This window comes from Mesorhizobium sp. B2-1-3 (genome assembly GCF_006442495.1).
Classification (GTDB): domain Bacteria; phylum Pseudomonadota; class Alphaproteobacteria; order Rhizobiales; family Rhizobiaceae; genus Mesorhizobium.
In genome coordinates this window covers 115,344-311,485 of record NZ_VFWL01000004.1, presented here as the reverse complement: position 1 = coordinate 311,485, position 196,142 = coordinate 115,344, and the positions used below count along the sequence as shown (strand labels likewise).

Sequence of the window (196,142 nt, the reverse complement as noted above, 5' to 3'; positions counted from 1 at the left end):
GTGGTCGCCGTCTCGTCAAGCGCTACCGTAACGCCGGTGGCGGCGACAGCCGTCACCTTCGGCCCGTCGTCGTCGAAACTGATCTGGCCCGAGACGTCGGCGCTGGCGCTGGCGGAGTCGCCATCGCTATCCGTGATCGTGACCTTCACGGCCAGCGAGCCGGCGGTGAGTGCAACCGTGTCGTCGGGATTACCGGTGTCGGAATGGTGGAGCGACAGATATTGCTCGACGGTCACCTTGCCGGTGGCCGGATCGATCGACAGCGCGAACGCGGCCTCGCCCTTGAACGCGCCGCCCTGCACGACTCCGACAACCACTCCGTTCGCAAGCGTCTGCAAGGTGATCGTTGAGCCGTCGGTGACGGTCAGGCCGGAAACGGCGTTCGTGACGCTCAGCTGATAGACGGTGGCGGTGCTTGCCGCCGGGCCGTCGCCGCCGAACAGCGCCGTCACATTGACCAGGGCGCCGTTGCTGGTGCCGGAGGTGATCGCCCCGGTACCGCCGATATCGGGATCATCGCCCTTGACGATGGTTCCTGTGTTGATCGCAGCCGCCATGCTCAAGGCCTGCGTTTCGTCGAGTGAGACCACGGCGCCGGCGTCGGCGACGACTGTTACCAAAGGTCCATCGTCGTGGAACTGGATCGCGCCGCCGATCTGGGCACCGCCGAATGCGCTGTCGCCATCGAAGTCGGTGACGGTCACCGAGGCTGTGATCTTGCCCGAGAGGGTCAGCACGTCGTCATGGGCAGCAGCGCTCGATCCATCGACAGTGTGCTCCAGCGGAGCGTATTGGGTGACCGTAAGCGTGCCATTGCCGTTGATGACGATGGTAAAGGCGGTGTGGGTGCCGCCGTTCTGATAAGTGCCGGTGACCGTCGTCGCATTGGTCTGCAGCAGCGTGATCGCAAAATCGCCAATGGCCGTCTTCAGGCCCGAATCGAGCGATGCGACATTGCCGGTCAGGCCCAGCGCATAGGCGATGCCGCCGCCGGCGGCGGCGCCGTCGGCACCGAAATTGGATGCAACGGAAATAATCGGGTTGGCGCTCGTCACATCGATCGGAAAGCCGGCCGGCGAACCGGCATTGGTTTCATCGAGCACCGCGGAACTGGCTGCCGTGTTGCCCACCGTCAGGGCAGGGCTGTCGTCCTCGACGATCACGGTCATGTTGGCCGTTGCCGAGCCGCCGAACGGATCCTGCACGGTAACCGGGACGACGATGGAGAGGTCATCCTCGAAACCGGCCAGCGGGTGGTCGAGGGGACCGAGCAGGGCGATCTGGAAGGTTCCCGTGCTCGCATCCGTGATGGTGACGCTGATCACGACGTCCGATCCGACCCTGCCGACGAGATGCGTCGAATCGACCAGTTCCCACACGACGTCGGTGCCGTGCGAGGTAAGCGTCGTGGCAGGCACTCCGAGGCCGTAGGTCAGCGGATCGCCATTGGGATCCGTAGCGCCGAAGCTGCCGTTGATCACCGAAAGATTCGATTCGTCGAAGGGTGAGCCGGGATCGCCGTCCGGGTTTGCGCCGGAAAGCCCTTCTTCCGACACGCGGACGGTGAGATCGCCAAATTCCGGGTTCGCATTGGGAAGGAACAGTTCCCGCCTCTCGGCCTGCCCGAACTGCAGATCGGTCGGCGGCAAGAGCGCCGAAAGATCAAATCCATCGCCGATGCCGCCAGGAGGAATTTCAAAATTTCCACCGGCGCTCGAGGTCGAACCTCCAGGGCCAGCCGACATCGAACCATCGGCGCCGAAGGCGACATCCACATGGCTCGCCTCGAGCGCGGCGATCAAGGCGACGCGCGGCACCTCGACATCGCCAAGGACGAAGGTCGGCACGTTGAGCGCGCCGTCCTTGATCACGATGACCGAGCCGTCGGCCTGTTCGAGCACGAGATTGTGGCCGTCAACCTTGATGTTGTCGATCGAGACGTTCGCCGGAAGCTTCACGACGTTGCCGGCGTCGGCGACGTATTCGTGCGGCGCGGCTGCCGCCTGGGCCTTCGCCTCCGCGGGTGCTTCCGCCGGCGCGCCACTGCCCACATCGACCGGCACTGGTTCGGCCGCTGCCGGCGCGGCCTGTTGCGTCGAAGCCGCCTGTGCGACCTGGAACTCTGCCGGCGAGGTCTGGTCGTGACGTTCACTGGCCATGGAATGCTCGTCCCACGAACCCGAAACGGCGTCCAATTCGTTATTGATGGTCATTGCTTGTACCCCTCCGGCATTTCCCCGAAAGAGACAGCGGCAACCATTACTTTGCAACCGTCCGTCAATCTACTTTATATACCATTATATGCCTACAATGGCATTTTTTACGCGTGGTAAACTGGGAGCATATATTCTGTTATATAAGTCGATAGGTGCCAGTGCGGATGAGGCCTCGCCCCCGGTTGCATGGTAAATAGAAGTATAAATTCAAATAAAATTTTACGAAAAATAGGGGAAACAAGTTTCGTCGCCATTATCTACCTTCATTGCCAATAATTTGAGACAAGATCGGTACCGTCCACAGTCAAAAGGTGGGCGTTATGAAAAAAGAAAAAACCGCGCCGGGAACAGCCGGCCTCAAGCTACTCTTGCTGACGATCAGCCTCGCAGGCCTGCCGCAGCCATCGCTCGCGAGCGTCCATTTAGAGGACACCGCTTCGGTCGGCGGGCTTGTTGAAGACGTGCGGATGCCGCCCAGCCTGGGCGGCGTTTCCCTGGAAAGATTCCAGCCTTGGCGATCGGCGGTAGGATACCAGCCCGACCTGGTTTCCATGAGTTACACGATCGACGATGCCCAAGCGGGCGTTGCGCCGGCGCCTGCGAATGCCGGAATTGATCCCATCAAGACGGCAACGATTATCCCCGGCGTGTTCGGCTCGGTCGCGTTGTCCATGCATAACTTTCCCGTCGCCGCGCGGTGGGCACCGGTCTACCAAGCAATTGTCGGCTGCTCGGCGGGCAGTGCCTGCGAGCAGAAGAGCGCGGCTTTTGCCAGGCTGATCTCGTCGGCACAGGGCAAAGGGTTCAGCGAGAAACTGTCATTCGTCAACAGCGGCATCAATCACCTGATCGCCTACAGGAAGGACAGCGTCATCTATGGCAAGCTCGATTACTGGGCAAAGCCCACCGAGGTGCTCGATAAGCGCGCCGGCGACTGCGAGGATTTCGTCATACTGAAGATGACGGCGCTGCTGAGGGCCGGCATCCCCGCGCAAAGCATGGCGTTGGTTGTTCTCCAGGATCGCAGGCGGGGATTCTTCCATGCGGTCCTGTCGGTAAGCACGGCAAGTGGCGTGTTCATTCTCGACAGCCTCAACAACACCGTGCTGCGCGACAGCGATCTCCCCGATTATGTGCCGCTTTATTCCTTCAGCACGGACCGAGCCTGGATCCATGGTTCGAGATCGGGCAGCGCGCAGGTCGCGGAGATCAAGGGCGGTTTTGCAGGCGTCGCGCCCGGCGAGGGATTGCAGCCCGACACGGCTTCTGGAGCGCTTGCCCGTCGGTGAGCAACCGCGGTTCGCCGGCTTTTATGGAAAACGCCGAACCGCTCTATCTCTTTGTTTTGCGCAATTCCCAAGGGAAAGCGCTACACGCTTTTCCCGGGAAGCGTTTCGCACTTTTCCTGGAACTGCTGCTAGCCGCTGACGAATGCCATCAGCAGGTCCTGCCCGACCAGCGGTGCTCGCACGGCATTCAATTGGCCGCGATATCGGCGTTCGCCGGCGCCGATGACGAACCCGCTGGCGACCGGAATCTCGCCATTGGCATCCAGCCGCGCGAAGATGTCCGCCACGTTGAGATCGAGCGCCAGCCTGAGATCCTGACGCCCGTCATCGCTCGGCGCCGTCGGCAATTGGCGCTTTACCAATTGTTGGAACGGAGCGTTGAAGGTCAGGATCTTTTTCGACGATGAAAGGGCGAAGGCGGGCGAGGGGCAGGCGACCAGTATCGCGGTGATCGTCCTGATCGATGCAAGCCTCTTCAACGTCAGGTTTTCTTCCGTCAAGTCACGAATGCAGGCAACCCTGATCGCCGACGTCAGATTGCCGGCCGGAGGCTGGCTCTCGGCGATCTCATCGACAAGCATGCCGATCGTGCATTTGCGGCTTTCCGCCATCTGCCTGAGCGACGTCCAGAACGTCCGCTCCAGGCGGATGCCGCGGCGGATGCCGCGGCGCGCGACAACCCGGAACTCCATGCCGAGGTCTTCCGTGGCCATCGGCACGAGCAACCGCTCGAGAACAGCGGGAGGCGTGGCGCTATCGTTCACTCATCGCCTCCTCTCGTGCCTTGTTGATGGGTTTCAGCAGGTAGGTCAGGATCGTCTTGCGGCCGGTCTTGATGTCGACGGAGCAGATCATGCCCGGGATGATGGAATAGGTCTTGCCATCCCGCGTCAGCGTCGACCTGTCGGTCGCGACGCGCACCTGATAATAGGGCTCGCCTGTCTTCTGGTCGACGAGACTGTCGGCGGTGATGTTCGAGACCTTGCCTTCGATGCCGCCGAAGATCGAGAAATCATAGGCGGTGACCTTGATCAGCGCCTCCTGGTCCGGCCGGATGAAGGCAACGTCGCGGGGCGAAACCCGCGCTTCGACCAGCAAGGTCTCCGAAGTCGGAACGATGCCGGCGACCACCGCGCCGGGCTGCACGAACGCGCCAACCGTATTGATGTCAAGCGTGTTGACGATACCGTCGACTGGAGAACGGATGTCGGTGCGGGCCACCTTGTCGGTCGCGCCGCGAATGGTTTCATCGACCACCGAGAGGTCAGCCAGCGCCTGCGTGAGGTCGCTCAGCGCCTCCTGTTGCAGCTGCAGGCCGAGCTCGTCGACCTGAAGCTGGGCCTCGGTGATAGCCGATTTGGCTTTCTTGGTGGTTTCTCCAGCAAGCGTCAGCTGCCCATTGAGCTCGGTCTGCTCGCGTTCGACCCGGAGTTGCTCGGTTCGCGCCATCAGGCCTTTCTTGACCATGGCTTCGACCAGCTTTGCCTCCTGGTCGCTGACGACCAGATTCTTCGTGAGGCGATCGGAATTGGCGGTCGCCTCGTCCAATTCCTTCTCGCGCTGATCGAGGCGCGACTTGAGAACCGACAGCTTGACTTCGAAGTTGTCGCGGCGGGCGACCAGCAGCTTCTGCTCGTTGTCGCAGATTTCCGGGGCGACCTTCTGGATTTCGGCCGGACATGGAAATTCGCCTTGCAGATCGCCGCTCTGCTCGAACTTCAGCCGTGCAATGCGGGTCTGTAATGCCCGTGCCTTGGCCTGTTGCTCGCCAAGGCTGGAGGTGTTGAACGTATTGTCGAGGCGGATGATGAGGTCGTTCTTCTTCACGACCTGCCCGATCTTGACGGCAATTTCCTGGACGACGCCCGGCTCGCTGGCCTGGATGATCTGCGTTTTGGAAGCAGGTATGACCTTGCCGTCGCCGCGTGCGATTTCATCCACCTCGGCAAAGGACGCCCAAGCAACGGAAGACACGAAGAGTGCACCTATGATAAATATGGACGCCGACGCAAAGAGCGGCGGCCGGTCTTCCCTTGCAAGCATTTCCCACGGCCCCAACGCATTGAATACTTTGATAGTTTTCGTTCTTCAGGTGCTTTTTTTCTGCAGCGCCTGTATCACTTGGTCCTTTGGTCCATCGGCAACGATCCTGCCTTGCTCGATGACGATAAGCCGGTCGGCAAGTTCGAGCATGCTGAAGCGGTGCGTCGAGACGATCAGCGTGGTGTTTCGATCGAAAGCCACTTTGAGCTGCTTGATCAGTTGACGCTCGGAAGCCAGATCCATCGAGCCGGACGGCTCGTCCAGGAAGACGACTTTCGGTTTCGTCAGCAACAGCCGGGCGATCGCCATCGTCTGTCTCTGGCCGCCCGAGAGATTGGTGCCGCGCTCGCCGACATTCATGTCATAGCCACGCGGGTGGCGGGAGACGAAATCGTCGACGCCGGCGGCCTTGGCCGCTTCGACGATCTGCTCATCGGTCGCCTCCGGACAGGCCATCAAAAGATTTTCCTTGATGGTGCCTGAAAACAGATCGTTCGCCTGCGCGACGATGCCGACGGCGGCGCGAACCTCGGAGGGGTGGTATTGACGGATGTCGATGCCGTCCAGCAGCAGTTCGCCGGAACTCGGCAAGAAAAGCCTGCCGATCAGCCGCCCCATCGTCGTCTTTCCCGATCCTATGCGGCCGATGATGCCGATCCGCTCCCCCGGCTTCACGGAGAAATTCAGGCCGGTCAGGACTTCGTTATCGGAGCCGGGATAGGTAAAGCCGACGTTCCGGAACACCATGGCGCCGTTGCGGATGGGCCGGTTGACGAAGCCCACAGTGTCCGGACGATCCTCCGGCTGAGCCATGATCGAATTCACCATCCGCAAAGAGAGCATGGCCTGGCGCAATCTGGACAAGGTGATGGCGATCTGCCCGAGCGGGGCCACAGCCCGGCTGGCCAGCATGACGGTGCCGATGATGGCTCCGGTGGAGACATGTCCTTCGGAGAAGGCGTAGGCGCCGGCCACCACCAGCGCGACGGTGACCAGCTGCTGGATGGCCTGCGTTATATTGCCGGCGGCGGCCGAAAGCTGCTTGATCTTCTCGGAGGTGTTGGAGGCGTTTTTGGAATGCTCTCCCCATTTTCGCAACAGGTAGGCTTCGGCGCGCAGCGACTTGATCGTCTCCAGCGTGGAAATGGATTCGACCAGCAGCGCCTGGCGCTGCGAGGCCTCGTTCATGGAGGCCGCCACACGCTTGCCGATGCGCCGCTGCGTGACCAGTCCGACGATCACCGACGCGACGAAGGCCAGCGCGGGTATCATGACCAGCCAGCCGCCTATCGCATAGATGACGAGGAGAAAAACAAACACGAAAGCCGTGTCGATGAACACGCTGATGGTGTTGGACGTGAAGAATTCGCGCACGAATTCATATTGGGTCACGCGATTTGCGTATTCGCCCGTCGAGCCCGGCCGTGCCGCCAGAGACGAGTTCAGCACCTTCTCGAACAGCATGTATGAAATGCGCAGATCCGCCTTGCGCCCGGCATAGTCGATGAGCGATGCCCGGGAGGTCTTTAGCAGCAGGTCGAACAGGATGACCGCGCCGATGCCGATGGCCAGCACCCAGAGCGTCGATATCGCTTTGTTCGGCAGGATCCTGTCGTACACGTTCATGGTGAAGATCGGCGAGGCGATGGCGAGCAGATTGATGAACACCGCCGACAGGACAACCTTCGAATAGGTGCGCCAGAACGGCCCCATCGTTCCCGTCAGCCAATGTCGCCGCTCGATTTTCGGCGCCGACCCGACGCTCATGGCCTCCGTCGCGTTGGCGTAGGTGATCGAGAAGGACGCACCGCCGCTGATATAGCTGTTGGCCAGTTCCGACCGGCTGATCGTGGTGCGCCCGTCCTCCTGGGGAGCGGTGAAATATTCGCCGACTTCACCATCGGCCAGCAGCGCGACCGGCAGCTGGCTGACGCGAAAGACGATCGCGGGGAGGTCGATGCGCCCCCGAACAAAGTCGCGATGGCTGAACTCGGTTATTTCAAGGCCGACGCGCTCGGCAAGATGCCGGATCGCGTCGATGTCGATGCGCGTTTCCGCCAGCGGCACGCCGGCAAAGAGCACGGTTTCGGCGCTGGGGCGGCCGAGATATGCGGCGACGGCCGAAAAGCAGGCCTTGAAAGCCTCTTTCGGTGACAGAATGTTGGGTTGCTGGTTCACGATCCGCCCGCGGGGACTCTCGATCGATCCTTAGGCCCGCCTATTTTTTCCTGACCGGTGCCAGAATATCGAACGGCACGTCATTTTTCTGTTCCGAAGGCGTGCGCGCATAGGTCTCGGTGTCGGCAATTTCCGGTGCGGCGAACTCGGTTCGCGCGTATGCCGTAGCCTGTTTTGGCGGGTGGATATCCATCGTTTTCAACAACTGCCCGGTCGCCGCCAGAAGCCGATATTGCGCGAAAAGGGATGCGTAGGACGCGGTGTCGGCCAGCGTGGCGGTGTTGAACCGCGTGTTCTGCGCATCGAGCACGTCGAGCAACGAGCGCTGACCGACCTTGAACTGTTCGCGATAGGACGCGACCAGCTTTTCGTTGGAGACTGCTTGTAGCTTCAGGGTCTTGGCCAGATCGGCCTGCCGGAAGCGACGATCCCATGACGTGCGAACGGCTTCCTCGATCTCTCGGAGAACCTGGTGCATCGCGAGCCGCTGCTCGCTGGTGCGGCGGATCTGCTCCTGCTCATTGGCCTTGTCGATGCCGCCCCGATAGAGATTCCAGCGCAACACCAGACGTGCCTGCAGATCGGATGCGTCTCCATTGTCGCCGTCAATGTCGTAGCCCGCCCGGGCAGAGCCTTCGGCAATGATCGAAGGGCCGTATTTCGCGCGCGCCGCGTCCACCAGCGAGGCCGCCGCGGCAATATCGCTGTTGGCCATGTGGACGCGCGGGTTGCTCTCGCGCGCAAGGCCCAGCGCATCGTCCAGCGACCTTGGCAGCGTGCCGGACACGTCGGCCGGCCTCGCTGCATTGGTCAGCGGCTTGCCGACGGTCTTGAAAAACCGTATCCGCGCGGCCTCCAGTTCCTCCGACGCTTCCTGCATGCGGGCCTTGGCCGCGAACAGCCGCTCCTCGGCCTGTTGCCGGTCGGCTTCGTTCAACCCGCCGCCGGCAATGCCTTCCTGGATGTCGTGGAGGATTGCTTGATGGAAGCCCAGGTTTTTCTTTGCCTCGGCAACAATCGAAGCCTGGAGCATGTATTCGAGGTAGTCCTGGACAACAGAGAGACCGATGAATTCCGACCGTTCCAGCACCCGAAACGACGCGCCATCGACGCGGGAGGCCTGGCGGTTCAATTCTGCGCGCCTTGCGCCGCTGTCATAGAGCGTCTGCGAAACGGTCAGGTCGGTTTCTGCCGGATAAAGCGCGTCGTCCTCTATCGAGAGTGCGCGCCGTGACGAATTGTCGAGACGGCGAGCGCCAGCCGACGCCTGCAGGTCGACGCTGGGCAAATAGAGGCCCTTTGCCTGACGCAATTCGAACTCGATCGCTTCGCGATTTTCTATCGCCTGGCCGATCTCCGGATTGGATTCGACCGCTACCGCCACGGCCTCCTTGAGCGTGAGGGCGTTCGCCCCCCCGCAAGTCAGCATCGTAGCCGCCATCAAAAGACCAAGGCGCTTGCCTATGGCCGACATGCCAGTTCTATTCATTTAGCCCACCCGTTTCCCCAACGCCTTCCTCAAGGCGCTTAAGCGGGCCAACCCCAGGCCCACCATTGCCGAATTACCCGATATATTCAGAAAATACGTGAGCGAATATTAATTTAGGCGACTCTAAATGGGTTTTCCCAGTCATGAGCAGCGACATGTAGCAAAAATAACACATAACAGCGGGACCGATGGGGGTGGGAGAATGCCGATCGGCTGCAACGAAAAAATGCCTTGGTTGGAGCGGCTAGGGCACTTTTTTGAAAAAACCGCACAATGGTCCCGAAAGTTGCCTGGGCCGAGACGGCGGCGCTGTTGCCGAACGGGGATGCCGGACGCGGACTATAACGGATGTAGCCTCCGATAACTGCCGATAACGCGTCAATGGAGTGCTGCCCATCCAGTCACAACAATAAGGGCAAGCGTAACCAGCGCTCCCGAAACGTACAGAACCGTCCTGACACTGCCTCCCTTTGCGGCGTTTCCGCCACGTAGGTAGATTCCCAGATGAATCAGGCGTATCGCCAGGTGCAGCCCCACAAGCGTCGCCAAAGTGGTCGGTCCAACACCAACCATCATCGCCAGCACCGCGGGCACGACAAAGGGCGCCAGCGCCTCAACCGAGTTCATGTGGACGCGGTCGATCCTGTAGAGCGGGTTGTGGTCGTCCGCCGGGACTACCGGTCCTGAAAGCACCCCTGCAAATCCCTTGGACGAACCGGAATAGACTGCCAACACCACCGACAGCAAACAAAGCGTAAGCACGCCGAGGATGCTTAACCAATAGACTTCCATATTGTCTCTGCTCCTGGAATCTCAGTGGGCGATACGGTGCTTGCGAGTCATACCCCATGAACTGCAACGCGGTTGTCAGGCTGTCCGATGGTTGAACAAGTCGTGGAACCGTTGCAGGTAGAGCGGCCAGCCCTGATCGCTATCAACTGCACCCCTCACGCCTACCCAGCCTTCCCCATGGCGCTCGAAATGCCGGTGCTCGATCTCAACTCGGGTTCTGTTCTCGGTCTCGGCCGTGAACCGGACCTCCCATTCGCTCGTCTTGTTCGGGTCGGTCTCGATCTGCCACCGAGGGCTGATGTCCCAGCTCAGAACCAGCCGGCTGGGCGGATCGTAGGCCAACACACGAGCCCAGCGGCACTCGCTGCCATCCACACCTCGGTCGTAAATGTGCCCTCCGACCCGGGGTTCGAAGATCGTTTCTGCGATCGGAACGGCAAGAAGATTGTGCTCTCGAGGTTTGAATCTCCCGAAATCCTCGGTGAAAACCTTGAAGGCACGCGCAATGGATGCCTCGACAACGACGAAATGCCTTACGGGCGCGAGTGCAGGGTCCTTACTCATGCTTGGTCCTTTTTTGGATACTCGACGGCTAATTTGTAGCCCGCCAGGGTCTTGCTCCAGAACTGGTCGATTTCCGCGCGCAGGCCTGCCAGCCCATCCTGATCGATACGGTATATGCGTTCTTTGCCCGAGCGCGTGTCGGCCACAAGCCCGGCAGCCTTGAGTATCTTCAAGTGCTGAGAGACGGCCGGCCGGGTTACAGGCAGGGCACGAGCAAGTCCGCTGACCGAACAGGGCTGTTCGACCAGCAGTTCGAAGATCGTGCGCCTTGTCGGATCTCCGAGCGCTGTCCAGTAGTTCGCGTTAGTGGCCACTAACGCGAACTTAAATCGATGGCCGCGACCTGTCAATATCGGGAGGTCAACGATGCGTCGTCCAAGCCCCCGTCCGGCTCCACGGGATTAAAGGAAACCATTCAGCGACCTGCGCCGTCTCGTGGCGTGAATCATGCGGCCGTCGGAGGGAGTGCTAGTTGCGCTTTGACGGTATCGGCATACCGAATTGCATTTTTTGAATTGGTCTTTGCCGACCTGCCTTGGCATTTATCGAGCAGTCAGTTGATGCTGGGATCGAGGATGGCCAAAGTGGCGCAAGTCTATTGCAATCGGCGTTACATGCCCGAAGACGAGGCGCGCATCGGTCTCTTCGATCGGGGATTCCTCTTTGCAGACGCGGTCTACGAGGTGACCGCCGTGATCGGCGGCAGGCTGATAGACAATGATTTCCATCTCAATCGTCTCCAGCGGTCGCTTGCCGAGATATGTATTCCCATGCCCGTGACGCTGCCTGAGATAGAAGCCATTCAATTGGAACTGATCTCGCTCAACGGATTGGATGAAGGAACGGTCTATCTCCAGATTTCGCGCGGCGAAGCCAAGCGCAATTTCCTGTTTCCCGATGATCTTGAGCCGACCATGGTCGCCTTCACAAGCGCCCGCAAACTCGTAGGAACCAAGGCTCAGGCCGAAGGCGTCGCCGTCGACCTGGCGCCTGATCCGCGCTGGGCACGGCGCGACATAAAGACCGTCATGCTGCTGGGGCAGGTTCTGGCAAAGCATGCTGCAAGCGAGAAAGGCTTCGATGATGTCTGGTTTGTCGAGGGTGGACAGGTGACCGAGGGCGCATCGGCGACGGCTTTCATCGTTACGCACGACGGCCGTGTCATCACTCGCGCCAATTCTCAAGCCATCCTGCCCGGCTGTACGCGGCGAGCAGTGGCGCGTCTATGTGAAGACCAGGGCATTTTGTTTGAAGAGCGTGCGTTCTCGCCAGAGGAGGCGTTTTCGGCGGCGGAAGCGTTCCTGACCTCCGCCTCGAGCCTGGTCACCCCCGTCATCCGTATTGCCGGCCACAGGATCGGAAACGGCCAACCTGGTCCATTGACACGCCGCCTGCAGGAAATTTACGTCCAGACAGCTTTTGCAGAGATGAACGGGCATGCGGCCGGAAGAGCGGCCCTTGCTTGATGAGTGGGATGTGAAAATGGGCGCGGCACGGCGTTTAGGCCTTGGCACGGGGCGGCTGCCGCCCGGCCCGAACAATGCGATCACGGACGTGCCGGGTGTCCTGGTCGGCCATAAGACGATCATCGCCGACGGACTTGCGACAGGCGTCACCGCCATCTTGCCCCATGGCGGCGACCTGTTCAGATCCAAGGTCAGGGCGGCGGTCGATATCATCAACGGTTTCGGCAAGTCCGTCGGGCTCATGCAATTGTCCGAACTGTGCACGATCGAAACGCCGATCCTTCTGACCAACACGTTCTCGGTCGCACCATGTGCGGAGGCGCTGATCAAGCGTGCCATTGCCGCCAACCCGGAGATCGGGCGCAAGACCAGCACGGTCAATCCCGTCGTTTGCGAATGCAACGACGGCGGCATCAATGATATTCAGGCAATGGCGGTCACCCGGCATGACGCCGAAGCGGCGCTGGATGCCGCGAGCGCCGGTCCGGTCGAACAGGGCAGCATCGGCGCCGGCACCGGAATGACGTCGTTTGGCTTCAAGGCGGGTATCGGCAGCGCGTCCAGGTCTGTCGAGATCGGGTCTCGCGCCTTCACGCTTGGCGCTCTGGTGTTGTCCAACTTCGGCAGGGCAGGGGATCTTGTCCTCCCGGATGGCCGCAGAGCCGATCCCAAAGGGCTCGGCGAGCCTGAAAGCGGGTCGATCATCATCATTCTCGGCACGGATATTCCTCTTGACGACCGGCAATTGAACCGTGCCGCCAGCCGGGCCGGCGCCGGCATTGCCCGCCTCGGTTCGTATTGGGGACACGGCAGTGGCGATATCGCCATCGCCTTCACGACCGCCGATCCTCTGCCGCACGTCTCGCCTTCACCGTTCATTTCGATTTCGCGTGTCGATGACAGATACATCGACCTCGTTTTCGAAGCGGTTGTGGAAACCACGGTCGAGGCCGTTCTGAACGCCCTGTGCGCCGCGCAAGGCGTGGCTGGACGAAATAGACGCAGGATTCCGGCGTTGACCGACTGGCTGAAGGAGCCCCTTTGAGCATGAAGATTTTCATTTCGGCCGATATCGAAGGCACCTCGGGCATTCAATCCTGGGACGAGGCGGAAAGAACGCATGCCGACCACAGGGAATTCCGCGAACTGATGACCGGGGAGGTCCTGGCCGCCTGCGAAGGAGCGCGAGCCGCTGGCGCCACCGAAATTATGATCAAGGATGCGCATGACAGCGGGCGCAACCTTATTCTCGAACGCATGCCGCCTTTCGCGCGCATCGTGAGGGGCTGGTCGGGACATCCGGACGCAATGATGTTCGGGATCGATGAAAGCTTCGATGCCGCGCTTTATACCGGCTACCATTCCAAGGCCGGCGTCGAGGACAACCCGCTTGCACACACATCGACATTGCGAATATCGCGGCTGATCCTGAATGGCGAAACAGCGTCCGAATTCACATTGAATGCGTTGTGCGCCGCGCGCTATGGCGTGCGCTCGGTATTTCTTTCCGGCGACGAAGGCATTTGCGCCGACGCCAGAGCCCTCGTCCCGGGGATAGCCACTGTCGAAACCCTCAAAGGCATCGGCGCGGCCACCATCTCCCTGGCGCCTGCGTCGGCGCGCGGCGCAATATGCGAGGGCGTTGAAAGGGCGTTGCGCGACAGGGCGCGGCAAGCTTTGCCGTCAATGCCGGAAAGGGTCGAGATCATCATCGAATTCAGCAATCCCGTCGATGCCTATCGCGCTTCCTGGTATCCCGGAGTGCGCCGGCACGGGCCACGTGCCGTCGCCTTTGCATCGAACGACTATTTCGAGGTGCTGCGCGCCTTCCGCTTCATGAAGAGCTGAAGGTCGCCGTGCCCGCGGCTGGCGCGGCGGGCTTCAACGTTTGCGCCAGCGCCTTGGATGATTGCCAAAGAGCCTCTACCATGGTGCTTCGCGTCTTCTCCGAGCTGCGATACAATCGTATCTCGAGATCGAGCGTCCATGTGCTGTCATTCGAACAGATGACAAGGGCTCCATTGGAGATGTCGTTCTCGACGAGGCTTTCTGGCAGCCAGCAGATGCCCGCGCCGGTCAGCGCAAGTTCCTTGAGTCCGGCGCTTATTGTGCTTTCATGCACTGTCTGACGCCGGAACGGCGAGTGCTTCGAGAACAGTTTTCCGAGGGCGACACCAAAGAAAGAGCTGTAACCATAGCCCAGATAGGGCAAAGCTCGCTTTGCCGTTTCCGGACTGTCCAGAATGCCCGCCGCGGGCACGGTCGACTTGTCGAAGCGCAGTTCCGGCGCCGCGACCGGGATGAGCCGATCCGATCCGATAGCCAGATGAGAAAACTTGTCGCGATCCAGGTGAAACGGCACTTCACGGTGCGCATAGGTCAGGAAGAAGTCGGTTTCGCCATCGGTCAGTGCAGCCAGGTTCGCCTCGATGCCACCCCTGTCAGCCATGAAGGATGTGCCGAAGGTGCGAGTGTTCCGCTGCACCTCCCGCAGCCAAACCGGAAAGAACGTGATGGTCAATGTGTGAAGGGCCGCAAAGCGTACAAGCCCCTGTTCCGCAGGCGGGCGCAGAGACTCGCGCACCGAATAGAACATCCTGATGGCGTCTTGCGCCATCGGAAGAAAATTGCGTCCGGCCGATGTCAGTTCGGCCGGCATGGTGGCGCGACTGATGAGCGGTGCTCCGAGCCACGTCTCAAGCTGCTTGATGCGCCGACTGAAGGCCGACTGGGTGACATTGCGGATTTCGGCTGCCCGCGAAAAGCTCGAGGTTTCTGCAAGCGTCACGAAATCTTCGAGCCATTTGATTTCCACGCGGCCTCTCCTCCACTGCGTTCGAGCATTGATCCAGCCGCAATGGGAGCATATTTCATTATAATTGCAATGTTATGCAAATTTTGCATGCTTGATTGCGAAAACCGAATTGGCCTTGTGATCGCCGACGCCCCAACGTCTGCAAAACGAAAAAGCTGGCAACTGGAGCCGGTGGCAGGGGAACGTGACGTCGAGCGCGGGAGAAGAATCTGACCGCACACGAAACGGAATGCCACTCAAAGTCAAATCTATGTCGGCGACGTCCGTGAACGCCGGGGGAGAAGAAAAGGCAGCATGAATTCGCAGAACCAAGCCGATCTCGTTTTGCATGGCGGCAAGATTTGGACCGGTTACGGAAATCCGATCGCGGAGGCGATTGCGGTCTTGGGCAACCAGGTCGTGGCCAGTGGCTCCAACGCCGATATCAAGCCCCTGATCGGAAAGGGCACGAGGGTCGTGGATCTGGCCGGGCGCTTCGCAATGCCCGGTTTGAACGATGCGCACCTGCATCTGATCTCGACGGGGCTCCTGCGTGGCAAGGTCGATGCGACGCCCGATGCCGCGCCGACCCGCGGCGCGCTGATGGCTGCGCTGCGGGCACGGGCCGCCGAAACGCCCAAAGGCGCATGGGTGACCGCGCGCGGTTTTGACCAGACCCGATATCCGGACGCACTGATGCCGACCGTGAAGGAGCTGGACGCCGCCCTGCCGGATCATCCCGTTTCGGTCACGCGCGCCTGCGGCCATGTCACTGTCGTGAATTCGCTGGCGCTGGCGCTGGCGGGAATCGATATCGACACGCCCGATCCGGATGGTGGCGTCATTGGGCGCGAGGCCGGGCAACTGACCGGAATGCTGGCTGAGAACGCCCAGAACCTCGTCTACGACGTCCAGCCGACACCCTCTTTCGCCGAGATACTCGATGCTATCGAAGCGGGGGGCCGTGACCTCCTACGGTTCGGCATAACGTCCTGCATGGACGCGGCCACTGGCCAGATCGACGGTATGACCGAGATCGAGGCTTATCATGAGGCCGAGCGCAGCGGCCGGCTCCCGGTACGGGTCTGGGCAACACTTCTGGGCGACCCCGGTTCGTCCATCGTCGAGCCTTGCCATGCCGCGGGTCTCGTTACCGGGGTCGGCAGCGACATGTTCCGCATAGGCGGCGTGAAGATATTCACGGACGGCTCGGCCGGCGGACGCACGGCCTGGATGCGCCAGCCATATATTGGCCAGCCTGACAATTTCGGTGTCCGGATGCTGCCAGACGCTCAATTGTTCGAACTGGTCGACCGCTACACCGCAATGGGCTACACCATGGTCTGCCATGGCATTGGCGATGCCGCCATCGACCAGCTCGTGCGCGCTTATGAACGTGTGCGCGCCGCCAGGCCGGATCACAAGCACCGGCACCGGATCGAGCATTGCGGTTATGTCGATGGTGCCATCAATCAGCGGATGTTGAAGGCAGGCATCCTGCCTGCGCCGCAGCAGGCCTTCATCTATGATTTCGGCGACGCCTACGTCTCGGTTCTCGGGCCGGAGCGCGGGTTGCGCTCCTATCCGATCGGAACCTGGGATCGCCTCGGCATGAAGCCGTCCACCGGCAGCGACTCGCCGGTCTGTTCGCCCAATCCCTTCCCGGACCTCTACGCCATGCTGACGCGCAAGACGCACAAGGGCATGGTAATGGACGCTTCCGAAATACTGACGCCCGAACAGGCGTTGCGCGCCTATACCGAACACGGTGCCTACTCCCAGGGCGCGGAAATGGTGAAGGGCCGGTTGGAGCCTGGAATGCTCGCGGACATCGCCGTGTTCTCCAACGACCTCCTGACGGCCACACCGGAGACAATCCTGCGTGAAACGCGCTGTGAGATGACAATTCTGGATGGGCGCATCGTCTATGAAGGAAGTTGAGGCGGAATGCCGGCTGGGCCCGTCTCTGACAGGAAATCAACAACGAACCACAGGGAGGAATTGAGGGATGTTGAACAGACTTGGCTTGATCGCGGCGCTTGCGCTTGGAACGGCGACCGCCGCGCTGGCGCAGGACGCCACACCGAAGGATGGGGGGAAATTGGTGTTCACCGCGCCCTATGGCAACTCCATCACATCGCTGGACATCACGGCGACACCGCATACGCAAGACGAGATCGTGGCCAAAGCGATCAACCGCTCCCTCTACAAATGGAACCCGGAAAGCGGCAAGCCTGAGCTCGACCTCGCCGAAACGGTAGAGAAGTCGGCGGATGGCAAGACCTATACCTACAAGCTCCGGGAAGCGACCTTTCACAATGGCGACAAGCTCGACGCCGATGACGTGATCTGGTCCTACAACCGTCTGGCCGATCCCAAGAAGGCCCTGCCGGGCGCCGAGCAGATGTTGCAGATCGCCGGCGTCGCCGAATTTCAGGCAGGCAAGGCCGATCATATTTCCGGGTTGAAGAAGATCGACGACAGGACCATCGAAATCACCTTCATCAACCTGGCCGATCCGGGCTGGAACCTGATGTCCAACTATGCGCCGATCTACTCCAAGGACTATCCGGAGGATCAGCTCGCCTCCAAGCCGAACGGCCTTGGCCCGTTCAAGCTCGCCAATTACGTCGCGGGCTCGAAGGTCGAACTGGAGAAGTTCGACGGCTATTATGAGAAGGGCAAGCCGCATCTCGACAAGCTCGACATCATGCTGATGGGCGAAGCTTCGGCTCGCGACGTCGCCTTCCGCAACGCGGAGATCGATACCAACGTTCTCGGCCCTGTGCAGTACGAGGCCTACAGCCAGGATCCGGCGCTGAAGGATCACATCCTTGAGGTGGCCGAAGTCTACACCCGCAATATCGGCTTCAATCCGAAGGTCGAGGCATTCAAGGACAAGCGCGTCCGGCAGGCGATCAATTATGCGATCAACAAGGACCTGATTGTCGAGAAGCTCTTGAAGAACAAGGCTTATCCCGCGGTCTCCTGGCTGCCGATTTCATCGCCGGCCTTCGACAAGGACGCCAAGCCCTATGCCTATGATCCGGAAAAGGCCAAGGAACTGCTGAAGGAGGCAGGGTTCGAGACCGGCCTGAAGTTCTCGGTCACTGCGACCTCGAACGAAAGCTGGGGCCTGCCGATCGTCGAGGCGATCATCCCGATGCTGGCCAAGGTGGGCGTCACCGTGACGACCGACCCGGTGGAAAGCTCGGTCCTGTCCGACAAGATCCTGTCCGACAATTTTGATGCCTTTATCTGGTCGAACTCGTCGGGCCCGGATCCGCTGAAATATCTGAACTGCTTCTATTCGAAGACGTCGCAGACCGCCTGCAACTACGTCAAGTTCAACAACTCCGACTTCGACAAGCTGATCGAGCAGGCAGGCAACGAAACCGATCCGGCCAAGCAGAACGATCTTCTGAGGCAAGCCAACAACCTGCTGCAGGACGAGGCTCCGGTCTGGTTCTTCAACTACAACAAGGCCGTCATGGCCTACCAGCCATGGGTTCACGGGCTGAAGCCGAACGGCGCGGAACTGGCTATCCAGGATTACGAGGACATCTGGATCGACGACAGCGCACCCGCATCACGCAAGTAGCGCGATGGCATGGCTGGCGGGCGGGACCGGTTTGTACGGCCCCGCCCACCGCATGGCGCCCACTCCTCGCCCGCCGCATGGCGCCCAGTTGTTGAAAGGCAGGATTCGCGGATGTCGCGCTTCATCTTTCGTCGCACGCTGCAGATGATCCCGACCCTGCTGGCGGTCGTGCTGATCATTTTCGTGATATTCAGCGTCGTCCCCGGCAGCTTCATATCGAGCCTGATGTCGGAGGGGCGCAACGCCACGAATGCCGATGTGATGGCGCATCTGAACGAGCAGTTCGGGCTGGACAAGCCTCTGCCGGTCCGCCTGTGGGACTATCTGTGGGGGCTGGCGCATTTCGACCTTGGAATTTCCTACCGCACCCGCGAACCGGTGTGGAACGTGATCGAGCCGCGGCTCTGGCCTTCGATCAAACTGGCGCTGGCGGCGATGGGCTTTGCCGCGGCAGTCGGTATTCCTCTGGGATTTCTGGCCGCGCTGAAGCCCGGCAGCGTGTTGGACACCGGCACGATGATGCTGGCGGTTTCCGGCCTGTCGGTTCCCGAATTCTGGCTAGGCTTGCTGCTAATGTACGTCTTTGCGCTGCAGCTCGGTCTGCTGCCGAGCTTCGGCTACCAGCCCGGCGGCATCCGCTACATCATATTGCCTGCCATCGCGCTCGGCGTATCGCCGATGGCGCTCCTGGCGCGAACCACCCGCGCTGGCGTTCTGGACGTGATGAACGCGGATTTCGTGCGAACGGCGCGAGCCAAAGGGTTGACCGAACCGCGTCTGGTGCGCAGTCACGTCACCCGCAACGTGTTGGTGTTGATCCTGACCACGCTTGGCCTTCAGATCGGTTCGCTCATGGGGCAGGCGATCGTGATCGAGAAACTGTTTTCCTGGCCAGGGATCGGGTCGCTTCTGGTCGACAGCGTGTCGGCACGCGACATTCCCGTGGTTCAGGGTACGGTCATCGTGATCGTGTTGTGGTTCCTTGTCATCAACATGCTGGTCGATATCGCCTATGCCATGATCGACCCGCGCATCAAGGTGGCCTGATCCATGCGGTTGCGTTTCAATTTCGCCCTTGGCCTGGCGCTGGCGTTGCTCGTGGTCGCCGCAGCCGTCAGCGCCGGCTGGATTGCCCCGTACAACCCGATATTCGACGCCGACCTGATGAATTCTGAAATGCCGCCGAGCTGGGACCATCTTTTGGGCACGGACGGGCAGGGTCGCGACGTCTTTTCCCGTATCCTCTACGGCGCCAGGGTGTCGCTGACCGTCGGCCTCGTTTCGCAGTTGATCAACTCGTGCATCGGTATGGCGCTTGGGGTTTCGGCCGGTTATTTCGGAGGCTGGTGGGACGACCTGGTGAACGGGCTGACCAACGTCATGCTGGCGATCCCATCCCTGGTCTTCGCGCTCGCCATCATGGCGGTGTTGGGACCCGGCTTGCCAAGCCTCCTGATCGCATTGGGCCTGACCAACTGGTCCTGGACCTGCCGCATCGCCCGCAGCTCCACCTTGTCGCTCAAGAATCAGGGCTTCGTGCAGGCCGCCAGGGCGGCCGGCTTCAGCGACGCCAACATCATGCGCACGCAGATACTGCCGAATATCGTCGGTCCGGTGCTGGTCATCGCGACACTTGGCATCGGCGGCGCGGTTCTGGCGGAAGCTGCACTGTCTTTCCTCGGCGTCGGCATCCGGCCACCACAGCCGAGCTGGGGGAACATGCTGACCGACGCGCGCGAACTGATCCGCACCGCCCCCTGGGCCTCGCTGTTCCCCGGCCTCGCAATCTTCGCCACGGTCCTTGGCTTCAATCTGCTCGGTGACGGGCTGCGCGACATGCTGGATCCGCATATGAGGATAAGGCAGGCATGAGCGGCATTCTTCCCGACCCTGTTCTGTCCATCCGCGACTTGCGCATCGGCGTCGGCAAGCGGAACGAAATCCTTCACGGCGTGTCTTTCGATATCCTGCCTGGGGAAACTTACGGACTTGTCGGCGAATCCGGTTCGGGCAAAAGCATCACCGGCCTTTCGGTGATGGGGTTGCTTAAACGCCCGCTGGAGGTGACCGGCGGCTCGATCTTCTTCCGGAGCCAGGACGTGTTGAAGCTTGGCAGCCGCGCCAGGCGCCGTCTGCGCGGCGACCGTATGGCGATGGTGTTTCAAGAGCCCATGACGGCGCTCAATCCGCTGATGGCGATTGGCCGTCAGATCGCGGAAATGTTCGTCGTTCACAGGGGCTTCGGGTGGTCGGATGCGCGCAGGAAAGCCGTCGAGGCACTGGAAAGCGTTCGTGTGCCGGCGCCCGAGGAACGCGCCCTGTCCTACCCCCATCAACTGTCGGGAGGGATGCGCCAGCGCGTCATGGTCGCCATTGCACTGGCCTGCCGTCCCGACCTGCTGATTGCGGACGAGCCGACCACCGCACTTGATGTGACGGTCCAGGCAGGCGTCCTGGAATTGCTTGCCGAGCTTTGCACGGCTGAAGGAACGGCCGTGCTGCTGGTCAGTCACGATTTGGGCGTGATCGCCAATATGTGCCGGCGCGTCGGGGTCATGGACCGGGGGCGGCTCGTCGAGGAGCAGGACACCAAGGCTCTGTTCGAAAATCCGCTGCATCCCTATACCCGAGGCCTGCTCGCGGCACGCCCTCGCCTGGGGTCGCGAACGCTGGTTGGACGCGCCCGCCTGACCGAACTGGACCAGGTCGTGGGCAGCGAGGAGCGTGGACGCGACGCACCGACGCTGACCACGCCGCGCGGCCTTGGTCTGGAGGCGACCGCATGAACCAGCCTCTTCTGGAAATCCGCGACCTCAACGTCCATTTCCCGCTGCCGCGTCGCTCGCTGTTGGGGCCAAAGCGGACGCTTCGTGCCGTTCAGGGCGTGAATCTGACCCTGAACGACGGAGAGTGCCTGTCCATCGTCGGTGAATCCGGCTGCGGAAAATCCACCACCGCGCTGACCGTGATGGGTCTGCAGGAGCCGACTTCGGGAAGAATCCTGTTCCAGGGCAAGCCGTTGACAGGCCCTGGCGCTCCCGCCCGCAAGGAGCGCGCGCGCATCGCTCAGATGGTGTTTCAGGACCCGTATGCGTCGCTGAATCCGCGCCAGACCATCGGCCGCATGCTGTCCTCGCAGCTTTCCCTGCATGGAATTGCCAAGGGAAGCGAGGCCAGCCACCGCGTCGCCGAGATGCTGACCCGCGTCGGCCTGACGCCCGATCACGCCGACCGTTATCCGCATGAATTCTCCGGTGGGCAGCGCCAGCGGATCGGCATCGCGCGGGCGTTGATGCTTGATCCGAAGATCCTGGTGCTGGACGAGCCGGTGTCGGCATTGGACGTGTCCATCCAGGCGCAGATCATCAACCTGCTGATGGACCTGCAGGAAACGCTGGGCTTGAGCTACATCATGATCTCCCACGATCTGAGCGTGGTCGAGCATGTCAGCGACAGGGTTGCCGTCATGTATTTCGGCCGCGTGGTGGAAGAGGGTGACTGGCATTCGATTTTTAGTCGCCCGACGCATCCCTACACGCGTCGCCTGATCGGTTCGGTTCCCGATCCCGACGCGATCCTGACCGGGGCACGCACCTTGCCGGATGCCGCCTTCGTTCCAGACGCCGCCCGCTTTTCGCCCGACATTTCGCGCCGTCCGGATCCCGACGAAGAACACGAGCCAAGCGAGCTTGTCGAGATCGGCCGCGGTCATCGCGTCCGCCTCGCGCAATAGGAATTGCCGATGACCTTCACCGTCCTTACCTGCGAATTCATGCACGAGAGCAATACGTTCTCGCGCTTCCGCACCGACTTGCCGCAGTTTCAGGTGGACACGCTTCTCCTTGGCGACGAAGCGATCCGCGCCCGCCGCAACGCCAACACCGAACTTGCTGGGTTCATGGATGTGGCGGAACCGGCGGGCTGGAACGTGATCCACGCGATTTCGGCACATGCCGTGCCCGGGGGGCGGGTGACGAAAGCCGCCTATGACCACATCGCCGGTATTATCCTGGAGGCAGCGCGTTCGAACAAGGGCCGCCTCGATGGAGTGCTTCTTGGACTTCATGGCTCGATGGTGCCGGAGTTTTGCCATGACGGTGAAGGGTATCTGCTGGGCCTTCTGCGGGCCGAACTTGGAGCGGACATTCCTGTTGCGGTAACGCTCGACCTTCATGCGATGGTGTCCGAAGACATGGTTCGGGACGCGCAGATCCTTGTTTCCTACAAGACCTATCCGCATGTGGACATGCGCGAAATCGGCGCGCATGCCGCCCGTATCCTGGATCGCGCAATGAAAGGTGAAATCGCGCCCCGGACTGTCAGGGCGCATGTGCCGATGCTGGACGAAGCGAATTCCGGCCGCACCGACATTCCCGAGACGCTGGCCCTTTATGACCGCGCCCGCGAGGCCGAGGCCGAGGGCTTGCTCGCGGTTTCCGTCAATGCAGCCTTCACGGGCGCCGACGTGTCCTGCGTCGGTCCCACCGTGCTCGCAACCTATGACAGCCGTGATCCCGGCGCCAAGCCAGCCGCCATGCGTGTGACAGAGGAACTTGCGGACAGGATCTGGCAGGGCCGGACCAAGAAGCGCAATGTTTTCATCGAGGTCGACGAGGCTGCTGCCGAGGCGCATGCCTGGCGCGGCGACAAACCGCTTGTTATCGCCGATTACGCCGACAATCCCGGCGCCGGTTCCTACGGCGACTCGACCGCGCTGTTGAAGGGCCTGCTTGATGCGGGAGTAAAGGGTGCGGTACTCGCGCCGATGATCGATCCTCAAGCGGCAAATGAATTGCACCGTCACCGGCAAGGCGAAACCGTGACGGTGACGATTGGCGGCAAGGGCGACGCCAACTTCGGCGGCGGCCCGCTGACGGTGACGGGTGTGCTGACTAGGCTTTCGGACGGCGCCTATGTCGGCGACGGACCGATTCAGGGCGGGCTCACCCATAGTTTCGGCCCCACCGCCGTAATCGACGTCGACGGGATCGAAGTCATGGTCGTTTCAGAAGCGCAGCAGATGGTCGACCTTCAGCAATTGCGCGCTTTCGGGATAGAACCGACGGCTCGCCGCGTGTTGGTCCTGAAATCGATGCAGCATTTCCGGGCGGCATTCGAGCCGATATCGGGCAAGGTCATCGTCTGCGATGCAGGCGCGCTGGCAACGCCGCGGGCAGAGCGGCGCCCCTATATCCACGCGCCGCGCCCGCTCTGGCCGCTCGACAAGGATTTCGAGCGCTTCGTTCGTCCCTTGGTCGACACATTCTAAATTACCAAAGCGGGCCAGTGCAGACGGCCCCTTCCTGGATGCGAATGCTGACAGCGAGCGCACTCTTCGCAGGCCCTGCGTGGCGACGGCGGTGCGATCGATCATCGACCGTCAAGTCACAGACATCGCCGATACGCTTCAGCTCATCTATTCGCTCCGGCCTGCGGGCCTGCCCGGGCCGTTCTTCGAGGCTCGGAAAACGGCGGCGTCCGCGCTGCATCGTGACGCGCGCCGTCCCGGTGCCAGAAGTCGAGAACGGCTGCGGTGATAGCCTCTGGCGCGTCCTCCTGAACAAGATGCTTCGCATCCGGTACGACAATGAATGGAGCGTTTGGGATGCGCCGCGCGAGTTCTTCACCATCTTTCAACGGGATAAATTCATCCTCGGCGCCCCAAAGAATGCTCACGGGGCAGCGGATTTCACCGTAGCGGTCCTCGACCTCTTCGCTGTACTTGTCGTCCATCTGCGCCACCTGGCGCCAGAACGCCTTCTTGCCCTCCTCGCTAAGCCAAGGCTGGAGATAAAGCCGCATCTCCTCTTCGCGCAATTTGTGCTTCGCTGCGGCACCGATATACGCGCGCAGGACGGCTTCATGGATATAGGCTGGAAGACCGGCAAAAACGTCTTGGTGCACCTTGGCCGCCTGCACCAGCGCGGATCCCTGCGGGCTGATTGCGACAGGATCGATCAGCATCAGGCTGCTGTAGTCGATGCCGTCCATGAGATGGGCGCGCAGCGCGGCAGACCCGCCAAAGTCATGCGCGACGACGTCCGGGCGCTCTATACCCCAGTGCTTTACCAGCGCCGCGAAAAGTCCATTCTGAAGACCATGCAGGACGTCGGCGTCCGGCTTGTCGGACTGCCCGAAACCCAGCAAATCATAAAAGAAAACCCGACGGTGCCGCGCGAGCCACGGTGCAATTCGCCGCCACACCAGCGAGGAAAATGGCGAGCCGTGCAGGAGGATCGCAGCCTGTCCCTCGCCGAGCGTGCCCCAGGCGATCGCATGACCGCGGTAGATGAAGCGTTCAGGCAGAGTCCAGTTCGCAATCATCTCGTCCTCCGTATCCAGAGACTTGTCGAGGAATCCGACAGGAAGCGGGTCGGACCGAAACTCTCAGCCATGGTGCGATGGTGCGAATTCCGGCCCTGGACAATCTCTCGGCGACAGAAACCCAGGTGGTAGCGTCGTCAGGCCAGCCGTGCAGCAGCAAAGCCGCTGTGTCATGCTTCGCGCCTTCCTCCAGAAAGGCGATGTCGAGCATTTGTGGCCGCGGTTGACGGCATGATGAAGCGCGCGTGGGTCTGCATCCCTGCCCAACGAGGACGGCGCGATCGGGTTCCTTGGCATGCGACCATCAGGCCGCTCTTGTCGACCTCCGTCCGAGGCAGCCCGTTCACGGAAAGCCTTCCCCTATCCGAGCCGGACTTGCTTCATGATCCTGTTCCTCAGATGACCCCGCCATTCGCTCGGACGATCTGGCCGTTGATCCAGCCGCTGTCCGGTCCAACCAGCAGGGAGACGACGCGCGCGATGTCGTCGACCTCGCCCAGACGGCCGAGCGGGTTCATCTGTTTGATACGATCGAGCGTAGCCTGATCCTTGCCTTCGAGAAAAAGCTCGGTGGCCACCGGCCCCGGCGCAACCGCGTTGACCGTGATGGCGCGGGATCCCAACTCCTTCGCCACAATGTGGGTGAGCGCTTCGACCGCGGCCTTGGTGGCCGCATAAACGCCATAGGTCGGCTGATAGAGTCCGACGACGCTGGTCGAGAAGTTCACGATGCGGCCGCCGTCGCGCAGGCGCCTCGCCGCCTCGCGAAGGCCGTTGAACGTGCCCTTGAGATTGATCGCGATGGTCTGATCGAAAGTCGCATCATCAAATTGAGCGACCGGTGCGAGCTTCATGATGCCGGCATTGTTCACCAGCACGTCGACGCCGCCATGGGCCGCTTCGGCGGAATCGAACATCCGTCTCACAGCTTGCGGGTCGCTGACATCGGCCTGGAAGGAGGTGGCCCGACCGCCGGCCTTTTCGATCTCATCCACCAGCTTGGCGGCCGCTTTGGTGCTACCTGCATAGTTGACCACGACCGTGAGGCCGTCGCTCGCCAGCCGGCGGGCGATGGCCGCTCCGATGCCGCGAGAGGCTCCCGTGACGATTGCAACCCTATTCGTTGAGGTGGTCATTGTGGTTGTTCCTTTGCCGTGTTGTTGCCGATATCAATCCTTCGCTCGATATTCCTGCGGGATCACGAAGACCTCGTCGGCGCGGGCGTAACCGCCGTCCTTGACCTCCTCGATCAGGACCATGGTATGCGGCCGAGCGGCCTCGGAGAAATATTCCACGAGCATCGCCGTGGCCCGATGGACGATCTCTTCTTTCTGGGCCCGGTTCAGCGCCGCCTCGGGGACCTTGAAATTGACGAAGGGCATGATCTTCACTCCTGTCGATCTGATGACTTGAATGGTGTGAAGGTAGCCGTTTTTAAAACCAGCACTAGAAGGCCGATTTCAACATCACCATTTCAAAAACCATAACAATCAACTACGAGATGGTCATGGATCGCATCGACGTCATGCGGCTCTTCGTCAGGATCGTCGAGCGTGGGAGCTTTGCTCAGGCCGCGCGGGACCTGCAGGTTCCGCGGCCCACCGCCACCCATGCGATCCAGCGCCTGGAAGCGGATCTCGGCGTTCGGCTCCTCGAACGAACAACCCGAAATGTGAGGCCGACGCTCGATGGCGCACTCTACCATGAACGCTGCATCCGGCTTCTTGCGGACCTGGATGAGGTGGAGAGCGTCTTCAGGAATGCCGAACCCAAGGGTCCGCTTCGTGTGGATATGCAGGGGACCATCGCGCGGTTTTTCGTCATGCCCGCCTTGCCCGAGTTCATCACGCGCTATCCCGGCATCTCGCTCAGCCTCAGCGAAGGCGACCGGATGGTCGACCTCATCACTGAAGGCGTCGATTGCGTCGTGCGAGCCGGCGAACTGTCCGACTCGTCTCTGATCGGTCGCCGCATAACCGCATTCGAGCAACTCACCCTGGCGAACCCAGCCTATCTTGAACGTCACGGCGTCCCTTCAACACCGGATGATCTCGGCGGCCATCGCATGGTTGCCTATACCGCCTCCGCGACAGGGCAGCCGTACCCGCTGGAATTCTATAAGGACGGCGCGGCAAGGGAGGTTCCACTGCCCTACGATATCGTCGTCCGGGGCGCCGAAATCTACACGGCCTCCGGCGTCGCCGGGCTCGGGTTGATACAGGTCCCGCGTTATCGCGTAGAGCATCAGATCGCCACCGGGCAATTGGTTCCGATACTGGAAGCCTTCCCACCACCGCCGATACCCGTATCCGTGCTCTATCCCCAGAGCCGCCATCTGTCTTCGCGGATCAGGGTGTTCATTGATTGGCTGGCGGAGGTTTTTCGGGCCCCTCGCGGCGTTGCCGGGAGTTCCTCTCAGAAGGGCTCGGTCGAGATATCAAGCTGAGGCAGTTCATCGTTGCACGGAAAGGCGGAACAGGTCCGCCACGCTTCGGCACACCGTCTCATGGCCTGCCCCTTGACACGAATGTGAGATGCCTCTGGTGCCTTCTCAGGCGAAGGCGTCTGGCGAGCAGAAGCGCCAGACCAAGCACAAATACGATGCCGCCCCCCACCAGCCCCTGGGCCGCCAGAACCAGCACCGTCTGCTCTGTCGTCGAGCCTGCCCGCATCTGGCGCACATCGGCTGCCGTGACGCTGACTTGCGGGTTTCCGAAGCGCGCTGTCACATAGTTTGCAAGGGCCGCCACCTGGCCGTCGTCCAGCCAGCCGTCAAAGGCCGCCATCGATTTGCGGCCCGCGACGCCGCCTGCCTTGACGCCTTCAAGGATGGTCATGACGACATTCTCAGGCGAGGTTACGCCGAGAGTGCTGTTGTTGGTCAGTGATGGATAGGTGCCATCCGCCGATCCGCCTCCATTCAGGCCATGACATCCCGAGCAGAGCGACCGGTAGAGATCGTCGCCCACCGCGACCCCGCTGCCCTCCACGCTGGTCTTCGTCCCGGCATCGCGGGCGGCTGCGGGCGGATTGGTCCACGCGAAGCGCGGCCGCTTCTCGTCTCCCGATTGGGCGGGCACGGTCCTGAGATAGGCGACGATGGCATGAATGTCGTCGTCCGAAAGATATTGCAGACTGTTCATGACCGTTTCCGCCATCGGACCGCCCGCATATGCCTTTCCAGGCATGGCGCCGGTCTTGAGAAACCGAAACAGCTCCTCATCGCTCCAGCCGCCTATGCCCGCGATCTTGTCGCTGCTGATGTTGAACGCCTGCCAGATACCGGCGCTGCCGCCGGCAAGCTTGCGATCTTCATCCATGCCGAACGTTGTATTCCTTGGAGTGTGGCAGGCGCCGCAGTGGCCAAGCACCTCCACCAGGTAGGCGCCCCTGTTCCATGCGCCGGTTCGGCTTGGATTTGGTCCGAAGCCGCCGGCGTGGAGGTTGGCAAGTTTCCACAACCAGAGCGTCCAGCGCTGGTTAAATGGAAAGGGCAGTATGTTTGGCGGCGGCGGCTGAGAAATCGGCGCGGTCGTGAGCAGGTAGGCTCGGATCGCGAGCACATCCTCGCGGTTCATCCCGACGAAGCTGTCATATGGCATGGCGGGATAGAGATCGGCCCCGTCGCGTCTGACGCCTTTCTGCACGGCTCGCACGAATTCGTCGGCGGAATAGCGCCCGATGCCTGTGTCGAGGTCCGGTGTGATGTTGGTGGAATAGACATCGCCGAACGGCGTCGGCACCCGATAGCCTCCGGCGAAAGGCCGGCTCGGATTGGACGTGTGGCAGCCGACGCAATCGGCGGCTCGGGCAAGATATTCGCCTTTCTGGATCTCGTTCGCCCGCAGCGGCGTGCCAGGCGCCAGCGACGCCATGACGGCCGCGACTACACGTAGGAGAACGGCGAGGAACGGAACGCTCGCAGCAGGCCACCGCAAACGCTGCCCATGGCGGATGACCGCTCGTCGGCTCCGCTGCACAGTCACAGTTCGCATCCGCTGAAGATCAATCCGGCCGCCATTTGCGCCAGCATGACGAGCGTGAACAGGGCCCCGATGCCTACCGAAGTCCTGGCCAGAAACGCGCGCGTGCGCGCCTTCAGGGGCGGGCTCGTGCCGTGCCCTGGATCATGAACGGCGCGCCATGACGACAGGACGCCCAGCGCCGCGACGGCGGCGCCTGTCAGCGAGAACAGAACAGTGGGCCGAAACCCGGCGTCGCATTGCCAATATGCGATTGAATAGTCGAGCTGCAGCGATATCGCCCACGCCGTTGGTCCGGTGGCCATGCCTGCCCAGGAAACGCCCGTGCGGATCGCCTGCATGTTACATCCTCGGAACCCAGTAAATTACGAGATAGAGCACGACCCATGAGACGACCACGAAGTCCCAGTAGAAGGCATTGTCCGACACGTCGCTGAAGTGGCGTCCGGTGTTGCCTTTCTTGGTGAACATGAGAACCGCGAGCACGATCGTGTCCCCGACATCGGTGAGGAGGTGTGTCGTGTGCAGGCCGAGCAGGAGCCAGACGATCGACCCGTAGGCGTTCTGGTCCCAGGAGATCCGGAGCGCGGGAAATTCCCAGATGCGCACGATCAGGGGAAGAATTCCGGCGATCGACATGACGACGATGCCGATGCGCACCTTCACAAGGTCCTGCCGCCGCGCCCAAAGATCGATCAGACGGTTGGGGACGGCGCTGGCAAGCAGAATGATCAATATTGCCGTGCCCGGCAGGAGATCGGGTGCCGGCGCTCCGATCGGCCAATGCCGCGCCTGCACAGCCAGGTAGAAATAGGTACCGATCGCCAGGGCAAAACCGGTTGCTTCAAGGGCGATGAAGGCCACCGTTCCCCACCAGATCGGGCTTGCCGATCCAAAATCATAGGTGGGCAGGTGGCTGACGTCGACGGTTGGCCGGTGTCTCATTCTTCGTCCTCCGGCTCGCCTTTCGGCCAGAACCAGCAGATAAAGCCGATCGAGACCGGTATCGCGCCCCAGACCACCGCCCATGGCGTGTATATTGAGCCCAGAAACGCGCCACCCACGGCGATGGCCGAGAGCAGCGGCCAGATCGAATTGTCGGCCGATGGCACGCGCAGTTGCGGCACCGCATCGGCGACCGTGCCGGCAAGCACTTCGCGCGCATCGACGCGCAGGCCCTCGACCACCGGGAGTATGTCGGGTTCGGCCCAGAGCGGCTCGCGATGGGTCACCACTGGCAGGCGCGAAAAATCGTAGGAAGCCGGCGGTGACGTCGTTGCCCATTCCAGTGTGCTCGCCCCCCAGGGATTGTCTCCCGCGAGGCGACCGTTGCGAAGGCTGAGCAGCATGTTCAGGACGAGAAGCGCGAAGCCGGCGAACACCACCAGCGACGAGATGCTGATGAACAGGTTCGTGCCGCCCCAGCCGCTCGCCGGCGGATAGGTGTAGACGCGCCGCGGCATGCCTTGCAAGCCAAGGATGTGCATCGGGAAGAAGGTGAGATTGAAGCCGATGAAGACAAGCCAGAAATTCCAGCGGCCGAGCCTCTCGGACAGCATGCGGCCGGTGATCTTGGGAAACCAGTAGTAGACGGCGCCGAGCAGGGGGAAGACGGCGCCTCCGACCAGCACATAGTGGAAATGTGCGACGACGAAATAGGTATCGTGCACCTGCAGGTCGAGCGGCACCGAGGCGACCATGACCCCGGTCAGCCCGCCGATCACGAAGGTGAAGATGAAGCCGAGCACGAAAAGCAGCGGCGTGGCAAAAATCGGCCGGCCGCCCCAGATCGTCGCGATCCAGCAGAAGATCTGGATGCCGCTCGGAATGGCGATCATCATCGAGGAGGCGGTGAAGAAGCTTTCGCCGAGCTGCGGCAGGCCCGTGGCGAACATATGGTGCACCCATAGTCCAAAGGATAGGAAGCCGATCGCAACCAGCGACAGCACGATCCCGAGATAGCCAAAGACCGGACGGCGCACGAAGCTCGGCAGGATAGCCGAGACGAAGCCGGTCGCGGGAATGAAGATGATATAGACCTCCGGGTGGCCGAAGAACCAGAACAGGTGCTGCCAGAGCAGTGCGTCGCCCCCCGCCGCCGGGTCGAAGAACCTGGTGCCGACCAGCCGGTCGAGGATCAGCATGGTGCTCGACACCATCACCGCGGGCATGGCGAACAATATGATGAAAGCCATGACGAGGACTGACCAGACATAGAGCGGGATGCGATCGAGCGACATGCCAGGGGCGCGCTGCTTGAACACAGTCGCGATGATCTCGACGGCGACCGCGAGTGCGGACACTTCGGTGTAGGTCACCATCTGCGCCCAGAAATCGGGGCGCTTGCCGATCCCATATTCAGGTCCGGCGAGCGGCACGTAGGAAAACCAGCCGGCATCCGCGCCGGTGTCGAAAGCGAAGGCGATCCAGATCATCAACCCACCGGAGAGATAGACCCAGTAGCTGAAGGCGTTGAGCCGCGGGAAGGCGACGTTTCGGGTGCCGATCATCAGCGGCACCAGGTAGATGGCGAACGCTTCCATGACCGGTACGGCGAACAGGAACATCATCGTCGTGCCATGCATGGTGAAGAGCTGGTTGTAGAGATCGGGGCCGATATGGCGTGCCTCCGGCGTGGCAAGCTGGAACCGCATGGCAAGTGCCGACAGGCCTGCAAGGGCGAGGAACAGGAAGGCCGTCACCATATAGCGCCGGGCGATCAGCTTGTGGTCGACCGTGACCAGCCAACCATAGAGGCCGTTCGGCGTCCGCCAGGCATGCGCCAGATAGTCGTGCAGTCTTGCCTCGTCGAGCCCGGTGTCGCGGATGCCTTTCAGGGCCGCTTCCTGTTTTCGCCTAGCCGTCTTCCTGGCAACGCCACTCATTCAAGACTTCCAAGATAGGCGACGACCGCACGAAGATCGTCGGCGCTGAGAGCAATGCGCGGCATCTTCGCGCCGGGTTTTATGGATTGCGGATCGGCGATCCACGCGGCGAGCGCGCCGGGTGTCATGGCCAGCGTGTCGGCGGCCAATGCACGCCGGTGTGCGAGATGGGTAAGGTCGGGCCCGACCGCTCCCTTGGCCGGCGTCCCCCTTATCGTGTGGCAGAGCGCGCAACCGGTGGAAAGAAAAGCCCGCTGGCCGCGGCGTTCCTCCTCGCTGGCAGGCGCGATGGCGGCGGCGTCTTGTCTGGACCGCCATGCCTCGAACGCTTCGCGGCTTTCCGCGATGATGGTGACGGCCATGTGAGCATGCTGGTAGCCGCAGAACTCGGCGCACTGGCCGCGATAGATACCAGGCCTGTCGGCAATGAGGGTGATCTCGCTCGGCCGGCCCGGAATGAGGTCCCTTTTACCGGCGAGGCTTGGCACCCAGAAGCTGTGAATGACATCGGTCGAATCGAGTTCCACCTTTACCCGTTCGCCGACGGGAAGATGGATCTCGTTCGCCGTGACAATCATGCGCGACCGATCATCGTTGGGATAGCGTATTTCCCACCACCATTGATGCCCTGTGATGCGGATGGTGAGCGTCTCCTTTCCGCCCAGCGAGGCAATGGATTTGCCGGCGAAGAAGCTCGTTATCGTCAGCGCGGCGAGAACCAGCACGGTCGCCGCGACGGCGCTTCCGACCGCGCGGCTAAACCTGTGCTCCTGATGGCTGTCGATGACCAGCGGCGGGGGTCCTGCTTGTGCCCGGCGCTGATGGAAGAGCGCCATTGCCAGGGCCAGCATGACGAGCAGCCAGGTGATGGTCGCCACCGCGCCAAAAGACCAGATGAGATCGAGAATCGCACGGGCATTCGCACCATGTGCGTGGAGTGCGGATTGCCAGCCGCTGCACCCGCTCAGGACCGGTGCCGAGACCACTGTAGACGCGAGGCCGAGCCATTTCAGGACGCCTGGAAGACGGCTGCCGGACGTGCTTCGAGCTGGACGTGCAAAGGCGGACGCAATGGGCCATTGCCGCCGTTGCCGCAGGCGGATGGACGGGCCCGTGCATCTTGCCATGTGAAATCCCCATGGATGCCAAGGCGATAACGCGAATCGCTGTAAAAGGATGCCTGGCAACGATGGCCGGCTTTTCTCCGCCATGCGATTGGCGCCGGGCCGATGCTTGCGCGCCGGGAGCGCAACCAAATGGCGGATATGTCCGTTTCTCCAGGCAAAGGCGCGGGACGCGCATCGGACGGTTCCACGCCGCGAAAGCTTAGGAACTAGCCATGAGCAACACAGACAAAACGGCCGGCGGAAATCGAAGCGTCGCAGGCAAGGACGATCACAGCCAGGACGCGACGCGCAACGACCGCCGAGGCAGGGAAGAGACGCGGCAGGAACAGGCTGCGGACAGCCATCCGGAAGAGGATCCGGCGGAGGGCTCTCGCCAAACGGTCGAGCACGAGTTGGACAGGCTGGATCGGTCGGGGCGCAGCGCCTCGCAATCCGCGGGCGAGGGCCAGGTGGAACGCGCGCGTGAGGAGCTGCGGAAGCAGGTCAGCGAAGAGACGCAATTACCGGGACGAGGTTCCGCCTGACAGCGGCTGTGGATCGCCCCGCGGTTGGCTTTTTGTTTCGATTCTTCGGTGTCAGACGGCACGCAGGTCGTGTCGGGCCTGCCGCCTTCCGCTTTCCCGGATCCAGAGGGTCGCCATGAGCAGCGCCGCCCCGCCATAGATCAGGCCGGCTAGGGGAAGGTGCGGGTGAAGAGCCTCACCGCACTCTTTTCGACCGTCGGCCCCAGGCATATCCATGTCGATCTTCAAGGCGATGCGGCTCCAGCCGCATCAACGGCCAAGGCGGGCGCTGCGTTTCATTGGCGGTTGGCTTCCACAGGAACAAAAAGCTTGACCGGAGGTTCGAACCTCAATCTCGGCATCGGCACTTGGTCGGAACAATCGACATGATTTTTTCCCGTGTGGCCTCGTTGGACACGCATCTCCCATGAGTGGAGCAGCTGACGATGCCGGCCGAAGCGAGGGAAAGCGAAAAGACGGCGGCATCACACGCGCTCTCGGGCTCGGACTGATCACTGGGGCGGCTGACGACGATTGCTCGGCCATTGGCACCTATGCGAGTGCCGGAGCCCGGTTCGGGCCCGACCTTTTGTGGACGGCTCCTGTCACTCTCCCGATGATGTACATCGTCGTCTATCTCTCGTCCAAACTTGGCCAGGTGTCGGGCCGTGGTCTTTTCAAGGTCATTTCCGATTTCTATCCGCGTTGGCTGCTGTGGTCCGTGCTGGTGGGCGTGCTGATCGGCAACACGATCGAGGCAGCCGCCGACCTTGGCGCGATGTCGGCGGCTGTCGTGCTGTTCGTTCCGCTGCCTTCAAACTCGGTCGTCATCGGTGTCGCGATGATTATTCTTGCCTTGCAGATGTTCGGATCCTACAAGCTAATCCGCAACATATTCCGATGGTTGGCACTGGCCCTGCTCGCCTATGTGGTCTCCGCTGTGCTCGCCAAGCCGGATGTGGTCTCGGTGCTGCGCGGCACCTTGCTGCCGAAAATCGAGTTCAGCCGCGAATATCTGTCCATCATCGTCGCCATCATCGGCACGACGCTGTCCGCCTATCTCTACACCTGGCAGTCCAATCAGGAGGTGGAGGAGGAGATCGCCAAGGGCAGGACGAGCCTCGAAGAGCGCAAGGGAGCCACCGAGGGTGAACTCCGCCGGTCCCGGCGCGATATCCTGATCGGCATGATCTTTTCCAACCTGATCATGTATTTCATCATCCTTTCGACCGGATCGACGCTGTACGAGGCGGGGCATACCCAGATCGAAACGGCAGCGCAGGCGGCCGAAGCGCTGCGGCCGCTTGCGGGCGACGCGGCCGGAATTCTCTTTGCGGCCGGGGTGATCGGCGTCGGCTTCCTGGCGGTGCCGGTCATGACGGCCGGCGCCGCTTTCGATTTCGCGCAGGCCATGGGGTGGAAGAATGGCTTGAACGCCAAGCCCCGGCATGCGCCCAAATTCTACATCGCGACGGGAGTGATCACCCTGGTGGCGGTGGGTCTCAATTTCTTTGGCTTCAACCCGATGAAAGCCTTGGTCTGGTCCGGCATCGTGCAGGGTTTTTCGACGCCACCTCTGCTGCTTCTCATGCTCATCATGACCAACAATCGCAAGATCATGGGCGACAAGGTCAACAGCAGGGCCACCAACATTCTGGGTGGCGTGACGACCATAGCGGTCTTTGCGGCGTCCGCGGGACTGGTGGCGACCTGGTTCATGTAGTTCGCCGGCGCGGAAAGGACGTTCAGGCGCAGTGGAACATCCACGGTCAACTCTCGTTGAAATGCGTGTGAGAGAAAGGGCTGTCCATGTCAAAGCTCCAAGCCGCCACTCAAGAGCATTTAGAGCAACTGAGACTCGAGGCTTCGGCTCGTTTCGCCCCGATGATGCTGCATGAGGCATTGTTGCGTCTTTCCCGGGCCTGCGGGGGTGATAGCCTTGCCCGGTTCGAGAAAGCCATGGTCGATCAGATCGAGGCGACCAAGGACGATCGAGCCGATTTCGAGGCAATCAAGGAATTCGCGATCGAACAGCTTTATGCCTGGATCAGGAACGCGAACGAATCGCCGGATAAGAAGCAACCGCTGGAAAAGATAGAGGACCGCAGAACCCCCGGCCGCTCGGAAGAGCCGCAAACGCTGGAGGATCAGCTGCAGGCCGGTCTGGAAGATTCCTTTCCCGCAAGCGACCCGCCAGCGGTGGTGTCCACCTCCATTCCAGGCGGAGCCAAGAAGCTGGTCGGAACCGACGAAGTGCTGAGAAAACAGCGGGAGGCCAAGGAGCAAGACCGCCCCTAGCCCGCACCGACTGGAATCCCGCTGGCCGAACCGCCGCTCACGGACGGGAATCCGTGCCGGTCGATAGCGTCACAGCTTGACGGCCGCTTCCCGGGCCCACAGCCGCAGCTTGCGGCAAGCCTGCACGAATGTGTTGGCGGAGGCTGCGGAGTCCAGCCGCATCAATCCCTCATCGGCATCGGCTGCGACGCCTGCCTTGGCCAGGAGAGGCGCGGCTCCCTCTGTAAAGCCGATGAATTTGCAATGCGCAAAGGCATCCGACACGAAGTCCTTCGCGGCTGCCTCCTTGACCAGCAACTCGGCGCCCGGCTCGGACAGGAGCAGGACCACGGCGTCGAACAGGACCGACGGACCGCCGTCGATCATGTGTCTGGCTTCGATGTGGGTGCCGTCTGCGGCCTCGACGCCGCCCACCTTGGGCGCTATCACCTCCATGACCGCGCCTTCCGTTTCGATGGCCGAGCGAAGTTGTTCGAAAAGGGCCGTGTCGGCCCCGTCGCTCAGCAACACGCCGACCTTGCGGCCTTTGAAACTATCGGGACCGTTCTCGATGATACTGAGAGCCGGAGACGGCGGCAGGTCGTCGCGCGGCGGAATGGCGGTCTCGGCGGGGTCGGGCATGTTCCGAATGCCAAGCTTGTCGGCGACTTGAGTCGCCAGCGTTTCGTCTATGTTCAGCAGATGCGCCACCATGCGTTCGCGGATCGCCGGTGCCTGCACCTTGCTCAATTCGAATGTCAGCGCCATGGCGATATGGCGTTGCTCCGGCGCTGTCTGGCTGTTGAAGAATTGCCGCGCCTGGCTGTAGTGGTCGGCGAAGCTCTCCGCCCGCAGACGCACCTTCTGCCCCTCTTCGGCGTCGGCGAAAGAGCGGAAGCCGCGTTGCGGATCCTCGCGGGGACCCGAGCCCCACGAATTCGGCTCATAGTTGGCGCGGCCGACCGGGTTGTGCATGGCCATGTGCCCGTCCTGCTGAAAATGTGCGAAGGGGCATTTCGGAGCGTTGATCGGAATATGGGTGAAGTTCGGGCTGCCCAGCCGCTTCAACTGGGTGTCGAGATAGGAGAAGTTGCGGCCCTGCAGAAGCGGGTCGTTGGAGAAGTCGATCCCGGGCGGCACGTTCTGGGTCATGAATGCAACCTGCTCGGTCTCGGCGAAGAAATTCTCCGGCATACGGTCGAGCACCAGCCGCCCGACCGGGATTGGCTCAATGATCTCTTCAGGGATGATCTTCGTGGCGTCCAAGATGTCGAAGTCGAAGCTGTCGGCAAAATCCTGGTCGAACAATTGCACCGTCAGCTCCCATTCCGGGAAGTTTCCTGACTGGATCGCTTCCCACAGGTCGCGGCGGTGGAAGTCGGGATCGGCGCCATTGATCTTGACCGCTTCGTTCCAGATCACCGACTGCATGCCGAGTTTCGGCTTCCAGATGAATTTGACGAATGTGGATTCGTCGTCGGCATTGACGAGGCGGAACGTGTGGACGCCAAAGCCTTGCATGAAACGGAAGGAGCGCGGTATCGCTCGATCCGACATGATCCACATGACCATGTGCATCGATTCCGGCATCAGGCTGATGAAATCCCAGAAATTGTCATGTGCGGTCTGGGCCTGCGGGAAAGCCCGGTCTGGCTCCTGCTTGGCAGCATGGATGAGGTCCGGAAATTTGATGGCGTCCTGGATGAAGAACACGGGAATATTGTTGCCGACGAGGTCCCAATTGCCTTCTTTGGTATAGAGCTTGACGGCAAAGCCGCGCACGTCTCGGGCGAGGTCGAACGAGCCCTTGTTGCCGGCAACCGTCGAGAACCGCACGAAGGCAGGCGTCTTTTCGCCGGCGCGCTGGAAAATGTCGGCACGCGTGTATTTGGCCAGCGATTCATAAGTCTCGAAATAGCCATGAGCGCCGTAACCACGGGCATGCACCACCCTTTCCGGGATGCGTTCGTGATCGAAGTGGAAGATCTTGTCGCGAAAGTGGGAGTCCTCGATCAGAGACGGTCCGCGCTCGCCAATCCGCAATGTGTTCTGGTCGTCGGAGACAGGCGTTCCCAGGGCAGTCGTGAGAACAGGCGTGTCGGCTTCCGCGATCTGGTGCAATTCGCCGCCATTTCCGCGCGCGGCATTCTGATCGTGCATACGCGCCGATTTGGGAGCTGAACGGTGTGCGGATTTGGCCATGATTTTTTCCTCGATTGACGCCCGTGGGCTGACTTGGCTCAAGGCGCCGAACTGCCGGTGCATGGCTTTGTTCCCGCACAACGGCGCGTCGCGCCTATCCTAAGCCAGCGCGAACACGCTGGTGGACGGCGCGCAAGGGGGGCGCGGCCGCAGCAGGATCGTTCGGCCGCATCAGAATTTTCTGGAGAGTTGTCTTCAACGCCCGGAACGATACAAACGTCCATGCATTTAGCTGGGGTCTGCATTCATACTTCTTTCTGGGAGCTGGACCATTGTCAGGCGAAGGCTATCTTTTGGCCGACCAGGAAACCCATGAAGTTTCCATCGTTGACCTGATACCCGCGCTACGGGCTTTCGCGCGCACCTTCTGCCGTATCCCCGACGATGCCGACGATCTGGTGCAGGAGACGTTGACGAAGGGCCTTGCCAACATCGACAAGTTCGAACCCGGCACGCGCATGAAGTCGTGGCTCTTCACCATCATGCGCAACACCTACTACACCCGGGTCAAGGTCGCGGCCAGGGAAGCGCCTGGCCTGCTCGACTGCGCGTCCTCGAGGCCGATTTCGGAAGCCACACAGGAATGGACCGTTCAGAGCAAGGAAGTTCACGGCGCCATCCAGAGGCTCCCTGAACACCAGCGCGAGGTGCTGATGCTGATCGGCGTCCTAGGTGTCAGCTATGAGGAGACGGCCGAGATATGTGGCTGTGCGGTGGGAACGGTCAAAAGCCGGCTCAACCGTGCCCGCGCCGCCGTTCTTGAGTTCCTGGGGGAGAGTTCGCTGCAGACGCTGATGGAAAGACGAAATCATCTGTCGGACGGGCAGATCGATATTGATGCCGACAACCGCAGATAGTCAGTTCTTTATGTCGCGCCGGCGTTTCGCAAGGAGCGCGTTTTGCAGTTCGATCGCCAGTCTGGTCAAGCGATCAGGAACCTTTTCCTGCTCGATCGCGATCAGCAGAGAGGCAATCTCCTGATCCATCGCCATTCCTGCGCGCGGGTCCATTCTATCATCGCTCGAACGAGACATCGTATTCCCTGGCTGGATGGATGGCAGTCCGTCATCCTATTGTGATGACAAGCAACCGCCATTACAAGGAGATGCCCGGTGCCGAAACCGTTGCCGGCAGCCCTTGCACAGGTTTTTCTTCCACTCTCGATTGCCGAGGTCACAGATCCACTGCGGCGCTTTCAGTCCTTCGGCAATCGATTTGCGGCATGATCCTGATATTGATCGGACTTGATCTGATTGCCGTCCAGGCCGCGTTCCTCGCTGTGCTGCTTCTTGTCCCTGTTGGATAAAACGGCATTCTCTTCGATTTTGTCCTTGGCCAGTTCGGTCATTGCTCCGGCGCCGGCCCCTTTGCCGTGGCTGCCACGGCCGATATGTTTCTTGCTGCCGGATGCCATGCTGTCCTCCTTCGAATTGGCGCCGCTCTTCAGCGTCGCTGTGTTCGACGCCCGAACTGGCATTGGCTGGTAATGTTCCGTCACGCCGGCAAGCAGGAAGGCGTCGCCGTCCCACAGCCGAAACGCTTTTTCGCCATCGATGACGACCTGCAATCCGTGACGTTGCGCCAGGTGACGGATATCGGAGCGGTCCAAAAACAGTGATTCGCGATATGAGTAGTTCAGCAAGGCCAGCCTGCCCGGCCTTTTGAGGACGCGCGCAATTTCGCCGAAATGCCGCTCCGCCACGCCGGCTAGCACCAGATAGGGGAAACTGTCGACCGCCAGAACGCAGTCGAAACTCGCGTCGCCGAACTCCGCCAGATCCAGGCCTGAGGTCCGCCGCAACTCTACATTGCCAAGCGCTGCGCATTGCTCACGGGCGATCGATATCATCCTCGACGATATGTCGATACCGACGACCCGCCCACAGGATGCCGACAGCGCGCGTTCGAAACGCCCGATGCCGCAACCGATGTCCAGAATGTTGCGTCCAGCACCGGTGAAGTCTTGCGCTGTCAGCCATGCAACGATTTCGTCGGTCGTGGCTGCCAGCCTTTCCTCATCGCCAAGGGAAGCCAACTGGACACTCGCCACCCGGGAAATCGCTGCCGCGGCATCAAAGCCCGAGGCCAGCCGCGTCACGACATCTGCATCCGTCTCGTCGTCGTCGCGTTCGTGACGAACGGCAGAACCCGTTTTCTGCAACGTGGCAAAAACCTTCGATCCGCGGCGAAGCAGCCCGGCTATCTGCTGGAGCCTTTTCCTGTCTCGAGTATCGACCGGATCGATCTCCGCCACGATCTCCGCCAATTCGACTGCCCCGATGCCTGGGTGGAGATGCAGCGCCAGCCTGGCGATGACGGCCTCGGCACTGACAGCGTCCGCCATACAGTCCTCGACCGCCAGCCTGACCGCTATCCGGCGGCGCACGGATGTTGGTTCCATCGAAACCATGGTCTCATTTCCGCGTCCAAGTCCTTCGCATCGTCCACCTGTCGCCAGCGCCCCAGCCATATTTGTACGGCTCCTGGCCGCGCAGGAAGTCGAACTCGCGCGCACCTTCGCGGATCGATTCGGCGATTGCGTGGCCGACCAGGATCGCGCCTGGACTTTCCTCGGCATAGGCAGGATCGAAACCGCCAAGATAGGCATAGGCACGGCCGCGATGGTGAAATCCGTAGTAGGCGCCGATTGGCTTGCCGTCGATGGCGAGCACCCAGCGTCGGGTCAGATCTCGAGCGTCGAGCAGGGGAAGCGAGCACCTGTGGAATTGCTCGACGGCGGGGTCGGCCAGCACGCCGCCTCCGTTTCCGGCCCAGCGCGCGCCGTGCAGGCCTATCAGGTGGTCGAGGAACAGTTGAGGATCGCCTCGTGCCGGCGACAACTCGACCCGGCCGCGTCTGGATGCGGCGCGGCGCGCCCGGCGCAACTGGCGTCTGCGCCGGGCAGGGACGCAGCCCGCCAGCGTTTCATCGCCGTCGGTGGCAAGCACGGGACAAACGGCGTGGCCGACCAGTCCATCGGCTTTCAATTCGGGATGTTCGATCGCCAGACCGGCACTGCCTTGCGGCAGATCCGGCAGGATCCACTGCGACCACTCGATCGAGAGTATCTTCTCTGCAAGGGCAGTGGCGACCTGGGCCTCGCTGCCGGGCACACACAGCACGTCCAGATAGTCGCTGAGGGAAATGCCGATCGGAAGCAGTTTCGAGCCTTCCGTGCCATGTTCGAGATAGAGCGGCGCCAGGCCCACCAGATCGTTGCCGCGCCAGATGGCGACCGTCGCCAGCTCCCCCGGAGCGAATGTGCGCCACCACGGCAGCAGCCAGGCGGGACATTGAAAGGGCGTCGCCGACGAACTCTGCTCCCACAGGTTCCACCAGTGCGGCGCCAGTGCATGCAATTGCTCTGGATCGCCGATGATCTCGCTGCGCAGCATCTGCTCTTTCACCGCACCGCGGCGAGACGCCTGCGGTCGGCGCCGAGCCGGGCCAGCGCCAGATAGGCGCTCATGTAGGACGAGACCATGCGCTCGAGCGAAAACCGCCGGCGCGCCTCGCTTCGGCACGTCTCGGCATCAAGGCTGGGTGCCGCGACAATTGCTTGCGCCATCTCGTCGACATTGTTGACGATAAAGCCGGTCTTGCCGTGCTCGACCACTTCGGGAAGCGCACCATTTGGAAAGGCGATCACCGGTGTGCCGCAGGCGAGTGCTTCCATCGCGACCAGCGAACTGGTCTCGGCGGCGAGGCTCGGAACGACTAGGCAGCGTGCTGCATTGAGCAAGCGCCGCTTGGCGGCGAAGCCGAGCGGACCGAGGAAGCGGCGCCGGCCGTCGAGGCGAGGTTCGACCTCATCGCGAAAGTACTGGATATGCGTCTCGTAAGGATAGACCCGCCCGCCGATGACCAGCGGCACATCAGCCTGCCTGGCGGCATCCAATGCCAGGTGTATGCCCTTTTCCGGGCAGATGCGGCTGAGCACGACGGCGAAGTCGCCCCTGGGCCGCGGCTGGTTCAGCGCGTCGATATCGACACCATTCGGGATCGGGGCAACCAAGCTTGCGTCCGGCGGTGCGGTTCTTTGCTGGGCTGACGAGACGGCGTGAAGCCAGAGATCGTCGCGCCCTGGGCGCAGCGCCCCGGCCGGGTACCAGTCGAGCGGCAGGTGAAGCGTCACCAGGGTCGGACCGTCGGCAGGCAGGTAGGCGTCGAAGTCGATGCCATGCAGGTGAACCACGTCGATCGGCCATTGGGCGCGGGCAGCGGCGATCGCGGCGCGATGGGACTCCTGTGCCCGGTTTTTTGCTGACTGGTCGAGCACGCCGGCTTCGGCGGGCGTTTCCACCAGAATGCCGCTTGCACTGGAACCCTGGCAGCCGATGACGATGGATCGGTGACCGGCGCGGGTCAGGGCCTGATCGAGCATTGACAGCACCTGCTCGGCGCCGCCAACGGCGTTCGGTCCCACCGGCGCGAGAGGATAGGCAACATTGAGCACTGTGAGCGTCATGGCTGGTCGAGCCGGAGCGCCTCGTGAGCACGGGCGCTTGCATGCAGCCAGGTGCCGGGCTCGAAACCCAGCGGCAGCGATTCATAGTAGAGCCTGCCATCGTTGGGCAGCTTCAGGAAATCATAGGTCGGCGCCAGCCGGAAACGCTCGGTGCGGGTCGAGAACGGCGCCAGCGTCCGCTGCTGCGTCAGGTGGCTGGCCAGCATGCGCTGCTTTTGCTGAAAGGCCGCTTCGGTCAGGCAGACCTCTATGCAATCACTGCCGGTGCCGCTGGCGAAATCCTGAAATACCGGGCCGTCCGGGCCAGCCGAATAAAAGGCCATTTCGATGATGGTGGGCACGGGCCGGCGGTCACGGCGCAGAAGATGGCAGGCCGCGTGAACGGCAAAAGCGGTCGCGTCGTGGTCGGGATGGCCTCCCTCGAAAGGATGTGTGCAGACGAAGCGGATGTCGGGTTCGCAAACAAGGCAGGCGAGTTCCTGCGCGAGCGCCACGAGATTCGCCGCAGCCTCCTTGTCGGGATAGCCAAGAGCGGTCAGGCCCGATGGCGATATGCCGGCCGCGGCCAAGGCTTCCGTCAGTTCCGCACGGCGGGCATCGGCATAGTCCTGCCATGTCTCGAAACCATGCGCTTGCGCGTCGGCAAGATCGCGTGGTGCTCCGTCCGTGACATGGACGATGCGGCATGACCGCAGTCCGGCAAGATGCCCGCCGATGCCGATCGTCTCGTCGTCCGGATGCGCGACGACGACCATGATCGCGGAACCATGTGCTGCGTCACTGCCCGTCAACAGGGCCGCGAATTCGCCCAGGGTTGCCGACGGTTGATGCATGGGAGCCTCACGCTGCCGAGGCTCGCCGCTTCGACGTGGAAGCCACGCCGGGCGCGTAGCGGCGGATCATGGTTGCACAGAATTCGGCGAATTCCTCCGGCACCAGCGGCGGACTGGTGTGGTGAGGCATCATCCCGCGATGCTCTGGCGTGAAGCAGAAGGTGACGGTCACGTCGAAATCGGCGAGCGCTTCCATCTGTCGGTCGAACCAGTTCAATGCATTCGGCCTGAAACTGTCGGCCCAGGAAAGTCCGGTCCGCATATTGGTGACCCCGAGCCGCTTCATCCAGGCGACGGCGTCGTCCAGCCGCGGGTCCTCGAAATGAAACCACTGCACCAGCCCCATCTCGGGCGTATGGCGCAGGAATTCCTCCAGTGCCGGTTTTGGCGTGCCGTCCTGGCGCAGCAGCCCCATATGGAAGTGACGATAGTAGGAGGAGCCTTCCGCTTCGCGATGGCGCGTTGTTGCTTCCCATTCGCGCGGGAGATCATAAAGGCTGTACCACTGGATGCGCGGAGCGTTGCCGAGCAGCAATTCAGCGGTGCGCCTGAGGCCCCAGACCTGGATCTCGTCGGCGCCGAAGGTCGATACGCCAACTTCGCTGACCCAGATCGGGAGATCGGTGACGGCCGCGATCTCACCGATCTTCTGTGGCCATTCCTGGATCTGCCACAGGTTCCAGTCGAGCGGAAAGCCATGTACCGCGACGGCATCGACGTGGTCCAGCAATCTGAGTTCCTTCATGCGCGTGACGAAGCCGGGGTCGATCGGAGAGATGCCGCCGAGCACCTTGGTCAGGGCCGGGTTCTCGGACGCTATCGCATCCGCCGACAACATTGCCATGGCGGCGAAGCGGCTCCAATCGGGGTCGAGCTCGGGATCCCAATGCGATTTGTTGTTGGGCTCGTTCCAGATCATCGCGGCTTCAATCATGGATCTGTCCTTTCGACGGGTAGACGGCGCCGCCGCCGGCCGGATCGCCGGCGGAACGGCAAAAATAAACCTCCTGCTCGGGGTGCAAAAAAATCTCGAAGCCGGCGCTGCGCAACATCGCTTCGGTGCAGGCGCGGTTGGGAATCCACCAATTGGTCGGATCGTCGGCATATCGATGTTCGATGAAATGCAGTTTCGGAAATTCCGGCCGCTCGAACAGGTCGTGCGTCCAGAAATGATAATTCTGCTCAAGCGCAGGCAGATCGGCGCTGCCGCGTTGCATGGACTGGAAGATCATCAGGTCGCCGGCGACATGCCCGCGGATCAGGTCGAGCGCGAGCAGGGGATGGCGCAGGTGGTAAAGAACCCCCATGAACAGCACGATGTCGAATGTCTCGCGCAGGGCGCCGACGTCATAAACCGAAAGCTTCTGGAACTCGATGTCGCAGTCCGCGATCTCGGCGGCAAAGCGCGCCTGTGCCAGATAGGCCTCGTCGAAATCGATGCCGAGGACGCGACCGGCGCCGCGCCGTTTCATTTCGATGGAATAAAAACCGGCATTGCAGCCGATATCGAGCACGGACTTGCCGGACAGGTCGGCTGGAATGGCATAGGCGAACTTGCGCCATTTGACCAGCGGGTAGTTACCGAGAAAATGGTCCGGAGCAGTTTCGACGCCGGCTAGTTCCATGTTGTGGAACCATGGGCCGAGGGCATCGATACGGCGTTGGATTTCAGCATGGGAATGCAGCATGGCTAAGCTCCTTCGCCCGGAACGGCATGCGAATGTGCAGTAGGCGCGATCATCGTGGGCCGGTGCTGTTTGGACGCAGCATCGTCGTCGAGCAGCCGAAGGGCCGCGCGATAACCGTTGAAAGTGCCGACATCGACGTAGGCGGCCCCTGCCTTCACCCCATACGCCTGACCGCCCGCCGTCAGGTAGGCGTTGATCAACGTGCCGATATATTCGTCATAGCAATCCCGCTCGCGCCAGAGTGCCGCGAGCTGGTGCAGGACATGGCCCGGCATCTTGAACGCGCCCCATATCCAGTTCGTCGCCGCGTCCTGCCGCTTGACCTGGATTTCCCGCACCCGGCCCTCCTCGTCGAGAACCACGGCATCGAAGAATTCCGGCCGATCCACCGGGAAGAGCAGGAATGACAGCCGGTCGTCCGGCAGACGGCAGAAGCCGTCTTCGGGAAACCAGATCGTATCGGGAAGCCCGATCAACACCGTCTCGTCCGGTGCGACGAGGGGTGCTGCCCGGAAGATGGCGTCGCAAAGGCCAACGGGGTTGGGTTGTACCACGAACAGAGCGGTCGCCGCTCCGTAGCCCGCGGCATAGTATTCGAGAATGTCGGATTTACCCGATCCGATGATGAAACAGACCTTGTCGACGCCGGCGCGCACCATCCGCCGCACCAGGTACTCGCTTACGGCACATGGGCGCTCTGTCTGTCCATCGATCCGGCTCCCGACCGGCAGCAGCTCTTTCGAGAAGCCGAGCGGTTGAATGCGGCTGCCGCGTCCGGCAGCGGGCACGATGCCCAACATCAGACTGCTTCCTTCATCGGTTCGCCGGCCGACCTCTGCAAGGCTTCGTTCAGGATGCGATCCAGTTCCGCCGCGCGCCGCGTGGATGTGTGTTCGTCCAGAACCCGTTCACGCGCACGGCTTCGAATTGCATCGAGCTCGTGCGATGGCAGTTTGAGCGCCGCGATCACGTCGTCTGTGTCGTACGCCAGCAGGATCTCGCTACCGGGTTCGAAGAAACTGCTGAGGCCCGGCCAGGTGTCGGTGACGATCGGTACGCCGCATGCCGCTGCTTCGAACAGCCGGCCCGAAGGGCACCACCCCTTTTGCGCCATCGCCTCGCGCGTCACATTCAGCGTCAGGCGGGACGACGAAAAGAAGGCTGGATGATCTGCCGGCGGAAGATGCCTGACGAAGAAGATGTTGTCGCTCCACGGGAATTCCTGTGGATATTGTGCACCGCCGATGATGAAGCGGTGGTCAGGCAGGAGTGCGGCCGGACGGACCAGCAGTTTCTCGACGCCGGCCTGGCGATCTGCCGCATAGGTCCCGAGATAGGACAGATCGCCCGCAAATTCCGGCCTAGGTACTGCCGGCCGGTGTTGGTCGGGATCGACATGGCCATAGAGCGGCACCACGTGGCGTGCACCGAGGACCGACTTGAGTGCATCGATTGCCGAGCCGCCCGTGTAACTCAGGACGAGATCGAAATCGGCAAGGCCCTCGGGCCCGAAATAGGGTGGGCGTTCACCTTGATCGAGGCGCGCCAGAGTGACCGGAGTGTCCAAGTCGTAAAAGACGCGCAGCCCGCGGCATGCCTGCTGCGCCAGGCGCGAAGCGTCCACGGCGTCGGGACAGTAGGAGGTAATGATGACGACGTCGGATTGCTTGATCGTCTGCTCCGCGACCCTCCGGATGTCCTCCCAGTCGGGGTAGAGCACGATATTGCCGCCATCCAGTTGATCGAGGTCCCGCGCACCGGCATAGTAGGGGGTGTTGCGCTCGAAAAAGGTGATGGACCAGCCGTGCCGGGCCAGCGCGCGGATCAGGCCACGCCACAGGGTGGCGTGGCCGTTTCCCCATGAAGACGTGACGGTGAGACCGAAAATGACCATCTGCATCCGGCAAGTCCTCGTCAGGCAAGTTCGTTCAGACGGATGAGCTTTGCTCCCCAGTCTCCGGACACGATCGTCGTGATTGAGGCGGGGTCGATATCGAAGCGAAAACTGTGGCCGACGGGCAGACCAAGCACATGGCAGATGGCTGCCTTGATCACGTCGGCATGGCTGATCAGCGCGACGCATTGATTCTGATGCCGCTCGCGAGCCTGATCCATCAGCGAGACGATACGCTGTTGGACATCCAGCATGGTTTCGCCGCTTGGGGTGCTTGCTTCCTGCCGCCGGCTGTTCCACGCCTGCCAGCCGGCATCGCCGTTCAGTTCCTCGAACGTCTTTCCCGACCAGATGCCGAAGTCGATCTCGTCGAGTTCAGCGCAGATCGCGATTTCGCCGACACTACAGGCAGTCGCGATCGGCTTGGCGGTTTCCTGCGTGCGCTCGCGTGGGCTGCACCAGATAGCGGCAATCGGCTCGCGGGCCATGCGGCGGCCAAGATGCGCCGCCTGAGCCCTGCCGGATTCGCCAAGGCGAACTCCGCCCATCCGTCCGGCCAGATAGGAGCCGACATTGTCGTGTGCCGCGTGCCGGATCAGGAAGAAGGTCGTCGTCATTCCGCGGCATCGAGCATAGGCTCGTCCCTGCCTGTGATGAATGCGAGCGTGCGCTGCCGAGCTTCGGCATCGGTGAACTGCTCAGGCGGAGACTTCATGAAATAGCTGCACGGACCGGTCAGCGCGCCGGCGATGCCGCGGTCAAGCGCCAGCTTGGCGCAGCGCACGGCGTCGATGACCACGCCGGCCGAATTGGGCGAATCCCAGACTTCCAGCTTGAGTTCGGCGTTGAGCGGCACTCCACCGAAGGTCGTGCCTTCAACCCGGATGTAGGCCCATTTGCGATCGGTGAGCCATGGCACATGGTCACTGGGGCCGACATGAATGTTGCCCGGCTCCAGGGGAACATCGAACTGGCTGGTCACGGACTGCGTTTTCGAGATCTTCTTCGATTCCAGCCGCTCGCGTTCCAGCATGTTGAGGAAGTCGGTGTTGCCGCCGAAGTTCAACTGATAAGTGCGGTCGATGCGGACGCCGCGCTCGCGGAAGAGATTGGCCAGCAACCGATGCACGATGGTCGCGCCGACCTGGCTCTTGATATCGTCGCCGACCAGCGGCAGCCCGCGTTCCTGGAAACGCAGGCGCCATTCGGGCCGTGACGCGATGAAAACCGGTATGCAGTTGACGAAGGCGCAGCCGGCCTCGAGGGCGCATTCGGCATAAAAGCGCGTCGCTTCCTCCGACCCCACCGGCAGGTACGAGACCAGCACATCGGCACCGCTGTTCCGCAGGATTTCGCTGACATTGGCAACCGGCTCCGGCGCTTCCTCGATTTCCGTGCGCAGATATTTGCCGATGCCGTCCAACGTGGGGCCACGCTCCACGCGAACCCCGGTTGCAACCGCATCGGCAAAACGGAACGTGTTGTTCGGGGCGCTGTAGATCGCATCGGCCACGTCGCACCCGACCTTGCCCTTGGCGACATCGAACGCACAGACGACCTCGATGTCGTCGACGTGGTAGCCGCCGACATCGGTATGCATCAGCCCGGGGATCGGCTCATTGCCTTTTGCGTCTCGGTAATAGGAAAGGCCTTGCACCAGGGAGGATGCGCAATTGCCTACACCGACGATACCGACACGAACTTTCTTCGATCCCACGAAACTGCCGTCCTGTGCTGTCCAAGGTAAGTTCCTGGGCCCGAACCGTCAGCTTGCCGGAATGTTCCTTGGCACGTGGAAAAATTGCGCGCGGCAGGATGGATCAAAGCCGCGCATGCCGCGTTGGCGCACGGCGAGCTTGGAATCGGTGGATGATCGTCTACGGCGACCACAAACGAACAGAAGACGCGCGACAGCTTCGCGAGGCTGCAAGCGAAATGGCTGAAAGCCTCGATTGCAGGCCCTGCGGCATTCAACGCCACGCTGCGCTGGTAGGGTTGTTCGTCAAGGTCTCGGAACTGGTCCAGGCACTGGCCGATGTCGAGTTCGAGGCCCGCGGCGGGGACACCCCTTCGCCGAGGCAGCGGCAAGGTGCCAAGCTGCTGGTCGGCCTTGCGGCGGAAGTGGCGAGGTCCTGGCGAAGCGGCTTCACAGTGACTGGCGCCGTCGATCCCGTGCTGAGGCATATGCTGGCCGCGCTCGACTGCCGGGGCAAGGTTCTTACCGGCACGGCCGAGGGATACGCCCATTATGCGCTCTATCCTGAAAGCTACCTCGGCGCGGGGCGGGCATCAGGCCTCGACGCGAATACATGCGTCATCGGCATCCGCAGCATTGGCCTCGGGCTTGCCGCCTTGGTCGCCGCGGCGATCGACGCGCCGGCACCCATCAGCGTGCGCCCGATCGGCCATCCTTTCCGCAGGTATGTCAACGCCGACCCGGAATTGATCGGCGCCTGGAGGGGCAAGCCGTCGGCTTGCTTCGCTGTCGTCGACGAGGGCCCCGGCCTGTCGGGCAGTTCAATGCACTCCGTCGTCGCATGGCTGCGGCGGCTGGGCATCGATAGGGATCGCATTCACCTGTTCCCCAGCCATTCCGGCGGCCCGGGTGCCGAAGCCTCTAAGGAGGTTCATGAGACATGGTCGGGTTGCCGCAAACATGTGGCGCGGGCCTTCGAACGCACCTTCCCGGGCGGCGCGCAAATGCCGACGCTACGCGATTGGGTGGCGGAGGCTGCCGGCAGCCCGCAATTGGCCCTGACCGAAATATCCGCTGGAGAGTGGCGAAACCTCCACTACGCCGAGGAGAGGCTCTGGCCGCCGAGTCAACGCGGCATCGAGCGGCGAAAATTCCTGGCGTCCGCGGGACGCGATCGGTGGCTCGTCAAATTTGCCGGCCTCGGTCAAACCGGGCAGCGCAAGATGCAAACCGCGGAGATGCTGCACGAAGCCGGCTTCGGACCGCAGATCGTCGGGCTTTGTCACGGTTTTCTGGTTGAACGGTGGGTCGAGGGAAAGACAATGGATCAGGTAAACCTGTCCAGAGACAGGCTTGTCGCGGAGCTCGCACACTATCTCGCTTGGCGTGCGGCCAATCTCAGAACTCCGGAACTGGGTGCTGGATTGCCGGAACTCGCTGAGATGGCCGTCCACAATGGCGCCGAAGCCCTGGGTGAGCGGCGCGCGGCGGAGCTGCGGAACTGGTTCTCGAAGCGTGCCCCTGCGCAAGCGCTGCCACGGGTCGAGATCGACGGAAGGCTTCACCCGTGGGAGTTTCTCGTTTGTGCCGACGGGACGTTGATCAAGACGGATGCCGTCGATCACTGCCGGGGACATGATTTGATCGGCTGCCAGCCCATAGAGTGGGATATTGCCGGCGCTCGCGTCGAATATGGATTTTCCGACAGCGAGCTAGCGACGTTGGTCCACCGCATGGAAGCCGGGGAGCGGCTCAATATCGATACCGGCCTCATTGACTGTCTCGAACCTTGCTACCTGGCGTTTCAACTGGGACTCTGGGACGTTGCTGCCCGATCCGAGCATGGCCCGGAGAAGCCAAGGCTGGTAGCTGCGGCAACGCGGTACAAGAAAGGGCTGCTACGCTTCCTGGAGAGGTCCGGGCCGTGACGATCAGTCCAGTCTCCGCAGCATGTCCGCTTCGCGTTCGAGAATGGTGGCCACTTCCTCGCGCTGCAGATGCGTCATCATTAGGCTGACGCAGCACTCGAGATAGGTGATGGAGGCCCGTCGCAGAAAGGCAGCCGTCTCTCTTTCCGCAATCTGCTCGATATCCTTTGCGGATCGTTTGGGTTGCACAGGTCCGTTCTCCATAGCGGGATCTCATCGTCAAACCCCGAGCTTGCCAGGATGTTCCGCGCAATCCGCAAAAGTGCGGCAGGAGGCATGACCGTGCTTGAGCGGTCATACCGGAACACGTGGCTGCGGCGGCCTGGCCTCAGGCCGGAAGGTTCTGCAACCTGCCCGATCTTGCGTTTGTCGCAATAGCTGTCATCCGGCCGTCGATCCCGCTGGTTTCGAGATTGGAGAAGTATCCGATCGTCTGCATCAGCCCTTGCCTGAGCGGCACTTTCGGCGTCCAGCCGAGCAGCGCCTTCGCACGCGAGATGTCGGGCTGCCTCCGGCGGGGATCGTCTTGCGGCAAGGGCAGGAATTTCAGATCCGATTTGGTTCCGGTCATGTCTCTCACCATGGATGCCAGTCGCATGATGGTGAATTCTCCGGGATTGCCCAGGTTGACAGGTTTTCCGGGATTGGGGTCGAGATCCATCAGGCGCATCATACCTTCGATCAGATCGGAGACGTAGCAGAAGGACCTTGTCTGCAACCCATCACCGAATATCGTCATCGAGCGCTTCTCAAGCGCCTGCATGATCAGGTTCGAGACGATGCGGCCGTCGGCGGGGTCCATCCTGGGACCGTAGGTATTGAAGATGCGAGCCACGCGAATATCGGCTTTTGCTGCTCTCAGATAATCGAAGCAAAGCGTTTCGGCGGTGCGCTTGCCTTCGTCGTAGCAGGCGCGCGGGCCGGTGAAGTTCACATGGCCAACATAGTCTTCCCGTTGCGGATGTTGTTCCGGGTCGCCATAAACTTCACTTGTCGACGCCTGCAGGAATCGCGCATTGTTGCGGGCGGCGAGTTCGAGCAGGTTGAGCGTTCCGATGACGCAGGTGCGTGTCGTGTGTATCGGATCGGCCTGGTAGCGCGGCGGCGAAGCAGCGCATGCCAGGTTGAAAACGCGATCGACCGGCTCGCCGAGGTTCAGCGGCCGGCAGATATCCTGCTCGATCAGCCGGAAGCGCGGCTGGTCCATGATCGAGACGATGTTGTCCATGCGGCCGGTAAGGAAATTGTCGACGCAGATCACACGCCAGCCGTTGCGGAACAACGTTTCGCAAAGATGCGAGCCGAGGAAACCCGCGCCGCCGGCGACAAGCACTGTCTTCGCCCTTCGCGCTTTTCTTGTTTGCCGCATCGCTGTTTTCTCCTGTCTTTCAGTCATGCTGCGGTTCCGATATCGAGATCGATCATCGCCGCTCTCGGTCGTGTCAGCAGCGACACGAATTCGCGGGCCCTGGCCGCACCGGTATGTGCTGCCAGGACGAGTTCGCGCGCCCGGCCGGCCATGGCGAGCCGGGCGCGCTCGGATTCCCTGAGCAGGATATCGACGATGTCATCCGCCTTGTCGGCCGTGCGGATCGCCGAAGCAGGAAAGAAGCTGTCGAGACCCGGCCAGCGATCGCTGATAATCGGCGTGCCGCAAGCGGCAGCCTCGAAAAGCCGTACGCTGGGCGACCATCCGGCGGCGATCATCGATCTGCGCGTGACGTTCAGCGTGTAGCGCTGGCGGCTATAGAATGCGGCATGGTCGGCCGGCGGCAAATGTTCGATTCGTTCGACATTCTCAGGCCAGACGATGTCGGACGGATATTGCGAGCCGGCGACGACGAAACGGCGCTCCGGCATGCGCCGTGCGGGCTCGAGCAACAGCGCGTTGAGCGTTGCCTGCCGGTCGGTGCTGTAGGTGCCGAGATAACCGAGGTCCCAGCCGACTGGGTCGGCGGTTCGGTGATGCCGTTGCGGATCGACCGAACAGTAGAGCGGTTCGGCACGGCGCGCACCGAAATCCTGCGCCAGTCGGCCAAGCGTCGGCCCGCCGGTGAAGGAGAAATAGACATCGAAATACGGAATCTGCCGCCGACTAAGATAGTCGCATTCATCCGTCGAAAGCTTTGCCAGGGTCACCGGCGTGTCGATGTCATAAAAGCAGAGCGCCCCTTTGCAGAGCGCCACGGCAATGTCGATGACCGCGCGCCCCTCCGGAACGAAGGACCCGACGACCACGACATCGGCCTGTTGCAGGCATCGTGCCCAGTCCTGTTGCAACTCCTGCGTCGTTTCGTAGTAGCGCAGAGTGCAGAAATCGGGATCGCGCAAGTCGCGGTGATTGGCATACCACGGCACGTTGCGCTCCAGGAAGGTCACGCGGTGACCGAGTTCATGCAGGCCTTTCAGCAGGCCTCGAAATGTCGTGGCGTGGCCGTTTCCCCAGGACGAGGAGAGGGACAGGCCGAGAAAGACGATGTTGAGCCGCTTGGTCATTACGCCGCCTCCACGGTCCCGCGCTCGAAGTGCTGCCTCAAGACCGTATCGGTCACGGCCGCTCTCATGGCGTAGGTATGTTCACCGCGGACGCGGCGCAGCGCGGACGCGCCGATCGCCTTTGCCCGATTGGGGGTCAAGGTGCGCATGATTTCGGCGACATCGCCGCCGTCGCGCGCGACCAGGATCTCCTCGCCGGGTTTCAGGAACAGTTCGACGCCCAGCCACGCATCCGTGATGAGGCAGGCACCGGCGCCCGCCGCCTCGAAAACCCGGGTGGCGGGCGAAAAGCCGTTTGCGGCCATGCTGTCGCGGCTGATGTTCAACACGGCCTTCGGGGTGACGTTGAAGGCGTTGTGGTCACGGGTGCCGACGTGGCCGAGCCAACCGACATTGGCGGGAAGCGGCTTGTCGCCCCAGCCCGATCCGCCAAGCAGGAAACGCTGCTCCTGCAAACGGCTGGCCGGATCGAGAAAAAACGCCTCGACGCGCGCCTCACGGTCCGGCAGCCGGTTTCCGAGGAAAGCGAGGTCGCAAGCAAAACGCGCCTGACTGGCGACTGGATAATGCGTTTCAGGATCGAGCGCATTGTAGATCGGCACGCATTCCTTCGCTCCCATGGCGCGATAGGCCCAGACCACGGGGTCGCCGCCGCCATAGGTCAACACAAGATCGATTTGCCGCAGCGCGGCATGCAGCGGATGGTCCGGTTCATCGCGCAATTGGCCGAGCGTCGCTGGAGCATCCACGTCCCAGAACACGACGAGCGCGTCAGGACGCGCGTGATCGAGCACGGCGCGCAGCAGCGCCTCATCCTCGAAACCGACGCCGCTCGCCTTGACGACGATATCCGCCTCGGCGGCGCACGCCGCCACCTGCATCAGCGCGTGCTGGGTCGCCTCGTACACGACGACGGCGCACCAATCCGGCGCCTCGATGTCGCGGTTGTTCCGGCGGTCATAGACGTCAGGTTCATAGAAGGTGATTTCGTAGCCGAGTTGGGAAAGCGCCTTGAGCAACCCACGGTAATAGGTAGCGGCGCCGTTCCAGTAAGACGACAACAGGCTCGATCCATAAAAAGCGATCTTCATTCAGCAGCTTCCTTTGCGGCGGTCGGATTGGTGATGTGTTGAGGTCCGCATTCGGCGAGCACGCCGAACAACTCGTCCACGCGGTGCCGGCATGTGTGCCGCAGGCGGATGGTCTCGAGACCAGACGCCGCCAGGGAGGCAGCGAAATCCGCGTCGCCGAGTACGGCCCGGAGGTGTCGCCGCATCTGGGAGCCATTGTCCGCGAACAGGAAATCGACGCCTGGCCTGAACAGTTGCTCGGTGTCGGACCACGGGGCCGAAATCAGCGGAATGCCGCAGGCGAGCGCCTCGAACACGCGGATGGTCGGAATGCCGGGCAGGCCTTCCCGATAGGGGCGGCGCGGAACATGCACCGTGACACGATGCGCTGCGAACGCCTTCGGCACGTCGGCATTGGCGATCCAGCCTTCATGGCGCAGGCCGGCGGCTGCGAGATCGGCGAGCGCCTGCCTGGGGTAGCGCACGCCATGAACGGTGGCATCGAGGCCGAGTTCGTGCACCGGCTCGATCAGAAATTCCTTGAGCTCCGCGGTACGCTCGTCGTCGCCCCAGTTTCCAATCCAGATCAGATCGGAGGTCGGGCGGATCTCAGGATGCGGTCTGAACAGGCGGTCGTCAGCCGCCTCGTGCCAGGTGAAGACGCGTTTGCCCCACCCGGCGCGCAGGTAGCTCTCGCGCAGGGCTTCGCCAAAGGCGAGGACGCCGTCGTAATGCTCCAGCCGGAGCGCCGAGATCGCCTCGGTCGCCGACACGGCGCGGTGGTGGGTGTCGTGAAACAGGAGGATAAAGTTGCCGCCGTTGGCCCTGGCGCGACCAAGGCGCGCGACGAGGTCCGGCTCGGTCCATTCATGGACGACCACCACGTCCGCATCGGCGATCCAGGCCTCGTGGTCAAAGCCGGCATCGTAGGTCACCGGCATCAGCTCGGGGAAATCATTCCTGAAGCGCTCGATGGCGAAGGAGCCCTTCTCGGCCAGCAGATTCGAGCGGCTCCAGCCGTCCGCCGGCTCCAGCGCGATCGCCTGATGCTGGCGTGCGACCAGCTCCCGCATGACGCCGCGCAGGAAATGTGCGTTGCCGTGGTTCCAGTCGGAAACGACCGAATGGGTATAGAACAGAAAGCGCATGATCAGCGCTCCGCCATCGCTAAGGCCGCTTTGTCGTAGACGTCGCGCATGGCCGCTGCCTGCCTCGCCAACGAAAACCTGCGGCTCCGGCGCAGGGCTGCCCGTCCGAGCTCCCGCCTGTGCTGCGCATCCGCGGAGAGACGGTTGATGCAGGTGGCGAGATCATGCGGATCGCGCGCGTCGTAGAATAGCGCGGCCCCGTCCCATAACTCGCGGTAGGTGGCGATGTCGGATAGAACCAGCGGCGTCGCCGACATGGCCGCTTCCAGCGTCGCCAGGCCGAACGGCTCGTAGAGCGATGGCGACACGAAGATTCCGGCGCGTGCCATCAGGGAGCGCATCTCGTCATGCGGTAGCGCTCCGAGAGCGACGGCATGGCTGAAGCGGGCGTGCTGGCCGTCCGGACCTAGCGTGGAACCGGCTGCAAAGACGGGCCATTGCGTTATCGACGCGGCCTGGTCGATCACCGTGGCGTTCTTGGCTTCGTCCCACCAGCGGGCGGCGGCGAAGACGAGCGGTTGACGTTTTTCGGCTTTCGCAACCGGGCGGGCGCCGTTGGCGACGACATTGAGACGCGCGATTTGTCCATAGCAGGTTTCGAGCATGCCGGCGTGGCTGTGGCTCGGCGCGATGACGGCGTCGGCCGTGTCGAAGCCGCGCCTGTTGCGCTGCTTCTGCCAATCCCATGGGCTGTCCACCGCCTGTCCCTTGACGGCATGGAACCATGTGACCACGCAGGAATGCGAGACCACCACGATAGGGCAGGGCGCATCGAGCCCCACTGCCTGCGTCGGGGCATTGAGATGAACAAGGTCGATGGCGTGGTCACGAATGGGCGCATGCAACTCCCCCGGCAACGCATCGAGGTCGCTGGCATTGCGGGTCATCCAATCCGGCGACGTGTTCAGCCAGGTCAGTGTCGCCAAGGACTGTGCTTCTTCGGCCTGTTGCGTGGATGGTTCCGGACCGAGACCGGCGAGCAAAACGCTGTCCCCGCCGTCCACGAATTCCCGCGCCAGATCAAGCGCGTACCGCCACACGCCGCCCACGGCATCGACCGTCATCAGGATGCGCCGCGAACGCGGGGTCAGTGTCCGCAACATGTCGCCTCCAGTTCCGCCAGCGGACGCGGGCGCTTCTCCTGGATGTCGCTGAATTTTTGGAACGAGGCGAGATAGTGTTCATGCGCGCGCTCCCACGCGATGTCATCGGGCTCGCCCCAAAGCTCGCGATAGCTGGGCGAACTCGGGTAGGGATAGAGCGGTACCGGCTCATTGGCCCATACGCCGTTGTCGATTAGGTGGTTTCGCCAGTAGTCGACCAGGGCAGGGTCATCTTCGACCACGCCGATCAGATTGGCCTGGACGAACGGAACATGGCGTCTTGCATCGACGAGCAGCGCGGCGAGTTCCTCCGTGCCCAGGCGGCAGCGCTTGGCCAGCATGGCCCGGCCCTCCACTGTCAGGCTTTCGAGTCCCGCTTCGATTGACACGCAACCGGCCGCGCCAAGCAATTCCAGCAGTTCGGGCTTCCACAGGTCGATGCGGGTCTGTACGCCGAATTTCACGTCACGGTCGACCAGTGCCTCTAGCAAGGCTTTCTGCGGCAGGAAAATCTCGTCGATGAAGTAGATATAGCCGACACCTTGGGCGATCAGCCGGTCTATTTCCGTCACGACCGCCTCGTGATTTCGGCGGCGATAGGCATCGCGGAAATCCATCTTGGCGCAGAAGCTGCAATTGTAAGGGCAGCCGCGCGACGCCTCGACTTCCGCGCCGAACCCCACCTGGTGGTCGTCGAACCTGTGATGGTGGTGCGCGTGCGCGGCGATCCAGTCCGATGGCCATTCGAGCGGCGGATGGTCGATGAACGAACTGGCGTGAACGCCGCCGTTCGAGATCAGCCTTGCTTCGCTAAAGTAGGCGGTTGACGACACCGCACTCCAATCATCGCGCCGTGCAAGGTCGGCCACGACCTCCTCGCATTCGCCGCGCACGATGATGTCGACGCCGAGCTTGCGCAGCGTTGGCGCCGGTGTCGCCGAGCCATGCGGCCCGACCGCGACGGTGCGCCCGCCCCGCCCGGCAAGGCGGTTGAGAAAATCGGCCGGCACGCGCAATTCCGGCGGCGCGCAGCGCCAGAACAGATAGGTCGGCGCTGTGGTGACGACCGTCATTGCCGGCGCGAACTCGGCCACCCGTTCGGAAAGGCTGGAATTGTCAAGCTTCTGAAGCTGTCCGTCCAGCATCAGCACCTCATGGCCAGCCCGTTCGAGCAAGGCTTTCGAGTAGCCGAGTTCCAGGGGTAGATGCGGTTGGCGGCAGCCGAAATAGATGCTGTCGTCGTAGGTCCAGAATGGGTTGACCAACGCGATTTTCATGCGACGTACCTCTCGGCTTCGGCGTGGGGTTCGAGCCGGTGACGCTGCAACCATTCGGCGAGGTCGCGGATGCCTTCTCGCCACGAAACATGCGCCGTCCAGCCAAGCGTGGTTTGCATCTTTCTCGTATCGGCGACGAAGAAGGGCTGGTCGCCCGTCCGCTCTGCCTCATAGCGGATCGACAGTGCTCGATCCGTCAGGCTGCCGATCTCGCTCAACAGCATGCGCAGGCTGAGCGCATTTTTCGGTCCGCCGCCGAGATTGAACGCCTGGCCCGTGATCGTCTCGATCCGGTCGAGCACGGCCCTGTAGGCTGCAACTGCATCGGAGACGTGCAGGATGTCGCGCACCTGCCTGCCGTCGCCGTAAATGGTTATCGGCCGCCCCGAAAGCGCGCAAAGGAGGAAGTGCGCAACCCAGCCCTGGTCCTCCGTTCCGAACTGGCGCGGGCCGTAGATGCAGCTCATCCGCAGGACCGCCGTCGGCAAGCCATAGGACTTGGCGTAGTCGAGCACGTACTGGTCGGCCGCGCCTTTGGAGCAGCCATAGGGTGTGCAAAAGTCCAGGCTGCGGCCCTCGCCGATGCCCTCGGTGCGGATCGCAGGGTCGCAGGGCACATAGCGCTCGCCCTCCGGGCGAACCGCAATGTCGGGGAGGCTGCCGTACACCTTGTTGGTGCTGGCGAAGATCACCGGGATTCGTTCGCCGCTCTGTCGCGCCGCCTCCAGGACGTTGAAAGTTCCTCTAAGGTTAATGTCGAAATCCTCGCCCGGCCGAACCAGGCTGGTGGTAACGGCGGTCTGCGCGGCCAGGTGGAATATGGCTTTCGACCCCGTGAGGGCCGAAGCCAAGGCGTTGGCGTCGCGCACATCGACGGTTTCCACGGTGAGGCGGCTTCCATGCTTGTGCGACAACCATTCAAGGTTCTGTTCGACACCAGCGCGACTGAGATTGTCGATCACCAGCACCGGCTCGCCGTCCGACAACAGGCTGTCGGCAAGATTGGACCCGATGAAGCCGCTGCCGCCGACGATGGCGACAGGTGCTTCGCGACGGTTGCGCCTACCCGGCTTCATGACACCAGCCCGCGTTCTTCGAGTTCGCGTTTCATGTCGGCGCCGCGATCGATGGCAATCGTGTTGCGCACCCAGGAAACGAAGTCGCCGAGGGAATTCTCCAACTGCCGCCCTGGTTCGAAACCCAGCAGTTCGCGCGCCTTGGAAATGTCGGCGAAGCAGTTGCGAATGTCACCGGAACGCGCTTTGCCGAGCAGCTCGGGCGAGCGGTCCGGCGTTCCCATGGCCTCGGCCAGCAGCCGCGCGACATCGCGGATCGCATAAGCCCGGCCGCTTCCGATGTTGATGACGTGGCCTTTTGCCTGGCGTTGCTCCAGTGCCAGGCGAAAGGCGCGGGCGACGTCACGTACATGAACGAAATCGCGCTTCTGCTGGCCATCTTCGAAGATCATCGGCCGCTTGCCGTTGGCCAGACGCGAGGCGAAGTTGGCCAGCACGCCGGTATAGGGGTTTGAAAGCGCCTGTCCGGCGCCGAAAACGTTGAACAGGCGCAGCGCCACCGCATCGACGCCATAGGCTTCGCCGAAGATCAGCACGGCGCGTTCCTGGGCATATTTCGTCAATGCATAGATGGAGGCGAGATCGATCGGCTTTTCTTCGTCTGTCGGCAACGGCGAGAGAGGTTCACCGTCCGCCGACAAGGGATCCCACTGTCCGCCTTTGAGGTCGTTGGCCTTGCGTCGGGCGTTGCCGACGCGCCGGCCGTCGGGCGTGGCATACAGACCTTCGCCGTAGACGCTCATCGAAGACGCGACGACGATCCGCTCGACCGGGTGCTTGATCAACACCTCGAGCAGTGTTGCAGTGCCGAGATCGTTGGCGCCGACATAGCGGGCGATCTCGTACATGGATTGGCCGACGCCGACTTCCGCAGCCAGGTGAACCACCCCGTCGACGCCCTTCAGCGCCTTGGTGACGGCTTCGCGATCGCGCACGTCGCCCTTGATCAGTTCGGCTCCAGCGGGAAGGTTGACCGCTTCGCCGGCATGCACCTGATCCAGCAATGCATCTAGGATGCAAACCGAATAACCGTGATCGGCGAATTCTTGTGCGACGTGGCGACCAATGAAACCACAGCCCCCTGTGACCAGTATACGTTTCACGACAACTCCTCGGACTGGTGACCTCGGCGCCCCCAACTTCTCGGCAAAAGCTTTGTTCCCTGCGCATCAACAAAGTTCTCCTGGCGGTTTCATTCGACAGCAGGCGCATCGCACCACGCGACGGGTGCTGGAACATTGCCTGCCGTGTGCTGTTAGGACGCTCAACAGTTGCCGCGGTGCGTGCGCGGCGAGAGAGCTGGCTGAAAGGAGATTTCAATGTCGCAATCGCAGACGACCACCAATCACGAGGAGATTCGCAAATGGGCCGAGGAGCGGAACGGCCGGCCGGCAGTGGTGCGAACCAAGGGCGAGGGCGGCATCCTGCGGATCGATTTCGGCGAGCCCGAGGAGGCATTCGAACCAGTCGAATGGGATGAGTTCTTTCGGATATTCGATGAGAACCGTCTGGCTTTTCTTTACCAGGCCAACACCGGCGGCGGGCAAACCAGCCGTTTCAACAAGTTCGTCGAGCGTGACCAAAAGGGCTGACCGAGGGCCGGCTGGCGATCAATCGGAAACCTGGTTCGGCTCAGTTCAGAAGCCTTGCGCCGCCGGACTTTGCCAAATCGCGCATGATGGCGTTAAGCCAGTCTTCGGTGGACTGGCCGATCCGCCTTTGGTCGATGTCACGGATCGCTCGCTCGAGCGTCCTTTCGACAAGCCGGTCGGAGGCTTCCACATCCCCCAGCAACAGACGTGCCGCAAGCCTGAGCTTGGGCAGGAGCGAAAACACGTCATCCGGCGAACTTGGCACAAAGCCGCTCGCCTCAGCCGGGCCTTGCGGCGGGAAAAGGGCGTTGAATACAGCCCCGCTGCCCGAGGATTTTCGCAGGTTGCTGGCATGCCGGAGATGTTCGGGAATGGCGATATCGCTGTCACCGCTGAAAAACACGAACGGGACGCCGCGGCGCATCAGTTCGTCCGCGATCGGAAAGACACGTCGCCCGTTGAGGTTGACGTCGAGGATGGCAGCCTCGGCCGATTCAGTGTGCAATGATGCTTGTTCGACCGTCGCTGCCGGTCCCAGGATGATCGCACCCATATTGCTGAAATAGCGGGCGAGATCTCCGGCTACCATCCATTCGTCTTCGACGATCAGAAGATGCACCCCTTGCAGATCGCGCACCCGGTCATCCTTTCTCGAGCAGTATCTGGTGGAAACAGTGTCGCCGAGCCTGCTGGCGTTTCGGCACGAGCCCGGCAATTCCACGCCGCTGACTCCATGTGCGTCGGGAGCTTTGTTTCAGATGGACGTTTGGTCATTGAACACGTGAACTCCAAATTCAACGCCATCCGTCGCGACTTGTTCCGTATCTCCGCCGCGCCTATGCTTACCTGCTGTCCAGCCTGCTCATAAGTGATTTCGCACAAAGGTGCCGAAAGGGGAACTTCCAGTGACAGCCCAGGCGAAAAGATTTCCCATCGTGGGCGTCGGCGCGTCCGCCGGCGGGATTCCGGCGATGGAAGGGCTGTTCAAGGGGATGACCGATCAGCCCGGCATGGCGTTCGTCGTCATTACTCATCTCAGCCCTAAGCGAGAGAGCCTGTTGCACGAGGTCGTCGGCCGCTACACCGAAATGGCGGTCGAAATCGCGGCGGACGGCATGGTCGTTCAACCGAACCACGTCTATGTCATGCCGCAGAACGTGACCATGACCATCGACAAGGGAATGCTGCGCCTGCGCCGGCCCAATGGGTTCAGCCAGGAGCGCAAACCCATAGACATCTTCTTCAGCGCACTGGCCGAAGACCAGGGCGAACATGCCGTCGGCGTCATCCTGTCGGGCGGAGATTCCGATGGAACCTTGGGCGCCAAGGCGATCAAGGAGCATGGCGGGCTCACCGTCGCGCAGATCTCCGACGGCTACGGCCCGCGCAACCCCGATATGCCGCAGAGCGCCATCACCAGCGGACTTATCGATATAGCCGCGCCCGCCGAGGAGATCGGCACGAAACTGGAAGCCTTCACGCGCGGCTTCGACGCGTTGAATGGGTTGGCGGAGGAGGATAGCGTCCGCACGGCGGGTATGGAAAAGGTCCTGTCTCAGATCTACGGCATCCTGCGCAGCCACTCAGGCCATGATTTCTCGGGCTACAAGACCAAGACGTTCCTGCGACGCATCAAGCGGCGCATGCAGATCGCGCAGATGCAATCCATTGGCGCATACGTGGAATGGCTGCAGAAGGACCCTCGCGAGGTGATGAACCTTTTTCGCGACCTGCTGATCAACGTCACCAACTTCTTTCGCGATCCCGAGGCCTTCGAAATGCTCGAGCGAAAGATCGTACCGCAACTCTTCGAAGGCAAGACCGCCAACGACATCATCAGGGTGTGGATTCCCGGCTGCGCCACAGGCGAAGAGGTGTTCTCCATCGGCATCCTGCTACGCGAACATGTGGAAAAGCTCCCGGTCGTTCCGCGAATCCAGATATTCGCGACCGATATCGACGAACCGGCGCTGGCGGTGGCGCGGGCAGGGCGCTATCCCGAAGCCTTGCTGCAGGGACTTTCCCCCGAACGCCGCCAACGGTTTTTCAATGGCGACGGCGACACCTATGTCATCAGCAACGAGATACGGGAGCTGTGCATCTTCTCGCCGCACAGCGTCGTTCGCGACCCGCCTTTCTCACGCATGGACCTGGTCTCGTGCCGCAACCTGCTGATCTATTTCGGCCCAGCCATTCAGAGCCGGGTCATTCCTATTTTTCATTACGCCCTGAAGCCTGGCGGTTACCTTTTCCTCGGCACCTCGGAGAGCGTCGGACAGAACGACGATCTGTTCGCTACCGTCGACAAGAAACATCGCATCTTCCAGGCGCGGGAGCATGCCTCGCCGCATGTCAGGCTGCCGGCCCTGATCGGCGATGGCCGTTCAGGCGCATTCCCGTCCGAGAGCACTGGCTTGAGGAAGGGAGCCGCCGGTTATCCCCTACGCCAGGCGGTCGAGGCGCAGGTGCTGGAGCGCTTCGCCCCCCCGCATGTGCTGGTCAACGCCGAGGGCGATGTCGTCTACTACTCAGCTCGCACCGGCAAATATCTCGAAGCGCCGCAAGGCATTCCCAGCCGGCAACTGTTGACAATGGCGCGCCGTGGGCTGCGACTCGACTTGCGCGCCGCGCTGCGGGAAGCGACGTCGACGCGCCGGACCGTCATACGGGAAAATCTCACGGTCGAGGAGGATGATGAGCGGATCCAGCCGATCAAGCTCACCATTGAGCCGCTGGCGGAACGCGACAATGGCGAGCCGCTCTATCTCGTCCTGTTCGAACCGTCGGGACCTACGCAGATCCGCACAGACCAAGGCGGCAGCCATGACACCGACAGCACCGCCGATCTGGAGCGAGAACTGCGCGATGCGAGGGAGCGCCTGCAATCGACGATCGAGGAATATGAGACCGCACTGGAAGAGGTGAAATCGTCCAACGAGGAACTCGTCTCTGTCAACGAGGAGGCCCAGTCGACCAATGAGGAACTTGAGGCCTCGAAGGAGGAAATGCAGTCGCTCAATGAGGAACTGAACACTATCAATGCCGAGTTGACGAACAAGATCGAGGAACTCGATCACGCCAACAGCGATCTGCGCAACCTGTTCGAAAGCACGGAGATCGCGACCATTTTCCTCGATCGCAATCTGGTGGTGCGGACCTTCACGCCCGCGGCTTCGTCGTTCTTCAGTCTGCGACCCTCCGACGTCGGCCGGCCGCTGACGGACCTGTCGAGCCAGTTGGAGTATCCCGAGTTGAAGCAGCATATCGCCGAGGTGTTCGAGACAGGCGAGACCCTGAACCACCACCTTGCGCGCGACAGCGCCGGGCGGTTTCACATGGTCCATATCAATCCCTATCGGGACAAGAGCAACCGCGTTCAGGGTGTGGTCGTGACACTGGTCGACGTCACCACTCTGGCTCAGGCGGAAGAACATCAGCAGGTTCTCATCTCTGAGCTCAACCACCGGGTCAAGAACATGTTGGCGGTGATCGTCAGCATTGCGAGCCGCACGCGGGAGAAATCCGTGTCGAAGGATGAATTCGCGGAAGCCTTGATCGGGCGCTTGCATGCGATGTCGCGGGCCTATGGGTTATTGAGCCGGAAAAGCTGGAAGGAAGCTTCGGTCAGCGAGCTGCTTCACCAGGAGCTCGAGCCGTTTGGCATTGAACGGTTCGAACTGAACGGCCAGGAGATAGAACTTGGACCGCAACAGGGCCTTTCCCTTAGCATGGCCGTCCACGAACTGGCCACCAACGCGGCCAAATATGGCGGTCTTTCCAAACCTCGTGGCAAGGTGGTGGTGATGTGGTCGATCGCTGACGACATGTTTACGCTTACCTGGCGCGAGAAGGACGGTCCCCCTGTCAATGAACCCGTCGGCAGCGGCTTCGGCCTCACGCTGCTGCAGGGAGAGATCGGCTACAGGCTTGGCGGCCATGTCGAAACCGTTTTTCGCAAGGAAGGCCTCAACGTTCAGATCGCATTTCCCGTTAACCGGAAGGAGGGGTCGTGAACGACGGACCGCGCGTCCTGGTTGTCGAGGATGAATGGCTAATCGCGGAAGACACCGCGTTAGTCCTGCGTAGCGCCGGTTACCAGGTGGTCGGTCCCGCGCCTTCGGTAGCCGCGGCGCTTCGTCTCGTCGGCTCGGACAAGATCGACATGGCGTTGCTGGACATTCAGTTGAACGGTGAAACGAGCCTGCCCCTCGCGGAGACATTGCAGGCGCAGGGTGTTCCCTTCGCCCTCATGACGGGATTTGGCGCGCGCGACCTACCGGCATCCTTTCGCGACTGCAAATTCGTGCCCAAGCCGGCGACTGAAGCAGCTATCCTGGCTGCGCTGGCCGACCTGGGGTCGCTGCGCGACGTTTCGCGTTGACGGGCACTCGAAGGGCGCCACAGGATCAGTCCAAGGGCTTGTCCGTCGGTCGCGGAGTCGTGCTGGGCTGACGGGGACGACCTTTCGATTGGCTGTGGGATTGTCCAGGGGAGGGGCTGAAGGGTGAGATCCTCCGGCAGTCTTCGGCGTCGGCGATTTCGCCCCTGCGTCCGTATCACCGGCGTCTCGCCTCGGGTGTGGCAAACCATCGGTGTTCGGAGACCGAATAACGGGTTTCGAGCGAGAATTCTCGTTGGCCATGGCGGCACCCTTCTTCTGAACCGAACTCAGCGGGTCAATCGCCGACACAGCAGAAGGTTCCGAACTGCCAATGCCGATCGGGCGGGCGTCCAACGGATGCCGGGAATGAGACAGCTCTTGCCTCTGGAATTGCGACATCTCAGCCATGCGGCCGCATAACCACCTTGATGCAACCATCCTGCTTGTCTCGGAAGGTCTTGTAGAGGTCCGGCCCGGCTTCGAGCTCGGCTCTGTGGGTGATGACGAAAGACGGGTCGATCTCGCCATTCTGGACCTTGGCCAGAAGTGGTTCGAGATAGCGCTGGGTATGGGTTTGGCCCATTCGGAAGGTCAGCCCCTTGTTCATCGCGGCGCCGAACGGGATGTGATCGACCAGGCCGATATAGACGCCGGGAACCGAGATGGTGCCGCCCTTGCGGCAGCAATAGATCGCCTCTCGCAGCACATGCGGCCGATCGGTGCCGAGATAGACGGCGGCCTTCACCTTGTCGAGCATGGCGTCGGCGCTGGCGCCGGGGTCGGATTCAGTGCCGACGCAGTCGATGCAGCGATCCGGGCCGCGGCCGTCGGTCATCGCCATCAGTGCGTCGTAGATATTGGAATTGCTGAAGTCGAGCGTCTCGGCTTTGCCGTGTTCACGCGCCATGGCCAGCCGCTCCGGCACCTTGTCGATGGCGATGACGCGGCCGGCGCCGAGCATCCACGCGCTCTGGATGGCGAATTGGCCAACCGGGCCGCAACCCCATATCGCGACCGTATCGCCCGGCTCGATGCCGGCGTTCTCTGCCGCCATGTAGCCGGTCGGGAAGATGTCGGAGAGAAACAGCACCTGTTCATCTTCCATTCCCTCCGGCACCTTGATCGGACCGACATCGGCGAACGGAACCCGCAGATATTCCGCTTGTCCGCCCCAATAGCCGCCGACAAGATGCGAATATCCGAAAAGGCCGGCCGGCGATTGACCCATCGCTTCGGCGGCCTGTTTTGCGTTGGGATTCGAGCGGTCGCAAAGCGAAAACAGCCCGTTCTGGCAAAACCAGCACTCGCCGCAGGAAATGTTGAACGGCACCACCACCCGGTCACCCTTCTTGAATTTCGAATGGCCCTGACCAACCTCCACCACTTCGCCCATCGTCTCGTGGCCAAGCACGTCGCCCGATTTCATCGTCGGCATGTAACCGTTCATCAGGTGGAGGTCGGAGCCGCATATGGCGCAGCAGGTAACCTTGATGATCACGTCGCGGTCATCCTCGATGACGGGATCGGCCACTTGGTCGCAGCGTATGTCGCCTTTGCCGTGCCATGTAAGGGCTTTCACGATGTTGCTCCTGAGTTTCGAGGGCGCGTTTCAACGCGCGTTTCTCGTGCGTGGCGCCGAAGATGCCGCCGGTCAGTCCTGGGACGCCGAGCCCGGCGCAGCCATCTCGCGGTGCTGTTCGGCCAGCGTACCCGCTGGCGTGACATGCGCAGCGGCGACCTGCAGCTTGTTCTTCCAGCCGCTGACCACCTGTTCTTCGCCAGTCATCATCGCTTCGTAGCCGGCCTTGGCAACGTCGGCCGGATTGTCCTTCTCGTCGGTGCCGACCTTGGTGTCCATCATCTCGGCGCGTTCGAAGAAGCGTGTCTGCGTGGCGCCGGGCATCAACACGGTCACCGTGACGCCGGTGTCCTGCAATTCGTGACGCAAGGCGATCGCGAAGGAATCGATGAATGCCTTGGTGCCGTTGTAGACGGCTTGGAAAGTCCCGGGCATGAAACCGGCGATCGACCCGGTGAAAAGAATGCGCCCGCGCCCGCGGCGAGCCATCTTGGCGCCGAGTTCATGCGCGAGATACACCGTTCCGGTGATATTGGTGTCGATGATGCGCCGGATCTTCCCCCAGTCCTGGTCGACGAAGCCATTGCCGAGCCCGCGTCCAGCGTTGAGAAACAGCAGGTCGATGTCACGCTCGCCAATTCGGGAGATCAGCCGATCCACGCCTTCGACGGTCGCGAGATCGGCCTCGACGGCTTCGACTGCGATATTATGTGAGCCGAGTGCCTCGGCGGCCTGCTGGATTGCCGGTTCATCAGCCGCAACGACAAGATTGTAGCCATCCTTCGCGCAGAGTTTCGCAAGTTCCTTGCCTATGCCGCTCGAGGCGCCGGTGACCACTGCGAGTTTTGCATCCGTCATGATTTCCTCCGTCGTGCCGGCCGAACCAGCAGAGGAGATGATTGTTCCGTGGATCGGTATCGTCCGGTCGGCGCCTGTCGGGAGTCTGACTTCTGCTCTTGACCGGGCGATGGATTTTCGGAATTCGGGCGGGAACAACCGGATGGTCCCGCAGTTCGGCGCGTGCAGGAGGAACATGATGCAACATGCTGATAAGATCGCGCTCCGGCGTGTGAAAATGCTGGTCGAGCAATATGTGCTGACCAGGAGCAGGCGATATGATTTCGTGTCGACGGAGTTGGCTTGCAGGGCCATTCGTGAGGTGATGCGCAGCCCGATCGAAGATGCCGAACTGGATCGCATGTTGGCCAGAAGCGCGGCCAGGCAGGGGCTTTCGGTGCGATTCGACCGGATGGAAGCTTGGCAGGCTGCTTCGCCATCTCCCACCGAAGGAGTATCGATATGAGAGCCGTGTTGCTGATGCTGGCACTGGTCTGTCTGGCCGGGTGCAACAATCCCGATCCCGACAAATCCAAAGCGGATACGAACAGTCAGCCGGTCGACAAAAACCCCACAACCGACACGAACCCCACCCCACAAACCACCACCGGCGGAGATCAGCAAGGCACCCAACCGGCCCAGCCGGCATCCCCTAAGCCGGCTGGCGGCTAGCTACCGGCCTGGCCCACCAGACTGGGACCGCCATAGAGCAGTTCATCGTCTGCGGAAACGGCTAACCACTCTGTGTTGTTGTTTTTGCGCAATTCCTAAGGGAAAGCGCACCGCGCTTTTCCCCGGAAAGCCGTACACACTTTTCCTGGATTGCTTTAGTGGCGCGCCGAGCTTCTCGTTTTGGGTTCCCTGGCAACAATTCTGACGGGAACCGACTTTACGGCGGGGACGTGAGCCTTCTTGGCCCGGTGCCACAGAGGAACCAGGGGATTGAGTTCCGGATAATAACCGGCGCAGTTGCCTTCGGGCACGGAGTAGGGGGTGATGCGCAAACCTCGAACCCGCCGCTCCACGCCATCGTCGGCATGGGTTTCCAGATCGATTTCCTGCCCGGCGCTCAATCCGAACCGCTGAATGTCGGCCTCGTTCATCAACAGGACCATGCGTGTGCCGTGTATGCCGCGCAGTCTGTCATTGTACCCATAGACGGTGGTATTGAACTGGTCATTGGAGCGCACCGTTATGAGCGTCAGCACATTGTGACCCGAAACATCGATGTCCGGGTCTGTTTCAAGCGTCGTCGGCAGCTTGAAATTGGCTTTCTTGTTCGGCGTCTCCCAGACCCGTTTCGAGGCCTTGATATCGCGGTGAAAGCCTCCCGGCGTCAGGAACCGCTTGTTGAACTCACGAAAATGCTGCGGGTAACAACGCTCGATCTCATCGCGGATAAGGGAATAATCGGCGACCCATTTATCCCACGGGATCGAACTCACCCCCGATACGGTGGCCTTGGCCAGTTCCGCCACGATCTTCGGTTCGGAAAGCAGATGCGGTGAAGCCGGCGGACGCGAACCGAAGGAGCCGTGGATACAGGCGGTGGAGTCCTCCATCGAAACGGTCTGGTCGCCGCTCGCCTGATGGTCCCTTTCCAGCCGCGACAGGCAGGGCAGCAGATAGGTCACCGCCCCCGGCAGGAGATGACTGCGGTTGAGCTTGGTGGCGACTTCGACATGCAGCCCAAGCCGACGCCATGCTTTCTCGATCAGGCCGGTTTCGGGCACGGCGCGAACGAAATTGCCGCCGAGTCCGATGAAGCCTTTCACCGAGCCGGCGATGACGCCCTCGCAGGCCTCGACCGTGTCGAGACCCTTCTCGCGTGGCGGCTCGAAATCATAGAACCGGGCGAACTTGTCGAGCGGAACGAGCTCGGGTTTTTCGGATATGCCGACAGTGCGCTGGCCCTGTACATTGGAATGGCCGCGCAGCGGTGAAATGCCGGCGCCGGGCTTTCCCATGTTGCCGCGCATGAGCAGCAGATTGCATAGCATCTGGACGTTCTCGGTACCGTGCCGGTGCTGTGTCAAACCCATGCCGTAATTGCCGATCACCGCGTTGGAGCGGCTGTAGACCTCGGCAACATGTTCGAGATCCGCCTGCGCAATTCCCGAGCGCCTGACGATGTCCTCCCACCTGGCGGCCCGCAGGTAAGCCTCGAATTCGGCAAAACCATCCGTGTGCTCGGCAATGAAATCGCCGTCGAGGACACGCGGATCCCCGTGTTCCCGTGCCGCGTCGTCGAGCGCCAGCACCGCCTTGGCGATGCCGGTCATGGCGGCGATATCGCCGCCGCTGCGGACCTGGAAGAAGTCGCTGGACATCTTCGTGCCGGGGCCCGGCGACAGCATCTCAAGCGGATCTTGCGGATTCTTGAAGCGCTTCAGCCCCCTTTCCGGCAAGGGATTGAAGGTGAACACCGGCACCCCGCGTTGACGAGCCTCTTGCAGCGGATGCAGCAGCCGCGGCGCCGTCACCCCGGTGTTGTGGCCAAAAAAGAACATCATGTCGCACTGGGAGAAGTCCTCGAGCTGCACGGTTCCAACCGGCGAGCCGATCGATTCGGGCAGCCCGACCGATGTCGATTCGTGGCACATGTTGGAAGAATCGGGCAGGTTCGATGAGCCATAGATACGCGCAAAGAGCTGATACATGAACGAAGCCTCCAGCGAGGCCCGGCCGGATGTGTAGAAGACGACCGATTTCGGATCGAGCCGCCGGAGCTCCATGCCGATCTCGAGGAATGCGTCATCCCAGGAAACCGGTTCATAGCGGTCAGTGACGGCATTGTAGCGCAGGGGATCCGTAAGCCTGCCTTGTTTTTCGAGGTCACGATCCGGCCAGTCGAGCAGTTCGGTGACCGTATGTCGCGCGAAGAAATCGGGGCCGCAACGCAGCTTCGTCTGATCCCACATGGTCGCCTTCGCGCCATTTTCGCAGAACTCGAAGGGCCGCGGATCGGCCGGCTTGGCCCATGAACAGGAAACGCACATGTAGCCATCGGCTTTGTTCTGCTTGAGCAGCGTGCTCCATATGCCCGACATCAGCAGGCCTTCGCCGTATGCCTTGCGGACCAATGACCTCAGGGATCCCCATCCGCCTGTGGGATGGTTGTATTTTTTTGTTTCAATACGGTCGGTTACGGCAGGTTTCATCGAGATCGTCCTTGAAGAACCGATACCGAACCTCGCCCGTCACCGATTGTTCCCGCGGCTCCGTGCAGTATTGGCGTCGAATCTTGCGTGTCGAAGCCGACGCGGCCGAGGAGCGATCGCGGCCGGTCGTGGAACTATTTTCGTGATCGGCTGTTCGGCTTGGGAAGGGAGCCTGGCAATGGTGCGACGCAATGCAGTGCTTTCGCTCGTGATAGCCGCCATCATCATCATCGGCTTCCTCATAGGCTTTCTCTATGCCGACATGGGCTGGCATACCTCGCCACTGAAGCGGGCGCCTGAACAGAACCGGGGCGGTAACGCGCCGACGGATACTTCGCCAGCCGCGGGCGTCCGGAAAAGTCCCCAGGAAAACACCGAAATGCCGGGGCAGCAGTAGCGACCTCGAACGGGATTCCGCGCGAAAGGATGTCATGCTGTCAGATCCTACCGTGCTGATCTTGATGTATTTCCTGCTGCCGGTCTGGTTGGCCGCCGGATTTGCCGACTGGCTCTGCCATCGCGCGTCTCACATCGAATCGACGACAGGCGCCAAGGAGTCGTTGATCCACCTTCTGATGTTCGCCGAGGTCGGAATACCTTTGCTGGCCGCCATGTTTCTTGACGTGAATGCTCTCATCATTCTCATCATGATCGTCACCTTCTTCGTCCACGAGGCGACAGCGATGTGGGACGTCAGCTACGCCACCACCGCCCGCACCGTCACGCCGATCGAGCAGCACGTTCACAGCTTCCTGGAGATGATCCCGCTGATGGGGCTGGTCAGCGTCATTTCCCTCCACTGGGGACAGTTCCTCGCCTTTCCCTCCACTGGGGACAGTTCCTCGCCTTGTTCGGGGCGGGGACGGAAACCGCGCGCTTCGAACTTGTCTGGAAATCGCAGCAGCTGCCGGTGACCTACATTGCCTGCGTGATGGCCGTGATCCTGATTTTCGAACTGCTTCCCTATCTGGAAGAGCTCGTCAGGGGATTGCGGGCCAATGCCGGGAAACTGATCCCGTCGAAGGCCAGGCGAGGGGATCCGGGCCAGACGACATTGCGTTGACGTGATCGCGCAGCGACACTCCTCCGGCCACTGGCATCGGATATCCAGCCGGTCTGCAATGCCTAGGATCGTTATGCGGAACATTTCTGTCGGGCGAGCCATTGAGACAGCGGGCACGGCAGCGATGGGGAGTGCGACGATGGGATTTCTATCCGACCTCGACAAGAAATTGACGGACAATGTCTACGAACATGGCAGCCAGCTCACCGATTCCGCCGCGGATCTCCCGCAGACGGTCGGCGAAATTGTCGAACGGCTGATGCCTTTCGTCCAACCTGAGGCGCGCGAGACGGTCAAGGCTCAGATTCTGGGCCTGATCCACGAGTACAAAGCCGAGCGCACCCGGAGCGCCGCCGAGCAGGATCATCCAGGCTGAACTACCCGTTCTGGTCTATCGCGTGAGGCGCCGGCTGGCTGCCGCCCCCGCTGCCCGATGTATCGCGCCCGAACCATATCCAAGCCGCGACAAGCACAATCACCACGATGGCTATCCAGGCAATCAGACGGGGCATCGAGGGGTCCTTCCCTGCCAGTCGATCGTTCGGGCGGCGCGGCGATCAGGATGGAAGTCGAACCGCCCGCCTCCTCGTTAATCCGATTGCCGATCCTTTGTTCCGCTCGAGCTGGTCCCCGTCGCTGCCGCTTGGCACCTGCCGCGGCCGACAGGCTTGCACTCCGTGCTGGGCTCGATCGTGGCCGTCGGTTGACGGGGAGGGCGGGCGCGCTAGATCAAAACTTACGCCGAACATGGTTTTCGTTGGTGGGGGAGGTCATTCGTGTGGCGGGTCCAACGCCGGATCTAATTCTTAGCGGTCGTCGCCTTGGCCGCAACAGCGCATGCCTGCTGTTGCTCATGGCCATGTCGACCGCGTGCTCGTCCTCGGACCAGATCGAACAGCAATCCCGAACTGCCGCCTCGACGGCGCAGACCGTATCAATGACGCTTGATGCCTGGGCGGCGGGAGCTGCCCCTTCCAAATATGCTTCGGGCACGCTGCACTCGGCCGGCACGACGCTGGCCGACATCGACGCGAAGATCCGATCGGCCACTACGGCTGAACCTGCCGAGCAGGCTGCTTTGGCGGCGGCGGTCAAGGACCTGTCGATCGCGGTGGACCGCGCCCGTGCGGGACTGCAAGCGGACCGCCGCCCGCAAGTGCAGGAGGCTCAAGAAGATATTCGGACGGCCACGCGCTCCCTGGCCGCCGCTCACTTCAGATATTTCGCGCCGAAGCCATGAAGAAGCTCCTGGAAATATCGCTGGGCATCGTCACCAGTGTTGGCGGTTTCCTGGAAGTCGGATCGATGGCGACGGCAGCCCAGGCAGGTGCGACCTTCGGGTTCCAGCTGATCTGGGCGGTGGTTCTCGGCACCATCTGCATCATTTTTCTGGTCGAGATGGCCGGCCGGTTTGCCGCCGTGAGCCATCACACCATCTCCGACGGGATCCGGGAACGATTTGGCTTCAACGTTTCGCTATGGCCATTGCTTGCCGCCCTGCTGGTCAATTTCATGGTGCTGTCCGCCGAGATCGGTGGTGTTGCCATCGCGCTCGAACTTGCCACCGGCATTGGCTTTCAATGGTGGGCTTTACCCGTGGCTTTGATGGCATGGCTGTTGCTGTGGAAAGGCACGTTCGGGCTGATCGAGAAAGGCGTGTCGATACTCGGCCTCGTGACGCTGTGCTTCGTGGTCGCAGCGATGATGCTGAAGCCCGATTGGACAGCTGTCGCGTCCGGCGCGGTGCCTACACTGCCGACCCATGATGCGGCGAGTTACTGGTTCATGGCGGTCAGCATCCTTGGCGCTTCGATATCGCCTTACCTGTTCATGTTCTATTCCTCGGGGGCGATCGAGGACCAGTGGGACAGAAGCTATCTCGGAACCAATCGGGCCATCGCCGGACTGGGCATGGCCTTTGGCGGCACCATTTCGATCGGCGTCTTGATGGTGGCCGCGCTCGTGCTTGCAACGCACGGCATCGATCAGGTCGACGACTATCATCAATTACCGTTGATGCTGATCCCGATATTCGGCTTCTGGGGGTTCGTCCTGTTCGTTGCCTCGCTCGCCATCGCTTGCTTCGGCGCCGCACTCGAGGTTGGGCTGCAACAGGCTTATCTGGTGGCGCAAGGGTTTGGATGGAACTGGGGCGAAAACCTCAAGCCACGCGACGATCCTGGCTTCAGTGCCGTCTACACGGTATCATTGTTTCTGGCCGCCATCCCCATCATGCTTGGGCTCGATCCGCTGAAGCTCACCATTTTTTCCATGGCGCTGACCGCCGCCAGCCTGCCGCTGACGGTAATTCCTTTCCTTTTCCTGCTGAACGACAAGCGCTATGTCGGCGAGCACCGCAACGGCATTGTCTCGAATGCCGCGGTGATCTTCATCATCGGGCTTGGTTTCGTGCTCGCCGTGGTGACCATTCCCCTGCAGATATTCGGAGGCACTTGATGGATTTGCTGCGCGACATCCTCGACAAGCAGATCGTCGACCGCGAACAGGTCAAGATCGGCAAGATCGACGGGCTGGTGGCGGAGTTGCGGCCGGGCAAGCCGCCGAGGATCATCGCGGTCGAGCTCGGCTCCGTCACCTTGGCGCGTCGCCTGGGCGTACGGCCAGGGCGTTGGATGACGCAACTCGCGGCAGCGTGGGGCGGCAAACGCCATCGCAAGCCGCACCGGATCGCCTGGAAGAAGGTCCAGGACATAGGCGTCGACATCCAGTTCGATATCGATGTGCGCGAAACCTCGATCTTCGCCTGGCAGGACTGGCTGCGCGACCATGTCATCGGACGCATTCCGGGAGCTTGATGATGTCCACCGTCAACCTCGAGCATCTGGCCGGACGACGCGTTCTCTCGCGGCAAGGCGAAAGCATCGGCTATATCGAGGAGATACGAGCCGAACCGGCCGGCGACGACTTCGTCGTTACCGAATTCCATGTCGGTATCTACGCCGCTTTCGAGCGTCTCTCGGCCTCGACCATCGGCACGGCGGTGCTGGATTTCTTCCGGCTGCGCCGTCGCGACGGCCTGTACCGTATTCCCTGGGACAAGCTCGACATCTCCGATCCTGCACGGCCGCGGCTGCTGTGTTCGACAACGGAACTTTCCGGCATGAAGGGCGCCCCCGAATTTCATCCACGAGGGAGGCAGGATCGATGACGACCCAGGCGGACGGCCGCGCGAAAGTGCTCGAACTCAGCCAAGGGTTGTCTGATGCTGTCTGCACTCAGGATGATGCGCCTTACCGCAGCAGGCTGGCTGCCAGGAACACCGCGGCCGCTATCAGCACGACGGCCGCAATCATCATTAGCGGCCAGTTGCTGCGGGGCTGCAGTTGGGGCTCGTTCTCCACCGGCCGCATCGCGTTGGCGAAGCTGGCATCGTTTTCGAATTTTGGCCGGAGAGAACGCTGCGGACCTGCTTCAGTGACCGGGTTCTGCGTGTCCGCCGCCTCGGCGTCGGTCTCGAACGGGGCAACTGCAGGATCGAATCCGGGCGTTTTGTCCCGTGTGGCTCCGGCCTGAACTTCTCCCCTGGCTGCGGCAGGTGTGGAATTTGAAATCTTGGCCATGAACTCTCCTCGGAACCCAATTCGGCAAGTTCGCTCGGTCGACAGATTGACGCTCATGGGTCGCATTTAAAATCAAATCTCGCAGCCGCCGATTTGTTCCGCGCCGCGGTCCCGATGTTGAAGGTCTCCTGGCCGGCTGTGGGGCCTGTCCGAAGGCGCTTGCAGCGCATCGCACGGCGCCGGAACAAAGCCCATCCTGGCTTGTTAGGGCGCATCGTAAGTTCGCGCATCGACAAGGACAAAGCCAATGAAAACGCGACACCTTCTTGCCTCGCTCGCCGCTGCTTCCATGCTTATCGCAATGCCTGCTTTGGCTGCTTCCGACAGCGCCCAGGATTTCGTCGACAAGGCCGCCGTCGGCGGCAAGTTCGAGGTCGATTCGAGCAAGATTGCCCAGGACAAGGCCCAGGATCAAAGCATCAAGAATTTCGCGCAGACGATGATCCGGGACCATGGCGCGGCCAACGCCAAGCTGGAAACAATTGCCGGCGAACAGAAGTTGAAGGTGCCGACGGCGCTCGATGCGCAGCATCAGGCCGATCTGGATAAGCTCCAGAACGCACAGCCGCCAATCGATCCGGCCTATGTGGACATGCAGCGCAAGGCGCACGCCGATGCCGTCAATCTGTTTGAAAGCTACGCCCGCGACGGCGACAACGCGGCCCTCAAGACGTTCGCCCAGCAAACGGTCGGCACCTTGAAGATGCATCGGCAGATGATCGAAAAGATCGCCTCCGCCCAGGACTCCATCACGGGAGCGACAACGCCCGCTGTGAAAACCACGAACACGCCCAATGCCGCGGCCCTGGTGCCCGGCGCAAACAGTTTCACCGAGACCCAGGCAAAGAGCCGCATCGAGGATGCCGGCTATTCCAATGTGTCGAAGCTTGCCAAGGACGATCAAGGCATCTGGCGCGGCCAGGCGACCAAGTCAGGCCAAAGTGTCGCCGTCGGGCTCGACTATCAGGGCAACGTCGTCGCCGACAGCAAGTGAGCACGATCAGGAGATATCAAAATGAAAACCGTAACTGCACTGTTCGACAACTATGACGACGCAGCCGACGCGGTCGGCGAACTGGAAGCGTCCGGAGTGCCACATTCCAATATCAGCATCATCGCCAACAACTCGGATGGCTGGTACGAGAGAGATCGTTCCGAAGCCGCTGAAGATGCCGCGAGCGGCGCAGGGATAGGGGCCGTGGTCGGTGGCGCCGGCGGTTTGCTGACAGGGTTGGGCGTCATGGCCGTTCCGGGCGTCGGACCTGTGGTTGCGGCCGGATGGCTTGCCGCTACCGCCACCGGGGCGGTTGCCGGCGCGGTGGCTGGTGGTGCGGCGGGCGGTATCATTGGCGCTCTGACGGATTCGAGCGTTTCCGAAAACGATGCAAATGTCTATGCGGAGGGCGTACGTCGTGGCGGTACGCTGGTGACGGCCAAGGTGGACGATGGGCTTGTTCCGGAAGCCGAGGACATTCTGGGTCAGTCCAGCTCGGTTGACGTGATGGAACGCCGCAGGGCTTACGAGGCGGATGGCTGGACCGGCTTTGACGTCAACGCGGGCGACTATGTCCCTGAGCGCGACGGCGGCAGGGCAATAAACCGGCCCTGAAGAACAAGCCTGCCAGGGCGGCGGGGCACTTTGCAGCCAGGCCGGCGTGGGTGCCTCGCCCGAAATTGATCTTCGGGACATGTGCGAGGGATGTTTGGACCGCTGATTAAGTTTGCTGTGGGCCACGGTAGCTACAATCAATCCTTGTCCTGATGATAGAGCCGATCGGTGGCTCGATCGCTTTCTCTGCGTTCTGCGGGACCGCGGCGACGTCGGGTGACAATGACGTAGGCCAGCAATACGAGCAGCAACAATGGCCCGCCGGCGACGACGATCAACCACATGACGCTTTCAAACATGGGACGTCTCCTTTCCCTCACAACCGGCAAGGAGAAGAACCGTTCCGCGCGTGGACGACGGCGCCCGGATCAATCTGCCTTCAATTACCGGCCACGTTCGTAGGTTCCGACGAGTTCTGCCTGCTCCAGCAAATGTTTTTGCGCCTCGTGCCAGATACGCTCCACGCCCGTGCTTGCGGGGATAGCAAGGTTCGGCGTGTCGAGCGCCGCCAGCCGGAAGTGGTAGTGATGGACACCGTGGCCCGCAGGCGGTTCAGGGCCGTCGTAATAGGCATTGCCGAAATCGTTCCGCGCTTGCCTGAGGGCCTGTGGACCCGGTCTGCCGCTTTCCGCTTCGGGCAACTCCTGCACCTCCGGCGAAATGTTGAACACCCCCCAATGGCCGAACATTCCGCTCGGCGCGTCGGGATCCTGGACGACAAGGACGAGGCTCTTTGTGCCGTCCGGTACCCCGGCCCACTTCAGAGGCGGAGATACGTTCTTGCCGTCACGAGTATAGGCTTCGGGGATCTCTCCGCCGTCGGCAAAGGCGGGGCTGCTGAGCGTCAGGGGCATGGTTCGCACTCCTTTGGGGGAACATTCGATCGCATCACCGCCGCCTCGCAAAGCGTGCCGGAATTGTTTGCGGCCATCGAATTGCTTGCGAGCACGTTCCGGCGCGGCTAAGCGCGCTGCGGCTCGAAAGGATTCTAAGATCCCGTCATAAGCGGCTTGAGGACGAATATGGCCAAGAGGCCAATAAAAAACACGGCGGCGATCACGACACCCCAGGTGATGAGCTTTCCGGTACCGCGTTGCTCTTCCTCGCGAGACAGGTCTTCCGGCATTGCGCGGATCCTCCTGTAAGGTTCGGTGATTTTAACAACCTGTTTTGTCGAGGTCCCGGCAGCCAAATCCAGAGCAGGACCCGCAGTTCAACTCGAACGCACCCCGCTCTGGACAGGAAGGCTGCCGGGCGCTTAGCGCCGGGCTGCCCCGCGGCTAAGCGGCTTTCTCAAGAGCCCGCTCATTGACCCCGCCTTCGCCTAAGCCTGTAAGCGCTTCATCGGTTGCCACTTCCTCTTTGAGCGTCTCGTTGAGGAGCTTGACCGCGTCGCTCTTGCCAAGCTGTTCAGCCCACGCGATCAACGTGCCGTAGCGTGCGATTTCATAGTGCTCGACCGCCTGTGCCGCTCCGACCAGTCCTGCATCCAATGCTGGGTCGCCCTTATAGTCGTCGAGAATCTCCGAACCCTCTTCGAGAATGCCGTCGATTGCCGGACAGGTCTTGCCGCGGGCTGGCTTGTCCATCAGGTCGAACACCTGTTCGAGGCGGTCGACCTGGCCTTCGGTTTCCACGCGATGTTTCTCGAACGCCGCCGCGACCTCCTCGGACTCGGCACCCTTGGCCATCTTGGGCAGCGCCTTTAGTATTTTCTTTTCGGCGTAATAAATATCCTTCAGCCCGTCGAGGAACAGGGCTTCCAGCCCTTTCGTCGCCGCCTTCTTCGCAGTCGCCATGTCTTCGTCTCCCTAAGGTTGTCATGAAAGCTCCACCACCGGTGTAGCTTTCCATAACCTTGAACACGGGCCGTTGTTCCCGCCGGATCGAGACAAAGACAAGGACGGCCGTATCTCACACGATCGCACTGTCCAGCCGACATAGTGCGCATCGCTTGACGCTGGCTGCGGTCCAGCTACCTCTCACCAGCCGGCTGGAGAGAGTGCGTAGCGGGTTTTCGACCTTCTAGGTTCGGCCCGCACGCGTGCTGGCGGCCTTCTGCGCTGCTTTCTTTCTTCCGGCAGCACCCTTGGTGCGGACCGCCTTGCGTGCGGCGGCGGACCGGCCTGCAGTGCCCTTCGTCTCCGAGGCTTTCTTGGCTGCGGCCGAGCGCTCCTCGGCCGTCCGGCGCGACGCCGCCTGCTTGGTCTGTCTTGAAAGCGCCTCATGGGATGCCGTGTTCTTCGGCTCGTGCTCGAGAACCTCGGAAACGGCCTTCGAGACCTTGGGGCTGCGTTTTGGCTTGCGTTCGCCCCGGCCAACTTCATAGGCGTATTCGGCGCTCTTGCGGGTGCTCTCCTTGACGCTTCGTTTCTTGGGCGGAGGCAGGTCGACGCCTGCGCGGCGCGCCTCCGAAAGACCGATGGCGATCGCCTGCTTGGTCGAGCGCGCGCCGTGCTTGCCGCGACGGACCTTCTCGATCTCGTCATGCACGAATTCGCCGGCCTGCGTGGTGGGCGATTTACCTTCGCGCTTGTCTTTTTTCGCTTTCTCGATGGTTTTCTTATCCGGCATCGCTTTCTCCTCGTTGGATACAGCGGGATGGCGGTGCGACGTCGCGACCTCCAGAAAACCTAACGCATCGATGGCGCGAATGATCCGGAGGAAAAGAGACTTTCTCCGGCGACAATCTACAGATCGGCCGGACGCCACGAGAGCGCCGACAGCGTCGCGAGACAGAGCGCGGCAAATACAATCGCGGTATTTACCGCATGGGAATATTCCCATTGCTGCCTGAGCGCTTCCCAGTTTGCGGGAATTGTCGTCCAGTTCTGCGTCGCCTGGTTGGCAGGGAGCGTCCAGACAACGAAGATCGCGAGCATGATCGCGAAACACAGCGCCGCAAGCAGGGCGAGCCAAAAGGGCCAAGCCTGTGAGCGCACGGAGATCGCCAACAATGCGTTCACGATCAGCGCGGCAGGCCAGAGCAATCCAAGGATCGCCCATCCGTAATAGATGCCTTGGACGGTGAAATATTCCGGCTGCGGCAGAGATATCTTGTTGGGGAGAGCTGCGAGATGGGCCCCTGCCGGGATGAGCGCGAGGGCCGAAATGACAATGGCGAGAAATTGCAGAACCCTGACTGTCATGGAAGCTTCTCCGCGGAATGATTTTTAACGCGCCGACGACCCAATCGATCTGGCTCTCTGATGAGGCGATGGCGTTGGCGCCGGCGTCACGCGGGCAGTTGGCGCAGGAACCATTGGATCGCGAGGTCCGCCACTTCTCCATCGCGCCGGGCTCCTCGAACAGGTGCGTCGCAGCCGGAACGATGGCCAGCTCCTTTTCACACCGCAGCGCCGCGAACGCCGAACGGTTGAGCGCAATCACCTGCGTGTCTGCGCCGCCGACCACGAGCAGCGTTGGTGCCCGGACGCGGGGCAGGGCAGGTGCCGCAAGATCCGGACGCCCGCCGCGCGAGACGACGGCGGCCGCTCGATCCGGGCGCTCTGCCGCAGCCATCAGCGCCGCGGCAGCCCCTGTGCTCGCGCCGAAATAACCGACGCGCAGCGCCGACGTTTCCTCGAACATGTGCAGCCAGTCGGTAACCTGAACCAGTCGATCGGCGAGCAAGCGGATGTCGAACCGCAACTCGGCGGTAATCTGGTCGATACGCTCCTCTTCGGTCGTCAACAGGTCGATGAGCAACGTGGCGAGTTCCGCCTCGTTCAACCGTCCGGCCACATAGCGGTTGCGCGGGCTGTGCCGGCTGCTGCCGCTGCCGTGAGCGAAGAGGACGAGCCCACGGGCTTCCTGCGGCAGCGACAGGTTGCCCGCGAGCAATGCGCCGCCGGCGGGAACCTGCACGGCCTTCTCGTTTGTCTTCAGGACTGAGACCATGGCGATCTCCATCTCAACTGGATCGGTCCCTAAACCCCGAACGGATAGGTCTCCGCGGGCTCGCCGGCGTCCCATTGCGAGCTGCGCTCCAGCGGCTCAACCGCCCGCGTCTCGTCGAAATGCAGCAGCATGTCGAATTGCGCGGCAAGGTCGGCATGGAAGTAGTGGCTGGCCCGTTCGGTCTCAGGGCGGTAGATGACGCCGATCGCGCGCTCCAGGAGCCGTCGCGGCAGGGCTTCGCCGTCGCCGCGCAGATCCAGCTGGAAGCGATCAGCCGGGACTGCATGCAGCAGCGCCTCATAGCTGCGCGCTAGGGCAGGCCGGACAACCTTGCGCTCCGCGGGGCCGTCCCAGTTCGATGCCGCCGTCACCGTTCCTTGATACGTCGTGAAGCCGACGAGGAAGGCGTCGCGCTGATGCTTTTCGCGGATAAGCTGTCCGAGGTTGATCTCGCCATGCAGGCTCCTGTCTGTCGCCCTGGCGTCGCCGAGATGGGAGTTATGCGCCCAAACCACGATCTTCGGCGATCGCCGGAGCCGGCCGAGATGAGCGGTGAGAGCGTCGAACGTCTCGGCCATGTGCCGATCACGCAGGTTCCAGGTCGATTCGGGCGCCAGGAACATGGCGCGATAATAGGCCTCCGCATTCTTCACCAGGCGGGCGTTTTGCTGCGCCGCGAAGAGTTCGTCCGCGATGGCGCCTTCGCGTGGCTCGGCCTTCGCCGGGCGCCGCTTCAGCATCTCGACCAGCTGTGCGACCACAGCCTCCTGGCAAGATTTGTCGACCTCATTGCCGGCTATGAAGCCATAAGCCTGCGGGTCAGGGCCGAAATGATCGAAACAGGCATAGCGGCGACGCGCGATCTCCGCCGCGGCCGGGTCGGCCTTTTCGAGATAGCGCAGCACCGCCTTCATCGCGCCGTGCAGGGCATAGAGGTCGAGCCCATAGAACCCGACTCCCGGATTGCCCTTGCCGGGCGCTTCATTGTGCCGGCGCAGCCATTCGACAAAATCGACGACGACCCTGTTCCGCCACATCCAGGTCGGGAAGCGTCGGAAATCGGCGAGCGCCTCTTCGGCGTCGATATCCCCGCCTGTTCCCTGAACATAGCGGTTGACCCGGTATGTGTCGGGCCAGTCGGCTTCGACAGCGACGGCGGCAAAACCCTGCTCCTCGATCAGCCGCCGCGTGATCCGCGCGCGCTCCTCATAGAATTCGTGTGTGCCGTGCGAAGCTTCACCGAGCAACACAAAGCGCGCCTCGCCGATCGCCGCCAAGAGTTCGTCGTAGTCTCGCGCGTCTCCGGAGAGCCGAACGACGTGCTTGTGCAATCGGTTTGCCGTATTCTGCGGCGCATCGCGGCCGGACGGTGCGGTTGGTCGCCCCGCCTTGGCGAGAAGGGCGCGGACCTCGTCGTCGCTGGTTTGGGAGAAGTCTTCATACCAGCGCCCGACGCCGATGAGCGGCTGCGGCGTCGTCGCACAGACGACCTCGTCTGCCTCGCTCTCCATCGCCTCGCAGGTGTCGGGACTGCCGACCGGAACGGCCGCAACTATACGGGCAGGCCGCTTTTCGCGCAGCGCCCTGACCGCCGCGCGCATGGTCGACCCAGTGGCGAGCCCATCGTCCACGAGAATGACGATTCGATCCTCCACAAGGAGCGGTACCCGCTCGCCGCGATAGAGGTGCTCGCGGCGTAAAAGCTCCCTCTCCTCGCTGGCAGTGACCGCATCGATGACGTGGGCCGGCACAGCGAGGCCTTCCACGATCTCGTCGTTCAGGACGCGTACGCCGGAGGTCGCGATTGCGCCCATGGCCAACTCTTCGTAACCGGGAACGCCGAGCTTGCGTACGACGAAAACGTCGAGCGGTGCCTTCAATGCCTGTGCGACTTCGTAGGCGACAGGCACGCCGCCGCGCGGCAGCGCCAGCACGGTGACATCATCGCGCGCTGCGAAGTGGCCGAGCTTATCAGCGAGAACGCGTCCTGCCTCGCGACGATCCGAAAAGACAATAGTCATGATCTCAAGCCCAATATTTGCGTCGCGCCCACCCTTTGGAGTCCCGCTGCAAGGCTTTGATTGGCCGAGGCCACACGGGGCGGCAAGGCGTGGCGCAGGCACATCATTGGCGTGTTCGTCGCCAAGAGTTCGAGCGGCGGGCATTCCCAAGCCATCCCCCACTGCGCCGATGCTCGGAAACGGCCTAATCCCCCAAGGGTTCCGTGTCGCTCCGGTGCGGCTAGTCCGGATCGCTCCAAAAGCGTTGCCTTTGTTTCCGGAGGGAACAAAGCGGCCTGCCGGAGATTGGGGCACGCAGGAGGAGTTTCCAATGGACAAGGAAGAACTCATAAAGCGACGAGCCTACGAGATCTGGGAGCGCGAAGGCCGCCCGCCGGGCCGAGAGCAGGAGCATTGGGACCAGGCCGTGCAGGAAATAGAGGCGGAAGGATCGGAAGCCGAGCGCGGTCCGGTGGTGCCCGATCCGACCATCGGCAGCGGGTCGGAGCCTCGAAGCTCCTGAAGCGACGTCACTTGCCGCCAAGGAGGAAAAATGCGTCGACCGACTGTTCATTCCGTCGACGCATTCGAGATGGCGTCTCGGTCAACGTCCGAGCAGCGCCCTGAGCCTGGCGAAGATATTGAAACCTTCGCCCATGGCGGCGCGCACGCGAACGGCGACCCACCCGGCTTTCATGGTCGCACCGACGTGGCAATCGCAGACGATGTTGTGCAACTGCCAGTTGGACAGTTCGAAAAAGCGCTTTGCCTCGCCATAGGTGTCGCCTTCCAGACCCTGCGCCCGCAGTATCGGATCTTCGAACGCGACGCTGATGGGGGATTGCACGCAGTAGGCGTTTTCGCGCATGTCGGGGCTCATATATTCGGTGCCCGGAAGCGCTCCGAGGCGCCGTTCAGGATGACGCTCAAGAAGACTTGCCCAGCGCTCCAGGCGTTGGTTCCGCGTCATTGTCGGGCACACCGTATCAACTTCCGCGATTGCGTGTAGTTGTTCGAGTGTATGGGACTTCATGGTCAGCTCCTGTTGATCCAGGTTCCTCCCGCTTCAAGGTGAGTCGCGAGATCACGACAGCGCGCTCGCCGTCGCCGCGCTCCGAACTCTTTGTTGTCGCTGAAGTTCCATCATTTTGAGAATTTGAAGGCTGGTGCGGCGGCAACTCGGCAAACCCCAGGGCCGTTGCGCCACCTCGGTCGGTGCTGGGTCAGCCCCTTCCAACTCCACGCTCCTGGCCCCGGCCGGCTTTCGGCGCAGGAGTGTCGGTGTTCAATGCTGGAGATCGTCGGGCGGGTCCTCCAGGCTCCTGCTGGGGTGAATTTCGTTCGAGAGGGGGATATCCATCGTGCAGATCACCTCGGCATCGGTGAAGCGCAGCGAGCCAGCTCCGCCGATCTCATAGGGCACCACCTTTTCGATCAGCTCGGATCCGAAGCCGCGTCGCGCAGGTATTGCTGCCGGACCATGCAGGTCCTCGATCCAGCGGATCTTCAGCTCCTGTCTGGCGGGCGTGCCACCCACTTTCCAGCTTACGCTGATTGATTTGTCGGCTGCCGACAGCGCGCCATATTTCATCGAGTTGGTGGCGAGTTCGTGGAACGCCAGGCCCAAGGTCTCCGCCGTCTTTCCGGACAAGGAAATATCCGGGCCATCTATGGTGAACTGATCTTCCGTCCGGCCGCCTTGGGACGCAAGCTCGTCAAGGACAAGCATGTCAAGCTGCACGGTGGCCGAGGCCGATCGCATCAGCACATTGTGCGTGCGTGCAAGCGCATTGATGCGGCCCTCGAGGTGAAAGGCATAGTCCTCGACATTGTTGCTGTTTTCAACCGACCGGCGAGCGATCGAACGGACAATGCTCAACGTGTTGCGAACGCGGTGCTGCAATTCGGCGGCAAATGCCTTCGTCGCCTGGAGGCGGTCGCGTGTGACCTGGAGTTCGGCTTCGAGCCGGGCGATATGATCGTCACGTTCGTCCATCTGTTCATCGACATGGCTGAGCCGCATCGACGCGGAAGCATCGCGTTCTTCGGCGGACACACTTTGCGGACGGGAGAATGTACCCGTGACGTCTTTCTTGGGAGGTCTTTTTCCAGCCACCTGTCAGTCTTTCAACCGTTCATCGATCATGCGCGGTGCCAAGCGCATCGTCTCGTCGGCCTTGGGCTCGCGTTCACGCGCCCAGGATTGGCTTTCGTGCCGCCGCGCGCGGTTTTCAGCCGGCGAAAATGATACCGTCGAGCCGGCAGGAGCATTAATGCCGCCGCTGTCGGCGGAAATATGGAGGGCGATCGCAGCGGCCCAGCGGATCGATCGTACCTGCCGATCCGCCGATCAAATCGCGCTTGGCCATCGCTCGCTACCGCCTCCGGTCACGCCGAACCGGCAGAAGCAGGCCAGGTTCCCTATGATGTTTCATTTTTGCGCTCCACTCGATGAGGCCGTGCCTGATCATGCAAAAGGCTCCCTGACGTCCAACAGATGAAGGTAATCAGGATTGAAAAAGGCCGCCGCCTCCAGTTTCGCCAGGTTCTTGATCGTTACAGTGCCGTTGTTGAACGAAATGAGGCCATCGCGCCTGAGATCCTGAAGCGTACGGTTGATGTGCACGTTCGAAAGACCGAGCGTATCGCCCAGGGTCGCCTGGGTTACCGGTAGGGGATAGCTCTTGCCGGCCGTTTCACCAATTGCGTGAAGCCTGTGGAACAGCTCGCAAAAAAGGTGAGCCATCCGCTCATAAGCAGTCCGCTGGCCGATGTTGACGACCCATTCGCGGGTGATCGCCTCGTCGAGCAGCGTGGTCCACCAGAGCGCACGCGTAAGATTGGGATAGCTGTTGGTGAAGCCGAGGATGGCGCTCTGCGGGATCGCCGCAACCTTGGAGCGGCTGAGAGCACCGATCGAGTGGTCCATGCGCCGCAGCAGGAACACGTGAAGATCGCAAAGGTCGCCCGGCACCAAATAGGCAAGGATCTGTCGCCGACCGTCTTCGAGAATCTTGTAGCGGCAGGCAAATCCTTCGAGCAGCAGGTTGACCCCGCCTGTCCGGTCGCCCCTTTGGATGACGTCATCGCCGGCGGCGAATTCGGCGACCTTTGTTGTCGCGCTCTCGATGGCGTCGCATTCTTCCACGGACAGGACCGTGAAATTGGACAGCTTGCGGATAAGCGGGTGCCGCGCGGTCTTCGCTCTCAGGCCAACCGCCGGCTCGCTTCTCTCGTTCATCGCGTGTCATGTGCCGTCGCGGCAACGAACTCGACAATGCTGCCGAATTCCAGAGGCTTTTCAAATCGCCTGATCCCGCCGAGCTCTGCTGGAATGGCCGTCTGATCATAGCCGGTGGCGAAGGCGATCGGAACGCCTTTCGCCAACGACTCGCGGGCAATCTCGAATGTCTGCTCGCCGCGCAAGTTGATATCGAGAATCGCAAAATCGCATTGACCGCTGTTCAGCAATTCGATTGCGGGCTCGACCGTGGCGACCGGGCCGAGCACTATCGCCCCTTGTGTGACGAGAGCCTTACGCAGGTCATCGGCGAGAAAATATTCGTCTTCCACGATCAAAACGCGAATCCCGCCCAGAAAGGCTGATTTCGCCGCTTCCCCGTCCATGGTGCAAGAGCTCTCCCTTTGCAGCGGCCATCACTTGGGACACTACACCGCAACCCGCTGCACTCCCAGTTATATTTCCACCGATGCAGCGGAGGTGAACTCCAAAGCCACCGCCAGCCCCTATTTTCCTGAATCGACATCTTTTTCGTCTGCCGTTTTAACAATTGTGATGGCAGGTTTCGGTGTCCGTCAACACAGTGAGAAAAACGGGGAAATAAGGAGGAGGAACCGATGCCTGTGATCGATATGACCTCGAAGGAACTGATCCGGGCCATCGATCACTACATCAATTCCCGCAGAAATCTCGAATGGCCAATTTCCACGGCGCAGGCGGTGTCAGCCATCCGTTACGAACTGCCAGAATGCACTCTCTCCGACAAAGAACTGGCGGACATTGTTGCCAGCTCAGCAATTCAAAAGCATCGCAACATCGCATTTGACCTGCAGTCGTAGCCATGCTCATGCATGTCGCCCAAAACGCCTCGGTTTGGAACAAAGACATGCATGAAAATAGAAACCTGACACAGGTCGCCCGCCTCGACGCATGCCGGGGCGGGCGCTTTGGAACATGCGGTCATTGAAGGACCTGGACGATTTTCCGGGTTTCCGGGTCGACCAGAACTGTTCGATTGTCGACCACGACGTAGCGGTATTTCACATCGGGAACTTCATGAAGTTCGACCGTATCAGGCACGGTGGATCCGACATTGAGTTCCACGCCGGGCAGTTGGACCGAGGCCAGCGGCTGCTTCTTCACATACTCCTTGATAACGGTTTCTTGCTCCGGCTGGATGACCACATCTTGCGCCGCGGCCGCTCCGGCCCCCGCAAGAAACAGGATGCCCACTGCCGTTCCCAGTAGATATTTTTCCACTTCTGTCTCCATCAGATGTTGGGCAGGGCGCCAAGCCGACGACGCCACCGGCGTTTCGGCAGGTGCGCCCTATGCGCCGAACTTCGCAAAATGCCGGCAGTTCCATCCGCTCCGGAATATATTAGCCTTCGGTGGAACAATCACGGGGTGGCAAAGTTTTGCCGCGAAGGGACTGCCATCCTAGGAGATTTCCCATGAGAACCACTCTGATCACCAGCATGTTAGCGCTTACCCTCGGATGTGGGGCGGCAATCGCGCAGACCCAGCAGCAGTCGGGCGAAGCGGCCCAATCGGGTGGGGCAGACACTTGCGCAGCCGGCTCGGCCAATTGCCAGAAGGGCGGCAGCACCGAGCAGCAGACGCAAGGCAAGGCCGGCATGAAGACCGACGAGCAGGCGCAAGGCAAAGCCGGAGCGAAGACCGACGAGCAGGCGCAAGGCAAGGCGGGCGTGAAGACCGATCAGCAGGCGCAAGGCAAGCCCCGCATGAAGACCGACGAGCAGGCGCAGGGCAAGGCCGGTACGACTACCGGTCAGCAAGCGCAGGGCAAGGCCGGTACGACTACCGATCAGCAAGCGCAGGGCAAGGCCGGTATGACGACCGACCAGCAGGCGCAGGGCAAGGCCGGTACGACTACCGATCAGCAAGCGCAGGGCAAGGCCGGTACGACTACCGACCAGAGTTCAACCGCTTCAATCAACAATATATCCGTCGAGCAGAAGACCGAAATCACCAACGTCATCCGCGAGACGAAGGTGGAACCGGTCTCGAACCTCGACGTGGACATTTCGGTCGGCGTGAAAGTGCCGAAGCAGAAGGTGCGGCTGCATCGACTTCCGCACCGGATCGTCGAAATCGTTCCTGCCTATGAGAGCTATGAATATTTCCTCCTGGCCGATGGCAGGATTGTTATTGTCGATCCGAACTCATATGAGATCGTCGCTATCCTGAGTTAGGAACCGAGCCGACTAACAAAAGCCCGCTCTCCATCGAAAGCGGGCTTTTGCGGCGCCTTCGGGCTCGAAAAATGTCAGTCGTGCGTCCCCTATTCACTCCGCTGCCATGTCGGGTGCCCGGCTTCGTACCGGGCCTAGCGCGTCGGCGTTCTGCACCAGTGCGCGCATGTAGCCCAATGCGAAGGCCTTGCCGGCGTGCCATGGCGCGTCGCAGGCCATCTCAGGCGTGTGATCGGGTATCATGACGCCTTGATAATTCTCGTCGCGCAGAATGCGCACGATCTCGGCCATGTCGATGTCGCCGTCGTCGACGAAGGTTTCGTGATATTTCGGCACTTTGCCCCGCACATTGCGGAAATGGATATAGCCGATGCGGCCACGCCGCGCGAAACGGCGCACATGGCTGTAGATCTCCTCGGTCTGCGGCATCTCCTGCAGCGAGCCGAGGCAGAGCTCCAGCCCGTTGGCGGGCGAGTCGACGATATCCATCAGCCGATCATATTTCTGCGGCCGGTTGACGAGGCGCGCCGTGCCGCGCAGCGCCTCGGCGGGTGGATCGTCCGGATGCGCAGCCATCACGACGCCGGCCTCTTCGGCCACCGGTACGATTTCGCGCAGAAAGACGCCAAGCCGTTCCCACAGTTCTTCTTGCGAGACCCTGACAGGCGCGGCGCCGGCTCGGCCCGGCCGGTAGCGCATATTCCAGACCACTCCGTCGGGCAGCGGCAGGTCGGGATCGATATTGGACAAATCGAGCCCCACGGACATGGCGTCGCCGCGCGCGAATGGCCCGCGCTGCCAGCCCCACACGCCCGCGATCGAGAAGTTGTAGCCTATGCAGGGAATGCCGGCCCGGCCGGCGTCACGCACCAGGCGCTTGAGGCCGTCGAGCTGCCTCGACCGATCGGGGCCGCCGAGCAGCACGTCGGACCAGAAGCGCGGCGACAGGTTTTCGATGCCGGCGATCTCCAGGCCGTTGTCGCGTACGGTTTTCACCAGTCCGGTGAAATCCTCGTAGCTCCACAATCCATCCGTCGAACAATCGCCCCAGCCATCCGTTTCGGTGCCGGCCGACAGCGAGGGATCGCGGCCGCGAAAATAGTTGGTGAGATGCGCAACGACATGCGTTGCGCCGGCCTGCCGGGCAAAACGGAAATTCTCCGGCGTCAGCGAATCGCGATAGAGGCCAAGTCCGATCTTCATGTCGCCCTACTTGACGCCGATGCCAGCGGTGAGGCCGCCATCGATCTTGTAGTCAGCGCCTGTGCAGAAGCCGGCTTTCGATGAACACAGGAAAGCAATGAGTTCCGCCACTTCCTCCGGCTCGCCGATGCGGCCGAGCGGATGGGCGGCGCCGAAGCGCTTGTAGGCTTCTTCGACATCGGCGTCGCTTCCATTGTCGCCACGCGCTGCCTTCTCGAGGATTGGCGTGCGGATCGAGCCCGGGCTGACCGAATTGACCCGGATGCCGGCCGCGGCATAGTCGAGCGCCAGCGAACGCGTCAGCGTGTGGATGGCGCCCTTGGTCGTGGCATAGGCGGCGACGTTCTGCTGGCAGGCGAACCCCTGCACCGAGGCGACATTGACGATGGCACCGCCGCCTCGGCGGATCATTTCGGGAATGCCGAAATGCGCGGTCAGGTAGATCGACCCGACATTGACCGTCATCGCCCGGTTCCAGGTTTCCCAGTCGGTGGTGGTCGCCGTGCCGTAGGGGTGGACCGCCGCCGAATTGACGATGATGTCGATGCCGCCGAACCTCGCGACGCCCGCTGCGACCGCGTCGCGCACCTGGTCGGAAACGGAGACATCCACCGTTTGCACCAGCGCATTCGCTCCGGCCTTGGCGAGGCTCTCCTGCATGGCGGCATTGGCCGCCCGGTCGATGCCGCAGGCGATGATCGCAGCGCCGCCTCGCGCCAGGCGACTCGCAGTGGCGAGCGCGATGCCGGTCGTGCCGGTGATCAGCGCCACCTTGTTCTCAAAATCAGACATGATGCAAATCCTTGGAAGATGCCGGACCCGGATGCACCGGGTTTGCCGCCGACATACGGGCGTTTTCGAGGTCGTCGGGAACGAAGCGCAAGCCGAAATCGAGATGCCGGCTCATCAGGTAGCAGTAGGCAATGCGGTCGCGCGCGCGCAGCGCCGCGATGATCTCGCCATGCGCGTGGCGTGTTTCGCTCAGCACCGGCCGGATGGATTTGCCGACGGTCATGATGTGCAGGATGACCGGCGACAGGAACTGATAAGTCTGCACCAGCATGCGGTTGCCGGCGAGCTTCATCAGCGCCAGATGGAAATCGAAATCGCGTTGCGCGGCTTCCTGGACATCCTTGCTGGTCTCGATCAGGCCATTGACCTCGTCCAGGGCTTCAAGTTCGGCGGCGCTGGCATTGAGGATGATGTGGTCGCCGACGCTCACTTCGATGATGCGGCGAAATCCTTGTATGTCGTGAAAGGACGTTTTCGATATGTCCATTTGCGCGGCGAAAAAATTCTGGATCGCGACATTCTGGCGATCGGCGAGCACCGCGCCGACGCGCGGCTTGGGATCGATCAGCCCATAGGTTCGGATGGTGCGCAGCGCCTCGCGTATCGTGTTGCGGCTGGCGCCGAACAGTTCGCCAAGCTCCCGTTCGGTGGGCAGCACATCGCCGATGGACATGGCGCGATTGCGGATGAGGTCGAGGATCTGCCGCACGGTCTGGTCGACGGCGGAACTGCTGATCCCGGCTTCGTCTGCCGCCTCCATCGAATCGTGGCTCGCCTGTTCCACCGCAGAACTCCTTGCTATTTGTTGGACCACCCTAGGGCTCGATCCACAGGAAATCAACTGTATGGCGACGGAAAGGTTCTGTTGACAGGCTTGTGGTCCGACAATATGGTCGCCGCCAACCCTGAGGAGGCTTCATGGAACAGTGCTGGCGCTGGTATGGTCCCGATGATCCGGTGACGCTTGAACATGTCAGGCAGGCCGGCGCCACCGGCGTTGTCTCCGCGTTGCACCAGATCTATGACGGCCGCGCCTGGCCTGAGGCCGATGTGCTCGAGCGCAAGCGGATCATCGAGGCGGCTGGCCTGAAATGGTCGGTCGTCGAGAGTATTCCGGTGCACAATTCCTTCAAGATCGGCGCGCCCGAGCGCGAGCGCTATGCCGGCTACTACCGCGACAGCATCCGGGCGCTCGCCAAGGCCGGCATCGAGACGATCTGCTACAATTTCATGCCGGTGGTGGACTGGACCCGCACCGACCTAATGTATCGCCTGCCGACAACCGGCTATGCGCTGCGCTTCGATGCGATCGATTTCGCGGCCTACGATCTTTTCGTGCTGCAGCGCAAGAACGGTGCGGCAAGCTATACGCCGGCGCGTATCGCCGAGGCCGAGAAGCGGCTGAAGACGCTGACGCCGGAGCAGATCGACCGGATCGAGCGCAATCTCATCGCCGGCCTGCCGGCGACCGAACGCAGCTACAACAGGGACAGTTTTCGCGAAGCCCTGGCGGAATACGATTCGATCGGGCCGAACGAACTGCGCGACAACCTTGCCTGGTTCCTGCGCGAGATTGTTCCGGCGGCCGAAGAGGAGGGGGTGCGCATGTGCATTCATCCCGACGACCCGCCCTTCTCGCTCTATGGCCTGCCGCGCGTGGTTTCGACGGCGCAGGACGCGCGTTTTATCCTCAACGCCGTCGACAGTCCCGCCAATGGACTGACCTTCTGTACCGGCTCCTATGGCACGCGCGCCGACAACGACATCGTCGCCATGGTCAAGGAATTCGCTGACCGCATCCACTTCGTCCACCTGCGCAACATCACCATCGAGGAGGACGGCTCGTTCTATGAAGCCGAGCATCTCGAAGGCGGCACCGACATGGCGCACGTTATCCTGGCTCTGATGCAGGAAGAAAAGCGCCGCCGCGAGCAAGGCCGGGCCGACTGGCAGATCCCGATGCGGCCGGACCATGGGCATCTGCTTGCCGACGACATCGGCAAGAAAAAGATCAACCCCGGCTATTCGCTTATCGGACGGCTCAAGGGTTTGGCTGAACTGCGCGGCATCATGCGCGCCGTGGAGCGTTTCGATCTGGCTTGAAGCGATGCATCGGCCAGTCGGGAGGATGTGTGCGCTTTTTGCGCAAATGAAAACAAGTTGCGCATATGAAAAATGGTGCTAGTGTCGATGGCGAGCCGGCTATTGCCGGTGCCGGGAGGATTTGAGTGGCATGACGAAGCTGCGCGGACTGGCGTGGGATCATAGACGATGCTGGGGTCCGCTGGACGCCAGCATCGAGTCCTATTGCGCCGCGCATCCCGGCCTGGAGATCCAATGGGACCGCCGCAGCCTCTATGAATTCGGTGAGGGCGCCCTCGGTCCGGTGCTCGGCACTTACGATCTGGTCGTGTTCGACCATCCCTTCATCGGCGATATCGCCCAGGATGAACTGATGGTCCCGTTCGACGCTTATCTGTCGGCCGAACAGATCCATTTCTTCGAACGTGACTCAGTCGGGGCGTCCTGGCGTTCCTACCAGAAGAACAGCCGCCAGTGGGCGCTGCCGATCGACGCCGCCTGCCAGGTCGCCTCCTATCGGCCGGATTTGCTGGAGCGCTACGGCCCGGTGCCCGGCACACAGCAGGACGTGCTGGAGCTTGGCCGGCGCGCGCGCAGCGACGGCAAGTGGCTCGGCCTGCCCTTCGTGCCGACCGACGCCATGTGTCTGCTTCTGACGCTTGGCCGTCCCCAGGAAGATGGCGAGCAATTCATCGCGAAGGAAATGGTCGAGCAGGCGATTGCGCAATTGCGCGAGCTTGTCGCGCTTTCGCACCCGGACTCGTCGAAGTGGAATCCGATCCGCTGCTACGACCACATGATCGCGCATGACGACGTTGTCTACGTGCCGTTCGCCTTCGGCTATGTGAATTACGCCTCGAAACCCGACAGGCCCCATCTGCGCTTCGCCGACGTGCCCACCCCGCAAGCCGCCGGCGCCTTGCTCGGCGGTGCCGGCATCGGCGTCAGCGCCCAATCGAAGCACAAGCAGGCCGCGATCGACTACGCACTGTTCCTGTGCTCGCCCGAATACCAGCGCGGCGACTATGTGAAGTCTGGCGGACAACCGGGTTCGCTGGCTGCCTGGAAGGATGCCGGGGTCAATGGTCTTTCCGGCGATTTCTTCGGCTCGACGCTGCGGACGATCGCCTCGTCCTATCTGCGTCCGACCCATCCGGGCTTCATCGCCTTCTTCCGCGAATGCGCGCCGCATGCCGCCGCAGCCATAGCCGGTGACATGTCGGCGACCGAACTCGCAGGCCACGTCAACAGCCTCTACCGCGAAACCAGGCAAGTCCAGCCGGAACGGAGCGTCGCCTGATGGCCGCCAGCGTTGCCGAGACGCTCGACGAGGGCGAAAGCGGCCGCAACGGCTATCGCGTGCCGGCGGTGGAGAAGGCGCTCGACGTTCTGGAATTCATGGCCTCCAGCGCCGAAACGCTGACCCAGACCGAGATCGCGACCGGCCTCGGCCGCTCCATTCACGAGATCTACCGTATCCTGCTCCTGCTGGAGAAACGGGGCTATATCTTTCGCACGCAATCGGACCGTTTCCGGCTGTCGCTGAAGCTGTTCGAACTGGCGCACATGCATCCGCCGGTAAACCGGCTGGTGGAATGCGCTCTGCCGGTGATGCGCGAATTGACCGCCAATGCCGACCAGAGCTGCCATCTCGTGGTGCGCGAGGGCCAGAACGCACTGGTGGTTTTGCAGATCGATTCGCCGCTGCCGATGCGCTACTCGGTAGCACTTGGGTCGCATTTCCCGATCCTCGAAACAAGTTCGGGTGCCGTGCTGCTCGCCCATTCGAACCGGGCCGAGCGCGACCGCATCGTCGAGCGCATCGTGGCCGCCGGTGAGGGTCAGGGCACGCGGGCCGAAATCGAGGCGCGGCTGAACGAGGTCGCCAGGCTCGGCTACGAGATGCGCGCTTCCTTGGCCGTTGCGGCCTGCACCAACATCTCCATGCCTGTGCACGATCACACCGGTGCCGTCATCGCCGCGCTAACCGTGCCGCTGCTGCCGCAGAAGGCGGCGCGGTTCGACAGCGAAACCGTCTTCGAACGCGCCCGCGCCGCCGCCGAGAAGATATCGGCGGCACTCGGCTGGGGCGAAGCCACCAACTCCTTACGTGCCGACCCGGAACGGCGGGACTATCCGTTCAGCGACTAACAAAAGCGATAAATCTGGGAGAAGAAAATGCTCTGGTCCAAGTCAATCCTGTTTGCGTCCGCCGCCGTGCTGGCGCTCGGCGCCGCCGCCGCGCATGCCGAGAACATGCCCAAGCGCATCGGCTACGTCACCAACTACGCCACCCATGAGTGGTATCAGAACGTCATCAAGGGCATGAAGGCTCACGGCAAGGAACTCGGCATCGAGGTCGAGGTGCAGGATGCCAATCTCGACATAGCCAAGCAGGTCGCCGCGGCCGAAGACTTCATCGCCAAGGGCGTCGACGTGCTGATCATCACCCCGGTGAACGAAGAAGGCGTGGTGCCGCTGCTGCGCCAGGCCAAGGCCGCCAACGTGCCGGTCGTGCTGGAAGGCAATCCGGTCAAGGGCATGACCACCATGGTCGCCATCTGCGACTACGACACCGGCTATTTCTCCGGCGTCGAGGCCGGCAAATACGCCAAGGAAAAGCTCGGCGGCGTTGCCAAGGTGATGAATGTCGGCCTGCCGCTGCTTTCCGCCACCGTGCTGCGCTCGCACGGCTTCATGGACGGGCTGAAGACCATCATCCCCGATGCGGTCATGGTCCACGATCTCGACGGCGGCGGCAATCCGGACCGCGCTCTCGAAGTGTCCTCCGCGGCACTGGCCAAGAACGCCGATATCAACATCATCTACGGCATCAATGATTCGTCTTCGTTGGGTGGCCTGCAGGCCTGGAAAGCGGCGGGCAAGTCGCAGGATGGCCTGTTGACGGTCGGCACGGGCGGCGAAGGGCTTGCCTTCATCAACGCGATGCAGAACGAGCCTTCCTACCGCATCGAAGCCGCGATGTTCCCCGAGAAGGAAGGCTTTACCGCCATCGATGCCGCGGTGAAGCTTTTCAACAATGAGGAAGTGCCGGAGCACATCGTCAGCCCGACCGCGCCGATGAACGGCGACGATTGGAAGAAGTTCTATAACTATGACGGCACCACCCGCACCATCAAATGGGATGCCGTCAACGCGCTGCAGCCGCCGGCAAAGTGCATGAAGACCTCCGCCGACCTGAAGAAATAAGGCCGGCCGATATCGCCCTTCCCGTGTTGCGGGAAGGGCAGGCGGCCAGGACCTTTCGGTGGCCAAGACAAATGCCGGGTTCGACACGACAGGTTCCAGAGGGACCAGGCAAACGGCCGGGAATGGACTGAAATGAGCGAGCTTACACAGGCCTCCGCGTCGAAGCGTTTCATCGGCGGCAACCTTCTGGGCAGCAGCCAGCTCGTGCTGGGCGCAATCCTGGCCGTGCTGTGCATCGCCATCTCGATCGCGGCGCCGCAATTCTATTCGGAGGCCAACATCATCGCCATCCTGCGCCAATGCGCTCTGGTGCTGATCGTCGCCTCGGGCATGACCATGCTCATCATCACCGCCGAGGTCGACTTGTCGGTCGGCGCGTCGCTCGCCTTCGTCGGCTGCATCGGCATGGCAGTGCTCAATTCCACCCATAGTCTTACGCTCGGCATGCTGGCGGCGCTCGCCTTTGCCGGCGGGGTCGGCCTGTTCAACGGGCTGGTCGTCACCAGGCTCAGGGTGAATTCGCTGATCGCCACCATCGGCACGATGATGATGCTGCAGGGCGGCGTCTATCTGTTCACGCGCGAGGCGGTGCAGAACCACAACCAATTGGCAAGCTTCACCGATCTCGGCGCCGGTTATGTCGGCCCCGTGCCGGTTCCCGTCATCCTGGCGGCGCTGATCTTCGTGGTTGCCTATGTGACGCTGCGCTTCACCACGCTCGGCCGCTACCTCTACGCGGTCGGCGCCAATGAAAAGGCGGTGCGCCTGTCAGGCATTCGCTCGGAACGGCTCAAGCTGTTGGCCTTCGTCGTCACCGGCCTGTGCGTCGGTGTTGCCGGCATGATCCTGTCGTCGCTGATGAATGCCGGCCAGCCGACCGCCGGCCGTGGCTTCGAGCTGACGGTGATTGCCGCCGTCATCCTCGGCGGCACCAGCCTGCTTGGTGGCCGCGGTTCGCTGTTCGGTACCTTGCTTGGCGTTCTGGTGCTGAAGGTGATCGACAACGGCATCATCATCCTCGGCTGGAACCAGGATTTGCAGATGGTGGTGCCGGGCATCGTCATCATCCTGGCAACCTATCTCGACATCATCCGGAACAGAGCCAATGTCCGTTGATTTCCTGCATCCTGGCGAAGGCGCGGCCATCGATACCGATGTGCCGGCGCTGGAATTGCGCGGCATCGGCAAGCGCTTTCCCGGCGTCGTGGCGCTCGACAATGTCGACTTCACCCTGGAGCCCGGCAAGATCCATGCGCTGATGGGCGAGAACGGCGCCGGCAAGTCGACGCTGATCAAGATCATGGCCGGCGTCTACGGCAAGGATGCCGGCTCCATCCGCATGCACGGACGCGAGGTCGACATCAAGTCGCCGCGCGACAGCTTGAAGCAAGGCATCAAGGTCGTGTTCCAGGAGATCGCGCTGATCTCCGAATTCACCGTTGCCGAGAACATCTTCCTGGAAGGCTATCCGACCGGCAGAAGCGGCTCCATCGACTGGAAGAAGATCCGCGCCGATTCAGCCGCGCTCTTCGACCGCATCGGCTTCAACGTCGATCCGGCGGCGCGAACCGGCTCGTTGCCGGTCAGCCAGCAGCAAATGGTCGAGATCGCCCGCGCGCTCGCTCATGAAGCCCGCGTGGTGGTGATGGACGAGCCGACATCCTCGCTGACGCCGAACGAGGTTTCGCTGCTGTTCACCGTCATCCGCCGGCTTGCCGACCTCGGCATCGCGGTGGTCTATGTCAGCCATAAGCTCGACGAAGTGTTCGAGATCGCCGACACGGTGACGGTGCTGCGCGACGGGCGCCACATCTCGACCAAGCCGATCCGCGAGCACACCAACGACACGCTGATCCAGGACATGATCGGCCGGCGCATCGAAAATCTGTTTCCCCGCAAGCGTGGCGCACCGGCTAGCAAGGTAGCCCTGTCAGTGGACAAGCTCAGCACGGCGAAGAAGCTCAACGGCGTGTCCTTCGAGGCGCGCGCCGGCGAGGTGCTCGGCTTCTTCGGGCTGATGGGCGCCGGTCGCACCGAACTCGCCAAGGCGATCGTCGGTTACGATCCGATCACTTCGGGCACGATCACCGTCGACGGCCAGCGCCTCTCGCCGCACGATACGCGCACCGGCGTCAGGTTAGGTATCGGTCTGCTCACCGAGGATCGCAAGAGCGAAGGGCTGATGGGCGAGCTGCCTGTCTACCAGAATGCCAGCCTCGCCTCGCTCGGCGCCTTCGCCCGCATGGGCTTCGTCGATAAGGCCAGGGAACACAAAGCGGTGCAGGATTACGTCGACCGCTTCCGCATCAAGACGCCCAGCCTGTTCCAAGAGGTGAAGAACCTGTCTGGCGGCAACCAGCAGAAGGTGCTGATCTCGCGCTGGCTGATGCGCGGCCTCAAGGTCATCGTCGTCGACGAGCCGACCCGCGGCATCGATGTCGGCGCCAAGTCGGAGATATTCGCCCTGATCGACCGGCTCGCCGGCGAAGGCTTGGCTGTCGTCATGATGACGTCGGAGATGCCGGAACTGCTCGGTCTTGCCGACCGGGTCGCGGTGATGTGCGAAGGCCGCCTGACCGCGATCATGCCGCGCGACGAAGCCACGCAGGAGAAGATCCTCAATGCGGCGATCGGATAAGACATGAGCGTTGTGAATACAGTCTCCGCGAAAGCCCGGCCGTCCATGCTGGCGCGGCTCTTTGCCCGGCAGGAATTGGCGCTGCTGGTCTGCCTCGTGCTGGTGCTGGCTTTCTTCTCCGTTACCGTCGAGAATTTCTTCTCCGTGCGCAACATGACCAATGTGCTCGGCCAGGCCTCGCTCGCGCTCACCGCCGGCATTGGCTGCGCCATCGTCTTCATTTCCGGCGAGGTCGATATTTCGATCGGATCGCTGCTGGCGACCATTGCACTGCCGCTGATCATCATCATGAACGACACCAATTCGCTGCTGCTCGGCGTCGGCGGCGCGCTGTTGTTCGGGCTGATCATCGGTGTCGTCAACGGCTATCTCACCGCCTATGCCGGCATCAACTCGCTGATCGTGACGCTGGGCACGATGTTCATCATGCGCGGCGGCGTCTATCTCTACACTGGTCAGCGGGCGATCCCTGACGATGCCAGCCTCGACAGCTTCATCGCGCTGTCGGATGGCCGCCTGTTCAACGTCATCCCCTATTCGGCCGTCATCGCCATCGTCCTGCTCGCCGCCTTCGCCTACATGATGCAGCACCGGCCGTTCGGACGGCAAATCTATGCCGTCGGCGGCAATCAGGAAGTGGCCCGTCTTGCAGGCTACGACGTGCGGCGGGTCAAGTTCATCTGCTTCATCATCAGCGCGCTGCTGGCGACGGTCGCCGGCATCATCCTGGCCGCGCGGGTCGGCTCGGCACAGCATACGGCGGGGCTCAATTTCGAATTCCAGGTGGTTGCCGCCACCGTGCTCGGCGGGGTCAGCCTTGCGGGGGGCATCGGCAGCCTGACCGGCATGGCGCTGGGCGTGCTGATCCTGCAATTCCTGTCCAACGGCCTGCGCGGGCTTGGCCTGCCGACCGAGTGGCAGCTGGTCATCACCGGCATGATCATCATTGCCGCGGTCGCCCTTGATGAAGCGAAACGCCGGCGTGCGAATGGAGGCTGAAGATGGCTCGTCTTGAAGCAAAAATCGCCGTCATCACTGGTGCGGCCGACGGGATCGGCCACGCGATCACGCAAGCGATGGCGCGCGAAGGGGCGCATGTCTTCCTGGGCGACATCGCCGACAGCGCTGGTGAGGATTTCGCGGCCGCACTTCGCGCCGCCGGCCACCGCGCCGACTATCTGCATTGCGACGTTTCGCAGGAGGCCGACATTTCAGGCCTCATCGACAGTGCCGTCAAAAAGACGGGACGCCTCGACATCCTCGTCAACAACGCGGCCATTGCCATTGGCGGCATGCCGGTGCACGAGATGACCGACGAGCAGTGGCACCGGCTGATAGCAGTCAACCTGACCAGCGTGTTTCGCGCCTGTAAATACGCGCTGCCGCACATGATCGCGCAGAAATCGGGCTCGATCATCAACATGGCCTCCGCGCAAGGCCACATCGGGCTTGATGGCTGGACCGCCTATGCCGGTGCCAAGGGCGCGGTCATGGCGATGACACGCCAGATGGCGGTTGAATTCGGGCCGCTGAACATCCGCGTCAATTCGATCTCGCCGGGCACCATCAACACGCCGATGAACGACAAACTCATCAAGGAGATCGGCGGCAATCTTGCCAAGGCCTGGGTCAAGATGCATCCGCTCGGCCGTATCGGCGAGCCTTCGGAAGTGGCCGAGGCCGCCGTCTATCTTGCCTCCGATGCCGCCGGCTTCACCACCGGCACCGACCTGCGCGTCGATGGCGGGCTGACGGCGGCGCCGCGCTACGTTCCCGAACTGCTTTGAAAATTTTGAAACGAGACATGACATGAACAAGGCCCTCGAAGGCGTCCGCATCCTCGATTTCAGCCATCTGCTGCAGGGGCCGTTCGCTACCCAGCTGCTCGGCGACATGGGCGCCGATGTCATCAAGATCGAGCGCGCCGGCGCCGGCGACATGTTCCGTGGCATGACCTTTTTCGCCAAGTGGGTCGGCGGTTCGGAGAGCCCGAACTTCCTCGCCTGGAACCGCAACAAGCGTTCGATCGCGCTCAACCTGAAGAGCCGCAAGGTGCATGCCATCATCATGGAGATGGCGAAAAGCGCCGACGTGGTGGTGCAGAACTTCCGCCCAGGCGTGCTGGCCAAGCTCGGCTATGGTTATGAGGATTTCAAGACCGTCAATCCGCGCATCATCTATTGCTCGGGCTCGGGCTATGGCGAGGAAGGGCCTTATGTCGAGCGCCCCGGCCAGGACATGCTGATCCAGGGGCTCGCAGGGCTGATCGCCAACACCGGCCGCGGCGATCAAGCCCCGGTTCCCGCCGGCGCCGGCCTCGCCGACCAGATCGGCGCCATGAACATGGTCTACGGCATCCTGTCGGCGCTCTATTATCGCGAGAAGACCGGCAAGGGTCAGAAGATCGAGGTCAACCTGCTGGCCGGCCTCTTGGCGCACCTCAACCAGGAATATGTCGCGGTGCTCAACCTTGGTGAGGACTTCGTGCGGCCGAATTCCGGGATCGGCCATCCCGGCATGCAGGCGCCGTTTGGCATCTACGAGACCAGCGACGGCGGCTACGTGTCGATCGCCATGAGCCCGTTCAAGACGCTCTACGAGGTGCTGGAGGCGCCGCAGCTTGCCGTCTACGACGATCTCAAGACTTTGTTCGACAAGCGCGATGAAGTCTTCGAGAAGGTGAATGCCGAGACCAGGAAATTCGCCACGCAGGATTTGTTGGCGCGGCTGCTGGCAGCCGATATCTGGTGCGCCGAGGTGAAGGATATCCGCCGCGCCGCTGAGGACCCGCAGGTCAAGCACATGGGCATGATCACCAGCTACGACCATCCGCGCGGCGGCAAGGTGCAGGTGGTCGCCCCGGCGGTCAAGATGAGCGAGACGCCCGCGACCATAGAACGGCCGGCGCCGCTGGTCGGCCAGCACGGCCGCGAGATCCTGGCCGAGTTCGGCCTCTCCAAGGACGAGATCGCCGCATTGGAGGCGTCCGGTGACATGACCGTGGACGCCGCCTGACGATGCGCGCCTACCAGACACTCACGGTCGAAACCGCGGGCCGGGTCGCGATCGTCACCTTCCGCCGCGCCGATCAGCTCAACGCCATGAACCGGCTGATGCAAGGCGAGATCACTGAAAGCTTCGAGTCGCTATCCGGCGATGCAAGCATCGGGGCGATCGTGGTGACAGGGGAAGGGCGCGGCTTCATGGCCGGCGCCGACATCAAGGAATACGCCGCCCAGACCGGACCGGAATTCGACATTTTCCAGGCTGCCGGCATGCGCATGTACGCGGCCATCGAGAACAACCGCAAACCGGTGATCGCGGCGGTCAACGGCTTCGCGCTGGGCGGCGGCATGGAGCTGGTGCTGTGCTGCGACCTCGTCATCGCCAACCAATTCGCCAAGCTCGGCCTGCCGGAAATCAAGCTCGGGCTGATCCCCGGCGGCGGCGGCACGCAACGCAGCGTGGCCAAGCTCGGCCGCAACCGCGCCAATTTCCTGCTGATGACCGGCGCCATCGTCCCGGCCTCGGAATTCGTCGCTGCCGGTCTGGTCAACGAGATCGTCGAGGTCGACCGGCTGATGCCGCGCGCGCTGGAACTGGCCGAAATGATCGCCGCCGAGCCTGCTGCCGCAATCGAGGGACTGAAGGCGCTGACGGCGCATGCCGTGTCCGGCGATCTGGACGATGGGCTCACCATGGAGCGCGACATATTGGGTGAGCTCTATCGCAGCGAGATCGGCCAGCAGCGCGTCAAGGAGTTCGCCGAGCGGAGCACGACAAAGGCAAAGAAGGGCGGGCCGTGAACGCGGGCGACGATTATCGCGGATTGGGCTGGGCGCATGGCGCGCTGACTGTCCAGCGGCTTGGCGCGATGCTGGCGCCGGTTACGTTCATTCTGGAGGACGGTCGGCAGGTTTCGCCGATGCACATTGCGCCGTGGTCGAACGAGCCGCAGGCGCAAGCGCTGCCAGGCATCCTGCGCAAGTTGCGCGGCGAATGGCCCTGCGTGCCCTTCGGCTATTCGGTGCCGGCCGATGGATGGCCCGAGGACTGGGCTCGGGTGATGGGCTCGCCGGAGGAGGGCGAGGAAGCCCATGGCCATAGCTCCAACCATGACTGGCAATGGCGCGAGAGCGCCAAAGGATCGTTGTCACTGACACTCGCCTATCCAGCCGGAAGCCCGGTCGGGCGTGTCGAGCGGACGGTGACGCCCGATCCGTCGATGCCAGCCGTCGACGTTGAATTCAAGATCGTCGTTCGCCATGCCTGCCGATTGCCGATCGGCTTGCATCCGGTGTTCCGGCTGCCAGCGGAGATCGGCGCCGCCGCGCTGGAACTTGGTTCCTTCGATCACGGTCGCACCTATCCACACGATGTCGAAACTAGCGCTGAACTGTTCGCCCGGAACGCGTCCTTCACTGACTTGTCGAGCGTACCGGCCCGCGCGGGCGGCATGGCTGATGCTTCGCGACCGCCGCTGGTGGCCGACACGGAGGAATTGTTGCAGATCGAGGGCCTGGATGGCACGGTGGCGCTCGCCAATCATGCGGACGGGTACCGCGTGAAACTTTCCTGGCAGAAGGAGCATTTCCCGAGCCTTTTGCTCTGGTACTCCAATCGTGGCCGCAAAGCAGCACCCTGGAACGGGCGCCATGTCGCCATCGGCATCGAGCCGATCTGCTCGCCCTTCGGGCTCGGCCCGGCGACAGCGTTGGCCGACAATCCGATCGCGCAATCCGGCATTGCGACGGCGCAGGAATTCTCGCCTGAAAAACAGTTCGTGACCCGCTATCGCATCGAGGCATCCGCGCTGTGACGAACCGTGCCGCAATGTCCCTGGTCAAGCCGAACCGGCCGCGCTTCACGGATGTCGAAGGACTGGCCGCGATGGTCGGCCATGGCGAATCGTTTGGTGTCGGCGGCCACCATTTCGCCCGGCTGCCGATCGCATTGCTGCGTGCGATAGCCCGGTCGGGCGTCAAGGATCTGCATTACATCTGCTGGGCCGGCGGCTTGCCCCTCGAACTGCTGCTCGAAGCGCATGCCGTGGCTGAGATCGACCTCTGTTTCTCCAGCCTCGACATTTTCGGCTTGCCGCCAAAATTCCGCGCAGCCGCCGAAAGCGGCGCGATACCGGTTCGCGATTGGACGGCGCTGGCCATGATCCAGGCGCTGCGGGCGGCGCAGCAGAACCTGCCCTCGATGCCGTTCCAGCTTCCGCTGGGATCGGGCATGCTGGCGCGCGTGCCGGGTGCGAGCGCCAGACCTGATCCGATTGCCGGTACCGAAAACGGATTCGTCCCGCCGCTGCGGCTCGACACATTCGTCGTCCATGCCCAGCGCGCCGATGAAAGCGGCAATGTGCAGATCATCGGGCCCCGCGCGCTGGACTTCGCCATGGCGGGTGCGGCGCGCAAGGTGCTGGTCACGGTCGAGGAAATCGTGCCGGGCGGGACGCTGCGCCAGGACGGCCGCCAGAGCGTGCTGACCCGCAACCAGGTTTCGGCGATTGCGCTGGCGCCGGCCGGCGCCTATCCGGCCTCGTGCCTGCCGTTTTACGTCACGGATTATCAGCGATTGTCGGAGGCGTTCGCCGACCGGCAAACGCCTTTGGCGGACAATCTGCGCCCGCCTTCCGAGGGCGTGCCGAAGCCGTTGCAAAGAGCTGCGAAGGTTCGAGCTGACACAGCGCTTGCCATGCCGGCGCTTGCGCGCGCCGAAGAGAAAGCATCCGTCGACGAGATCATCGCCGCTCGCATCGCCGCCGAACTCACCAATGAGAGCTTCGCCAGCGCGGGTGCGGTCTCGCCGCTGGCCAACGTCGCCTACCGGCTGGCCAAGGCCACGCACGCGCCGGACATGATCATCGCGACGATGAGCTGCGGCCATCTCGACATCGCGCCGAGCCCGATGATCCTCTCGCTGATCGAAAGCTTCGATTGCGAAACGGCTGTCGCGCATGCCGGCGGCGACGACACCTACTCGACCTATTACCAGGCCGGCGCGGTGACGCACGAGATCGTCGGCGCGGCACAGGTCGACCGGCGCGGCCGCGTCAACACGATCGCACTGCGCAAACCAAGCGGCGGCCTCATCCGGTTGCCGGGGCAAGGCGGCATGGCCGATGTCGCCAACATGCACCGCGATTACCTGCTCTACATCCCCCGCCACTCGATCCAGTCGCTGGTGGACGAGGTCGAGATCGTCAGTTCCGCCCGGGGGTTGCTGACGGCGGCCGAACGCGAGCCGATGGGCTATCGCACCGGCAGGGCGCTGGTCTTCACCGATCTCTGCGTCTTCCGGCTCGACGAGACTTCGAGGGAATTGATCGTCGTCGAAACCATGCCGGACGTCACGCAGCAGCAGATCCGTGACGCCACCGGATTTGCGGTGTCGTTCGACGCCTGTTGCCGCAAGGTCTCGCTGCCTTCCGACAACACGCTCGCCATCTTGCGAAACCGCATCGACCCGCTCGGTCTGCGCCGTCTGGAATTCGTCAGCGCCAAGGAGCGCGGCGCGCTGATCGCCGAGATTCTTGAAGCCGACCGCGCGATGGTCGGACGCTGCATCACCGCGCAGACGGCGCTTGTCGAAAGCTGAGACCCCATGGCCAAGCCGTTGCTCGACATGTCAGCCGCGCGCGTTTTCTTCGACGGCATCTTCACCAGCCCGCGCGTCGCGCATCCGGAGGGCGTGGCCGTTCACCGCGATGGCTCGATCTGGTGTGGCACCGAAACCGGCGACCTGCTGCGGCTGGCCGCCGATGGCGGCTCGGTCGAGCGCATGGGCGGCACCGACGGTTTTCTGCTCGGCATCGCTTTCGACAGCGCGGGAAACTGCTTTGCCTGCGACCTCAGGCATGCCGCGATTTTCCGCTGGGATGCCGCGACAGCGCGCATGGAGCGCTTCGCGTCGGCCGGCATTCGCGTGCCGAACTACCCCATCGTCGACGAGGCGAGGGGTTGGCTCTTCGTTTCGGACAGCGTTGGCCAGGACAATCGCTCGGGCATCTTCCGCTACGATCTCAAGACGGGCGAGGGCGGCCTGTGGTGCCGGGAGGCGATGTCGTTCGCCAACGGCATGGCGATGGCGCCGGACGGCAACGGCCTCTATGTCGTGGAAAGCGACGCACCCTGCATCAGCTATGTGCCGATCCTTGCTGACGGATCGGCGGGGGCTCGTGAGATCGTCGTCGAAGGCGTGCACAATGTTCCGGACGGAGTGGCCTTTGCGCCTGACGGCTCATTGTTCATCTCATGTTATGAGCCCAGCCGTATTTATCGCTGGCAAAAGGACAAAGGTCTCGAAGTGCTGATCGAGGATCCCGCCGCAACCACGCTGGCGCACCCCACCAACATCGCCTTCAAGGGCGACAAGCTCTATACCGCCAATCTGGGTCGCTGGCATATTACCGAGATCGACTTGAGCCTTCTCCAGCAAGGGAAGTAGCATTTCGCAGAAGGTCAACTCGTCGGGCGAAAGGGTTTTGCCAGCGAGGCCGGGAAGTGCAGGGCCAGCATCTGGCGGTTTCGTGAGATCAGCACCAGAACGATGATGGTGGCGAGATACGGCAGGGCCGAGAGCAGTTCGGATGGCACGTCCAGCCCCAGCGCCTGACCTTGCAACTGAAGGATCGTCATCCCGCCGAACAGCCACGCGCCAAGCAGGATGCGCAGCGGCCGCCAGGTGGCGAAGACCACCAGCGCAAGCGCGATCCAACCCTTGCCGGCAGTCATGTTCTCGACCCAGAGCGGCGTGTAGGCGACCGACAAATAGGCGCCTGCCAGGCCTGCCATCAGCCCGCCGAACAGCACGGCCATGTAGCGGATCCTGATCACGGGGTAGCCGATCGCATGCGACGTCTGCGGCGACTCGCCGATCGTGCGCAACACCAGGCCAGCCTTGGTCCGATAGAGAAACCAACTGATGGCGACGAACATCAGCAGGGCCAGATAGACCATCGGATCGAAGCGGAACAGTAGCGGACCGATCAGTGGCAGATCGGACAGAACGGGGATGTCGAGGCGGCGCAGTGCCTCGATCGGCTCGCTGCCGAAGCCGCGCCCGAGGAAGGCGGAGACGCCCGAACCGAAGATCGCCAGCGCCAGGCCGGCTGCATATTGATTGGTCAGGAACGTCAGCGCCAGAACGCCGAACAGCAGCGAGGCGGCCGCACCCGCCAACGCGCCGGCCAGGATCGCCACAGGCATCGGATAGCCCGCGGTGACGGCCCAGAATGCCAATGCGGCGCCCATCAGCATCATGCCTTCGATGCCGAGATTGAGGACACCCGACTTCTCCACCACGAGCTCGCCGAGCGCGGCGAATATCAGCGGTGTGGCGGCAATGACGGTGCCGGTGAAGATGGCGATGAACAGATCCATCAGGCTGTCTCCCGCACGACCCGAAACCCGCTCATCGTGCCGTCTCCGGCGCATGCGTGTCCCGGACGGGTCGCACCAGTCGAACGCGATAGAAGATGAAGAAGTCGGCGGCGAGCAGGAAGAACAGCAGGATGCCCTGGAAGATCCGCGTCAGGGCCGAAGGCAGTCCGAGCGTCATCTGCACACCTTCGCCGCCGAGGAAAAGCAGCGACATCAACAGCCCGCCAAGCACGATGCCGAACGCGTTCAGCCGTCCGACGAAGGCAACGATGATGGCCGCGAAGCCGTAGCCTGGCGAAATCTGAGGCGAGAGCTGCCCGAGCGGCCCGGCGGCTTCCGCCATGCCGGCAATGCCGGCCGCGGCACCTCCCGCCAGCAGTCCGATCCAGACCGCAGCCGATTCGCGAAAGCCGGCATAGCGGGCGGCAAGCGGTGCAGCCCCGCTCACCGACATCTTGTAGCCGAGAAAGCTGCGGTCGGTGAACAGCCACATCAGGAGCACGGCGACGACTGTGATGAAGATCGACGGGTTGAGCCGATAGGCGGGGTCAAAGGATTCGAACAGGGCCGCCGTCGGCAGAAGTGCCGTCTGCGGATAGTTGAAGCCGGCCGGATCGCGCCACGGTCCGTGCACGAGATAGGACAGGAACAGCGTCGCGATATAGGTCATCATCAGCGTGACCAGGATCTCGTTGGTGTTCATGCGGGCGCGCAGAAAGGCGGGGATTGCCGCCCAGGCCATGCCGGCGCCCATGCCGGCGATGAACATCAGCGGCAACAGCAGCACGCTTTCGGGGTTCGGCCAGAAAAGCCCCACGCCGCTGGCCGCGATTGCCCCCATGGTGAACTGGCCCTCGGCGCCGATATTCCAGACATTGGCGCGGAAGCCGACCGCCAGCCCGCAAGCGATGAGGATCAGCGGCGAGGCCTTGAGCAGCCATTCGGACAGGCCGTTCATGGAAGAGAGCGGCTCGATGAAGAAGGCATGGAGGGTCGCCAGCGGATCATGTCCGAGGGAGGCGAAGAAAATCGATCCGACGACGACGGTCAACAGGGTCGCCAGTGCCGGCGCGGCGACGCGCATCAGCGAGGAGGGCTCCGGCCTTTGTTCAATCCTGAAGCGCATTGTTGCCACCCCCATTTGCCAATGCGCCGTCGCTCATGCCGCGGCCCGTCATCAGAAGTCCGATCTCCTCGCGATCGGTCGTCTTGCGCGCCAGCGGTGGGGAAACCTTCCCTTGGCAAATGACCAGCAGCCGGTCGCAGATCTCGAACAACTCGTCGAGTTCCTCGGAGACGACGAGCACCGCCGCGCCGGCGCGGCTGAGATCGACGATGGTCTGCCGGATGAAGGCGCTCGCGCCGACGTCAACCCCCCAGGTCGGCTGAGACACCAGGAGGAGCTTCGGCTGGAGCGCGATCTCACGCCCGACGATGAATTTCTGCAGATTGCCGCCGGACAGGCTTTGCGCGGTCGCCTGCGGCCCGTTGGCCTTGACCTTGAACCTATCGATTATGCCGGCGGCGAACGCCTTGGCCCGGCGCCGGTCGACCAGCCCGTTGCGCACCGTGCCGAAGCGGTGCGCGGTCAGCACCGCATTCTCCCACAGCGTGTGCGAGGGCACGGCGCCGCGCCCGAGCCGCTCTTCGGGAACGAAGGCGACGCCGAGCTTGCGGCGCTGGTGCGGGCGAAGGCGGGCTGCGCCGGTTCCGCAAATCCGGATGGCGTCGCTGCGCTCATGCGTGCGCTCGCCGCTGAGCAAGGCGATCAGCTCGGCCTGGCCATTGCCGGAAACCCCGGCCAGGCCGACAATCTCGCCGCCATGCACCTTGAAAGAAATGTCCTTCAGGTCGACGCCGAAATGATCCCGGGACTTCACCGTAAGTCTGTTGACCTCGAGCACCGGTCTGTCGCTTGGCGTCGGCGGGCCGACATGCATTTCAGGCAGCTTCGAACCCACCATCATGCGGGCAAGCTCCAGCGACGTCGTCTCCTTCGGACGCGCGGTACCGGTGACCTTGCCGTTGCGCAGCACGGTGGCGGTGTCGCAGAGCTCCTGGACCTCGTCGAGCTTGTGGCTGATATAGACGATGCTGCAGCCCTCGGCGGCAAGTTGGCGGAGCGTCTCGAACAGCTTCACCACCGCCTGCGGCGTCAGTACCGAGGTCGGCTCGTCGAGGATCAGCAGTTTCGGCCCCTGCAGCAGGCAGCGCACGATCTCGACGCGCTGGCGCTCGCCGACCGACAGGTCGTGCACCTGGCGATGCGGGTCGATGGGCATGCCGTAGCGGCGCGACAGATCGCGGATCTTGTCGGCGAGCGAAGGCAGGTCGTATGCGCTGCTTGCCGAGAGCGCTATGTTCTCGACCACCGAAACGGATTCGAACAGCGCGAAATGCTGATAGACCATTTCGATGCCGAGTGCGCGCGACATCGCCGGGGTGTGCGTGGCGATCGGATTGCCGTCGCAAAAGATCTCGCCGGAATCGGCTTGCGTCGCCCCATAGATGATTTTCATCAGGGTGGATTTGCCGGCGCCGTTTTCGCCCAGCACGGCATGGATCTCGCCGGGTTGAATCGACAGCGACACATCGTCATTGGCGACGACGCCGGGATAGCGCTTGCAGATGTTGCGCAGTTCTAGTCGCGGATGCATGGCGGGTCCTGCCGTGGCGTGAAGCGAGGTTGGACGGGAACCAGGCAAGGAGACGCCGAAGGTATGGACTTGGGCGTCTCCCGGCACTTTTACGGTGATCAGCTCAGCCTGCCGATCATCCCCTTCACAAACCAGTTCATGCCGCGAATGTCGTCATCGGCCAGAACCGAACCGGCGGCAACCTTGACGTTGCCGTCCTGATCCTTCAGCTCCCCGGCGTACGGATGAAGCTTGCCGCTGCCGATGTCGGCCTCGAGCTGCTTGAGCTTGGCGCGCGCATCGGCGGGGATACCCTCATTGTAGGGGGCCATTTTCACCACCCCGGCCGCCAATCCGTCCCAGCGGACTTCCGGCTTCCAGGTACCGGCGGCCACGGCCTTGGCTGCGCCGACATAGTCGCTGGTCCAATCGAGAACGAAAGAGGTCAGCTGCTTGCCCGAGGCGAATTTCGACATGTCGCTGGCATAGCCGATCGACCAGGCGCCACCTTCGCCGGCGACCTGTACGCCGGTCGCGGTGTCCGTCATCGAGCAGACCACGTCGCAGCCTTGAGAGATCAGCGTCTTGGCCGCCTCCTTCTCCTTGCCCGGGTCGAACCAGGAATTCAGGAAGATGGTGTTGCAGGTCGCGTTTGGATTGACGCTCTGCGCGCCAAGCAGCAGCGCATTTGCCGGACCGACGATGTCGGGGATCGGAAAGCCGCCGATGAAACCGATCTTGCCCGATTTGGACATGTAGCCGCCCGCCGCGCCGGCGACGAAGGTGCCTTCGTAATATTTCGCTTCGAAGGTTCCCAGATTGGCTAGGTGGACGATGCCTGAGCAGTGTTCGAACGCCACCTTGGGAAAGCGCGGCGCCACCTTCTGCATCGGCGTTCCATGCGAAAAGCTTGTGCCGAAGATCAGCCTGTTGCCGGCGCTGGCCAGTTCGCGGAAGACACGCTCGGCGTCCTGCGGCATGAAGATGTTGTCGATGACGGTGAGCTCGACCTTGTCGCCGAATTCGGCCTTGATGGCCTCGACGCCGAGGCTGTGCTGCTTGGTCCAGCCGATCTCGGCGACCGGCGAGACGTAGACGGCACCGATCTTCAGCACCTCCTGCGCCTGTGCGATGGTGCTCAGCGCTCCCGCGCCAAGAGCCGCGCCGGCCGCGCCGCTGTGTTTCAGGAATTCACGTCTCGTCAGTTTCTTCATGATGGTAGCCCTCTGTTGGTCTTTTTTGTTGATGCCCGGCTTGTCGGTGCCCGGTCTGTTCTGGGGATATGGAGGTGGAGATGCGTTGCCGCGTCGCCGCCGCCGGATGCATTCGACAATCTTCGCAGCGGCACAGTCGCGCCGTCGGCCTTGCCGTCGAGATAGGGCGCTAGCGCTTCGGCAGGCGTCATCTCTGGAAACACTGCGCGATCCATGATGTAGCCGCGCACCACCGCGCGGTGGTGGGTGTCGATCAGGTCCATGGCCGGTTTCAGCCGGCCCTTCTCCAGCAGGTCGACGACCCGCGAGTGGTCGTCCAGCAGATTGCAATAGTCGAAATCGGCTGAAATGAGGGAGCGCAGCAGCGTCGTGCGGCGCACCAGCTGCGCGTGGATTTCCTGCATGACCTTGTTGCGGCTGAGGCGTACGAACACGGTATGGAACTCTTGGCCCAGCACGTCGGCCAGCGCATCGTTGCCGGCGGCAACAGCTTGGCGCTGGCGCTCGACATGCTGGCGCAGTTCGGCCCAGCCGGCCGGCCCAAGGCGATCGCTGAGCTGTGCTGCGACGCCCTGTTCGACGAGCGTCAACGCGTCGTAGATCTCCATCGCCTCCTGCATGCTCGGCTTGGCGACGAAGGCACCGCGGTTGCGTTCGATCTGGGCCAGCCCGTCATCGGCGAGCCGGATCAGGGCCTGGCGCACCACGATGCGGCTCACGTTGAATATTTCGGAGAGTTCGCGTTCGCCGAGCTTGCAGCCGGGCACGAGGCGATGGTCGATGATGGCGCGGGTCAGCGTATCCGCGATGGTCTGGGAACGGCTGCTCAAGGCATGGTTCTCCGCCATTTCGACGACATGATCAGCGGGCTTTCGTGATGGCGACATGCCTCGTCAGGACATGACATATCCCAGGTTCAGCTTTCTCATATCGGAATTCAATCATCATAGTCTGTCAACACAAAAAAGGATTTTGGACGACAAAAAAATGTTGATTGGTATCCAATCTTGTGGTTTCGTCGTCCCGAAACGTCGGGCTAGGTTCATGGTGAAGGGCTAGCCGAGTTGGGAGGGAAGCCGATGGCAACCCGTTGCGTTGACCGCGAGCTTTTGAACGACTGGCACATCGTCGCGGATCAGGAATCGCTAAGCCAGGATACGCGGTTTGCCACATGCCTGCTTGGGGTCGCTCTCTCCGTTCACAAGTGTTCAAACAAGATCGAAGTCGTTCGCAGCGATACGGGCGCCACGCTGAAAAGCGCCCAGCGTTATGGCTTCATCTGGACCTGCCTGGACAAGCCCTGGCGCGACATCATCTATATCCCTGAGGCCAATGAGGCAGACCGGCATCTGGTCAGCGGCGGTTCGATCGCGGTCAAGGTGTCGGGCCTCCGCGCGGTCGAGAATTTTCTCGATATGGGGCATTTCCCCTTCATTCATACCGGCTGGCTCGGCGAGGAGCCGCATACCGAGGTCGCGCCCTACAAGGTTGAGATCACAGCGCAGGACGAGGTGCTGGCGACCGAATGCAAATTCTATCAGCCGGTGGCTTCGCCGACCGCCAAGGAAGGCTTTGTCGTCGACTACATCTACAGGGTGATTCGGCCCTACACGGTGGCTCTCTACAAGAGCAACCCGATCCAGAAGGACCGGCTCGACGTCATTACCCTGTTCGTGCAGCCGGTGGACGAGGAAAACTGCATCGCGCATCCTTACCTCTGCTATCTTAAGGAAGGCATGGAGGCGGCAAGGGTGCGCAGCTTCATGCAATTGATCTTCGCCCAGGACAAACCGATCCTGGAGAACCAGGTACCCAAGCGCCTGCCGCTCGATCCACGTGCCGAGACCCCGATCCGTGCCGATGCCGTGTCGGTTTCCTACCGGCGCTGGTTGCGTGATCGGGCCGTCACCTATGGCGCGATACCGGCGCAAGCCTGATGACGTCTGAGGGCTTCCAGAGGATAAAACGATGACAAAATGCTCGGATCCTGTGATCCTCAATCTCTGGCATCCCGTAGGGGCGATCGCCGAGACCATTCCCGGCGCTGTCCAGGACACCGTTCTGCTCGAGGAGCGCCTCAGTTTTGCGGTCGATATGGATGGTGAGCCCGTCGTCTGGCGCTCACGTCCCGATGTAGAACGGGTGGATCGTGTTCCAGGCGCCGACAGACTGCCGGCAAGAAGCGCCTACGGCTATGTCTGGACTTCGCTCGGCTCGCCACCGGCCGAGCTGTTCCCGATCCCGGAATATGAAGAGCCGGACCGCCGCAAGCTCAACGCGGCCACGTTTGGCGTCAACGTCTCGGCACCGCGCGCCATCGAGAACTTTCTCGACATGGGCCACTTTCCCTATGTGCATACCGACATACTCGGCGTCGAGCCGCATACCGAAGTCAAGGAATACGACGTCGAGATATCCGTCGACCGTGACGAGATCCTGGCCACGCGCTGCCGCTTCTTCCAGCCGATGGCTTCGACCGCTTCCGGTGGCGGCGCCGACGTGGACTATGTCTATCGCGTGCCGCACCCCTATTGCTCCGTGCTCTATAAATCGAGCCCGGTCGACGAGGCACGGCGCGACGTCATCGCCATCTTCCTGCAGCCGGTCGACCAGGAGCACGTGCGCGCTCACATGCTGCTTTGCGTGCTCGACGAAGACAATGAAGACAAGGTGATCAAGCGCTTCCAGCAGACGATCTTCGGCCAGGACAAGCCGATCCTGGAAAACCAGGTGCCCAAACGCCTGCCGCTCGATCCGCGCGCCGAAACGCCCATCCGGGCCGACAAGTCGGCCATCGCCTACCGGCGCTGGCTCAGCCAGAAGGGCGTGACCTACGGTGTCATTCCGGTTGCGGCCTGACGAGATTCTTGGAGACGATTGATGTTGGAAGAAGCCAGAAGCCAGTGGCATCCGATCGCCGCTTCCCATGATTTGCCGTACCGCCACGTTTTCCATAGTCAATTGCTCGGCCGGGAATTCGCCGTCTGGCGGGCCGATGACGGCTACATCAACATCTGGGAAAACCGCTGCCTGCATCGCGGCGTCAGGCTGTCGATAGGCATCAATGACGGGCGCGAGCTGAAGTGCCAATATCACGGCTGGCGTTATTCGAACCGCACCGCCGGCTGCACCTACATTCCCGCGCATCCTGCCGACGCACCGGCCCGCACCATCACCAACCGCACCTTCCCCGGGGTCGAGCGCTACGGCTTGGTCTGGTCCTCCGAGGAGCCTCGCGGCGAGGTGCCGGATGTTGCCGCGCTGACCGAAGGCAAGCTGCTCGCCTTGCGCGGCATCGCGGTCAACGCGCCGGCCGACAAGGTCGTCGAAAGGCTGAAGGCCTATCGCTTTCAGCCCAACGCAGCGATCGAAGGCGAGGGCGCGGAAACCATCATCGAGGCCGCGCGGGATTTTGCCGTGGCGCTGCATTCGCGCGATGGTGGTGCCGAGACGCGCGGCGTGTTCTTCGTGCAGCCGGTTGATTCAAACCGTTCGGTGATCCGTGGCGTGCTCGATCAGGAGGTCGAAGCAGCCGCCCGCATCGCCATCCTGCGCCACCACAATGAGCGGCTTTCCAAGCTGCGCGACGAGGTCGAGCGCGACGTCGCGAACGCACCGGCGCCCGCGCCGATCGAGCCGATCTACGAAAGGGTGTCGGCCGAACTCGCCGAAATGCCCGAGATGACCGCGCATGGCCGCAAGGCGGCGCTGCGCGTCACCGTGGCGAGGAAATGGCAGGCGGCCGACGGTATTGCCGGTTTCGAGCTTCGCCCGATCAAGGGACTGCTGCCGACGTTCCAGCCCGGCGCCCATATCGATGTCCATATGCCCAATGGCGAGATCAGGCAGTATTCGATCACCAACGGCCCTGGTGAAACCGACAGCTTCATCATCGGCGTCAAGCTGGAGCGGGATTCGAAGGGCGGCTCCAAATGCATGCATGAGACAGTCCGCGAGGGCGACGTGCTGGCGATCTCCGAGCCGCGCAACAATTTCCCGCTGCGCCGTGACGCGATCAAGACGCTGTTCGTCGCCGGCGGCATCGGCATCACGCCGCTGCTCGCAATGGCGCAGGCGCTGAAGAACCAGGAGCTGGCGCACGAGCTGCACTATTTTGCGCAAGGGCAGGAACACCTCGCTTTCGCCGATCGGCTGAAGTATCTCGGCGATGCGCTGAAGCCGCATCTCGGGCTATCGCCGGACGCGACCGGCGCCGAGCTTCGGGGGATTCTCGCCGGTTACCGGGACGGCATGCATCTCTACATCTGCGGTCCCGGACCGATGCTGGAAGCCGCGCGCAAGATCGCCGCCGAGCAGGGCTGGCCGGATCCCGCCATCCATTTCGAATATTTCAAGAACACCAACAAGATCGACGACAGTTCGAGCTTCGAAGTGGCGCTGGCGCGCTCCTGCGTCACGCTGCAGGTGCCGGGCGGCAAGACGATCATGCAGGTCATGCGCGAGAATGGCATCGATGTTCCGTCGTCCTGCGAGCAGGGCGCATGCGGTACCTGCGTCGCGACAGTGATCGAGGGCGAGCCGGATCATCAGGACGTCTATCTCAACGATGCCGAGAGGAAGGCCGGAACCAAGATCATGACCTGCGTCTCGCGCGCCAAATCGGCACGCCTCGTGCTTGACATTTAGGAACTCCCGATGATCACCCTTTACGATTACGAACTGTCGGGCAATTGCTACAAGCTGCGGCTGCTGATGAGTTTTCTCAGCATTGACTACAAGACCGTGCCGGTCGACTTCTATCCCGGCCGCGAGCACAAGTCGGAATGGTTCCTGAAGCTCAATCCGCTCGGCCAACTGCCGGTCATCGAGGATGACGGGCTGATCCTACGCGACGCCCAAGCGATCCTGGTCTACCTGGCGTCGAAATACGATCCGTCGGGCACATGGTATCCCCGGAACAGCCCGGCCCTGCTCGGCGAGATCAGCCAGTGGCTGGCCTTCGCCGACGGCATCACTTCGACGGCGTCGGCCGCCCGCCTGCACGACGCGCTGTTCTACGATTTCGACATCGATGCCGCGCGCGCCGGCGCGCACCGGCTGTTCCGTATCCTCGACGAGCATCTGTGGTTCGGCGAGCAGCAGGGCCGCGGCTGGATCTGCTCGGCCGATCATCCGACCATCGCCGATATTGCCTGCTTTCCCTACATCATGCTGTCGGAGGAGGGCGGCATTGCGCGCCAGGACTATCCCGCCATCCGGCGCTGGTGCGATCGCGTCAAACGCATCAAAGGCTTTACCGTGATGTCGGGCGTGTTCCCGGCGGGGCCGGCCAAGGCCGCATGATTTTCAATCGCAACGCCGGGCGATCGATCGTTCCGGCAAGCAAGTTTGGGAGAGAGAAATGAAAACCCGCGCCGCTGTTGCCGTTGCTGCCGGAAAGCCGCTTGAGATCATGGAGGTCGACCTCGACGGCCCGCGCGAGGGCGAGGTGCTGGTCGAGATCAAGGCGACCGGCATCTGCCACACCGACGAGTTCACGCTGTCGGGTGCCGATCCCGAGGGCCTGTTTCCCGCCATTCTCGGCCATGAGGGCGCCGGCGTGGTGGTCGATGTCGGCAAGGGCGTCACCTCGGTCAAAAAGGGCGACCATGTGATCCCGCTCTATACGCCCGAATGCCGCCAGTGCCCGTCGTGTTTGTCGCGGAAGACCAATCTGTGCACCGCCATCCGCGCCACGCAGGGCCAGGGCCTGATGCCGGACGGCACCTCGCGCTTCTCGATCGGGGGCGAAAAATTGTTTCACTATATGGGCTGCTCGACCTTCTCCAACTTTACGGTGCTGCCGGAGATCGCCGTGGCCAAGGTCAATCCCGACGCGCCCTTCGACAAGATCTGCTACATCGGCTGCGGGGTGACCACCGGCGTAGGCGCGGTCATCAACACCGCCAAGGTCGAGCAAGGCGCGACCGCGGTGGTCTTCGGCCTCGGCGGCATCGGGCTGAACGTCATCCAGGGCCTGAAACTTGCCGGCGCCGACATGATCATCGGCGTCGATCTCAACAACGACAGACGAGCCTGGGGCGAGCGCTTCGGCATGACGCATTTCGTCAATCCGAAGGAGATCGACGGCGACATCGTTCCCCATCTCGTCAACATGACCAAGCGCGGCGCCGACCAGATCGGCGGCGCCGACTACACGTTCGACTGCACCGGCAACACCAAGGTGATGCGCCAGGCGCTGGAGGCTTCGCATCGCGGCTGGGGCAAGTCGGTGGTCATCGGCGTGGCCGGCGCCGGCCAGGAGATATCGACGCGGCCCTTCCAGCTGGTCACCGGGCGGACCTGGATGGGCACCGCCTTCGGCGGCGCGCGCGGCCGCACCGACGTGCCCAGGATCGTCGACTGGTACATGGACGGCAAGATCGAGATCGACCCGATGATCACCCACACGCTCAAGCTCGAGGACATCAACAAGGGGTTCGACCTCATGCATGAGGGCAAGTCGATCAGGAGTGTCGTGGTTTACTGAGGGCGGCCCCACGCCGCGGGCCCGAGGACATCCCCGCTTGGACCGACAGGAGCCCTGTCGGCTTGAGAAGGCGGGCCATAGAAATGCCCGGACTTTTCGCTACCTCCAGCCTCCCGGCCAGGTCGGCGTGTTCCCAAAGTCCGGCGTCGACCGGCGGCGTGACCAAGGTGCACCTCGGTTACGCCGCCGGTGCTGTTTGCAGGGCTGAAGGTTGCGGGTGCGGCGGCCGGCAGCTATGTCGGACGGAAAGGTCATGACGAAAAGGCAGAGTTGATGAAAGTCGTTTCCACGTCCAAGTCGCATGGCGGCGTCCAGGGTGTTTATTCGCACGCTTCAGAGGTCTGCGCCTGCGACATGACCTTTGCCGTCTTCGTGCCGCCGCAGGCCAAGGATGGGCCGGTGCCGGTGCTGTGGTATCTTTCGGGTCTCACCTGCACTCATGCCAATGTCATGGACAAGGGCGAGTACCGGCGCCTGGCGGCCGAGCTTGGTCTCATCGTGGTCTGCCCCGACACCAGCCCGCGCGGTGCCGATGTGCCGGACGAGAAAGATAATTGGCAGTTCGGCTGCGGCGCCGGTTTCTATGTCGATGCGACGCAGCAGCCTTACGCCAGGAACTACCGTATGTATTCCTACGTCCTCGACGAGCTGCCGGGATTGATCGGCGCGAACTTTCCTGCCGACATGGCGCGCCAGGGCATATCGGGGCATTCGATGGGCGGACACGGCGCGTTGACGATCGCGCTGAAGAACCCCGACCGCTTCAGGAGTTGCTCGGCCTTCGCGCCGATCGTTCAGCCGACGACTGCTGGCTGGTCGCGGCCTGCGCTCGAGAAATATCTCGGCGCCGACGACAGGGACTGGCGCGCCTATGACGCCACGCTGCTTATCGAGGACGGCCGCCGTTTTGGCGAGTTCCTGGTTGACCAGGGCACGGCCGATGGGTTCCTTGACGAAGGCCTCCGTCCGTGGCTGCTCGATGAAGCCTGCAAGAAGGCCGGCATCGACCTCACCTTGCGCATGCAGGAAGGCTACGATCATTCTTACAACTTCATCTCGACCTTCATGGACGATCACCTGAAGTGGCATGCCGCTCGGCTAGGCTGAAGAACCGCCGGGCATCATCAGCGGTAGGGCTTGTGCATCGGCGAAGGCGACATAGCCACGGCGCAAGCGGCGCACGGGTCCGCGCCCGATATCGCCGGCAAGGGCATCGTCAATCCCTATGCGATGATCGAATCCACCCGCATGCTGCTGCAATGACTTGGCCACAACCGCGGCGCCATCGTCGCTGCCATCGAGAAGGAAACTGAAAATGTCCTCGCATAGGATCGCCGTCATCGGCGGTGACGGTATCGGGCCGGAGGTCGTCGAAGCCGGCGTGAAGGTGCTGGAAGCCCTGACCGCTGTCGAGCCGGGTCTGGCCTTCGACTTCAAGCGCTTCGACTGGGGTTCCGATTATTACCGCCGCAACGGCCGCATGATGCCGCAGGACGGCCTCGGGCAATTGGAGGGTTTCGATGCGATCTATTTCGGCTCGGTCGGCGATCCGAACCTTCCCGACGACGTCACCCTCTGGGGGCTGCGCCTGGCCATCTGCCAGGGGTTCGACCAATACGCCAACGTGCGGCCGACGCGCCTCTTGCCCGGGCTGACCGGCCCGTTGCGGCCCGATCTCGGCAAGCAGATTGACTGGGTGATCGTGCGCGAAAACAGCGAAGGCGAATATGCCGGCGTCGGTGGTCGCGCCCATCGCGGACTGCCTATCGAGGTCGGCATGGATGTCGCCGTCTTTACCCGCGCCGGGATAGAACGCATCGCACGTTTCGCCTGCGAGCTTGCGCTGTCGCGCCCCCGCAAGCTTCTGACGGTTGTCACCAAGTCGAATGCGCAGCGTCACGGCATGGTTCTGTGGGACGAAGTCGTGCGCGGCGTGCTTCGCGACTATCCCGGTCTCAGCGTCGACTGGATGCTGGTGGACGCCATGACCCAGCGCATGGTCAACAAGCCCGGCAGCATCGACACGGTTTTGGCGACCAACCTGCATGCCGACATCCTCTCCGACCTGGCCGCCGCGCTGGGTGGATCACTCGGCATCGGCTCGACGTCGAACATCGATCCCTCGCGCAGCCGGCCGTCCATGTTCGAACCGATCCACGGTTCGGCCTTCGACATTACCGGCAGGGGCGTCGCCAATCCGCTCGGATCGTTCTGGACGGCGAGCCTGATGCTTGAGCATCTCGGCGAGCAGGCCGCCGCGCGGCGCCTCATGGTTGCGATCGAGCTTGTCACGGACCGGGCGGAATATCTCAGCCCCGATCTCGGCGGCACCGCGAGCACCGCCGAGGTTACCGCCGCGGTGATCGCGGCCCTTCGCGCCAATTAGAGTAATTCCAGGAAAAGTGTGTACGGTTTTCCCGGGAAAAGCGCGTAGCGCTTTCCCTATGGAATTGCGCAAAACAAAGAGATAGCGCGGCACGAGCAGGCAAGCACGTCACCGAGGGCGGTGGCCTCAGGGAGTTCGCGGGCCTTCGGCGTCCGTCCCCCGATATTTCACATGCTCTATGAACGCGCGCAGCTTGGGCAAGACCTGGCGTCTGTCGGGATAATACAGGAAAACGCCAGGCGTCGTGACGGCGAAGGGCGTGAGCAACGCTTGCAACCGGCCATCGGCAATCGGGGCTTCGGTGAGAGGGCCGGGCACCTGTGCAAGTCCGACACCTTGGATCGCCGCGCCAAGCAGTGTCGGGTAATCATGCGCGACCAGCGGCCCGGAGACGATTGCCTCCACGGTCTTGTTGCCGTCGATGAAGGGCCAGGGCGCGATCGATCCGTTGGAGCGGCGCATGCGCAGGCAGGCATGGCCGCGCAGATCGTCGATGCGCTCCGGCCGCTTCTGCCGGCGCAGATAGCCAGGGCTGCCGACGACCACGAGCGGGAACGGCGGCGTCAGCCGAACCGCGACCATGTCGGCGGCGATGAACTGGCCGAGCCGGATGCCGGCGTCGAACCCCTCGGCCGCCAGGTCGACCAGCTCACCGCTTGCGGCGATCTCCACCTCTACTTCGGGATAGGCCTGGCAATAGGATGCCACCAGCGGCTCCAGCAGGATCGGCACCACGGCGCGCGGCACGGAGAGGCGCAACAGCCCGGTCGGCCGCTGCCCAAGTTCACGTGCGACTTCGCTTGCTGCGACCAGTTCCTCGAAAGCGGGCTTTGCGCGCGAAAGGAACCGTTCGCCGGCTTCGGTCAGGCCGACGCTGCGCGTCGTGCGCATGAAGAGCGCCGCGCCGACGCGCGCCTCGAGCGCGCGCACCGCCTGGCTGATCGCCGATGGCGTGACGCCGAGCTCCGCGGCCGCTTTTCGGAAGCTGCGGTGTTGCGCGACGCCGAGGAACGCCTCCACGCCGTCGAGCGCACCTTTCCGGATTGTGAAGTTCTGCTTCATGCCCCGTCAACATTATCGCGAATAGTCGACCGCTGGAAGCGGGCGTAAATTGCGCCTTACATCTCTTGGGAGGCCATATGTCGCCTGCAACCATTTTCCTGTTACATCTCGCTCTAGGCTACGTGCCTTGGCTGCTCTGCGTCGGCGTGTATGTCTTGCCCCGGCTCAGATCCGTCAACCTGGTCGAGGCGCAACGTGCCATCGCCACGCTGCACAGCTTCCGCTTCTTCGGGCTTGTCTTCATCGTTCCAGGCGTCGTCGGGCGCGATTTGCCGGCTGATTTCGCCACCTTCGCCGCCTATGGCGACTTCGCAACCGGAGTGTTGGCCATGCTGGCGCTTTTGACGACGAGGATACGTCCGCTGTTCCGGTTGTCCGTCGTCGCGTTCAATCTCGTGGGGACGATCGATATCGCCGTCGACTACTATCACGGCAGCCAAGCCGGTCTTCCTGAGCTGGCGGGGCAGTTGGGCGCTGCATACGCGATCCCCGTAATCTATGTCCCACTGCTGATGATCACGCACGTCGTCGCGTTCTACCTGATGGTGCGCCCCCAGATCCAGGCAGCTCGAGTCTTCGCCGGCGACGCGGCCGCATCTCCGTGAGGCAGCAAGTGCCGGTGTACCGGCGCGCCGCGGCGCAGACGCTTCGCGGCGCGCGGGTATTCGACTAATAGGTCGTGCGCCCGCCCGACAGGTCGAAGGTCGAGGCGGTGGTGAAGCTGTTTTCCTTTGAGACGAGCCAAGCGACCATGGCGGCGGCCTCGTCGACCTCCAGCAGACGGCCGCGTGGAATGCGCGAGCGCATGTATTCGATGTGCTCGGGCGTGAGCTGTTCGAGGATTCGAGTCTGCGCGGTGGCCGGCGAGATGCAGTTGACTGCAATGTCATACTGCGCGAGCTCCTTGCCGAGCGATTTGGTCATGCCGATGACCGCCGCCTTCGAAGCGGAATAGGCGGCGGCGTTGGGATTGCCTTCCTTGCCAGCGACGGAAGCGATGTTGACGATCCGCCCGTAATTGCGCGCCTTCATCCCGGGCACCACGGCGCGGTTGACGTAGAAGGTGCCGTTGACGTTGATGTCGATGATCTTCTTCCACGTCTCTATGTCGTAGCTGTCGAGCGGGGCGGCGGGACCGGCAATGCCGGCAGAATTGACCAGGATGGAGATTTTGCCGGCGCTCTCCTCGGTTTTTGCCCGCGCGGCGTCCACCGTCTCCCAATCCGCAATGTCGACGACCAGGGTCGTGGCGGCCTTGCCAAGGTCGCGCTTGGCCGCTTCGAGGCGCGCCTCGTCGACGTCCCATAAGGTGACCGTCGCGCCGGAGGCGACGAAACGTTTGGCCATCGCGAAGCCGAGGCCTTGCGCGCCTCCGGTGACCACGGCGTGTTGGCCGTCAAGATCGATCCTGTTCATGCCGAGCGTTCTTTCTGGTTGAGTGAATTGAGGTTGCCCGTTGCGGGCGGGCGATGTCGCTACATGGTAGCGCCGAGGTTCCAGGGCACGAACTCATTGTCGCCGTAGCCCAGCGATTCCGATTTGGTACGCGCGCCCGATGCCACGCGCAGGATCTCTGCGAAGATCTCCTGGCCTTTGTCGTCCAGCGTGACGCCGTCGAGGATGTCCCCGCAATTGATGTCCATGTCCTCGCGCATCTGCTCGAAAATGAAGGAATTGGAGGCAAGCTTGATCGAGGGCGTCGGCTTGCAGCCGAAGGCCGAACCGCGCCCGGTGGTGAAGCACAATATGTTCGCGCCGCCGGCGACCTGGCCGGTTGCCGAAACCGGATCGTAGCCGGGCGTGTCCATGAAGACGAGGCCGCGTTCGTTGATCGGTTCGGCATATTCCAGCACCGCGCGCAGATTGGTCGTCCCGCCCTTGGCGGACGCGCCGAGCGACTTCTCCAGGATCGTCGTCAACCCGCCGAGCTTGTTGCCGGGAGACGGGTTGTTGTTCATCTCCATGTCGTGCTTGGCTGTGTAGTCCTCCCACCAGCGGATACGCTCGATCAGCTTCTCGCCGACCGCGCGGTTTTCCGCACGCATGGTGAGCAGATGTTCGGCGCCGTAGATCTCCGGCGTCTCGGACAGCACCGCCGTGCCGCCTTGCGCGACAAGCAGGTCCACGGCGGCGCCAAGCGCCGGATTGGCGCTGATGCCGGAATAGCCGTCCGACCCGCCGCATTGCAGCGCGAGCACCAGTTCGGAGGCCGGTTGTGGCGTCCTTTGCGCGGCGTTGACCATGGGCAGCATATCGACGATCGCCTTGACCCCTGCCTCGACCGTCTTGCGTGTGCCGCCAGTCTCCTGGATCGTCATCGTGCGGAAGGTCGTGCTCTCCTCGATATTGTAGGACTGCATCCAGCGCGGAATCTGGAACGCCTCGCAGCCGAGCCCAACCATCAGCACGCCGCCGACATTGGGGTTCGTGGCAAAACCCCACTTGCGCTTCAAGAGGTCGTAAGCGGGGCCTTTGGTGTCAATGCCGCAGCCAGTGCCATGGACGAGCGAGATCACGCCGTCGACATTGGGATAGTCGCGCAGGATGCCGCAGCGGTTGACCTCTTCTACGATGAAGCGGGCGACGCTGGCCGAACAATTTACCGAGGTCAGGACAGCGATGAAGTTGCGCGTCCCGACCTTGCCGCTCGGCCTGCGGTAACCCATGAAGCTCGCGCGCTCGGCTTCAGGGACGACAGGCGTTTGCCTGGCGTTGGTGCCGAACAGATAGTCGCGTTCGAAATTGCGCAGATATACATTGTGCTCGTGAACCCAATCGCCGGCGGCGATCGGTCCGCGGGCGAATCCGATGGTCTGCCCATATTTCACGACCGGCTCGTCCGAAGCGATGTCGCGGATCGCCATCTTGTGGCCGCGCGGTATGCGCGCCTTCGCGGGCATGTCGCCTGCCTTGTCGCCGATCATCAACGGATCGATCGCCAGAAGGATGTTGTCGGCATGCGAAAGCTGGATGAACCGCGCCATTACAAACTCTGAAAAAGCCCCCGTCGGCACAATGCCGCCGAATGGATCGGAATACTAATATAATAGATTGTCAACGGTCAAGCTGCGAACACGGCTCACCAGGCATCGGCAAGCCGGTCGGATGCCAGGTTCGGGACCTCAAACCTGCGCCGCCCGTCTCAGCGCTCAGTCGAGGTCGTCAGTCGAGAAGCTCGGCGGCGACTTCGAGCGTGTTGCGAAATGACGTCTCGAGGTGATGCTCCATTGCCTGTGCGGCGCCCTCGGCGTCGTGACGCTTCAGCGCGTCCAGAATGGCCTCGTGCTGCTCGATCGTCTGCTCGCCATAGCCGGGCTTCGGAATGGCGAGATAGCGGCCGCGATCCATCTGCGCCTTTGAGATGTCGACGGCGCGCCAAATCATCGGCAAGCCGCATATTTCAGCAATGGTGCGGTGAAAGACGTCGTCGAGCTGAATCGCTGTGGCGTACCTGCCGCGCGCAATGGCGAGCTTATGCGCGGCCATGTTGTCTTCCAGCAATTCACAGGCAGCCGGCGTCAGCTTGGCGGCGGCGCGCCTGGCGCTCTCCATCTCCAATGCACGCCGGATGACATAGGCTTCCTCGAGGTCGGCCCGGCTGATGGGAGCAACGTAGGTGCCGGTCTGCGCCAGGATCTTGACGAGCCCTTCGTCGCTGATGCGTTTGACCGCTTCGCGCACGGGCGTGCGCGAGACGCCCAGCGCTTCGGCAATTGCGATCTCATTGATGACCTCACCCGGTTTCAGCCGTCCGACGACGATCATGTTGCGGATCTTGTTGTAGATCTGGTCGCGCAGCGGGAGGGCTCGATTGAGGGTCGAAGGATCTAGATCCATGGAAAATCCCATCGTTCGTCCACCTGAAATGGCAAAATTATTCGAATGTCAAACGGAATGCACCTGCTTGCGACGCGGGGTTCGTTGCGATCCGACGCCAGTGACGGGAGCGGTCAGATCCAGCTTGCCAGAACTATTATATTAGTGCAATAGTGCCGCCCGTTGCGTGATTTTCAGCCTATGGTGAAGTGCCTGGTGCGGATGCGCTGAAAGGGGCCTTCGGGCCGGCTCGAGGTGGGCCGAACCGTGCCTGGAAATGCATTATACTAACATAACGCTGCCAGCCGCGTGCTACCAGGGAGGACCAAGCCTAGATGAGTGCCGCCGCCGATTGTGCCCTGGACATGAGAGGCATCTCCAAGACTTTTCCCGGCGTGAAGGCCCTGTCGAACGTCAATTTCGCCGTCCGGTTCGGCACCGTCCATGCGGTCGTTGGCGAGAATGGCGCCGGCAAGTCGACGCTGATGAAGGTGCTCAACGGATCCTACGCTCCGACCGCCGGCACGATCCTCGTCGGCGGCGCCGAAGTGCGCATGCGGCGTCCCGCCGACGCCCAGGCGCTCGGCATCCGCATGGTGCACCAGGAGATCAATCTTGTTCCCGACCTGACCGTCGCGGAGAACGTCTATCTCGGCCGCATGCCCGGCAAATGGAGCTGGCTGCACAAGGGCGAAATGGTCAGGAAGGCCGCCGCCGTCCTCGACGAGCTGGGCGCGGCCATCAACCCGCGCGCGCGGCTCGGCGACCTGTCGATCAGCCAGCAGCAACTGGTCGAGATCGCCAAGGCCTATGCGGCGCAGCCCAGGATCATCGTGCTGGACGAGCCGACATCGAGCCTGAGCGAGCACGAAACCGCGGCGCTGTTCCGGATCCTTCGCAAGATGCGCGATGACGGCATCGCCATCGTCTACATCAGCCATAGGCTGAGGGAGGTTCTCGAGATCGCCGACGAGGTGACCGTGCTGCGCGACGGCTCAATGATCGAGACCCGTCCGATCGACGGCATAACCGCGGCCGAGATGATCAGGCTGATGGTTGGCCGCGAGGTCGCCAACGTGTTCCCGAAAAGCCCGGCCGCGATCGGCAAGTCCGTGCTGCGTGTCGAACGCATCGGCGACGGGGCGCATTTCAGTGATGTCAGCTTCGATGTGCGCGCTGGGGAGATACTGGGCTTGACCGGACTGGTCGGGGCGGGTCGCACCGAGGTAGCACGCGCCATCTTCGGCCTGTCGCGGCTGGTGGAGGGAACGGTCAGCGTCTACGGGCGCAAGGTCGCCATCAACTCTCCTTCCGAGGCGGTGCGAGCCGGGATCGCCTACGTCCCCGAGGACCGCAAGGGCGACGGCATCATTCCGGGCATGTCGGTCCGCGAGAACATCAGCCTGTCGATATTGCGGCGTCTGACCAGCTTCGGCCGTATCAGGCGCAGCGCCGACCGTTCGCTGGCGACGACCTATGTGAAGCAGTTTTCCATTTCGCCGCCCGACGGGGAGCGGCGCATCAACCTGTTGTCGGGAGGCAACCAGCAGAAGGCGGTCATCGCCAAATGGCTCGCGGCCAAGCCCTCCGTGCTCATTCTCGACGAGCCGACGCGCGGCGTCGACGTCGGCGCCAAGGCCGAGATCCACAGCATCATCGGCCGGCTTGTCGCCGACGGCATGGCGGTGGTGATGATCTCGTCGGAACTGCCCGAAATCCTCGGCGTCTGCGATCGCGTCGTTGTGATGCGCGACGGCCGCGCATCGGAGGCGCTCGCCCGCGCCGAACTGAGCGAGGAGCGCATCATGGCGCTGGCGACGGGGGAGGCTGCATGACTGATGCGGCCATGGAGACCAGCGGGGCGAACCGCAATGACCGCTTCACGCGCGGCAGCAGGCTTGCCGATGTCCTGTCCAAGGCGGGGCTTGGCTTCGCTATCCTTGCAGTGGTGCTCTACGGCTCATTCGTCAGCCCCGCCTTCTTCACCACAGGCAATCTGCTCAACGTCCTGACCTCGATGTCCATTGTCGGCATCGTCGTCGTCGGCATGACTTTCGTGCTTGTGGCAGGCGGCTTGGCGGACCTGTCGGTGCCGGCCACCATCGCCTGCGGGGCCATCCTCTCGCTCGGGCTGCAGCCAATGATCGGGCCGGTTCCTGCCTTCGTCCTGGCGGTGGCGCTTGCGGGCCTTATCGGCCTGCTCAACGGCGTGCTGGTCGGCTATGTCGGTATCAATCCCATCATCGCCACGCTCGGCATCGGCACCATCGGGCTGGGCATCGTGCAGGCGGCCGTCGGCGGCGTCATCGTCTATGGCAACAATCCCGCTTCGGCCGAATTCGCCAAGGGCCGGCTCTTCGGCGTCCCGGTCGTGGTGCTGATTTTCCTGCTGATCGCCCTCATAGGCCATATCGTCCTCTCGCGCTCCTTCTGGGGCAGGTGGACGCTCGCCACGGGCGGCAATTACAGCGCCGCCGAGGCGAGCGCGGTGCCGGTGGAGGCGGTGAAGGCCGGTGCGTTCGTGATCACGGCGTTGGCTTCGGGCGTCAGCGGCGGCCTGCTGGGCCTGACCTTGCAAAGCGCGCGGCCGCTGATCGGCGCCGGCTACGAGTTCAGCGCCATCACCGCGGTCGTGGTCGGCGGCGTGTCGATTATCGGCGGTTTCGGCTCGGTGCCGAGGGCGATCGCGGGCCTGGTCTTCGTGCAGCTTCTGACCAACGTCATGGTGCGCGACGGCGTGCGCACGCCGATCCAGGGTTTTGTCCTCGGCATCCTGATCGTCGGCGCCGTCGGCATGGACGCGGCATTGCGCAAGAGGGGGGTGGCGTGATGAGGTTCCTGGCGCTTGCCTCGCGGCACAGGGTGGTGATCATCCTCGGCCTGACGCTGATCATTTCCGCCCTGGCGGTTCCGGGTTATTTCTCCGCATCGACCCTCGGACTCGGCCTCGACCGGGCGGCGACGATCGGCCTGATCGCCATTGGACTTACGGTGCTTCTGGTCGCCGGCCAGATCGACCTCTCCGGCGGCGCGGTGTTCGCGCTGGCGGGGATCATGTCGGTCATCCTGCAGCGCGAGATCGGCATCCTGCCTGCCGCACTTGTCGGTATCCTGGTCGGCATGCTGGCAGGCGCCATCAACGGCGCGCTGGTCGTCGGGCTGAAGGTGAACTCGCTGGTGCTGACGCTGGCGACGATGCTGATCTTCCGCTCGCTCGCGCATTGGATCACCAACAGCCAGCCGGTGACCGGCACCGACATCATGCTTTCACTGGCGTTCGCCAAGATCCATCTCGAAATCTTCACCATCCGCAGTGCGCTGTTCATCGTTCTGATCGTGCTGCTGCATGTCTGGCTGACGCGTACAATACCGGGCCGAAATGTCTTTGCGGTGGGGTCCAATCCGGCGGCAGCCAAGGAGAGCGGCATCGCTTCCGATCGCATCGTTTTTCTGAGCTTCGTCTTCGCCGGGACGCTCGCCGGTCTCGCAGGCGTTCTCCAGAGCCTCGTCACCAACACCGGTTCGCCCGTCTTCGGCTCGGAACTGACGGTCGCCGTCATTGCCGCGGTCGTGGTCGGCGGAACCCGCCTCGAAGGCGGCAAGGGATCCGCGCTCGGCACGCTTGGCGGCGTGCTGACGATCGGCTCGCTGACCATCGCGATGGAGTTCCAATCCGTTCCCGCATACGTCCAGCAGGTCGTGTCGGGGCTTATCCTGATCCTGCTCGTCGTGCTCGATCGGGCCGTGACTACCAAGGGGAGGGCGCCGGGCACAGGCCCCGCGCTCATTCGCGACAATCCAATCACTCAAGGAGGAAATACATGATCGGGAGGAAACCTATGGTTGGCAAGAAAAGCATGCTCCACATTACCGCCATGGCGGTAATACTGGCCTCGACGGGCTGGGCCAGTGCAAAGACGGTCTGCTACGTCACGGCCGCGGATTCGCATGCCTATGCGACGCCGGCCAACAAGGCGCTCCAGGCGCGCGCCGGCGAGCTCGGCATCGAGATCCTGAGCCTCAGCCAGGATTTCGACGTCCAGAAGGGCACCGAGCAGCTCAACACCGGCGTCGCGCGCAAGGTTGACGGCATCATCCTGTGGCCGCTCGACCCGCAGGCCTACATACCGGGCCTGGCCCGCGCACAGCAGGCGAACATTCCCGCGATCCTCATCAACTCGCCGATGAGCGACGATGCCAAGCCGTTCATCAAGTCGTTCACCGGGCCCGACGTCTACGAGGAAGGCAAGCTTGCGGCCGACTCGCTCAGCAAGGCGCTTGGCGGCAAGGGTTCCGTCGTCATCATCGCCGGCCAGGCCGGCAACGGCACGACGATCGGCCGCGTCGGCGGCTTCACCGATCGTCTCAAGGAAACCAACGCCGACATCAAGGTGCTCGATACGGTCAATGCCGATTTCGACCAGCAGAAGGCGCTGGTGGTCAGCCGCGACCTGATCACCCGCTTCGGCGACCAGATCAGCGGCGTCTACGCCAATGACGACACCATGGCGCGCGGCTTCATCGACGCCTGGAAGGAGGCCAATCCGTCCAAGGCGGCACCGCCGATCGTCGGCATCAACGGCCAGAAGGATGCGTTCGAATCGATCCGCACCAACGAAATGTACTCCACCATCGTGCAGTCGCCGGTCGAGGACGGCCGCCTGGCGATCAACACCATGGCGGAGATCATGGACGGCAAGGAGGTCAAGGACCGTTTGCCGATCCCGCTGACGGTCGTCACCAAGGACAATGTCAACGCGGTCGAGCCGGCGTTCTGATCCCTTGGGGCCGGCTCGGCAGAACCGGGCCGGCTCCTTCGTCTTCTGGCGCGGACGGACGATCCGGCTGCGCTGCTCACTATAGGAAGGCCTGCCAGCCAAGGCTGCGCGGCACAGTTGGAACTTCCGTTTGCGCCCCGGATTATCCATCCGGGAGAACGCCAATGCCTTCTACGGCCATCCGCAGCACACAGTACCATCCCGCCACCAGGGTGCTTTCGGTCTGGTTCGTACCGAGCGGAAACCGCTATGACTACGAAGACGTGGAGCCCGAGACCTACGCTGCCTTCAAAGCCGCCTCTTCCAAGGGACGCTTCTTCAATGAATTCATACGGGATCGCTACAGGTTTCGTCTGGTCGAACGCGCCCCTGAACGCTGATGCACGCCAGCAACAAAGCGCGGTATCGCGGGACTGTTCGTCGGTCACGAATTCGTGCTGACAGGCATACGCCTAGCAAGATCAGCAACTTAATTGCCGGATATTCGTTTCATGATGTCCTCGAGGCCATGAAATGTCTCAAGTTTACGATCTTGCATCCGGTCTGGTGCGGCGGATCTACGAAAAGCGCATCGACGCGCCGGCGATCCTCGATACCGCCAGCGAATTTCCAAACGCCACCAAGTTCACGGCCGCCTGGCAGGCCATCCGCGACGAAGCGCTTGCCGTGGGCAAGGCGCCCCGCTTCCACGACATCATGCCTGAACAGGCCGACATCTCGGCCAATGACGGTCGCGACTGGCGTATGTTCGTGCTCAAGGCCTACGATGTCGCGGTTCCGCAAAACCTCGCGCGAATGCCGGTCCTCGACCGGCTGCTTGCAGAATGCCCTGAGGTGAAGTCGGCGGCGATCTCTTTCCTGGCTCCGGGCAAGCACATTCCCAGCCACCGCGGCCCTTTCAGGGGCATAATGAGGTTCCATCTCGGCTTGGTGATCCCTCGACAGGCAGATGGTCGTCCGGCGACGGTCATGATGATCAATCATCAGGAGAGGCGGATCGCCGACGGCGAGTGTCTGTTGTGGGACGACACGTTCCCTCATGAAGTGACAAACAACGCCGACAAGCCTCGCGTGGCCCTGCTTTTGGATATCTGGCGTCCACGAATGCCGCCCGACATGGAAATCCTGTCACGGCTGATCGTCCACGGCGTGCAGGCAGGCATGCGCCGCAGAGGCGTGTCCTTTTCTGCGTGAGGAGGCCCGCGGGCCATGGGCTCGCCGAGCGCCTTGGCGCGTCAGTCGCGTGGGCCCGCCACCATCCGTGCGATCCGTGTCATGTCCGTGCTCATTTCACGGTCATCGTCAAGCGGGCTGACAAGGGAGCGCACGGCGGCGAAGGTGCGCTGCGGTCCGTCGCCCATGCCGTCGACGACACCGCGCAATTCCACCCCCGTAGCCGCAAAGATCAGTTCCATCGCAACGAGATAACGCAGCCGCTCGACGATTTCGGCTGTCTTGGCCATTCCCGTTCCGAAGGTTCGCCGCGGCAACTTCGCAGGCGCATCGCCGCCGGCTTGCAACTCTTCTCGTACACATGGATACCTATATCCGAGAATGAAGCTTTCCCCTAAGCTGACGATACGTGAAATGGGAGCATGGATTGCGCGGATTTGGCGAAGGCTTGATCGAGAGGCCGCAAACGGTTGCCGAGCAGGTCGCCAATGTCTTGCGCGAGGCCATTGCCAGCGGGACCCTGAAGGCCGGCACGACGTTGCGCCAGGATGATCTGGCCGAGCAGTTTGGCTTCAGCCGGATGCCTATCCGGGACGCGCTTCGTCAGCTCGAGGCCGAAGGCATCGTGTCCATCCACCCGACAAAGGGTGCGCACGTCGCCAGAATGGACGGCGACGAGATCCGAGAGATCTATGCCGTGCGCGAACTGCTCGAGTGCGAGGCACTGCGGCTCTCCATTCCCGGCCTGCCCGGCGGCAAGCTGGACGAGGCCGAACAGGTGCTCGATCAGATCGATGCCGAGCGCAATGTCGGCAGGTGGGGCGTGCTGAACCGGGCCTTTCATCTGGCGCTTTATGACGCCTGCGGCAATCGCCGGTTGCTCGGCCTGATCGAGGCGCACCATAATGCGGCCGACCGCTACGTCCGTATCCTGTTGTCGAACCTCGACTACCGCGCCCGCTCGCAGACGGAGCATCGCGACCTCTTGGCCGCTTGCCGGCGACGCGACGCCGGCGAGGCCGTCAGCGTTTTGACGCAGCATCTGCGCCAAGGCAGCGAGACACTGGTCAACGCCATAGAAGGCGACGGTCTGTCGCGAAAATCTTAGAATCTTTGTCCAATTCCGATGGGCGCGCGTGACGGGCTGTACGCCTTCGTCTAGCCGCTGCCGCCAGGGACGCTGCTTTTCAGCTTGCCTGATTTGATCAAATGGAAGAATTGGTTCTGGATTTCTCCCTGAAAATGCGTTTTGAAGAGCACTCCAAATAAAAGTGTGATCAAATTGGAAAGGCTGGGCTATTGACGGTGCAAAAGGAAGAGATCGACATCCAGAATGCGCTGGCTCTTGCCGAGCGCTTCACGATGGCTGGCCGGCGCGCCTTGGTGACCGGCGGCAGCGTCAGCATCGGCCGTGAGATCGTGCGGGTTTTTGCCGAGGCGGGCGCCGATGTGGCCGTCCATTTCGCTCGCGACGCCGACGTGGCATTCGGGCAGCCGGATGCGGCCGCCGAAGCTGTCCGTGAAATTCGCGGGAAGGGCAGGCGCGGCGTCGCCATCGATGCTGATTTCGCTCGGGCCGGAGAGGCGGCTCGCTGTGTCCAGGCGGCGATCGAGGCGTTGGGTGGTGTCGACGTGCTTGTCGTCTGCGCCTCGATCCAGTACCGCACGCCTTTCCTCGATCTACCCGCCGAGCAGATCGAGCACCAGATCCAGATCAACTTCAAGGCGACGATCGAATTGCTGCAGGCCGCCTTGCCCGGCATGAAGGACAATGGCTGGGGCCGTGTGCTGACGATCGGCAGCATCAACCAGACGCGGCCCGAATCCGATCTCGCCGTCTATGCCGCGCTGAAGAGCGCGCAGCACAATCTGTCATTCAACCTTGCCAAGGATTATGCGCCACACGGGGTGACGATCAACAACCTGTCGCCCGGGCTTGTCGTTACCGAGCGCAATCGCTGGCGCCGCGAGGACGCGGCCAAATGGGCGGAGATCCAGAAGGGGTCCGCGCCGATGCAGCGGGCCGGCGAGGCGCGCGAGATGGCGGGAGCGGCGTTGCTGCTTTGCTCCGACGCCGGCAGCTTCATCACCGGGGCGGACCTGCAGGCGACGGGTGGCCGTCATCTCGGCTGGCAATAGCCGAGATTAACCGGCAAAAGCCGGCTCCGGCAGTCCCGCCATGCCGACGTCGAGTGCAAGCAGGCAACCCGCCAGGGGCTCGTTGGCCAGTTGATCCTCCGTCAGCTTCTGCGTTGCGGTCGTCACGTACAGTGTCTTCAGGCCTGGACCGCCGAAGGCGCAGGAGGTCGGCTGAGTGACTGGCAGAGGGACCAGCCTGTCGAGCCGGCCATCGGGCGCGAACCGCGCCAGCGAGCTGCCTTGGTAGCGCGCATTCCAGAGGAAGCCGTCCGCATCGACGGTGGCGCCGTCGGGCTTTCCAGGCGCCGCGTGCCGGTCGGCGAACAGGGACCACGGCCCCACAAATCCGCTCGCCGGGTCGAAATCCGCCCGCTCTATGTCACCTTGCCGCGTATCCGTGAAGTAGACGGTGCGGCCATCCGGGGCAAAGGCGATCGCATTGGGCACGGCGATCCTGTCGCGGATCCGGCTCGAACTTCCGGCGACCTCGATCCGGTAGAGCGCCCCGGACGCATGCAGCCCATAGTCCCACATACTGCCGCAGATTATGCCGCCGCCAGGATCGCACTTCATGTCGTTCAGCCGATGCTCGGGCGGCCCATCCTCCACGCGCGCCAGCAGGCTCAGTGCGCCGCTGGCGGGATCGAATGCGTGGAGACCTTGCCGCAAGGCCACGACGACTCCGCCCGATGCTCGTGCAACCACCGAGCCGATGACCTCAGGCATCGGCCACGATGTCACCGCTCCGGTCTCGGGCCGCAGCCTGTGCAGGCAAGGACGCCGTAGATCGACCCAGAACAGCTCTCCGTCCCGCGCCAGCCATGTCGGCGATTCGCCGAGCGTGTCGGCCGTTGACGCCGCAACCTCGAACCGGGCCGTCATTGCCGGCCGATATCGGGTTTGGGATCGACGGCGATGCGCGCCAGGAGGTCGTGTTTGGCCTTTTCGATATGCGCGCCCATCAAGGTCGCCGCCGAGCCGGCATCCTGGCGCTCTATGGCCCGGATGATATGGCGATGGTCGTCGATGACGCCATGGAAGCGCCCCTCGTCATAGCCGTAGCGTTGCCAGATCGCCGCCACCAGCAGCCAGTTGCGGTCCACCATCGACAGCGCGCCCGGATTGCCGGCCGCCTCGTTGATGACGCCGTGAAAGATGTTGTTGGCATGCGGGACGGCAAGGAAGTCGTCGCTGGCCACTCTTTGCTCAAGCATGTCCTGCGCGGCCTTCAGATCGCGCAGGTGCTCGGCGGTGCGCCTTTCGCTGGCGCGCCGTGCCAGCATCGTTTCGACGGCGCTGCGGATATCGAACAGGTCGATCACAAACGACATGTGGACCGTCCTGACGCTGGCGCCGCGATTGGGTTCCAGCACGACCAGTCCCGTGCCGCTCAAGGCGCGCAAGGCCTCGCGGACCGGCATGTGGCTTACGCCATAACGGCCGGCGAGATCGTCGATCCTTAGCCTTGCCCCGAATGGAATGGCTCCGGAAACGATGTCGTCACGAAGAAGCTTCTGAACGTCGGGAATACGCGCCATGCATCCAAGCCTACCCTGATTTGAGCAAATATTGCTCGCACGGCGATCGAAAGAAGTCAATTTTGCCCTTGCCAAGGCGACATTTGATCAAATATTGAGATTTGAAGAGATTGCCACGCTCGCGACGGTTTGGAAACGCCAATGCCACTGCCTGCCTCCGGTGCCGACAAAATCGACGGCCTGCCGCCATTCAGTGGCTACAGGCGCGCCGATGGCCGCGCCGGAATCCGCAATTATGTGCTGATCCTGTGCATCAATGGTTTGGCGCTGCGTGTCAGCGAGCGAATCACGGCGGGTCTCGAAGGCGCGCTTCTGGCCGCGACGAGCGCGGGCAGGGGGCACATCGAGCCGGACCTCGGCCTGCACCTTGATCAACTTGTCGGTCTCGGCCGCAATCCGAACGCCGCCGCCGTTCTGGTGGTCGGAGTGGATTCGGCGACGACCGAGATGGTCGCGGCCCGCATTTCGGCTTGCGGCAAGCCGGTCGCCAGCGTTTCTTTCGCCGAGCAGCATGAGGACATGCTGTCGGTCATGGGCGAGGGCATCAGGCGCGGCGCGGCGTTGCTGCGCGAGGCTTCGCGGATCCGGCGCGAGAACTTGCCCGGCGCGCAGCTGGTGGTCGGCATCGAATGCGGCCATTCCGACGCGACGTCGGGTCTGGTCAGCAATCCGGTCGTGGGGGCCGCGGTCGATCTTCTGGTTTCGCATGGCGGCACCGTCATTGTCGGTGAGACCGTCGAGTGGCTGGGGGCAGAACATATACTCGCGGCGCGCGCTCGCGATGCAACGGTGGCACGACAGATCCTGCAGGCCGTGGAGCGCAAGGAACGCTTCGCCGCCGCTTCCGGCCACAGCCTGACCGGCAACAATCCGGGCGAGGAGAATATACGCGGCGGGTTGAGCACGATCGAGGAGAAGTCCCTCGGTGCCCTGGCCAAGACGGGAACTTGCCGCATCGACGGCGTGCTCGGCATGGCCGAGCCGGTCACCGCCGGCGGCCTTTACCTCATGGACGGCCCGTCCTTCTCGCCGGAATCGATGACAGGCTTCGCCGCGGCCGGTGCCCAGATCATGCTGTTCACAACCGGGCCAGGCAACAGCACCGCGAGCGCGCTCGCGCCGACGATCAAGATCACGGCGCGGCGCGAGACGGCTCGCCGGCTGCCTGAGCAGATCGATTTCGACGCCAGCCCGGTTTCGGAGGGGATCGAAACCGTCGCCGAAGCGGCGAACCGGCTGCTGGCGACCATCCTCGATGTCGCCGGCGGCACCCTCACCTTCGGCGAGATTTTGGGGGAAGGGCTCGAAGTTCCGACCCGCGTGCGGGGCTCGTTGTGACGGCTATCTCCTCGAACGATGCCGGCCAAAGGACAATGCGCTTTGCGCGCCTGACCAGCCTGTTCGTGTATTTGCGCACGATGGGCCTGTTCGTCCTTGCCTGGTATGTCGGCTCGTTCTTCGTGCCTTCGAAGCTGCTCTTGCCGTCGCCGGTCGCGGTTGCGCTTGCGCTGCGCGATACGGCCCTCAACGGCGAACTGCTCGGCAATGCAGGGATCAGTCTGGCCCGTCTGCTGGCAAGCGTTGCGGCTGCCGCGGCGGTGGCGGTGCCGCTCGGGCTGCTGATGGGCCGCAGCCGGCTCTGGAACGATCTGCTCGAACTGCCGGTGGAGATCCTGCGGCCGATAGCCGGCATCGCCTGGATACCGCTTGCGCTCTACATGTTCGGCATCGGCCATCGGCTGCCGCTGTTCATCATGTTCTATACCGCCTTCTTCCCGCTGCTGATCGGCACCGCCGCGGGCGCCGCCGCCGTCGACAGGCGGCTCGTCGCGGCGGCCAGCACGATGGGCCTGTCTGGGCGGGCGATCATGCGGCGCGTCATCGTTCCGGCGGCGCTGCCGGCGATCCTGGTCTCGGCACGGCTTGCGGTGGCGGCCTCGTGGACCGCCGTCGTCGCTGCCGAACTGGTAGGAGCGCCGAACGGCCTCGGCTACGCCATCGAATACTACCGCAGCATGCTGTCGACGCCGACGGTGATGGCTTTCATCGTCGCGATCGGCCTGCTCGGCTTCCTGACGGACAAGGGGTTGCGCTGGCTCTCGGATGTCTTGACCCCGTGGGCGCGGACGGAGGTGGCGCGATGAACAGGCTTGCGCTTCGCCTCATCGTTCCGGTGCTGCTGCTGGTCGTCTGGGAAGCTCTCGCCTCCGGCTCCGCCCAGGCGCCGCGTCCCAGCACGGTGGCCGAAACGGCCATTTCCATGCTGCGCGACGGCGATCTCGTGGCCGGTCTCGCCACCAGCCTCGGACGGGTCTTCGCCGGCTTCGCGGCGGCGGCCCTGTTGGCGATCCCGCTTGGCATCGCCATGGGCAGCATGCCGGCCGTCGAGCGCAATCTCGATCCGCTGGTCGAGACCTTCCGGCCGATAGCGGCACTTGCCATCTTGCCCCTGGTTATCCTCTGGTTGGGCTCGGGCTCCGGGGCAGCTGTCGCCATCGTTGCCTATGCCGCCTTCTTCCCGATCCTGATCAACACCATCTCGGGCGTGAAGCGTATCGAGCCCAGTCTGATGCGCGCCGCGCTGACCATGGGGCTGGCGCCGCTGACGCGGATGCGGGTGGTGCTGCTGCCGGCCGCCTTGCCATCCATTCTGGTCGGCATGCGCATCGGCCTCGGCATCGCCTGGACGGCGATCATTGCCGCCGAACTTGCGGTCGGCGCCAAGTCCGGCAGCAGCGGCGGCATCGGCCAGATGATGTTCGTCTTCTACGCCTATTCGATCAACCTCAACGGCATGGTGGTCTGCATGATCGCGGTCGGCATCGTGGCCTTCGCGCTCGACCGCATCCTGCGTGCCGCACTCGCCTTCGCCGTGCCGTGGAGCCAGCCATGAGCGATGCCAAGATCCGCCTCGACGGCGTCAGCAAATCCTTCGGGGAATCTGCCTCCGTGGTGGCGGTCGACAGCCTGTCGCTGGACATCAAGGCCGGCGAGTTCATGGCTATCGTCGGCCCATCCGGATGCGGCAAGACGACCGTTCTCAACATGCTCGCCGGCCTCGACAGGCCGACGTCGGGTACGATGAGCCTGAACGGCAGGCCGATCGAAGGACCGGGGGCCGAACGCGGCGTGATGTTCCAGGACTATGCCCTGTTTCCCTGGCGCACCGTGCGCGGCAATGTCGAGTTCGGATTGATCTATGGGCCGGCCGGGCGAGGGCTTTCGCCCGCGCAGCGCGCCGACCGCGTCAACCGCACCGTCGAAATGGTCGGCCTGACCGGCTCCGAGGACAAGTACCCGCACCAGCTATCGGGCGGCATGCGCCAGCGCGTGGCACTGGCGCGCCTGATGGCGAACGAGCCGGAAATCCTGCTGATGGACGAACCGCTAGCGGCGCTGGACGCGCAGACCCGCGTCATCCTGCAAGACGAATTGCTGCGCATCTGGGGGCAGGACCGCCCCGCTGCCGAGCGGCGGACGGTCGTCTTCATCACGCACGCCATAGACGAGGCGGTGTTCCTGGCCGACCGGGTCGCGGTGCTAAGCAGCCATCCGGGTCGCCTGAAGCAGGTCATCGACATCGACCTGCCCAGGCCGCGCGGCGACGAGACGCGGCGCTCCGGCGATTTCGCCAGGCTCAGCCAATCGATCTGGGAACTGATCCGCGAAGAGGCTTACCGCGCAACGATGAACTGAAACGACAACAGGGAGAGGATTGTCATGAGGAAACTTCTGGAAACCGCATTCAACCGACGCGCAGTCCTGAGTGGTGCCGCGGCTGCCGCGCTGGCCATGCCATCGATCGTGCGGGCGCAGGACCGCAAGCCGGCCAAGGTCTCAATCGGCCGCCAGCCCTACGCGGCCGGCAACTCGCCGCTGACGCAACGCATGATCAACGAAAAGCTGCTCGAGAAGGCGGCCGCCGAACTCGGCTACGACCTGACAGTCGACTGGCGCGACTATCCTTCCGCGCTGCCGATGGTGGAGGCTTTCGTCTCCGGCGATCTCGACATCGGCATGTGGGGCAACACGCCGATCGTGCGGCTGCTTTCGCAGGCGCAGCCGATCAACATCCTCACCGTCGGCGAGGGCCACATGCGCATGGTGCTGGCGACCCGCAAGGGCTCCGCTATCAAGAACATCGGCGACCTCAAGGGCAAGACCGTCGGCGCGCTTGTCGGCGGCGACCCCTACAACGCGCTCTCGCAAATGCTGCTGCAGGAACTGGGCGACGCCGACCCGCGCGCCTTCGGCATCAACATCGTCAACACGCCGACCCAAGCCGTTGCCGCGTCCCTCCCGGAGGGCATGGACGCGTCGGTGGTGATCTACCCGGCCTTCCTCAAGGCGAATGCCGAAACCGGCCTCACCGGGATCATGAATTCGTTCGGCTATACCGAGGCCGGCTACAGCGGACCCGCGGGCGAGGGCGAAGGCCACATGCTGCCCGGCGTCAAGAAGTCGAAATTCTACCCCGACGGCTACTATTTGCACCGTTCCTTCTGGATCTGCAGCGACCGCATCGTCGGCGACGATGCCGCGCTCGGCCAGGCCTTCCTGACGGCCGCGCAACGCGCGCTTGCCGATCTCCAGAAGATCGACCCGCGGGAGATCTCGCAGTCAGTTGTCAAATATTGGGGGCTCGATCCTGCGCTGGGCGCCAAGGTCATCGGCGACGAGGTGCTTTTCCAGCGCGGCTGGATCTGGCCGACCGAAGGCGATGCGGCGGCGATCAGCCAGATCTCCCAGTTCATGGTTGCCGGCAAGATGATTCCTGAGGCGCTGAGCTGGGACCAGGTCAAGGCCGCCTTCGGCAAGGCGGCGCCGCTGCTTCAGAAAGCCTATGAGGGCACGGGCAAGGTGCCGGACGAAAGCGGCTTCACCGACAAGAATGCCAAGGATCTGCGTGGCCTGCCGGCATGGCAGCTCGACCAGTGGAAAGTGCCGTCCTGAGGAGTTCGGGGGGCACGCGCATTCGCAGCAGAGTCATTCAGGGAAGGAAGTTGATCCATGACGTCAGTCGGTTTTGTCGGACTTGGAACCATGGGCGCACCCATGGCCCGCAACGTGCTCAAGGCAGGACATGCGCTGACGGTCTTCGACCTCAACCCCGTGGCGGTGAAAAAACTCGTCGACGCCGGCGCCCGGGCGGCGGCGTCGCCGCGCGAGGTTGCGCAGCAATCGGAAATCGTCATCACCATGCTGCCGGATGCGCCTGATGTGGAGGCCGCCGTGCTCGGTGCCGACGGCATCGGGCATGGCCTCAGGGCCGGCAGCCTCTATATCGACATGAGCACGATCGACCCGCAGACCACCCAGCGTATCGGCGCATGGCTGGCGCAACGCGGCGTGGACATGATCGACAGCCCTGTTGGCAAGACGGTGGAGCACGCCATCGCCGGAACCTCGACGCTGATGATCGGCGGCGATGCCGCCGTGCTGGAGCGCGCGCGCCCGATCCTGTCGAGCATGGGGGCCGACCTCATCCATTGCGGCGGGCTCGGCATGGGGCAGGCAATGAAGCTCACCAACAACCTGCTGGCCAGCGTGCTGATAACGGCCAGCTCCGAGGCGCTGGTCGCCGGCGCCAAGGCGGGCCTGACGCTCGACACCATGATCAACGTGCTGAAGACGACGATGGCCTGGAACCAGCAATTGGCGGTGGCGATGCACAATCGCGCGCTCAAGGGCGACTTCGAGCCAGGCTTCATGGTCAAGCTCGCCCACAAGGATTGCCGGCTTGCCCTGGCGATGAATGATGCGCTCGGCGTCGAGACGCCGGTCGGGGGCGCCACGCTTGCCGTGCTCAGGGAGGCGATGGACGCCGGCATGGCCGGCAAGGATGTTGGCGCCGTGCTGAAGTTGCGCGAAGACGCGACCGGCGTCCAGGTCCGGCTTGCCGGCGCATGACCAAGCCTGGAGCCATAGTGCTGCACGCTGACGACGACGTGGCTGTCCTCGTGGAACCGGTCGAGGCAGGCGCCGAAGTGACGACGCGAGGCGCCCGCGAGGGGGTTGTCCTCAAGGCCGGCGCCGCGTTGCAAGCCGGTCATAAGCTGGCGTTGCACGACCTGGCCGCCGGCTCCACCATACGCAAATACGGCGAGGCGATCGGCCGCCTGACGGCTGCCGTGGCGGCCGGCGACCACGTCCACGTGCACAATCTGCAAAGCCTGCGCGGACGCTGACGCTGGGTCAGCACCCGAACAGGGCCAGACCTTATCGATCGACTATGGCCACGCCGTCCTCGCGGTTGCCTCCCGGCCGGTTCACTGCCACATATCGCAACATCATTCGTTCGATATGAGGTTCTTCATGTCCCCCGACAGCCGTCTGCCGGCACGTGCCCTTGCTCCTCGCCGCCATGACGAGATCCTGAGGCGCCTGGGTGCCCAGGGCTCGGTCAGCGTCGCCGAACTGGCCGGCTTTTTCGACGTCTCGCGCGAGACCATCCGCCGCGACCTGAAGCTGCTTTCAGACCAGGGACGGCTCGGCATCGTGCATGGCGGCGCCGCTCGCTTCGAGCCGAGCGAGCCGGCGATGGGCCTGCGCAGCCGGGAGAATGCGCGTGGCAAGGCGGCGATCGGCAGGGCGGCGGCCGGCCTTGTCAGCAGCGGTATGGTGGTGTTCCTCGATTCCGGCACCACCACCTTGGCCGTCGCGCAGGCCATGAACGACCTGCGCGATCTCACCATCTGCACGACCAGCCTGAAGATTGCACTGCATCTGTGCCATGTGCCCGGCATGCGCGTGCACATACTGGGCGGTGAAGTCGACCCAGGCGAGGAGGCCGCTTCCGGCATCGATGCGCTCGATGCAATGGCGCGCTTTCGCGTCGACATCGCCTTTCTCGGCGGCGGCGCGTTGTCGCCGAATGGCGAGGTGACCGATTTCACCAGGGCCGGTGCCGAGCAGCGCGGCCGCATGATCGCGCTCGCCGGCAAAACCTATTTCGTCCTCGACAGCAGCAAGTTCGGCAAGCTGACGCCGCTCAGGATTCCGAATTTCGACCGCGCCGCCGGCGTTATCGTCGACGCCCGGCCGCAAACTGCGCTTGCCGACGCGCTTTTACAAAAAGGGCCGGAACTGATCATCGCATCTTGATGTGATATTTTGTGACTTTTTGGCTTGATATTTGACTTTCCTGTGTTAGCTTGCCGACCATCCCTCAAGATGGCGGAACCCCTCATGGCACATGAATTTCCCACGCAGGCACGCGTCGTGATCGTCGGCGGCGGCATCATCGGCTGCTCCGTCGCTTATCACCTGACGAAGCTTGGCTGGGCCGACGTCGTCCTGCTTGAACAGGGGCAGCTCAGCGGCGGCACCACCTGGCATGCCGCGGGCCTGGTCGGGCAATTGCGCAGCCATTCCAACATGACCAGCCTGATCAGGTACTCCACTCAACTCTATGGCGAACTGGAGGCCGAGACCGGTCTCGCGACCGGCTGGAAGAATTGCGGCTCGCTGTCGGTGGCGCGCACCGCCGACCGCATGACGGTGCTGAAGCGCACGGCTGCGTCGGCGCGTGCGCAAGGGGTTGAGATCGATGTCATCTCGCCGAGCGAAGCCGGCGATCTGTGGCCGGTCATGGCGACGGACGATCTGGTCGGCGCGGTCTGGCTGCCTGGCGACGGCAAGGCCAATCCGACCGATCTCACGCAATCGCTCGCCAAGGGCGCGCGCAATCGCGGCGCGAGGATATTCGAGCGCGTCAAGGTCACCGGCATCACGGTGAGAAACGGCGTCGCCTGCGGTGTCGAGACCGACCGTGGCGACATCGCCGCCGAGATCGTCGTCAACTGCGCCGGCCAGTGGGCGCGTAAGGTCGGGCTGATGTGCGGTGTTTCGGTGCCGCTGCATTCGGCCGAGCACATGTACATCGTCACGGGCCGGATCGAGGGTGTGCATCCGGACCTGCCCGTCATGCGCGATCCGGACGGCTTCATCTATTTCAAGGAAGAGGTCGGCGGGCTGGTCATGGGCGGCTTCGAACCGCATGCCAAGCCGTGGGGCATGAACGGCATCCCCGAGAATTTCGAGTTCGCGCTGCTGCCGGACGATTGGGATCAGTTCGAGATTCTGATGGAAAACGCGCTGGTGCGCGTGCCGCAACTGGCGCAAGCCGAGGTCAAGAAGTTCTACAACGGTCCCGAAAGCTTTACGCCCGACAACAATTTTCTCCTCGGCGAGGCGCCGGAGCTGAAGAATTTCTATGTTGGCGCCGGCTTTAACTCGATGGGCATCGCCAGCGCCGGCGGTGCCGGCAAGGCGCTGGCCGAGTGGATCGTCAACGGCGCGCCGACCATGGATTTGTGGCCTGTCGATATCAGGCGCTTCGCCGCCTTCAACAACAATCCGCGCTGGCTGCATGATCGCGTCAAGGAGACGCTCGGTTTGCATTACGCCATGCCGTGGCCGAACCGCGAGCTGGACACCGCCCGACCCTTCCGCCGCTCGCCGCTCTACGACCGGCTGGCCGCCAGGGGCGCCTGCTTCGGTTCCAAGATGGGCTGGGAGCGCGCCAACTGGTTCGCGGCCCCGGGAGAGAGGGCCGGGAACGATTATGCCTTCGGCCGCCAGAACTGGCATGAGGCAGTCAAGCGCGAAATGAAGGCGACGCGCGAGGCTGTTGCCGTATTCGACCAGACCTCTTTCGCCAAGCTTCTCGTGCAGGGCCGCGACGCCTGTGCCCTGCTCAACCGCATCTGCGCCGGCAATGTCGATGTACCGGTCGGTACATCCGTTTACACGGGCGTGCTCAACGCGCGCGGCGGGTACGAAAGCGATCTCACCGTAATGCGACTTGGTGCGCAAAAATTCCTCATCGTCACCGGTTCGGCGCAAGCGGTCCACGACGCCGACTGGATCGCCAGGAACATCCCACCGGACGCACATGCCATCGTGACCGACGTCACCTCGTCCTACGCGGTGCTGGCGCTGATGGGGCCGCGCTCGCGCGATCTCCTGGGCAAATTGTCGTCGGCCGATCTTTCCAACGCCGGCTTCCCCTTCGCCACCATCCGCGAGATCGATATCGGCTACGCTACCGCCTACGCCAACCGCATGACCTATGTCGGCGAGCTCGGCTGGGAGCTGATCGTGCCGACGGAATTCGCCGTCGGCGTCTACGAGGCGCTGCACGAGGCTGGCGGCGAATTCGGCCTCCTGGACGCCGGCTACTACGCGCTTGATGCCTTGCGCATCGAAAAGGGTTTTCGCGCCTGGGGCCGTGAGTTGACGCCTGACATTACCCCCTGGCAGGCGGGGCTTGGCTTCGCCGTCGCCATGGACAAACCGGGTGGCTTCATCGGCCGTGACGCGCTGGTCGAGGCCAAGCCGTCGACGGCGCCAGCAAAACGCATCGTACTGTTCACGCTCGACCATGCCGAGCCGATGCTGTGGGGCGGCGAGCTGATCCTGCGCGACGGCAAGCCCGTCGGCGAGGTCCGCTCGGCCGCCTACGGTCACACGCTTGGCCGCTCGGTGGCGCTCGGGCTGATCGAGAACGAGACGGGCGTCGACGCTGCGTTTCTGGCTAGCGGCCGTTTCGAGATCGATCTTGCCGGCGTTCGCCACGCGGCCACGGCACATTTGCGCACCCCTTACGATCCGAAGTCGGAACGGGTGAAAGCGGATGTGGAGGAGATCAGGGCCGCCGCCTAATCCGCCGACATCGAACGCGCCATGTCGAGGAAGGCGCGCACCAGCTTGCCGCCGCTGCGTTCGCGCAGGCAGATCAGCGCTTCGTCCATCAACGTCTCAGGCGCGTCGAGCGCGATCGCTACCAGCCGCGAATCCTGGCCGAATTCGGCCGCCGAGACAAAGCCGATGCCGGCACCCGAGGCGACGATCTCGCGGACGGCTTCACGGCCTTCCGCCTCGATCACCGGCCTGAGTTCGACCTTCGATGCCGCGGCCAGATCCTCGAGCTTCTGGCGCGTCTTGGAGCCGCGCTCCCGCATGACCAGCGATTCCTGCGCGAGTTGCTTGAGGCTCAATGATTTCTTGCCCGACAGCGGATGATCGACGGACGCAAAAGCGATGATCGGCGTCGAATTGAGTTTCAGCACCTCGAAGTCGCGTCCGGTCGGCACCTCGCCCAGCACGCCGATGTCGGCATCATAGCTGTAGAGGCTGCTGATTACCGTCTCGGTGTTGCCGGCGCGCAGCGAAACCTGGACGCCGGGATAGCGCGCGCGAAAACTGCCGAGGATGTGAAGCAGATGATGCGCGGCGTCGGCGACGATGCGCAGCGTGCCGGAGCGCAGGGCGCGCGATTCCGTCAGAAGCTCGAGCGCCTGCTGCTCGGTGTCGAACATGCGGTGGGTAATTTCGAGCAGCTTCTGGCCCGAATGGGTCAGCGTGACCTGCTTCTTGTTCCGGTTGAACAGCAGCACGTCATATTCTTCCTCGAGCTTGCGCACCTGGTCCGAAATTGCCGGCTGCGTCAGGAACAGCGCTTCCGCGGCACGTGAAAACCCGCCTGATATCGCCACCTGGTGAAAGGCTCGCAATTGAACGTAGCGCATGTTCTCACCTTTCTAGATCCGAGTTCCGGCCGCCAACCTATCATAAGCCTCGCAGGCAAAAAGGCATGAAGGAACGATTCTTCTTATATCTGGGGAGGATCGCCCACGGTCACGCACGTGTCATGGATACCACGCAGGCTGCGCTCGGCTGGAGGCGCGATTATCCCGCCGGGCAATAATTCGACTGCAAGCCAGATCATCGGGTGAGCTTATACATCAATACAAAATAACGATTTTACAAATACGTCGTTCCAGCCAAGAATGGCCCCACATAAAAAGCAGCGGAGGACACTATGCTCGCCGAGACGAAATTTGCCGCGGAGCCGTTGGCCGGTCCGGCGCTGGGCGAGCCGTACCTGCTGACGCCGGGGCCGCTCACCACCTCCTATCCGGTCAAGCAGGCGATGCTGCGCGACTGGGGATCCTGGGACGGCGATTTCCGCGCCATGACGTCAGACATGCGCCGCCGCCTGCTGGCGCTGACCGGCGATGCGAAAGGCGAATTCGACTGTGTGCCGATGCAAGGCAGCGGCTCCTTCTGCGTCGAGGCGATGCTGGGTTCGTTCGTGCCGAAGGACGGCAAGGTTCTGGTCCTGGCCAATGGCGCCTACGGCCTGCGCGCGGCCCAGACCATGCAGTATCTCGGCCGCGCCTATACGCTGATCGACAAGGGCGACTACCTGCCGCCGCGCGGCGACGAGGTGGCCGCCGCCCTCGAGGCCGATCCTGCCATCACGCATGTGATCGCCATCCATTGCGAGACCAGTTCCGGCATCCTCAACCCCGTCGCCGAGATTGCCGAAGCCGTCCATGCCAAGGGCCGCAAGCTGCTGGTGGATTCCATGAGCGCCTTCGGCGCCATCGCGCTCGACGTGAACGAGATCCGCTACGAGGCGATGGTCTCGTCCGCCAACAAGTGCATCGAGGGCGTGCCGGGCTTCGGCTTCATCATCGCCCGCAAGAGCGAATTGGAAGCCGCCAAGGGCCGCAGCCATTCGCTGTCGCTCGACGTCCATGCGCAGTGGGCGCATATGAACAAGACCGGGCAGTGGCGCTACACTCCGCCGACCCATGTCGTCGCCGCCTTCCTCGAAGCGCTTCGCCAGCACGAGGCCGAGGGCGGCGTTGCCGGCCGCGGCGCCCGCTACACCAGGAACCGCGACGTGATGGTGGCCGGCATGCGCGAGCTCGGCTTCGAGACTTTGCTCAGGGATCGCTGGCTGTCGCCGATCATCGTCACCTTCTTCAACCCGGCCCACGCCAACTTCGCCTTCGACCGCTTCTACGAGCTGATGAAGGACAAGGGCTTCATCATCTATCCGGGCAAGCTGACCGTCGTCGATAGCTTCCGTATCGGCTGCATCGGCCAGATGGACGAACATGTCATGCGCCGCGTCGTAGAGGCGGCGGCGCAGTCGCTGAAGGAGATGGACGTCGACACCGCCGCTCCTCCCGCCGCGGCAATCGCCGAGCGCGCCAAACTCGCCGCCTGAAGCGGCAGAATTTTTGAGGATTTCGATGAACCAGATGTCTCCCATCAACGTCGCGGTCAACGGCCGCACCTACGCCTGGCCACGTGTGCCGGCCATCGCCATCTGCCTCGACGGCTGCGAGCCGGCCTATCTCGACGAAGCCATCAAGGCCGGGCTGATGCCGGCGCTGGTCAGGATCAAGCAGAAAGGCACGGTGCGTTTTGCGCATTCTGTCATTCCGAGCTTCACCAACCCCAACAATCTGTCGATAGCCACAGGCCGCCCGCCCTCGGTGCACGGCATTTGCGGCAACTACCTCTACGAGCGCGAAACCGGCAAGGAAGTGATGATGAACGACCCGCGCTTCCTGCGCGCGCCCACCATCTTCCAGGCCTTCTACGATGCCGGCGCCAAGGTCGCGGTGGTCACCGCCAAGGACAAATTGCGTGCGCTGCTCGGCAAGGGCCTCGCCTTCGACGACGGCCGCGCGCTGTGCTTCTCGGCCGAAAAATCCGACACCACCACCAAGGCCGAGCACGGCATCAACAATGCCTCGAAGCATTTTGGACTGCCGGTACCGGAAGTCTATTCGGCCGAACTGTCGGAATTCGTCTTCGCCGCCGGCGTCCAGCTGCTGAAGGAATTCCGCCCCGACATCATGTATCTGACCACCACCGACTATGTGCAGCACAAATACGCGCCCGGCGTGCCCCAGGCCAACGCCTTCTACGAGATGTTCGACAAGTACCTGGCCGAGCTTGATGCGCTGGGCGCGGCAATCGTGGTGACCGCCGACCATGGCATGAAGCCCAAGCACAAGCAGGATGGTTCGCCTGACGTCGTCTATGTCCAGGACCTGCTCGACGAATGGCTGGGCAAGGATGCCGCGCGCGTCATTCTGCCGATCACAGATCCCTATGTCGTGCATCACGGCGCGCTCGGCTCGTTCGCCACCGCCTACCTTCCTGACGGCGCCGATCAGGCCGACATCATGGCGCGGCTGGCGAAGATCGACGGCATCATGCTGGTTGTCGACAGCCCGACCGCCTGCGAGCGTTTCGAACTGCCGGCCGACCGCATCGGCGACATCGTGCTGATCTCGACGCAGAACAAGACCATCGGCACCTCGGAACACCGCCACGACCTGGCAGCCCTCAACGAGCCGCTGCGCTCGCATGGCGGGCTGACCGAGCAGGAGGTGCCGTTCATCGTCAACCGCGTGCTGCCCGATTTGCCTGATGAGCCCGTGCTGAGGAACTTCGACGCGTTCTACTACGCGACGATGGCGGCCGCGCAGGCTTGATCTCGAGCGTGATTGTCGACCCCCCACTCCGCCGAGCTTCGCTCGGCACCTCTCCCCCGATCGACGGGGGAGAGGAAAGGCGCCAGGGCTAGCGGCGGCTTAGCCCGGAAACGTGGTGGCGCCGACCTCACCTGATTTCCTCTCCCCCGTCGATCGGGGGAGAGGTGGCCCGAAGGGCCGGAGTGGGGGTCGACAATCCGTTGCACCACTTTCTCCTTCGAATTGCTGGAACGGAACCGATGACCAAGCTCGATACTTCGATCAAAGTCCGCCACGAACCGATGCGCATAGCTGGTCGCAAGGTCGACGCCGACGGCGTCGTTCCTGTCCACTACCCCTATACCAATGCCGTTATCGGCACCGTGCCCGCCGGCCGCGCCGAGCATGCCCGCCAGGCCTTCGAGATCGCCGCCGGCTACAGGTCGAAGCTGACGCGCTACGAGCGCCAGCAGATCCTGTTCCGCACGGCGGAAAAACTGGCGTCGCGCCGGGAAGAAATATCTGATCTCATTACGCTCGAGCTCGGCATCTCCAAGACGGATTCGCTCTATGAGGTCGGCCGCGCCTATGACGTGTTCACATTGTCGGCGCAGATGTGCATCCAGGATGACGGCCAGATCTTCTCCTGCGATCTCACCCCGCACGGCAAGGCGCGCAAGATCTTCACCACGCGCGAGCCGCTGAAGGCGATCTCGGCGATCACCCCGTTCAACCATCCGCTCAACATGGTCTCGCACAAGGTGGCGCCGGCGATCGCCACCAACAATTGCGTGGTGGTCAAGCCGACCGAACTGACGCCGATGACGGCGCTGCTTTTGGCCGACATCCTCTACGAAGCCGGCCTGCCGCCGGAAATGCTCTCGGTGGTGACCGGCTGGCCGGCCGACATTGGCAACGAGATGATCACCAACGACAATATCGACCTGATCACCTTTACCGGCGGCGTGCCGGTCGGCAAGATGATCGCCCGCACCGCCGGCTACAAGCGCCAGGTGCTGGAGCTCGGCGGCAACGATCCGCTGATCGTCCTCAACGATCTCTCGGACGACGATCTGGCCAGGGCCGCGGATCTCGCCGTCGCCGGCGCCACGAAGAACTCCGGCCAGCGCTGCACGGCGGTCAAGCGCATCCTTGTCCAGGAAAGCGTCGCCGACCGCTTCGTGCCGCTGGTGCTGGAGCGGGCCAGGAAGATCCGCTTCGGCGACCCCATGGACCGCACGACAGATCTTGGCACCGTCGTGCACGAGAAGGCGGCGGCACTCTTCGAAGCCCGGGTCCACATGGCCGCCGGGCAGGGCGCCGAAATCCTCTACAATCCGGGCCGGCAAGGCGCGCTGCTGCCGCCGATCGTCGTCGATCGCGTGCCGCACACATCCGAACTGGTGATGGAAGAGACCTTCGGCCCGATCATCCCGATCGTGCGCGCACCGGACGATGACGAGGCGCTGATCAGGCTCTCCAACTCGACCGCCTTCGGCCTGTCGTCGGGCGTCTGCACCAACTCGTTTCCGCGCATGCAGAAATACATCACCGGCCTTGAGGTCGGCACCGTCAACATCTGGGAAGTGCCGGGCTACCGCATCGAGATGTCGCCGTTCGGCGGCATCAAGGACAGTGGCAATGGCTACAAGGAAGGCGTCATCGAGGCAATGAAGAGCTATACCAATGTGAAGACGTTTTCGCTGCCCTGGTCCTGACCGGACGACTCGGCTGACAGAATAACCGAGGGAGCGTTCCACGCTCCCTCATTCGCGTTTCGGAGATGGTTATGGCCGCGATCAAAGAGCTTGTGCATACCGAGGGCGATTCCAACACCACGGCGGCCCGCAGCCGCTGGGATTCCGGCCAGGACGATCCACGCATCCGCGGGCTGCTTGACCGCGACGCTTCGGCCTTCATGCACCAGAGCCTGTCCAGCCCTTGTCTTTCGACGATCGCTAAGGCCGAAGGCATCTGGATCGAGGACACCGCCGGCCGCCGTTTCATGGATTTCCACGGCAACAGCGTGCACCATCTCGGCTATGGCCATCCGAAGCTGGTCGCCGCGATCAAGAAACAGCTCGACGATCTCTGTTTTGCGCCGCGCCGCTTCACCTGCGAACCCGCTGTCGAACTGGCCGAGAAATTGGCCGAGTTGGCGCCCGGCGATCTCGGCAAGGTGCTGTTCACGACAGGCGGTTCCGACGCCATCGAGGTGGCGCTGAAGATCGCGCGCGCCGCGACCGGCCGCTTCAAGACGGTTTCGTTCTGGGATGCCTTTCATGGCGCTGGCTTCGGTGCCGCAAGCGTCGGCGGCGAAGCGACCTTCCGTTCCCATATCGCCGGCCCGATGATGACCGGCACCGAACATGTCGCGCCCTGGGACGGCTACCGCTGTCCTTACGGCCACGGCACCCTGGAAGCCTCCGGGCTCGCCTGCGCCAACATGATCGCCTATGTGCTCGGTCGCGAACAGGATGTGGCCGCGGTCGTCGCCGAGCCGATGCGGGCAACGCCCAACCCGCCGCCGCCCGGTTTCTGGAATCGGGTGCGCGAGGCCTGCGACCGGCACGGCACGCTGCTGATCTTCGACGAGATCCCGACCGGCCTTGGCAAGACCGGAAAATTCTTCGCCCATGAGCATGACGGCGTGACGCCGGACATCGTCGTTCTCGGCAAGTCGCTCGGCGGCGGCATCCTGCCGATCGCCGCTGTCATCGCCCGCCGCGATCTCGACGTCACCGGCGGTTTTGCCATCGGTCACTACACCCACGAGAAGAACCCGGTGACGACGCGCGCGGCGCTGACGACGATCGATATCATCCTGGAAGAAGGACTGGTCGAGCGTGCGGCCGAGCTTGGCCGGCATATGCTGGGACGCATGCAGGATCTGATGGGGCGTTCGCCCCATGTCGGCGATGTCAGGGGCAGGGGACTGATGGTCGGCGTCGAACTTGTCGAGGACCGTACCTCGCGCCAGCCCGCGCGCGATCTTGCCGAACGCGTCTTCTATGCCTGCCTCGAACGGGGGCTGAGCTTCAAGGTCAGCCACGGCAACGTGCTGACGCTGTCGCCGCCGCTGGTGATTTCGAAAGCCGATCTCGACCGTGCGCTCGATATCGTCGAACGCGCCGTGCTGGCGGCCTGACCGTGAAGGCCGTCCGCACCGACCGCGAGCTCGAATGCCCAGGCATCGATGCCGGCTTGCGGGCAAGGGGTGTCGAGCTGGTGACGCTGCCGGACGGCATTTCCGAGGCGGAGCTCAAAGCCGCGGTCGCCGACGCCGATCTGCTCTTGATGTGCTACACGCCAGTCACTGCGGAGGTGATCGACGCGGCGCCCAGGTTGAAGGGCATCGTCAAATATGGCGTCGGTATCGACGCCATCGATATCCCCGCTGCCATGCGGCGCGGTATCCCCGTCGTCAACGTGCCCGAATATGCCGAGGAAACCGTCGCCGAAGGTGCTTTCGCCATGATGGTCGCCCTGGCCAAGCGGCTGCCCGCCATCACCGCGGCGGTATCGCGCGATGGCTGGATCTGGCCCGAGCCGCGCTGGCTGGGCCGCGACATTTCAGGCGCCACGCTCGGGATCGTCGGTTGTGGCAAAATCGGCCGCAGCATGGCGCGCATGGCCGGCCAGGGATTTCATGCGCGGCTTCTTGGCTTCGATCCCGGTGTCGACGCCGAAACGATGCGCGCCGCCGGCATCGAAAAAGCCGACGACCTCCAGGCAATGCTTCGCGCCTGCGACTTCGTCTCAATCCATTGCGTGCTGAACGACAGCACGCGCGGCCTGATCGGCAAGGCTGAACTCGCCTGTCTCAAGCCCTCCGCCATCATCGTCAACGTCTCGCGCGGCGCGCTCATCGACGAGGCGGCCCTTGTCGAGGCGATCGTTTCCGAGCGCATCGGCGGCGCCGGGCTCGACGTCTATTCGGTCGAGCCGCTGGCCAAATCGGGCCATCCGATGGGCGCGCTTTTCGGCCGCGACGACGTCATCCTGTTCCCGCACCTCACCTTCTTTACGCATCAGGCGATGCGCCGGCTCGAGGACGACACGCTCGCGCGCTGCTTTGAGATTCTCGACGGCCGGCCGGTGACCGTGCGCTCGTCCGACCCGCGGTTGCGGGCGCAGACTTCTGGCGTTTCATTCGTCTGATCACCACCTGCTCGAACGCTTCGACGGCCTGCCCTGAGCAGGTCGAAACATGTTCACGACATGACTGCGACGGTTCCATGACAACTATCAGACGAAGTTTGCCTGTCATAAAATAAATAGATTTTACTTATCGATCTCCAATCCCCAGAGTTGCACTTAACGACGACGCTGCCGGCACCCATCGAAGCAGAAGCAGCCGGCGCGGTCGCCACAGTGCATCGCAGAATGTGCCATCAATCAAAAAAGGGGAACTGGACATGAAATCACGCAACGCAACCATGGTCGCGGCTTTCGCCGCGTTGCTGGCGTCGGCTGCCCTCGTCGGACCGGCGATGGCAGATGGCGTCGTCACCATCTACTCCGCCGATGGCCTGCATGACGGCAACGGCAGCTGGTTCGAAACCGAGTTCGCCGCCTTCACCAAGGCCACCGGCATCAAGGTGCAGTATATCGAGGCTGGTTCGGGCGGTGTCGTCGAGCGTGTCGCCAAGGAGAAGTCGAACCCGCAAGCGGACGTGCTGGTGACATTGCCGCCCTTCGTGCAGCGCGCCGCCGCCGGCGGCCTGCTGCAGGATTACAAGCCCGAAGGGGCGGACCAGATCGACGGCGGCACCGACAAATACCGGCCGCTGGTCAACAACTACATGAACTTCATCTACAACAGCGCCGTGCTTTCGGAAGCGCCGAAGAGCTACGACGACCTGCTGGACCCGAAATTCAAGGGCAAGATCCAATACTCGACGCCCGGCCAGGCCGGCGACGGCACCGCTGTCATGCTGCAGATCATCCATGCCTTCGGCGGCGAGGATGCAGGTTTCGAGTTCATGAAGAAATTGCAGGACAACAATGTCGGCCCCTCCGCTTCGACCGGCAAGCTGACGGCGCTGGTCAACAAGGGCGAGCTGCATGTCGCCAACGGCGATTTGCAGATGAACATGTCGCAAATGGCCGACAATCCCAATATCAAGGTGTTCTGGCCGGCGGGGCCTGACGGCGTGCGCTCCACCTTTGCGCTGCCCTATGAGATCGGCCTGGTAACCGGCGCGCCCAATGCCGACAACGGCAAGAAGCTGATCGACTTCCTGCTCTCAAAGGAAGCTCAGTCGAAGGTCAGTTCCGTGGCTCTTGGCCTGCCGGCCCGCAAGGATGTGACGCCGAACGACGCCAATTTCGCGAAGGCGCAAGAGGCGATGAAGGGCCTGACCATCTGGTCGCCGAACTGGGATGACGCTCTGGCCAAGCTGCCTGACTACGTCAAGCGGTGGAACGAAGCGACCGGAAGTTGATCCCTGCCAATCCGGAGGACCATGCCATGTCGGCCGCCGCTTTTACTGGGACCAGTGTCATGGACATCGACGCCGCGAAGGTTCGCGGCGCCGGCTCCAACGTCCATTTCGACAAGGTTGTTGTCGCCTATGGCGCTCACGTCGTCTTGCATCCGCTGACCCTGGATATTGCTCCCGGCGAGATCCTGGCGATGATCGGCCCGTCCGGCTCCGGCAAGACCACCGCCTTGCGGGCGGTGGCCGGCTTCGTGCGGCCGAGAAGCGGACGAATCCGCATTGGCGCGACGGATGTGACCGATCTGCCGCCTTATGAGCGCGGGCTCGGCATGGTGGTCCAGAACTACGCGCTGTTTCCGCATATGCGGGTCGAGGACAACGTCGCCTTCGGCCTCAGGGCTCAGGGCGCCGACAAGGCGCTGATCGCCGAGCGGGTCAAGGATGCGCTCGGTACCGTCGGCATGGCTGCCTATGCAGGACGTTATCCGCGCGAGCTTTCCGGCGGCCAGCAGCAGCGTGTCGCGATTGCGCGCGCTCTTGCCGTGCGGCCCCGCGTGCTGCTGCTTGACGAGCCGCTTTCGGCGCTGGACGCACAGATCCGCCGCAATATGGTCGAGGAGATCGCCAGGCTGCACCGCAGCCTGCCGGGCCTGACGATCCTCTATGTCACTCACGACCAGACAGAGGCGCTCACCCTCGCCGACAAGATCGCCATCATGCGCGACGGCTCGGTCTGTTCGCATGGACCGACGACCGAGCTCTACCGCCGTCCGCCCAACCGCTTCACCGCCGAGTTCCTCGGCCGCGCCAATCTACTGCCGGTCACCATTGCCGAGGCTGCCGGCTCCAAGGGTTTTGCCGCGGCAAGGCATGGCGACGCGGTGCTGATGGGCACCGGCCGTGACGAGAAGGTCGGCGACAAGAGCCTGCTTTGTATCAGGCCCCAGCACCTCAGCCTGACGGCCGATGGCGACCATACCAACCGCATTGTCGGCACGCTCCTGGAGGTGCACTGGCAAGGCGAACTCACCCATCTCGTGCTCGATGTCGACGGCACGACGGTGCGCGTCTCGGCGACGAGACTGCCGATGGCCCTGCCGGAACCCGGCGCCAAGGTGCCGCTGTTCTTCGCGCCCACCGACACCTCGCTCGTTCCGGAAGACGCCGGTGTCTGAGGCTGTCGCTATCGCCTCGCCAGCGGTCAGGAGAGAGCCTGGCAGATTCTGGATCGTGCCGCCGGCCGCACTCTTGGCCCTGCTGTTCTTCTATCCGCTGGCGCTCATCGCCCGGCAGGCCTTCCTGGACGACAGCGGCGTTGCCAATGTCGCCGAAGTGATCCGCGTCCTGCATTCGCGCTTCTTCCTCAACGCGCTGATCAACACGGTGACGATTTCGGTTACCGCGACTGCCGGGTGCCTGATCGTCGGTCTCGTGCTGGCACTGATCCTGGCCTTCGTTCCGTTCCCCGGCAGCGGCTTCATCGCCAGGCTGATCGACACCTTCATCGCATTGCCGACCTTCCTGGTGACGCTCGCCTTCACCTTCCTCTACGGCTCCGCAGGCATGCTCAACGCAGGGCTGATGGAGACCTTTTCACTGCCGTCGCCGCCCGTCGATTTTCTCTATTCGAGCTGGGGCGTGGTGCTGGCCGAGGTCACTGTCTACACGCCGTTCATCCTGCGGCCGCTGCTTGCCGCCTTCTCGCTGGTGGACCGCGGCCAGATCGAAGCGGCAAGCGTGCTCGGCGCGCGGTCGTTCCGCATCGTGCGCCAAATCATCCTGCCGGCCGCCATCCCGGCGCTCATTGCCGGCGGGAGCCTCTGCCTGCTGCTCACCGTCAACGAGTTCGGCATCGTGCTGTTCATCGGCGCCAAGGGGGTCATCACGCTGCCGCTGCTGATCTATGGCAAGGCGATCCAGGAATCGGCCTATCAGGTCGCCTGCATCATCGCCCTGATCAACATCGCGCTGTCGCTCGGCCTGTTCGGGCTCTATCGTTTCGCAGCCGGCCGGCTGGGGGTCTAGCCATGCTGGTCTGGTCCCGCTCCGGTCGCCTCGTTCTGTGGCTCCTCTTCGCGCTGATCTTCGGTGTGCTGTTCCTGGCGCCGCTTGCGGTCATTCTCCTGTCCAGCCTTACCGGCCAGTGGAACGGGGTGCTGCCGAGCAGCCTGACGACGGAACACTACAGCGACGTCTTGCATGGCGCGGCCGGCGATGCGGTCAAGGCGAGCCTTCTCACCGGTTTTGCAGCCAGCGCGCTGGCGCTGGTCAGCGGCACCTGGGCGGCGCTGTCGCTGCGGGTCCAGGGGCATGCGCTGCGGCGCCTGCTCGGCCTGTTGTTCTTCATCCCCAGCGCCGTGCCTTCGGTCTCCGTCGGCCTTGGCCTGCTGGTCGCCTTCAGCCATCCGCCGCTGCTGCTCAACGGTACGATCGCGATCGTCATGATCGCCCATTTCGTGCTGATCTCAGCCTTCACCTTCGGCAATGTGTCGGCCGGACTGGCGCGACTCTCGCCCGATTTCGAGCAGGTGGCATCGAGCCTCGGCGCGCGGCCGGCCTACCGCCTCTGGCACGTCACCTTGCCTCTGCTCGCACCCTATCTGGTCGCGGCGTTCGGGCTCAGCTTCGCACTGTCGATGGGTGAACTCGGCGCCACCGTGATGGTCTATCCGCCGGGTTGGGTGACGCTGCCGGTGTCGATCTTCAGCCTCACCGACCGAGGCGACATCTTTGCGGGAGCAGCGCTCACCATGATCCTGGTGGTGGCGACCCTGGCGCTGCTGCTCGGTCTGGAGCGCATCACCGCCCGCGCCACGGGATCGTAGCGCTGCCTCAGCCGGGTTTGCGTTCGACGATGTAGATGTGATCCGCGGCCAACACCACTTCGTCGCGCTGGTTGATCACCTCGCAGCGTTCGATCACCCGGCCCGCGGCCGGCCGCTTCGGATCGTCCTCCTTGGCCGCGATGGTGGTGCGCGTGCGGATCGTGTCGCCGATGAACACCGGCTTGATGAAACGCAGCCGATCATAGCCATAGGAGAAGGCAACGGGATTGACGACGCTTGCCGTCAGTCCGATGCCGACCGAGAACACCAGCGTGCCGTGCGCGATGCGCTGACCGAACGGCGTCGTCTTCATGAACTCGGCGTCCATGTGGTGTGGGAAGAAATCGCCGGTGTGTCCGGCATGGACGATGAAGTCGGTCTCGGTAATGGTGCGGCCGCTGGTCAGCCGCGAGGAGCCGATCTCGTAGTCTTCGAAATAAATTATCTGTTCCATGTCCTGCCTTACGGCTTTTCGGCCAGTGGCGTCGCCGGCGCTGCGCTCGATTTATAGGCGGCTTCCACCAGCGCCATCGTGCTCCAGGCGTCCTCGACCGAGCTGACCAGCTCGTCGTCTTCCCCGCAAGCAAAGCGCTGGACATTGGCCATGCGCCCGACAAAGGCATCGGGGAACCATTCGCCGGCGAGTGGCACGGCAATCCAATCCGTCCCGCCTTTCGGGTATATTTCCAGGACATCCGGTTCGCCGCGGGGATAGTCAAGATTGAGGCCGAGTTTGAGATAGGCCGCGCCCTCGGTGCCGCAAATGCGGAATTCGCAGGCCTGGTGCCGGCGCCCGAACTTGTGATCATGATTGATCGACAGCGCGCAGCGCACGGTGTCGCCATAGTCGAGGATGGCGCTGGTGCGCGTCTGCGCCACCGTATGGTTGGGGTGGCCGAGCGTCTTGGCGTGCACCCCTTTGGGGTCGCCCAGCAATTGTCTGACGAGGTCCAGATAGTGGATCGAATGCATCGCGATCTCGACACGCGGCGCCTTGAGCAGGAATTCCCACAACTCCCAAGGTGTCGCCAGCGCCAGCCAGGCGTCGAAGTCGACGACCTCGCCGAGCCATCCCTTGGCGATGGCATCCTTGAGCGCCAGCATCATCGGCGCGAAACGCAATTGGAAATTCACCGCGGCCTTGAGCTTCCTGGCGCGGCAGATCTCGAGGATTTCGGTTGCCTCGCCGAGATAGTTGCCCATCGGCTTCTGGATCAGCGCGACCGCCTCCTCGGGAAGCGCCTTCAGGATCTCGGCATGCCGACTGGGCGGTGTCGCCAGATCGAAGATCGCATCGTTGATTCCGGCGGCTTCTTCCACGGAGCGGAATGCGGTGACACCCCATTTCTCGGCCAGGGTCCGCGCCTTGGCCTGGTCCGGATCATAGAGGCCGGCAATCGGAAACTCGGCCTTCCGGTAGGCGGGAAAATGGGCGTCGCCGACAATCGAACCTGCGCCGAAGGTGACGATCGGCCGGGGCTTTGTAGGCTTGGGCCAGGACTGGATGAGTGAGGCAGGGTCGAAACCGCCTTCAGTCATGATGGAAGACCTCGTCCATCGAAGCCCACCATTCGCCCTCCTTGCGGGTCGCCAGCGGCTCCTGGCAAGGCATGCAGAGGGCCCACCATTCCTGCGTCTTCGGGTCTGCCGCCATCTTGGCCATGTCGGCGGCATAGTCGGTGCCATGGTATTCGAAATAGGCAAACAGCAGGTTCTCCGGCCGCTTCAGGTAGATCGAATAGTTCTCGATGTTGCAGGCCGAGATCGTGGTCAGCACGTCGGGCCAGACGGCGGCATGGAGGCGCACATATTCCTCGACCTTTTCCGGCTTCAGTCCCAGAACCATTCCCATCCGCTGCATGTTCGTTCCCCTATTTCGTGATCGCCGTGGTGAATTCGGCGATGCTCATGGCCTTGACCGCGTCCCAGTCCCAATCGATGCCGATGCCGGGCTCGTCGGGTGCCAGCGCGTGCCCATCCTCGATGCGCATGCGCTTGCCGGTCAACTGGTCAAGCTGCGGAATGTACTCGAGATACCGGCCGTTCTGAACAGCGCAGGTGAGGCTGACATGCAATTCCATCAGGAAATGCGGGCAGACCGGGATGTCGAAGGCCTCCGCCGCATGCGCCACCTTTAGCCAGGGCGTGATGCCGCCAATGCGGCCGACATCGACTTGCACGATCGAACAGGCGCCTTTCTGCATGTATTCGCGGAAATGCCTGATGGAATAGAGCGACTCGCCGATGGCGATCGGCGTCGGCGTCGAGTTCGACAGCCTCACGTGCCCATCGATGTCGTCGGCCGGCAGCGGCTCCTCGATCCAGGCGAGATCGAGTTCACTGAGCCTCGCTGCGCGGCGGATCGCTTCGTCGACGGAGAATCCCTGATTGGCGTCGGTCATGATCTCGTAGCCGTCGCCCACCGCCTTGCGCACCGCCGCCAGCCGCGCCAGATCTTCCGATCCGTGCGGTTTGCCGATCTTCACCTTCGAGCCGCGAAATCCCTTGGCCTTCGCGGCCAGCGCGTCATCGACCAGCGCCTGCGTCTCGATGTGCAGCCAGCCGCCCTCCGTCGTGTAGAGCGGGCAGCGGTCCTTGGCGCCGCCCGCCAGCTTCCACAGAGGCAGGCCCTGCTTCTTCGCCCGCAGGTCCCAAAGCGCGGTGTCGATCGCCGCGATCGCGATGGCCGTGATCGCGCCGATCGTGGTGGCGTGTGTGGCGAATTCGAGATCGTGCCAGATCGCCTCGATCATGTCGGGGTCGCGGCCGATCAGGCGCGGCGCCAGATGGTCGGACAAGAGCCGCATCACGGACGAGCCGCCGGTGCCGATCGTGTAGCTGTAGCCGGTGCCGACGGCGCCGTCGGAATCGGTGATCGTGACGATAGGCGTTTCCTGGCTGACGAAACTCTGGATCGCGTCCGTGCGCTTGACCTTCGGCACAAGGTCCACCATCCGCAGTTCTATCTTTTCGATCGTGGCCATGTCGTCAGCTCCGCAATGACTTTCCCGTGTCGGCGGCAAACAGGTGCGCCTGCGACAGGTCGAGGCTCATGGCCACCCGCTCGCCCGATCTCAAAGCTCTTGGGTTCAGCATGCGCGACACCCAGTCTGCGCCATTGAATTCGACGAACACCAGCGTCTCGTTGCCGAGTGGTTCGGTGACCGTGATCGGCAATTCGATCTGGTGGACGTCTGCGGCACCACCGGAACTGATACCATGGCCGGTCGGGTAGATGTCGTCGGGCCGCAACCCGAACACCACCTTGTTACCCCTGGCGACATTGGCTTTGAATTGGCTAGGCAATGGCAACTTTTCGCCGCTGGCGAAAACCAGCTGGCCGTCATCGATCGTCGCCTCGTGCAGGTTCATCGGCGGCGAGCCGATGAAGCCCGCGACGAACCGCGTCGCCGGCCGTCGGAACACCTCGTCTGGGGTGCCGACCTGTTCGATATGGCCGTCGCGCATGATGACGATGCGGTCGGCAAGCGTCATCGCCTCGACCTGATCATGGGTGACATAGATCACCGTCGACCGCACCTTGGCGTGCAGCTTCTTGATTTCGGTCCGCATCTGCGTGCGCAGTTTGGCGTCGAGATTTGAAAGCGGCTCGTCGAACAGGAACACGTCGGGATCGCGTACGATGGCGCGGCCCATGGCGACGCGCTGGCGCTGGCCGCCGGAAAGTTGCGACGGGCGACGGTCGAGCAGCGTGTCGAGGCCGAGGATGGCCGAGGCTTCGGCGACGCGGCGCTCCATATCCTCCTTGGCGGCCCCGGCAATCTTCAGGGAGAAGCCGAGGTTCTCGCGCACCGTCATGTGGGGATAAAGCGCGTAGGACTGGAACACCATCGAGATGTTGCGCGAACGCGGCGGCAAATCGTTGACGACGCGGCCGCCGATCTCGATCGAGCCGGCGCTGATCTCTTCCAGCCCTGCGATCATCCTGAGCGTCGTCGACTTGCCGCAGCCGGAGGGGCCGACCAGCGCGATGAATTCGCGGTCCGCGATGTCGAGGTCGATGCCGTGCACGATCCCGACATTGCCGTAGCGCTTGGTCAGCTTTTGGAGGGAAACCGTTGCCATGGGATCAGCCTTTCACCGCGCCGGAGGTCAAGCCGCCGACAAGGTGTTTCTGGACGATGTAGGTGAGGGTGAGCGCCGGGATGATCATCACCACGGCGAGCGCGCACATGCCGCGCCAGTCGATGGTGAATTCGGCCGTGTAGTCGAGCAGGCCGACCGGCAGGGTCTTGGCGCTGACCGAGCGGGTAAGCTGCGAGGCCAGCGCGAACTCGTTCCAGCAGGTCAGGAAAGCAAAGATCGCGGCGGAGGCGATGCCGGGCCCGGCAAGCGGGAACTCGACCTGCCAGAAGGCCTGCCAGCGGGTGCAGCCGTCGATCTGGGCGGCTTCCGCGAGGTCCTTCGGCACCTGGCGGAAGAAGCCGTCGATCAGCCAAATGGTGAACGGCACGTTGAGCGCGACATAGGCCAGGATCAGTCCGAAATGCGTGTCGATGATGCCGAGCCTGACATAAAGGAAGAACAGCGGCAGCGAGAGCGCGATACCCGGCACCGTGCGCGTCAGCATCAGGCCGAGGAAGACGCCCGACTTGCCGCGGAAACGGTAGCGCGCGAAGGCATAGCCGCCGGCCATGCCGATGGCCACCGCGATCATCGTCGAGGTCACCGAGATGATCAGCGAGTTGCGGAAATATTCTATGACCGGGATGCCGCCCTTGCCGATCCCTGAGAACATCGCGACATAGGCGTCGAACGAGATCTGCTGCGGGATCCACACCGGCGGCTTGGCCATGATCTCCACAGTCGGCCGCAGCGACGAAAGCACGATCCACAGGCCGGGCAGGCAGATGGTCAGCATCGCCAGGAACAGGCCGATGCGATAGGCGATGCCCAGCAGCCGGCGCTTGAGGCGGGCGGAAGAATTCTCGTCCATCACCACTCCGCACCGATCTGCGTGCGCGCCGCGGCGAGCTTGTTGAAGAAGTAGACGGTGAAGGCGATCGACAACAGGATCGAGAAATAGGCCATGGCGTTGGCCATGCCCATGCGCCCGTCGCTGTAGGCGGTGCGCGCCACCAGCGTCCACAAAAGCTCGGTGCGGCCCGCCGGCCCGCCATCGGTCATGATCTTGACGATGTCATAGGCGCGCGCCACGTCGAGCGAACGGATGGTCATGGCGATGTAGGCGAAAGGCATGACGAACGGCCAGGTCACATAGCGGAACGTCTGCCACGGCGTGCAGCCGTCGACCCGCGCCGCCTCGATCGGCTCCTTGGGCATAGCGAGCAGGCCGGCAAGGATCAGGATGGCGAAGATCGCCGTCGACGACCAGATCTCGGCGATCGAGATGGCGATGAAGGCGAGATGGCCTTCGATCAGCCACGGAATGGCATCCCTGGTGATGCCGAGCGATTGCAGGGCGTTGTTCACCAGGCCGATATTGTCGTTGAACATGAACTTGAACTGGAAGCCGACGAGGATCGGCGAGAACATCATCGGAAACATCATCAGCGTGCGCAGGATGCGCTGGCCGCGCGTCGCCTTTTCGACCAGCATGGCGAGGCCGAGGCCCAGCAGCATTTCGAGATTGAGCGCGATGGTCAGCAACAGAACCGTGCGGCCGAACGCCCACCAGAAATCGGCGTTCGCCAGGATCGAGAGATAATTGCGGAAGCCGACAAGGACGAAGAATGTTTCGGGCTTGGTCAGGCGGAAAGGCGTGAAGCTGGAATAGAGCGACAAAAGCAACGGCACCACGACGACCGCCGCCAGCACGATGATCGCCGGAAGCAGCAGCAGGAATGGCGCGGATGGCTTGAAGCCCTTCATTGGGACCCTGTGAGTTGCATTCGATTGCCGCCTGTCGAGCCGGGCGGGGCAGGCATCGTCATCGTGGGAACACCCGAGGCAGTGCGCGCCTTAAGACGCGAGCGCCTCCCCCATTCCTGATGGGGGAGGCGGCCTTGGGAGCGGTTCTACAGCTTGCCGGCGTCTTCGAGAATTTGCGTCGCCTTGGCGGCGGCTTCGTCGAGCGCCTGCTTGGACGTCTTGTCGCCGAGGATCGCCGCCTGCAATTCGGGATAGACGGAGTTCGAGATCTCGATCCATTCAGGCGTCTGCGGCACCGCGAAAGCGTGCTTGGCTTCTTCCTGGAAGGCGGAGAGAACCTCCTTCTTGTAAGGATCGTTTTCGGCCTGCTTCAGGTCCCAGTCCCAGACCGCGGTGCGGGTCGGCAGCGGGCCCGCAGCGGCTTCCAGCTTCTGGCTGTCCTCATTGGTGAGCCACCACACCAGCGATGCCGCGGCCTCCTTGTTCGGGCAGTTCTCGGTCACCGAGAAGCCATGGAAACCGGACCAGCCGGTGCGCTTGCCGGACGAGCCTTTCGGCGCGACCTTGACGCCGACATTGCCGGCGACCTTCGACGACTTCGGATCGTTGAAGAAGCCGGCCCAGCCCGGCCAGTCCAAGTTGATGGCGACGGTGCCGGAGGCAAAACCCTGGCCGAGATCGTCCCAGAGATAGTTGGTGGTTCCGGCCGGCACGGCCTTGGCCTTGTAGAGGTTGACGAACCAGTCGAGCGCACGCACGCCGGCTTCGGAGTTGAAGACCGGCTTGCCGTCCTTGTCGAGATACTCGCCGCCCTCGGCCACCACCATCTCGTAGAAGCGGCCGTTGATCGCCTCTTCCTTGCCGGCGAACTGCGTGCCGTAGAAGTTGGGCGGGTTGGCGAAGAACTCGGCCTGGTCGGTGACTTCCTTCCAGGTGTCCGGCGGCACCAGATCATAGCCGTATTTCGCCTTGAACTTGGCCTTGTTGTCGGCGTTCTCGTAGAGGCTCTTCTGGTAGTAGAGGGCAGAGACGTCGAACTGCGCGCGCGGCAGCATCTCCAGCTTGCCATCGATGGTCGCCGCCTTGATCGTCGATGGCACGAAGGCATCGATCTCTTCCTTGGGCAGCAATTTGCTGAGGTCGGTATAAAGGCCGGTATACTGCGGCGCGAAGGAGGAATGATTCCAGCCGACGCACCAGTTGGTGCTGCCCGAGGCGATGTCGGACTTCAACTCCTTGTCGATGTCGAAGCCGTTCTTCTTGGTCAGGATGTTGACCTTGGCGCCGGTCGCCTTCTCCCATTCGGGGATGCGCTCGTAGAGCTTTTCGTATTGCTGGCCGCCGATCAGCTTCACGTCGACGGTAACGCCTTCGAACTTGCCGGGCAGGTCGCCGGCAAGGGCCGCGCCTGCGCCTGACGCAAGCAACAATGCGCCGGCGCACACGCCGGAAAGCAGTCTGTTCATTGGTATCCTCCCTGGGTGCGCCTTGGCGGCGACCGCAACTCGTCTGATGACAAGAAGTGCTACATTCATATACAAACAAAACATTCATGGATACGTCAAGGCGAAATTTGTTTCCGCCGGCAGCATTCCTGCGTATATGAAGAATCGATTTCACTGGAGGGAAAGCCCATGGATGATAGCGAAGACGAGCGGTATCGCGCGCCTGCGCTCGACAAGGGGCTCGACATCCTGGAACTGCTGGCCGGCGTCGACGGCGGCCTGACGCAGGCGGAAATCGCCAAGAAGCTCGACCGCAGCCCCAACGAGTTCTACCGCATGCTGGACCGGCTGGTGCGACGCGGTTATGTCACGCGGCTCGACGGTGACCGCTATTCACTGACGCTCAAGCTGTTCGGTCTGGCGCAACTGCACGCGCCGGTGCGGCGGCTGGTTTCCTATGCGACGCCGTTGATGCGGGAGTTGGCGGAGACGTCGCAGCAGGCCAACCAACTCGTTGTTTTTGATCGCGGTTCCGCCGTGGTCATCGGCCAGCAGGAGGCGCCGAACTACTGGGGCATCTCGATCCGGGTCGGCGCCCACATCAGCCTGTTCGACACCGGTTCGGGACATGTGCTGCTCGCTTTCCGTTCGCAGGAGGAGCGCCAGATGATGATCTCCGAACATGTCCGCAGCACCGACAATACGGCGCAGCCGCCCGAGTTCTTTGCCCGTCTCGACCAGATCAGGGAACGGGGATATGAGATGATGGCCTCGATGCAGACTGCCGGCGTCTACAATCTGTCGGCACCGGTGCGCGGCTCCGACGGCAAGGCCATCGCGGCGCTTTCGATTCCTTACATTACCGTCGTCAACGCACCGTCCGCGCCGGACATGACCCGCACCATCGAACTGCTGCTGGCCACATGTGAGAAGCTGTCGCGTCTGGCCGGGTCGGCCGTCGGTTCATCGGCGTAATTCTTATTTGAATGAAGAATTCCTCCGTGAGATGATGTGAAAGATACGGGAGGAGCCCTGCCATGATCATCGACACCCACCTGCACCTCATCGACCGCTCGGCCTTGCGCTACCCGTGGCTTGCCGGCGTGCCCGCTCTCAACCGCGACTTCTCCTATGAGGAGTACGGCGTGGAAGCTCAACGTGTCGGCGTCGAGCGTGTGCTGCATATGGAGGTCGATGTCGACCCCGCCGATATCGAGGCCGAGACCGAACGTGTCGAAGGCCTGTCGAGACAGGCCGGCAGCATGCTGGCCGGGGCGATCGCCGCCTGCCGTCCGGAAGAGGCCAATTTTGCGGCCTATCTCGAGCGCCAGCGAGCAAAGCCGTTCGTCAAGGGTTTTCGCCGCGTCCTCCACGTCATGCCCGATGAACTCTCGGAAGGCGCGCTATTCCGGGACAGCATCCGGCGGCTCGGCGGCACCGGGCTCACCTTCGATCTCGTCGTGCTACCGCATCAGATTCCCAAGGCGATCGCGCTCGCCGATCTGGCGCCCGACGTCCAGTTCGTGCTCGACCATTGCGGCGTCCCCGACATCAAGGGCAATGGCGAGCATCCGTGGCGCGAACACATGAGCGAAATCGCGCGGCGTCCCAACGTCGTGGCCAAGATTTCCGGCGTCGTCGCCTATGCGGATCCCGGCAGTTGGACGGTCGAGACGCTGCGGCCCTATGTCGAACACACGATCAGTTCGTTCGGATGGGATCGTGTTGTCTGGGGCAGCGATTGGCCGGTCTGCACGCTGGGTGGCGGTCTCTCGACCTGGGTGGCGGCGACCCATGCGCTGCTTGCCGGTTGCAGTGTTGCGGAACGCGACAGGCTGCTCTCGGTGAACGCCCGCAAGCTCTGGCGGCTTTAACCGGCTCTGCTTGGGGCTCTTCAGATCGTCGCCGAAACGTGCCGTTCGCGGCCGTAGAGCGACACCAACAGCACGATGATGAAGCCGAGTGCTGCCTGCACCGCCGAGGGCTGGAAACCGAGCCCGATCAGCAGTGTGTTGATCTCGGTCAGCACCAGCACGCCGGCGATCGTGCCGAGGTAGCTGCCGCGGCCGCCGACCAGCGCGGCGCCGCCGACGACCACGGCCGCGATGGTCTGGAACAGGTAGGGCTGCCCGACGTCGCCATAGGCTGAGCCGGTGAAGCCGAGCAGCAGAACGCCCGCCACCGCGGCGAAGAAGGCGCTTGCCGCATAGGTGATCATCCACATACGGACGGGATCGATCAGCGCCAGAGGCGCGGCACCCGGATTGCTGCCGAGTGCGTAAAGCCGGCGTCCATAGGGCGTCCGCTCCAGCACCAGGACGACGAGCGCCGCCAGCACGACGAGACAGGGCACCAGCCATGGAACCGGCAGCGGTCCGGCCGATCCGCCGATAGACACGAAGCTCGAAACCGCCTGCGGTGCGGAGCCTGAAGGAAAGCCCGCGGTCCACAAAAGCACCAGCCCTTGCACGACCATGCCGATGCCGAGCGTGACGATAAGCGGCTGGATGTCGAGGCTGCGCGCGATCAGCCCGTTCAGGCCACCGATAAGGATCGCCAGCACGCCGACGAGGCCGCAGACGAGGACAAAATTCCAGCCATCGCCGTAGAGTTGCGCGGCCACGACATTGGCAAAGCCGATGACGAAGGGGATCGACAGGTCGATGCCGCCCATGATGACGACCAGCGTCTGCCCGATCGAGGCGACGGCGAGCAGCGAGGCAAGCACCAGCATGGCGCGCACCGCAAACGGGCTGGAGTAGCCCGGAATGAGGATGGTGCCGGCAAGATGCAGAAGGGCAGCGACGCAGAAGGCGCCGACGACACGGGCATTGGTTGTCGCGAATAGATTTCGGCCAGCCACGTCAGCGCCTCCCGATGGCAAAGCGTTCCTGCAGCGCGGTCAGCATCACCGCCAGCACCAGTATGGCGCCGTAGGCGATCTGCAGCACGAAGGTCGAGACGTTGAACGTCGTCAGCACGCTCTGCAGCAGGAAGATGTCGACGGCGCCGATCGCCGCACCGGCGACGCCACCCCGGCCGCCGGCAAGACTGACGCCGCCAAGAGCGACAGCCGCAATGGCGATCAGCGTGTAGGTCGGGCCGATATTGGGATCGGCCGAACCGATCAGCGCAGTCAGCATCAGCCCGGCGCAGCCGCCCAGGATGCCGGTCATGATGTAGGCGATGAAGCGCACGAGCGTGACGTCGACGCCGGCGGTGTAGGCGGCGCGATCGTCGCTGCCGACCGCCATCAGCTGGTCGTAATAGGGGCTGCGCCGCACCAGCCACCAGAAAAGGAACATCGAGGCCAGCGGCAGAAGCGAGAACGGGCCTGCCAGGGATTTCAGCCAGGCCGGCGCCGGGCCGATCGGCGCCGGCAGGATGGTCAGCGTCACCCCCGTCAGGATCAGATAGGTGCCGAGCGTGGCCACGATCGGCTGGATGCGCACGATGGTCGCCAGGAAACCGTTCGCCGCCCCGACCAGCGCACCGATGAGCAGCGCCGCCGGAACAAGCGCCAGCGGCGAGGATATTCCGGCGCGCAGGAAAAGCACCTGGATCACGATGGCGTTGACGAAGCCCATCAGCGGCCCGACCGAAATATCGATGCCGCCGCGCCCGGCGAGGATCACCGGCGTCGAGGCGATGGCCGCACCGATCAGCGGCGCCGCCAGACCAACCAGCGCACCCCAGGAGCCCGGCTGGAACCGTGCCGGGCTCAGCATCAGATTGATCGCCAGCAGGACGATCAGCAGCACGACGGCGAAGCCGACGCTTCGCCCGAGGGACAGGATGCGTGCAAAGGGTCTCATGCTGCGCGTCCGAACATGGCTGCGATCACGTTCCCGGTGGTCATCGCCTGGCCGGCGATTTCCGCCGCGACTTCATTTTCGCGGAACACCAGCACGCGATGGCAGAGAAGAAGGATCTCCTCGATCTCGCTGGACAGGATGACGAGCCCCATGCCGTCGGAAGCCAGCCCGCGAAAGACGTCGTAGAGAACATGCCGGGTCGCCACGTCGACGCCGCGCGTCGGGTCGTTGAGAAGCAACATTGCGGGGTCCAGCGCCAGGGCCCGCGCCAACAGCACCTTCTGCTGGTTGCCGCCGGACAGGGTGGTGATCGGCGCGTCGGGCCGAGGCGCTGATATCGACAGCCGTTCGCGATAGGCCTCGTAGCGCGCCTTGCGCGCCGCCGGGCTGATCAGGCCGAGGCGGGTATCGCGAGACAGCGTCGAGACGGCGAAATTGTCGAGCACCGACTGCGTCGGGAAAATGCCTTTGGCACGCCCGCGCGGAAGATAGGCGATGCCGCTCGATACGGCCTTGCGGAAGCCGGTGATGGCGCGGGATGCGCCGGGCAGATCAAGGATGACCGAACCGCCAAGCGGCGCGACAAGGCCGGCGAGCATCTCGAGGAAAAGCTCCTGGCCATGGCCATCCAGGCCGGCGAGCCCAACGATCTCGCCGGCGGCGATCGCCTGCATGATCGGGCTTGCGCCCGGCGCGATGACGAGGTCGCGGATAGTGAGGGCGGCGCGATCAGCCATGCGCCAGCTCCGCGGCGGTGCGTGGCGCCATCGCCTTGAGAAGCTCCGCCGGCGTCGAAGCGCCGCGCTCCTCGGTGCGCACCACGCTGCCGCCGCGCAGGATCGAGATGCGATCCGAAAGCGACGTCACCTCATCCATGCGGTGGGTGATGAACAGGATCAGGCAGCCTTCGCCGGCAAGCGTGCGCATCAGCGAAAAAACGGACTCGCGGTCGGCGAAGTCGAGTGCTGCGGTCACTTCGTCGAGGATCAGGATCTTTGGATCGCGCACGACCGCACGAGCAAGAACGACGAGTTGCTGTGCTGCGAGCGGCAACTGCCCGGCGGGCATGTCGAGCGGAACGTTGGTGACGGCGAAACGTTTGAGGGCGGCGGCTGCCCTGTCGCGCCGCTCGTTGCGGGGAACCGCGCGCCGGACCAGGCCGTCGAGGCCAAGCAGGATATTGTCGGTCACGCTGCGGTCCGGCGCGATCAGCACTTCCTGGAAGACCGTGGCGAAGCCTTGCGCCTGGAAAGCCGAGGGGGTTCCGCCCGAAAACGGCCTGCCTTGCAGCAGGACCGTGCCGCTGTCGGGCTGAACGATGCCGGACAGCAGCTTGACCATGGTGCTCTTGCCCGAACCATTCTCGCCCAGGATGGTGTGGATGGTTCCTGCCCGGAACGCGATCGAGGCGTCCGCAAGCGCGACCGTCTCGCCATAGCGTTTGGATATGTTTCTGATTTCAAGCATGTCGCGTTTCGAAGCTGGCAAGCCGGCCCTCCGAAAGGAGCCGGCTTGTCGAGGTCTTATCTGGCCCAGGCGTCACTTCGCGCAGGCGTCTGGCACCTTCGAATAGTCCCATCCCTTGGTCGGCGCCGGGTTGGAGAAATAGGCGTCGAGCCATTCTTCCGGCATCGGATCCTTGGGCGGCACCGGGAAGATCGATACGGCATCCGTCGTCATGCAGTCCTTGTACCAGGCGCCGAGATCGGCATTGTGGACCGGCGGAATCGGAATGAGCAGCGTGTTCAGCTTCGGCTTCTGGCCGTCGAGCATGCGTTCGCCGACGCGAAACAGCGTTTCGGCGGTCCAGTGCGGCAGCACGGCATGGCCCTCGAAGCGGTACTTGTCGGGATTGGCCTTCCAGTAGCCCAGGGCATCGCCGGTGATCGAACCGGTGATCAGCGGCGCCGGCCGGCCGGCTTCGGCGAACGCCTCCGCGACGACGCGGCTTTCGCTGCCTGTCGTCCACACCGCATCGATCGGCGCCGGGTTGGTGGCGATCGCCTGCAGCACCACCGTCTTGGTGACATTGGCCGTCCAATTGCCGTTGACCGTGCGCGAGATCTTCAGCTTGGGGTTTTCCGCCAGCGCCTTGTCGGCGCCCTGGCGCTCCTGAACCACGATCGGGTGGCCGGCGATGCCCTCGACCAGCAGGATGCTGGCGCCATCAGGCTTGGCCTTGCCGATCGCCGTCATCATGTCGTAGCCCCAGCGCGCATAGTTGGAATCGACATTGATCGCGTTCGGGCTGGTCACCGAACCGGCGGCGGTGATGAACGGGATGCCTGCCTTGGCGGCCGCATCGATGGCGTCATCGAGCGCTGTTGCCGAGCCCGGGATCGAGGTGATGATCGAGCACTTCTTGTCGATGAAGGCGCGGATCTGGTTGATCTGCTGGCTGGCGTCGTTGTTGGAATCCGACACTTCGAAGCTGGAGACGGTGCCGTCGGCGATCAGCCCGTCGACCAGGCGCTTCAGCTCCTTGGTGACGGTGACCCGCCAGGGGTTGCCCTGGTAGGATTCCGAATGGCACCATTTCCATGGCTTGGACGGCGGGTTGAAATTGTCCCAGGCCGATGGCAGCACCGTCTGCGGCGCGCCGTCATATTGCGCCTTGAGTTCATCGAGCAGCCCGCTGATGACGCCTTGTACGTCTTCGGCAAAAGCTGTCGTTGCGAGTGAGGCGAAGGCGGTTGCGGCCACAAGGCCGCGGATCAGGCTTTTCATTTGTCTCCTCCGTTCAATTTTTTCAGGCTCCTCCACCGGCAGTGCCGGTCGCCTGCGCCGGGGCGCTCTGCCGAAACAGGCGATTGAGATCGGCAATAACCTGGCTGGAACGATGCCCTGAGGTCATGCCGGAATTGACGCGGTCGGACGCGGCCTGCTGGAACGCCATGTAACCATCATGGCGAGGCCGCACCCATGCGCCCTCCAGGGTCGCGCGCGTATCGCGATAGAAATTGCCGGTCGCCGCATTGACGGCCTGATCCTCCCAGGCCGCGGCATGGCCGGGCTGTCCGCCGGCCGCGGCATAGGGGCCACGCTGGACCTCGCCGCTGGCGAGCCAGTAGGCGAAATCGGTTGCCGCCTCTTTCGCCTTCGAGAAGGCCGACACCGCTATGCCTGTGCCGCCAAGCGCCGTGCCAATCGGGCCGCTGGATCCGACAACAGGGATGTCGCCAAATGCCAGGCGATGTGGGCGAAACCCGGCCATCGCGTAGGAAACATAGCCGTAGATCAGCGGTGCGCAGACGATCGGGGATCCGGCCTGCGCCATCCGCTCCGAAACGGCGATCGGATCCATCTCGAAGCAGGCCGGGTCGACCAGCGCGGCAATCTCGCGCATTGTCTCGAAGACTTCGCTGCCGGCCTCGCCGTCGATGAGATCGTTGGATGGGTCGGTCGCGCAAGCATGCCCGAGATTGCCTGCGAGCGTGAAGAACACCATCATCGAATGCGGTGGCCGCAACGGCAGCAGCACGCGTGCCTGCCGGGCAAGATCGAGCACTTCGCTCCATCGCGATGGCGGTGCGCCAAGCCCATCGGGCCGCCATGCCTGCACCTGCGTCGCGGCATCGATGGGAAACGCCCACTGCCGTCCTTGCCATGTGTAACTCGGATAGGACTGGCCGACGCTGCCGGAGGAAAGTGCCGCGCGTTCCGCCTCGCGGCCGGCGACATCGAGCGGCTCCAGGCAGCGTTCGGCGGTGATCTGGCCGACATGCGGATGGTCGATGACGATCAGATCATAGGCGCGCGCCAGTTCCTCGACCGGGAAGGACTCGAAATCCTGCAGCGAACGCTTGTCCCATTCGACGGCAATGCCGGTTTTCTGCTTCCACAGCGACGAGCAGGCGACCATCGGATCATAGCCGCGCGGATGGTTCCAGGTCATGCCCCTGAGCGTGGGCTTGAGGAAGCGCCTGGTCACAGGCCGAACTCCTCGCGGATCGCGGCGCTATGCTCGCCGATACGCGGTGCTGCCCGATCGACCTTGGCCCTGATGCCGTCGACCCTAAGCGGCGAACTGGTGGTAAGGATCGAGACATCGTCCTCGCGCGTCACCGTCTGCAGCATGTCGAGCGACTGGAAGCCCCCGCTTGCCAGCATTTCCGGCCAGGTCAGCACCTTGGCGCACCAGATGTCGGCGGGTTCGAGAACATCAAGCCACTCGTCGACCGTCCTGGTCGCGATCCGCTGCGCGACGATCGCCTTGATGTCGTCGCGCGCGGTGAACCAGGATGCCGGCTTGTCGCGGTAGGGCGCCAGTTCCTCCAGCGACAGCAGGTCGGCGAGTTTCGGGATCGGTGTCATGGCGATGGCGAGGTAACCATCCTTGGCGGGATAGACGCCGTAAGGTGCCGACAGATAGGCATGCGCGCTGCGGAAGCTGGAGCGGCGCGGCAAACGCCGGCCGTCATTGAGATGCGTGGTCAGTACCTCGAACTGGAAGTCGACCAGCGCTTCCAGCAGGCTGGTTTCGATATGGCTGCCCTGGCCGGTGATGCCGCGCCGCACAAGGGCGGCCAGTATGCCTTGCGCGCATGCCGCGCCCGCCAGCATGTCGCCGATAGCAAGCCCGAACGGCACCGGCCCCTGGTCCTCGTCGCCGTTCAGCCACATCACCCCGGAGCGCGCCTGCGCCAGGAGGTCCTGGCCGGGCCGCTTGACCCATGGGCCTTCCTCGCCATAGCCGCTGATCGAGGCATAGACCAGGCGCGGGTTGATCTTGCGGACCGCCTCGTAGTCGAGGCCGAGCCGTTCGATGACACCCGGCCTGAAATTCTGGATCAGCACGTCGGCCTTGGCCAGCAGGCCGCGCAGCGCCTTGAGATCCGCCTCGTCCTTCAGGTCGATGGCGAGGCTTTCCTTGGCCCGGTTGATGGCATGGAAGATGGTGGAATCACCGCCGATCTCGGTGTCGCTGAGATAGAGCCGGCGCGACAGGTCGCCGCCGTCCGGACGCTCGATCTTGATGACGCGGGCGCCGAGATCCAGCAGCCTGAGCGAGCAGTAGGGCCCGGACAGGAACTGGCTCATGTCGACGACGACGAGACCGGCAAGCGGCAATTCGGCTGCTGCCGGCATTTCTACTTCTCCGTCTTGCCGAGGAAATCGGCAGGGTTGCGGTACTTCACAGTCTGCAGATGCTCGCAATAGAGGACGAGTTCGCCTTCGCCCTTGAACACCTCGTAGCTGGCGCGGATCAGCCCCATGTCCTTGTAGCGCGGCGTCTTGTCGAGGTTGGACCGGATCGAATAGATCGTATCGCCGATGAAGACGGGCTTTATGAAGCGGAGCTTGTCGTAACCATAGGAAAACGCGTTGACGCAGTTGGTTGCGACGAGCCCCAAGCCAGCCGAGAAGACGAAGGCGCCCGCCACCAGCCGCTTGCCGAAAATGCCCTCTGTCTCGGCAAACATCTGGTCCTGCACGTAAGGATGGATGTCGAGCACCAGCGTGTTGAACAGGTGGCTGTCCCCTTCGGCCATGGTGCGGCGCAACGAGCGGATCTTCTGGCCGACCGGCCAGTCCTCGTAGAACCAGTTCTCGGCGTTCCAAACCGGCAAGGCGGCATGTTCCGCGGGCATGTTGGCCGGATGCGTCGAGGCGACGCCGACGGTCGGTGCGAAGTCGTTCATCGCTGGCTCCGCTGGCACTGCGCAAGGCACGGCACAAGTTTCGGAACACGCGTCAAGGCGCCAGATTGCACGACGTCTCCTCCCGTCAGTCTTCTTTTGTAAATACTATTTTCACATATGGGGTTGCGTTGCAAGCGAGGACGGGCGAAATTTTGGCTGTTTCCGCTGCGCTCGAGCGCCGGCGAAACAGGGAGGAAAACATGCGCGATGCCTGTCTGGTCTTTGTCGGCAGCCTGAACCGGGAGGCGCCCTATTTTCAGGGCGCACGCGGCGTCGGCCTCGGCGTCTACAGCTTCGACGAGGAGACGCTGGAAACACGAAAGCTGGCCGAGACCAGTGACATCGACAATCCGACCTTCCTTTCGGTGACGCCGGACGGTTCGCGCCTCTACGCCAATTCGGAAGTCTTCCCCTGGCGCGAAGGAACGGTTTCGGCCTACGGCTTCGACCGCGCCTCGGGCACGCTCACTTACCTGAACAAGCAGCCGTCACTCGGCAGCATCACCGCGCATAACACCATCACCCGCGATGGCACGAAGCTGCTGGTCGCCAATTACGGCATGGGCGAGGGCGGTCCGGATCGCGCAGTCGCGGTCTATGGCTTCGACGGCGATGGCGCCTTGTCGGCTCCTCTGGCTAGCGTTTCGCACAAGGGCACTGGCCCGAATCCAGCCCGGCAGGAGCGCTCGCATGCCCATAGCGTCACCGAAACCATCGCCGGCGGAACGGCCATTGTCGCCGATCTCGGCATCGACCGGCTGGTGTCCTACCGGATCGAGCACGATGGCAATCTGACCAAACTGGCCGAATCCGCTTTGCCGCCGGGCGCCGGTCCACGCCATCTCGCCTTGCATCCGAACGGCCGTTTTGTCTTCGTCATGAACGAGCTGGATTCGACCATCGTGTCGATGGCGCTGGACAAGGCAAGCGGCAAGCTCTCGACCATCGACGCCAGGCCGGCCGTGCCGGCCGAGGCGCGCCAGGCCAATCACTGCGCCGATATCCAGATCTCGCCCGACGGCCGCTTCCTCTACGGCTCCAACCGAGGCCATGACAGCGTGGTCATCATGGCCGTCGACCAGCAAAGTGGCGCGCTGAGCCTCGTCGGCTATGTCCCTTGCGGGGGCGCCACGCCGCGCAACCTGGCGCTGACGCCGTCCGGCGGCCACCTGTTCTCGGCCAACCAGAATGCCGACCGCATCTCGATCTTCGCGCGCGACGCCGAGAGCGGCGGGCTGACCGACACCGGCCGTGCCATCGAGATCGGCACGCCGATGTGCGTCAAGATCGTGCGGTGAACCGTGCGCGACATCGGCATCGAGCTTCGGACGGAAACGGGCCGGAGCTCAGGCCGGGCGATCCGGGTTGACGGGTGCCTTCGCCGGAGCTTGACGGAGCATTGAACGAAAAAAACCCGCCTGCGCGGCGGGTTCCTGGCGCAACTCAGCACCATAGATAAATATCTACCATAGTTGCCTTCACCCAGTCAAGAAAAAATTCCTATCTTGAGAGCTGCCGGCCATGGAAGGCTGCTGACACAGCCGGACCGGCCGTCGTCAGGTCGCCTTTGTCAACGCGAGTTCGCACGCTGGAGCTCAGGCCTGTTGGATTGCCGAGAGCTTCCAACTCGAGCCATTCTGACGCGTGAAGGTCCACAGCTCCGTCGTCTCCGTGGGATGATCCTCGTCGCCCTCGACGACCTTGCCGCTGGCCCGTTCGCGCATCACGTCGCGCGATTCATAACGCAGGGCCGCCGTGGCATAGTCGCGGTCATCCTCGCGCCAGCTTTCCGCGATGTCGGCCTGCAGGAGGGTGACGTCGGATACCTCGTTCCTGAGGCCCTTCTTCGCGTTGTCGGCCAGCTCTTCAGAGAGATAGGACACCATTTCGGGAGTCGTCGTCTTGCGCAACGCGGCATGATCCTCACGCCCGAACGCTTCCTGGACATCGCTCAACAGCTGCTGGAATGCGTCGAGGTCGGTCTGGGCGAGCCGGATTTCATCGGAACCGGTGGCCGCCGCGGAGCCTCCGCCTGAACCGCCGCCAAAGCCGGGAATGGCGAAAGAACGCGCATTGTTGGCATCGCTCTGTCCGGCTGCGCGGTTTTCAAATCGCGAGGCATTGCCGGCGCCGGCGAGCGCAGGGGCGGGGCCACGCGCGGATTGCGACCGGAAGAACCTGATTGCCAGCATGATGGCGCCACCGATCAGCACGGCCTGCAGCAGGAAACCGAACATGCCCGCCAGCCCACCGAAGCCCTGGCCCAGGAGCAGCCCGATCAGGCCGCCGATCAGCAGGCCGCGCATCATTGTTCCACCGAAGCCGCTCATGAAGCCGGGCCTCTGCGGGCCGGCCTGCGGCTGCCGGGCCGCGGTGTTCACGCCCGTATTGGGCGTCATCGAACGCTCGACCGGAGCGGTCGGCGCCGGAGCGGTCCTGGTCGGCGGCGCTGATTGGAACGTGCGCATGCCGCGGCTGCCGAAACTGCCGCCGCGACGGGCCTCGGCATGGTCTACCGCGACCATGGAGAATGCCAGGAACAGTCCGGCAAACAGGGCGGCAAATCGGCTTGTGCGGGAAATCATCTGGACGGACCTTTATCGATGGGTTTCGGAAATTCTCGACAGACGTCGGGCCGGCTACCGGCGTGCGGTCAATCGAACAGCTCTTCGAAGAACGATTTCTTCCGTTTCGGATAGCGGTGGCCCTGCGAGCGCGCATAGTCGTCATCGCGGTCCCGGCCATGCTGGGGCTGGGAGAACGCTGCCGGCTGTGGCGCGGGCGAGGCCTCCTTGGCCGATCGCTCGATGATCTTGTCGAGTTCGCCTCGGTCAAGCCACACGCCACGGCACTGCGGGCAATAATCGATCTCGATACCCTGGCGTTCGCTCATCACGAGCGCGACGCGGCAGGAGGGGCAAACCAATCCAAGAAGGGAAGACGATGTCATATGGGGCTCCAAACCAAAAGAGATGAGCCCGCTTGACCGAAAGGATGGAAACGGGCCCGTTAAAGCGGTCCGACATCACGGTCGCGAGATGCGACAGTCAGAGGGGCCCGGCCCGCATGCGAGAGTTAGGAATGGAGAACCGCGCCTTCAAGAGCGACATTGTCCGCGAGGATCGAATTTGTTCCCCATCGCTGACGTCATTGCGCTTCGAGCGTTGGGTACCGCGCCTGCGCCAACGACCCCGGCGTCCCTGCTCAGACCGTCACCACGATCTTGCCGAACTGCTCGTTCGATTCGAGATAGCGATGCGCCTCGACGATGTGCTCGAATGGAAAGGTCCTGTCGATGATCGGCTTCAGCGTGCCGGCCTCCAGCCCTTCGAGGATGAACGCCTTGGCGGCTTCCAGCTTCGCTGGGTCGCCGGTGATCTCGTGGACGAGGTAGCCGCGCAGCGTCAATGTCTTGCCAAGCACGGCGGGCAAGGGAAACGGCGTCGGCTCGGAGCTCAACCCGCCATATTCGATGAGAATGCCACCACGGGACATCGCCGCCGCGAGCGGCTCGAAAATCGGGCCGCCGATCGCGTCCAACACGATGCGCACGCCTCGCGGCCCGGCGATCCGGCGTAGCCGCGCCTCCAGATCCTCCTCGGCCAGGACCACGACTTCAGCCGCGCCGGCGTCGAGCAGGGCCTGCTTCTTCGTCGAGGTCCGTGTCACCGCGATCGCCGTCGCGCCGACGCTGTTGGCGATCTGGATCGCGGCAAGCCCGACGCTGCTCGAGGCTGCCGTGATGACGACGAAGTCCTCGTTGCGCAGCCTGGCGATGTCTATCAGCGCGCCATAGGCGGTGAGGTACGGCATCCACATCGCGGCCGCGGTCCGCCAGTCGAGTGATATCGGATTTTTGACGACGAGCCCGGCAGGATAGGTAACAAGCTCTCCGTAAGCCGGCCAGCGGATCATCGATTGCGGCGGGATGACGCTGACGGCATCACCCGGAGCCAGACCCGTCACGGCTTCGCCGACCGCTTCGATGAGGCCTGCGGCCTCCAGGCCAAGCCCGGAGGGCAGGGTGGGCGTCTCGATATAGGTGCCCGCGCGCAGCAGCGCCTCGGCGCGATTGAGGCCGAGCGCCTTGACGCGGATCTGAACCTCGCCCGGGCCGGGTAGGGGAAGATCCACATTTTCGATCCGCAGGACCTCGGGGCCACCATGCCGATGAAAGCGAACGACGCGCGCCATTCGGTCTACTCCTAATTGTCTGAACCGAAAGGAGCTATGCCGGTAAGATGAAGTCGGATAAATGGCCTTCGGAGCAGAACAGTAGAAACCAGGAGTTTCGAATATGGATCGCCTTGAGAGCATGGCCGTGTTCGTCAGGGCGGTCGACCTCGGCTCGTTCGCGGCGGCCGCGGCCGCACTCGATCTGTCCGGACCGATGGTCGGCAAACACGTCCGGTTTCTGGAGGAGCGTCTCGGCATGCGCCTGCTCAACCGCACCACGCGCCGGCAGAACCTCACCGAGTTCGGACGCGCCTACTACGACCGCTGTCGGCTGGTGCTGGCCGAGGCCGAAGCTGCCGATCAACTTGCCGCCGGCCAAATCTCGGAGCCGCGGGGCAAGCTGCGCGTCACCATGCCGGCGCATTTCGGCCGCCACTGCGTAACACCCGTGCTGCTGAAACTGGCGCGGCAATATCCGATGCTGGAACTCGATCTGTCGCTCAGCGACCGCTTCGCCGATCTTGCCGAGGACGGCTACGATCTTGCCATCCGAACCGGTGATCTGGAGGACAGGGCAGGCGTGATCGCGCGCCGCGTCGCGAGCCAGGACATGATTGTCTGTGCGGCGCCGTCCTATCTGAAAATTCAGGGCGAGCCACGGCGGATCGAAGATCTCGCCAATCATCATGCCATCGTATATCGCCGGCTCGGCCAAGCCGTTCAGCCTTGGCTGTTCCCGCGCGAAGGACAACCAGCACAGGAGATCATGCCCGGCAGCCGGCTGCGGCTCGACGATCTCGATGCCATCGCCGATGCTTCGGCCGAGGGCATGGGGCTCGCCTGGTTGCCATGGTGGCTGGTTCGCGAGCGCATTCAGGCAGGCGCGCTGGTCGAGCTCTTGCCGGACCAGCCGCGATATCTTTATGACTGCCACGCCCTTTGGCTGCAGACGCCTCACTTGCCGCTGAAAGTTCGGCTGGCCGTCGATGCGCTGGCGGCCGCCTTGCCGAAACGGATGGCTTGATCGCCAGCGCTCGCGGCCACTCTCGTTTTGGATCGCGCGGACATTCCGTGGAGAGGCGCCTCCGGCTCTTTGAGGCATCGCTTTCCAATGTGATATGGGGCAAAGCTGGCGGCATGCACGCGCATTGCGGGAGAGACGGTTGATGACCAAAGGTTCGGATCTGTTCGTGGCGGCCCTCGAGAACGAAGGGGTCGACCGGATATTCGGCATTCCGGGCGAGGAGAATCTCGACATCGTCGAATCCATCCGCCGCTCCTCGATCCAGCTCATCCTGACCCGTCACGAGCAGGCGGCCGCCTTCATGGCCGCGACCTATGGCCGGCTCACCGGCAAGCCAGGTGTGTGCATCACCACGCTCGGCCCCGGCGCGCTCAATCTGACGACCGGCTCGGCCTATGCGCTGCTCGGCGCCATGCCGATGATCATGATCACCGGCCAGAAGGGAATCCTGTCGTCCAGGCAGGCGCGGTTCCAGATCGTCGACATCGTCGCGGCGATGAAACCGCTGACCAAGCTGTCGCGCCAGATCGTCTCGCCCAAAATGATCCCCTCGCTGGTGCGCGAAGCCTTCCGCGTCGCGCAGGAAGAGCGGCCGGGTCCCGTGCATCTGGAACTGCCGGAAGACATTGCGGCGGCGGAGTGCGATCCGGTTCCGCTGGTGCCGACGCATCCGGTCGAACTGCCGCTGGCCGGTGCGGGCGCGCTCGACCGCGCCGCCCGCATGATCATCGAGGCCAAACGTCCGCTGCTGATGTTCGGCGCCGCGGCGTCGCGGCCGCGCGTCACGCCCGATGTCGCCCAGTTCGTGCTGCGCACCCAAATTCCCTATTTCACCACGCAGATGGGCAAGGGCACCGTGCCCGGCGGCACCGAACTCTACATGGGAACGGCGGCCCTTTCGGAACGCGACTACGTGCACGAGGCCATCGAACAGGCCGACCTGATCATCACCATCGGTCACGACACGGTCGAGAAGCCGCCCTTCATCATGGGCGTCAACGGGCCGAAGGTCATTCATGTCGGCTATCAAACCGCCGATGTCGAGCAGGTCTATTTCCCACAGACCGAGATCGTCGGCGACCTCGGCCCTTCGCTGGCGCTGCTGGCGGATCGCATCGAGGGCAAGATCCCCAACGCGCAGGCCCTGTTGCCGTTGCGCGAAGGCATTCTGAGCCGCATCGCCGCGCGCGCCACGGAAGACCGCTTCACGCCGCAACGCATCGTGCATGACGTGCGCGCCGTGATGCCCGCCGACGGGATCCTTGCCCTCGACAACGGCATGTACAAGATCTGGTTCGCGCGCAATTACCGCACGCGCATGGCGAATACGCTGCTGCTCGACAATGCGCTGGCCACCATGGGCGCGGGGCTGCCGTCGGCGATGATGGCGGCACTGCTCTATCCGCAGCGCCGCGTCATGGCCATCTGCGGCGACGGCGGCTTCATGATGAACAGCCAGGAACTGGAGACCGCCGTCCGGCTCAAGCTCAATCTTGTCGTCCTGCTGCTCGAGGACCACGCCTATGGCATGATCCGCTGGAAGCAGGCGGTCGACGAGTTTCCGGATTTCGGCATGACCTTCGGCAATCCCGATTTCGTCAAGTACGCCGAGGCTTATGGCGCCAAGGGAACCAGGGTCGGCGCGATCGCCGAATTCCGGCCGGCGCTGGAACAGGCTTTTGCCGGCGGCGGCGTGCATCTCGTCGTCGTGCCCATCGACTATTCCGAAAACATCAGGGTGCTCGTCGACGAATTGCGTGAGCGGCTGCCAGCGGTGCAGGCGACCTGACGGCGGCCGGCGCCAAGGCTGTCGATGCCGAGATGCCTGGCTGGTTGTGAAGGCGTTTTCATCTGGCGTCGGGGGACCAGTCCGTCTCGATCAAGGGAATCTGCGGCGCCGCATCACGCGGCAACGTTCCCTTGGTCCTGGGGTCGTCGGCGATTTCGAAGCCGGTCGCAAAGGGCTCAAATCCGCAGGCCCTGTAGAAACCGATGACACTGTGATGGTCGAAGCTGCTGGTATGAAGCCAAATGCGGCTGGGCCGGAGACGCCATGCCTGGTCGAGCGCGCCGGCCATCAGCCGCTTGCCGAAGCCACGGCCGGTCAAGGAGGGGAACAGGCCGAAATAGGTGATCTCGATCTCGTTGTCCTCGGCCACCGAGAACTCGACCATGCCGACATGGGCGCCGCTTTCATCATGGCCGTAATAGAGATGCTGGCGCGGATCGGCGAAATGCGCGGCGATCTCGGCATCCGACATTTCGGCGGCGCGATCCCAGAGCCAGGGAGCGCCGATCTCCAGGAAGATTGCACGGTAGGAAGCACTGTCGGGTTTCGCGATCCTTGTCATGGTCAACGGCCGCGCGAGACCCGGCACCGGCGCGCGCGCTTCCATCCATGTCACCGCATTGACGATCTTGCCGGCCGGCACGCGCCGATAGCCGATCGTCAGATTGGTGATTTCATCAGGCAGTCTGCCTTCGGTGACCAACATCTGTCCTCGACCTTCCCATGGGCATGCGAGAAGCTGATGCCAACTCTGCGCTCGCCTGCCAAGGGGTTCTCGGGGTGGTCAAGATTTTTGGCCCACCTGTCCCTTACATTTCACGGTAATGGCATATGAGATATGATACACCATCGAAGGGAAAGCGAAATATGCTTGAGCGAATTGCCGACGAGGCCATTTTGGACGCGGTCGACGAGGGCTTCGCGCGGCAGGTGGAATTCCTTGCGAACCTCGTGCGTTTTCCCTCGCAACGCGGCGAAGAACACGCGGCGCAATCCTTCATGGCAGCCGCGTATGAAGCAGATGGCTATACGGTGGACATGTGGCGTGTCGATGTCGATGCGATTCGCGACCTGCCGGGCTTTTCGCCCGTGGCCGTCTCCTATGAGGACGCCTTCAACGTCGTCGCCACCCACACGCCGCGAAACGCGACCGGCCGCTCGCTGATCCTCAACGGCCATATCGACGTCGTGCCGACGGGGCCGCTCGATCGCTGGCTGCGCGATCCCTATGACCCGGTCATCGAGGATGGCTGGATGCATGGCCGCGGCGCCGGCGACATGAAAGCCGGGCTCTCGGCCTGCCTCTACGCGCTGGCCGCACTGCGCCGCCTCGGCTATCAGCCGGCCGCGAAGGTCTTCCTGCAATCGGTGGTCGAGGAAGAGTGCACCGGCAACGGCGCGCTCGCTTGCCTGCAGCGCGGCTACCGCGCCGACGCAGCCTTCATTCCTGAACCCCTGGAGCCGAAGCTGATGCGGGCGCAGGTCGGCCCGATCTGGTTTAGGGTCGAGGTCAACGGCGATCCCCGGCATGCGTCGGGCGCTTTCTCGGCCGGCGCCAATGCCATCGAAAAGGCTTTCCTCATCATCCAGGCGTTGAAGCAGCTCGAAATCGTCTGGAACGCGCGCAAGGTCGACGACAGGCATTTCTGCGATCACCCGCATCCGATCCGTTTCAATCTGGGCAAGATCGAAGGCGGCGAGTGGACATCGAGCGTTCCCGCGCGCTGCGTGTTCGAGATGCGTGTCGCCACCTATCCCGGCCAGAAGCTGGAGGATGCCAGGGCCGAGCTCGAGGCCTGCATCGCCGACGCGGCCCGCGCCGATCCGTTCATGGCCAACCGCCCGCCCAGGATGGTCTACAACGGCTTCATGGCCGAGGGCTATGTGCTGGAGGGCGCCGACGAGATGGAAACCGTGCTGCGTCGTAGCCATGCCGCCGTCTGGGGCGAGCCGCTGCAGGAACACGTCACCTCTGCCACCACGGATGCGCGCTTCTTCGGCCTCTACGCCGACACGCCGGCCATCGTCTACGGTCCGATCTGCCGCATGCCGCATGGCTATGACGAAGCGGTGGACCTTGATTCCGTACGCAAGGTCACCCAGACAATCGCACTGTTCATCGCCGACTGGTGTGGGCTGGAGCCTGTCGACCCCGAGGCAAGGCCATGACCGGCGCCGTGACCGATGCATTCGGCGAGACGCTGGCCGAGGACGCGCCCGATGTCTCGATCGCCGATGCGCTTGCCATCCTGCGCCAGCACTACGGCCTTGCCGGCACCGCTCAGCCCTTGCCCGGGGAGCGCGACCACAATTTTCACATCCGCACCGATGGCGAGGGCGAGTTTGTCCTGAAAATCTCGCATCCGGCGGAAGAGGCCGGCTTCACCGATTTCCAGAACAAGGCGCTGGACCACATCCTTGCGGTCGATCCCGCCTTGCCGGTTCCCTCGGTGCGCAAAAGCCTCGATGGAGATGCGCAGTTCGCCGTCAGCATCGGCGGTTCGCAGCCGCGCATCATCCGGCTGGTCACCTATCTGCCCGGCCAGTTGCTTTCGCGCTCGCCTGTATCGCCTGCGCAAGATCGTAATCTCGGCATCTTCCTCGCTCGGCTCGGCAGGGCACTGCGCGGCTTTTTCCACCCGGCCGCCGGCAGCGACCTTTTGTGGGATATCCGCAAGGTCGCCAAGACGCGGCCCATGCTGGCACATATCGCCGATGCCGGGCGCCGGGCCATGGTCGAGCGCGTCATCGATGCCTTCGAGGAGCACGCCGCACCCGTCATCCCCAGCCTGCGCGCCCAGATCGTCCACAACGACATGAACTCGTACAATGTGGTGATGGACGCATCGCGGCCCGAGATCGTCAGCGGCATCCTCGATTTCGGCGACATGATCCATTCGCCGCTGATCTGCGATCTCGCCGTCGGCGCCGTCTATCGCTGGCCAGCCGACGGTCACCCGCTGGCGCCCGCCGCACGCTTCGTTGCTGGCTACCAGTCGGTGCAGCCGCTCGAGGCCGAGGAGATCGGCATCCTGTTCGACCTGATCCGTGCCCGCTTGGCTCTCATCGCCAACATTGCCACCTGGCAGGCGGAGCGCTTCCCGGCCAAGCGCGACTATGTGCTGCGCCTCATCACCGAGGTCTGGGCCTCGCTCGAGCGGCTGGACGGACTGTCACACAGCGATGCCCGCCGTTATTTCCTCGATCATTCCAATCCGGAGTAGACGCTCGTGTCCCAATCCTCGCCCGCAAATGCCTCCGCCGATGCCGGTGCATCAGCATCCGCGCTGCTCGAGCGCCGTGCCAGGCTGCTCGGCCCGACCTATCGCGCCTTCTACCGCAACCCGATCCATCTCGTGCGTGGCAGCGGCGTCTGGCTCTACGATGCCCAGGGTCGCAAGTATCTCGATGCCTACAACAACGTCGCTTCGGTCGGGCACTGCCACCCGCGCGTCGTCGAGGCGCTGTCGGGGCAGGCGGCCACGCTCAACACCCACACGCGTTATCTCAGCGAAATCATCCTCGACTACGCGGAAAGACTTCTCGGCACGCTTCCGCCTCATCTCGGCCATGCCATGTTCACCTGCACCGGCAGCGAGGCCAACGATCTCGCCATCCGCATCGCTCAGCATTCGAGCGGCAATACCGGCGTGATCATCACCGATTTCGCTTATCATGGCGCCACCATCGCCACGGCGCAGCTGTCGCCGGCAGCGGTCGGGGCAAAAGGCGTGCCCGCGCAGCACAGGACCGTGGCAGCGCCGGATACGTTTCGCGACCGGGGCCGGGCCGCGCGCGATTTCGCCAGGAATGTCGCCGCCGCCATCGAGGACATGCGCGCACAGAACGTGCGCCCGGCGGCGCTGCTGCTCGACTCGGCATTTTCCAGCGACGGAATTTTCTTCCCCGATGCATCGGTGATGCGCGAGGCGGCCGATCACGTCAGGAAGGCGGGCGGCATCGTCATTGCCGACGAAGTCCAGTCCGGCTTCGGCAGGCTTGGCCAGGGCATGTGGGGTTTCGCCAATTACGGCCTCGAGCCCGACATCGTCACCATGGGCAAGCCGATCGGCGACGGGCATCCGATGGCCGCGGTCATCGTGCGGCCGCAGCTTGTTGCCTCCTTCGGTTCCAACACCGGCTACTTCAACACATTCGGCGGCAATCCTGTCGCCGCCGCCGTCGGCATCGCGGTGCTCGACGTGATCGAAGGCGAGGGGCTGGTCGAGAATGCGCGCACGGTTGGGGCCTATACGGGCGAGCTGCTGCGCGCCTTGCAGGGTCGCCACGCCATGGTCGCCGATGTCAGGCATAACGGTCTTTATTTCGGCGTCGAGTTGACTGCGGAGGGGGACGAGGCGCTGGCCTCCACCAGGACGTCGGCGGTCGTCGAAGCCATGCGCGAGGACGGCGTGCTGATCTCGTCGTGCGGTCCGCGCGGCAACGTGCTGAAGATCAGGCCGCCGCTGCCGTTCGCCAGGGACAATGCCGAGCAACTTGCCGAAACGCTCGATCGCACCCTGTCGCGCTGGTGAGGGGATAGGAAAGGGGGCGGCGATCGACATGCTGAAGCTCGAACATCAGACCCTGAACGACCGCGCCTATGGCGCGCTCAAGCAGGAGCTGATTTCGGGCGGCTTCAGCCCGGGCCAGACATTGGTCATCCGCAAGCTTGCCGAGACGTTCGGCATTTCGACGACGCCGATCCGCGAGGCGCTGCAACGGCTCGTCGCCGAGCGGCTTCTGGAATTGCAGAACAACCGCTCGATCATCGTGCCCTTGCTGTCTGCCCCCGCCTTCGAGGAACTGACGCGCATCCGCGTCGCGGTGGAGGGGCTGGCGGGCGAGATGGCCGCCTCGCGCATCACCGAAGACGGGCTGGTCGACATACAGGCCACGCTGGCGGGCATGCAGCGCGCGATCGAGGCGGGCGACGCCGGGGCCTATCTCGCGCTCAACGAGGCCTTCCACTTCGCCATCTACCGGCATGCCGGCGCGCCGATCCTCCTCAACATGATCCGTGATCTCTGGGGGCGGGTTGGGCCCTATCTCAAGCTCCTGATGCAGGCTGAGCGCTACAAACCCCAGTCGAACGAGGCGCATCGCAAGATCGTGGCGGCATTGGCGCAGCGCAACGGCGCCGACGTCAGGACCTCCATAGAACAGGACATCGCCACGGCGGCAGCGGTGCTGGCGGGGAACCTTCGCGCGGCCGAATGACGACGCGATCCCGTCGCGCCCCGGCGATCGGCCTATCCGGTCTTGTCCAGCCGGTCGCGAAGCATGCTCCACGGCAGCAGCGCGTTCGGCGCGAAGCGCAGCAGGCTGTGGAACGGCATCGGCGACGGTGGCCCGAAGGGCAGCGGCAGATCGCGGGCGTCGGTTCCACCAGCCCAATCCGCAAGCACCTTGCCCAGGGCCGTGGTCATGGCGATGCCGCGGCCGTTGCAGGCGCGACCCGCGATCAGCCCCGGTCCGAGATCGATGAGGTGGGGCAGGAAATCGGGTTCGACCGCAGCCATGCCCGACCAGCCATAGGCGAGCGGCGGCAGGTCCGGGAGCTCGAGATGCCGGGCCAGCCGCCGCCGGATCGTCTGCGGCAGGCGTCGTTCCGCACCCGCGCCGAAGACATGCATGCCGCCGCTGATCAGCCGGTTTTCGGCATCGAAGCGGTAGGTGAAGAGATTGCGTCTCGTGTCGCCGACGCCTTGCCCGTAGGGCAACAGGCGGCTGCGCACCTCGCGCGGCAGCGGCGCCGTCGCGATTTGGAAGATTTTCAGCGGGAAATAACTTTTCCGAAGCTCCGGATTGAGCCGTCCGCCATAGGCGTTGGTGGCGATCAGCACCTTTCCGGTGCGCACCGAACCCGTTTGCGTCTTCAGCGACCAGCCGTCCGCGATAGGGTCGATCGCGACGACGCGCGTGTGCTCGAACAGACGCGCGCCGGCTTTTTCCGCCACGTCGGCCAGGCCGCGCGCATAGGCGACCGGATTGAGCACGCCGCCGGAACGGTCCATCCAGCCGCCGGCATAGCCGCGCGCGCCGGTTAGCGCCTCCGTTTCTTGCCGGTCCAACACGACAGCCGGCCGGCCGCGCTGCGCCCATTGCCCTGCGCGTGATTTGACCTTTTCGAGCGCAACAGGGGAATGTGCCGGCTGGATCCAACCGCTCTGCACCGCGTCGCACTCGATGCCGTGCCGCCTGATCAGGCCGAAGACCAGATCGGCGCTGCCGGCCGCGAATTCGATCAGCCTCTCGCCGCGCTCGGGTCCAAGATGGGCCTTTATCGCATCCGGATCCATTTTGGCGAAGTTCGGCACGATGAAGCCGGCATTCCTGCCGGTAGCGCCCCAGGCGATGGTTTCGGCCTCGAGAACGGCGACCGAAAGACCTCTGGCCGCGGCATGCAAGGCCGTCGAAAGGCCGGTGAAGCCGCCGCCGACGATGGCAAGGTCGACATCGAGCTCGCCTTCCAGCGCCGGGCGGAGGCGGGTCTCACGGCTGACCGCGTGCCAAAGCGAAAGCGCTTCCTGCCGGGCCATTGCGGTCACGAGCCGCTCTCGCCGGCGGCCACCTTCGCCCGCTTGCCGAGCCGTGCCCGCCGCGGCCGTTCCCCGAACAGTCCGTTGGGGCGGACCAGGAGGATAATGCACAGCATGACGCCGATTGCCACGATCTGCAGGGATGCGGCGCGGGCCTGTTGCTCCGGCGGGAACAGCGCGCTGGTGAGCGTGCCCGACCCGGCCCATATCCCCCAGACCAGGATGCTGCCGATGACGGCACCGGCATTGCTGCCCGAGCCGCCGACGATCAGCATCACCCAGACCTGGAAGGTCAGGATCGGCAGGTAATTGTCCGGCGCAATGAAGCCGGTGAAATGCGCCTGCAAGGCGCCCGCTAGGGCCATGATGGCGCCGCCGACCGCGAAGGCCTGGACACGGTAGAAGCGCGCGCTCTTGCCGAGCGAGATCGCCGCCCGCTCGTCCTCCCGCAGCGCCTTCAGCACCCGGCCCCACGGGCTGCGAGACAGGTGCTCCAGCGCCAGATAGGCGACCAGCGTGACCGCCGAGACGACGGCAAGGTTCGACAGGTTGAACAGCAGCGGCGTCTCGGCGAGGCTGCCGAAAGGGCGCGGGATGAAGCCGATGCCGAACGGACCGCCGGTCAGTTTCTGCGCATTAAGCGCGACCAGTTGCACGACCACGGCGACGCCGAAGGTGGTGATGGCAAGGTAGTCGGATCTGAGCCGCAACGTGGCGATGCCCGTCAGGGCCGCGGCGATGCCGCCGACGACCATGGCGCCGACCCAGCCGGCCAGGATCGGTAGCCCAAAACCGCCCAGACGCGCGGCATCGTCCGGCGTCGTCAGCAGCGCCGATGTATAGGCGCCGATGGCGACGAAGCCGGCGAGCCCGACATTGAAGAGCCCAGTCAGCCCCCATTGCAGATTGAGCCCCAGCGTGACCAACGAAAAGATCAGCGCCGTGGTCAGGAAGAAAGCGCCATAGCCGAGCAGGTCCATCAGCGTTCCTTCACACCAAAAAGGCCGATCGGCCGCACGAACAGCACCGCCATCAAGATGATGAAGGAGACCGCGGCGCGCCATTCGGCGCCGATCAGTTGCACCGCGGCGGCCTCGGTGAGCCCGATGATCAACCCGCCGAGCACGGCGCCCGGGATGCTGCCGATACCGCCCAGAATGGCGGCCGCGAACATCGGCAGCAGCATGTCGAAGCCCATGAATGGGCGGATCTGCACCAGGATGCCGATCATCACGCCGGCGACGCAGGCAAGCGCTGCGCCGAGGATCCAGGTGACGCGCACCACCTTGGCGACATCGATGCCGACGACGCGGGCAAGTGCTGCATTCTGGCTCAGGGCCTGCATGGACCGGCCGGTCTGCGTGCGCGTCATCAACAGGTGTACGCCCAACACCAGAATCGCCGTCAGCAGCAACAGCGCGATCTGGTCCGGCGTGATGCGGATGCCGAAGCCGACCGGCATGGCGATCTGGATGGCGCGGCTGAAATAGGTCGGGCGTGAGGTGAAGGTGAACTCGAGCAGGCTTCGCAGCGCCATCGAGGCGCCGAAGCTTGCCATCACCACGATGATGGCCTGGCCCTGGGAGCGCAGCCGCGCGAACAGCACTTTGTCGAGCAGCAGCGCCAGCAGGGCGGTGAATGCCATGCCGACGACCAGCGCGACGATGAGAGGCCACCCGAAGGAAAGCGGGGCGATCGGCACCACCTTGCCGATCGTCGCGCCGATGGCGCCTACGACGGCCAGCGTCGCATAGGTGCCCCAGGCCATGAAGTCGCCATGGGCGAAGTTCGAGAAGCGCAGGATCGAATAGGTCAGCGTCACGCCGATGGCGCCGAGGCCTATCATCGAGCCGGTCAGCAATCCGTCGACGATGAATTGCAGGTTCATGCCGCACTTCCCTTGCCTGAAGGCGCGGCCTTGCCGGCACTGTCCGAGCGCTGGCCAAGATAGAGCTCGGCGACCACCGGATCGCTCCACAGTTCAGCGGCGATGCCCTCGTGCCGGTCCTTGCCTTCGACCAGCACATAGGCGCGGTCGCCGATGGCGAGCGCCGCCTTGGCGTTCTGTTCGACGAGAAGGATGGTGACGCCGGACTTGCGGATGCCGGCCAGCATCTCGAACACCATCGAGACGAATTTCGGCGACAGGCCGGCCGACGGCTCGTCCAGCACCAGCACCTTGGGGTGGACGATCAGCGCCCGCGCCACGGCCAGCATCTGGCGTTGCCCGCCCGACAGATTGCCGGCGGCGATGCGGCGCTGGCGCGCCAGGTCGGGGAAGGTCGCGTACATCTCGTCGATGCGGGCGGGAACCCCGCGGCGCTCGATGATGCCGCAGGCAACCCTGAGATTGTCGTCGACCGACATCAGTGGAAACACGTTCTCGGTCTGAGGCACGAAGGCGAGCCCAAGCCGCACCATGGTGTGGGCCGGTGCGGTGGTGATATCCTTGCCGTCGAGGAGAACGGTGCCGCCGGTGACCGGGACGAGACCGGCAATTGCCTTGATCAGGCTCGACTTGCCGGCACCGTTGGGGCCGAGAACGACGACGATTTCGCCCTTCCTCACCGTGATCGAGGCACCGCGCACGATCGGCACGCCGGGCTCGTAACCGGCTTCGAGGTTGCGGACGTCAAGCACGGTCCCGCTCATGCCGCGCCCCCGAGATAGGCCTCGATGACGCGCGGATCGCGCGCCACCTCGTCGGCCGTGCCCTCGCACAGAAGCTCGCCGCCCGCCATCACCAGGACGCGATGGCAAAGCCGCGTCACCATGTCGATGTTGTGCTCGATCAGAAGAAAGGTGATGCCGCTTCTGTTGATGTCGCGGATGCGGTCGATGATGACTTCGAGCAGCGTGGCGTTGACGCCGGCCGCGGGCTCGTCGAGCAGGATGATCGCCGGGTCGGCCATCATCACACGGGCAAGTTCGAGCAGTTTGCGCTGGCCGCCCGAAAGCACCCGCGCCGGTTCGTGCGCCAGCCGGGTGAGCGAGACGAGTTCAAGCAGTTCGGCAGCCTTCTCGGCGGCTGCCTTCTCTTCGGCGGCGACCCGCCACGGGATCAGGAAATTGGCGAGCAGCCGCTCCCCTGCCTGACGTTGCGCGGCGAGCATGACGTTTTCGATCAGCGTGAGATTGGGCAAGGGCCGGGGAATCTGAAAGGTGCGCCCAAGACCGCGGCCAATGCGCAGGTGCGCTGCTTCGCCGGAGACGAGCGCCCCGTTGAGACGTATCTCGCCGCTTGTAGGCAGGATGCTGCCGGCGAGCAGGTCGAACATCGTCGTCTTGCCGGCGCCGTTGGGGCCGATCAGGCCGAGGATCTCGCCCGGGCGGACCTCGAACGAAACATCGTTGACGGCGACAAGGCCGCCGAAACGCCGCACGACGTTCTTTGCTGCCAGAACCGGCGCCTGGGTCTCCGTCCCATGCCGTTTCGCCGTGTCGTTCATCAAGCCCTCTGGCCGAAGCGATCTTTGCCGCTTTCTGATTTTTTGATTTGTGATCACACTTGCTTTGATCACGCTAATCAGCTTTAATTTTCTCCGCAAGCCGAAAACAGGCCAGGCCGTCGAAAAGGCCAAGATCGGGAACGCCATGCAAAGGGCTGCTGTCGAGCGCACCAACGAGGTCATCGCCGCGCAACTCGCGCCGGTCGGCCGCGAGACGGTGCAGGACCGCGTCTATTCCGAATTGCGCAGGGCGCTGATTGGCGGTCTCTTCGAGCCGAGCCAGGTTCTGACCATACGCGGCCTTGCCGATGCGCTGGTCACGTCTACCATGCCGGTGCGCGAGGCGCTTGGGCGGCTGATCACGGAAAAGGCGCTGGAAGCGCTTCCAAACCGCTCGGTGCGGGTGCCGCCGATCACGCTGGAACGCATCGACGACCTCCTGCGCGCCCGTGCCCTGATCGAAGGCGAGGCAATCGCGCTTGCCGCCGCGCGCATGGATCCGCGTCAGATCGCCACCATCGAAACTATTCTCGGTGAATGGGACGAGATGCGGGCGCTGAAGCACAAGAAGGATGTCGACCGCGAGGTGACGCTCAATCAGAGCTTTCATTTCGAAATCTATCGCGCCTGCGGTTCCGCCGTGCTGATCCCGATGATCGAGAGCCTCTGGCTGCAATCGGGACCATGCATCCGAGTTGCAATCTATGCCTTTTCCGAGGCCGGCGAAGTCGACACCGCCCATTATCATCGCAGCATCGTCGCCGCGCTTGCGGCGCAGGATGCCCAGGCCGCACGCGAGGCGCTGGTGGCCGACATCAGCCGCCCTTTCGCTTTCCTGCGCGACAAGCTGAAGTTGACGGCAAAAGCGGAGTGAATGCCTGATATGACCAGACGCATCATCAGGATCACCGAGCCGCATTCCGAGCTGTCGGTGACGGCGCAGTTGCTGCCGGAAAAAGCGCCAGAGAACGCAACGTTCCTGTGGTCTTACCTGGCCGAGCCGCGCGTCGTCGCGGGCATTCATGCCATGTGGACCGGCCCGGAAATCTCCTGTCCGATCCCCGCGGCGCATCTGGACGGCGAGGCCTTTGCCCAGGCCTTGCCGGCGGAGAACGCGACGCTGACGCCGCAGCCCGGCGACATCGTGCTTTCCTATGTGCCGCCGCGCATGTGGGGCGGCAACCCGCATGCGATCTTCGACATCGGCCTGTTCTACGGGCAAGGCGCGCGCCTGCTGCTTCCGATCGGCTGGCTGGCGGGGAGCGTCGTTGCGCAGGTGCTGCCTGAGCAACGCGATCAGTTCGCATCTGCCTGCGGCATCATTCGCCGCAATGGCGCCTGCGACGTCACCTTCGCGCGGCTGGAGAGCTGAAATGGCTGAACGCGACGACAGCTTCGAACTTTTCGACCTCCGCGTCGAGGCTGTCGTCCCCGAGGGCAAGCCGGTGTATTGCGGCGCCAAGCCCGGCGACTATTTCGAGCTGAAGGGCGAGATGCTGTCGATGCCGGCGGGCCAGGGATTTTCGATCTATTCCATAGCGGCCGTGCTGCCGCTGCTGGCGGCGAAGCAGCGCCCCACCCATGCCAATGACTGGATGACCTCGGATGCCGAGATCGCCTGTCCCGATCCCAATTGCGCCAGCAGGCTCAGGATCGTCAGGACCGGCAAACGGCGGTTCAGTCACGCCGAGACCACGGCGGTGCCGCTGCCGAAGGAGAGTGAGCAGAGATGACCGCCAAGACTTTCGAACTCAACCCCGGCTACACCATCTCGCGCGTCATTCGCGGTGGCTGGCAGTTGGCCGGCGGCCACGGCGCGGTCGACCGTCAGCAGGCGGTATCTGACCTGATCGCCACGTTCGACGCCGGCATCTGGACCTATGACTGCGCCGATATCTACACCGGCGTCGAGGAGCTGATCGGAGCGGCGCGGCTGCGTCTGGCCAACGAACGTGGTCTCGATGCCGCCGCCAGGATGAGGGTGCACACCAAGCTGGTGCCGGACCTCGAGCGGCTCGCCGGCATCAGCCGCGACTACATCAGAGGCATCGTCGACCAGTCTCTGCGCCGGCTGAAGACCGAACGGCTCGACCTCGTGCAGTTCCACTGGTGGGACTATTCAGTGCCTCGCTATGTCGACGCGATGGGTTGGCTCGACGAGCTCCGGCTGGAAGGCAAGGTGCGCAATGTCGGCACCACCAATTTCGATACGCAGCGCCTTGGCGAGATCCTGTCGGCCGGCGTGCCAGTCGTCAGCCAGCAACTGCAATACTCGGTCCTCGACCAGCGTCCGGCGGCGAGCCTCGCCGCGCTCGCCGCGCGCAACGGCGTCAGCTTTCTCTGCTACGGTTCGGTGGCCGGCGGCTTTCTCGGCGACAGATGGCTCGGCGTCGCCGAGCCGGACATGCCGCTCGAAAACCGCTCGCTGGTCAAATACAAGCTGATCATAGACGATTTCGGCGGCTGGGAGCTCTTCCAGGCCCTGCTCAGTGTGCTGAAGCGCATCGGCGACCGCCACGGCGTCGACATCGCCACTGTCGCCAGCGCCTGGGTGCTCGAGCAGCCGCAAGTGGCGGCCGTCATCGTCGGCGCCCGCAACCAGGCGCATGCGCTGGCCAATGCGAAGATCATGGATGTCGCGCTCGGGGCCGAGGACCGGGCGGAGATCGGCGCCGTGATCGCCCAGAGCCGTGGTCCCCTCGGCGACGTCTACACGCTGGAGCGTGACCGTCACGGCCGCCACGGCTCGATCATGCACTACAACCTCAACGCGGCCCGGCCATGAGCGCCACCACCGAAAGGCTGTTTTCGCGGGCCAGCACCGAAATCGTCGAGTTGCATCGCTTCTTCGTCGACTGGTTCGTCGCATCGCGCGCCGGCAAGGCCGATTTCAGCCGCTTCGAACGCGTCATGGGCGAAGGCCTGGCCATGGTCACGCCTGACGGCACGGTCCTCGATCGCGATGCGGTGGTCGACCATGTCCGCGCAAGCCGCGCTTCCTGCGACGAAGCCTTCGCCATCTCGATCGAGGACATCCGGCCGGGCTGGCAAACCGGCGACGCGATCGTCGTGCTCTATGTCGAGGCGCAGTTGCGAGGCGGCAAGCATAGCCGCCGTCAGTCGAGTGCGCTCTTCACCACCAATCCATCGGCGCCCAACGGCGTCGAATGGCGACATCTGCATGAAACCTGGCTGCAGATGCCGGAAAGCTGAACAGGCTCCAGGCGTGAAATTTGGTTCGTGTAACTCAATTCGTGTAGCTCAAGGGGAACAACAATGAGAAAGACGATACTCCAACTCACCACCGCGCTCGCTCTCGTGACGATCGCCGGCACGGCACATGCCGCCGACTGCAAGATCACGGTCGGCCTGGTCATGGAATTGACCGGACCGGCCGGTGAATACGGCCAGGCCGGCGCGAAATCGGTCGAGATGGCCTTCCGCGACATCAACGACGCCGGCGGCGTTCGCGGCTGCGATCTGGTGACCGACACGCGCGACAGCCAGAGCCAGGGCAATATCGCCGTCGATGCGGCGACCCAGTTGGTTCAGGTCAAGAAGGTGCCGGTGATCATCGGCGGCATCATCTCCTCGGTGTCGATCCCGATCCTGACCTCGGTCACCGCCCCGGCCAAGATCGTGCAGGTCTCGCCGGCTTCGTCCTCGCCGACGCTGACCGCACTCGGGCGCGATGGCAAGACCAACGGCATCTTCTTCCGCACCATCACCTCCGATGCGCTGCAAGGCGTGGCCGCCGCGAAATACGCCATCGACAAGGGCTTCAAGAAGCTGTCGATCATCCATGTCAACAATGATTTCGGGGTCAACATGGTGGCCGAATTCTCGCGCGCCTACAAAGCGCTCGGCGGCACCGTCGTCTCCGACACGCCCTACAACGAGAAGCAGTCGAGCTATGCCTCGGAAGTGACGGCGGCCATGGCCGGCGAGCCCGACGGGCTTTATCTCGTCAGCACGCCGGTCGACGGCGCCACCGTCGCCCGCACCTGGATTTCGCAAGGGGGCGTGCAGAAATTCCTGCTCAATGACGGCATGAACAGCCCGGACTTCATCGAGTCCGTCGGCGCCGACTATCTCAAGGAGGCCTATGGCACCTCGTCCGGCACCAGCCCGACCGCCTCCACCGACTACTTCACCAAGAACTACAAGGAGTTTTCGGGCATCGAACCGTCCAATCCTGCGGCCGACCGTTCCTATGATGCCGGCGCCATTGTCGGCCTGGCAATCGCCATCGCCGGCTCAGAGGATCCGGCCAAGATCAAGGACGCCATGTACAAGGCGGTCGATCCGGCTGGCGCGCCGATCTTTGCCGGCAAGGACGAGTTCGCCAAGGCGCTCGGATTGATCAAGGAAGGCAAGCCGATCCGCTACGAAGGTGTCATCGGCCCGGTCGCCTTCGACAAATATGGCGACATCACCGGTCCGTTCCGCCTGTGGAAGATCGTCGAGGGCAAGGTAACGACCGACGGTGAAATGACCACCGACGACGTCAATGCCCTGCAGGCGAAACTCCAATAGGCCGTCACATCAGGCAGCCCGGCATCGATCTCTCGATGCCGGGCTGCTCGCAACCTGCCTTGGCCTTGCGCTCTGAAATTCATGTCGTCCACAACAAGGGCTGCGGGCTTCATTCTCCCGACCCGCGTGACAGCCAGCGCCTGCGTCTTTCGCGCTGTTCGGCGAGCTCGGCCTCGTCCCAGTAGCCGATCAGCACGCCGGGCTCGATCAACGGATCGAAGTGCCGCATCCTGTCGTCGTTTCCCGTCAGCCATTCCTCGGCGGCGGTGATGCGGTTGTTGGGCAGCGCCAGCCAGCGGAACAGCGCCTGCCGCAGTCGTTCGATGTCGGCCGCCGCCGATGCTTCGGTGCCGAGGTCGCGCAGCTCGTCCGGATCACCGTGCAGATCGAAGAACATCGGCGCCAGGCCCTCGCCATGGACCAGTTTGAAGCGGCCGTCGGTGATCATGTAGAGCTTGCAGTCGGCGACCGGCATAGCGAGCTTCAGCCGCGCGGCATCGCCGCCATAATCGTACTCGCTCACCGCGTGCCGCCGCCAGTTCACGTCCTGGCCTGCCAGCAGCGGCAGCAGCGACCGGCCCTCGAGAACATGCGGCTTCGCCTTGCCGCCGAAGAAGTCGAGGAAGGTGGGCGCGAGGTCGATCATCTCCACCAGCGCATCGGACGTCGTGCCGCGCGTCGCGTCGGCCTGCCGGCGCGGATCGCAGACGATCATCGGCACCTTGGCCGCGACGTCGTGGAACAGGTATTTTTCGCCCAGCCAATGGTCGCCGAGATAGTCGCCGTGGTCGGAGGTGAACACGATCATCGTGTTGTCGAACAGGGCGCGCTGCTCCATGAACTCGAACAATCCGCCCAACTGATCGTCGATCTGCCTGATCAGGCCCATATAGCAGGGAACGACCCTTTCGCGGACCTCGTCGCGGGAGAAGTTCCTGGAATAGCGCTCCTGCTGGAAGGCTTCGAAGATCGGGTGAGGCGAGACGCGTTCTGCTTCGCTGCGCACGACCGGCTTTATGTCGGCCTTGCCGTACATGTCGTGATAGGGCGCCGGCACGATGTAGGGCCAGTGCGGCTTGATGTAGGAGAGATGCGCGCACCAGGCTTCGCCCCTTGCCTCGGCCTCCTCGATGAAGCGCATGGCGCGGCGCGTCATGTAGGGCGTTTCCGAATGCTCCTCGGGAATGCGCGCCGGCTTGTCGGCATGGACGAGCAGCCAGCCGTTGAAATTCTCGCCGTTCTCGCCTTCACCGGAATTGGCCCAGTGCTCCCACGGATTGGCGGCATCGAAGCCGTGCTCGCGCAGATATTGGTCGTAGGCCGGGTCGGGATCGTAGGCGGACGACGGATGCAACCCGTCGTCGCGCTCGAACGGTTCGAAGCCGCATTCGGCGACGCGCACGCCTATGATGGACGTCTTGTCGATGCCGAGGCGCTCCATGCCTTCCTCGTCGGCCCTCATATGCGTCTTGCCGATCAGCGCGCAGCGCACGCCGATCTCGCGCAGATGCTCGCCGAGCGTAGGCTCGCCGACCCTGAGCGGCACGCCGTTAAGCGTCGATCCGTGCGAGCGGACATAGCGGCCTGTATAGGCACTCATGCGCGAGGGCCCGCACACGGTCGATTGCACATAGGCGTTGGTGAAGCGCACGCCGCGGCTGGCCAGCCGGTCGATATTCGGCGTGTGCAGGGTCTGGTGTCCGGCGCAGCTCAAATAGTCGAAGCGCAGCTGGTCGCACATGATGAAAAGGACGTTGCGGCGGTCTGTCATTGGTCGTCCGTCATTGTGGTTCGCGCAAGACCGGTGTGCCAGAACGGCCGATGTCCTACAACGATGCCTCAAAATATCATTTTACCCAACCAGATGCCTCATGCACTGTGGGAGCCGGGAGGGTCGAAATCGTGCCGTTCGTCACCATTGGCGGCCTTGCGCTGCACCACCGCTATGTCGAGGCGACCGGCACCGCGCGGCCGGTGATCTTCATCAATTCGCTGGGTACCGATTTGCGCATCTGGGACGATGTCATCTCGCAATTAAGCGGTGACATGCCTCTGCTGGTCTACGACAAGCGCGGCCACGGACTTTCCGATATCGGCAGCGGCATCCGGTCGATCGATGATCATGTCGACGATCTCCTGGGCCTCATCGATCATTTCGATCTCGGCAGGGTCGTGCTGTTCGGCCTGTCGGTCGGTGGCTTGATCGCGCAGCGGCTCTATACCCGTCATCCCAGCTGCGTTGAGGCTCTGATCCTGTCCGACACGGCGCACAAGATCGGCACGGACGAGAGCTGGAATAAGCGTATCGCCACCGTCGAGCGCGACGGGATCGAGGCGATAGCCGACGGTGTGATGGAAGCATGGTTCACGCCCGGCTTCCATGCCGCGCGTGCGGCCGACCTTGCCGGTTGCCGCAATATGCTGACCAGGCAGGCGCTGCCGGGTTACATCGGGACATGCATGGCGGTCCGCGACGCCGACCTCACCGAGGCCGCGCGGCGTATCGCGGTGCCGACACTTTGCATGGTCGGCGACCAGGACGGCTCGACACCGCCCGATCTCGTCCGCTCGCTGGCAGCGCTGATCCCCGGCGCCCGCTTTGAAATCATTCCTAATGCCGGCCATATTCCCTGCATCGAACAGCCGGAGGCGGTGGTCGCGCTGATCCGCGATTTTGTCGCGTCGCCTCCTCCGGGGCAGAAACCTTTGAGCGCGGCTACCCCTTGATCGCCGAGCCGACGATGGAATCGACGAAAAAGCGCTGCAGCAGGACGAAGAGGATGAGCGGCGGCAGCACGGCAAGCGTCGCGCCGGCCATCACCAACCCGGTGTTGACGGCGCCTCTGTTGTAACTCAACAGCCGGCTGAGGCTGATGACGATCGGATAGGCGTCGGCGTTGCCTTGCAGCACGGTCAGCGGCCACAGATAGCTGTTCCAGTGATAGACGAAGGCAAACAGCGCCAATGCCGCGATCGCCGGCGCCACGCTGGGCGCCACGATCTTGAACAGGATCAGCAGTTCGGAGGCGCCGTCCATGCGCGCAGCGTCGATCAGATCGTCAGGCACGCTTGCAATGAACTGGCGCATCAGGAAGATACCGAAGGCATTGGCGAGGTTGGGCACGATGATGCCGGCGAGGCTGGCATTGAGGCCGATCGAGCCGACGAGGCGATAGAGCGGGATCAGCGTCACGATCGGCGG

At 63.1% G+C, this 196,142-nt stretch carries 196 protein-coding genes and 2 pseudogenes (1 of these 198 only partly in view); 99 read left to right on the top strand and 99 right to left on the bottom strand.

The genetic code is table 11. From position 1 onward, the window contains the following. Positions 1-2,213, bottom strand: a 2,213-nt coding sequence (locus FJ973_RS10700) for a DUF5801 repeats-in-toxin domain-containing protein (protein ID WP_210240107.1), incomplete at its 3' end; no start/stop codon positions are given. A 323-nt stretch (positions 2,214-2,536) separates the two neighbouring features. Here FJ973_RS10700 and FJ973_RS10695 point away from each other — a divergent pair. Next, positions 2,537-3,505 carry a transglutaminase-like cysteine peptidase gene (locus tag FJ973_RS10695; protein WP_140555703.1) on the top strand — a complete coding sequence of 323 codons (969 nt, stop codon included), beginning with the start codon at positions 2,537-2,539 and terminating at the stop codon, positions 3,503-3,505. A 128-nt stretch (positions 3,506-3,633) separates the two neighbouring features. Here the strand turns inward: FJ973_RS10695 and FJ973_RS10690 are convergent, their stop codons facing one another. The 7 genes from FJ973_RS10690 to FJ973_RS10660 form a co-directional block, all read right to left on the bottom strand. After that, positions 3,634-4,269, bottom strand: a complete 636-nt coding sequence (locus FJ973_RS10690) for a ribbon-helix-helix domain-containing protein (protein ID WP_140515174.1) — start codon at positions 4,267-4,269, stop codon at positions 3,634-3,636. Beyond that, positions 4,259-5,548: an HlyD family type I secretion periplasmic adaptor subunit gene (locus tag FJ973_RS10685; protein WP_140497322.1), complete on the bottom strand. Its 1,290-nt coding sequence runs from the start codon at positions 5,546-5,548 to the stop codon at positions 4,259-4,261. Before FJ973_RS10685 ends, FJ973_RS10690 begins: the two co-directional genes overlap by 11 nt. Positions 5,549-5,593: 45 nt before the next feature. Then, a complete protein-coding gene (locus FJ973_RS10680) occupies positions 5,594-7,726 on the bottom strand; it encodes a type I secretion system permease/ATPase (protein ID WP_140555701.1) in 2,133 nt (710 codons plus the stop codon). A 40-nt stretch (positions 7,727-7,766) separates the two neighbouring features. Further along, on the bottom strand, positions 7,767-9,215 hold the full coding sequence (locus FJ973_RS10675) for a TolC family protein (protein ID WP_140525158.1): 1,449 nt from the start codon (positions 9,213-9,215) through the stop codon (positions 7,767-7,769). A 378-nt stretch (positions 9,216-9,593) separates the two neighbouring features. Next, positions 9,594-10,007, bottom strand: coding sequence for an MAPEG family protein (locus tag FJ973_RS10670; RefSeq protein ID WP_140555700.1), 414 nt, complete (start codon positions 10,005-10,007; stop codon positions 9,594-9,596). 75 nt (positions 10,008-10,082) lie between these two features. After that, positions 10,083-10,571 (bottom strand): SRPBCC family protein, encoded by a 489-nt coding sequence (locus FJ973_RS10665; protein WP_140515178.1) that lies wholly within the window; start codon positions 10,569-10,571, stop codon positions 10,083-10,085. Beyond that, positions 10,568-10,885: a metalloregulator ArsR/SmtB family transcription factor gene (locus FJ973_RS10660; protein ID WP_210239498.1), complete on the bottom strand. Its 318-nt coding sequence runs from the start codon at positions 10,883-10,885 to the stop codon at positions 10,568-10,570. The genes FJ973_RS10665 and FJ973_RS10660 overlap by 4 nt, the downstream gene beginning before the upstream one ends. Before the next feature lie 261 nt (positions 10,886-11,146). Here FJ973_RS10660 and FJ973_RS10655 point away from each other — a divergent pair, with 261 nt between their 5' ends. From FJ973_RS10655 to FJ973_RS10645, 3 genes are read left to right on the top strand one after another with little or no spacing between them, the layout of a single operon-like run. Beyond that, a complete protein-coding gene (locus FJ973_RS10655; protein WP_140555725.1) occupies positions 11,147-12,037 on the top strand; it encodes a D-amino-acid transaminase in 891 nt (296 codons plus the stop codon). Between the two features lie 16 nt (positions 12,038-12,053). Next, positions 12,054-13,082: a P1 family peptidase gene (locus FJ973_RS10650; protein WP_140555698.1), complete on the top strand. Its 1,029-nt coding sequence runs from the start codon at positions 12,054-12,056 to the stop codon at positions 13,080-13,082. 2 nt (positions 13,083-13,084) lie between these two features. Next, positions 13,085-13,885 (top strand): M55 family metallopeptidase, encoded by an 801-nt coding sequence (locus FJ973_RS10645; protein ID WP_140497336.1) that lies wholly within the window; start codon positions 13,085-13,087, stop codon positions 13,883-13,885. Here the strand turns inward: FJ973_RS10645 and FJ973_RS10640 are convergent. Together FJ973_RS10640 and FJ973_RS31350 are read right to left on the bottom strand one after the other, a co-directional pair. After that, positions 13,872-14,852 (bottom strand): LysR family transcriptional regulator, encoded by a 981-nt coding sequence (locus FJ973_RS10640; RefSeq protein WP_140497338.1) that lies wholly within the window; start codon positions 14,850-14,852, stop codon positions 13,872-13,874. The genes FJ973_RS10645 and FJ973_RS10640 overlap by 14 nt on opposite strands. Before the next feature lie 72 nt (positions 14,853-14,924). Next, positions 14,925-15,362 (bottom strand): hypothetical protein, encoded by a 438-nt coding sequence (locus FJ973_RS31350; protein ID WP_224519091.1) that lies wholly within the window; start codon positions 15,360-15,362, stop codon positions 14,925-14,927. Here FJ973_RS31350 and FJ973_RS10635 point away from each other — a divergent pair. The 7 genes from FJ973_RS10635 (at position 15,333) to FJ973_RS10605 (ending at position 23,701) form a co-directional block, all read left to right on the top strand. Next, complete coding sequence (locus FJ973_RS10635; RefSeq protein WP_246675864.1) at positions 15,333-16,772, top strand: amidohydrolase; 1,440 nt, start codon at positions 15,333-15,335, stop codon at positions 16,770-16,772. The genes FJ973_RS31350 and FJ973_RS10635 overlap by 30 nt on opposite strands. A gap of 67 nt (positions 16,773-16,839) precedes the next feature. Then, positions 16,840-18,432, top strand: coding sequence for an ABC transporter substrate-binding protein (locus FJ973_RS10630; RefSeq protein ID WP_140555695.1), 1,593 nt, complete (start codon positions 16,840-16,842; stop codon positions 18,430-18,432). A gap of 111 nt (positions 18,433-18,543) precedes the next feature. Continuing rightward, positions 18,544-19,479 (top strand): ABC transporter permease, encoded by a 936-nt coding sequence (locus FJ973_RS10625; protein ID WP_140497345.1) that lies wholly within the window; start codon positions 18,544-18,546, stop codon positions 19,477-19,479. Between the two features lie 3 nt (positions 19,480-19,482). Continuing rightward, on the top strand, positions 19,483-20,304 hold the full coding sequence (locus FJ973_RS10620) for an ABC transporter permease (RefSeq protein ID WP_140497347.1): 822 nt from the start codon (positions 19,483-19,485) through the stop codon (positions 20,302-20,304). Next, positions 20,301-21,218 (top strand): ABC transporter ATP-binding protein, encoded by a 918-nt coding sequence (locus tag FJ973_RS10615; protein ID WP_140497349.1) that lies wholly within the window; start codon positions 20,301-20,303, stop codon positions 21,216-21,218. The genes FJ973_RS10620 and FJ973_RS10615 overlap by 4 nt, the downstream gene beginning before the upstream one ends. Further along, positions 21,215-22,165, top strand: coding sequence for an ATP-binding cassette domain-containing protein (locus FJ973_RS10610; protein ID WP_140515184.1), 951 nt, complete (start codon positions 21,215-21,217; stop codon positions 22,163-22,165). The genes FJ973_RS10615 and FJ973_RS10610 overlap by 4 nt, the downstream gene beginning before the upstream one ends. Before the next feature lie 9 nt (positions 22,166-22,174). Next, on the top strand, positions 22,175-23,701 hold the full coding sequence (locus tag FJ973_RS10605; protein WP_140555694.1) for a M81 family metallopeptidase: 1,527 nt from the start codon (positions 22,175-22,177) through the stop codon (positions 23,699-23,701). Between the two features lie 143 nt (positions 23,702-23,844). On the opposite strand, the gene FJ973_RS10600 is transcribed toward FJ973_RS10605, so the two are convergent. The 3 genes from FJ973_RS10600 to FJ973_RS10590 all read right to left on the bottom strand — a co-directional run bounded on the left by FJ973_RS10600 (position 23,845) and on the right by FJ973_RS10590 (position 26,138). Next, positions 23,845-24,756, bottom strand: coding sequence for an alpha/beta hydrolase (locus tag FJ973_RS10600; RefSeq protein WP_140555693.1), 912 nt, complete (start codon positions 24,754-24,756; stop codon positions 23,845-23,847). Between the two features lie 395 nt (positions 24,757-25,151). Next, positions 25,152-25,892: an SDR family oxidoreductase gene (locus tag FJ973_RS10595; protein WP_140497357.1), complete on the bottom strand. Its 741-nt coding sequence runs from the start codon at positions 25,890-25,892 to the stop codon at positions 25,152-25,154. A 33-nt stretch (positions 25,893-25,925) separates the two neighbouring features. Continuing rightward, complete coding sequence (locus tag FJ973_RS10590) at positions 25,926-26,138, bottom strand: 4-oxalocrotonate tautomerase family protein (protein ID WP_140497359.1); 213 nt, start codon at positions 26,136-26,138, stop codon at positions 25,926-25,928. Positions 26,139-26,263: 125 nt separating this feature from the next. Between FJ973_RS10590 and FJ973_RS10585 the strand changes: the two genes are divergently transcribed. Beyond that, positions 26,264-27,202 (top strand): LysR family transcriptional regulator, encoded by a 939-nt coding sequence (locus tag FJ973_RS10585; protein WP_140555691.1) that lies wholly within the window; start codon positions 26,264-26,266, stop codon positions 27,200-27,202. A gap of 58 nt (positions 27,203-27,260) precedes the next feature. Here FJ973_RS10585 and FJ973_RS10580 read toward each other — a convergent pair whose 3' ends face one another. From FJ973_RS10580 to coxB, 5 genes are all read right to left on the bottom strand, one after another. Continuing rightward, positions 27,261-28,631, bottom strand: coding sequence for a cytochrome c (locus FJ973_RS10580; protein WP_140555689.1), 1,371 nt, complete (start codon positions 28,629-28,631; stop codon positions 27,261-27,263). Positions 28,632-28,738: 107 nt separating this feature from the next. Next, positions 28,739-29,080, bottom strand: coding sequence for a hypothetical protein (locus FJ973_RS10575; RefSeq protein WP_140497365.1), 342 nt, complete (start codon positions 29,078-29,080; stop codon positions 28,739-28,741). Position 29,081: 1 nt separating this feature from the next. After that, on the bottom strand, positions 29,082-29,684 hold the full coding sequence (locus FJ973_RS10570; protein ID WP_140497367.1) for a cytochrome c oxidase subunit 3: 603 nt from the start codon (positions 29,682-29,684) through the stop codon (positions 29,082-29,084). After that, complete coding sequence (ctaD, locus tag FJ973_RS10565) at positions 29,681-31,624, bottom strand: cytochrome c oxidase subunit I (RefSeq protein ID WP_140555688.1); 1,944 nt, start codon at positions 31,622-31,624, stop codon at positions 29,681-29,683. Before ctaD ends, FJ973_RS10570 begins: the two co-directional genes overlap by 4 nt. Beyond that, a complete protein-coding gene (gene coxB / locus FJ973_RS10560) occupies positions 31,621-32,835 on the bottom strand; it encodes a cytochrome c oxidase subunit II (protein WP_246675862.1) in 1,215 nt (404 codons plus the stop codon). Before coxB ends, ctaD begins: the two co-directional genes overlap by 4 nt. A 128-nt stretch (positions 32,836-32,963) precedes the next feature. Between coxB and FJ973_RS10555 the strand changes: the two genes are divergently transcribed. From FJ973_RS10555 to FJ973_RS10540, 4 genes are all read left to right on the top strand, one after another. Further along, the gene (locus FJ973_RS10555; protein WP_140555686.1) at positions 32,964-33,275 is read left to right on the top strand and encodes a hypothetical protein; all 312 of its coding nucleotides are present in this window, start codon (positions 32,964-32,966) and stop codon (positions 33,273-33,275) included. Positions 33,276-33,440: 165 nt separating this feature from the next. Continuing rightward, a complete protein-coding gene (locus FJ973_RS30860; protein ID WP_181167659.1) occupies positions 33,441-33,644 on the top strand; it encodes a hypothetical protein in 204 nt (67 codons plus the stop codon). Positions 33,645-33,681: 37 nt separating this feature from the next. Beyond that, the gene (locus tag FJ973_RS10545; protein ID WP_140555685.1) at positions 33,682-34,977 is read left to right on the top strand and encodes an Nramp family divalent metal transporter; all 1,296 of its coding nucleotides are present in this window, start codon (positions 33,682-33,684) and stop codon (positions 34,975-34,977) included. An 86-nt stretch (positions 34,978-35,063) separates the two neighbouring features. Continuing rightward, entirely contained in the window at positions 35,064-35,552 is a 489-nt protein-coding gene (locus FJ973_RS10540; RefSeq protein WP_140497376.1) for a hypothetical protein, read from the top strand. Positions 35,553-35,621: 69 nt separating this feature from the next. On the opposite strand, the gene FJ973_RS10535 is transcribed toward FJ973_RS10540, so the two are convergent. After that, entirely contained in the window at positions 35,622-37,733 is a 2,112-nt protein-coding gene (locus tag FJ973_RS10535) for a catalase (protein ID WP_140555683.1), read from the bottom strand. A 293-nt stretch (positions 37,734-38,026) separates the two neighbouring features. Between FJ973_RS10535 and FJ973_RS10530 the strand changes: the two genes are divergently transcribed. Continuing rightward, complete coding sequence (locus FJ973_RS10530) at positions 38,027-38,590, top strand: sigma-70 family RNA polymerase sigma factor (RefSeq protein ID WP_140555722.1); 564 nt, start codon at positions 38,027-38,029, stop codon at positions 38,588-38,590. Here the strand turns inward: FJ973_RS10530 and FJ973_RS10525 are convergent, their stop codons facing one another. The 12 genes and pseudogenes from FJ973_RS10525 to FJ973_RS10475 form a co-directional block, all read right to left on the bottom strand. Further along, positions 38,591-38,743 (bottom strand): hypothetical protein, encoded by a 153-nt coding sequence (locus tag FJ973_RS10525; protein WP_181165412.1) that lies wholly within the window; start codon positions 38,741-38,743, stop codon positions 38,591-38,593. It lies immediately after the preceding gene. Positions 38,744-38,928: 185 nt separating this feature from the next. Next, a complete protein-coding gene (locus tag FJ973_RS31345; protein WP_224519089.1) occupies positions 38,929-39,147 on the bottom strand; it encodes a hypothetical protein in 219 nt (72 codons plus the stop codon). Positions 39,148-39,360: 213 nt separating this feature from the next. Continuing rightward, positions 39,361-40,077 (bottom strand): annotated as a pseudogene (locus FJ973_RS31340) (class I SAM-dependent methyltransferase); the annotation flags it as partial. Positions 40,078-40,147: 70 nt separating this feature from the next. Beyond that, positions 40,148-41,128 carry a GNAT family N-acetyltransferase gene (locus FJ973_RS10515; protein WP_181169760.1) on the bottom strand — a complete coding sequence of 327 codons (981 nt, stop codon included), beginning with the start codon at positions 41,126-41,128 and terminating at the stop codon, positions 40,148-40,150. Between the two features lie 8 nt (positions 41,129-41,136). Further along, the gene (locus FJ973_RS10510) at positions 41,137-42,201 is read right to left on the bottom strand and encodes a glycosyltransferase family 4 protein (RefSeq protein WP_140497386.1); all 1,065 of its coding nucleotides are present in this window, start codon (positions 42,199-42,201) and stop codon (positions 41,137-41,139) included. Next, positions 42,198-43,034: a PIG-L family deacetylase gene (locus tag FJ973_RS10505; RefSeq protein ID WP_140497388.1), complete on the bottom strand. Its 837-nt coding sequence runs from the start codon at positions 43,032-43,034 to the stop codon at positions 42,198-42,200. The genes FJ973_RS10510 and FJ973_RS10505 overlap by 4 nt, the downstream gene beginning before the upstream one ends. Positions 43,035-43,041: 7 nt before the next feature. After that, positions 43,042-43,968, bottom strand: coding sequence for a beta-xylosidase (locus FJ973_RS10500; protein ID WP_140497390.1), 927 nt, complete (start codon positions 43,966-43,968; stop codon positions 43,042-43,044). Continuing rightward, a complete protein-coding gene (locus FJ973_RS10495; protein WP_140497392.1) occupies positions 43,961-44,722 on the bottom strand; it encodes a TIGR04290 family methyltransferase in 762 nt (253 codons plus the stop codon). The genes FJ973_RS10500 and FJ973_RS10495 overlap by 8 nt, the downstream gene beginning before the upstream one ends. Before the next feature lie 2 nt (positions 44,723-44,724). Further along, entirely contained in the window at positions 44,725-45,522 is a 798-nt protein-coding gene (locus FJ973_RS10490) for a sugar phosphate nucleotidyltransferase (protein ID WP_140497394.1), read from the bottom strand. After that, positions 45,522-46,622, bottom strand: coding sequence for a glycosyltransferase (locus FJ973_RS10485; protein WP_140497396.1), 1,101 nt, complete (start codon positions 46,620-46,622; stop codon positions 45,522-45,524). Before FJ973_RS10485 ends, FJ973_RS10490 begins: the two co-directional genes overlap by 1 nt. Before the next feature lie 14 nt (positions 46,623-46,636). Further along, positions 46,637-47,233 (bottom strand): histidine phosphatase family protein, encoded by a 597-nt coding sequence (locus FJ973_RS10480; protein ID WP_140555680.1) that lies wholly within the window; start codon positions 47,231-47,233, stop codon positions 46,637-46,639. Next, positions 47,230-48,333 carry an inositol-3-phosphate synthase gene (locus FJ973_RS10475; protein ID WP_140497400.1) on the bottom strand — a complete coding sequence of 368 codons (1,104 nt, stop codon included), beginning with the start codon at positions 48,331-48,333 and terminating at the stop codon, positions 47,230-47,232. The genes FJ973_RS10480 and FJ973_RS10475 overlap by 4 nt, the downstream gene beginning before the upstream one ends. Positions 48,334-48,800: 467 nt before the next feature. On the opposite strand from FJ973_RS10475, the gene FJ973_RS10470 reads away from it, so the two are divergent. Next, on the top strand, positions 48,801-50,240 hold the full coding sequence (locus FJ973_RS10470; RefSeq protein ID WP_246675860.1) for a hypothetical protein: 1,440 nt from the start codon (positions 48,801-48,803) through the stop codon (positions 50,238-50,240). 3 nt (positions 50,241-50,243) lie between these two features. Here the strand turns inward: FJ973_RS10470 and FJ973_RS10465 are convergent, their stop codons facing one another. The 9 genes from FJ973_RS10465 to FJ973_RS10425 form a co-directional block, all read right to left on the bottom strand. Next, positions 50,244-50,429 carry a hypothetical protein gene (locus FJ973_RS10465; protein WP_140497402.1) on the bottom strand — a complete coding sequence of 62 codons (186 nt, stop codon included), beginning with the start codon at positions 50,427-50,429 and terminating at the stop codon, positions 50,244-50,246. A gap of 139 nt (positions 50,430-50,568) precedes the next feature. Beyond that, a complete protein-coding gene (locus FJ973_RS10460) occupies positions 50,569-51,609 on the bottom strand; it encodes a UDP-glucuronic acid decarboxylase family protein (RefSeq protein WP_140497404.1) in 1,041 nt (346 codons plus the stop codon). 23 nt (positions 51,610-51,632) lie between these two features. Beyond that, entirely contained in the window at positions 51,633-52,736 is a 1,104-nt protein-coding gene (locus FJ973_RS10455; RefSeq protein ID WP_140497406.1) for a glycosyltransferase, read from the bottom strand. Then, positions 52,736-53,827 (bottom strand): glycosyltransferase, encoded by a 1,092-nt coding sequence (locus FJ973_RS10450; protein ID WP_140555679.1) that lies wholly within the window; start codon positions 53,825-53,827, stop codon positions 52,736-52,738. Before FJ973_RS10450 ends, FJ973_RS10455 begins: the two co-directional genes overlap by 1 nt. Then, complete coding sequence (locus FJ973_RS10445) at positions 53,824-54,954, bottom strand: glycosyltransferase (protein WP_140555677.1); 1,131 nt, start codon at positions 54,952-54,954, stop codon at positions 53,824-53,826. The genes FJ973_RS10450 and FJ973_RS10445 overlap by 4 nt, the downstream gene beginning before the upstream one ends. A 2-nt stretch (positions 54,955-54,956) precedes the next feature. Beyond that, positions 54,957-56,057, bottom strand: a complete 1,101-nt coding sequence (locus FJ973_RS10440) for a glycosyltransferase family 4 protein (RefSeq protein WP_140555676.1) — start codon at positions 56,055-56,057, stop codon at positions 54,957-54,959. Next, positions 56,042-57,334, bottom strand: a complete 1,293-nt coding sequence (locus FJ973_RS10435) for a TIGR04295 family B12-binding domain-containing radical SAM protein (RefSeq protein ID WP_140497414.1) — start codon at positions 57,332-57,334, stop codon at positions 56,042-56,044. The genes FJ973_RS10440 and FJ973_RS10435 overlap by 16 nt, the downstream gene beginning before the upstream one ends. Continuing rightward, on the bottom strand, positions 57,331-58,410 hold the full coding sequence (locus FJ973_RS10430) for an NAD-dependent epimerase/dehydratase family protein (protein ID WP_140497416.1): 1,080 nt from the start codon (positions 58,408-58,410) through the stop codon (positions 57,331-57,333). Before FJ973_RS10430 ends, FJ973_RS10435 begins: the two co-directional genes overlap by 4 nt. Further along, complete coding sequence (locus tag FJ973_RS10425) at positions 58,407-59,513, bottom strand: SDR family NAD(P)-dependent oxidoreductase (protein WP_140497418.1); 1,107 nt, start codon at positions 59,511-59,513, stop codon at positions 58,407-58,409. The genes FJ973_RS10430 and FJ973_RS10425 overlap by 4 nt, the downstream gene beginning before the upstream one ends. Positions 59,514-59,729: 216 nt before the next feature. On the opposite strand from FJ973_RS10425, the gene FJ973_RS10420 reads away from it, so the two are divergent. Then, positions 59,730-60,002, top strand: coding sequence for a hypothetical protein (locus FJ973_RS10420; RefSeq protein WP_140497420.1), 273 nt, complete (start codon positions 59,730-59,732; stop codon positions 60,000-60,002). Between the two features lie 40 nt (positions 60,003-60,042). On the opposite strand, the gene FJ973_RS10415 is transcribed toward FJ973_RS10420, so the two are convergent. After that, positions 60,043-60,639 (bottom strand): response regulator, encoded by a 597-nt coding sequence (locus FJ973_RS10415; RefSeq protein ID WP_140497422.1) that lies wholly within the window; start codon positions 60,637-60,639, stop codon positions 60,043-60,045. A 268-nt stretch (positions 60,640-60,907) separates the two neighbouring features. On the opposite strand from FJ973_RS10415, the gene FJ973_RS10410 reads away from it, so the two are divergent. Both FJ973_RS10410 and FJ973_RS10405 read left to right on the top strand, forming a co-directional pair. Continuing rightward, positions 60,908-64,015 carry a CheR family methyltransferase gene (locus tag FJ973_RS10410; RefSeq protein WP_140555674.1) on the top strand — a complete coding sequence of 1,036 codons (3,108 nt, stop codon included), beginning with the start codon at positions 60,908-60,910 and terminating at the stop codon, positions 64,013-64,015. After that, positions 64,012-64,383 (top strand): response regulator, encoded by a 372-nt coding sequence (locus FJ973_RS10405; RefSeq protein WP_140515210.1) that lies wholly within the window; start codon positions 64,012-64,014, stop codon positions 64,381-64,383. The genes FJ973_RS10410 and FJ973_RS10405 overlap by 4 nt, the downstream gene beginning before the upstream one ends. Positions 64,384-64,783: 400 nt before the next feature. Here the strand turns inward: FJ973_RS10405 and FJ973_RS10400 are convergent, their stop codons facing one another. The 3 genes from FJ973_RS10400 to FJ973_RS10380 all read right to left on the bottom strand — a co-directional run bounded on the left by FJ973_RS10400 (position 64,784) and on the right by FJ973_RS10380 (position 69,960). Then, positions 64,784-65,962, bottom strand: a complete 1,179-nt coding sequence (locus tag FJ973_RS10400) for a zinc-dependent alcohol dehydrogenase (protein WP_140497428.1) — start codon at positions 65,960-65,962, stop codon at positions 64,784-64,786. A 72-nt stretch (positions 65,963-66,034) separates the two neighbouring features. Then, complete coding sequence (locus FJ973_RS10395) at positions 66,035-66,820, bottom strand: SDR family NAD(P)-dependent oxidoreductase (protein ID WP_140497430.1); 786 nt, start codon at positions 66,818-66,820, stop codon at positions 66,035-66,037. Positions 66,821-67,626: 806 nt separating this feature from the next. Beyond that, positions 67,627-69,960, bottom strand: coding sequence for an FdhF/YdeP family oxidoreductase (locus FJ973_RS10380; protein ID WP_140555673.1), 2,334 nt, complete (start codon positions 69,958-69,960; stop codon positions 67,627-67,629). 178 nt (positions 69,961-70,138) lie between these two features. Between FJ973_RS10380 and FJ973_RS10375 the strand changes: the two genes are divergently transcribed. From FJ973_RS10375 to FJ973_RS10345, 8 genes are all read left to right on the top strand, one after another. After that, positions 70,139-70,357: a hypothetical protein gene (locus FJ973_RS10375; RefSeq protein WP_140555671.1), complete on the top strand. Its 219-nt coding sequence runs from the start codon at positions 70,139-70,141 to the stop codon at positions 70,355-70,357. Positions 70,358-70,409: 52 nt separating this feature from the next. Beyond that, entirely contained in the window at positions 70,410-70,874 is a 465-nt protein-coding gene (locus FJ973_RS10370) for a hypothetical protein (protein WP_318012593.1), read from the top strand. Continuing rightward, positions 70,871-71,023 carry a hypothetical protein gene (locus FJ973_RS31740; RefSeq protein WP_318012592.1) on the top strand — a complete coding sequence of 51 codons (153 nt, stop codon included), beginning with the start codon at positions 70,871-70,873 and terminating at the stop codon, positions 71,021-71,023. Before FJ973_RS10370 ends, FJ973_RS31740 begins: the two co-directional genes overlap by 4 nt. A 139-nt stretch (positions 71,024-71,162) precedes the next feature. Continuing rightward, positions 71,163-71,399 carry a hypothetical protein gene (locus FJ973_RS10365; protein ID WP_140555670.1) on the top strand — a complete coding sequence of 79 codons (237 nt, stop codon included), beginning with the start codon at positions 71,163-71,165 and terminating at the stop codon, positions 71,397-71,399. A gap of 477 nt (positions 71,400-71,876) precedes the next feature. Then, positions 71,877-72,263 carry a hypothetical protein gene (locus FJ973_RS10360; RefSeq protein ID WP_246673050.1) on the top strand — a complete coding sequence of 129 codons (387 nt, stop codon included), beginning with the start codon at positions 71,877-71,879 and terminating at the stop codon, positions 72,261-72,263. Then, entirely contained in the window at positions 72,260-73,480 is a 1,221-nt protein-coding gene (locus tag FJ973_RS10355; protein WP_140525122.1) for an Nramp family divalent metal transporter, read from the top strand. Before FJ973_RS10360 ends, FJ973_RS10355 begins: the two co-directional genes overlap by 4 nt. Beyond that, the gene (locus tag FJ973_RS10350) at positions 73,480-73,839 is read left to right on the top strand and encodes a hypothetical protein (protein ID WP_140515218.1); all 360 of its coding nucleotides are present in this window, start codon (positions 73,480-73,482) and stop codon (positions 73,837-73,839) included. Before FJ973_RS10355 ends, FJ973_RS10350 begins: the two co-directional genes overlap by 1 nt. 2 nt (positions 73,840-73,841) lie before the next feature. Next, complete coding sequence (locus FJ973_RS10345; protein WP_140497446.1) at positions 73,842-74,192, top strand: hypothetical protein; 351 nt, start codon at positions 73,842-73,844, stop codon at positions 74,190-74,192. A gap of 82 nt (positions 74,193-74,274) precedes the next feature. Here the strand turns inward: FJ973_RS10345 and FJ973_RS10340 are convergent, their stop codons facing one another. After that, complete coding sequence (locus FJ973_RS10340) at positions 74,275-74,604, bottom strand: hypothetical protein (RefSeq protein WP_140555667.1); 330 nt, start codon at positions 74,602-74,604, stop codon at positions 74,275-74,277. Between the two features lie 247 nt (positions 74,605-74,851). On the opposite strand from FJ973_RS10340, the gene FJ973_RS10335 reads away from it, so the two are divergent. Together FJ973_RS10335 and FJ973_RS10330 are read left to right on the top strand one after the other, a co-directional pair. Beyond that, positions 74,852-75,598, top strand: a complete 747-nt coding sequence (locus FJ973_RS10335) for a DUF4142 domain-containing protein (protein WP_140555665.1) — start codon at positions 74,852-74,854, stop codon at positions 75,596-75,598. Between the two features lie 21 nt (positions 75,599-75,619). After that, entirely contained in the window at positions 75,620-76,213 is a 594-nt protein-coding gene (locus tag FJ973_RS10330) for a general stress protein (protein WP_140555664.1), read from the top strand. A gap of 137 nt (positions 76,214-76,350) precedes the next feature. On the opposite strand, the gene FJ973_RS10325 is transcribed toward FJ973_RS10330, so the two are convergent. From FJ973_RS10325 to FJ973_RS10295, 6 genes are all read right to left on the bottom strand, one after another. Continuing rightward, positions 76,351-76,512, bottom strand: a complete 162-nt coding sequence (locus FJ973_RS10325; protein WP_140497454.1) for a hypothetical protein — start codon at positions 76,510-76,512, stop codon at positions 76,351-76,353. Between the two features lie 84 nt (positions 76,513-76,596). Beyond that, a complete protein-coding gene (locus tag FJ973_RS10320; protein WP_140555662.1) occupies positions 76,597-77,067 on the bottom strand; it encodes a YbhB/YbcL family Raf kinase inhibitor-like protein in 471 nt (156 codons plus the stop codon). A 134-nt stretch (positions 77,068-77,201) separates the two neighbouring features. After that, the gene (locus FJ973_RS30855) at positions 77,202-77,339 is read right to left on the bottom strand and encodes a hypothetical protein (RefSeq protein WP_181167175.1); all 138 of its coding nucleotides are present in this window, start codon (positions 77,337-77,339) and stop codon (positions 77,202-77,204) included. A gap of 154 nt (positions 77,340-77,493) precedes the next feature. Continuing rightward, positions 77,494-78,012: a ferritin-like domain-containing protein gene (locus tag FJ973_RS10315; protein WP_140497458.1), complete on the bottom strand. Its 519-nt coding sequence runs from the start codon at positions 78,010-78,012 to the stop codon at positions 77,494-77,496. Between the two features lie 226 nt (positions 78,013-78,238). Beyond that, positions 78,239-80,113 carry a DUF6496 domain-containing protein gene (locus FJ973_RS31335; protein WP_246675858.1) on the bottom strand — a complete coding sequence of 625 codons (1,875 nt, stop codon included), beginning with the start codon at positions 80,111-80,113 and terminating at the stop codon, positions 78,239-78,241. 29 nt (positions 80,114-80,142) lie between these two features. Further along, on the bottom strand, positions 80,143-82,134 hold the full coding sequence (locus FJ973_RS10295; protein WP_246675856.1) for an erythromycin esterase family protein: 1,992 nt from the start codon (positions 82,132-82,134) through the stop codon (positions 80,143-80,145). Positions 82,135-82,444: 310 nt separating this feature from the next. On the opposite strand from FJ973_RS10295, the gene FJ973_RS10290 reads away from it, so the two are divergent. Further along, positions 82,445-82,636 (top strand): DUF2934 domain-containing protein, encoded by a 192-nt coding sequence (locus FJ973_RS10290; RefSeq protein ID WP_140497466.1) that lies wholly within the window; start codon positions 82,445-82,447, stop codon positions 82,634-82,636. 81 nt (positions 82,637-82,717) lie between these two features. Here the strand turns inward: FJ973_RS10290 and FJ973_RS10285 are convergent, their stop codons facing one another. Both FJ973_RS10285 and FJ973_RS31330 read right to left on the bottom strand, forming a co-directional pair. After that, positions 82,718-83,146: a hypothetical protein gene (locus FJ973_RS10285; protein WP_140515225.1), complete on the bottom strand. Its 429-nt coding sequence runs from the start codon at positions 83,144-83,146 to the stop codon at positions 82,718-82,720. Positions 83,147-83,398: 252 nt separating this feature from the next. After that, positions 83,399-83,740, bottom strand: coding sequence for a sensor histidine kinase (locus FJ973_RS31330; RefSeq protein WP_224519092.1), 342 nt, complete (start codon positions 83,738-83,740; stop codon positions 83,399-83,401). On the opposite strand from FJ973_RS31330, the gene FJ973_RS31325 reads away from it, so the two are divergent. Continuing rightward, on the top strand, positions 83,723-84,361 hold the full coding sequence (locus FJ973_RS31325; protein ID WP_246675854.1) for a hypothetical protein: 639 nt from the start codon (positions 83,723-83,725) through the stop codon (positions 84,359-84,361). The two genes, FJ973_RS31330 and FJ973_RS31325, sit on opposite strands and share 18 nt — an antisense overlap. A 219-nt stretch (positions 84,362-84,580) precedes the next feature. Here FJ973_RS31325 and FJ973_RS10275 read toward each other — a convergent pair whose 3' ends face one another. Together FJ973_RS10275 and FJ973_RS10270 are read right to left on the bottom strand one after the other, a co-directional pair. Next, positions 84,581-85,354, bottom strand: a complete 774-nt coding sequence (locus FJ973_RS10275) for a Crp/Fnr family transcriptional regulator (protein WP_140497473.1) — start codon at positions 85,352-85,354, stop codon at positions 84,581-84,583. Next, complete coding sequence (locus tag FJ973_RS10270; RefSeq protein WP_140497475.1) at positions 85,351-85,740, bottom strand: response regulator; 390 nt, start codon at positions 85,738-85,740, stop codon at positions 85,351-85,353. The genes FJ973_RS10275 and FJ973_RS10270 overlap by 4 nt, the downstream gene beginning before the upstream one ends. A 231-nt stretch (positions 85,741-85,971) precedes the next feature. Here FJ973_RS10270 and FJ973_RS10265 point away from each other — a divergent pair, with 231 nt between their 5' ends. Then, positions 85,972-86,193 carry a hypothetical protein gene (locus tag FJ973_RS10265; protein ID WP_140497477.1) on the top strand — a complete coding sequence of 74 codons (222 nt, stop codon included), beginning with the start codon at positions 85,972-85,974 and terminating at the stop codon, positions 86,191-86,193. Between the two features lie 121 nt (positions 86,194-86,314). On the opposite strand, the gene FJ973_RS10260 is transcribed toward FJ973_RS10265, so the two are convergent. Further along, positions 86,315-86,614 carry a DUF1236 domain-containing protein gene (locus tag FJ973_RS10260; protein WP_224519082.1) on the bottom strand — a complete coding sequence of 100 codons (300 nt, stop codon included), beginning with the start codon at positions 86,612-86,614 and terminating at the stop codon, positions 86,315-86,317. Positions 86,615-86,808: 194 nt separating this feature from the next. Between FJ973_RS10260 and FJ973_RS10255 the strand changes: the two genes are divergently transcribed. Further along, a complete protein-coding gene (locus FJ973_RS10255) occupies positions 86,809-87,570 on the top strand; it encodes a DUF1236 domain-containing protein (protein ID WP_140555661.1) in 762 nt (253 codons plus the stop codon). Positions 87,571-87,663: 93 nt separating this feature from the next. Here the strand turns inward: FJ973_RS10255 and FJ973_RS10250 are convergent, their stop codons facing one another. From FJ973_RS10250 to FJ973_RS10240, 3 genes are read right to left on the bottom strand one after another with little or no spacing between them, the layout of a single operon-like run. Next, positions 87,664-88,773: a mannonate dehydratase gene (locus tag FJ973_RS10250; RefSeq protein WP_140515229.1), complete on the bottom strand. Its 1,110-nt coding sequence runs from the start codon at positions 88,771-88,773 to the stop codon at positions 87,664-87,666. 6 nt (positions 88,774-88,779) lie between these two features. Further along, a complete protein-coding gene (locus tag FJ973_RS10245; RefSeq protein ID WP_140555659.1) occupies positions 88,780-89,565 on the bottom strand; it encodes an SDR family oxidoreductase in 786 nt (261 codons plus the stop codon). Further along, positions 89,558-90,349 (bottom strand): FadR/GntR family transcriptional regulator, encoded by a 792-nt coding sequence (locus tag FJ973_RS10240; protein ID WP_224671760.1) that lies wholly within the window; start codon positions 90,347-90,349, stop codon positions 89,558-89,560. The genes FJ973_RS10245 and FJ973_RS10240 overlap by 8 nt, the downstream gene beginning before the upstream one ends. A gap of 134 nt (positions 90,350-90,483) precedes the next feature. Between FJ973_RS10240 and uxuA the strand changes: the two genes are divergently transcribed. From uxuA to FJ973_RS10175, 13 genes are all read left to right on the top strand, one after another. After that, complete coding sequence (gene uxuA, locus FJ973_RS10235; protein WP_140555658.1) at positions 90,484-91,668, top strand: mannonate dehydratase; 1,185 nt, start codon at positions 90,484-90,486, stop codon at positions 91,666-91,668. A gap of 130 nt (positions 91,669-91,798) precedes the next feature. Next, the gene (locus FJ973_RS10230) at positions 91,799-92,947 is read left to right on the top strand and encodes an extracellular solute-binding protein (protein WP_140515232.1); all 1,149 of its coding nucleotides are present in this window, start codon (positions 91,799-91,801) and stop codon (positions 92,945-92,947) included. Beyond that, a complete protein-coding gene (locus FJ973_RS10225) occupies positions 92,947-93,798 on the top strand; it encodes an IclR family transcriptional regulator (RefSeq protein ID WP_140555656.1) in 852 nt (283 codons plus the stop codon). Before FJ973_RS10230 ends, FJ973_RS10225 begins: the two co-directional genes overlap by 1 nt. Before the next feature lie 27 nt (positions 93,799-93,825). After that, positions 93,826-94,857: a sugar ABC transporter substrate-binding protein gene (locus FJ973_RS10220; protein WP_140555654.1), complete on the top strand. Its 1,032-nt coding sequence runs from the start codon at positions 93,826-93,828 to the stop codon at positions 94,855-94,857. A 132-nt stretch (positions 94,858-94,989) separates the two neighbouring features. After that, positions 94,990-95,973, top strand: a complete 984-nt coding sequence (locus FJ973_RS10215) for an ABC transporter permease (protein ID WP_140497493.1) — start codon at positions 94,990-94,992, stop codon at positions 95,971-95,973. After that, on the top strand, positions 95,963-97,495 hold the full coding sequence (locus FJ973_RS10210) for a sugar ABC transporter ATP-binding protein (protein WP_140515235.1): 1,533 nt from the start codon (positions 95,963-95,965) through the stop codon (positions 97,493-97,495). The genes FJ973_RS10215 and FJ973_RS10210 overlap by 11 nt, the downstream gene beginning before the upstream one ends. Before the next feature lie 3 nt (positions 97,496-97,498). Continuing rightward, positions 97,499-98,494 carry an ABC transporter permease gene (locus tag FJ973_RS10205; protein WP_140515236.1) on the top strand — a complete coding sequence of 332 codons (996 nt, stop codon included), beginning with the start codon at positions 97,499-97,501 and terminating at the stop codon, positions 98,492-98,494. A gap of 2 nt (positions 98,495-98,496) precedes the next feature. Beyond that, the gene (locus FJ973_RS10200) at positions 98,497-99,282 is read left to right on the top strand and encodes an SDR family oxidoreductase (protein ID WP_140515237.1); all 786 of its coding nucleotides are present in this window, start codon (positions 98,497-98,499) and stop codon (positions 99,280-99,282) included. Between the two features lie 22 nt (positions 99,283-99,304). After that, a complete protein-coding gene (locus tag FJ973_RS10195; protein ID WP_140515238.1) occupies positions 99,305-100,510 on the top strand; it encodes a CaiB/BaiF CoA-transferase family protein in 1,206 nt (401 codons plus the stop codon). 2 nt (positions 100,511-100,512) lie between these two features. Next, positions 100,513-101,301, top strand: a complete 789-nt coding sequence (locus FJ973_RS10190; protein ID WP_140555653.1) for an enoyl-CoA hydratase/isomerase family protein — start codon at positions 100,513-100,515, stop codon at positions 101,299-101,301. Then, complete coding sequence (locus tag FJ973_RS10185; RefSeq protein ID WP_140555651.1) at positions 101,298-102,314, top strand: hypothetical protein; 1,017 nt, start codon at positions 101,298-101,300, stop codon at positions 102,312-102,314. Before FJ973_RS10190 ends, FJ973_RS10185 begins: the two co-directional genes overlap by 4 nt. A 14-nt stretch (positions 102,315-102,328) precedes the next feature. Continuing rightward, positions 102,329-104,098 carry a CoA-transferase gene (locus FJ973_RS10180; protein WP_140555650.1) on the top strand — a complete coding sequence of 590 codons (1,770 nt, stop codon included), beginning with the start codon at positions 102,329-102,331 and terminating at the stop codon, positions 104,096-104,098. 6 nt (positions 104,099-104,104) lie between these two features. Continuing rightward, on the top strand, positions 104,105-104,947 hold the full coding sequence (locus FJ973_RS10175; protein WP_140555648.1) for an SMP-30/gluconolactonase/LRE family protein: 843 nt from the start codon (positions 104,105-104,107) through the stop codon (positions 104,945-104,947). A gap of 14 nt (positions 104,948-104,961) precedes the next feature. On the opposite strand, the gene FJ973_RS10170 is transcribed toward FJ973_RS10175, so the two are convergent. The 5 genes from FJ973_RS10170 to FJ973_RS10150 all read right to left on the bottom strand — a co-directional run bounded on the left by FJ973_RS10170 (position 104,962) and on the right by FJ973_RS10150 (position 110,562). Beyond that, positions 104,962-105,882, bottom strand: a complete 921-nt coding sequence (locus FJ973_RS10170; RefSeq protein WP_140515241.1) for an ABC transporter permease — start codon at positions 105,880-105,882, stop codon at positions 104,962-104,964. 31 nt (positions 105,883-105,913) lie between these two features. Then, positions 105,914-107,008, bottom strand: a complete 1,095-nt coding sequence (locus FJ973_RS10165) for an ABC transporter permease (protein WP_140555647.1) — start codon at positions 107,006-107,008, stop codon at positions 105,914-105,916. Further along, positions 106,992-108,539, bottom strand: a complete 1,548-nt coding sequence (locus FJ973_RS10160; RefSeq protein WP_140555645.1) for an ABC transporter ATP-binding protein — start codon at positions 108,537-108,539, stop codon at positions 106,992-106,994. The genes FJ973_RS10165 and FJ973_RS10160 overlap by 17 nt, the downstream gene beginning before the upstream one ends. 98 nt (positions 108,540-108,637) lie before the next feature. Next, positions 108,638-109,732 (bottom strand): BMP family ABC transporter substrate-binding protein, encoded by a 1,095-nt coding sequence (locus FJ973_RS10155; RefSeq protein WP_140555643.1) that lies wholly within the window; start codon positions 109,730-109,732, stop codon positions 108,638-108,640. Continuing rightward, a complete protein-coding gene (locus FJ973_RS10150; protein ID WP_140497518.1) occupies positions 109,729-110,562 on the bottom strand; it encodes a GntR family transcriptional regulator in 834 nt (277 codons plus the stop codon). Before FJ973_RS10150 ends, FJ973_RS10155 begins: the two co-directional genes overlap by 4 nt. A gap of 249 nt (positions 110,563-110,811) precedes the next feature. Between FJ973_RS10150 and FJ973_RS10145 the strand changes: the two genes are divergently transcribed. The 8 genes and pseudogenes from FJ973_RS10145 to FJ973_RS10110 all read left to right on the top strand — a co-directional run bounded on the left by FJ973_RS10145 (position 110,812) and on the right by FJ973_RS10110 (position 118,608). Continuing rightward, positions 110,812-111,669, top strand: coding sequence for an aromatic ring-hydroxylating dioxygenase subunit alpha (locus tag FJ973_RS10145; RefSeq protein WP_140555642.1), 858 nt, complete (start codon positions 110,812-110,814; stop codon positions 111,667-111,669). Positions 111,670-111,700: 31 nt separating this feature from the next. Continuing rightward, entirely contained in the window at positions 111,701-112,591 is an 891-nt protein-coding gene (locus FJ973_RS10140) for an aromatic ring-hydroxylating dioxygenase subunit alpha (RefSeq protein ID WP_140555640.1), read from the top strand. 21 nt (positions 112,592-112,612) lie between these two features. Continuing rightward, positions 112,613-114,379 (top strand): Rieske 2Fe-2S domain-containing protein, encoded by a 1,767-nt coding sequence (locus FJ973_RS10135; protein ID WP_140555639.1) that lies wholly within the window; start codon positions 112,613-112,615, stop codon positions 114,377-114,379. Positions 114,380-114,388: 9 nt separating this feature from the next. Then, complete coding sequence (locus FJ973_RS10130) at positions 114,389-115,036, top strand: glutathione S-transferase (RefSeq protein ID WP_140555637.1); 648 nt, start codon at positions 114,389-114,391, stop codon at positions 115,034-115,036. A 58-nt stretch (positions 115,037-115,094) separates the two neighbouring features. Then, the gene (locus FJ973_RS10125; protein ID WP_140497529.1) at positions 115,095-116,222 is read left to right on the top strand and encodes an S-(hydroxymethyl)glutathione dehydrogenase/class III alcohol dehydrogenase; all 1,128 of its coding nucleotides are present in this window, start codon (positions 115,095-115,097) and stop codon (positions 116,220-116,222) included. Between the two features lie 273 nt (positions 116,223-116,495). Then, entirely contained in the window at positions 116,496-117,329 is an 834-nt protein-coding gene (gene fghA, locus FJ973_RS10120) for an S-formylglutathione hydrolase (protein WP_140555636.1), read from the top strand. A 27-nt stretch (positions 117,330-117,356) separates the two neighbouring features. Further along, a pseudogene (locus tag FJ973_RS10115) lies at positions 117,357-117,482 on the top strand (isocitrate/isopropylmalate family dehydrogenase); the annotation flags it as partial. Positions 117,483-117,537: 55 nt separating this feature from the next. Further along, positions 117,538-118,608: a tartrate dehydrogenase gene (locus tag FJ973_RS10110; RefSeq protein ID WP_140555634.1), complete on the top strand. Its 1,071-nt coding sequence runs from the start codon at positions 117,538-117,540 to the stop codon at positions 118,606-118,608. 126 nt (positions 118,609-118,734) lie between these two features. On the opposite strand, the gene FJ973_RS10105 is transcribed toward FJ973_RS10110, so the two are convergent. Then, the gene (locus tag FJ973_RS10105) at positions 118,735-119,670 is read right to left on the bottom strand and encodes a LysR family transcriptional regulator (RefSeq protein WP_140555633.1); all 936 of its coding nucleotides are present in this window, start codon (positions 119,668-119,670) and stop codon (positions 118,735-118,737) included. A gap of 77 nt (positions 119,671-119,747) precedes the next feature. Between FJ973_RS10105 and FJ973_RS10100 the strand changes: the two genes are divergently transcribed. Further along, a complete protein-coding gene (locus FJ973_RS10100; protein WP_140555631.1) occupies positions 119,748-120,275 on the top strand; it encodes a hypothetical protein in 528 nt (175 codons plus the stop codon). A 64-nt stretch (positions 120,276-120,339) separates the two neighbouring features. On the opposite strand, the gene FJ973_RS10095 is transcribed toward FJ973_RS10100, so the two are convergent. The 3 genes from FJ973_RS10095 to FJ973_RS10085 form a co-directional block, all read right to left on the bottom strand. Continuing rightward, positions 120,340-121,086, bottom strand: coding sequence for an SDR family NAD(P)-dependent oxidoreductase (locus FJ973_RS10095; protein ID WP_140497539.1), 747 nt, complete (start codon positions 121,084-121,086; stop codon positions 120,340-120,342). Between the two features lie 59 nt (positions 121,087-121,145). After that, positions 121,146-122,654, bottom strand: coding sequence for an altronate dehydratase family protein (locus tag FJ973_RS10090; protein WP_140555629.1), 1,509 nt, complete (start codon positions 122,652-122,654; stop codon positions 121,146-121,148). A 178-nt stretch (positions 122,655-122,832) separates the two neighbouring features. Then, positions 122,833-123,507 carry a GntR family transcriptional regulator gene (locus tag FJ973_RS10085; protein ID WP_140497544.1) on the bottom strand — a complete coding sequence of 225 codons (675 nt, stop codon included), beginning with the start codon at positions 123,505-123,507 and terminating at the stop codon, positions 122,833-122,835. A 314-nt stretch (positions 123,508-123,821) separates the two neighbouring features. Here FJ973_RS10085 and FJ973_RS10080 point away from each other — a divergent pair, with 314 nt between their 5' ends. The 6 genes from FJ973_RS10080 to FJ973_RS10055 all read left to right on the top strand — a co-directional run bounded on the left by FJ973_RS10080 (position 123,822) and on the right by FJ973_RS10055 (position 129,458). Next, positions 123,822-125,321, top strand: a complete 1,500-nt coding sequence (locus tag FJ973_RS10080; RefSeq protein ID WP_140555628.1) for a sugar ABC transporter ATP-binding protein — start codon at positions 123,822-123,824, stop codon at positions 125,319-125,321. After that, positions 125,318-126,316 carry an ABC transporter permease gene (locus tag FJ973_RS10075; protein ID WP_246675852.1) on the top strand — a complete coding sequence of 333 codons (999 nt, stop codon included), beginning with the start codon at positions 125,318-125,320 and terminating at the stop codon, positions 126,314-126,316. The genes FJ973_RS10080 and FJ973_RS10075 overlap by 4 nt, the downstream gene beginning before the upstream one ends. Continuing rightward, positions 126,316-127,311 (top strand): ABC transporter permease, encoded by a 996-nt coding sequence (locus FJ973_RS10070; RefSeq protein ID WP_140555716.1) that lies wholly within the window; start codon positions 126,316-126,318, stop codon positions 127,309-127,311. Before FJ973_RS10075 ends, FJ973_RS10070 begins: the two co-directional genes overlap by 1 nt. Before the next feature lie 14 nt (positions 127,312-127,325). Further along, positions 127,326-128,264 carry a sugar ABC transporter substrate-binding protein gene (locus tag FJ973_RS10065; protein ID WP_140555626.1) on the top strand — a complete coding sequence of 313 codons (939 nt, stop codon included), beginning with the start codon at positions 127,326-127,328 and terminating at the stop codon, positions 128,262-128,264. A gap of 164 nt (positions 128,265-128,428) precedes the next feature. After that, positions 128,429-128,644, top strand: a complete 216-nt coding sequence (locus FJ973_RS10060; RefSeq protein ID WP_140525095.1) for a KTSC domain-containing protein — start codon at positions 128,429-128,431, stop codon at positions 128,642-128,644. A gap of 133 nt (positions 128,645-128,777) precedes the next feature. Next, positions 128,778-129,458 (top strand): aspartyl/asparaginyl beta-hydroxylase domain-containing protein, encoded by a 681-nt coding sequence (locus FJ973_RS10055; RefSeq protein ID WP_140514473.1) that lies wholly within the window; start codon positions 128,778-128,780, stop codon positions 129,456-129,458. Positions 129,459-129,499: 41 nt separating this feature from the next. Here the strand turns inward: FJ973_RS10055 and FJ973_RS10050 are convergent, their stop codons facing one another. After that, the gene (locus FJ973_RS10050) at positions 129,500-129,727 is read right to left on the bottom strand and encodes a hypothetical protein (RefSeq protein ID WP_224680230.1); all 228 of its coding nucleotides are present in this window, start codon (positions 129,725-129,727) and stop codon (positions 129,500-129,502) included. A 137-nt stretch (positions 129,728-129,864) separates the two neighbouring features. Between FJ973_RS10050 and FJ973_RS10045 the strand changes: the two genes are divergently transcribed. Both FJ973_RS10045 and FJ973_RS10040 read left to right on the top strand, forming a co-directional pair. Continuing rightward, entirely contained in the window at positions 129,865-130,545 is a 681-nt protein-coding gene (locus tag FJ973_RS10045; protein WP_224655938.1) for a GntR family transcriptional regulator, read from the top strand. Positions 130,546-130,742: 197 nt separating this feature from the next. Further along, on the top strand, positions 130,743-131,576 hold the full coding sequence (locus FJ973_RS10040; RefSeq protein WP_224519090.1) for an SDR family oxidoreductase: 834 nt from the start codon (positions 130,743-130,745) through the stop codon (positions 131,574-131,576). 6 nt (positions 131,577-131,582) lie between these two features. Here the strand turns inward: FJ973_RS10040 and FJ973_RS10035 are convergent, their stop codons facing one another. Together FJ973_RS10035 and FJ973_RS10030 are read right to left on the bottom strand one after the other, a co-directional pair. Further along, positions 131,583-132,458, bottom strand: coding sequence for an SMP-30/gluconolactonase/LRE family protein (locus FJ973_RS10035; protein WP_140555623.1), 876 nt, complete (start codon positions 132,456-132,458; stop codon positions 131,583-131,585). Beyond that, complete coding sequence (locus tag FJ973_RS10030) at positions 132,455-133,114, bottom strand: GntR family transcriptional regulator (RefSeq protein WP_140497561.1); 660 nt, start codon at positions 133,112-133,114, stop codon at positions 132,455-132,457. Before FJ973_RS10030 ends, FJ973_RS10035 begins: the two co-directional genes overlap by 4 nt. A 141-nt stretch (positions 133,115-133,255) precedes the next feature. Between FJ973_RS10030 and FJ973_RS10025 the strand changes: the two genes are divergently transcribed. The 9 genes from FJ973_RS10025 (at position 133,256) to FJ973_RS09985 (ending at position 142,780) form a co-directional block, all read left to right on the top strand. After that, positions 133,256-134,452, top strand: coding sequence for a UxaA family hydrolase (locus FJ973_RS10025; protein ID WP_140555621.1), 1,197 nt, complete (start codon positions 133,256-133,258; stop codon positions 134,450-134,452). A gap of 35 nt (positions 134,453-134,487) precedes the next feature. Further along, positions 134,488-135,258 carry an ABC transporter permease gene (locus tag FJ973_RS10020; protein ID WP_140555620.1) on the top strand — a complete coding sequence of 257 codons (771 nt, stop codon included), beginning with the start codon at positions 134,488-134,490 and terminating at the stop codon, positions 135,256-135,258. Next, on the top strand, positions 135,255-136,007 hold the full coding sequence (locus FJ973_RS10015; RefSeq protein WP_140555618.1) for an ABC transporter permease: 753 nt from the start codon (positions 135,255-135,257) through the stop codon (positions 136,005-136,007). The genes FJ973_RS10020 and FJ973_RS10015 overlap by 4 nt, the downstream gene beginning before the upstream one ends. Continuing rightward, positions 136,004-136,810 (top strand): ABC transporter ATP-binding protein, encoded by an 807-nt coding sequence (locus FJ973_RS10010; protein ID WP_140547458.1) that lies wholly within the window; start codon positions 136,004-136,006, stop codon positions 136,808-136,810. The genes FJ973_RS10015 and FJ973_RS10010 overlap by 4 nt, the downstream gene beginning before the upstream one ends. 24 nt (positions 136,811-136,834) lie before the next feature. After that, the gene (locus FJ973_RS10005) at positions 136,835-138,067 is read left to right on the top strand and encodes a PhnD/SsuA/transferrin family substrate-binding protein (protein WP_140497572.1); all 1,233 of its coding nucleotides are present in this window, start codon (positions 136,835-136,837) and stop codon (positions 138,065-138,067) included. A 57-nt stretch (positions 138,068-138,124) separates the two neighbouring features. Then, entirely contained in the window at positions 138,125-139,024 is a 900-nt protein-coding gene (locus tag FJ973_RS10000) for an NAD(P)-dependent oxidoreductase (protein ID WP_140555617.1), read from the top strand. After that, the gene (locus tag FJ973_RS09995) at positions 139,021-139,302 is read left to right on the top strand and encodes a UxaA family hydrolase (protein WP_140497576.1); all 282 of its coding nucleotides are present in this window, start codon (positions 139,021-139,023) and stop codon (positions 139,300-139,302) included. The genes FJ973_RS10000 and FJ973_RS09995 overlap by 4 nt, the downstream gene beginning before the upstream one ends. A 127-nt stretch (positions 139,303-139,429) precedes the next feature. Beyond that, a complete protein-coding gene (locus tag FJ973_RS09990) occupies positions 139,430-140,218 on the top strand; it encodes a DeoR/GlpR family DNA-binding transcription regulator (RefSeq protein WP_140555615.1) in 789 nt (262 codons plus the stop codon). 84 nt (positions 140,219-140,302) lie between these two features. Further along, positions 140,303-142,780 (top strand): FAD-dependent oxidoreductase, encoded by a 2,478-nt coding sequence (locus FJ973_RS09985; RefSeq protein WP_140555613.1) that lies wholly within the window; start codon positions 140,303-140,305, stop codon positions 142,778-142,780. On the opposite strand, the gene FJ973_RS09980 is transcribed toward FJ973_RS09985, so the two are convergent. Next, positions 142,777-143,646, bottom strand: coding sequence for a LysR substrate-binding domain-containing protein (locus FJ973_RS09980; RefSeq protein ID WP_140497582.1), 870 nt, complete (start codon positions 143,644-143,646; stop codon positions 142,777-142,779). The two genes, FJ973_RS09985 and FJ973_RS09980, sit on opposite strands and share 4 nt — an antisense overlap. A gap of 293 nt (positions 143,647-143,939) precedes the next feature. Here FJ973_RS09980 and FJ973_RS09975 point away from each other — a divergent pair, with 293 nt between their 5' ends. The 9 genes from FJ973_RS09975 to FJ973_RS09935 all read left to right on the top strand — a co-directional run bounded on the left by FJ973_RS09975 (position 143,940) and on the right by FJ973_RS09935 (position 154,669). Continuing rightward, on the top strand, positions 143,940-145,139 hold the full coding sequence (locus tag FJ973_RS09975; RefSeq protein WP_140497584.1) for a 2-aminoethylphosphonate--pyruvate transaminase: 1,200 nt from the start codon (positions 143,940-143,942) through the stop codon (positions 145,137-145,139). A 25-nt stretch (positions 145,140-145,164) separates the two neighbouring features. Then, positions 145,165-146,421: a phosphonoacetate hydrolase gene (gene phnA, locus FJ973_RS09970; protein ID WP_140555612.1), complete on the top strand. Its 1,257-nt coding sequence runs from the start codon at positions 145,165-145,167 to the stop codon at positions 146,419-146,421. Between the two features lie 239 nt (positions 146,422-146,660). After that, on the top strand, positions 146,661-148,118 hold the full coding sequence (phnY, locus tag FJ973_RS09965; RefSeq protein ID WP_140555610.1) for a phosphonoacetaldehyde dehydrogenase: 1,458 nt from the start codon (positions 146,661-146,663) through the stop codon (positions 148,116-148,118). Between the two features lie 71 nt (positions 148,119-148,189). Then, positions 148,190-149,548 carry an aspartate aminotransferase family protein gene (locus FJ973_RS09960; protein ID WP_140555608.1) on the top strand — a complete coding sequence of 453 codons (1,359 nt, stop codon included), beginning with the start codon at positions 148,190-148,192 and terminating at the stop codon, positions 149,546-149,548. 2 nt (positions 149,549-149,550) lie between these two features. Beyond that, positions 149,551-150,561 carry an NAD(P)-dependent oxidoreductase gene (locus tag FJ973_RS09955; RefSeq protein ID WP_140555606.1) on the top strand — a complete coding sequence of 337 codons (1,011 nt, stop codon included), beginning with the start codon at positions 149,551-149,553 and terminating at the stop codon, positions 150,559-150,561. A gap of 257 nt (positions 150,562-150,818) precedes the next feature. Then, positions 150,819-151,847: a 2-aminoethylphosphonate ABC transporter substrate-binding protein gene (locus tag FJ973_RS09950; RefSeq protein ID WP_140555604.1), complete on the top strand. Its 1,029-nt coding sequence runs from the start codon at positions 150,819-150,821 to the stop codon at positions 151,845-151,847. A 59-nt stretch (positions 151,848-151,906) separates the two neighbouring features. Continuing rightward, the gene (locus FJ973_RS09945; RefSeq protein ID WP_224680228.1) at positions 151,907-153,019 is read left to right on the top strand and encodes an ATP-binding cassette domain-containing protein; all 1,113 of its coding nucleotides are present in this window, start codon (positions 151,907-151,909) and stop codon (positions 153,017-153,019) included. Continuing rightward, positions 153,012-153,869: a 2-aminoethylphosphonate ABC transporter permease subunit gene (locus FJ973_RS09940; protein WP_140497597.1), complete on the top strand. Its 858-nt coding sequence runs from the start codon at positions 153,012-153,014 to the stop codon at positions 153,867-153,869. Before FJ973_RS09945 ends, FJ973_RS09940 begins: the two co-directional genes overlap by 8 nt. Before the next feature lie 2 nt (positions 153,870-153,871). Further along, complete coding sequence (locus FJ973_RS09935) at positions 153,872-154,669, top strand: ABC transporter permease subunit (protein WP_140555602.1); 798 nt, start codon at positions 153,872-153,874, stop codon at positions 154,667-154,669. 7 nt (positions 154,670-154,676) lie between these two features. On the opposite strand, the gene FJ973_RS09930 is transcribed toward FJ973_RS09935, so the two are convergent. From FJ973_RS09930 to FJ973_RS09895, 8 genes are all read right to left on the bottom strand, one after another. After that, positions 154,677-155,123: a MaoC/PaaZ C-terminal domain-containing protein gene (locus FJ973_RS09930; protein ID WP_140551264.1), complete on the bottom strand. Its 447-nt coding sequence runs from the start codon at positions 155,121-155,123 to the stop codon at positions 154,677-154,679. 8 nt (positions 155,124-155,131) lie between these two features. Further along, on the bottom strand, positions 155,132-156,208 hold the full coding sequence (locus tag FJ973_RS09925) for a Gfo/Idh/MocA family oxidoreductase (protein ID WP_140555600.1): 1,077 nt from the start codon (positions 156,206-156,208) through the stop codon (positions 155,132-155,134). Further along, a complete protein-coding gene (locus FJ973_RS09920; RefSeq protein ID WP_140555598.1) occupies positions 156,201-156,530 on the bottom strand; it encodes an L-rhamnose mutarotase in 330 nt (109 codons plus the stop codon). The genes FJ973_RS09925 and FJ973_RS09920 overlap by 8 nt, the downstream gene beginning before the upstream one ends. A gap of 10 nt (positions 156,531-156,540) precedes the next feature. Further along, positions 156,541-157,653: a mandelate racemase/muconate lactonizing enzyme family protein gene (locus tag FJ973_RS09915; RefSeq protein ID WP_140555596.1), complete on the bottom strand. Its 1,113-nt coding sequence runs from the start codon at positions 157,651-157,653 to the stop codon at positions 156,541-156,543. 4 nt (positions 157,654-157,657) lie between these two features. After that, positions 157,658-158,755 (bottom strand): sn-glycerol-3-phosphate ABC transporter ATP-binding protein UgpC, encoded by a 1,098-nt coding sequence (gene ugpC / locus FJ973_RS09910; RefSeq protein ID WP_140555594.1) that lies wholly within the window; start codon positions 158,753-158,755, stop codon positions 157,658-157,660. Between the two features lie 4 nt (positions 158,756-158,759). After that, complete coding sequence (locus FJ973_RS09905; protein ID WP_140497611.1) at positions 158,760-159,626, bottom strand: carbohydrate ABC transporter permease; 867 nt, start codon at positions 159,624-159,626, stop codon at positions 158,760-158,762. Continuing rightward, positions 159,626-160,522, bottom strand: coding sequence for a sugar ABC transporter permease (locus FJ973_RS09900; protein WP_140555592.1), 897 nt, complete (start codon positions 160,520-160,522; stop codon positions 159,626-159,628). Before FJ973_RS09900 ends, FJ973_RS09905 begins: the two co-directional genes overlap by 1 nt. Positions 160,523-160,668: 146 nt before the next feature. Continuing rightward, on the bottom strand, positions 160,669-161,988 hold the full coding sequence (locus FJ973_RS09895) for a sugar ABC transporter substrate-binding protein (RefSeq protein WP_140555590.1): 1,320 nt from the start codon (positions 161,986-161,988) through the stop codon (positions 160,669-160,671). A gap of 168 nt (positions 161,989-162,156) precedes the next feature. Here FJ973_RS09895 and FJ973_RS09890 point away from each other — a divergent pair, with 168 nt between their 5' ends. Together FJ973_RS09890 and FJ973_RS09885 are read left to right on the top strand one after the other, a co-directional pair. Next, on the top strand, positions 162,157-162,942 hold the full coding sequence (locus tag FJ973_RS09890) for an IclR family transcriptional regulator (protein WP_140497617.1): 786 nt from the start codon (positions 162,157-162,159) through the stop codon (positions 162,940-162,942). Positions 162,943-163,004: 62 nt separating this feature from the next. Further along, a complete protein-coding gene (locus FJ973_RS09885; RefSeq protein WP_140555588.1) occupies positions 163,005-163,841 on the top strand; it encodes an amidohydrolase in 837 nt (278 codons plus the stop codon). Between the two features lie 20 nt (positions 163,842-163,861). Here the strand turns inward: FJ973_RS09885 and FJ973_RS09880 are convergent, their stop codons facing one another. From FJ973_RS09880 to FJ973_RS09845, 8 genes are all read right to left on the bottom strand, one after another. Next, a complete protein-coding gene (locus FJ973_RS09880) occupies positions 163,862-164,830 on the bottom strand; it encodes an ABC transporter permease (protein ID WP_140555586.1) in 969 nt (322 codons plus the stop codon). Between the two features lies 1 nt (position 164,831). Beyond that, on the bottom strand, positions 164,832-165,782 hold the full coding sequence (locus tag FJ973_RS09875; RefSeq protein WP_140555585.1) for an ABC transporter permease: 951 nt from the start codon (positions 165,780-165,782) through the stop codon (positions 164,832-164,834). Beyond that, positions 165,779-166,519: an ATP-binding cassette domain-containing protein gene (locus tag FJ973_RS09870; RefSeq protein ID WP_140555583.1), complete on the bottom strand. Its 741-nt coding sequence runs from the start codon at positions 166,517-166,519 to the stop codon at positions 165,779-165,781. The genes FJ973_RS09875 and FJ973_RS09870 overlap by 4 nt, the downstream gene beginning before the upstream one ends. Beyond that, entirely contained in the window at positions 166,512-167,249 is a 738-nt protein-coding gene (locus tag FJ973_RS09865) for an ATP-binding cassette domain-containing protein (protein ID WP_140497628.1), read from the bottom strand. Before FJ973_RS09865 ends, FJ973_RS09870 begins: the two co-directional genes overlap by 8 nt. A 72-nt stretch (positions 167,250-167,321) precedes the next feature. Beyond that, positions 167,322-168,509, bottom strand: coding sequence for an ABC transporter substrate-binding protein (locus FJ973_RS09860; RefSeq protein WP_140555581.1), 1,188 nt, complete (start codon positions 168,507-168,509; stop codon positions 167,322-167,324). 22 nt (positions 168,510-168,531) lie between these two features. Then, positions 168,532-169,677 (bottom strand): extracellular solute-binding protein, encoded by a 1,146-nt coding sequence (locus FJ973_RS09855; RefSeq protein WP_140555712.1) that lies wholly within the window; start codon positions 169,675-169,677, stop codon positions 168,532-168,534. Positions 169,678-169,709: 32 nt separating this feature from the next. Next, positions 169,710-170,870, bottom strand: coding sequence for a CaiB/BaiF CoA-transferase family protein (locus FJ973_RS09850; RefSeq protein WP_140555579.1), 1,161 nt, complete (start codon positions 170,868-170,870; stop codon positions 169,710-169,712). A gap of 2 nt (positions 170,871-170,872) precedes the next feature. Continuing rightward, positions 170,873-171,424, bottom strand: coding sequence for a MaoC family dehydratase (locus FJ973_RS09845; protein ID WP_140520944.1), 552 nt, complete (start codon positions 171,422-171,424; stop codon positions 170,873-170,875). 200 nt (positions 171,425-171,624) lie between these two features. Here FJ973_RS09845 and FJ973_RS09840 point away from each other — a divergent pair, with 200 nt between their 5' ends. Continuing rightward, positions 171,625-172,722, top strand: a complete 1,098-nt coding sequence (locus tag FJ973_RS09840; protein WP_140555577.1) for a lactonase family protein — start codon at positions 171,625-171,627, stop codon at positions 172,720-172,722. A gap of 297 nt (positions 172,723-173,019) precedes the next feature. Here the strand turns inward: FJ973_RS09840 and FJ973_RS09835 are convergent, their stop codons facing one another. The 3 genes from FJ973_RS09835 to FJ973_RS09825 form a co-directional block, all read right to left on the bottom strand. Next, the gene (locus tag FJ973_RS09835) at positions 173,020-174,009 is read right to left on the bottom strand and encodes a Tim44 domain-containing protein (protein ID WP_140497638.1); all 990 of its coding nucleotides are present in this window, start codon (positions 174,007-174,009) and stop codon (positions 173,020-173,022) included. Between the two features lie 68 nt (positions 174,010-174,077). After that, complete coding sequence (locus FJ973_RS09830; RefSeq protein WP_140497640.1) at positions 174,078-174,374, bottom strand: zf-TFIIB domain-containing protein; 297 nt, start codon at positions 174,372-174,374, stop codon at positions 174,078-174,080. 254 nt (positions 174,375-174,628) lie between these two features. Then, positions 174,629-175,618 (bottom strand): zinc-dependent alcohol dehydrogenase family protein, encoded by a 990-nt coding sequence (locus tag FJ973_RS09825; protein ID WP_140555575.1) that lies wholly within the window; start codon positions 175,616-175,618, stop codon positions 174,629-174,631. Between the two features lie 103 nt (positions 175,619-175,721). Here FJ973_RS09825 and FJ973_RS09820 point away from each other — a divergent pair, with 103 nt between their 5' ends. Both FJ973_RS09820 and FJ973_RS09815 read left to right on the top strand, forming a co-directional pair. Then, the gene (locus FJ973_RS09820) at positions 175,722-176,624 is read left to right on the top strand and encodes a LysR family transcriptional regulator (RefSeq protein ID WP_140514537.1); all 903 of its coding nucleotides are present in this window, start codon (positions 175,722-175,724) and stop codon (positions 176,622-176,624) included. A 142-nt stretch (positions 176,625-176,766) separates the two neighbouring features. Then, positions 176,767-178,413 (top strand): acetolactate synthase large subunit, encoded by a 1,647-nt coding sequence (locus FJ973_RS09815; RefSeq protein WP_140555573.1) that lies wholly within the window; start codon positions 176,767-176,769, stop codon positions 178,411-178,413. 58 nt (positions 178,414-178,471) lie between these two features. On the opposite strand, the gene FJ973_RS09810 is transcribed toward FJ973_RS09815, so the two are convergent. Beyond that, positions 178,472-179,119, bottom strand: a complete 648-nt coding sequence (locus tag FJ973_RS09810; protein ID WP_181170888.1) for a GNAT family N-acetyltransferase — start codon at positions 179,117-179,119, stop codon at positions 178,472-178,474. 161 nt (positions 179,120-179,280) lie between these two features. On the opposite strand from FJ973_RS09810, the gene FJ973_RS09805 reads away from it, so the two are divergent. From FJ973_RS09805 to FJ973_RS09790, 4 genes are read left to right on the top strand one after another with little or no spacing between them, the layout of a single operon-like run. Further along, positions 179,281-180,582: an ArgE/DapE family deacylase gene (locus tag FJ973_RS09805; protein ID WP_140555572.1), complete on the top strand. Its 1,302-nt coding sequence runs from the start codon at positions 179,281-179,283 to the stop codon at positions 180,580-180,582. Further along, complete coding sequence (locus FJ973_RS09800; protein ID WP_140555570.1) at positions 180,579-181,637, top strand: phosphotransferase; 1,059 nt, start codon at positions 180,579-180,581, stop codon at positions 181,635-181,637. The genes FJ973_RS09805 and FJ973_RS09800 overlap by 4 nt, the downstream gene beginning before the upstream one ends. A 6-nt stretch (positions 181,638-181,643) precedes the next feature. Beyond that, the gene (locus FJ973_RS09795) at positions 181,644-182,948 is read left to right on the top strand and encodes an aspartate aminotransferase family protein (protein ID WP_140555568.1); all 1,305 of its coding nucleotides are present in this window, start codon (positions 181,644-181,646) and stop codon (positions 182,946-182,948) included. A 28-nt stretch (positions 182,949-182,976) separates the two neighbouring features. Continuing rightward, positions 182,977-183,633, top strand: coding sequence for a GntR family transcriptional regulator (locus FJ973_RS09790; protein ID WP_140555566.1), 657 nt, complete (start codon positions 182,977-182,979; stop codon positions 183,631-183,633). Positions 183,634-183,665: 32 nt separating this feature from the next. Here the strand turns inward: FJ973_RS09790 and FJ973_RS09785 are convergent, their stop codons facing one another. The 5 genes from FJ973_RS09785 to FJ973_RS09765 are packed head-to-tail and all read right to left on the bottom strand — an operon-like array spanning position 183,666 to position 188,404. Beyond that, the gene (locus FJ973_RS09785) at positions 183,666-184,964 is read right to left on the bottom strand and encodes an FAD-dependent oxidoreductase (protein WP_140555564.1); all 1,299 of its coding nucleotides are present in this window, start codon (positions 184,962-184,964) and stop codon (positions 183,666-183,668) included. Then, positions 184,961-185,938, bottom strand: a complete 978-nt coding sequence (locus tag FJ973_RS09780; RefSeq protein ID WP_181167207.1) for a branched-chain amino acid ABC transporter permease — start codon at positions 185,936-185,938, stop codon at positions 184,961-184,963. Before FJ973_RS09780 ends, FJ973_RS09785 begins: the two co-directional genes overlap by 4 nt. Then, entirely contained in the window at positions 185,935-186,843 is a 909-nt protein-coding gene (locus FJ973_RS09775; protein ID WP_140514550.1) for a branched-chain amino acid ABC transporter permease, read from the bottom strand. Before FJ973_RS09775 ends, FJ973_RS09780 begins: the two co-directional genes overlap by 4 nt. Further along, a complete protein-coding gene (locus tag FJ973_RS09770) occupies positions 186,840-187,607 on the bottom strand; it encodes an ABC transporter ATP-binding protein (protein WP_140555562.1) in 768 nt (255 codons plus the stop codon). The genes FJ973_RS09775 and FJ973_RS09770 overlap by 4 nt, the downstream gene beginning before the upstream one ends. After that, on the bottom strand, positions 187,604-188,404 hold the full coding sequence (locus FJ973_RS09765; protein ID WP_140520932.1) for an ABC transporter ATP-binding protein: 801 nt from the start codon (positions 188,402-188,404) through the stop codon (positions 187,604-187,606). Before FJ973_RS09765 ends, FJ973_RS09770 begins: the two co-directional genes overlap by 4 nt. A 145-nt stretch (positions 188,405-188,549) precedes the next feature. Here FJ973_RS09765 and FJ973_RS09760 point away from each other — a divergent pair, with 145 nt between their 5' ends. The 6 genes from FJ973_RS09760 (at position 188,550) to FJ973_RS09735 (ending at position 192,940) form a co-directional block, all read left to right on the top strand. Next, positions 188,550-189,278: a GntR family transcriptional regulator gene (locus FJ973_RS09760; protein WP_140497664.1), complete on the top strand. Its 729-nt coding sequence runs from the start codon at positions 188,550-188,552 to the stop codon at positions 189,276-189,278. Between the two features lie 9 nt (positions 189,279-189,287). Beyond that, a complete protein-coding gene (locus FJ973_RS09755; RefSeq protein WP_140555560.1) occupies positions 189,288-189,776 on the top strand; it encodes a DUF3830 family protein in 489 nt (162 codons plus the stop codon). A gap of 1 nt (position 189,777) precedes the next feature. After that, entirely contained in the window at positions 189,778-190,137 is a 360-nt protein-coding gene (locus tag FJ973_RS09750; RefSeq protein ID WP_140520931.1) for a TIGR04076 family protein, read from the top strand. After that, the gene (locus FJ973_RS09745; RefSeq protein ID WP_140555558.1) at positions 190,134-191,189 is read left to right on the top strand and encodes an aldo/keto reductase; all 1,056 of its coding nucleotides are present in this window, start codon (positions 190,134-190,136) and stop codon (positions 191,187-191,189) included. Before FJ973_RS09750 ends, FJ973_RS09745 begins: the two co-directional genes overlap by 4 nt. Then, positions 191,186-191,617: a DUF4440 domain-containing protein gene (locus FJ973_RS09740; protein WP_140555557.1), complete on the top strand. Its 432-nt coding sequence runs from the start codon at positions 191,186-191,188 to the stop codon at positions 191,615-191,617. Before FJ973_RS09745 ends, FJ973_RS09740 begins: the two co-directional genes overlap by 4 nt. A 63-nt stretch (positions 191,618-191,680) precedes the next feature. Beyond that, positions 191,681-192,940 (top strand): ABC transporter substrate-binding protein, encoded by a 1,260-nt coding sequence (locus tag FJ973_RS09735; protein WP_140555555.1) that lies wholly within the window; start codon positions 191,681-191,683, stop codon positions 192,938-192,940. Positions 192,941-193,049: 109 nt separating this feature from the next. Here FJ973_RS09735 and FJ973_RS09730 read toward each other — a convergent pair whose 3' ends face one another. Next, positions 193,050-194,711 (bottom strand): alkaline phosphatase family protein, encoded by a 1,662-nt coding sequence (locus tag FJ973_RS09730; protein ID WP_140555553.1) that lies wholly within the window; start codon positions 194,709-194,711, stop codon positions 193,050-193,052. A 131-nt stretch (positions 194,712-194,842) separates the two neighbouring features. Between FJ973_RS09730 and pcaD the strand changes: the two genes are divergently transcribed. Beyond that, positions 194,843-195,667: a 3-oxoadipate enol-lactonase gene (gene pcaD / locus FJ973_RS09725; protein ID WP_140520927.1), complete on the top strand. Its 825-nt coding sequence runs from the start codon at positions 194,843-194,845 to the stop codon at positions 195,665-195,667. Here the strand turns inward: pcaD and FJ973_RS09720 are convergent. Next, a protein-coding gene (locus tag FJ973_RS09720) for a carbohydrate ABC transporter permease (protein WP_140497680.1) crosses the window boundary here: on the bottom strand, positions 195,657-196,142 show its 3' portion. Its footprint extends 378 nt past the window's final position; only the last 486 of its 864 coding nucleotides appear in the window; its start codon lies off the right edge, out of view — the gene reads right to left on this strand; it ends in the stop codon at positions 195,657-195,659. The genes pcaD and FJ973_RS09720 overlap by 11 nt on opposite strands.

What these genes read in the sequence shown, in the direction of transcription:
- FJ973_RS10695 (WP_140555703.1), top strand. Translation starts at nt 2,537, where the DNA reads ATGAAAAAAGAAAAAACCGCGCCGGGAACAGCCGGCCTCAAGCTACTC.
- FJ973_RS10685 (WP_140497322.1), bottom strand. Translation starts at nt 5,548, where the DNA reads ATGCTTGCAAGGGAAGACCGGCCGCCGCTCTTTGCGTCGGCGTCCATA.
- FJ973_RS10675 (WP_140525158.1), bottom strand. Translation starts at nt 9,215, where the DNA reads ATGAATAGAACTGGCATGTCGGCCATAGGCAAGCGCCTTGGTCTTTTG.
- FJ973_RS10670 (WP_140555700.1), bottom strand. Translation starts at nt 10,007, where the DNA reads ATGGAAGTCTATTGGTTAAGCATCCTCGGCGTGCTTACGCTTTGTTTG.
- FJ973_RS10665 (WP_140515178.1), bottom strand. Translation starts at nt 10,571, where the DNA reads ATGAGTAAGGACCCTGCACTCGCGCCCGTAAGGCATTTCGTCGTTGTC.
- FJ973_RS10655 (WP_140555725.1), top strand. Translation starts at nt 11,147, where the DNA reads ATGGCCAAAGTGGCGCAAGTCTATTGCAATCGGCGTTACATGCCCGAA.
- FJ973_RS10650 (WP_140555698.1), top strand. Translation starts at nt 12,054, where the DNA reads ATGGGCGCGGCACGGCGTTTAGGCCTTGGCACGGGGCGGCTGCCGCCC.
- FJ973_RS10645 (WP_140497336.1), top strand. Translation starts at nt 13,085, where the DNA reads ATGAAGATTTTCATTTCGGCCGATATCGAAGGCACCTCGGGCATTCAA.
- FJ973_RS10635 (WP_246675864.1), top strand. Translation starts at nt 15,333, where the DNA reads ATGCCCGGTTTGAACGATGCGCACCTGCATCTGATCTCGACGGGGCTC.
- FJ973_RS31350 (WP_224519091.1), bottom strand. Translation starts at nt 15,362, where the DNA reads ATGCAGGTGCGCATCGTTCAAACCGGGCATTGCGAAGCGCCCGGCCAG.
- FJ973_RS10630 (WP_140555695.1), top strand. Translation starts at nt 16,840, where the DNA reads ATGTTGAACAGACTTGGCTTGATCGCGGCGCTTGCGCTTGGAACGGCG.
- FJ973_RS10625 (WP_140497345.1), top strand. Translation starts at nt 18,544, where the DNA reads ATGTCGCGCTTCATCTTTCGTCGCACGCTGCAGATGATCCCGACCCTG.
- FJ973_RS10620 (WP_140497347.1), top strand. Translation starts at nt 19,483, where the DNA reads ATGCGGTTGCGTTTCAATTTCGCCCTTGGCCTGGCGCTGGCGTTGCTC.
- FJ973_RS10615 (WP_140497349.1), top strand. Translation starts at nt 20,301, where the DNA reads ATGAGCGGCATTCTTCCCGACCCTGTTCTGTCCATCCGCGACTTGCGC.
- FJ973_RS10610 (WP_140515184.1), top strand. Translation starts at nt 21,215, where the DNA reads ATGAACCAGCCTCTTCTGGAAATCCGCGACCTCAACGTCCATTTCCCG.
- FJ973_RS10605 (WP_140555694.1), top strand. Translation starts at nt 22,175, where the DNA reads ATGACCTTCACCGTCCTTACCTGCGAATTCATGCACGAGAGCAATACG.
- FJ973_RS10600 (WP_140555693.1), bottom strand. Translation starts at nt 24,756, where the DNA reads ATGATTGCGAACTGGACTCTGCCTGAACGCTTCATCTACCGCGGTCAT.
- FJ973_RS10595 (WP_140497357.1), bottom strand. Translation starts at nt 25,892, where the DNA reads ATGACCACCTCAACGAATAGGGTTGCAATCGTCACGGGAGCCTCTCGC.
- FJ973_RS10590 (WP_140497359.1), bottom strand. Translation starts at nt 26,138, where the DNA reads ATGCCCTTCGTCAATTTCAAGGTCCCCGAGGCGGCGCTGAACCGGGCC.
- FJ973_RS10585 (WP_140555691.1), top strand. Translation starts at nt 26,264, where the DNA reads ATGGATCGCATCGACGTCATGCGGCTCTTCGTCAGGATCGTCGAGCGT.
- FJ973_RS10580 (WP_140555689.1), bottom strand. Translation starts at nt 28,631, where the DNA reads ATGGCGTCGCTGGCGCCTGGCACGCCGCTGCGGGCGAACGAGATCCAG.
- FJ973_RS10575 (WP_140497365.1), bottom strand. Translation starts at nt 29,080, where the DNA reads ATGCAGGCGATCCGCACGGGCGTTTCCTGGGCAGGCATGGCCACCGGA.
- FJ973_RS10570 (WP_140497367.1), bottom strand. Translation starts at nt 29,684, where the DNA reads ATGAGACACCGGCCAACCGTCGACGTCAGCCACCTGCCCACCTATGAT.
- ctaD (WP_140555688.1), bottom strand. Translation starts at nt 31,624, where the DNA reads ATGAGTGGCGTTGCCAGGAAGACGGCTAGGCGAAAACAGGAAGCGGCC.
- coxB (WP_246675862.1), bottom strand. Translation starts at nt 32,835, where the DNA reads ATGGCGGAGAAAAGCCGGCCATCGTTGCCAGGCATCCTTTTACAGCGA.
- FJ973_RS10555 (WP_140555686.1), top strand. Translation starts at nt 32,964, where the DNA reads ATGAGCAACACAGACAAAACGGCCGGCGGAAATCGAAGCGTCGCAGGC.
- FJ973_RS10545 (WP_140555685.1), top strand. Translation starts at nt 33,682, where the DNA reads ATGAGTGGAGCAGCTGACGATGCCGGCCGAAGCGAGGGAAAGCGAAAA.
- FJ973_RS10540 (WP_140497376.1), top strand. Translation starts at nt 35,064, where the DNA reads ATGTCAAAGCTCCAAGCCGCCACTCAAGAGCATTTAGAGCAACTGAGA.
- FJ973_RS10535 (WP_140555683.1), bottom strand. Translation starts at nt 37,733, where the DNA reads ATGGCCAAATCCGCACACCGTTCAGCTCCCAAATCGGCGCGTATGCAC.
- FJ973_RS10525 (WP_181165412.1), bottom strand. Translation starts at nt 38,743, where the DNA reads ATGGACCCGCGCGCAGGAATGGCGATGGATCAGGAGATTGCCTCTCTG.
- FJ973_RS31345 (WP_224519089.1), bottom strand. Translation starts at nt 39,147, where the DNA reads ATGGCATCCGGCAGCAAGAAACATATCGGCCGTGGCAGCCACGGCAAA.
- FJ973_RS10515 (WP_181169760.1), bottom strand. Translation starts at nt 41,128, where the DNA reads ATGCTGCGCAGCGAGATCATCGGCGATCCAGAGCAATTGCATGCACTG.
- FJ973_RS10510 (WP_140497386.1), bottom strand. Translation starts at nt 42,201, where the DNA reads ATGACGCTCACAGTGCTCAATGTTGCCTATCCTCTCGCGCCGGTGGGA.
- FJ973_RS10505 (WP_140497388.1), bottom strand. Translation starts at nt 43,034, where the DNA reads ATGCATCAACCGTCGGCAACCCTGGGCGAATTCGCGGCCCTGTTGACG.
- FJ973_RS10500 (WP_140497390.1), bottom strand. Translation starts at nt 43,968, where the DNA reads ATGATTGAAGCCGCGATGATCTGGAACGAGCCCAACAACAAATCGCAT.
- FJ973_RS10495 (WP_140497392.1), bottom strand. Translation starts at nt 44,722, where the DNA reads ATGCTGCATTCCCATGCTGAAATCCAACGCCGTATCGATGCCCTCGGC.
- FJ973_RS10490 (WP_140497394.1), bottom strand. Translation starts at nt 45,522, where the DNA reads ATGTTGGGCATCGTGCCCGCTGCCGGACGCGGCAGCCGCATTCAACCG.
- FJ973_RS10485 (WP_140497396.1), bottom strand. Translation starts at nt 46,622, where the DNA reads ATGCAGATGGTCATTTTCGGTCTCACCGTCACGTCTTCATGGGGAAAC.
- FJ973_RS10480 (WP_140555680.1), bottom strand. Translation starts at nt 47,233, where the DNA reads ATGACGACGACCTTCTTCCTGATCCGGCACGCGGCACACGACAATGTC.
- FJ973_RS10470 (WP_246675860.1), top strand. Translation starts at nt 48,801, where the DNA reads ATGCTGGCCGCGCTCGACTGCCGGGGCAAGGTTCTTACCGGCACGGCC.
- FJ973_RS10460 (WP_140497404.1), bottom strand. Translation starts at nt 51,609, where the DNA reads ATGCGGCAAACAAGAAAAGCGCGAAGGGCGAAGACAGTGCTTGTCGCC.
- FJ973_RS10455 (WP_140497406.1), bottom strand. Translation starts at nt 52,736, where the DNA reads ATGACCAAGCGGCTCAACATCGTCTTTCTCGGCCTGTCCCTCTCCTCG.
- FJ973_RS10450 (WP_140555679.1), bottom strand. Translation starts at nt 53,827, where the DNA reads ATGAAGATCGCTTTTTATGGATCGAGCCTGTTGTCGTCTTACTGGAAC.
- FJ973_RS10445 (WP_140555677.1), bottom strand. Translation starts at nt 54,954, where the DNA reads ATGCGCTTTCTGTTCTATACCCATTCGGTCGTTTCCGACTGGAACCAC.
- FJ973_RS10440 (WP_140555676.1), bottom strand. Translation starts at nt 56,057, where the DNA reads ATGTTGCGGACACTGACCCCGCGTTCGCGGCGCATCCTGATGACGGTC.
- FJ973_RS10435 (WP_140497414.1), bottom strand. Translation starts at nt 57,334, where the DNA reads ATGAAAATCGCGTTGGTCAACCCATTCTGGACCTACGACGACAGCATC.
- FJ973_RS10430 (WP_140497416.1), bottom strand. Translation starts at nt 58,410, where the DNA reads ATGAAGCCGGGTAGGCGCAACCGTCGCGAAGCACCTGTCGCCATCGTC.
- FJ973_RS10420 (WP_140497420.1), top strand. Translation starts at nt 59,730, where the DNA reads ATGTCGCAATCGCAGACGACCACCAATCACGAGGAGATTCGCAAATGG.
- FJ973_RS10395 (WP_140497430.1), bottom strand. Translation starts at nt 66,820, where the DNA reads ATGACGGATGCAAAACTCGCAGTGGTCACCGGCGCCTCGAGCGGCATA.
- FJ973_RS10380 (WP_140555673.1), bottom strand. Translation starts at nt 69,960, where the DNA reads ATGAAACCTGCCGTAACCGACCGTATTGAAACAAAAAAATACAACCAT.
- FJ973_RS10375 (WP_140555671.1), top strand. Translation starts at nt 70,139, where the DNA reads ATGGTGCGACGCAATGCAGTGCTTTCGCTCGTGATAGCCGCCATCATC.
- FJ973_RS10365 (WP_140555670.1), top strand. Translation starts at nt 71,163, where the DNA reads ATGGGATTTCTATCCGACCTCGACAAGAAATTGACGGACAATGTCTAC.
- FJ973_RS10360 (WP_246673050.1), top strand. Translation starts at nt 71,877, where the DNA reads ATGGCCATGTCGACCGCGTGCTCGTCCTCGGACCAGATCGAACAGCAA.
- FJ973_RS10355 (WP_140525122.1), top strand. Translation starts at nt 72,260, where the DNA reads ATGAAGAAGCTCCTGGAAATATCGCTGGGCATCGTCACCAGTGTTGGC.
- FJ973_RS10350 (WP_140515218.1), top strand. Translation starts at nt 73,480, where the DNA reads ATGGATTTGCTGCGCGACATCCTCGACAAGCAGATCGTCGACCGCGAA.
- FJ973_RS10345 (WP_140497446.1), top strand. Translation starts at nt 73,842, where the DNA reads ATGTCCACCGTCAACCTCGAGCATCTGGCCGGACGACGCGTTCTCTCG.
- FJ973_RS10340 (WP_140555667.1), bottom strand. Translation starts at nt 74,604, where the DNA reads ATGGCCAAGATTTCAAATTCCACACCTGCCGCAGCCAGGGGAGAAGTT.
- FJ973_RS10335 (WP_140555665.1), top strand. Translation starts at nt 74,852, where the DNA reads ATGAAAACGCGACACCTTCTTGCCTCGCTCGCCGCTGCTTCCATGCTT.
- FJ973_RS10330 (WP_140555664.1), top strand. Translation starts at nt 75,620, where the DNA reads ATGAAAACCGTAACTGCACTGTTCGACAACTATGACGACGCAGCCGAC.
- FJ973_RS10325 (WP_140497454.1), bottom strand. Translation starts at nt 76,512, where the DNA reads ATGTTTGAAAGCGTCATGTGGTTGATCGTCGTCGCCGGCGGGCCATTG.
- FJ973_RS10320 (WP_140555662.1), bottom strand. Translation starts at nt 77,067, where the DNA reads ATGCCCCTGACGCTCAGCAGCCCCGCCTTTGCCGACGGCGGAGAGATC.
- FJ973_RS30855 (WP_181167175.1), bottom strand. Translation starts at nt 77,339, where the DNA reads ATGCCGGAAGACCTGTCTCGCGAGGAAGAGCAACGCGGTACCGGAAAG.
- FJ973_RS10315 (WP_140497458.1), bottom strand. Translation starts at nt 78,012, where the DNA reads ATGGCGACTGCGAAGAAGGCGGCGACGAAAGGGCTGGAAGCCCTGTTC.
- FJ973_RS31335 (WP_246675858.1), bottom strand. Translation starts at nt 80,113, where the DNA reads ATGGTCTCAGTCCTGAAGACAAACGAGAAGGCCGTGCAGGTTCCCGCC.
- FJ973_RS10295 (WP_246675856.1), bottom strand. Translation starts at nt 82,134, where the DNA reads ATGACTATTGTCTTTTCGGATCGTCGCGAGGCAGGACGCGTTCTCGCT.
- FJ973_RS10290 (WP_140497466.1), top strand. Translation starts at nt 82,445, where the DNA reads ATGGACAAGGAAGAACTCATAAAGCGACGAGCCTACGAGATCTGGGAG.
- FJ973_RS10285 (WP_140515225.1), bottom strand. Translation starts at nt 83,146, where the DNA reads ATGAAGTCCCATACACTCGAACAACTACACGCAATCGCGGAAGTTGAT.
- FJ973_RS10275 (WP_140497473.1), bottom strand. Translation starts at nt 85,354, where the DNA reads ATGAACGAGAGAAGCGAGCCGGCGGTTGGCCTGAGAGCGAAGACCGCG.
- FJ973_RS10270 (WP_140497475.1), bottom strand. Translation starts at nt 85,740, where the DNA reads ATGGACGGGGAAGCGGCGAAATCAGCCTTTCTGGGCGGGATTCGCGTT.
- FJ973_RS10265 (WP_140497477.1), top strand. Translation starts at nt 85,972, where the DNA reads ATGCCTGTGATCGATATGACCTCGAAGGAACTGATCCGGGCCATCGAT.
- FJ973_RS10255 (WP_140555661.1), top strand. Translation starts at nt 86,809, where the DNA reads ATGAGAACCACTCTGATCACCAGCATGTTAGCGCTTACCCTCGGATGT.
- FJ973_RS10250 (WP_140515229.1), bottom strand. Translation starts at nt 88,773, where the DNA reads ATGAAGATCGGACTTGGCCTCTATCGCGATTCGCTGACGCCGGAGAAT.
- FJ973_RS10245 (WP_140555659.1), bottom strand. Translation starts at nt 89,565, where the DNA reads ATGTCTGATTTTGAGAACAAGGTGGCGCTGATCACCGGCACGACCGGC.
- uxuA (WP_140555658.1), top strand. Translation starts at nt 90,484, where the DNA reads ATGGAACAGTGCTGGCGCTGGTATGGTCCCGATGATCCGGTGACGCTT.
- FJ973_RS10230 (WP_140515232.1), top strand. Translation starts at nt 91,799, where the DNA reads ATGACGAAGCTGCGCGGACTGGCGTGGGATCATAGACGATGCTGGGGT.
- FJ973_RS10225 (WP_140555656.1), top strand. Translation starts at nt 92,947, where the DNA reads ATGGCCGCCAGCGTTGCCGAGACGCTCGACGAGGGCGAAAGCGGCCGC.
- FJ973_RS10220 (WP_140555654.1), top strand. Translation starts at nt 93,826, where the DNA reads ATGCTCTGGTCCAAGTCAATCCTGTTTGCGTCCGCCGCCGTGCTGGCG.
- FJ973_RS10215 (WP_140497493.1), top strand. Translation starts at nt 94,990, where the DNA reads ATGAGCGAGCTTACACAGGCCTCCGCGTCGAAGCGTTTCATCGGCGGC.
- FJ973_RS10210 (WP_140515235.1), top strand. Translation starts at nt 95,963, where the DNA reads ATGTCCGTTGATTTCCTGCATCCTGGCGAAGGCGCGGCCATCGATACC.
- FJ973_RS10205 (WP_140515236.1), top strand. Translation starts at nt 97,499, where the DNA reads ATGAGCGTTGTGAATACAGTCTCCGCGAAAGCCCGGCCGTCCATGCTG.
- FJ973_RS10200 (WP_140515237.1), top strand. Translation starts at nt 98,497, where the DNA reads ATGGCTCGTCTTGAAGCAAAAATCGCCGTCATCACTGGTGCGGCCGAC.
- FJ973_RS10195 (WP_140515238.1), top strand. Translation starts at nt 99,305, where the DNA reads ATGAACAAGGCCCTCGAAGGCGTCCGCATCCTCGATTTCAGCCATCTG.
- FJ973_RS10190 (WP_140555653.1), top strand. Translation starts at nt 100,513, where the DNA reads ATGCGCGCCTACCAGACACTCACGGTCGAAACCGCGGGCCGGGTCGCG.
- FJ973_RS10180 (WP_140555650.1), top strand. Translation starts at nt 102,329, where the DNA reads ATGTCCCTGGTCAAGCCGAACCGGCCGCGCTTCACGGATGTCGAAGGA.
- FJ973_RS10175 (WP_140555648.1), top strand. Translation starts at nt 104,105, where the DNA reads ATGGCCAAGCCGTTGCTCGACATGTCAGCCGCGCGCGTTTTCTTCGAC.
- FJ973_RS10170 (WP_140515241.1), bottom strand. Translation starts at nt 105,882, where the DNA reads ATGGATCTGTTCATCGCCATCTTCACCGGCACCGTCATTGCCGCCACA.
- FJ973_RS10165 (WP_140555647.1), bottom strand. Translation starts at nt 107,008, where the DNA reads ATGCGCTTCAGGATTGAACAAAGGCCGGAGCCCTCCTCGCTGATGCGC.
- FJ973_RS10160 (WP_140555645.1), bottom strand. Translation starts at nt 108,539, where the DNA reads ATGCATCCGCGACTAGAACTGCGCAACATCTGCAAGCGCTATCCCGGC.
- FJ973_RS10155 (WP_140555643.1), bottom strand. Translation starts at nt 109,732, where the DNA reads ATGAAGAAACTGACGAGACGTGAATTCCTGAAACACAGCGGCGCGGCC.
- FJ973_RS10145 (WP_140555642.1), top strand. Translation starts at nt 110,812, where the DNA reads ATGGCAACCCGTTGCGTTGACCGCGAGCTTTTGAACGACTGGCACATC.
- FJ973_RS10140 (WP_140555640.1), top strand. Translation starts at nt 111,701, where the DNA reads ATGACAAAATGCTCGGATCCTGTGATCCTCAATCTCTGGCATCCCGTA.
- FJ973_RS10135 (WP_140555639.1), top strand. Translation starts at nt 112,613, where the DNA reads ATGTTGGAAGAAGCCAGAAGCCAGTGGCATCCGATCGCCGCTTCCCAT.
- FJ973_RS10130 (WP_140555637.1), top strand. Translation starts at nt 114,389, where the DNA reads ATGATCACCCTTTACGATTACGAACTGTCGGGCAATTGCTACAAGCTG.
- FJ973_RS10125 (WP_140497529.1), top strand. Translation starts at nt 115,095, where the DNA reads ATGAAAACCCGCGCCGCTGTTGCCGTTGCTGCCGGAAAGCCGCTTGAG.
- fghA (WP_140555636.1), top strand. Translation starts at nt 116,496, where the DNA reads ATGAAAGTCGTTTCCACGTCCAAGTCGCATGGCGGCGTCCAGGGTGTT.
- FJ973_RS10110 (WP_140555634.1), top strand. Translation starts at nt 117,538, where the DNA reads ATGTCCTCGCATAGGATCGCCGTCATCGGCGGTGACGGTATCGGGCCG.
- FJ973_RS10105 (WP_140555633.1), bottom strand. Translation starts at nt 119,670, where the DNA reads ATGAAGCAGAACTTCACAATCCGGAAAGGTGCGCTCGACGGCGTGGAG.
- FJ973_RS10100 (WP_140555631.1), top strand. Translation starts at nt 119,748, where the DNA reads ATGTCGCCTGCAACCATTTTCCTGTTACATCTCGCTCTAGGCTACGTG.
- FJ973_RS10095 (WP_140497539.1), bottom strand. Translation starts at nt 121,086, where the DNA reads ATGAACAGGATCGATCTTGACGGCCAACACGCCGTGGTCACCGGAGGC.
- FJ973_RS10090 (WP_140555629.1), bottom strand. Translation starts at nt 122,654, where the DNA reads ATGGCGCGGTTCATCCAGCTTTCGCATGCCGACAACATCCTTCTGGCG.
- FJ973_RS10085 (WP_140497544.1), bottom strand. Translation starts at nt 123,507, where the DNA reads ATGGATCTAGATCCTTCGACCCTCAATCGAGCCCTCCCGCTGCGCGAC.
- FJ973_RS10080 (WP_140555628.1), top strand. Translation starts at nt 123,822, where the DNA reads ATGAGTGCCGCCGCCGATTGTGCCCTGGACATGAGAGGCATCTCCAAG.
- FJ973_RS10075 (WP_246675852.1), top strand. Translation starts at nt 125,318, where the DNA reads ATGACTGATGCGGCCATGGAGACCAGCGGGGCGAACCGCAATGACCGC.
- FJ973_RS10070 (WP_140555716.1), top strand. Translation starts at nt 126,316, where the DNA reads ATGAGGTTCCTGGCGCTTGCCTCGCGGCACAGGGTGGTGATCATCCTC.
- FJ973_RS10065 (WP_140555626.1), top strand. Translation starts at nt 127,326, where the DNA reads ATGGTTGGCAAGAAAAGCATGCTCCACATTACCGCCATGGCGGTAATA.
- FJ973_RS10060 (WP_140525095.1), top strand. Translation starts at nt 128,429, where the DNA reads ATGCCTTCTACGGCCATCCGCAGCACACAGTACCATCCCGCCACCAGG.
- FJ973_RS10055 (WP_140514473.1), top strand. Translation starts at nt 128,778, where the DNA reads ATGTCTCAAGTTTACGATCTTGCATCCGGTCTGGTGCGGCGGATCTAC.
- FJ973_RS10050 (WP_224680230.1), bottom strand. Translation starts at nt 129,727, where the DNA reads ATGGCCAAGACAGCCGAAATCGTCGAGCGGCTGCGTTATCTCGTTGCG.
- FJ973_RS10035 (WP_140555623.1), bottom strand. Translation starts at nt 132,458, where the DNA reads ATGACGGCCCGGTTCGAGGTTGCGGCGTCAACGGCCGACACGCTCGGC.
- FJ973_RS10030 (WP_140497561.1), bottom strand. Translation starts at nt 133,114, where the DNA reads ATGGCGCGTATTCCCGACGTTCAGAAGCTTCTTCGTGACGACATCGTT.
- FJ973_RS10025 (WP_140555621.1), top strand. Translation starts at nt 133,256, where the DNA reads ATGCCACTGCCTGCCTCCGGTGCCGACAAAATCGACGGCCTGCCGCCA.
- FJ973_RS10020 (WP_140555620.1), top strand. Translation starts at nt 134,488, where the DNA reads ATGCGCTTTGCGCGCCTGACCAGCCTGTTCGTGTATTTGCGCACGATG.
- FJ973_RS10015 (WP_140555618.1), top strand. Translation starts at nt 135,255, where the DNA reads ATGAACAGGCTTGCGCTTCGCCTCATCGTTCCGGTGCTGCTGCTGGTC.
- FJ973_RS10010 (WP_140547458.1), top strand. Translation starts at nt 136,004, where the DNA reads ATGAGCGATGCCAAGATCCGCCTCGACGGCGTCAGCAAATCCTTCGGG.
- FJ973_RS10005 (WP_140497572.1), top strand. Translation starts at nt 136,835, where the DNA reads ATGAGGAAACTTCTGGAAACCGCATTCAACCGACGCGCAGTCCTGAGT.
- FJ973_RS10000 (WP_140555617.1), top strand. Translation starts at nt 138,125, where the DNA reads ATGACGTCAGTCGGTTTTGTCGGACTTGGAACCATGGGCGCACCCATG.
- FJ973_RS09995 (WP_140497576.1), top strand. Translation starts at nt 139,021, where the DNA reads ATGACCAAGCCTGGAGCCATAGTGCTGCACGCTGACGACGACGTGGCT.
- FJ973_RS09990 (WP_140555615.1), top strand. Translation starts at nt 139,430, where the DNA reads ATGTCCCCCGACAGCCGTCTGCCGGCACGTGCCCTTGCTCCTCGCCGC.
- FJ973_RS09985 (WP_140555613.1), top strand. Translation starts at nt 140,303, where the DNA reads ATGGCACATGAATTTCCCACGCAGGCACGCGTCGTGATCGTCGGCGGC.
- FJ973_RS09980 (WP_140497582.1), bottom strand. Translation starts at nt 143,646, where the DNA reads ATGCGCTACGTTCAATTGCGAGCCTTTCACCAGGTGGCGATATCAGGC.
- FJ973_RS09975 (WP_140497584.1), top strand. Translation starts at nt 143,940, where the DNA reads ATGCTCGCCGAGACGAAATTTGCCGCGGAGCCGTTGGCCGGTCCGGCG.
- phnA (WP_140555612.1), top strand. Translation starts at nt 145,165, where the DNA reads ATGAACCAGATGTCTCCCATCAACGTCGCGGTCAACGGCCGCACCTAC.
- phnY (WP_140555610.1), top strand. Translation starts at nt 146,661, where the DNA reads ATGACCAAGCTCGATACTTCGATCAAAGTCCGCCACGAACCGATGCGC.
- FJ973_RS09960 (WP_140555608.1), top strand. Translation starts at nt 148,190, where the DNA reads ATGGCCGCGATCAAAGAGCTTGTGCATACCGAGGGCGATTCCAACACC.
- FJ973_RS09950 (WP_140555604.1), top strand. Translation starts at nt 150,819, where the DNA reads ATGAAATCACGCAACGCAACCATGGTCGCGGCTTTCGCCGCGTTGCTG.
- FJ973_RS09945 (WP_224680228.1), top strand. Translation starts at nt 151,907, where the DNA reads ATGGACATCGACGCCGCGAAGGTTCGCGGCGCCGGCTCCAACGTCCAT.
- FJ973_RS09935 (WP_140555602.1), top strand. Translation starts at nt 153,872, where the DNA reads ATGCTGGTCTGGTCCCGCTCCGGTCGCCTCGTTCTGTGGCTCCTCTTC.
- FJ973_RS09930 (WP_140551264.1), bottom strand. Translation starts at nt 155,123, where the DNA reads ATGGAACAGATAATTTATTTCGAAGACTACGAGATCGGCTCCTCGCGG.
- FJ973_RS09925 (WP_140555600.1), bottom strand. Translation starts at nt 156,208, where the DNA reads ATGACTGAAGGCGGTTTCGACCCTGCCTCACTCATCCAGTCCTGGCCC.
- FJ973_RS09920 (WP_140555598.1), bottom strand. Translation starts at nt 156,530, where the DNA reads ATGCAGCGGATGGGAATGGTTCTGGGACTGAAGCCGGAAAAGGTCGAG.
- FJ973_RS09915 (WP_140555596.1), bottom strand. Translation starts at nt 157,653, where the DNA reads ATGGCCACGATCGAAAAGATAGAACTGCGGATGGTGGACCTTGTGCCG.
- ugpC (WP_140555594.1), bottom strand. Translation starts at nt 158,755, where the DNA reads ATGGCAACGGTTTCCCTCCAAAAGCTGACCAAGCGCTACGGCAATGTC.
- FJ973_RS09905 (WP_140497611.1), bottom strand. Translation starts at nt 159,626, where the DNA reads ATGGACGAGAATTCTTCCGCCCGCCTCAAGCGCCGGCTGCTGGGCATC.
- FJ973_RS09900 (WP_140555592.1), bottom strand. Translation starts at nt 160,522, where the DNA reads ATGAAGGGCTTCAAGCCATCCGCGCCATTCCTGCTGCTGCTTCCGGCG.
- FJ973_RS09895 (WP_140555590.1), bottom strand. Translation starts at nt 161,988, where the DNA reads ATGAACAGACTGCTTTCCGGCGTGTGCGCCGGCGCATTGTTGCTTGCG.
- FJ973_RS09890 (WP_140497617.1), top strand. Translation starts at nt 162,157, where the DNA reads ATGGATGATAGCGAAGACGAGCGGTATCGCGCGCCTGCGCTCGACAAG.
- FJ973_RS09885 (WP_140555588.1), top strand. Translation starts at nt 163,005, where the DNA reads ATGATCATCGACACCCACCTGCACCTCATCGACCGCTCGGCCTTGCGC.
- FJ973_RS09875 (WP_140555585.1), bottom strand. Translation starts at nt 165,782, where the DNA reads ATGAGACCCTTTGCACGCATCCTGTCCCTCGGGCGAAGCGTCGGCTTC.
- FJ973_RS09870 (WP_140555583.1), bottom strand. Translation starts at nt 166,519, where the DNA reads ATGGCTGATCGCGCCGCCCTCACTATCCGCGACCTCGTCATCGCGCCG.
- FJ973_RS09865 (WP_140497628.1), bottom strand. Translation starts at nt 167,249, where the DNA reads ATGCTTGAAATCAGAAACATATCCAAACGCTATGGCGAGACGGTCGCG.
- FJ973_RS09860 (WP_140555581.1), bottom strand. Translation starts at nt 168,509, where the DNA reads ATGAAAAGCCTGATCCGCGGCCTTGTGGCCGCAACCGCCTTCGCCTCA.
- FJ973_RS09855 (WP_140555712.1), bottom strand. Translation starts at nt 169,677, where the DNA reads ATGACCTGGAACCATCCGCGCGGCTATGATCCGATGGTCGCCTGCTCG.
- FJ973_RS09850 (WP_140555579.1), bottom strand. Translation starts at nt 170,870, where the DNA reads ATGCCGGCAGCAGCCGAATTGCCGCTTGCCGGTCTCGTCGTCGTCGAC.
- FJ973_RS09845 (WP_140520944.1), bottom strand. Translation starts at nt 171,424, where the DNA reads ATGAACGACTTCGCACCGACCGTCGGCGTCGCCTCGACGCATCCGGCC.
- FJ973_RS09840 (WP_140555577.1), top strand. Translation starts at nt 171,625, where the DNA reads ATGCGCGATGCCTGTCTGGTCTTTGTCGGCAGCCTGAACCGGGAGGCG.
- FJ973_RS09835 (WP_140497638.1), bottom strand. Translation starts at nt 174,009, where the DNA reads ATGATTTCCCGCACAAGCCGATTTGCCGCCCTGTTTGCCGGACTGTTC.
- FJ973_RS09830 (WP_140497640.1), bottom strand. Translation starts at nt 174,374, where the DNA reads ATGACATCGTCTTCCCTTCTTGGATTGGTTTGCCCCTCCTGCCGCGTC.
- FJ973_RS09825 (WP_140555575.1), bottom strand. Translation starts at nt 175,618, where the DNA reads ATGGCGCGCGTCGTTCGCTTTCATCGGCATGGTGGCCCCGAGGTCCTG.
- FJ973_RS09820 (WP_140514537.1), top strand. Translation starts at nt 175,722, where the DNA reads ATGGATCGCCTTGAGAGCATGGCCGTGTTCGTCAGGGCGGTCGACCTC.
- FJ973_RS09815 (WP_140555573.1), top strand. Translation starts at nt 176,767, where the DNA reads ATGACCAAAGGTTCGGATCTGTTCGTGGCGGCCCTCGAGAACGAAGGG.
- FJ973_RS09810 (WP_181170888.1), bottom strand. Translation starts at nt 179,119, where the DNA reads ATGTTGGTCACCGAAGGCAGACTGCCTGATGAAATCACCAATCTGACG.
- FJ973_RS09805 (WP_140555572.1), top strand. Translation starts at nt 179,281, where the DNA reads ATGCTTGAGCGAATTGCCGACGAGGCCATTTTGGACGCGGTCGACGAG.
- FJ973_RS09800 (WP_140555570.1), top strand. Translation starts at nt 180,579, where the DNA reads ATGACCGGCGCCGTGACCGATGCATTCGGCGAGACGCTGGCCGAGGAC.
- FJ973_RS09790 (WP_140555566.1), top strand. Translation starts at nt 182,977, where the DNA reads ATGCTGAAGCTCGAACATCAGACCCTGAACGACCGCGCCTATGGCGCG.
- FJ973_RS09775 (WP_140514550.1), bottom strand. Translation starts at nt 186,843, where the DNA reads ATGAACCTGCAATTCATCGTCGACGGATTGCTGACCGGCTCGATGATA.
- FJ973_RS09770 (WP_140555562.1), bottom strand. Translation starts at nt 187,607, where the DNA reads ATGAGCGGGACCGTGCTTGACGTCCGCAACCTCGAAGCCGGTTACGAG.
- FJ973_RS09765 (WP_140520932.1), bottom strand. Translation starts at nt 188,404, where the DNA reads ATGAACGACACGGCGAAACGGCATGGGACGGAGACCCAGGCGCCGGTT.
- FJ973_RS09760 (WP_140497664.1), top strand. Translation starts at nt 188,550, where the DNA reads ATGCAAAGGGCTGCTGTCGAGCGCACCAACGAGGTCATCGCCGCGCAA.
- FJ973_RS09755 (WP_140555560.1), top strand. Translation starts at nt 189,288, where the DNA reads ATGACCAGACGCATCATCAGGATCACCGAGCCGCATTCCGAGCTGTCG.
- FJ973_RS09750 (WP_140520931.1), top strand. Translation starts at nt 189,778, where the DNA reads ATGGCTGAACGCGACGACAGCTTCGAACTTTTCGACCTCCGCGTCGAG.
- FJ973_RS09745 (WP_140555558.1), top strand. Translation starts at nt 190,134, where the DNA reads ATGACCGCCAAGACTTTCGAACTCAACCCCGGCTACACCATCTCGCGC.
- FJ973_RS09740 (WP_140555557.1), top strand. Translation starts at nt 191,186, where the DNA reads ATGAGCGCCACCACCGAAAGGCTGTTTTCGCGGGCCAGCACCGAAATC.
- FJ973_RS09735 (WP_140555555.1), top strand. Translation starts at nt 191,681, where the DNA reads ATGAGAAAGACGATACTCCAACTCACCACCGCGCTCGCTCTCGTGACG.
- FJ973_RS09730 (WP_140555553.1), bottom strand. Translation starts at nt 194,711, where the DNA reads ATGACAGACCGCCGCAACGTCCTTTTCATCATGTGCGACCAGCTGCGC.